The organism is Pedobacter sp. AW31-3R, assembly GCF_052180285.1.
In the GTDB taxonomy this organism is placed as follows: domain Bacteria; phylum Bacteroidota; class Bacteroidia; order Sphingobacteriales; family Sphingobacteriaceae; genus Pedobacter.
Window position 1 is genome coordinate 692,058 of sequence record NZ_CP197475.1, and the last position, 230,686, is coordinate 922,743.

At 41.3% G+C, this 230,686-nt stretch carries 188 protein-coding genes, 7 tRNA genes and 1 pseudogene (2 of these 196 only partly in view); 121 read left to right on the forward strand and 75 right to left on the reverse strand.

The window, feature by feature from the left end; genetic code table 11:
- Positions 1 to 299, reverse strand: the 5' portion of a protein-coding gene (gene rlmH, locus ACSBL2_RS02920; protein WP_442590177.1) for a 23S rRNA (pseudouridine(1915)-N(3))-methyltransferase RlmH. Its footprint begins 175 nt before the window's first position; 299 of the gene's 474 nt are visible here — the first part of the coding sequence; it begins with the start codon at positions 297 to 299; its stop codon lies off the left edge, out of view.
- Positions 300 to 361: 62 nt separating this feature from the next.
- Between rlmH and ACSBL2_RS02925 the strand changes: the two genes are divergently transcribed.
- Together ACSBL2_RS02925 and ACSBL2_RS02930 are read left to right on the forward strand one after the other, a co-directional pair.
- Positions 362 to 2,206: a MutS-related protein gene (locus tag ACSBL2_RS02925; RefSeq protein WP_442590178.1), complete on the forward strand. Its 1,845-nt coding sequence runs from the start codon at positions 362 to 364 to the stop codon at positions 2,204 to 2,206.
- 189 nt (positions 2,207 to 2,395) lie between these two features.
- Positions 2,396 to 3,733, forward strand: a complete 1,338-nt coding sequence (locus tag ACSBL2_RS02930; protein ID WP_442590179.1) for a GH1 family beta-glucosidase — start codon at positions 2,396 to 2,398, stop codon at positions 3,731 to 3,733.
- Between the two features lie 76 nt (positions 3,734 to 3,809).
- Here ACSBL2_RS02930 and ACSBL2_RS02935 read toward each other — a convergent pair whose 3' ends face one another.
- Both ACSBL2_RS02935 and ACSBL2_RS02940 read right to left on the reverse strand, forming a co-directional pair.
- Positions 3,810 to 6,077 carry an aconitate hydratase gene (locus ACSBL2_RS02935; RefSeq protein WP_442590180.1) on the reverse strand — a complete coding sequence of 756 codons (2,268 nt, stop codon included), beginning with the start codon at positions 6,075 to 6,077 and terminating at the stop codon, positions 3,810 to 3,812.
- A gap of 275 nt (positions 6,078 to 6,352) precedes the next feature.
- A complete protein-coding gene (locus ACSBL2_RS02940) occupies positions 6,353 to 6,970 on the reverse strand; it encodes a polysaccharide deacetylase family protein (RefSeq protein ID WP_442590181.1) in 618 nt (205 codons plus the stop codon).
- Positions 6,971 to 7,144: 174 nt separating this feature from the next.
- Here ACSBL2_RS02940 and ACSBL2_RS02945 point away from each other — a divergent pair, with 174 nt between their 5' ends.
- The 6 genes from ACSBL2_RS02945 to ggt all read left to right on the forward strand — a co-directional run bounded on the left by ACSBL2_RS02945 (position 7,145) and on the right by ggt (position 16,152).
- On the forward strand, positions 7,145 to 8,449 hold the full coding sequence (locus tag ACSBL2_RS02945) for a TolC family protein (RefSeq protein ID WP_442590182.1): 1,305 nt from the start codon (positions 7,145 to 7,147) through the stop codon (positions 8,447 to 8,449).
- A 29-nt stretch (positions 8,450 to 8,478) separates the two neighbouring features.
- The gene (locus ACSBL2_RS02950; RefSeq protein WP_442590183.1) at positions 8,479 to 9,834 is read left to right on the forward strand and encodes an efflux RND transporter periplasmic adaptor subunit; all 1,356 of its coding nucleotides are present in this window, start codon (positions 8,479 to 8,481) and stop codon (positions 9,832 to 9,834) included.
- A gap of 75 nt (positions 9,835 to 9,909) precedes the next feature.
- Positions 9,910 to 10,908, forward strand: coding sequence for an NAD(P)H-dependent glycerol-3-phosphate dehydrogenase (locus ACSBL2_RS02955; protein WP_442590184.1), 999 nt, complete (start codon positions 9,910 to 9,912; stop codon positions 10,906 to 10,908).
- A gap of 80 nt (positions 10,909 to 10,988) precedes the next feature.
- Complete coding sequence (locus tag ACSBL2_RS02960) at positions 10,989 to 11,306, forward strand: hypothetical protein (protein WP_442590185.1); 318 nt, start codon at positions 10,989 to 10,991, stop codon at positions 11,304 to 11,306.
- A 285-nt stretch (positions 11,307 to 11,591) separates the two neighbouring features.
- The gene (locus ACSBL2_RS02965; protein WP_442590186.1) at positions 11,592 to 14,372 is read left to right on the forward strand and encodes a TonB-dependent receptor; all 2,781 of its coding nucleotides are present in this window, start codon (positions 11,592 to 11,594) and stop codon (positions 14,370 to 14,372) included.
- A gap of 82 nt (positions 14,373 to 14,454) precedes the next feature.
- Positions 14,455 to 16,152, forward strand: coding sequence for a gamma-glutamyltransferase (ggt, locus tag ACSBL2_RS02970; RefSeq protein WP_442590187.1), 1,698 nt, complete (start codon positions 14,455 to 14,457; stop codon positions 16,150 to 16,152).
- A 63-nt stretch (positions 16,153 to 16,215) separates the two neighbouring features.
- On the opposite strand, the gene ACSBL2_RS02975 is transcribed toward ggt, so the two are convergent.
- The gene (locus ACSBL2_RS02975) at positions 16,216 to 18,048 is read right to left on the reverse strand and encodes a DEAD/DEAH box helicase (protein WP_442590188.1); all 1,833 of its coding nucleotides are present in this window, start codon (positions 18,046 to 18,048) and stop codon (positions 16,216 to 16,218) included.
- Between the two features lie 172 nt (positions 18,049 to 18,220).
- Positions 18,221 to 18,679 (reverse strand): DUF4293 domain-containing protein, encoded by a 459-nt coding sequence (locus ACSBL2_RS02980; RefSeq protein WP_442590189.1) that lies wholly within the window; start codon positions 18,677 to 18,679, stop codon positions 18,221 to 18,223.
- An 84-nt stretch (positions 18,680 to 18,763) separates the two neighbouring features.
- Here ACSBL2_RS02980 and truA point away from each other — a divergent pair, with 84 nt between their 5' ends.
- From truA to ACSBL2_RS03045, 13 genes are all read left to right on the forward strand, one after another.
- Positions 18,764 to 19,516: a tRNA pseudouridine(38-40) synthase TruA gene (gene truA, locus ACSBL2_RS02985; RefSeq protein WP_442590190.1), complete on the forward strand. Its 753-nt coding sequence runs from the start codon at positions 18,764 to 18,766 to the stop codon at positions 19,514 to 19,516.
- 2 nt (positions 19,517 to 19,518) lie between these two features.
- A complete protein-coding gene (locus tag ACSBL2_RS02990) occupies positions 19,519 to 21,288 on the forward strand; it encodes an ABC transporter ATP-binding protein (protein WP_442590191.1) in 1,770 nt (589 codons plus the stop codon).
- Between the two features lie 69 nt (positions 21,289 to 21,357).
- The gene (gene sucD, locus ACSBL2_RS02995) at positions 21,358 to 22,230 is read left to right on the forward strand and encodes a succinate--CoA ligase subunit alpha (RefSeq protein WP_442590192.1); all 873 of its coding nucleotides are present in this window, start codon (positions 21,358 to 21,360) and stop codon (positions 22,228 to 22,230) included.
- 174 nt (positions 22,231 to 22,404) lie between these two features.
- On the forward strand, positions 22,405 to 22,881 hold the full coding sequence (locus ACSBL2_RS03000; RefSeq protein WP_442590193.1) for a methionine-R-sulfoxide reductase: 477 nt from the start codon (positions 22,405 to 22,407) through the stop codon (positions 22,879 to 22,881).
- A gap of 309 nt (positions 22,882 to 23,190) precedes the next feature.
- On the forward strand, positions 23,191 to 23,601 hold the full coding sequence (locus ACSBL2_RS03005; protein WP_442590194.1) for a septal ring lytic transglycosylase RlpA family protein: 411 nt from the start codon (positions 23,191 to 23,193) through the stop codon (positions 23,599 to 23,601).
- A gap of 473 nt (positions 23,602 to 24,074) precedes the next feature.
- Positions 24,075 to 25,046 carry a ribonucleoside-diphosphate reductase small subunit gene (locus ACSBL2_RS03010; protein WP_442590195.1) on the forward strand — a complete coding sequence of 324 codons (972 nt, stop codon included), beginning with the start codon at positions 24,075 to 24,077 and terminating at the stop codon, positions 25,044 to 25,046.
- Positions 25,047 to 25,153: 107 nt separating this feature from the next.
- Positions 25,154 to 27,532 carry a ribonucleoside-diphosphate reductase subunit alpha gene (locus ACSBL2_RS03015; protein WP_442590196.1) on the forward strand — a complete coding sequence of 793 codons (2,379 nt, stop codon included), beginning with the start codon at positions 25,154 to 25,156 and terminating at the stop codon, positions 27,530 to 27,532.
- 161 nt (positions 27,533 to 27,693) lie between these two features.
- On the forward strand, positions 27,694 to 27,906 hold the full coding sequence (locus ACSBL2_RS03020; protein WP_442590197.1) for a cysteine-rich CWC family protein: 213 nt from the start codon (positions 27,694 to 27,696) through the stop codon (positions 27,904 to 27,906).
- Positions 27,907 to 27,965: 59 nt separating this feature from the next.
- Positions 27,966 to 28,841: a carbon-nitrogen hydrolase gene (locus tag ACSBL2_RS03025; protein WP_442590198.1), complete on the forward strand. Its 876-nt coding sequence runs from the start codon at positions 27,966 to 27,968 to the stop codon at positions 28,839 to 28,841.
- On the forward strand, positions 28,825 to 29,880 hold the full coding sequence (locus ACSBL2_RS03030) for an agmatine deiminase family protein (RefSeq protein ID WP_442590199.1): 1,056 nt from the start codon (positions 28,825 to 28,827) through the stop codon (positions 29,878 to 29,880). Before ACSBL2_RS03025 ends, ACSBL2_RS03030 begins: the two co-directional genes overlap by 17 nt.
- 88 nt (positions 29,881 to 29,968) lie before the next feature.
- A complete protein-coding gene (gene fabG / locus ACSBL2_RS03035) occupies positions 29,969 to 30,712 on the forward strand; it encodes a 3-oxoacyl-[acyl-carrier-protein] reductase (RefSeq protein ID WP_442590200.1) in 744 nt (247 codons plus the stop codon).
- A 260-nt stretch (positions 30,713 to 30,972) separates the two neighbouring features.
- Positions 30,973 to 33,057: a hypothetical protein gene (locus tag ACSBL2_RS03040; RefSeq protein WP_442590201.1), complete on the forward strand. Its 2,085-nt coding sequence runs from the start codon at positions 30,973 to 30,975 to the stop codon at positions 33,055 to 33,057.
- The gene (locus tag ACSBL2_RS03045) at positions 33,057 to 33,671 is read left to right on the forward strand and encodes a trimeric intracellular cation channel family protein (protein WP_442590202.1); all 615 of its coding nucleotides are present in this window, start codon (positions 33,057 to 33,059) and stop codon (positions 33,669 to 33,671) included. The genes ACSBL2_RS03040 and ACSBL2_RS03045 overlap by 1 nt, the downstream gene beginning before the upstream one ends.
- A gap of 37 nt (positions 33,672 to 33,708) precedes the next feature.
- Here ACSBL2_RS03045 and ACSBL2_RS03050 read toward each other — a convergent pair whose 3' ends face one another.
- The 5 genes from ACSBL2_RS03050 to carA form a co-directional block, all read right to left on the reverse strand.
- Positions 33,709 to 34,008: an FtsB family cell division protein gene (locus tag ACSBL2_RS03050; RefSeq protein ID WP_442592266.1), complete on the reverse strand. Its 300-nt coding sequence runs from the start codon at positions 34,006 to 34,008 to the stop codon at positions 33,709 to 33,711.
- Between the two features lie 114 nt (positions 34,009 to 34,122).
- The gene (gene eno / locus ACSBL2_RS03055; protein WP_442590203.1) at positions 34,123 to 35,415 is read right to left on the reverse strand and encodes a phosphopyruvate hydratase; all 1,293 of its coding nucleotides are present in this window, start codon (positions 35,413 to 35,415) and stop codon (positions 34,123 to 34,125) included.
- Positions 35,416 to 35,525: 110 nt separating this feature from the next.
- Complete coding sequence (locus ACSBL2_RS03060; protein ID WP_442590204.1) at positions 35,526 to 36,617, reverse strand: ABC transporter permease; 1,092 nt, start codon at positions 36,615 to 36,617, stop codon at positions 35,526 to 35,528.
- A gap of 13 nt (positions 36,618 to 36,630) precedes the next feature.
- Positions 36,631 to 37,398, reverse strand: coding sequence for an ABC transporter ATP-binding protein (locus ACSBL2_RS03065; RefSeq protein WP_442590205.1), 768 nt, complete (start codon positions 37,396 to 37,398; stop codon positions 36,631 to 36,633).
- Between the two features lie 100 nt (positions 37,399 to 37,498).
- Positions 37,499 to 38,611 carry a glutamine-hydrolyzing carbamoyl-phosphate synthase small subunit gene (gene carA / locus ACSBL2_RS03070; protein WP_442590206.1) on the reverse strand — a complete coding sequence of 371 codons (1,113 nt, stop codon included), beginning with the start codon at positions 38,609 to 38,611 and terminating at the stop codon, positions 37,499 to 37,501.
- 375 nt (positions 38,612 to 38,986) lie between these two features.
- Between carA and panB the strand changes: the two genes are divergently transcribed.
- Positions 38,987 to 39,802, forward strand: coding sequence for a 3-methyl-2-oxobutanoate hydroxymethyltransferase (panB, locus tag ACSBL2_RS03075; RefSeq protein WP_442590207.1), 816 nt, complete (start codon positions 38,987 to 38,989; stop codon positions 39,800 to 39,802).
- A gap of 20 nt (positions 39,803 to 39,822) precedes the next feature.
- A complete protein-coding gene (locus ACSBL2_RS03080; RefSeq protein WP_442590208.1) occupies positions 39,823 to 40,509 on the forward strand; it encodes an RluA family pseudouridine synthase in 687 nt (228 codons plus the stop codon).
- 156 nt (positions 40,510 to 40,665) lie between these two features.
- On the opposite strand, the gene ACSBL2_RS03085 is transcribed toward ACSBL2_RS03080, so the two are convergent.
- The 8 genes from ACSBL2_RS03085 to ACSBL2_RS03120 all read right to left on the reverse strand — a co-directional run bounded on the left by ACSBL2_RS03085 (position 40,666) and on the right by ACSBL2_RS03120 (position 55,279).
- A complete protein-coding gene (locus tag ACSBL2_RS03085) occupies positions 40,666 to 41,535 on the reverse strand; it encodes a hypothetical protein (RefSeq protein WP_442590209.1) in 870 nt (289 codons plus the stop codon).
- 294 nt (positions 41,536 to 41,829) lie between these two features.
- Positions 41,830 to 42,300: a hypothetical protein gene (locus ACSBL2_RS03090; protein WP_442590210.1), complete on the reverse strand. Its 471-nt coding sequence runs from the start codon at positions 42,298 to 42,300 to the stop codon at positions 41,830 to 41,832.
- Positions 42,301 to 42,539: 239 nt separating this feature from the next.
- Complete coding sequence (locus ACSBL2_RS03095; protein ID WP_442590211.1) at positions 42,540 to 43,949, reverse strand: glycoside hydrolase family 30 protein; 1,410 nt, start codon at positions 43,947 to 43,949, stop codon at positions 42,540 to 42,542.
- 89 nt (positions 43,950 to 44,038) lie between these two features.
- The gene (locus tag ACSBL2_RS03100; RefSeq protein WP_442590212.1) at positions 44,039 to 45,457 is read right to left on the reverse strand and encodes a RagB/SusD family nutrient uptake outer membrane protein; all 1,419 of its coding nucleotides are present in this window, start codon (positions 45,455 to 45,457) and stop codon (positions 44,039 to 44,041) included.
- A gap of 11 nt (positions 45,458 to 45,468) precedes the next feature.
- On the reverse strand, positions 45,469 to 48,363 hold the full coding sequence (locus ACSBL2_RS03105; RefSeq protein ID WP_442590213.1) for a SusC/RagA family TonB-linked outer membrane protein: 2,895 nt from the start codon (positions 48,361 to 48,363) through the stop codon (positions 45,469 to 45,471).
- Positions 48,364 to 48,718: 355 nt separating this feature from the next.
- A complete protein-coding gene (locus ACSBL2_RS03110) occupies positions 48,719 to 50,536 on the reverse strand; it encodes a 7TM diverse intracellular signaling domain-containing protein (protein WP_442590214.1) in 1,818 nt (605 codons plus the stop codon).
- Positions 50,537 to 50,772: 236 nt separating this feature from the next.
- A complete protein-coding gene (locus ACSBL2_RS03115) occupies positions 50,773 to 52,215 on the reverse strand; it encodes a RagB/SusD family nutrient uptake outer membrane protein (protein ID WP_442590215.1) in 1,443 nt (480 codons plus the stop codon).
- Between the two features lie 13 nt (positions 52,216 to 52,228).
- Positions 52,229 to 55,279, reverse strand: coding sequence for a SusC/RagA family TonB-linked outer membrane protein (locus ACSBL2_RS03120; RefSeq protein WP_442590216.1), 3,051 nt, complete (start codon positions 55,277 to 55,279; stop codon positions 52,229 to 52,231).
- 407 nt (positions 55,280 to 55,686) lie between these two features.
- Here ACSBL2_RS03120 and lgt point away from each other — a divergent pair, with 407 nt between their 5' ends.
- Positions 55,687 to 56,523 (forward strand): prolipoprotein diacylglyceryl transferase, encoded by an 837-nt coding sequence (gene lgt, locus ACSBL2_RS03125; RefSeq protein ID WP_442590217.1) that lies wholly within the window; start codon positions 55,687 to 55,689, stop codon positions 56,521 to 56,523.
- Here lgt and ACSBL2_RS03130 read toward each other — a convergent pair.
- The 3 genes from ACSBL2_RS03130 to ACSBL2_RS03140 form a co-directional block, all read right to left on the reverse strand.
- A complete protein-coding gene (locus ACSBL2_RS03130; RefSeq protein WP_442590218.1) occupies positions 56,513 to 57,715 on the reverse strand; it encodes an MFS transporter in 1,203 nt (400 codons plus the stop codon). The genes lgt and ACSBL2_RS03130 overlap by 11 nt on opposite strands.
- Positions 57,716 to 57,765: 50 nt before the next feature.
- Positions 57,766 to 58,434 (reverse strand): hypothetical protein, encoded by a 669-nt coding sequence (locus tag ACSBL2_RS03135; RefSeq protein ID WP_442590219.1) that lies wholly within the window; start codon positions 58,432 to 58,434, stop codon positions 57,766 to 57,768.
- A 99-nt stretch (positions 58,435 to 58,533) separates the two neighbouring features.
- Positions 58,534 to 58,893 (reverse strand): hypothetical protein, encoded by a 360-nt coding sequence (locus ACSBL2_RS03140; protein ID WP_442590220.1) that lies wholly within the window; start codon positions 58,891 to 58,893, stop codon positions 58,534 to 58,536.
- 160 nt (positions 58,894 to 59,053) lie between these two features.
- Between ACSBL2_RS03140 and ACSBL2_RS03145 the strand changes: the two genes are divergently transcribed.
- On the forward strand, positions 59,054 to 59,395 hold the full coding sequence (locus tag ACSBL2_RS03145; protein WP_442590221.1) for a single-stranded DNA-binding protein: 342 nt from the start codon (positions 59,054 to 59,056) through the stop codon (positions 59,393 to 59,395).
- A gap of 9 nt (positions 59,396 to 59,404) precedes the next feature.
- Here the strand turns inward: ACSBL2_RS03145 and ACSBL2_RS03150 are convergent, their stop codons facing one another.
- The 3 genes from ACSBL2_RS03150 to ACSBL2_RS03160 all read right to left on the reverse strand — a co-directional run bounded on the left by ACSBL2_RS03150 (position 59,405) and on the right by ACSBL2_RS03160 (position 64,268).
- Positions 59,405 to 61,471, reverse strand: coding sequence for a TonB-dependent receptor family protein (locus ACSBL2_RS03150; protein ID WP_442590222.1), 2,067 nt, complete (start codon positions 61,469 to 61,471; stop codon positions 59,405 to 59,407).
- A complete protein-coding gene (locus ACSBL2_RS03155) occupies positions 61,472 to 62,788 on the reverse strand; it encodes a PQQ-dependent sugar dehydrogenase (protein WP_442590223.1) in 1,317 nt (438 codons plus the stop codon).
- 244 nt (positions 62,789 to 63,032) lie between these two features.
- On the reverse strand, positions 63,033 to 64,268 hold the full coding sequence (locus tag ACSBL2_RS03160) for an isocitrate dehydrogenase (NADP(+)) (RefSeq protein ID WP_442590224.1): 1,236 nt from the start codon (positions 64,266 to 64,268) through the stop codon (positions 63,033 to 63,035).
- A gap of 126 nt (positions 64,269 to 64,394) precedes the next feature.
- Between ACSBL2_RS03160 and ACSBL2_RS03165 the strand changes: the two genes are divergently transcribed.
- On the forward strand, positions 64,395 to 64,814 hold the full coding sequence (locus tag ACSBL2_RS03165; RefSeq protein ID WP_442590225.1) for a hypothetical protein: 420 nt from the start codon (positions 64,395 to 64,397) through the stop codon (positions 64,812 to 64,814).
- Positions 64,815 to 64,818: 4 nt separating this feature from the next.
- Here the strand turns inward: ACSBL2_RS03165 and ACSBL2_RS03170 are convergent, their stop codons facing one another.
- Positions 64,819 to 66,669, reverse strand: coding sequence for a DNA polymerase III subunit gamma/tau (locus ACSBL2_RS03170; RefSeq protein WP_442590226.1), 1,851 nt, complete (start codon positions 66,667 to 66,669; stop codon positions 64,819 to 64,821).
- A gap of 226 nt (positions 66,670 to 66,895) precedes the next feature.
- On the opposite strand from ACSBL2_RS03170, the gene ACSBL2_RS03175 reads away from it, so the two are divergent.
- The 4 genes from ACSBL2_RS03175 to rplI all read left to right on the forward strand — a co-directional run bounded on the left by ACSBL2_RS03175 (position 66,896) and on the right by rplI (position 69,306).
- A complete protein-coding gene (locus tag ACSBL2_RS03175) occupies positions 66,896 to 68,146 on the forward strand; it encodes a hypothetical protein (protein ID WP_442590227.1) in 1,251 nt (416 codons plus the stop codon).
- An 80-nt stretch (positions 68,147 to 68,226) separates the two neighbouring features.
- Positions 68,227 to 68,589, forward strand: a complete 363-nt coding sequence (gene rpsF, locus ACSBL2_RS03180) for a 30S ribosomal protein S6 (RefSeq protein WP_442590228.1) — start codon at positions 68,227 to 68,229, stop codon at positions 68,587 to 68,589.
- Positions 68,589 to 68,852: a 30S ribosomal protein S18 gene (gene rpsR, locus ACSBL2_RS03185; RefSeq protein WP_008244392.1), complete on the forward strand. Its 264-nt coding sequence runs from the start codon at positions 68,589 to 68,591 to the stop codon at positions 68,850 to 68,852. The genes rpsF and rpsR overlap by 1 nt, the downstream gene beginning before the upstream one ends.
- A gap of 10 nt (positions 68,853 to 68,862) precedes the next feature.
- Positions 68,863 to 69,306 carry a 50S ribosomal protein L9 gene (gene rplI, locus ACSBL2_RS03190; RefSeq protein WP_442590229.1) on the forward strand — a complete coding sequence of 148 codons (444 nt, stop codon included), beginning with the start codon at positions 68,863 to 68,865 and terminating at the stop codon, positions 69,304 to 69,306.
- A gap of 69 nt (positions 69,307 to 69,375) precedes the next feature.
- Here rplI and ACSBL2_RS03195 read toward each other — a convergent pair whose 3' ends face one another.
- Positions 69,376 to 69,672, reverse strand: a complete 297-nt coding sequence (locus ACSBL2_RS03195; protein WP_442590230.1) for a hypothetical protein — start codon at positions 69,670 to 69,672, stop codon at positions 69,376 to 69,378.
- A gap of 126 nt (positions 69,673 to 69,798) precedes the next feature.
- On the opposite strand from ACSBL2_RS03195, the gene mtgA reads away from it, so the two are divergent.
- The gene (gene mtgA / locus ACSBL2_RS03200; RefSeq protein WP_442590231.1) at positions 69,799 to 70,521 is read left to right on the forward strand and encodes a monofunctional biosynthetic peptidoglycan transglycosylase; all 723 of its coding nucleotides are present in this window, start codon (positions 69,799 to 69,801) and stop codon (positions 70,519 to 70,521) included.
- 133 nt (positions 70,522 to 70,654) lie between these two features.
- On the opposite strand, the gene ACSBL2_RS03205 is transcribed toward mtgA, so the two are convergent.
- On the reverse strand, positions 70,655 to 71,134 hold the full coding sequence (locus ACSBL2_RS03205; RefSeq protein ID WP_442590232.1) for an ABC transporter ATPase: 480 nt from the start codon (positions 71,132 to 71,134) through the stop codon (positions 70,655 to 70,657).
- Positions 71,135 to 71,185: 51 nt separating this feature from the next.
- On the opposite strand from ACSBL2_RS03205, the gene ACSBL2_RS03210 reads away from it, so the two are divergent.
- Positions 71,186 to 71,653: a hypothetical protein gene (locus tag ACSBL2_RS03210; protein WP_442590233.1), complete on the forward strand. Its 468-nt coding sequence runs from the start codon at positions 71,186 to 71,188 to the stop codon at positions 71,651 to 71,653.
- Here the strand turns inward: ACSBL2_RS03210 and ACSBL2_RS03215 are convergent.
- The 3 genes from ACSBL2_RS03215 to ACSBL2_RS03225 are packed head-to-tail and all read right to left on the reverse strand — an operon-like array spanning position 71,577 to position 74,528.
- The gene (locus tag ACSBL2_RS03215; RefSeq protein ID WP_442590234.1) at positions 71,577 to 72,416 is read right to left on the reverse strand and encodes an MBL fold metallo-hydrolase; all 840 of its coding nucleotides are present in this window, start codon (positions 72,414 to 72,416) and stop codon (positions 71,577 to 71,579) included. The two genes, ACSBL2_RS03210 and ACSBL2_RS03215, sit on opposite strands and share 77 nt — an antisense overlap.
- Complete coding sequence (locus ACSBL2_RS03220; RefSeq protein ID WP_442590235.1) at positions 72,406 to 73,206, reverse strand: (Fe-S)-binding protein; 801 nt, start codon at positions 73,204 to 73,206, stop codon at positions 72,406 to 72,408. Before ACSBL2_RS03220 ends, ACSBL2_RS03215 begins: the two co-directional genes overlap by 11 nt.
- Positions 73,207 to 73,232: 26 nt before the next feature.
- Positions 73,233 to 74,528 carry a 4Fe-4S dicluster domain-containing protein gene (locus ACSBL2_RS03225; protein ID WP_442590236.1) on the reverse strand — a complete coding sequence of 432 codons (1,296 nt, stop codon included), beginning with the start codon at positions 74,526 to 74,528 and terminating at the stop codon, positions 73,233 to 73,235.
- A gap of 210 nt (positions 74,529 to 74,738) precedes the next feature.
- Here ACSBL2_RS03225 and ACSBL2_RS03230 point away from each other — a divergent pair.
- A tRNA-Phe gene (locus ACSBL2_RS03230) sits at positions 74,739 to 74,811 on the forward strand.
- Between the two features lie 128 nt (positions 74,812 to 74,939).
- Here the strand turns inward: ACSBL2_RS03230 and ACSBL2_RS03235 are convergent.
- Entirely contained in the window at positions 74,940 to 76,085 is a 1,146-nt protein-coding gene (locus ACSBL2_RS03235; RefSeq protein WP_442590237.1) for an MraY family glycosyltransferase, read from the reverse strand.
- Positions 76,086 to 76,103: 18 nt separating this feature from the next.
- On the reverse strand, positions 76,104 to 76,844 hold the full coding sequence (locus ACSBL2_RS03240; RefSeq protein ID WP_442590238.1) for a glycosyltransferase family 2 protein: 741 nt from the start codon (positions 76,842 to 76,844) through the stop codon (positions 76,104 to 76,106).
- A gap of 174 nt (positions 76,845 to 77,018) precedes the next feature.
- Between ACSBL2_RS03240 and ACSBL2_RS03245 the strand changes: the two genes are divergently transcribed.
- The 25 genes and pseudogenes from ACSBL2_RS03245 to ACSBL2_RS03365 all read left to right on the forward strand — a co-directional run bounded on the left by ACSBL2_RS03245 (position 77,019) and on the right by ACSBL2_RS03365 (position 107,388).
- Entirely contained in the window at positions 77,019 to 77,744 is a 726-nt protein-coding gene (locus tag ACSBL2_RS03245) for a polysaccharide biosynthesis/export family protein (protein WP_442590239.1), read from the forward strand.
- Positions 77,744 to 80,110: a polysaccharide biosynthesis tyrosine autokinase gene (locus ACSBL2_RS03250; protein ID WP_442590240.1), complete on the forward strand. Its 2,367-nt coding sequence runs from the start codon at positions 77,744 to 77,746 to the stop codon at positions 80,108 to 80,110. Before ACSBL2_RS03245 ends, ACSBL2_RS03250 begins: the two co-directional genes overlap by 1 nt.
- 2 nt (positions 80,111 to 80,112) lie before the next feature.
- Positions 80,113 to 80,628: a UpxY family transcription antiterminator gene (locus ACSBL2_RS03255; protein ID WP_442590241.1), complete on the forward strand. Its 516-nt coding sequence runs from the start codon at positions 80,113 to 80,115 to the stop codon at positions 80,626 to 80,628.
- 138 nt (positions 80,629 to 80,766) lie between these two features.
- On the forward strand, positions 80,767 to 81,897 hold the full coding sequence (locus ACSBL2_RS03260) for a glycosyltransferase family 4 protein (RefSeq protein ID WP_442590242.1): 1,131 nt from the start codon (positions 80,767 to 80,769) through the stop codon (positions 81,895 to 81,897).
- Positions 81,881 to 82,744 (forward strand): ABC transporter permease, encoded by an 864-nt coding sequence (locus ACSBL2_RS03265; protein ID WP_442590243.1) that lies wholly within the window; start codon positions 81,881 to 81,883, stop codon positions 82,742 to 82,744. The genes ACSBL2_RS03260 and ACSBL2_RS03265 overlap by 17 nt, the downstream gene beginning before the upstream one ends.
- A gap of 21 nt (positions 82,745 to 82,765) precedes the next feature.
- Positions 82,766 to 84,028, forward strand: a complete 1,263-nt coding sequence (locus ACSBL2_RS03270; RefSeq protein WP_442590244.1) for an ABC transporter ATP-binding protein — start codon at positions 82,766 to 82,768, stop codon at positions 84,026 to 84,028.
- The gene (locus ACSBL2_RS03275; RefSeq protein ID WP_442590245.1) at positions 84,018 to 84,770 is read left to right on the forward strand and encodes a glycosyltransferase family 2 protein; all 753 of its coding nucleotides are present in this window, start codon (positions 84,018 to 84,020) and stop codon (positions 84,768 to 84,770) included. The genes ACSBL2_RS03270 and ACSBL2_RS03275 overlap by 11 nt, the downstream gene beginning before the upstream one ends.
- Before the next feature lie 30 nt (positions 84,771 to 84,800).
- Positions 84,801 to 85,799 carry a glycosyltransferase family 2 protein gene (locus tag ACSBL2_RS03280; protein ID WP_442590246.1) on the forward strand — a complete coding sequence of 333 codons (999 nt, stop codon included), beginning with the start codon at positions 84,801 to 84,803 and terminating at the stop codon, positions 85,797 to 85,799.
- Entirely contained in the window at positions 85,796 to 86,500 is a 705-nt protein-coding gene (locus ACSBL2_RS03285; protein ID WP_442590247.1) for a hypothetical protein, read from the forward strand. Before ACSBL2_RS03280 ends, ACSBL2_RS03285 begins: the two co-directional genes overlap by 4 nt.
- Positions 86,501 to 86,505: 5 nt before the next feature.
- Positions 86,506 to 87,498 (forward strand): hypothetical protein, encoded by a 993-nt coding sequence (locus ACSBL2_RS03290; RefSeq protein ID WP_442590248.1) that lies wholly within the window; start codon positions 86,506 to 86,508, stop codon positions 87,496 to 87,498.
- On the forward strand, positions 87,491 to 88,531 hold the full coding sequence (locus ACSBL2_RS03295) for a glycosyltransferase family 4 protein (protein ID WP_442590249.1): 1,041 nt from the start codon (positions 87,491 to 87,493) through the stop codon (positions 88,529 to 88,531). Before ACSBL2_RS03290 ends, ACSBL2_RS03295 begins: the two co-directional genes overlap by 8 nt.
- 13 nt (positions 88,532 to 88,544) lie before the next feature.
- A complete protein-coding gene (locus ACSBL2_RS03300; RefSeq protein WP_442590250.1) occupies positions 88,545 to 89,741 on the forward strand; it encodes a glycosyltransferase in 1,197 nt (398 codons plus the stop codon).
- Entirely contained in the window at positions 89,734 to 91,014 is a 1,281-nt protein-coding gene (locus ACSBL2_RS03305) for a glycosyltransferase (protein ID WP_442590251.1), read from the forward strand. The genes ACSBL2_RS03300 and ACSBL2_RS03305 overlap by 8 nt, the downstream gene beginning before the upstream one ends.
- Complete coding sequence (locus ACSBL2_RS03310; protein ID WP_442590252.1) at positions 91,011 to 92,267, forward strand: glycosyltransferase family 4 protein; 1,257 nt, start codon at positions 91,011 to 91,013, stop codon at positions 92,265 to 92,267. Before ACSBL2_RS03305 ends, ACSBL2_RS03310 begins: the two co-directional genes overlap by 4 nt.
- Positions 92,260 to 93,660, forward strand: coding sequence for an exosortase Y-associated Wzy-like protein (locus ACSBL2_RS03315; protein ID WP_442590253.1), 1,401 nt, complete (start codon positions 92,260 to 92,262; stop codon positions 93,658 to 93,660). The genes ACSBL2_RS03310 and ACSBL2_RS03315 overlap by 8 nt, the downstream gene beginning before the upstream one ends.
- A gap of 339 nt (positions 93,661 to 93,999) precedes the next feature.
- Positions 94,000 to 95,142 (forward strand): XrtY-associated glycosyltransferase XYAG1, encoded by a 1,143-nt coding sequence (locus tag ACSBL2_RS03320; RefSeq protein ID WP_442590254.1) that lies wholly within the window; start codon positions 94,000 to 94,002, stop codon positions 95,140 to 95,142.
- A gap of 84 nt (positions 95,143 to 95,226) precedes the next feature.
- Positions 95,227 to 96,093: pseudogene (locus ACSBL2_RS03325) on the forward strand (glycosyltransferase family 2 protein); the annotation flags it as partial.
- On the forward strand, positions 96,071 to 96,643 hold the full coding sequence (locus tag ACSBL2_RS03330; RefSeq protein ID WP_442590255.1) for a WcaF family extracellular polysaccharide biosynthesis acetyltransferase: 573 nt from the start codon (positions 96,071 to 96,073) through the stop codon (positions 96,641 to 96,643). The pseudogene ACSBL2_RS03325 and the gene ACSBL2_RS03330, both read left to right, overlap by 23 nt.
- A gap of 461 nt (positions 96,644 to 97,104) precedes the next feature.
- A tRNA-Phe gene (locus ACSBL2_RS03335) sits at positions 97,105 to 97,177 on the forward strand.
- A gap of 1,335 nt (positions 97,178 to 98,512) precedes the next feature.
- Positions 98,513 to 99,556, forward strand: coding sequence for a sialidase family protein (locus ACSBL2_RS03340; protein WP_442590256.1), 1,044 nt, complete (start codon positions 98,513 to 98,515; stop codon positions 99,554 to 99,556).
- 76 nt (positions 99,557 to 99,632) lie between these two features.
- Positions 99,633 to 100,229, forward strand: coding sequence for an RNA polymerase sigma factor (locus ACSBL2_RS03345; RefSeq protein ID WP_442590257.1), 597 nt, complete (start codon positions 99,633 to 99,635; stop codon positions 100,227 to 100,229).
- A 103-nt stretch (positions 100,230 to 100,332) separates the two neighbouring features.
- On the forward strand, positions 100,333 to 101,466 hold the full coding sequence (locus tag ACSBL2_RS03350; protein WP_442590258.1) for a FecR family protein: 1,134 nt from the start codon (positions 100,333 to 100,335) through the stop codon (positions 101,464 to 101,466).
- A 364-nt stretch (positions 101,467 to 101,830) separates the two neighbouring features.
- Positions 101,831 to 105,118 carry a SusC/RagA family TonB-linked outer membrane protein gene (locus tag ACSBL2_RS03355; RefSeq protein ID WP_442590259.1) on the forward strand — a complete coding sequence of 1,096 codons (3,288 nt, stop codon included), beginning with the start codon at positions 101,831 to 101,833 and terminating at the stop codon, positions 105,116 to 105,118.
- A 30-nt stretch (positions 105,119 to 105,148) separates the two neighbouring features.
- Positions 105,149 to 106,642 carry a RagB/SusD family nutrient uptake outer membrane protein gene (locus ACSBL2_RS03360; RefSeq protein WP_442590260.1) on the forward strand — a complete coding sequence of 498 codons (1,494 nt, stop codon included), beginning with the start codon at positions 105,149 to 105,151 and terminating at the stop codon, positions 106,640 to 106,642.
- A gap of 32 nt (positions 106,643 to 106,674) precedes the next feature.
- Positions 106,675 to 107,388, forward strand: a complete 714-nt coding sequence (locus tag ACSBL2_RS03365) for a hypothetical protein (RefSeq protein WP_442590261.1) — start codon at positions 106,675 to 106,677, stop codon at positions 107,386 to 107,388.
- A 105-nt stretch (positions 107,389 to 107,493) separates the two neighbouring features.
- On the opposite strand, the gene ACSBL2_RS03370 is transcribed toward ACSBL2_RS03365, so the two are convergent.
- Together ACSBL2_RS03370 and ACSBL2_RS03375 are read right to left on the reverse strand one after the other, a co-directional pair.
- Positions 107,494 to 108,363 (reverse strand): helix-turn-helix domain-containing protein, encoded by an 870-nt coding sequence (locus ACSBL2_RS03370; RefSeq protein WP_442590262.1) that lies wholly within the window; start codon positions 108,361 to 108,363, stop codon positions 107,494 to 107,496.
- 132 nt (positions 108,364 to 108,495) lie between these two features.
- Positions 108,496 to 109,482 (reverse strand): Gfo/Idh/MocA family protein, encoded by a 987-nt coding sequence (locus ACSBL2_RS03375; RefSeq protein ID WP_442590263.1) that lies wholly within the window; start codon positions 109,480 to 109,482, stop codon positions 108,496 to 108,498.
- A 156-nt stretch (positions 109,483 to 109,638) separates the two neighbouring features.
- Between ACSBL2_RS03375 and ACSBL2_RS03380 the strand changes: the two genes are divergently transcribed.
- The 17 genes from ACSBL2_RS03380 to ACSBL2_RS03460 all read left to right on the forward strand — a co-directional run bounded on the left by ACSBL2_RS03380 (position 109,639) and on the right by ACSBL2_RS03460 (position 136,519).
- Entirely contained in the window at positions 109,639 to 109,773 is a 135-nt protein-coding gene (locus ACSBL2_RS03380; protein WP_442590264.1) for a hypothetical protein, read from the forward strand.
- A gap of 45 nt (positions 109,774 to 109,818) precedes the next feature.
- On the forward strand, positions 109,819 to 112,782 hold the full coding sequence (locus ACSBL2_RS03385; RefSeq protein ID WP_442590265.1) for a SusC/RagA family TonB-linked outer membrane protein: 2,964 nt from the start codon (positions 109,819 to 109,821) through the stop codon (positions 112,780 to 112,782).
- A gap of 19 nt (positions 112,783 to 112,801) precedes the next feature.
- Entirely contained in the window at positions 112,802 to 114,433 is a 1,632-nt protein-coding gene (locus tag ACSBL2_RS03390; RefSeq protein WP_442590266.1) for a RagB/SusD family nutrient uptake outer membrane protein, read from the forward strand.
- Positions 114,434 to 114,539: 106 nt separating this feature from the next.
- Positions 114,540 to 115,541: a pectinesterase family protein gene (locus tag ACSBL2_RS03395; protein ID WP_442590267.1), complete on the forward strand. Its 1,002-nt coding sequence runs from the start codon at positions 114,540 to 114,542 to the stop codon at positions 115,539 to 115,541.
- The gene (locus tag ACSBL2_RS03400; RefSeq protein ID WP_442590268.1) at positions 115,542 to 116,309 is read left to right on the forward strand and encodes a rhamnogalacturonan acetylesterase; all 768 of its coding nucleotides are present in this window, start codon (positions 115,542 to 115,544) and stop codon (positions 116,307 to 116,309) included. It abuts the gene before it with no gap.
- A complete protein-coding gene (locus ACSBL2_RS03405; protein WP_442590269.1) occupies positions 116,310 to 117,077 on the forward strand; it encodes a rhamnogalacturonan acetylesterase in 768 nt (255 codons plus the stop codon).
- 49 nt (positions 117,078 to 117,126) lie between these two features.
- On the forward strand, positions 117,127 to 118,779 hold the full coding sequence (locus ACSBL2_RS03410; RefSeq protein ID WP_442590270.1) for a glycoside hydrolase family 43 protein: 1,653 nt from the start codon (positions 117,127 to 117,129) through the stop codon (positions 118,777 to 118,779).
- Positions 118,780 to 118,851: 72 nt separating this feature from the next.
- Positions 118,852 to 120,054 carry a glycoside hydrolase family 88/105 protein gene (locus ACSBL2_RS03415; protein ID WP_442590271.1) on the forward strand — a complete coding sequence of 401 codons (1,203 nt, stop codon included), beginning with the start codon at positions 118,852 to 118,854 and terminating at the stop codon, positions 120,052 to 120,054.
- A gap of 108 nt (positions 120,055 to 120,162) precedes the next feature.
- A complete protein-coding gene (locus ACSBL2_RS03420) occupies positions 120,163 to 120,834 on the forward strand; it encodes an RNA polymerase sigma factor (RefSeq protein ID WP_442590272.1) in 672 nt (223 codons plus the stop codon).
- 83 nt (positions 120,835 to 120,917) lie between these two features.
- The gene (locus tag ACSBL2_RS03425) at positions 120,918 to 122,126 is read left to right on the forward strand and encodes a FecR family protein (protein WP_442590273.1); all 1,209 of its coding nucleotides are present in this window, start codon (positions 120,918 to 120,920) and stop codon (positions 122,124 to 122,126) included.
- A gap of 273 nt (positions 122,127 to 122,399) precedes the next feature.
- Complete coding sequence (locus ACSBL2_RS03430; RefSeq protein WP_442590274.1) at positions 122,400 to 125,678, forward strand: TonB-dependent receptor; 3,279 nt, start codon at positions 122,400 to 122,402, stop codon at positions 125,676 to 125,678.
- A 10-nt stretch (positions 125,679 to 125,688) separates the two neighbouring features.
- Positions 125,689 to 127,275: a RagB/SusD family nutrient uptake outer membrane protein gene (locus ACSBL2_RS03435; RefSeq protein ID WP_442590275.1), complete on the forward strand. Its 1,587-nt coding sequence runs from the start codon at positions 125,689 to 125,691 to the stop codon at positions 127,273 to 127,275.
- 240 nt (positions 127,276 to 127,515) lie between these two features.
- A complete protein-coding gene (locus tag ACSBL2_RS03440; protein WP_442590276.1) occupies positions 127,516 to 129,357 on the forward strand; it encodes a beta-galactosidase in 1,842 nt (613 codons plus the stop codon).
- Positions 129,358 to 129,360: 3 nt separating this feature from the next.
- A complete protein-coding gene (locus ACSBL2_RS03445; protein WP_442590277.1) occupies positions 129,361 to 131,697 on the forward strand; it encodes a family 20 glycosylhydrolase in 2,337 nt (778 codons plus the stop codon).
- 52 nt (positions 131,698 to 131,749) lie between these two features.
- The gene (locus ACSBL2_RS03450; protein WP_442590278.1) at positions 131,750 to 133,861 is read left to right on the forward strand and encodes a discoidin domain-containing protein; all 2,112 of its coding nucleotides are present in this window, start codon (positions 131,750 to 131,752) and stop codon (positions 133,859 to 133,861) included.
- 454 nt (positions 133,862 to 134,315) lie between these two features.
- A complete protein-coding gene (locus ACSBL2_RS03455; protein ID WP_442590279.1) occupies positions 134,316 to 135,368 on the forward strand; it encodes a helix-turn-helix domain-containing protein in 1,053 nt (350 codons plus the stop codon).
- A gap of 479 nt (positions 135,369 to 135,847) precedes the next feature.
- Positions 135,848 to 136,519: a GIY-YIG nuclease family protein gene (locus ACSBL2_RS03460; protein ID WP_442590280.1), complete on the forward strand. Its 672-nt coding sequence runs from the start codon at positions 135,848 to 135,850 to the stop codon at positions 136,517 to 136,519.
- A 213-nt stretch (positions 136,520 to 136,732) separates the two neighbouring features.
- Here the strand turns inward: ACSBL2_RS03460 and ACSBL2_RS03465 are convergent, their stop codons facing one another.
- Entirely contained in the window at positions 136,733 to 138,022 is a 1,290-nt protein-coding gene (locus ACSBL2_RS03465; RefSeq protein ID WP_442590281.1) for a murein hydrolase activator EnvC family protein, read from the reverse strand.
- 144 nt (positions 138,023 to 138,166) lie between these two features.
- Positions 138,167 to 138,637 carry a VOC family protein gene (locus ACSBL2_RS03470; RefSeq protein WP_442590282.1) on the reverse strand — a complete coding sequence of 157 codons (471 nt, stop codon included), beginning with the start codon at positions 138,635 to 138,637 and terminating at the stop codon, positions 138,167 to 138,169.
- Between the two features lie 969 nt (positions 138,638 to 139,606).
- Between ACSBL2_RS03470 and ACSBL2_RS03475 the strand changes: the two genes are divergently transcribed.
- The 4 genes from ACSBL2_RS03475 to ACSBL2_RS03490 all read left to right on the forward strand — a co-directional run bounded on the left by ACSBL2_RS03475 (position 139,607) and on the right by ACSBL2_RS03490 (position 146,140).
- Positions 139,607 to 142,726 carry a SusC/RagA family TonB-linked outer membrane protein gene (locus ACSBL2_RS03475; protein WP_442590283.1) on the forward strand — a complete coding sequence of 1,040 codons (3,120 nt, stop codon included), beginning with the start codon at positions 139,607 to 139,609 and terminating at the stop codon, positions 142,724 to 142,726.
- A gap of 11 nt (positions 142,727 to 142,737) precedes the next feature.
- A complete protein-coding gene (locus ACSBL2_RS03480) occupies positions 142,738 to 144,183 on the forward strand; it encodes a RagB/SusD family nutrient uptake outer membrane protein (protein ID WP_442590284.1) in 1,446 nt (481 codons plus the stop codon).
- A 388-nt stretch (positions 144,184 to 144,571) separates the two neighbouring features.
- Positions 144,572 to 145,318: a hypothetical protein gene (locus tag ACSBL2_RS03485; protein WP_442590285.1), complete on the forward strand. Its 747-nt coding sequence runs from the start codon at positions 144,572 to 144,574 to the stop codon at positions 145,316 to 145,318.
- Positions 145,319 to 145,393: 75 nt separating this feature from the next.
- A complete protein-coding gene (locus tag ACSBL2_RS03490; protein ID WP_442590286.1) occupies positions 145,394 to 146,140 on the forward strand; it encodes a hypothetical protein in 747 nt (248 codons plus the stop codon).
- A gap of 57 nt (positions 146,141 to 146,197) precedes the next feature.
- Here ACSBL2_RS03490 and ACSBL2_RS03495 read toward each other — a convergent pair whose 3' ends face one another.
- Positions 146,198 to 146,497, reverse strand: a complete 300-nt coding sequence (locus ACSBL2_RS03495) for a helix-turn-helix domain-containing protein (protein ID WP_442590287.1) — start codon at positions 146,495 to 146,497, stop codon at positions 146,198 to 146,200.
- Positions 146,498 to 146,893: 396 nt separating this feature from the next.
- Here ACSBL2_RS03495 and ACSBL2_RS03500 point away from each other — a divergent pair, with 396 nt between their 5' ends.
- Positions 146,894 to 147,646: a hypothetical protein gene (locus ACSBL2_RS03500; RefSeq protein ID WP_442590288.1), complete on the forward strand. Its 753-nt coding sequence runs from the start codon at positions 146,894 to 146,896 to the stop codon at positions 147,644 to 147,646.
- A gap of 9 nt (positions 147,647 to 147,655) precedes the next feature.
- Here the strand turns inward: ACSBL2_RS03500 and ACSBL2_RS03505 are convergent, their stop codons facing one another.
- Positions 147,656 to 148,147: a TlpA family protein disulfide reductase gene (locus ACSBL2_RS03505; protein ID WP_442590289.1), complete on the reverse strand. Its 492-nt coding sequence runs from the start codon at positions 148,145 to 148,147 to the stop codon at positions 147,656 to 147,658.
- Positions 148,148 to 148,287: 140 nt separating this feature from the next.
- On the reverse strand, positions 148,288 to 148,863 hold the full coding sequence (locus ACSBL2_RS03510) for a thymidine kinase (RefSeq protein WP_442590290.1): 576 nt from the start codon (positions 148,861 to 148,863) through the stop codon (positions 148,288 to 148,290).
- A 168-nt stretch (positions 148,864 to 149,031) separates the two neighbouring features.
- Here ACSBL2_RS03510 and ACSBL2_RS03515 point away from each other — a divergent pair, with 168 nt between their 5' ends.
- A complete protein-coding gene (locus ACSBL2_RS03515) occupies positions 149,032 to 150,408 on the forward strand; it encodes a hypothetical protein (protein WP_442590291.1) in 1,377 nt (458 codons plus the stop codon).
- Here ACSBL2_RS03515 and rodA read toward each other — a convergent pair.
- The 7 genes from rodA to purN form a co-directional block, all read right to left on the reverse strand.
- Entirely contained in the window at positions 150,401 to 151,669 is a 1,269-nt protein-coding gene (gene rodA / locus ACSBL2_RS03520; RefSeq protein ID WP_442590292.1) for a rod shape-determining protein RodA, read from the reverse strand. The genes ACSBL2_RS03515 and rodA overlap by 8 nt on opposite strands.
- Positions 151,666 to 153,642, reverse strand: a complete 1,977-nt coding sequence (gene mrdA / locus ACSBL2_RS03525; RefSeq protein WP_442590293.1) for a penicillin-binding protein 2 — start codon at positions 153,640 to 153,642, stop codon at positions 151,666 to 151,668. Before mrdA ends, rodA begins: the two co-directional genes overlap by 4 nt.
- A complete protein-coding gene (locus ACSBL2_RS03530; RefSeq protein ID WP_442590294.1) occupies positions 153,642 to 154,157 on the reverse strand; it encodes a rod shape-determining protein MreD in 516 nt (171 codons plus the stop codon). Before ACSBL2_RS03530 ends, mrdA begins: the two co-directional genes overlap by 1 nt.
- Positions 154,147 to 154,986 carry a rod shape-determining protein MreC gene (gene mreC / locus ACSBL2_RS03535; RefSeq protein WP_442590295.1) on the reverse strand — a complete coding sequence of 280 codons (840 nt, stop codon included), beginning with the start codon at positions 154,984 to 154,986 and terminating at the stop codon, positions 154,147 to 154,149. The genes ACSBL2_RS03530 and mreC overlap by 11 nt, the downstream gene beginning before the upstream one ends.
- Positions 154,987 to 155,070: 84 nt before the next feature.
- Positions 155,071 to 156,093 carry a rod shape-determining protein gene (locus ACSBL2_RS03540; protein WP_265830026.1) on the reverse strand — a complete coding sequence of 341 codons (1,023 nt, stop codon included), beginning with the start codon at positions 156,091 to 156,093 and terminating at the stop codon, positions 155,071 to 155,073.
- An 87-nt stretch (positions 156,094 to 156,180) separates the two neighbouring features.
- Positions 156,181 to 157,707, reverse strand: coding sequence for a bifunctional phosphoribosylaminoimidazolecarboxamide formyltransferase/IMP cyclohydrolase (gene purH / locus ACSBL2_RS03545; protein ID WP_442590296.1), 1,527 nt, complete (start codon positions 157,705 to 157,707; stop codon positions 156,181 to 156,183).
- Between the two features lie 72 nt (positions 157,708 to 157,779).
- On the reverse strand, positions 157,780 to 158,358 hold the full coding sequence (gene purN, locus ACSBL2_RS03550; protein WP_442590297.1) for a phosphoribosylglycinamide formyltransferase: 579 nt from the start codon (positions 158,356 to 158,358) through the stop codon (positions 157,780 to 157,782).
- Positions 158,359 to 158,574: 216 nt separating this feature from the next.
- On the opposite strand from purN, the gene ACSBL2_RS03555 reads away from it, so the two are divergent.
- Together ACSBL2_RS03555 and ACSBL2_RS03560 are read left to right on the forward strand one after the other, a co-directional pair.
- On the forward strand, positions 158,575 to 159,408 hold the full coding sequence (locus ACSBL2_RS03555) for a tetratricopeptide repeat protein (RefSeq protein ID WP_442590298.1): 834 nt from the start codon (positions 158,575 to 158,577) through the stop codon (positions 159,406 to 159,408).
- A 183-nt stretch (positions 159,409 to 159,591) separates the two neighbouring features.
- Positions 159,592 to 160,290 (forward strand): hypothetical protein, encoded by a 699-nt coding sequence (locus tag ACSBL2_RS03560; RefSeq protein WP_442590299.1) that lies wholly within the window; start codon positions 159,592 to 159,594, stop codon positions 160,288 to 160,290.
- 390 nt (positions 160,291 to 160,680) lie between these two features.
- Here the strand turns inward: ACSBL2_RS03560 and ACSBL2_RS03565 are convergent, their stop codons facing one another.
- On the reverse strand, positions 160,681 to 160,755 hold the full coding sequence (locus ACSBL2_RS03565) for a hypothetical protein (protein WP_442592267.1): 75 nt from the start codon (positions 160,753 to 160,755) through the stop codon (positions 160,681 to 160,683).
- 653 nt (positions 160,756 to 161,408) lie between these two features.
- Here ACSBL2_RS03565 and rpsT point away from each other — a divergent pair.
- The 10 genes from rpsT to ACSBL2_RS03615 all read left to right on the forward strand — a co-directional run bounded on the left by rpsT (position 161,409) and on the right by ACSBL2_RS03615 (position 173,119).
- Entirely contained in the window at positions 161,409 to 161,663 is a 255-nt protein-coding gene (gene rpsT, locus ACSBL2_RS03570; protein WP_442590300.1) for a 30S ribosomal protein S20, read from the forward strand.
- 57 nt (positions 161,664 to 161,720) lie between these two features.
- Positions 161,721 to 162,419, forward strand: a complete 699-nt coding sequence (gene radC, locus ACSBL2_RS03575; protein ID WP_442590301.1) for a RadC family protein — start codon at positions 161,721 to 161,723, stop codon at positions 162,417 to 162,419.
- 32 nt (positions 162,420 to 162,451) lie between these two features.
- Positions 162,452 to 164,851 carry a phenylalanine--tRNA ligase subunit beta gene (gene pheT / locus ACSBL2_RS03580; RefSeq protein ID WP_442590302.1) on the forward strand — a complete coding sequence of 800 codons (2,400 nt, stop codon included), beginning with the start codon at positions 162,452 to 162,454 and terminating at the stop codon, positions 164,849 to 164,851.
- 49 nt (positions 164,852 to 164,900) lie between these two features.
- On the forward strand, positions 164,901 to 165,191 hold the full coding sequence (locus ACSBL2_RS03585) for a hypothetical protein (RefSeq protein WP_442590303.1): 291 nt from the start codon (positions 164,901 to 164,903) through the stop codon (positions 165,189 to 165,191).
- 31 nt (positions 165,192 to 165,222) lie between these two features.
- A complete protein-coding gene (locus ACSBL2_RS03590) occupies positions 165,223 to 165,513 on the forward strand; it encodes a cell division protein ZapA (RefSeq protein ID WP_442590304.1) in 291 nt (96 codons plus the stop codon).
- Between the two features lie 305 nt (positions 165,514 to 165,818).
- The gene (rny, locus tag ACSBL2_RS03595; protein ID WP_442590305.1) at positions 165,819 to 167,381 is read left to right on the forward strand and encodes a ribonuclease Y; all 1,563 of its coding nucleotides are present in this window, start codon (positions 165,819 to 165,821) and stop codon (positions 167,379 to 167,381) included.
- Between the two features lie 69 nt (positions 167,382 to 167,450).
- Positions 167,451 to 167,975, forward strand: a complete 525-nt coding sequence (locus ACSBL2_RS03600) for an Mpo1 family 2-hydroxy fatty acid dioxygenase (RefSeq protein WP_442590306.1) — start codon at positions 167,451 to 167,453, stop codon at positions 167,973 to 167,975.
- 162 nt (positions 167,976 to 168,137) lie between these two features.
- A complete protein-coding gene (locus tag ACSBL2_RS03605; protein ID WP_442590307.1) occupies positions 168,138 to 170,879 on the forward strand; it encodes a TonB-dependent receptor domain-containing protein in 2,742 nt (913 codons plus the stop codon).
- A 111-nt stretch (positions 170,880 to 170,990) separates the two neighbouring features.
- Complete coding sequence (locus tag ACSBL2_RS03610) at positions 170,991 to 172,415, forward strand: hypothetical protein (protein ID WP_442590308.1); 1,425 nt, start codon at positions 170,991 to 170,993, stop codon at positions 172,413 to 172,415.
- A 167-nt stretch (positions 172,416 to 172,582) separates the two neighbouring features.
- Positions 172,583 to 173,119 (forward strand): hypothetical protein, encoded by a 537-nt coding sequence (locus ACSBL2_RS03615; protein ID WP_442590309.1) that lies wholly within the window; start codon positions 172,583 to 172,585, stop codon positions 173,117 to 173,119.
- A 207-nt stretch (positions 173,120 to 173,326) separates the two neighbouring features.
- Here the strand turns inward: ACSBL2_RS03615 and ACSBL2_RS03620 are convergent, their stop codons facing one another.
- On the reverse strand, positions 173,327 to 175,078 hold the full coding sequence (locus ACSBL2_RS03620; protein WP_442590310.1) for a lysophospholipid acyltransferase family protein: 1,752 nt from the start codon (positions 175,076 to 175,078) through the stop codon (positions 173,327 to 173,329).
- Positions 175,079 to 175,161: 83 nt separating this feature from the next.
- Here ACSBL2_RS03620 and ACSBL2_RS03625 point away from each other — a divergent pair, with 83 nt between their 5' ends.
- From ACSBL2_RS03625 to ACSBL2_RS03725, 21 genes are all read left to right on the forward strand, one after another.
- Complete coding sequence (locus ACSBL2_RS03625) at positions 175,162 to 176,148, forward strand: ComEA family DNA-binding protein (protein WP_442590311.1); 987 nt, start codon at positions 175,162 to 175,164, stop codon at positions 176,146 to 176,148.
- Positions 176,149 to 176,151: 3 nt separating this feature from the next.
- Positions 176,152 to 176,679, forward strand: a complete 528-nt coding sequence (locus tag ACSBL2_RS03630; RefSeq protein WP_442590312.1) for an adenine phosphoribosyltransferase — start codon at positions 176,152 to 176,154, stop codon at positions 176,677 to 176,679.
- 195 nt (positions 176,680 to 176,874) lie between these two features.
- Complete coding sequence (locus ACSBL2_RS03635; RefSeq protein WP_442590313.1) at positions 176,875 to 178,038, forward strand: acyl-CoA dehydrogenase family protein; 1,164 nt, start codon at positions 176,875 to 176,877, stop codon at positions 178,036 to 178,038.
- 208 nt (positions 178,039 to 178,246) lie between these two features.
- The gene (gene rpsU, locus ACSBL2_RS03640; protein ID WP_041878250.1) at positions 178,247 to 178,441 is read left to right on the forward strand and encodes a 30S ribosomal protein S21; all 195 of its coding nucleotides are present in this window, start codon (positions 178,247 to 178,249) and stop codon (positions 178,439 to 178,441) included.
- Between the two features lie 137 nt (positions 178,442 to 178,578).
- Positions 178,579 to 179,463 (forward strand): tyrosine-type recombinase/integrase, encoded by an 885-nt coding sequence (locus tag ACSBL2_RS03645; protein ID WP_442590314.1) that lies wholly within the window; start codon positions 178,579 to 178,581, stop codon positions 179,461 to 179,463.
- Positions 179,464 to 179,477: 14 nt separating this feature from the next.
- Positions 179,478 to 179,825 carry a ribosome hibernation-promoting factor, HPF/YfiA family gene (gene hpf, locus ACSBL2_RS03650; RefSeq protein ID WP_442590315.1) on the forward strand — a complete coding sequence of 116 codons (348 nt, stop codon included), beginning with the start codon at positions 179,478 to 179,480 and terminating at the stop codon, positions 179,823 to 179,825.
- A 173-nt stretch (positions 179,826 to 179,998) separates the two neighbouring features.
- Positions 179,999 to 180,071 (forward strand) — tRNA-Thr (locus ACSBL2_RS03655).
- 36 nt (positions 180,072 to 180,107) lie between these two features.
- A tRNA-Tyr gene (locus ACSBL2_RS03660) sits at positions 180,108 to 180,190 on the forward strand.
- A gap of 11 nt (positions 180,191 to 180,201) precedes the next feature.
- A tRNA-Gly gene (locus tag ACSBL2_RS03665) sits at positions 180,202 to 180,277 on the forward strand.
- A gap of 36 nt (positions 180,278 to 180,313) precedes the next feature.
- Positions 180,314 to 180,385: transfer RNA gene (locus ACSBL2_RS03670), tRNA-Thr, on the forward strand.
- 128 nt (positions 180,386 to 180,513) lie between these two features.
- On the forward strand, positions 180,514 to 181,701 hold the full coding sequence (gene tuf / locus ACSBL2_RS03675) for an elongation factor Tu (RefSeq protein WP_442590316.1): 1,188 nt from the start codon (positions 180,514 to 180,516) through the stop codon (positions 181,699 to 181,701).
- Positions 181,702 to 181,775: 74 nt separating this feature from the next.
- Positions 181,776 to 181,846 (forward strand) — tRNA-Trp (locus ACSBL2_RS03680).
- A gap of 13 nt (positions 181,847 to 181,859) precedes the next feature.
- Complete coding sequence (gene secE / locus ACSBL2_RS03685; protein WP_442590317.1) at positions 181,860 to 182,057, forward strand: preprotein translocase subunit SecE; 198 nt, start codon at positions 181,860 to 181,862, stop codon at positions 182,055 to 182,057.
- Between the two features lie 9 nt (positions 182,058 to 182,066).
- The gene (gene nusG, locus ACSBL2_RS03690; protein ID WP_442590318.1) at positions 182,067 to 182,609 is read left to right on the forward strand and encodes a transcription termination/antitermination protein NusG; all 543 of its coding nucleotides are present in this window, start codon (positions 182,067 to 182,069) and stop codon (positions 182,607 to 182,609) included.
- 77 nt (positions 182,610 to 182,686) lie between these two features.
- Entirely contained in the window at positions 182,687 to 183,130 is a 444-nt protein-coding gene (gene rplK, locus ACSBL2_RS03695; protein WP_073232496.1) for a 50S ribosomal protein L11, read from the forward strand.
- 23 nt (positions 183,131 to 183,153) lie between these two features.
- Entirely contained in the window at positions 183,154 to 183,852 is a 699-nt protein-coding gene (gene rplA, locus ACSBL2_RS03700) for a 50S ribosomal protein L1 (protein ID WP_265830055.1), read from the forward strand.
- A 2-nt stretch (positions 183,853 to 183,854) separates the two neighbouring features.
- Positions 183,855 to 184,376 (forward strand): 50S ribosomal protein L10, encoded by a 522-nt coding sequence (rplJ, locus tag ACSBL2_RS03705; RefSeq protein WP_442590319.1) that lies wholly within the window; start codon positions 183,855 to 183,857, stop codon positions 184,374 to 184,376.
- 63 nt (positions 184,377 to 184,439) lie between these two features.
- Entirely contained in the window at positions 184,440 to 184,814 is a 375-nt protein-coding gene (gene rplL / locus ACSBL2_RS03710) for a 50S ribosomal protein L7/L12 (RefSeq protein ID WP_442590320.1), read from the forward strand.
- 155 nt (positions 184,815 to 184,969) lie between these two features.
- Positions 184,970 to 188,773, forward strand: a complete 3,804-nt coding sequence (gene rpoB, locus ACSBL2_RS03715; protein WP_442590321.1) for a DNA-directed RNA polymerase subunit beta — start codon at positions 184,970 to 184,972, stop codon at positions 188,771 to 188,773.
- Positions 188,774 to 188,860: 87 nt separating this feature from the next.
- Entirely contained in the window at positions 188,861 to 193,147 is a 4,287-nt protein-coding gene (gene rpoC / locus ACSBL2_RS03720) for a DNA-directed RNA polymerase subunit beta' (protein WP_442590322.1), read from the forward strand.
- A 112-nt stretch (positions 193,148 to 193,259) separates the two neighbouring features.
- Complete coding sequence (locus tag ACSBL2_RS03725; protein WP_442590323.1) at positions 193,260 to 193,574, forward strand: DUF3467 domain-containing protein; 315 nt, start codon at positions 193,260 to 193,262, stop codon at positions 193,572 to 193,574.
- A gap of 2 nt (positions 193,575 to 193,576) precedes the next feature.
- Here ACSBL2_RS03725 and miaA read toward each other — a convergent pair whose 3' ends face one another.
- The 6 genes from miaA to ACSBL2_RS03755 form a co-directional block, all read right to left on the reverse strand.
- Complete coding sequence (gene miaA, locus ACSBL2_RS03730; RefSeq protein ID WP_442590324.1) at positions 193,577 to 194,494, reverse strand: tRNA (adenosine(37)-N6)-dimethylallyltransferase MiaA; 918 nt, start codon at positions 194,492 to 194,494, stop codon at positions 193,577 to 193,579.
- On the reverse strand, positions 194,494 to 195,150 hold the full coding sequence (locus ACSBL2_RS03735; RefSeq protein WP_442590325.1) for an IS1096 element passenger TnpR family protein: 657 nt from the start codon (positions 195,148 to 195,150) through the stop codon (positions 194,494 to 194,496). Before ACSBL2_RS03735 ends, miaA begins: the two co-directional genes overlap by 1 nt.
- Positions 195,151 to 195,276: 126 nt before the next feature.
- The gene (locus ACSBL2_RS03740; RefSeq protein WP_442590326.1) at positions 195,277 to 196,695 is read right to left on the reverse strand and encodes a CCA tRNA nucleotidyltransferase; all 1,419 of its coding nucleotides are present in this window, start codon (positions 196,693 to 196,695) and stop codon (positions 195,277 to 195,279) included.
- Positions 196,696 to 196,719: 24 nt separating this feature from the next.
- Positions 196,720 to 197,286 (reverse strand): L-threonylcarbamoyladenylate synthase, encoded by a 567-nt coding sequence (locus ACSBL2_RS03745; protein ID WP_442590327.1) that lies wholly within the window; start codon positions 197,284 to 197,286, stop codon positions 196,720 to 196,722.
- A 26-nt stretch (positions 197,287 to 197,312) separates the two neighbouring features.
- A complete protein-coding gene (locus ACSBL2_RS03750) occupies positions 197,313 to 198,443 on the reverse strand; it encodes a glycosyltransferase family 4 protein (RefSeq protein WP_442590328.1) in 1,131 nt (376 codons plus the stop codon).
- Positions 198,443 to 199,261 carry a 2,3,4,5-tetrahydropyridine-2,6-dicarboxylate N-succinyltransferase gene (locus ACSBL2_RS03755; RefSeq protein ID WP_442590329.1) on the reverse strand — a complete coding sequence of 273 codons (819 nt, stop codon included), beginning with the start codon at positions 199,259 to 199,261 and terminating at the stop codon, positions 198,443 to 198,445. The genes ACSBL2_RS03750 and ACSBL2_RS03755 overlap by 1 nt, the downstream gene beginning before the upstream one ends.
- Positions 199,262 to 199,338: 77 nt before the next feature.
- Between ACSBL2_RS03755 and ACSBL2_RS03760 the strand changes: the two genes are divergently transcribed.
- Positions 199,339 to 199,752 carry an RNA-binding S4 domain-containing protein gene (locus ACSBL2_RS03760; protein WP_442590330.1) on the forward strand — a complete coding sequence of 138 codons (414 nt, stop codon included), beginning with the start codon at positions 199,339 to 199,341 and terminating at the stop codon, positions 199,750 to 199,752.
- Between the two features lie 107 nt (positions 199,753 to 199,859).
- Here ACSBL2_RS03760 and ACSBL2_RS03765 read toward each other — a convergent pair whose 3' ends face one another.
- Positions 199,860 to 200,339, reverse strand: coding sequence for a nucleoside deaminase (locus ACSBL2_RS03765; RefSeq protein ID WP_442590331.1), 480 nt, complete (start codon positions 200,337 to 200,339; stop codon positions 199,860 to 199,862).
- Positions 200,340 to 200,541: 202 nt separating this feature from the next.
- Complete coding sequence (locus ACSBL2_RS03770) at positions 200,542 to 201,147, reverse strand: OmpH family outer membrane protein (protein ID WP_442590332.1); 606 nt, start codon at positions 201,145 to 201,147, stop codon at positions 200,542 to 200,544.
- Between the two features lie 242 nt (positions 201,148 to 201,389).
- On the opposite strand from ACSBL2_RS03770, the gene gyrB reads away from it, so the two are divergent.
- The gene (gene gyrB, locus ACSBL2_RS03775) at positions 201,390 to 203,351 is read left to right on the forward strand and encodes a DNA topoisomerase (ATP-hydrolyzing) subunit B (RefSeq protein ID WP_442590333.1); all 1,962 of its coding nucleotides are present in this window, start codon (positions 201,390 to 201,392) and stop codon (positions 203,349 to 203,351) included.
- A gap of 157 nt (positions 203,352 to 203,508) precedes the next feature.
- On the opposite strand, the gene ACSBL2_RS03780 is transcribed toward gyrB, so the two are convergent.
- The 7 genes from ACSBL2_RS03780 to mdh all read right to left on the reverse strand — a co-directional run bounded on the left by ACSBL2_RS03780 (position 203,509) and on the right by mdh (position 210,327).
- On the reverse strand, positions 203,509 to 205,044 hold the full coding sequence (locus ACSBL2_RS03780; RefSeq protein ID WP_442587581.1) for an IS1182 family transposase: 1,536 nt from the start codon (positions 205,042 to 205,044) through the stop codon (positions 203,509 to 203,511).
- A gap of 235 nt (positions 205,045 to 205,279) precedes the next feature.
- Positions 205,280 to 206,209 carry a bestrophin family protein gene (locus ACSBL2_RS03785; protein WP_442590334.1) on the reverse strand — a complete coding sequence of 310 codons (930 nt, stop codon included), beginning with the start codon at positions 206,207 to 206,209 and terminating at the stop codon, positions 205,280 to 205,282.
- Positions 206,210 to 206,235: 26 nt separating this feature from the next.
- A complete protein-coding gene (locus ACSBL2_RS03790) occupies positions 206,236 to 206,778 on the reverse strand; it encodes a hypothetical protein (RefSeq protein WP_442590335.1) in 543 nt (180 codons plus the stop codon).
- 87 nt (positions 206,779 to 206,865) lie between these two features.
- On the reverse strand, positions 206,866 to 208,236 hold the full coding sequence (locus ACSBL2_RS03795; protein WP_442590336.1) for a sensor histidine kinase: 1,371 nt from the start codon (positions 208,234 to 208,236) through the stop codon (positions 206,866 to 206,868).
- A 4-nt stretch (positions 208,237 to 208,240) separates the two neighbouring features.
- Positions 208,241 to 208,918, reverse strand: coding sequence for a response regulator transcription factor (locus ACSBL2_RS03800; RefSeq protein ID WP_442590337.1), 678 nt, complete (start codon positions 208,916 to 208,918; stop codon positions 208,241 to 208,243).
- 27 nt (positions 208,919 to 208,945) lie between these two features.
- Positions 208,946 to 209,389 carry a retropepsin-like aspartic protease gene (locus ACSBL2_RS03805; protein ID WP_442590338.1) on the reverse strand — a complete coding sequence of 148 codons (444 nt, stop codon included), beginning with the start codon at positions 209,387 to 209,389 and terminating at the stop codon, positions 208,946 to 208,948.
- The gene (gene mdh / locus ACSBL2_RS03810; RefSeq protein WP_442590339.1) at positions 209,389 to 210,327 is read right to left on the reverse strand and encodes a malate dehydrogenase; all 939 of its coding nucleotides are present in this window, start codon (positions 210,325 to 210,327) and stop codon (positions 209,389 to 209,391) included. Before mdh ends, ACSBL2_RS03805 begins: the two co-directional genes overlap by 1 nt.
- A 340-nt stretch (positions 210,328 to 210,667) precedes the next feature.
- Between mdh and ACSBL2_RS03815 the strand changes: the two genes are divergently transcribed.
- The 3 genes from ACSBL2_RS03815 to trxA all read left to right on the forward strand — a co-directional run bounded on the left by ACSBL2_RS03815 (position 210,668) and on the right by trxA (position 216,095).
- Positions 210,668 to 211,150 carry a lipocalin family protein gene (locus ACSBL2_RS03815; RefSeq protein ID WP_442590340.1) on the forward strand — a complete coding sequence of 161 codons (483 nt, stop codon included), beginning with the start codon at positions 210,668 to 210,670 and terminating at the stop codon, positions 211,148 to 211,150.
- Between the two features lie 127 nt (positions 211,151 to 211,277).
- On the forward strand, positions 211,278 to 215,708 hold the full coding sequence (gene dnaE / locus ACSBL2_RS03820) for a DNA polymerase III subunit alpha (RefSeq protein ID WP_442590341.1): 4,431 nt from the start codon (positions 211,278 to 211,280) through the stop codon (positions 215,706 to 215,708).
- 69 nt (positions 215,709 to 215,777) lie between these two features.
- Positions 215,778 to 216,095 carry a thioredoxin gene (gene trxA / locus ACSBL2_RS03825; protein ID WP_442590342.1) on the forward strand — a complete coding sequence of 106 codons (318 nt, stop codon included), beginning with the start codon at positions 215,778 to 215,780 and terminating at the stop codon, positions 216,093 to 216,095.
- Positions 216,096 to 216,194: 99 nt separating this feature from the next.
- Here the strand turns inward: trxA and ACSBL2_RS03830 are convergent, their stop codons facing one another.
- Together ACSBL2_RS03830 and ACSBL2_RS03835 are read right to left on the reverse strand one after the other, a co-directional pair.
- A complete protein-coding gene (locus ACSBL2_RS03830) occupies positions 216,195 to 218,612 on the reverse strand; it encodes a TonB-dependent siderophore receptor (protein WP_442590343.1) in 2,418 nt (805 codons plus the stop codon).
- A 308-nt stretch (positions 218,613 to 218,920) separates the two neighbouring features.
- On the reverse strand, positions 218,921 to 219,292 hold the full coding sequence (locus ACSBL2_RS03835; protein WP_442590344.1) for a hypothetical protein: 372 nt from the start codon (positions 219,290 to 219,292) through the stop codon (positions 218,921 to 218,923).
- Positions 219,293 to 219,451: 159 nt separating this feature from the next.
- On the opposite strand from ACSBL2_RS03835, the gene ACSBL2_RS03840 reads away from it, so the two are divergent.
- A complete protein-coding gene (locus ACSBL2_RS03840; RefSeq protein ID WP_442590345.1) occupies positions 219,452 to 220,336 on the forward strand; it encodes a DUF58 domain-containing protein in 885 nt (294 codons plus the stop codon).
- Here ACSBL2_RS03840 and ACSBL2_RS03845 read toward each other — a convergent pair.
- The 9 genes from ACSBL2_RS03845 to ACSBL2_RS03885 form a co-directional block, all read right to left on the reverse strand.
- Positions 220,333 to 220,779, reverse strand: coding sequence for a hypothetical protein (locus tag ACSBL2_RS03845; protein ID WP_442590346.1), 447 nt, complete (start codon positions 220,777 to 220,779; stop codon positions 220,333 to 220,335). The genes ACSBL2_RS03840 and ACSBL2_RS03845 overlap by 4 nt on opposite strands.
- Positions 220,780 to 220,991: 212 nt before the next feature.
- Positions 220,992 to 221,702 (reverse strand): hypothetical protein, encoded by a 711-nt coding sequence (locus ACSBL2_RS03850; RefSeq protein ID WP_442590347.1) that lies wholly within the window; start codon positions 221,700 to 221,702, stop codon positions 220,992 to 220,994.
- An 87-nt stretch (positions 221,703 to 221,789) separates the two neighbouring features.
- The gene (locus ACSBL2_RS03855) at positions 221,790 to 222,350 is read right to left on the reverse strand and encodes an RNA polymerase sigma factor (protein WP_442590348.1); all 561 of its coding nucleotides are present in this window, start codon (positions 222,348 to 222,350) and stop codon (positions 221,790 to 221,792) included.
- Positions 222,351 to 222,356: 6 nt separating this feature from the next.
- Complete coding sequence (locus ACSBL2_RS03860) at positions 222,357 to 223,310, reverse strand: transketolase family protein (protein WP_442590349.1); 954 nt, start codon at positions 223,308 to 223,310, stop codon at positions 222,357 to 222,359.
- 106 nt (positions 223,311 to 223,416) lie between these two features.
- Positions 223,417 to 224,262 (reverse strand): transketolase, encoded by an 846-nt coding sequence (locus ACSBL2_RS03865; protein ID WP_442590350.1) that lies wholly within the window; start codon positions 224,260 to 224,262, stop codon positions 223,417 to 223,419.
- Between the two features lie 130 nt (positions 224,263 to 224,392).
- Complete coding sequence (gene bcp / locus ACSBL2_RS03870; RefSeq protein ID WP_442590351.1) at positions 224,393 to 224,857, reverse strand: thioredoxin-dependent thiol peroxidase; 465 nt, start codon at positions 224,855 to 224,857, stop codon at positions 224,393 to 224,395.
- A 3-nt stretch (positions 224,858 to 224,860) separates the two neighbouring features.
- On the reverse strand, positions 224,861 to 226,582 hold the full coding sequence (locus ACSBL2_RS03875) for a M23 family metallopeptidase (RefSeq protein WP_442590352.1): 1,722 nt from the start codon (positions 226,580 to 226,582) through the stop codon (positions 224,861 to 224,863).
- A 5-nt stretch (positions 226,583 to 226,587) separates the two neighbouring features.
- Positions 226,588 to 227,199 (reverse strand): fumarylacetoacetate hydrolase family protein, encoded by a 612-nt coding sequence (locus tag ACSBL2_RS03880; protein ID WP_442590353.1) that lies wholly within the window; start codon positions 227,197 to 227,199, stop codon positions 226,588 to 226,590.
- A gap of 187 nt (positions 227,200 to 227,386) precedes the next feature.
- Positions 227,387 to 227,899 carry a T9SS type A sorting domain-containing protein gene (locus ACSBL2_RS03885; protein WP_442590354.1) on the reverse strand — a complete coding sequence of 171 codons (513 nt, stop codon included), beginning with the start codon at positions 227,897 to 227,899 and terminating at the stop codon, positions 227,387 to 227,389.
- Positions 227,900 to 228,193: 294 nt separating this feature from the next.
- Here ACSBL2_RS03885 and ACSBL2_RS03890 point away from each other — a divergent pair, with 294 nt between their 5' ends.
- On the forward strand, positions 228,194 to 230,146 hold the full coding sequence (locus tag ACSBL2_RS03890) for a KUP/HAK/KT family potassium transporter (protein ID WP_442590355.1): 1,953 nt from the start codon (positions 228,194 to 228,196) through the stop codon (positions 230,144 to 230,146).
- Between the two features lie 109 nt (positions 230,147 to 230,255).
- Here ACSBL2_RS03890 and ACSBL2_RS03895 read toward each other — a convergent pair whose 3' ends face one another.
- A protein-coding gene (locus ACSBL2_RS03895; protein ID WP_442590356.1) for an amino acid permease crosses the window boundary here: on the reverse strand, positions 230,256 to 230,686 show its end. 1,522 nt of this gene lie beyond the right edge of the window; only the last 431 of its 1,953 coding nucleotides appear in the window; the start codon falls outside the window, past its right edge; it ends in the stop codon at positions 230,256 to 230,258.

Consider the following 230,686-nt stretch of genomic DNA (forward strand, 5'->3'; position numbering starts at 1 on the left):
AGCTGCTGAACGCTTCCAATCATTTGTTTGTTTAAATAATCTGAAAACTGAATAGAGGTATACTTTTTACCCTTTTCATCCATTAAAATGACCATGTCGAGGTTACTGACCTGCTTCAGGATCAGCTCTCCTTCCTTAGCTTTCTGCTGTGTCTGGGTCAGGTTCTTCGTGTTTTTAATATCGGGAATAATCACTAGGTTAAACCCTATATAGTGTTTTAAGCGGCTCAGGTACTTTTCTATACCTTCAATCAGGTATTTATCTTCTGTTTTTCCTACGGCGAGTAATGTTATCTTCATTCAGTTTTGATCAGGTAATGATGTTTTTTCTATATTTAGAATTTTAGAGGATATTCAAAGATATGGTAAAATCGAAAGATAGTATTTTTAAGGACTATCAAAATAACGTAGAAATTCAGGAAACACTCATCCATTCATTAAAGAAAACGCTGAATAACATCTCTTTGCAGCGTCTCGGATTATTTCTGGTCGAAATTGCATTCGTTGCCTTGATCATTAGTTCCGGATATGACTGGCCTATTGGAATTTTAATGTGTATTCCTGTACTTGCCTTTATGTATCTTGTAAAGCGGCAGACTGCAGTACAGCAAGAACTTGATTATGCCAAAAAGTTACTCTTTGTATTTAAAAATGAACTAAACATATATCATGGTGGAAAAAATGGATATGCAGATGGCACTGTCTTTGCCTGTGAGGAACATCCCTATTCGGCTGATCTAGATATTTATGGCTCCTCTTCCTTATATGCATTCATTAACCGTTCCAATACAGTGACAGGCATGAAGTTACTTGCTGACAGCCTCGGAAAGCATACCGAACCTAATTTAATCAACGAACGTCAGTCAGCTATAGCAGAGCTGATCAGCCATATTCACCAGACTTTCCATTTCAGGGCGGGGCTTCAAAGCCATAAGCCGGAACAACTGGATATTATTGTCGATAAACTGAATCATGACATGCCTGAGCAGCTGAAGTTTACTCGGAACAAGTTATTGCAGTATTACGTCAGTTTCACCCCCTTTCTTTCCTTAAGCTTGATTATTGCAGGAACTTTTTATGGAGGTGTAAATTATTCATTTCTAGGGTTGTATGTTCTTTTTAATGCGGCGCTTAGCTTTTTCCATTTAAAACACATCAATCAGGTTTATTACGGTTTCAGTGGAAGTTCAGGTTTATTGAATGACATATCCGGAACGATCAGATGGACAGAAGAAGTGAAATGGGAAAGCAGTTATATCAGCCGCTTCTTCCATTCTGGAATAGCCGTTTCAGGAAACAGTAACGTTCCGCTGAGTAAAAGGATTAAGGCCTTATCTGCAATTATCCAGTCGTTTGATATCCGGCTGAATATTCTTGTCGGTTCTTTTTTTAACCTGTTTATGTTGTGGGACTTCAGGTGTGCAATTAGGCTGGGGAAATGGTATGACCAGTCTTCAGAAGAACTTGTCCATGGAATTCACCGGATCAGCCAGTTTGAAGAACTGATTTCCTTTGCTACACTCCAGTACAATGAACCAGAATGGTCAGTGCCTGTGGTCATGGAAGATTTCCATTTCTCCACGAGAGCACTTGGACATCCCCTGATTAAGGAAAATAAACGGATCAGGAACGATTATGGGTTTGAGGCTACATCTACAGTAGATATTGTAACGGGGTCAAATATGGCCGGGAAAAGTACCTTCCTGCGTAGCTGTGGGATTAATATGGTGCTTGCATTCGCCGGTGGACCTGTTTGTGCTGCTGAAATGAAGGTTTCCATTTTTGAGCTGCTTACCTATATGAGAATAAAAGATTCCCTGAACGATCAGACCTCCACCTTCAAAGCGGAGTTAAACCGTTTAAAAATGATTTTGGAAGGCGTACGTACCTTGAGTCAGCCCTTGGTCTTAATTGATGAAATGTTGCGCGGAACCAATAGTAAGGATAAATATCTTGGATCCAAAGTGTTTATTCAAAAGATGATCACGGAAAAGACACCGGCTTTATTTGCTACGCATGATTTGCTGCTTTCAGAGATGGTAGATGAATATCCTTTAGAGGTAAGGAACTATCATTTTGATATACAGCTTGCGGGTACAGAAATGAAATTCGATTACAAATTAAAACATGGTGCCTGTAAGACTTTCAATGCCGCAATTTTGCTGAAGGAAATCGGCCTGAGCTTTAATCCTGAGGAACACATATAAGGTTTTTTATAGGGGATTTTAGAAATATGAGGTATCATCTGCAGCGGTGCTTTACAATATTAATAACTGCGGCAGGATATTTTATGTTGATAGGTGAACTGTTGGTGACCACTTTACCGTATCATATTTTATTGTTCAATAATATATAGTTAATACCAAATCTCCATATTGCCTGTTATATTTAAAGACATGATCAAAGCTTCTGATTTCGGTAATGATTTTTCCTGGGGCCTGGCTACTGCAGCGGCACAGATAGAAGGTGCGGCTGATATGTATGGTAAAGGCCCTTCCATCTGGGATACTTTTTCCAAAAGGTCCGGTAAGATTAAAAAAGGTCACCATCCGGCAATGGCCTGTGATTTTTATCACCGGTATAATGAAGATATTGCCCTCGTAAAGCTTTTGGGTTTTTCGGTATTCAGATTCTCCATCTCCTGGCCAAGAATTTTTCCATATGGAGAAGGGCCCGTAAATGAAGAGGGGATCCGGTTTTATCACAATGTAATTGATGAATGTCTGGAAAAGGGTCTAACGCCATACATCACCTTGTATCACTGGGATCTGCCTGAAGCTCTGGAAGAAGAAGGAGGCTGGACTGCATTTGGAATCAATACTGCATTCAATGCATTTGTATCTGTCTGTGCTAAGACCTATGGGGATAAAGTCAAAAACTGGTTAGTTTTAAATGAGCCCTTTGGGTTTACTTCTTTAGGCTATATGTTGGGCGTTCATGCACCGGGCAAGACGGGGCTTACCAACTTTTTCTCTGCAGTACACCATACAGCAATTGCACAGGCTGATGGTGGCCGCATTTTGCGTGCTGAAGTTCCCAATGCCATTATTGGTACGACCTATTCCTGTTCTGAGATTATTCCATATACGCAAAGTGATGCGGATATTCTGGCTGCTTCTCGTGTGGATTGTCTGATGAACCGTTTATTTATTGAACCGGCGTTGGGAATGGGGTATCCCGGAGAGGATTGGGAGGTGATGGAAAAATTTGCTATTTCTCATTCTACCTGGAGACATACGGAGCGAATTACCTTTGATTTTGACTATATCGGTTTACAGAATTATTTTCCGCTGACGATTAAATACAATGCCTTTATCCCTGTGCTGCAGGCTTGGGAAGTAAAAGCAAAGAGCCGGAAAAAACCCCATACGGCGATGGGGTGGGAGGTGAATGCAGACAGCTTTTATAATATCATTAAACAGTTTGCTTCCTATCCTAAAATAAAAAAACTGATGATCACGGAAAATGGTGCTGCCTATCAGGATAAGCTAATTGACGGTGAAATTCATGATGAAGACAGGATCGCCTACTTCAAATTATATCTTGCTGCTGTCCTTCGTGCTAAAGAAGAAGGAATCAATATTACAGGTTATATGGCTTGGACCTTATTGGATAACTTCGAATGGGCAGAAGGATACAATGCAAGGTTTGGCATTGTCCATACTGATTTTAAAACCCAGCAACGGACAATCAAAGCTTCAGGCCACTGGTGGAAAGAATTCCTGAAGGCTTAAAAAGTTCTAAAGGCATAAAAAAACTCCCGCTTTGAAGGGGAGTTTTTTTATGCCTTTAGAACTTTTTATTTAAATATTACTGCGCTACTTGTTTACGGATAATATTTAATGCGCCACCAGCTTTAAACCATTCGATCTGCTGTGCATTATAACTGTGGTTCACCACAATCTCATCTGCAGTACCATCAACATGGTTTAATACCAGCGTTAATGGTACATTCGGGGCGAAGCTTGTTAAGCCAACAATATCAATCGTATCGTCCTCAAGGATTTTGTCGTAGTCTTCCTTATTGTTAAAGGTTAAACCAAGCATTCCTTGCTTTTTCAGGTTGGTTTCATGAATACGGGCAAATGATTTCACCAGGACGGCACGGACACCAAGGTGACGTGGTTCCATTGCTGCGTGCTCACGTGAAGAACCTTCACCATAATTCTCGTCACCAACGACGATAGAACCAACACCAGCTGCTTTATAAGAACGTTGTGTTGCTGGAACAGCACCATGTTCGCCAGTAAGGACATTCTTCACGTTATCAGTTTTTTCATTGAAATAATTCACTGCACCGATAAGCATGTTATTTGAAATATTGTCCAGGTGGCCACGGAATTTTAACCATGGACCAGCCATAGAAATATGGTCAGTCGTACATTTTCCTTTTGCTTTAATCAATAATTTAAGGCCTTTAAGGTCTGTACCTTCCCATGGTGTGAACGGATCAAGTAATTGTAACCTGCTCGAAGTGGGGGAAACCAATACCTGAACACCGCTACCGTCTGCTGCGGGCTGCTGATAACCAGCATCCTCAACTGCGAAACCCTGAGCCGGTAGTTCCGCACCTGCAGGGGCATCAAGCATTACTTGTTCGCCATTTGCGTTGGTCAACGTATCTGTAAGCGGGTTAAAGCTTAGGTCACCGGCAATGGCTAAAGCCGTCACCAATTCAGGGGAACCTACAAAAGCAAAGGTATTTGGGTTACCATCTGCACGTTTAGCAAAGTTACGGTTGAAAGAGTGAACGATTGTATTTCTCTCTTGTTTCTCGGCACCAACTCGATCCCACATACCTATACACGGTCCGCAGGCATTGGTAAATACTTTGGCACCAATCTGGTTAAATACCTCCATGAATCCATCACGCTGGATCGTGTAACGGATCTGTTCAGATCCAGGGTTAATACAGTATTCTGCTTTTGCGGTCAGGCCTTTTTCTGCTACCTGTTTGGCAATACTTACAGCTCTTGAGATATCTTCATAAGAAGAGTTCGTACAAGAACCGATCAATCCTACGTCAATTTTCATTGGCCATCCGTTAGCTGCAGCAACCTCTTTCATTTTTGAAATAGGTGTTGCCAGATCCGGAGTGAAGGGGCCGTTTAAGTAAGGCTCAAGTGTTGAAAGGTCAATTTCAATCAACTGGTCAAAATATTTTTCCGGCTCAGCATATACTTCTGCATCACCTGTTAAATGTTCTTTTATTTCATTTGCTGCATCAGCCACGTCAGCACGGTTCGTTGCGCGTAAATAACGCTCCATGCTCTCATCATAGCCGAATGTTGAAGTAGTTGCACCAATTTCAGCACCCATATTACAAATGGTACCTTTACCGGTACAGCTCATGCTTGTCGCACCTTCGCCAAAATATTCTACTACAGCACCGGTACCACCTTTTACAGTCAAGATTCCTGCTACTGTTAAGATCACATCTTTTGCAGATACCCATCCGCTTAATTTTCCTGTAAGTTTTACACCGATCAGTTTAGGGAATTTAAGCTCCCATGGTAATCCGGCCATTACGTCACAGGCATCAGCACCACCTACACCAATAGCGATCATACCTAAACCCCCGGCATTTACGGTGTGGGAGTCAGTACCGATCATCATACCACCAGGGAAAGCATAGTTTTCCAAAACAACCTGGTGAATAATACCTGCACCTGGTTTCCAGAAACCGATACCATACTTATTTGAAACAGAAGCCAGAAAATCGAAAACCTCTTTACTCTCCGTATTGGCAGCTGGTAAATCTTGTTCTGCACCATATTTGGCAGTGATCAGGTGATCACAGTGTACAGTTGAAGGCACCGCAACTTTTGGTCTGCCTGCTTGCATGAACTGCAATAAAGCCATCTGGGCTGTTGCATCCTGCATAGCTACACGGTCAGGTGCAAAATCTACATAGTCAGTACCTCTAACGTATGAGGTGTTTGTATTTTCATCCCAAAGGTGAGTATATAAGATTTTTTCTGAGAGTGTTAAAGGTCTGCCTACTAATTTACGTGCCGCCTCAACGCGGGGGCCAAAGTTTGCATACACCTTTTTGATCATTTCTATATCAAAAGCCATTGATAATCTGTGTTAAAAGGTAATATATTAAAATAATTTGTAGCGAATTTACGAAAAAAAACAGGGCGGGCAGGCCATATATAAATCATTGTATTATTTATATATGTTCTAAATAATTGTGATGAAGATCACTAATTGTAAAAATATTGCACGTTAACGGACAAATCAGTTCAATAATGAACACTATGCCGCTAGGTTTATTGATCAATGGCTTAACACACAATGATTTATTGTGTTATTGTTTTTTGGCCTGAATTTCGATAGGACGAATAAAATTAAAGTATATTAAACTGGTAGCCTTGTGCAATGAGGTATTTCAAGACAGCAGGCAAAGCATATTGTAATCTTTCAAATGCTTTCAGGCTATCATGGAAAACTATTATAGCGCCATTTCTCGTATGATTGATAACATTTCTATAACATTTTTCAGGAGTAAGGCCAATGTCAAAGTCACCGCTGAGTACATCCCACATGATAACATTTAATTGTGGGTCAATGGCTTTAAGTTTTTTTACCTGGGACTTTTTGATACGCCCGTAAGGAGGACGAAAAAGGTGGGATTGTGTATATTCCTGACATTTTTTGAAGTTTTCCAAATAGGTACTGTCATCAGTTTTCCAGCCTTTTAAATGGTTGAAAGTATGGTTACCGATGGCATGGCCTTCAATTTTAAGGCGTTCAAAAATCTGAGGGTGTTTAGAGACATTATCGCCAATACAAAAGAAAGTTGCTTTGCAATTGAAGCTTTTTAAAGTATTTAAAACAAACTCTGTAACAACAGGTATAGGTCCATCGTCAAAGGTTAAATAAACGACTTTGTCATGACGGCTTTTGTTCCAGACTAAAGATGGGTAATACCATTTTAATAAAAGAGGAGATTTGACCAGGTACATCGCCAAATGTAATCAATTACTGGTAAGTGTAATGGAAAATTACAAAATGAATGAGTTGTTTATCTTAATAATGAAATTAAAATTATGAAAATGTTTACCAACAATAGTCGGTTGTCAAAATTCAGTTACGTTGCTTTATTTCTCCTAGTTTCTACGAGCTTTTCCAGCCGGTTAATGGCACAGGAAACGATTACCATCCAGCAGGCAATTGACAGAATGTTGCAGAACAACCTTAATATTAAACAGGCTGTACTGAGTGCCTCTACTGCATCTGTAAACTTACAACAATCAAAGGCGGCACTTTATCCAACATTAAATGGAGGGATAGATAACAGTCTCAATTTTGGACGGAGTTTAGATCAATCGAATAACCAGTTGGTTTCTCAAAAATTTTACCAGGGAAGTGGTACCTTAAGCACTTCAGTTGATTTGTTTGGTGGGTTTACCAAAATAAACCAGATCCGGCAAAATAAAATTCTCTTGGAGGCAGGGAATAGTAACCTGGACAAAGTAAAAAATGACTTGACATTACAGGTTGTTACGGCCTATTTTCAGGTGGTCTATAATGTCGACTTGCTGAGGGCCTCGAAAGAGCAATTGGTAGTAGCAAAGGAGACACAACAACGTGAAGAAGCCTTATTAGAGGCTGGAAATAAAACAATTGCAGATGTGTCCCAGGCAAAAGCCCAGGCAGCAACTGCGGAGTTAAATGTAACGAATGCCCAGAATCAACTCACTATTTCCTATTTAACACTTTCGCAGCTTATGGAAATGAGGGCTGATTCTGATAACTATGTTGTTGTTGCACCTACCATCCAGGACATCGCTATGGCGCAGAAAAGTTATAATGTCAATGAGGTCTACAATTCTTCTTTAGCGATTTTTCCGGATATTAAATTAGCGGCACTTAACCGGGAAGCTGCAGAAAGAGGTGTCGCAGTTGCTAAAGGGAGTTTGAGTCCTAAAATATCTCTGGGAGGTAGTGTTGGTTCCAGGTATTCTTATGTGTTAGGGAACAGTCCATTGCAGGATTTGGATAATTATCGCAATGATGCCCACTTTATTGATCAATTGAATAATAATATATATCAAAATATCGGGATAAATATCTCAATTCCTATTTTTAATGGCCTGCAAGCTAAATCAAATGTTAAGAGGGCGAGAATAAACTATGAGGATTATAAACTTCAGGAAAGCCTGATGAAAAATAACCTGAACAAAGTCATTGCGCAGGCTATAGCAGATCTCCGTGCAGCAGATAGCCGGTATACCTCTACACAGAATACCTTTAATGCCCAGAAAGATGCATTCAATGTTATTGAGCAACGTTACAATGTCGGACTGGTCAATTCACTGGATTACAATACCTCCAGGACGAACAGAAACAAAGCAGAGATAGACTTCATACAAGCAAAGTATGACCTTGTATTCAGATCAAAAGTAATTGATTATTACTTGGGCAAGCAGATTAACTTTTAACCTTATACAAACATAATAAACACAAAGAAATGAAACTGAAACATATACTTATTGCAGTTGGTGTGCTCATTGCACTACTTCTCGTAGCGAAATTTACGGGCTTGATTGGCGGTGAAAAAATTGAGAAAGTTACTGTAGAAAAAGCGCAGCAAAGAAAAGTAACGGAAACAGTAACGGCAAGTGGCAAAATTCAGCCTGAGGCTGAAGTTAAACTCAGTTCTGAAGTGTCTGGTGAGGTAGTTGAATTATTAGTTAAAGAAGGAGATATTGTTAAAAAGGGACAATTATTGTTTAAAATAAGACCTGACATCTTAAAATCAGGATATGACAGAGCAAGTGCATCCTATAATTCCCAAAAAGCAAGTGTGGGCTCTGCGCAACAACAATTGAAACAGTCGGAAGGAACTTTTGCAAACGAAGACGCAATTTATAAACGTAATGTGGAATTGTTTAAAAGGAAAGTAATCTCCGTAGCGGAATATGATGCGGCAAAAGCTGCTTATTCAACTGCAAAAACTAATCTTGAAAGTGCAAAACAGTCACTGATTGCCGCCAAATTTAACCTGGAACAATCAGGTGCAAACGTGCAGGAAGCAAGTGCTAACCTTGCCAAGGCAACAACCTATGCACCAGTAGATGGTGTAATTTCAAAATTGTCAGTAGAACTTGGTGACAGGATCTTGGGAACAGCACAATTTGCAGGTACGGAAATTATGAGAATCTCCAACCTTAATTCTATGGAAGTCAACGTAGACGTGAACGAAAATGATATCAACAGGGTGAGTGTGGGTGACAGTGCTACAATTGAGGTGGATGCCTTTGCCGATAAAAAGTTTAAAGGGATTGTGACGGAAATAGCGAGCTCTTCTAAAGATATCGGCACGACGACCACAACTGTAGACCAGGTGACAAACTTTGTGGTGAAAGTCAGGATCGACGCAGGTTCTTATAAAGGGGTGAAAGGTGGTGCAAAAGATCTTCCTTCTCCATTCAGACCAGGTCTTTCTGCGACAGTAGATATTGAAAGCTCTTCTGTCAAGAGTCTTTCTGTTCCTATTCAGTCGGTCTTCACCAAGAGCAATACCGATAAAAATGTGGATGCAGGTAAAGCCAATGATGCCAGTGCTGAAAAGCAGAAAAACAAACTGAACGATAAACAATTGAAACAGTATGTTTATACTTATGCTGCCAATGGAACAGTGAAACAGGTAGAAGTGACTACAGGAATCCAGGATGATCAATATGTTCAGATCAAAAGTGGTTTGAAAGCTGGAACTGAAGTCGTAAGTGGTCCTTATTCAGCCATTCAAAACAAACTTAAAGATGGAGTGAAAGTAGAAAAAACAACTAAAGATCAGCTGTTTGCTACTTCAGATAAAAAGTAAGCCTAGTGCTTAGCAATAAAATAAGTAATTTGTCCCGGTTTAAAACATTAAGCCGGGATTTTTTATTTATAAATAATGATACCAAAAGTCGCAATGATTGGTGGCGGGAGTTGGGCAACTGCCGTCATAAAAATGCTCTCAGACAATTTAGTTGAAAAGGAAATATTGTGGTGGATGCGGGATGCTGAGTCAATAGCCCATATCCAAAAATATAAACATAACCCTAAATACCTAAGTTCAGTAGAGATTAGGATTCCGGCGCATCATATCGCCAACGATATCGCTGAAATTATAGCTCCTGCAGATTGGATCGTCTTAAATGTACCCGCTGCATTCTTAAAAGAAACATTGGCAAATGTAACTCCGGAAATGCTTGCCGGTAAAAAGATCGTGTCTGCTATTAAAGGCATTGTACCTGATGAAAATCAAATTATTGGTGAATTCATCCATGAGAAATTCAATGTACCCTTAACGGATATCTTGGTCATCAGTGGTCCTTGTCATGCCGAGGAAGTGGCTTTAGAGAAGCTATCCTATCTCACTATTGCTTCCTTAGACATTGAAGGTGCAGGTTATTTTGGTAAATTATTAAATACGCGTTATATAAAGACTAATATCTCGGACGATATTTTCGGTACTGAATATGCGGCTGTGCTGAAAAATATTTATGCTGTAGCCAGTGGGATTTGCCATGGTATTGGCTATGGTGATAATTTTCAGGCTGTCCTTATTTCCAATGCGGTAAGAGAGATCAAAAGATTTGTTGATGCAGTACACCCCATCACGAGGGATATCAAGGAATCGGCCTATCTCGGCGATCTTCTTGTGACTGCATACTCACAATTTAGCCGTAACCGTACCTTCGGTAATATGGTGGGTAAAGGATATACTGTGAAATCCGCACAGCTGGAGATGAATATGATTGCAGAGGGATATTATGCAGCAAGCTGTATGCATGTGATCAATAAGAAATACAAAATAGACATGCCGATTAGTAGGGCTGTATATGCAATTTTATATGAAAAACATTCTCCACAAATTGAAATGAAGCTGTTAACCGAAAAGCTGAGTTGATCTGCTGCTGATCTGGATCCTGTTGGTATGGTAATTGCCTGTGTATAAGAATAAAGGTAATTATATAAATCATCAAGCATATGAAAATGAGATTCTTATCAGGGTTATTCGCCCTGGCGTTAGCAGCTACAGTTTCATTCTCTGCGCAGGCACAGGAAAAAAAGAAAACCGTAGGAGAAACCATTGATAAAACGGCCTCAAAAGTTGGAAATAAAACAGCTGAGGTTGCTGTTAAAGGTTCTGCAAAAGTGTCCGATAAAACCTACAAAGGAAAAATGGCCCCGGATGGTTCCAATGTGTATATTAACGGGAATAACCGGAAATATTATGTGAATAAAAAAGGTAAGAAAGTTTACCTTAAAGCGTCTCAGATTAAAGATAAGCCGGTTAAAAATTAGGCGATCATTTGATCATATTTCAAAAATCCGGCTCCAGAAAAGCCGGATTTTTTTTTTGCCTGTTTCGGGGGGGGGAGCTTGATTTCAGTATGTCAGGTAATTGTTAAAACCATTTCATTATGTGATAAATACTACTAAATATATAGTATATGTAGTGAATTAACATATCTTTGAAATAATCCAAATATACATCTTCCATTTTACCCTATTTCATACCAATAATTTGATCCCGAGGGTGGAAAGTTAACGTAGATGGTTCTATCAAACAAATTAAAACAAGCGCGCATGAAAATTAAATTTTACTTTCTTATCTTCTTATTTGCTATTTCCGTGATCGGTGCAAAAGCACAAACGATCCGTGGGACTGTAAGTGATACTTCACAAACAATTATAGGTGCTACTGTGGCCGTATCGGGCAATGTACAAAGAGTCGGGACCAATGCTTCAGGTAAGTATGAGCTTAAGCTTTCAAAACCAGGTAAATATACCATTGTGGTTTCCTACATTGGTTTCCGTACCCAACAGAAGACTGTAACCCTTGCCGAGGGAGAAATACAGACACTCGATTTCCAGTTGCTTGCCAACAGCAACGACTTGGAGAATGTAGTTGTTTTGGGGTCAAGAAGTGCTCCCCGCTCTAACCTGGAAACTCCTGTGCCGGTAGATGTAGTAGACATCAAAAAGATCACACAAAATATTCCACAGGTATCTTTAAACCAGATCCTGAATTTCGTTGCTCCCTCATTCACCTCCAATGTGATGAGTCTGACCGATGGTACTGATCATATTGATCCTGCCTCATTGCGTGGATTAGGTCCCGATCAGGTATTGGTTCTTATTAACGGAAAAAGAAGACATACAACTGCCCTCGTAAACATCAACGGAAGTTTAGGTAAAGGTTCTGTTGGTACCGACATGAATGCGATCCCTACCTCTGCGATTAAACGTGTAGAGATCCTTCGTGATGGTGCTGCTGCCCAGTATGGCTCAGATGCAATTGCAGGTGTAATTAATATTATTTTGAATGATGATGTGAACAAACTGACGGCAAATGTATCTGGTGGTGGATATAGCGGTAAACATTCAGATGGCCTTGATGGAGAGACGATTCAAGCAAATGTGAACTATGGGGTTAAATTATCTGATAAAGGAGGGTATTTAAATTTTTCCGGATCATTTGATTACCGGGATTTTGCTTCACGTACGACACCTTACCGTGGTGTGATCTATACCGACTATAACAATCCATCCTTATATCCAAGTCCAACAGGAGTGGACATTACCGATGCAGAGCTGGCAAGAAGAGGACAAACACGTTCCGACTTTGTCCCTAATATCGGACAATCGCAAAACAGAGGTGGTGCTTTATTTTTTAACGCTTCCATTCCGGTTGCCGAGGAAGCTGAAATTTATGCTTTTGGGGGAGTAAACTACAGGAATGGTATATCAAATGCATTCTACCGTACGCCGCGTCAACTTACCCAGAACAATGCGACTATTTACCCCAATGGTTTCCTTCCGGAAATTGTAACCAATAGTCTGGATCAATCTTTTGCGGTTGGGATCAGAGGAAATGCAGGAAAGTGGAAGGCTGATTTCAGCAATACCTTCGGACGTAATATTATCGATTTCAAGACACAGAATACCGTAAATGCCTCATTGCTTACCGCTTCGCCAACCTCATTTGAGTCGGGCGGATATGAGTTTACCCAAAATACAACCAACCTTGATTTCTCCCGCTTTTTCAGCGATCCGCTGAAAGGAATAAACGTTGCTTTTGGATTTGAGAACAGGTATGAAAACTATAAAATTAATCCCGGGGAAGAAGCCTCGTGGCGGAATTATGGCAATGCCTTACGGGTTGGAACAGATGGTACAGGTGCGCCTATCCTTATTCCCGATGCCAGTGGAAACGTATCTACAAGGTTTGCGGCCAATGGGGCTGCGTATGCAGGTGGAGCACAAGGTTTTCCGGGTATCAATGAAGCCAACCTGACCAATGAATCACGCAACTCATTTGCAGCCTATGGCGACGTTGAGTTCAATCTGACAGAAAAGTTTCTGGTTGATGCAGCAGCAAGGTTTGAAAATTATTCAGACTTCGGATCTACTGTAAACGGTAAACTTGCTGCCAGGTACAAGTTCTCTGATAAATTCCTGTTGCGTGCTGCGGCGAGTACAGGATTCAGAGCCCCATCCCTTCATCAGCGCTTCTTTAGTTCCACCTCTTCCGTATATATAGATGGAAACATTGTAGAATCGGGAACCTTCTCCAATGATAGCCGTATTGCACAATTATTGGGGATTCCTGAATTGAAAGAAGAAACTTCCAAAAGCTTAAGTGCAGGTTTTACTTCCAACCTGGGTAAATTAAAAATTACTGTTGATGGTTATTTTATCAGGATCAACGACCGGGTGATTTATACGGGACAATTTACCGGTAACAATTCAGCAACAGCATCTGATCAGGATAAAGAAATTTATAATCTATTGCGTTTGGCAAATGCCACTACTGCAAGGTTCTTTGCCAATGCTGTAGATACTGAAACCAAAGGACTTGATGTGGTTCTATCTTATAATACCAACTTAGGTAACGGAACCCTTCGTACCGATTGGGCAACTACTTTCACTAAAACTTCCATTGTAGGAGATGTGCATGCTTCTCCTCTGCTGGCAGGAAAAGAAAGCACCTACCTAGATGCGGCAAGCCGTATCCTGATTGAGAAAGTTACCCCAAGGATAAAGTCTAACATTACTTTTGATTATTCTATCGGTAAATGGAATGCCTTCTTGCGTAACGTATACTTCGGTAAGGTATCACAGCCAACAAATACCGTGGCTAATCAGCAGGAATTGACCGGCAGGGTAATCACTGATCTGGGTGCAGGTTATAACTTCACCAAAAATCTTAAGGTGACAGTAGGAGCAAATAATATCTTTGATGTTTATCCTCAGGAATTATTATTGGCTTCACAGGGAACTTCAGGCATATTATATCCCAATCAGGCTCCGCAGTTCGGCTATCTTGGCAGGTATGTATTCACCAGACTATCGCTTAACTTTTAAAATTCAACAAAATCAATTAGATTTAATAAGTTTCTTACCAGGTGGAGCATCCCTGGTAAGGAACTTTTTTAATTATAGTACTATGAGTTATATAAAATCAACTTCCGGCGTATTCATTGGCATATTGTTTATCTTGCTGGTAGGGTATGGCAGCGCTAGCGGACAAAGCAATGAATTGTATAAACATGCAGCGGTAGTCAGCGCCCATCCTGAAGCTACCAAGGTTGGGGTAGCTGTCATGAAAAAAGGGGGAAATGCCATCGATGCTGCAGTTGCTGTTCAGTTTGCCCTTGCTGTGGTTTATCCCAATGCTGGTAATATTGGGGGTGGTGGTTTTCTGGTATACCGGGGAAACAGAGGAGATCAGGATGCTTTGGATTACCGGGAGAAAGCTCCCGGAAGTGCTTCGAGGGATATGTATCTGGATGATAAAGGCAATGCAATTGCCGATAAAAGCCTGTTTGGTGCCCTGGCGTCAGGTGTGCCGGGAACGGTGGCAGGTATGGTTCGCGCACATGATAAATACGGCATATTAAAATGGAAAAAAGATGTACAGCCTGCCATTGATCTGGCCGAAAGAGGCTTTGCCGTTACTGCTCAGCAGGCAGATGAGCTGAACAGGAATAAAGAACGTTTCTTAAAGTATAACAGAAAACCTGTGGCCTTTGTGAAGGAAGGCTTATGGAAAGCAGGCGACCTGTTAAAGCAGCCTGAGCTAGCGGCTACATTAAAGCTGATACGGGATAAAGGGAGGTCAGGATTTTATGAGGGGCCTGTTGCCGAGGCAATTGTGAAGTCCATGAAGCATACCGGCGGAATCATTAGTTCTGCTGATCTTAAAGATTATCAGGCGGTATGGAGAGAGCCTGTATCAGGGCAGTATAAGGATTTTAAAGTGATTTCTATGCCTCCCCCCTCCAGTGGTGGTATAGCATTGATCACTATGCTTGGCCAGATCAGCGAATACCCTCTGCATCGTTGGGGATTCCAAACAGACTCTACTGTACAACTGATGGTCGAATTAGAGCGCAGGGCCTATGCAGACAGGGCAAGTTATCTTGGTGATCCGGATTTCTTTAAAGTTCCTCAGCAGGCCTTACTGGAGCGTAAATATATATACGGACGTACAGCCGATATCAGTTTTGAAAAGGCTACACCGAGTTCTGCAGTGAATCCGGGTAAATTGTCGAATTATGAGAGTGAACAGACTACGCATTTTTCAATTGTAGACAGTAAGGGAAATGCAGTATCTGCCACAACTACCTTAAATGGGTCTTACGGATCATTGGTTGTGGTAGAGGGGGCTGGTTTTATTCTGAACAATGAAATGGACGATTTTTCTGTGAAGCCAGGTTCACCGAATGCTTATGGACTGGTAGGAGGGGTTGCCAATTCGATTATTCCGGGCAAAAGGATGCTCAGTTCCATGACGCCGACAATCATTGAAAAGGGAGGGAAGCTGGTGATGGTCGTTGGAACTCCGGGCGGTTCTACTATCATCACTTCAGTGTTTCAGGCTATTCTAAACGTTCTGGCGTTTGACAAAGATATGCAGGCATCAGTTGCAGCTCCACGCTTTCATCACCAATGGTTACCTGATGAAGTTTACGTAGAAAAGGGAGCTATTGATCCGGAGACGAGGGCACGTTTAGCCGCAAAGGGTTACAGGATTGTAGAACGCGGACCGATGGGCAGGATAGATGCCATCCTGGTGAAAGAAGATGGTTCCTTGGAGACCGGGGCAGACCCGAGGGGAAATGATACTGGTCTCGGTTATTAAAATATTGATCCTATAAAAAAGGCCAGGATAAACATCCTGGCCTTTTTAGTATTTGTATGTTGATTAAGATCTGCGTCTTCTTTCTCCGCTACCTTCACGTGGTTTTCCAGAGAAATCTCTGAATCCGCCACCGCCGTTTCCACCTTCACGTCTTCCGCTTCCGCCAGAATTCCTTCTGTCACCACCGTAGCTTCTTCTATCGCCCCCACCAGAATTTCTTCTGTCGCCGCCGTAACTTCTTCTTTCTCCGCCGCCTCTTCTTTCACCACCTTCAGGTGCATCACCGGATTTTTCAATCCTAACGCCACGGTTGTTGAATTGAACGTCTTTGAAGTTGCTGAACAGGGAATCAACAATTGCATTTTCAACTTCAAAGAATGAATACACTCCTTTAAGGTCGATCTTACCAATGTTTTTACCACTGATTTTACCATTGTTACATACAAAAGATAATAAGTCACCTCTAGTAAATTCATCTACCGAACCTAAGTTGATAAATAAACGGGTATAATCACTGTTTCTTGAACCTCTTCCGCGCTCGCCGCGCTCACCACGTTCGTCATTTGCTGCTGCATTTAAATCAGGAGCATTTTTGTAGTATTCTAAAAAGCGGTTAAACTCCAAAGAAGCAAAACGTTTGATCACGTCTTCTTTGCTTAATTCAGCAAATTCATCCATGATACGTGGAATGTATTGGTCAATCTGGCTCTCATTTACTTCAACATTGTGAACTTTATGAACAAGAGAGAATAATTGTTTTTCACAAACATCAAATCCTGTTGGCAGTTCAGCTTTAGTAAATTGTTTTCCAATGATTCTTTCAATCTGACGGATTTTACCTAACTCCTTCGAGTTTACAATACAGATAGAGATACCGGATTTACCAGCTCTTCCTGTACGTCCACTACGGTGGGTATAACTTTCAATTTCATCAGGTAATGAATAATTCACCACGTGAGTTACATTGTTTACATCGATACCACGTGCAGCAACATCAGTAGCAATTAATAATTGCATGTTACGGTCACGGAAGCGCTGCATTACTTTATCACGTTGTTGTTGTGACAAGTCGCCATGTAAAGCATCAGCATTGTAGCCATCCTTAATTAAGTTCTCTGCAACATCCTGTGTGTCCATCTTGGTTTTACAGAATACTACTGCGAAAATTTCAGGGTTGAAATCCACAATACGTTTTAAGGCAGCATATTTATCTCTGGCACGTACTACATAGTACTCATGCTCAATATTTACGTTACCTGTGTTTTTGGTACCCATGGTTAACTCGGTAGGGTTATCCATGTAATTTTTAGCGATCCTTCTTACCTCAGGAGGCATAGTCGCTGAAAATAACCATGTTTTTTTATCGTCAGGAGTAGTAGACAAAATATCATTAATGTCTTCCTGGAAGCCCATGTTCAACATTTCATCAGCTTCATCAAGCACTACATATTTCACATTGGTGAAATCTATAGCCTTACGGCCAATAATGTCTAACATACGACCCGGTGTTGCAACTACAACCTGTACACCGTTTCTGATCTCACGCAATTGCTGCATAATGTTTGCGCCACCGTAAACGGCAACAACACTCGCACCAGGCGTGTTTTTTGAGTAATTCTTGATGTCGCTGGCAATCTGCAAGCAAAGCTCTCTGGTAGGACACAATATTAAAGCCTGTGGCTTGTTCACTGTGAAATCTATCAGCTCAATTAGCGGCAAACCAAATGCTGCTGTTTTTCCGGTACCTGTTTGGGCCAAACCAACAAAATCGTTATTGCCCTCTAACAGCACAGGAATAGCTTGCTCCTGAATAGGTGTTGGATTTTCGAAACCTAAATCCTGTACGGCACTAACAACGTCATCACTTATCCCCAATAATTTAAATGGGTTTATCATTCGTAAAATTGTTTTTGAAAAGGTTATGATACTGTCCTATTACGCTTATTTACTCCTTTTTGGAAAAGGTACGAAATATGACGGTGGTCACTATAACTTTATATTAAGCCGCAAAGGTAAGCTTATTTTTCGGTATTTGTTTGGTACATAACTAAATAAATACCGAAAAATGTTATCTTAATCTGTCAGCCGACCTGATTAACTGCTCATCTTTACGGATTCCCCGGTAGGCCAGTACACAAAATAGTATGGAGAGCAGCGGTAAATAAGCACCTGCATTGTAGGTAACTCCTTCTAAACCACCCGGCATTTCCTGCGCATAATAGAACATACCAGCTTCCAAACCGAGAATAAAAAGAATAATCAGGATGATGATCCGCTTTTGCAGGGTCCTGTTTTTAAAGTTAAAAATATTTGCCAGACAGATTAAGCCGACCAGAATTGTTGCACCAAACAGTGCAGGGAATGATTCGGTTTGCTGGGTAACTTTATTGATCTTTTGATAGATTCCTCCCACCTGGAACCAGAGTTCCGCATTATTGGTTTCATTAGACAGTATGGGCAATAACAATAATAACAGCATGGTCATACTCGCAAGAAACAACCATACCGACTGGACTCTTTGTATCATATCAATTCAATAATTTCCAACAAATATATTAAAAGACAGTCAAAGCCATATCTTGTTGAGGGAAAAAAGTATTTTTGCAGTCAATTGAATACACAACGTTTTTTTATAGAATTAGCCTATGATGGAAGTGCTTATCATGGCTGGCAGGTACAACCCAATGCCATCACTGTTCAGGAAGAACTGGATAAGGCACTTTCTGTTTTTTTTAGGCAAAAGGTAGAAACCCTGGGTTGCGGAAGAACAGATGCAGGCGTACACGCCTCTGATTTTTTTGCCCATATGGACCTGGAGGATGTAGATGAAACTGCTGTTGCGAGAGCTGTTGGTAGCGTAAATGCACTTTTACCTTATCAGATTGCTATAAAAAGGATATTTCCGGTAAGCCCTGCTGCACATGCCCGCTTCGATGCTACGGCGAGATCTTACGAATACCATTTCCATTTTCATAAAGACCCATTTAAATTAAACAGGTCCTGGCTGTATAAGGCACAGTTGGATGTTACTGCTATGAATGCAGCGGCGACGGAGTTGTTAAATTATAAGGATTTCAGCAGTTTCAGTAAATCCCATACCGATACGGCAACCAACAATTGCAGGATCACCGAAGCTTGCTTCCGTGAAACAGAAGGGGGACTGGTCTTTCACATCACTGCAGACCGGTTCCTGAGGAATATGGTGCGTGCCGTAGTAGGCACGCTGATCAGGGTGGGCAGAAGGGAAATCAGCCTGCAGCATTTCCGGGAAATTATAGAAAGTAAAAACAGAAGCAATGCAGGACAGTCGGTACCAGCCTGTGGCCTCTACCTCGTTCACATTGTTTATCCCTACGTAAAATAAATATGTCTAAAATAACTGGTGATGCTTTTAATGTCAGCCTGCTGAAAAGGGTTTTTCAGTATGTGAAACCCTATCGCAGTATTTTTATATGGTCGGTTATATTAACTATTCTTATGGCTGTGGTTGCCCCGGTGAGGCCTTTCCTCATTAAGTATACGCTAGATAACTATATCCTTAAAGGGCAATATAAAGGCTTGCTGATGATGACCATCGTGATGTTGCTGCTACTGGTTGTACAAAGTGTCATCCAATACAGTCACACCTTGCTGACCAATACACTGGGACAATCGGCTATACGCGACCTCAGGATAAATGTCTTCAACCACATTACTAGGCTGAGACTAAAGTTTTTTGATAAAACTCCCATTGGCCAGCTGATTACCAGGACAGTGTCCGATCTGGAAACCATTTCTGATATTTTTTCGGAGGGCCTGATTGTGATCATTGGGGATATCCTGCAAGTGATTGCCATCATTGGGGTGATGCTGTATGCCGACTGGACATTGACATTGATGGTGCTACTGCCAATGCCATTGCTGATTATGGCAACATCCATCTTTCAGAAAGCCATAAAATCGGCCTTTCAGGAAATCCGTACGGAAGTCTCCAATTTAAATACCTACCTGCAGGAGCATATCACAGGGATATCCATTATACAATATTTTGCCAGGGAGGAACAGGAATATAGAAAATTCAAAAAGATCAACTCACGTTACCGTGATGCCAACATCAGGTCGAACTGGTATTATTCTATCTTCTTTCCGGTTGTGGAGATTATTTCTGCCATGTCGCTTGGACTTCTTGTCTGGTATGGTGCCAAAAGCATCCTGTCGAAACCGCTTGATGTCACTCCCGGCACAATTGCAGAGTTCATCTTATACATCAGTATGCTATTCCGTCCGATACGTGAGCTGGCAGATAAGTTCAACACCCTTCAGATGGGAATGGTAGGGGCTGAGCGTGTATTCAAAGTGCTTGATACACAAGAAATAACCAAAAACGAAGGCAATTACCAACCTGAGAAAATGAAGGGTGCCATTTCATTTGAGAATGTATGGTTTGCTTATAATGAAGAAAATTATGTGTTGAAAAACCTGTCTTTTACAGTCGGGGCGGGGCAAACGGTGGCTATGGTTGGTGCTACAGGGGCTGGTAAATCCTCTACCATCAATATCCTTAACAGGTTTTATGAAATCCAGAAGGGGAAGATTAAGGTGGATGGGATAAATATTGATGATTATGAACTGAACTATTTGCGTAACAACATCGCTACAGTTTTACAGGATGTGTTCTTGTTTTCTGACACCATTTTCAATAATATTACGCTCAACAATCCTTCCATCACCATGGAAGAAGTGGTCGATGCGGCAGGGAAAGTCGGGGCTCATGAGTTCATTGAAAGGCTTCCCGGTGGTTACCATTACAATGTGATGGAACGGGGTGCAACCTTATCCGCGGGACAGGCACAACTGATCTCTTTTATCAGGGCCTTGGTTTATAATCCTTCGATTCTGGTACTGGATGAGGCAACTTCCTCTGTAGACACCGAAACAGAGATGCTGATTCAGAATGCGATTGACCGGCTCATGAAGGGCCGTACTTCGATTGTTATTGCACACCGGTTGTCCACTATTCAGAAGGCAGACCAGATCATCGTTCTGGATAAAGGGGAGATCCGGGAAATCGGGAATCACCAGGAGTTGCTTAAATTAGACGGATATTACAGAAGACTTTACGATCTGCAATTTAATTCTGTAGGTATTGACAAATAGTTTAAAACTTTGAATTGGATTTGGCAATCCATTCAATAATCTTAGATTTGCATAAAAAAATATAGATACATGAGTGTTTTAGTAAATAAAGATTCAAAAGTAATCGTACAAGGTTTTACCGGAAATGAAGGTACATACCATGCTTCGCAAATGATAGAATACGGAACTGACGTAGTTGGCGGGGTAACTCCTGGTAAAGGCGGACAAACTCATTTAGATAGACCTGTTTTTAACACGGTTAAAGATGCGGTTGATCAGGCTGGTGCTAATGTATCTATCATCTTTGTTCCTCCGGCTTTTGCTGCAGATGCGATCATGGAAGCTGCAGAAGCAGGAATTAAGGTTATCGTATGTATTACCGAAGGTATCCCTACAAAGGATATGATTCAGGTTAAAGAATATATTGCTGACAAGGATTGCCGTTTAATCGGTCCGAATTGCCCTGGAATTATTACTGCTGATGAAGCTAAAATAGGTATTATGCCTGGCTTTATTTTCAAAAAAGGTACAGTAGGTGTGGTATCAAAATCAGGTACCTTAACTTATGAAGCTGTGGACCAGGTGGTAAAAGCTGGTTTAGGAATTACTACAGCAATTGGTATTGGTGGTGACCCGATTATCGGAACAACGACTAAACAGGCTGTTGAATTATTAATGAATGATCCGGAAACTGAAGGTATCATCATGATTGGTGAAATTGGTGGTGGAATGGAAGCTGAAGCAGCCCTATGGATCAAAGAAAACGGAACTAAACCAGTAGTAGGATTTATTGCTGGCCAAACTGCTCCTGCAGGACGTAGAATGGGACATGCCGGAGCTATTGTTGGTGGTGCTGATGATACTGCTGCTGCAAAAATGAAAATTATGGCAGAGTGCGGAATTACTGTTGTAGAAAGCCCTGCTGAGATTGGTGCCGCTATGGCAGAATTATTGAAAAAATAAGTGTTCCCAAAATAAGATATAGCAAGAGGCCCGGTTTACCGGGCCTCTTTTTTTATTCATGGTTTTGTCACCTTCCTCTCCCGCTAAAACTAAGGCTGCATGCGATGCGTATCTTTAGGCAACACCTGATGAAATCGCTGTTGGAATGAATCGACAGGCATAAACCGGAAAGCAATGAAAACAATCATTCACAAATCAACAATTCTTATCGGATTTATATTGCTGAGCAGCCTCATGGCCTGTGCCCAGAAACCGAAAAAGGAAGATACAAAAAAGACGAAAGACAAAATGGAATGGAATAAATTAACCAAAGAGGAAGAAGACGTCATTGTACGTAAGGGCACTGAATATCCTGGTACCGGTAAATTGCTGAATAATACAGCTAAGGGAACTTATACCTGTAAACGCTGTAATGCAGCATTGTATCGTTCTGAATCAAAGTTTGAATCGGAATGCGGATGGCCAAGTTTTGATGATGAAATCAAAGGTGCAGTTTTGAGAATACCTGATGCCGATGGTTCCCGTACAGAAATTGTGTGTGCAAATTGTAAGGCCCATCTGGGACATGTTTTCCTCGGTGAAGGCTTTACCGCAAAAAATACACGTAACTGTGTCAACTCTATTTCTATGAATTTTGTAGCAGATAAGTAGTTTTTAAGCCATTTATTAGGTTGCCCATGGTATGTTGGCGAAGGTATAAATGCCCGATGATCAATTCATTGGGCATTTATTTTTGGAAGCAATCTGTTTTTTTGCTTACATTTGAAAGCTCTGATAAAATTAATATGAATGGAGCACGATCTGATAGCAGCCGGGACTGGTTATTGATTTGAGTGTGAATTCCATAAGATGAAATAAATAAATAAATTCTTATTGCCGTAAAGGGAGAGGGTACTGGCTTTAGGGCTGGTTGTATATTCTGCAGGTAATAAGGCGATTGAAATAAATAAATACACGCTTATGAAACATTGTTTGCTTTTATTGAGTATGTTTCTGTTTCTACAGGTGAATGCTCAGGAAGATACGAAGGAAGTTGTTAATGAAGATCTTACAGCACCTTCAGCTCATTCACTTCGTACAAGAACGGGACTCGCCACTTACTACCATAGGAAATTTGAAGGCCGTAGAACTTCAAGTGGTGTCAGATACAGCCGCAAAAAATTTACCGCTGCCCATTTAACCCTGCCGTTCGGCACAATAGTTACAGTAACTAACCTTTCCAATGGTAAATCTGTTGATGTGGAAGTCAACGACCGTGGGCCACACAGCAAACGATATATTATTGATGTTTCAGAAGGTGCTGCCAAAGAGCTTGGCTTTTTCCAGAAAGGGCAGTCCAGGGTCGAAATCAGCTACGATCCTAAATCTTAGTCTGAGGTTCCGCTTCCTGATTTTTCATGTGTTATTAACATCTTTTTTCTGTCCCATTCTGGCTATGCAGTAAATGCTGCATGTCTCCCTTTTGCGGCTGATCTATTTTTCCTTGCCTGATTTTCACGGACTAATTCAATTTATTGCAGATAAGCACTTAGGGGGATTGCCTAATCAATTGGGCAATCCCAACAAATAAACTGTAACATTTATTCCTCACTGTGGATAAATTGCGCCTCATGTTAACAACTATTACTAACATTTAAAACCCCCAAAGTTTATATTTGTGTAACGAGTATTCCGGCCGATTCCTTAAAGTTTTATTATATAATGTGTTGATATTTAAAGTATTGATGTTATTCAGACTTGTTGTCTGTCTCCATCTTTCACCTCTGGATAATAGCTTACTGACTTTAATGGTTTTTGCCGCAACTAAATAACAAGACATCATTTACATTATTTAAAATATATTCATGGAAGAAGAAATCTTATTGAAGGAAAATAAGGATCGTTTTGTCCTTTTACCAATTAAATATCCGGCGATATGGGAAATGTACAAAAAAAGCGAAGCTAGCTTCTGGACTGCAGAAGAGATAGATCTTTCTGATGACCAGAAACATTGGGACAACTTGAATGATGGCGAGCGACATTTTATCTCACACATCCTTGCATTTTTCTCTGCCAGTGATGGTATCGTCAACGAAAACCTTGCGGTTAACTTCATGAGTGAAGTCCAGTTGCCGGAAGCACGCTGTTTTTATGGTTTCCAGATTATGATGGAAAACATTCATTCAGAAACATATGCCCTGTTAATTGATACGTATATCAAAGATGAAGCGGAAAAAGACAGGTTGTTCCATGCAATTGAAACTGTTCCATGTGTGAAGAAGAAAGCAGAATGGGCATTAAGGTGGATTGACAATGGTAATTTTGCTGAACGTCTGGTTGCTTTTGCTGCGGTAGAAGGTATTTTCTTCAGTGGCAGTTTCTGTTCTATTTTTTGGTTGAAGAAACGCGGACTGATGCCTGGATTAACCTTCAGCAACGAACTGATTTCAAGGGATGAGGGGATGCACTGTGAATTTGCCTGCCTATTGTATAAAATGCTTCAGACTAGATTAACGCAGGAAGCTGTTCACGGGATCATTAAAGATGCTGTTGAGATTGAAAAAGAATTTGTAACCGATGCATTGCCGGTGGCTCTCATTGGCATGAATGCAAAACTGATGTCGCAGTACATTGAGTTTGTAGCCGACAGGTGGTCGCAGGAACTGGGGTACGATAAAATATACGGTGCGACGAATCCATTTGACTTTATGGAAATGATCTCCCTTCAGGGAAAAACCAATTTCTTTGAAAAGAGAGTAGGTGATTATCAGAAAAGCGGAGTCCTTACTTCATCAGAAGACAAAGCTGCGGCTTTCTCCCTGGATGAAGATTTTTAAGAGGTATTGCCCTCCCGGATATACGTATTCCACCAATAAAATAAATTGACATACTTCCTGTTGCACGGTTTCCTGGAATCCTGCAGCAGGACAAAAACTTATAAAATATGTTTGTAGAAAAGAGAGATGGCCGCAAGGAAGCGGTAAGGTTTGACAAGATCACAGCGCGTATAGAGAAACTCTGTTATGGTTTCAATGCAGAACTGGTGGATCCTATAGATGTAGCCAAAAAAGTAATTGAAGGTTTGTATGATGGAGTGACCACCTCTGAACTGGACAACCTGGCTGCAGAAACCGCTGCCTCTTTAACCACAAAACATCCTGATTATGCCTTACTGGCTTCCAGGATTGCCGTGTCTAACTTACACAAGAATACAACGAAGTCGTTTACCAAAACGATGGAAATGTTATATGAATATGTGGATCCTAAAACGGATAAATCTGCTTCGCTTATCGCGGAAGATGTCTGGGAGGTAATTAGGGAAAATGCTGACATTTTAGACAGTACAATCATTTATGACCGAGATTTCGGATTTGACTATTTTGGTTTTAAAACCCTGGAAAAGTCATACCTTCTAAAAATTAACGGGGTTATAGTAGAACGCCCCCAGCATTTATTTATGCGCGTTGCTGTAGGTATTCACAAAGGTGACATAGACAGTGCAGTTGCTACCTATAACCTGATGAGTGAGCGCTGGTTTACACACGCTACACCAACTTTGTTTAATGCAGCGACACCGAAACCACAAATGTCATCATGTTTCCTGTTGTCTATGCAGGATGACAGTATCGAAGGTATTTATGATACCCTGAAGCAAACAGCGAAAATTTCGCAAAGTGCCGGTGGAATTGGACTCAGCATCCATAATGTAAGGGCTACAGGTTCTTATATCAGTGGTACAAATGGTACCAGTAATGGTATTGTGCCGATGCTGAAAGTATTCAATGATACCGCCCGCTATGTAGATCAGGGGGGAGGCAAACGTAAAGGTGCATTTGCAATTTACCTGGAACCCTGGCATGCCGACGTATTTTCATTTTTGGACCTGCGTAAAAACCATGGTAAAGAAGAGATGCGTGCGCGTGATTTGTTCTATGCCCTTTGGGTGTGCGACTTATTTATGCAGCGTGTAGAGGCCAATGGAGAATGGAGCTTGTTTTGTCCGCATGAAGCGCCAGGTCTGGCAGACTGTTTCGGTGAAGAGTTTAATGCTTTGTACGAACGCTATGAGAAAGAAGGTAGGGCACGTAAAACTATCAAAGCACAGGAACTGTGGTTTGCGATTTTAGATTCACAGATTGAAACAGGTACCCCGTATCTTTTGTATAAGGATGCGGCAAACAGTAAGTCAAATCAGCAGAATTTAGGCACCATAAAAAGCTCTAATCTTTGTACCGAGATTATTGAATATACCTCAAAAGATGAAGTTGCGGTATGTAATTTAGCTTCTCTTGCTTTACCAAGATTTGTTATTAACGGTGAATTTGACCATCAGAAGTTATATGATGTAACTTATCAGGCTACAGTTAACCTGAATAAAATCATTGATAACAACTACTATCCTGTAGAAGAAGCGAGAAACTCTAACATGCGTCACAGACCGGTTGGTCTGGGGGTGCAGGGCCTGGCAGATGCATTTATCCTGATGCGCCTTCCTTTCGAAAGTGATGGGGCTAAAGAACTGAATAAAGAGATTTTTGAGACGATCTATTTTGCTGCCATGACGGCATCAAATGATCTGGCAGTGAAGGAAGGGCCATACTCCACATTTGAGGGATCTCCGCTATCCCAGGGTAAATTCCAGTTTGACCTCTGGAAGGTAAGCCCTTCAAGCAATCGCTGGGATTGGGAAAGCTTAAGGACGAAAGTCGTTAAAGACGGGGTACGCAATTCGCTACTCGTTGCACCCATGCCTACCGCTTCTACTTCGCAGATTTTAGGGAACAATGAATGTTTTGAACCGTATACTTCCAACATTTATACCCGACGGGTGTTAAGTGGGGAGTTTGTAGTTGTCAACAAACACCTGTTAAAGGATCTTGTTGCCCTTGGATTGTGGACACCGGCAATGAAAGACAGGATTATATTGGCCAATGGCTCTATCCAGGACATCGCTGAAATACCTGATTACATCAAGGAATTGTATAAAACGGTATGGGAGATTAAAATGAGAAGTATCATTGATATGGCGGCAGATCGCGGAGCGTATATCTGTCAGTCGCAATCATTGAACTTATTTATCAATGCACCTAATACCTCTAAACTGACGTCAATGCATTTCTATGCATGGAAAAAAGGACTGAAAACCGGAATGTATTACCTGCGTACACAGGCAGCAGCACAGGCTGTGAAATTTACAGTGGAGAACCAGGCCGGTAAAAATATGGAACCGGTCATCCCGGAACATATTGAGCAGGTAGCCGAAGAAATTACCGACGGACCGGTTTGCTCTATGGAAGAGGGCTGTATCAGTTGCTCAGGATAATTAGATCAGCATAATTTAAATCTCATATTCTTAGGCATATCAAGTACGGTAATTCATTTTACCGTACTTTTGTATTTAATATACAGTAGGTAATAATGGCCTGTACAAGGGATTATCTGATACAGGTAATCCTTAAGGCACTACCTTCTTTAGCAGTAAAAATGGCAAAACACGAAATCATCCCATGCGAACGTTGCGGTGCTCCCATTGAGTGTAAGGCCAATTCTTATACCAAATGTCAGTGCAGTATAGTTCATCTCGACTTAAACGAGGTGCAGTATATTAGTGAGCATTATGAAAGTTGCCTTTGTGCCAAATGCCTGTTTGAACTGCAGCAGGAGTACAGGGAGACCCTGACCAAAACAGCTGTTTAACAATTATCTCCACAGAATTTTTTTTCTGTTAACTTTGCACCATAAAATTTCATTCAAGAATGGCTAAAGTACAAGTTGGATTGGTCCAGATGAGCTGTACCAGTAACAAACAAGAAAATTTAGATAAAGCAATCGTAAAGATCCGCAAAATAGCAGCCCAGGGTGCGCAGGTGGTATGTTTACAAGAGCTTTTTACATCCCTTTATTTTTGCGATGTAGAAGATTATGAGAATTTCAAGCTTGCAGAAGCTATTCCTGGTCCCTCCACAGATGTATTATCTGTGATCGCAAAAGAACTTAACGTAGTGATCGTGGCTTCGCTTTTTGAAAAGCGGGCAGAAGGATTATACCACAATACTACAGCTGTACTGGATGCTGATGGAACCTATTTGGGAAAATACCGTAAAATGCATATCCCGGATGATCCAGGTTTCTATGAGAAATTCTATTTTACCCCAGGAGATTTAGGCTATAAAGTATTCAAAACGAAATATGCAAAAATTGGTGTGCTGATCTGCTGGGACCAGTGGTATCCTGAAGCTGCCCGCTTAACCGCATTGATGGGAGCCGACTTCCTGGTGTACCCTACTGCCATAGGCTGGGCAACCACACAGGATGAAGGGACAAATACAGAACAGTACAATGCATGGCAGACCATCCAGCGTTCACATGCCATTGCAAATGGCGTTCCTGTAGTCAGTATTAACCGTGTAGGTGAAGAAGCAGGTGTATCCTTCTGGGGAGGTTCTTTTGTCTCCAATCCATTCGGATCACTTTTATACCAGGCTTCACATGATAAAGAAGAACTGAAAGTGGTTGAACTTGATTTATCAAAATCTGACAGCTACAGAACACATTGGCCGTTTTTACGTGACAGAAGAATTGATAGTTATTCACAAATTACCAAAAGATATATAGATGACGAATCTATTTAACAATTCGCCCAGGAGAGCCGGATACCGCTTTCCTGCGGAATGGGAAAAACATGAGGCTACCTGGTTAACATGGCCTCATAAAGAAGCTTCATGGCCGGGGAAAATAGAGACGATCTATGCCCCTTATTGTGAGTTTATTAAAATTGTAGCTACCGGAGAGAAAGTAAGGATCAATGTGAATGATGAGGAAACAGTCGCCTTTGCTACAGCAAAGTTGCAGGAAGCCGGTGCTGACCTGTCACAGATTGAGTTTTTCCTTCATCCCAGCAATGATGCCTGGTGCCGTGACCATGGTCCTGCTTTTCTGGTTAATCCTGTTGCCGATGAAAAGAAGGTGGTTGTGGACTGGGGATACAATGCCTGGGGAGGAAAGTATCCTCCATATGAGCTTGATGATGTGATTCCTACACTGATTGCTGATCATTACGATATTCCTGTGTTCCATCCCGGTATTGTGATGGAAGGTGGTTCTGTAGAGTTTAATGGGGCTGGTACGATATTGACTTCGAGGGCTTGCCTGCTGAATAAAAACAGGAACCCTGAACTGAACCAGGAACAGATTGAAGAATACCTGAAAGAATGTTATGGTGCCCTGCAGGTGCTTTGGGTAGGAGATGGTATTGTAGGTGATGATACAGACGGCCATATTGATGATATTACGCGCTTCGTGAATCCGAATACAGTAGTGACTGTAATAGAATCTAATCCGCTGGATGAAAATTATCTGCTGCTGAAAGAAAATCTGGAAGAGTTGAAGGCGATGCGCCTGATCAATGGTATGCCATTGAATATTGTCGAGTTACCTATGCCCTCACCAGTTATCCATGAAGATACCCGCCTGCCAGCATCCTATGCCAATTTTTATATTGCCAATGCTGCCGTTATTGTCCCAACATTCAGGGATGTGAACGACAAAATTGCCCTGGAAATCCTTCAGGGTGTTTTCCCTGACAGACAAGTGGTAGGTATAGATTCCACAGATATTATCTGGGGACTGGGTAGTTTTCACTGCCTTAGTCAACAGGAACCGGCCATTTAAATCACACGAGCCAGTCATTAAACAACCAAAAGAATCATGTAAAACCTGGGGGATAACAAGATTATCCTTCGAATTATAAAGAAAAACAATGAAATTATTAGAAGGAAAAACAGCATTAGTTACTGGTGCTTCAAAAGGAATAGGCCGCAAGATCGCAGAGAAATTTGCTGAGCAGGGCGCTAATGTGGCGTTCACCTATTTATCTTCTGTAGAAAAGGGAGAGGCATTGGAGCAGGAACTGCAGGTATATGGTACAAAGATTAAAGGCTACCGCTCGGATGCTTCTAAATTTGACCAGGCAGAACAGCTGATCGCCGATATCGTTGCTGAATTTGGTACAATAGACGTCGTGGTAAACAATGCCGGGATTACTAAAGACGGATTGTTAATGCGCATGAGTGAAGAAAATTGGGATGATGTCATCAACGTGAACCTGAAATCTGTATTCAATGTAACCAAAGCAGCATCGAAAATTATGATGAAGAACCGTAAAGGCTCTTTCATTAACCTGAGCTCTGTTGTAGGCGTACAGGGGAATGCCGGTCAGGCGAATTATGCCGCTTCAAAAGCAGGGATTATTGGTTTCTCAAAATCTGTAGCTAAAGAACTGGGCTCAAGAAATATTCGTACCAATGTGGTGGCTCCTGGTTTTATCCGCACCGAAATGACTGATGTACTGGATCCTAAAGTAGTGAAAGGCTGGGAAGAAGGTATTCCATTGAAAAGAGCAGGGGAACCGGAAGATGTAGCTAATGTGTGTGTATTCCTCGCGTCTGATATGAGTGCTTATGTAACCGGACAGGTATTGTCTGTTTGCGGAGGCATGTTATAGGGCTTTCTTTGTATAACCTTTCGTTCTTCGCCGGGTAGCTAAAGGGTAGAAGTTCTTTTGATATTCTTCATCAGAACTTCTACCTTTTTTAGTAAAAAATGCTTTGCGGACATGTAAAGACAAGTGTGTCCATGTGCTGAGCCTATGCTGGATTTAAACGCAGCGCAGGCATACGGAAAGAGGGGGACATATATGTTTAAGACTGCCCTTGGGAATAACAAGCTTTTTAAGCAAAAATTTAGCATCTTTACTTTTAGGCGATGGGCAATTCATTCACTATAAATTCATTTCTGGCATTACTGGGCTGTTTTTTTACCGGACTAGCCTTTGCCTGGCTGTTGTATAGAAAAAAGAGTGCTGCACCTGATGTGGTAAGGATCGGACTGGCCATCACACGCACAGTATCAGTTACGTTGATTTTATGGTTGTTGTTTTCACCCCTGGTGAAACAGCTGAGTTATTCCCTCGAAAAACCTGTCGTTATTATGGCACAGGACAATTCCCAGTCCGCGGGAACATTATTACCTCCAGGTTTTGATAGCCGGCAATATCAAGCTGATTTAGTGGAATTAAGTAAAGCACTGGCTGAAAAATATGAAGTAAGATCCTATAATTTTGGTGATGCAGTAAGCCAAGGACTGGATTTTGGATATACGGGTAAATTCACTAATGCTTCAGTATTAGCGAATCAGCTCAATGACGAGTTCTTGAATAGAAATATTGGTGCTGTCATCCTCTCCACAGATGGGATTTTTAACCGTGGAGGAAATCCTTCTCCAGCTTTTGAGATGCTTAAGACACCGGTTTATCCTATTGCTTTAGGTGATACGATTCCGAAAACTGATGTGTTGATCACTCAGGTCAGAACCAATGATCTGGTGTTCCTGGATAATGATTTTAAGATAGATATACAGGTAGAAGCGTATCAGTGTGATGGGCAACAAACCCGTCTTACGGTTTTAGAGGATGGAAAGAAGGTTCATGAGGGATTTATCCAGTTAAAAGGTAACCAAGTGTCCAAAAATATTGCGGTTGTCCTTAAAGCGGCTAAATTAGGCCATCATCAATATACAATATCTTTATCCGGACTTAAAAATGAGATCTCTCTGAAGAATAACAGGTGGCAGACTGCTATAGAAGTGATTGATGACAGATTAAAAGTGCTGATTGCCGCGGCATCCCCCCATCCTGATATTGCGGTCATCAAACAGGCCGTTGCGTCAAATAAACGTTATGAGCTTTCTGTATGCAGCCCTAAAGAGTTGAGTAGTGCTGAGCCCGGAAAATACGGACTGATTATCCTTTACCAGTTGCCGGCAGTTCAGTTTGATGATAAAGAATTCCTTCGAAAAGTAGTAGAGACCAAGGTCCCTTTATGGTATATTATAGGAGCGCAAAGCGATTTCAGTAAACTTAACCGTGCACAGGGACAACTGAACTATACTTTGCGTGATGCCAGTCTTCAATATCTTTATAGTGAACCGAATGCGGGATTTTCAGCATTTGATCTGGATTCATCCGCTAAAAAGACGATCAGTAGCTTTGATCCCTTACAGGCACCTTCTGGCATTCTGAATCTATTGGGGCAGCATCAGGTGATTTTTAATCAGCGTATTGGAAAGATCAAAACAACACAGCCCCAATTGTTTTTCATGGAAGATAATGGACGGAAAACGGGTTTCCTTATCGGGGAGGGGATATGGAAATGGAGATTGGCTGAACATGCGGAAAAGGGTGCTTCACCTGTATTTAATGATCTTGTGGCTAAGATCTTCCAGTATCTCTCGATAAAAGATGACAAGAGGAAATTCAGGGTGTTCCCGACAAAGAATGCCTTTGATGAAAATGAACCCATACTGTTGAATGCCATATTGTATAATGACAGTTACCAACCGGTAAATAGCCCGGATGTAAGTATTGTCATTAAAGATAGTAAGGGAAAAACCTATAACTTCAGCTTTTCAAAAGCTGAATCTTCTTACCATTTGGAAGTGGGGATATTGCCTTACGGCAGCTACACTTATGAGGCGAAGACGATGCTGGGCAATCAGAAGTATACTGCCAGTGGAACATTTATAGTCAATGAACAGCTTACCGAATTCCAGCAGACAATTGCCAACCACCAGTTACTTTTTCAGCTGGCTGAGCGGACAAAGGGCAAAATGTATGCTCCGGATAAGATTTCGGAACTTAAAAAAGAACTCTTAAAGGAAGGGAAGATGAAGACTTTAAGTTATGAGGACCGTAAATATGAAGAACTGATTAATTTAAAATGGTTATTTGCTGTTATTCTTCTGCTGTTGAGTACAGAATGGTTTTTTCGAAAAATAAATAGTCTTTCCTGATGATACAGATCACCACCATACAAGCCATAGAAATTTTGGGTACAATTTCCTTCGCAATTTCAGGATCCTTTGCGGCGATACAAAGGAGGCTGGATCCTTTCGGTGTGTTGATCATTGCCTTTGTTACTTCCATTGGCGGTGGAACGGTACGCGATCTGTTGCTGGGAGATACGCCGGTGAAGTGGATGCGTGATGTAAACTATTGTTTACTGATCCTGGTTACCTCCCTGCTTACTTTCTTTTTCAGGCGCCATATTAAAAAATTTAAAGTTACCCTCTTTGTTTTTGATTCCCTGGGACTGGGCTTATTTACAGTATTGGGTATTCAGAAGGGGATCGCTTTTGGCCTGAGTCCGGGGATATGTGTGGCTTTGGGTACAATTACGGGTTGCTTCGGGGGGATCATCAGGGATACCCTCCTCAATACTATTCCCTTGATATTCAGAAAAGAGGTTTATGCGACTGCCTGTATATTGGGTGGCATACTCTATTTTTCCCTTTTATATTTTAACCTGAAGGCAGATGTAGCCAAGGTACTGGTCATTGGTTTTATTTTCACCTTAAGAACTGTTGCGGTGAAATATAAACTGAGTTTACCGAGAGACGGGTATTAGGGGCCTAAAATTTTATCGGGCTGGAGTACAGAAGGAATTAATCCTTCGGATTTTCACGAATGATCACGAAAACATCTTCGTTATCTTTTTTCATCAGATACTTTTCCCGTGCAAATTTCTCCGCAGTATTAAGGTTGGTATTCAGCTCATTCAGATTTTTTTTAACATCCTTGATTTCCTTCTCATAGAAATCTTTCTCTTCCTGTAGCTTATGGACCTCTGTACGGTACTCATATTGGGACAGCATGTCATTCTTATCGAAAAATAACATCCATACCGCAAAGGCTGCGGCAGAGAGAAAGTATTTATTCCTGAAGATTTCCAGTAATCTGTTCATCATGACAAATATATAAATAAAAAAGCATCCGAAGTTTTTAAAACTCCGGATGCTTTCAAAAGCTTAATTATCCACATCTTAACAATTTACATTGTCAGGAGTGATTCAGCATGATTATTTTTTCAGGAATTTGAAATCTTTACCTAAGAAACGTGCTGCAGAACCTAATTCTTCTTCAATACGTAACAATTGGTTGTATTTTGCTATCCTGTCTGAACGTGAAGCTGAACCAGTTTTGATCTGACCACAGTTTAATGCTACAGCTAAATCAGCAATCGTAGTATCTTCAGTTTCTCCTGAACGGTGACTCATTACCGAAGTATAACCACTGTTTTGCGCCAATGATACTGCATTGATAGTTTCTGTTAGGGAACCGATCTGGTTTACTTTTACCAGGATAGAGTTAGCAATGTTTTTATCGATACCTTGTTGTAAACGTTTAACGTTAGTTACGAACAAATCGTCACCTACCAACTGTACTTTGTTACCGATAGCTAAAGTTAATGCTTCCCAAGCAGCCCAGTCATCTTCATCCAGACCATCTTCAATAGAGATAATAGGATATTTGTTTGCCCAGTCTACCCAGTATTTTACCATTTCATCAGAGCTTAATTTCTCGCCAGATGATTTATGGAAGTTATACGTTTTAGTTTTGCTGTCATACATTTCTGATGCAGCAGCATCCATAGCGATCCAGATATCTTTACCAGGAGTGAAACCTGCAGTCTCGATAGCTGTTAACACAGTTTCGATCGCTTCAACGTTAGAACCGATGTTAGGAGCGAATCCACCTTCATCACCAACGTTTGTTGAATAACCTTTTTTCTTCAATACGTCTTTCAGGTGGTGAAATACCTGAGTACCCATTTGCAATGCTTCAGAGAAACTTGCAGCACCTAATGGCATAATCATGAACTCCTGGAAGTCGATTTTGTTATCCGCGTGAGCACCACCATTCAGGATGTTCATCATCGGTACAGGCAAAGTGTTTGCGTTCACACCACCAATGTAACGGTATAAAGGTTGTCTGCTTTCTTGTGCAGCAGCTTTTGCAGCAGCTAAAGAAACACCTAAAATTGCATTGGCACCTAAATTACCTTTGTTTTCAGAACCGTCAAGATCAATCATAATCTTGTCGATCATGTTTTGTTCAAAAACATCAGCACCTACTAATTCCTTAGCAATTTTCTTATTTACATTTTCAACGGCTTTTAATACACCTTTGCCCATGTAGACTTTTTTATCCCCGTCTCTTAATTCAACCGCCTCATGTTTTCCAGTACTTGCGCCAGATGGCACAGCAGCACGGCCAGTTACGCCGTTTTCAGTTGTTACTTCTACTTCAACAGTAGGATTACCTCTTGAATCGAGGATTTGTCTTGCATGAACATCAATTATTAAACTCATTTTATTATAATTTTTAGTTTCGTTTTTCTTAGTGTACTTTATACAATTACTAACTAAGCATCCAAAGTTAAAATAATATTTAAATTAAAAACGTGCATTAGATCATTAAATTATTCCCATTTAAACACCTTTACTGCAAGAGCATAGATTCCTACACCCCAAATCAGCATAATTATAACCTGTTGTTTCACATCCCATAAGCCTGCCCCCTCAAAGGCAACCTGCCGTAAGGCATCATTCAGGTGGGTTAACGGAAGTGCATGGCTAATCGGCTGTAACCATGGAGGAAAGTTTTCTATGGAGAAAAAAGTGCCCGACAAAAGGAACTGTGGAAGTGTAATTATATTTGCAATTGGCGGAATTATGCTCTCACTTCTGGCTATTCCCGATACCACAAAGCCAAATCCCATAAAAACCACAAGGCCTATGACAGACAATAACAGCATATTCAGGATGGTAACCACACCATGGATCAGCGTGAAATGAAAAAAGAAATGGCCTACCAGAATGATAAATACGGCTCCCAATAAGGTAAAGCCAATCCTCGCCAGTCCTTCACCCAAAATGATGCTAGACCTTCTTACCGGAGTAGCAAAAAAGCGTTTGATGACCAGCAGCTGCCTTAAGCTGAAAAATACAAATGCCGTACCGAAAACACCGGTACTCAACAGGGAAAATCCGAGTTGACCGGGAAGAATGAAATCTATTGTCCTGTAGGTACGTCCATGAACGGTACTTTCCCTGAATTCTGCTACCGAGGGCTTCATGTCTTTTGCATTCAGTGTATACATCAGGTTGTTTAATATTGATTTCAGGATATTTCCTTTATCGAGTGATGCAGACGTATATCTGATATCTGCAAGGTAGGCAGGTCTGTCGCCCGTATTTTTATGGACATCAATCACACCGGCAATGGTTCCTTTTTCCAGCCTTTGCTGAATTTCATGGGTACTTTTTTCCCTGATCAGTTTGATTACTTCGGTTTGTTCCAGGGCGGCGATCACAGGATTATGCAGGTCACATCCAGGAGCCAGAGCCAGGTCTACTTTGATCCCACTACCACCGAAAAACCCGAATACCAGGATAAAAACGAGTGGGAATGCAAGAGTAAACACTACGGCTGACGGACTTCGCGTAATCGAACGAAAGCTGGCTTTAGCTAATGCCAGGGTAGCTTTTGTATGGTTGTAACGGTTCTTCATTCTTAAATATTATTTAGCTTTCACGCCATTCTTTGCCGGTGAGGTTGATGAATACATCTTCCAGATTCGCCTTTTTCACTTCTTTCGTTCTTTCAAAACCACTGCTCACCAACTGGTCAATGAGATGATCCGGAGTATCTAATGCTATAATTTCTCCGCGTTCCACAAATGCGACACGGTCGCACAGCTGTTCTGCTTCATCCATATAATGCGTGGTAATGACTACTGTAGTTCCATTATTTCTGATTTCTGCAATGAGATCCCATAGGTTGCGGCGTGCCTGCGGATCCAGTCCGGTAGTAGGCTCATCCAGAAAAATAATTTTAGGGGAATTGAGCAGGGTAGTGGCAATGGAGAAGCGTTGTTTCTGTCCGCCTGATAAAGCTTTATATTTCGCTTTGGCTTTATCCTGAAGATTGACTTTCTCCAGCATTTCCATTGGCTTGATATCCACGCCATACAGTCCCGCGAAAAGTTCCATCAATTCTACAAGGTTTAAATTCGGATAATATCCTGCAGCCTGTAACTGTACACCAATGATCCGTTTGATCTGACTGGCATCTTTATCCACAGAGAATCCGGCGACAAGAATTTCTCCGGAGGTTTTCTCACGAAGGGTTTCAATAATTTCTAAAGTCGTTGTTTTTCCTGCACCGTTAGGTCCGAGCAGTCCGAAAATTTCGTTTTCGAAGACGTCGAAACTAATCCTGTTTACTGCTGTAAAATCAGCATAATTCTTTACCAGGTTGCGGACACTGATAATGGCATTGGTTTTATCCATAGGATAAATGTAATAAGGTTTTATGCAAAAAGGATTGAACATAATTCAATCCTTTCAAATATGGCTGTCAAATGATGATATAGAGGGGAATAGCTCGGCTTTACCAGGCTAATTCACCTTTAATCAGGCTCACAAAATCATCAAATAAATAACGTGAATCATGTGGGCCAGGAGAAGATTCTGGGTGATACTGTACCGAGAATGCTTTTTTGCCTTTCACACGGATACCTTCAATAGACTGATCGTTCAGGTTGATATGGGTAATTTCTACCTTATCAGAACTTCTTACTTCTTCCGGAATCACACCAAAACCATGGTTTTGTGAAGTCACTTCGCAATGGTCTTTTATAATATTTTTAACTGGGTGGTTTAATCCCCTGTGGCCATTGAACATTTTCATGGTACCAATTCCATTAGCCTGTGCAAGTAACTGATGACCTAAACAGATACCGAAAAGTGGCTTGTCATCTGCAAGAATTTGTTTTACGGTTTCAATTGCATAAGGCATAGCGGAAGGATCGCCGGGGCCATTAGAGATAAAGTAAGCATCAGCACCCCATTTGTTCATTTCTTCGAAAGAAGTTTTAGCCGGGAATACCTGCATGTACAAATCCCTGTTGTCAAAATTACGCAGGGTGTTTTTCTTGATACCAAAATCCAATACCGCAACTTTATAGGCTGCTTCAGGAGAACCGTAGAAATAAGGCACTTTGGTGGATACCTGAGAAGACAATTCCAGTCCATCCATAGAAGGAACCTCTGCAAGTTTAGCTTTTAGCTCGTCAATATCTGTAATTTCTGAAGAGATGATGGCATTCATGGCTCCCTGATCCCTGATTTTTCTAACCAGTGCACGGGTATCAATATCAGAAATGCCTACAATGTTCTCATCCTGAAAATAATCCTGAATAGATTCACTTGCTTCTTTACGGCTATAGCCAATGCTATAATTCTTGCAAACCAGACCTGCAATTTTAATCGAATCAGATTCGATCTCTTCGTTATGAATACCATAATTACCGATATGGGCATTCGTAGTGACCATGATTTGTCCGAAATAAGAAGGGTCAGTAAAAATTTCCTGATAACCTGTCATTCCTGTGTTGAAACAAATCTCTCCTGTTGTTGTGCCAATTTTTCCGGCAGCTTTACCGTAATAAACAGTTCCGTCAGCCAATAACAGGATCGCAGGTAACTTGGTGTAGTTAGTCATTGTAATTAAAATGAGAAATAAAGTTTAAAAAAGGGATTAATGAATGGAGATCAGCGTGTTTACTATCGCTATCATGATTAACAAATGTGCTGTTATATAACCCGTTCATTTCGGGATACAAAGATACATTTTTGAACAGTCAAATCAATATTTTTTTTGAAAGGATTGAATTTTGTTAAAATGATAACATATATGCTATCATTTTCCAGCTTCAATGGTATCTTACCATGAAATCTGAAGGGATTTACTGATCTTTATCAGGTAAATTACTTTCAAGGATCAGGTAAATCTTTTTATACATTCTGTATATAATGATATGCGAGACATCATTTCTCAATGGAATACCCTAATTTTGCTCGCTTAAAGCGTAAAATTATGTCTGTACACAAAGAAGTGAAGCGTATTACCACCCGCAGTTTGCAAGAAATGAAGCAGCGCGGGGAGAAAATATCCATGTTAACAGCCTATGATTATTCTATGGCAACCGTTCTTGATGATGCGGGTTTAGATGTGTTATTGGTGGGTGATTCAGCTTCAAATGTTATGGCTGGCCACGAAACTACACTGCCAATTACATTGGATCAAATGATTTATCATGCGCAGAGTGTAGTTCGGGGGGCAAACCGTGCTTTAGTATTGGCGGATCTTCCTTTTGGTTCTTACCAGGGCAATTCCAAGGAAGCTTTAGCATCTGCCATTAGGATGATGAAAGAGTCCGGCGCCCATGGGATAAAATTGGAAGGCGGAACTGAAATTGTCGATTCTATCCAACGTATTATTACTGCCGGAATACCGGTGATGGGGCATCTTGGTCTAACGCCACAGTCTATTTATAAATTCGGTACCTACACCGTAAGGGCTAAAGATGAGCAGGAAGCAGAGAAGTTAAAAAGTGATGCCCTGGCTTTACAGGAAGCAGGGTGTTTTGGACTGGTACTGGAAAAAATACCGGCTGCACTGGCAAAAGAAGTAACGGATAGTTTGCATATCCCAACCATAGGTATCGGTGCCGGCCCACATTGTGACGGACAGGTATTGGTTGTGAATGACATGATTGGCCTCACTAAGGGGTTCAAACCAAGGTTCCTGCGTCAGTATATCAATTTATATGAAGGGATTCTGGATGCTGCCAAATCCTATGTCAGTGATGTGAAGGCGAACGATTTCCCGAATGAAAAAGAGCAGTATTAAGCACATTATAAATAATTAAAATGCCGGTAACCGCAAAAGATATTCTTTACGAAGACAACCACCTTATCGCAATCAATAAAAGGGCAGGTGATATTGTGCAGGTAGATGAGACAGGTGATGAGCCCCTGGACGAGAAAGTTAAGAAATACATTGTTGCTACATATGATAAACCTGGGGGTGCCTTTTTGGGGGTTGTACACCGACTGGACCGCCCGGTAAGCGGAGTTATCCTATTTGCGAAAACGAGTAAGTCGCTGGAAAGAATGAATGCCATATTTAAAAACCGGGAGGTTAAAAAAACATATTGGGCAGTAGTTCGCAATAAACCTGTCAACCCTTCCGGTACCCTTGTGCACTACCTGGTGAAAAATCCCAAGACAAATGTGGTTACTCCTCACCTTAAGGAAGTCGCTGGTAGTCAGCGTGCGGAACTAAGTTACCGGTTAATCGGTGAACTAGGCGGTTATTACTTAATTGAAGTCGATCCTTTAACAGGAAGGTCACACCAGATCAGGGTGCAGCTATCTACATTGGGCTGTCCTATCGTTGGGGATAATAAATACGGATATCCCCGGGGAAGTAGAAAAGGAAGTATCTGCCTCCATGCACGCAGGTTACAATTCCTCCACCCAGTAAAAAAGGAGCCGGTAAATATATTTGCCAAACTTCCGTTAGACGGATTTTGGGAACGTTTTGAAGGTTTTTAGTCAGCTATAGCGGTCAAAGGATAAGGACGGAGAATAAAAGATCAGAGGGATGATCTAAGATACAAACGACAAAGGATACGGAAGGTATAAATTCAGGGAAATGCATATTTTAATACATTACCTGGGTTTATACCTTCCTGAACCATTTTCAGCGTTCTATTTATCGCTGCCCAGCAGTTTCGGCGTCACGTTTCTTTTAGAAAATAACAGGGTAATGGTAAGGATAATGAGTACCGCAAGCATTAATCCCATTTCCAGCATGTAATCAAAAGGATGTACCCAGATCTCTTTAAAAAGCCCCCAGCGGCCCACAATTTCTACAAAAGTCCAGAAGATAATGACTACGGGAATAGCATAACGGATGGCATATCCAATCTTTTGTATTTTTATTAACCTGATAAATAACCAGGCAGACCATAACAAGGAGCCAAAGGCAATCATATAGGTTACCGGATGGCGGTCGCCCAAAAAATTGTTATCATAAGTAAGTAACAAGAGCAGATAACTTGACCATAACAAAACATTCATTTCCATGAAGGTAACGATGGAGGAATTACCGCGTTTATCAGCTGGTCCCAATTGTTTCCTGTCAACTTTGAGAAATTTTTGTATGGCACCAAAAAAGGTACAGCCAGAACGTTTACCGAAGGTATAATGCAGCAAGACCATAGCGAGCATACCAATAGAAGAGGGCATAAGCAGATATTCAGGTTTGGTAACGACTTCGCCATTTTCTATTAAAGGATTGATATGGTAGCGCTGGGCATAATAGACATAACAGAACTCTACCCATCCGGTCCATACCAGAAGGCTGCCAATTAATCCCATGAGTGTAGATGTGACATCTTTTTTTGCATATATTCCAATGATGGTCATGATGACACCGGCTAATCCCATCAATAAGGCCCCTGAAAATAAATAGCGGTGGTCGAGCGTTTTTTCCATGATGATCATGGCTGCATGCCCTAGTGGCATACTGAACAGGACAAGCAGAAATGCTGCAATTCCAATCTGATACTTTTTCATTTTTGACTAATTTGACTGATCCTGCTCCAGGATTTCCCCTCTTTGTTCGGGGATCTCTGATGCAGGTTTCATGTAAACTCCGTAAAAGGTTTCTGTCAAAAATATTCTTATCAGCCCAGGCTTTGGGTTAAAAATAGTCCTAGCAATGCAGGTAAAGGAATTGCTATAACCTTACAACGCTTATACATAGAAATGTTGTATAAGCATTGCAGGTTTTGGGAAAAATATAGTGATTTTTAGTGAATTGTTTTATATAAAAAAATTCTTGGTAAGGAAACACACCAATATGTTGAATTATTTGCAGGGAACTTCGGTCAAGGTTGTACTGCCGTCAAATTTGATTCCTGCAGTAGTGGTGAATATGACCTTTCCTTCCTGATCACTTGAAGGACCATATCCTTCAATCAATGAACCATCTTTTTTTAGAAAAGCGACCTGTCTGGTAGAATTGATCCCTTCTGACATAAAAGTATAATCTGCAATAATGGTATCTCCTTTGATTAAACCGGTAATTGTTCCGGAATTTTTATCTTTTTCATAGAGATTATAGTCCAGCTGACCTGTGATTTCATTCCCAACCGCTTTAAGGGTTAAAGAAACAGTGTCTTTATCTTTAGTATAGGCATAGCAGGTTTGGGTATCAGCAGTGGCAAGGGTAGTATCCGGCGCTGTTGCGATACTGTCCGCTGTTTCTTCAGCTGTTTTCGTTTGACAGGCAGTAACCAGCACTGCTAAACATGTCAATAATAAAATGTATTTTTTCATGGTATACTTATTTTGGTCTGTAATCCTGTAATAATGGTTTCTGTTGTACCTGCAATCCTCCTGCCATTTTTTGTAATGTACCCATTCATGACTCAGAAATTTAAAACAGGCTGTTGATTTTCGAAAGGTGCCTGAAATATACAGGTCACATAAAAAACAAAGCTGCCTTCTGCTATTGCCAGTAAATTGCAATTCAGAAGACAGCTTTGTCTTTATTGATGAGGAGATGAGCTTGTCGTCTACCAAATATAGGTTGCAACAGCTCCACCATCAAGGCTGGTAGTGGCAACTTCACCATCTTCCCTGATATTAAACTGCTGGGCTGATTTACTGCCATTCACTACAATCAAAACCTTTTTTCCATCTGGATTTACAAAAGCTACATTTTGAAGATCGGCGGTGATAGTTGACGCAATTCGTACTGCTCCTGGTTTTACGAATTTCGATGCATGTCCGATCACATAATAAGCTACATTCCGCGTTACTGCCGGACTAATAGTGAGTGCGCCTAAACAGGTTACACATCCGCCAACCGTATGCGGTCCGTAATTGGGGTCTGCTGCCACATTCCATTCCAATACATTACGGCTCCAATTGCGTGTGGCGCCAATAATCAATGCCGACACATGCCATTTAAGGTCCTCAGCAAAATTGCCAGGTCCTCCCACCCATTGCTCTGTAAAGTAAACATTCCGGTCGGGATGTGCTTCATGTACTTTGGAAAGCGCAGAAATCTCGCCTCCATACAAATGGAAGGCCGAGCCGTCAACATATGGTTTCGCATCAGCATCATTCAGGATCTCAATAGGATATTCAGGTTTGTCTGCATTGTGGTCGTACACAATGATTTTTGTTTTGATCCCTGCCGATTTAAATAAAGGGCCAAGGGCTGTTTTAATAAAAATAGCCTGATCTTTTGCTTCCATATACATACTGGGTACATTACCCGGATGCAAAGGTTCATTCTGAATCGTAATGGCATCAATAATCACACCCTGATCCTTCATTGCCCTGATATATTTTATCAGGTAATTCGCATAGGATGCATAATATTCAGGTTTCAGGCTCCCACCTTTGAAACTGCCATTGGTTTTCATCCAGGTAGGGGCTGTCCAGGGTGATCCAAGAATTTTGATGCCGGGTTGAATGGCAACAATTCTTTTAAGTACAGGAATCAAATCACTCATCTCGGGAGAAATAGAAAACTTATCCTGCTTTACATCTGTCTGTCCTGCAGGTAATTCGTTGTAAGTGAAAGTGTCTGCACTTAAGTCAGATGCACCAATGCTCAAACGCAAATAACTTACGCCAATCCCGTTTTTATCCGAAGAGAAGAGTTCCTTCAGCAGCGCGTCTTTTTGGCTTTCCGGCAAGGCATTGATCAAACTTGCACTTCCGCCTGTAAGGGTATACCCAAAACCATCAATGGATTGGAATTTTTGCAGGCCGTCTACTTCAATTGAAGGGTAATTATTCTGGACAGTGCCAAAGTTCAGGGCTACATCCTGCTCTTTTAGCAAGGCCGATTGATCACCTTTAGTGATCCAGAATGCGATATCTCCTTTTCCCTTCACCACATCTGTGGCTGTTTTTTTTGATGAACATGCGGCAAGGGCAACAGTGCATGCAATTAAAATGTATTTCTTCATTCGTGTGAATTAAATCGATCTTTGGGTATATCTGCTTTACCCGCAAAGGCTGATAATTCAGCCTTTGCGGGTTCTTAATAAAAGATAAACTATCTGACGTTCGGGTTTCTGTCTATTTCCGTCTGTGGAATGGGGAATAGCAAATCCGTTGTCGTTACATTGTAATTCAATGAATTACCACTGCCATCTTTTTGTGCATTCATCACTGCAATTGCGCGGTTTGTTCTCAGGAGGTCAAACCATCTGTGTCCTTCAAAAGCAAGTTCCAGTCTGCGTTCTTTCTCAATGGCCAGACGCATAGTGGCCTGGTCATTTGCAGGTGTACCACCAAGGTTTACCCTTGATCTGATCTGGTCAACAAGAACTTTAGCAGCAGCCCATCCGGAACCACTCAATTCATTCAAAGCTTCAGCTTTTAATAGCAGAATGTCAGCAAGACGGATAGTGTAACTGTTGCTTTTATCATCAGCTCTATACTTATTGATAAAAGGATAGTTTGATTTTGACCAGTAAATATCTGTCCAGCCTTCAGTACTTACATTTCTGAAGGTAATGCTCGCATTTTTACGGATTACATCTCCTTCATCATCATATGCTTTAACCAGGTCATTGGTTGGTGTGTTGAATCTTTTCCACCCGGTACCTGTAATCACTCCCGGCATCCAGTTGCCATGAAGGCCAGCATAACCATCATACTGCATCTCCCAGATAGACTCTGAATTGTTCTTGTTCGCCGCATCAAATAGTCCGCTGAAATTTGGGAATAAGGAATAACCACCTGCAATAGTTGCATCGCAATACTGGTTTACCTTTGTCCAGTCAGGAGTAGGCATGGAAGCATAAACCTTAGCCAGTAAAGCATTGGCAACACCAGTTGTAAAGATGCCTTTATTTGGGGCAGTAGCCCTAACATTGGCTACTGCAAATTCAAGATCTGCAATGACCTGGGCATAAATTTCATCTACAGAAGCTTTTGGAGGTTGCATTTCAGCAAGGTTTGTAGGTGTTTTTAATACCAGTGGGGCAGCACCAAAGTGACGCACAATATTGAAATTCGCATAAGCCCTGATTCCTCTGGCTTCACCCAGCATTTGGTTTCTTCTGTTACCGGCATCTAGTGTCGGATCCTGTATATTAGGTACATTTTCTATAATTTGATTGGCATTCTTGATGTCCGAGTACAGCCCTGACCAATCGCGGGTAATATTTCCGTTGGATGAATTGACAGTAAACAGGTCGATTTGAATATTTGCCTGATTGTCGCCCCCGGCATAGGCATTGTCAGACGTTACGTCACCGTTGGTCATCAGATCCCAAATATGGAAATCATTATACATCCCGTCATATACGCCTTGCATCGCTTTTTCTGCACCTGCAGCATCAGCGAAGACAATATCTGGAGTGGCAGAGTTTACAGGACTCTGATCCAGGAAGTTCTTTTTACAGCCAGTTTGAACTGAAAGGACAAACGCCCCGGCTGCGATCAGTGAATATATTTTTAGTCTCATATCTTTAAAATTTAAAAGCCAACATTGACACCGAATAAAAATGTTCTGGATTGTGGGTAAGTACCATAATCCACACCCATATTAGGGCCGTTTGATTCATACTGGTTAACTTCAGGATCTAATCCACTGTACTTGGTAAAGGTTAAGAGGTTATAACCGGTAGCAAAAACGGTAAGTTTATCCATTTTCCACTTGCCTAAGGTAGTGGCGCCGAAATTGTAAGAGAAGGTAGCTGTCTTCAAACGGAGATAAGAACCGTTTTCTACAAACCTGCTCGATGTCTGAGAGTTATCTGTTGAATTTGCCGCTTTTGGTATATTGGTGATTTGTCCGGGAGTAGTCCATCTGTTCAATACATCTATAGACTGATTTTTAGTGTCGTATAGTCCTTCTGTTTCAATTCTGGAGGCATTAAATATTTGATTTCCCTGTACGCCCTGGAAGAAAACATTTAATCCCCAGTTTCCATAAGTCAGGGTATTTGTTATACCGTAATTGAATTTTGGTTGTGCGGAGCCAATGAAAGTACGGTCGTTCGCATCAATAGTACCATTTTGATCAAAATCTTCAAATATGGCATCTCCATTTTCGGGATTGACACCTTTGTACAACAGCCCGTAGAAACTCCCCAAAGGACGCCCAACTACAGTTCTTACTGCTGATGTACGTTCGTAAATACCGCCGAAGTCGAGATTTGCTGTCGTTTCCCCTAAACTGGTTACCTTATTTCTATTGAAAGAGATATTCATGTCAGTACTCCAGGTAAACTTATCATTCTGGATATTCTTGGTGGAAAGTGCAAACTCAAGTCCTTTATTTTCCATTGACCCGACATTTAATGCTTGTGTTCCTAAGCCGGTAGAAGGTGGCAGCTGAACATTGATGAGCAGTTGGTTCGTTTTCTTCATGTAGGCATCAGCGGTGAAGGTAACCCTGCTGTTGAATAAGGTTAAATCAAGACCGATATTTGTTTGTGTGGTTTTTTCCCACGATAGATCTTCATTTGCAAATTGCGATAGGGCATAAGATCCTTGACTCGCCAGTTGAAATAATTGAAGGTGTGAAAAATCGCCAATACCTTCGTCATTTCCTACCTGTCCCCAGCTACCACGAAGTTTCAGGTCATTAATGATCTTACTGTCTTTCATAAAATTCTCTCCTGAAATTCTCCATCCTGCCGAGAAGGAAGGGAAATAACCAAAACGTTTAACTTTTGCAAACCTGGAAGAACCATCAGCCCTGAAATTCGAACTGAATAAATATTTGCTGTCATACGCATAGGTAAATCTACCCAGGTAGGATTGTTTAGACCATGGGGCCACAACATCAGGAACTGCTGCTGCAATAGTTGGCTCAATAGGGGCACCGGTATTAGCATCAATATAGCGCGACTGTGAGTACACCTGATACAGGTATCTGGATGACTGAAGCGTATAACCTGCAGTTGCCCCCAGCACATTTTTTCCGAGAGTTTTATTGTAAGTCAGGATATTCTCATTTAACCATACGCGGTCGTTTGTCCTGTTGTTCCTATAAAGACCACGTTCTGTACGGCCATAAATAGTTTTGTAAGGATCTGTAAAGTAGTTGTAATATCCTCTGTTGATATTGGTACTGATGGTCGATTTGAAAATCAGATCGTCTGAAAACTTAATCTCTCCACCAAAAGCACCGATGAACCTGAATTGTCTGTTTGAATTCGTTGCCCCAAAGGCATTTCCGATTGGGTTTTCATAGCCGCCCGGTGCGGGAGTATAACTTCCATTAGGCTCCAGGATAGTAATTGTAGGAGGTGTAGTTAAGGCACTTAAAATAACACCACCACGTGCTGCACCCGCATTATCTGCAACATCAATAGATTTGTTCGAGGTCAATGCGGCATTCGCAGTGAACTTCAGCCATTTGGTCACATTTTGTGAACCTGTAAAGTTCATGGTCAGTCTGTCTAATTTCGCCGGAGCAACAACTCCTTTATCTTGCTGGTAACCTGAAGAGAAATAATATTGTCCGCCTTTTACTCCACCGGACAATGAAACCTGATAGCTGCTTTGTGTACCTGTTCCAAAAGTTTCCTTCTGCCAGTCGGTATTTGCAGCACCATATTCCCTGCCAAGCTCATTCATCAGGTCTATATATTGGTCCTTGTTTAACATCTCAGCATCCTTCCAGAAGTTAGAAAAACCAGTGAAAGCATTGAAGCCAACTTTCAATTTTCCTTCTTTCCCTTTTTTTGTGGTAATCAATACCACTCCATTTGCTCCACTCGATCCGTAGATGGCTGCAGCCGAAGCATCCTTAAGGATAGTCATTGACTCAATATCATTCGGATTCAGGAATGCGGCATCTCTTGAGGTCACCCCGTCAATTACATACAGCGGACTGTTGGATGCAGTGATGGAGGTATTACCACGTATACTGATGGAAATGCCTGCACCAGGCTTACCTGATTGAGAGTTTACCTGTACACCTGCTGCTTTACCCTGCAAGGCTTGCATCGGATTAGTAATAGGCTGGTTTTGGATGTCCTTCGAGGATACCGAAACTACAGCGGTAGTGATGTCTTTCTTTGTTTGTGTACCATATCCCACTACCACAACTTCATTGAGCTGCTGGTTGTCATCGGAAAGGGTAACAGTAATTGTTGTTCTTTTATTAATGGCTTCTTCAATAGTTTTGAATCCTATAAAAGAGAAAGTAAGGGTAGCATTTGCTGGAGCTGATAGTACATAACTACCGTCTCCGTTAGTTATCACTCCCTGGGTACTGCCTTTCACCTTTACCGATACTCCCGGTAGAGGTAAACCCTGTTGATCTTTGACTTCACCTTTGATGTTGATGTTCTGTGCAAATGCGACAGAGATACCACACAGAAGGCAAATGATAAAAAGAGTAGCTTTTTGTCTCATGATTTTGCTTGTGTTTAAAATTATTTGGTGTGTAAATTTAAGGTGTAATGCAGGTTAAAAACAAGTAAATCACTGAATTTATTTTTTATAAAACACTGATAATTAGATGTTTGCGTTGTTTTTAATACGCTTTGGTACCGTAAATAGAAATCAGATTTTGTACTGATATTCAGGCCTTAACAAATGATACTTACCGTGTCTTCCGATAGAAATGATACGCTCTGTTACCCGAATTAATTTGTTGAAATAAGCTGGTTTTTTGTTGACATGTTCCGGGTTATTGCTGCAATAAGCAGTCTACCGGAGTTCGTTCATCATACAATTTGATCCTGTGAAATACGTACGAAAGAGGATTTTATTCTAAAACCAACTGGCTCCAGCCATTCTTATTGGCTTTTTTAAGCACTGTCTTACGTTCTTCCATCAGGAGTTTGATCTTGGAACCGTAGGTCCAGCAGGTACTTTGGCGGATATTCAGGATTTCGGCAAGTTTATGGGAAGAGATTTTTCCTTTGGTAGAGTAAATAAGGTAGATCATATAAAATGCCTTATTGATCGGTATACGGGTATTCTGAAACACAGTATTGGTCGTTACCGATTCCTCGTATCCACATTTGCTGCATCTCCGGCTATAGGCAATATGCCCGTTATAGTAATGTGTATTTTTACACTTGCGGCAGGTATACCCATCTTTCCATTTCAGGTTGGAGAGAAAGAGCATACAGGTCTCCTTATCCGGGTAAATTTTGCTGAATTCTTCAAAGTCTACATCTGCCGACATTACCCTGTCACGGGTGACCTTTTCCACATTTGTCTGCAATTCCTGGTTATCCTGTTCCAGTAAGACATTCATCCTTGAGATTTCTTCCGCCTGCTGCAATAACAAATCATTGGCAGCAACCAGTTCTGCATTCTTCGCTTCAATGATCAACGATTTATGGTAGACTTCTTTTGTGCGTTCCTCGACTTTCGTTTCCAGCTGTTGATTCAGGCTGTCTTTAAATTTTACATTTTCTGCCATCTGCCTGATCATCTGACGTTGTATTTTTTCTTTCTTGTGTTTCAGTAAGCTGACCTTATCACCTATGGCGAAAGAAAGGAATACCATTTCCAGTACAAAGCAGAAACTGAGGCTGTAATAACCCACAACACCAAATGTCAGCCAGGAGAAGCCGATCATAATCATTAGTTTAATGATAAATCCCAGAAAAAGAAAGCTATAACCCAATACAAAAAAACGGGCAGGTTTGTATCCTTTCACGTAGATATAGATCCCGGTAAAAAACGCCACTGCAAGTGGCAGAAATTCAATAAATTTATACGTCAGCAGGGAGGGGGCAAAGAGCAAACTGTAGATAAATAAGGCAGTTCTCAGGCCAATCACATACATGATCAGCTGATTCAGTTTTGGTGCTTTCGCTTTAACAAACAATAGTTCCCGGGTAAACAACAGGGCGAATACACTGATGAAATATAAGGCAAAAGCATAAGCATTCTGATTCCAGCCTGTAGAAGCAGACCAAAGGTACTGGAAGGCAATACCATCAGTGCTCATTTCGAAGAAACCTACGCTTAAATTATACAGTACATAATACAGGTACTGCTTTTGCCGCATGGCAATGTACATAATCAGGTTGTAGAAACTAAAGACGAGGATCATCCCATAGAAAATACCGAAGTAGAAATACTCGTCTAGTGCATAGGAGATGAACCAGTCGACCGTACGTAATACAATAATGGCATCGGAAATCTGTGAGGATTTGAATTTAAAGTAATATACCTGTGCCTCATCATTGTCATTGTTGATATACAGTTCAAAGTTTTTATGGTGTACTTCTCTCTGATTAAAATTAAAGGTATCTCCAAATTCCTTTTTTGTATAGGAACCATCTTTTTGTGGAAGATAAGCTGTGACATGATCAATCGTCTGATCAAAAAATTCAAGCAGAAATCTTTTCTCAGCCTTGCTGTTGTGTTTTATCCTGATTCTGAACCAATATGTGGCGGTAAGATCTTTAGTCTGGGGCGTACTGATTGCACTTGGTTTGAAGAGTGTATCTAAACCCTGACTACGGATCTGCCCGAAGCTTAAATTGTTCTTTGCATCCTTTAAGACCTCAATTTCATGATAAATAAAAATATGCTGATTGACGGTATCATTTATGCTGACCATCTTCTGAGCAGCTGCTTGAAAGGATACCGTTAGCCAGGTAAGTGATAAGGTAATAAGGAAAATTAAAGACTTGTTAAACATAGGACAACAAAGTACCGGACAGCTGATGAGAAAGGCAAAGATAAAAAAAAACCGCCATATGCTTTTGGCATACAGCGGTTTTTGAAAAGTATTACCCCATCAAAGGTAAAACCTGTCGCAATTGATATTGGTATGTTGTGTTTGATGGTCGACAATTAATAGCCTGCATTCTGCGTTATATTGCTGTTTACATCAATTTCCGTTTGAGGAATTGGCTGTAATCTCCTGAAGTCGGTCAGAGAAACAGTAGGATAAGAGGAATAGCCATTTTCCTGCACCGGTCTGTTGATGACCATATTCAGTCTGCTGAAATCAAAGAATCTTAAGCCCTCAAATGCCAGTTCTTTTCTTCTCTCGTTTAATATATCAGTAATGAGCTGTGTACCTGTCGAAGTATACCCTGCAAATGTGGCATCACGATTTTGCGCGAGCTGATTGAGGTAGACTTTCGCGTTGGTATTGTCCCCCAAGCGGGCATAAGATTCAGCGAGCGTAAGCAGTACTTCAGCATAACGGATAATCTTCAGTTCATCCCTGTCTGTAGCATTAACATTTGTATATTTATTGACCAGATAAGCCTGTGCACCATTTGAAGTCCGTATGCCGTCAACCAGAAGTGATCTCCTGTTGTCCGTAAGGCTGTAAGCATTGTACAGTTCATCAGTACATAAGATGTCACCATATCCATTCTGGCTGTAGATATAGTCCAATCCGTTGGTTCCATTATTGCTGGAGGTATTCAGGTTGAGTTCAAAGATGGTTTCGAGTTTGGCTGAGCCGGCAGTCGCGCTGCTCCAATATTCACTAAATGCGGCGGCGGTACCTGCTAATGAATAACCGCCTCCTGCTGTTACCAGTAAAGCTGCATCACGGGCATTGTCGTAATCTCCCATATATAAATAAGCCCTGGCTTCTATGGCTTTTGCGGCGTATTTAGCAATATAGTTAGAGGAAGTAGCATGATACGTACTGCCAATTGAAGTGGCAGGCATGAGCAGATAGGCACTATCCAGATCGGTAATGATACGCTGGTAAACTTCGGCTACAGTATTCCTTGCCGGTTTCTCATAAGGACCGGTTACATAGGTTGGAATGGTGACAATCGGCACACCTGCAGCATTGGGATTAACCGGGTATGGACTAGCGAAAAAGTTTACCAGATTTAGGTATACCAGCGCACGCATGGTATAGGCTTCACCACGTAGTTGATCGACAGTTTCATCACTTGTCAGGCCGGCACTGATGATCCTGTTCGCCTGTAAAATGGTATAATACCCCTGGTTCCAAATATCACTGGCTTCAGCACTGGTAGATATAAAATTATAAGCATTTTCAGAAATATATCTTCCGGAGTTGGCAGAGCTTACATAAGCATTGTCAGCCAGCAGATCGCCCAGCACAGGGACATCCCGACCAAACAGTTTATAGCTGCTGGAAGCAGTATACATTCCATTCACCGCATCAGCCATATCATTGGCGGTTTTAATAGAGGTAGCAGCATCAATAGCTGTCGATGGGTCTTCATCCAGGAAGCTCTTTTTGCAGGAGGACGTCGCCACTACCGCCATCAGTATATATAAGTATGATTTAAGTTTCATCACAATTGTTTTATTAAAATCCGACATTAAGACCAACAGTATAGGTTTTAACCTGGGGAATTGACACATAGCTTACACCCGGGTAGTTTGTGGAACCAGAGGAATAACTGGATTCCGGATCCACGGTCAGGCGGTCATCATAAGTTTTTGTCCAGAGGTTGGTGCCCCGGGCATACAGGTATAACTTATTTATCCCTAATGTTCTTTTCAGATAATTGATATTTTTAAAATCGTATCCTACAGTCAGATTTTTCAGCCTGATGTAATCTCCCTTATAAATAAATCTGGAAGAGTAAGAAGAGGAGGTACTTTGTGTACCGCCACCTGCAACATATTTAGGGACATCGGTAACCTGTCCTTCGGTGGTCCATCTGTTGGTATAGTTGTACTGATACTTATTGAAGGTATAATAGGTGCCATCACTCAGGTACCTGGACCAGCCATCTACAATATAATTCCCATAGTTATAATAAATATCAACGCCTAAGCTGAAACCTTTATAGGTGAAGTTGTTATTGAAACCCCCGAAAAACTTAGGACTGGCGGATTTATAGGCGACCTGTTTCGCCTCACTATAAGTGGAAGTAGTAGCCGTTTTTGAAGCATCGGTATACCATAAGGCATTTCCATTCGCAGGATCTACACCAGCGTATAAACGGGTATAATAGGTATTATAATCATAACCTTCAGCTAAATAATAATAGGTGTCGTGAACACCGGAAGCATTGCCAATTTTGGTCACCTCGTTGTGGTTGGTCGCAATGTTAAAGCTGCTGTTCCAGCTGAAGTTTTTTGTCTGTACCGGTATACCTTTTATACCCAATTCCAATCCCCTGTTCATCATTGCACCAGAGTTGGCTTTTATGGTCGTGAATCCAGAGGTTCCGGATATGGCTACCGACTGAATCAGACCATCGATTACATTTCTGTAATAATCTGCACTTACCGTTAAACGATTGTTGAAGAAGCCAACATCAATCCCTGCATCAAATTTGTGCGATGTTTCCCAGGTAAGATCCGGATTACCAACTTCACTATATTGCTGTCCATTGGCATCAGCATAGTTATAGGTATATTTGGATAAAGCACGTGAACCATAATTTTCCAATCCCTGTGCATTACCCGACGTACCGTAGGATACTCTGGCTTTGGCACTGCTGAATATATTTTGTTGCGTAAAGAATTCTTCCTGATCTATATTCCATGTCCCCCCTACGGACCAGAAATTACCGAAACGGTTATTTTTCCCGAATAATGAAGAACCATCCCTTCTAAAGGTACCTGTAAGTCCATAACGGCCCTTGTAGTGAAAATTCAATCTGGAATATAATGAGTTGAAGGAGTAATTCGAATTCTCCGCACTGGCACTGGTTGGAGTTGCGGTAACGCCTAGCGCAGTGAGTGAGGTGGTTGCAGGGTAACCGGTACCTGAAGCACTCAGGTCATATTCTTTGGAGCGTTGTGCCTCATATCCGATGGTAGCGTCGAGGGTCAAATCTTCCACTCCAGGGATATCCCAGCTATAGTCGAGTTGATTTCTCGTTAACCAGTTAAAATAACGTGTATAATAGTTGTAAGACCTGCCTGCAGCACTTGCCCCATCGCCCATCGTCGGATTGTTATATTCTGTCTCTTCCAGTGTATTGTAATCAATACTTACATAGGAGGTATATTTTAGTTTATCCCAGATATCCCATTTTAGTGCGGTATTTCCCAATATTCTTGTCTGCGAAAGAAACTTACTGTCATTTTCGGCTGTATACAGCGGATTGTATACCGCTGCGAAATTGGTGTTTCCGCTATCTGAAGAATTCAGTGTGCCATCAGCAGTATAGGCAAGCTGGAAAGGACGTAGAAAATACGCTGCCAGTATAGGGTTTGCATACGCGCCTGCGGCTGAAGGAGTATATTGAGCTATGTTGGAAAAGTTGATCCCTGTGGTCAGACTGAACCTTTTACTAATCTTATGATCAATATTAAACAGGCCGTTTATTCTTTTTAAGCTGGAGCCAACAGTGGTGGCTTCCTGTTTGAAATAACCTGCAGAAGTAAATATTTTGGTGTTTTCATTTCCTCCGGCTACAGAAACATTGTATTGCTGCTGGCTCCCGTTTTTCGTCACCAGATCGTACCAATCGTTACTTAGGCCGCTGTTCATGCCATAGCTTTCTTCTCTTGTGGCAATCTGTGCAGCAGTATAACCAGCATTTGCCAGACCCTCAGCAAAAAGTTCTTTGTATTGTGCCGCCGTTAAGGGTGTTCCTGCATCAGGAAGGGCAAGGTTACTGGTTATCCCAGTTTCTGCATCAAAACGTACAGCCGTCTTGCCAGATTTGCCTCTTTTGGTGGTGATCAAGATGACACCATTGGAACCTCTTGAACCATATATCGCGGTTGCAGAAGCGTCTTTCAATACGGTAATGTTTTCGATATCGTCACTGTTAATGCCTGCCAGGACGTTTGAGGTTGTTGTGTTTTTGGAAAGATCACCAGAGTTGATAATCATTCCGTCCACTACATACAATGGGTTTGAACTCAGCGCCGTAGAGCCTAATCCTCTTAATCTTACCTGGACGTTGGCGCCTGGTTGTCCACTTCCTACGGAAACATTTAAACCTGCTACCTGTCCCTGCAAAGCATTCACTGGAGAGGCTGTAGGCCTGTTTTCTGTCACTGCTCCATTCACGACGGATGCAGCTCCTACATAGGATTTTTGCGAATAACTTCCATAAGTATCTCTTATGACTACTTCCGTGAGTGTTTTGGTATCTGTTTCCAGCTGGATAGCCAGGTGGGTGGAGGAGTTTAAATTCACCACTTTGGTGACAAAACCTGTAAAGGAGAATGTCACTGCTTTTGTGTTCGAAGGAATTTTTACGGTAAATGATCCGTCACTGCTTGTCGATGTTCCCATATTGGAACCCTGAATTTTTACAGAGACCCCAGGTAAGGGAAGACCATCCTCGGTCGCTGTAACTTTTCCTGTTATCGTTCTATCCTGCGCGTAAACCTGGGTGACCAGCACAAAAAAGAACAACATAAGTTTAAATAGATTTTTTTTCATTTAGCCTTAGTTAGTAGTTAATTAATAGTAGGGGCAATATCCTGAATATTTAAGGTGATCAGCCATTACGGGAGGTCTGGCTAAGGAACATATCGCCCAATAAGGTAAATGAGTAGATGAATTACTTTATAACGTATACAGAAAATAATGGTTTTATGGATTGGTTTGATTGTTTTTGGCTAATAATGGCCATAATTTTAGACTATTTACGCTTAAAAAGAGCTTGTTTTGTGGATTTGCGTGACAATTTTTAAGTAATTATGGTTTTTTTGCTCCCTATTTTATGATTTATACTTTCAGTCATTTAGGCCGAAAAAACAATGCCCGATTAGGCTGCAACCATATTGCATATCTGCCGATATGGTCTATCTTTGCAACACAATTTTTATCAGGCTTTTGCTTTTACCATGGTTATAAACACAATTATCTGGGACCCGAATGATGCGATTATCGATCTGGGATTTTTTGCTTTGAGGTATTATTCACTCTGCTTTTTACTGGCTTTCGTGTCCAGTTATATCGTGGTGAAAAAACAGTTTATAAAATATAAACTGGATGTCGCCCTGATGGATTCGCTGACCATCTATGTGGTACTGGGTACATTGATTGGAGCCAGACTGGGACATTGTCTTTTTTATGACTTTGCCTATTATTCCCAGCATCCGCTGGAGATCATTTTGCCATTTACTTTTACACCTGAATTTAAAATCACAGGTTTTCAGGGCTTGGCCAGTCACGGTGGTGGATTGGGAATCATGCTGAGCTTAATTCTCTTTAGCAGGAAGTTCGGGATTAAATTATGGTTTATGCTTGACCAGATTGCCTTGGTTGTACCTTTGGCAGGAGCTTTTATCCGTTTGGGAAACCTGATGAACTCTGAAATTATCGGGAAGCCTACAGATGTAAGCTGGGCTTTTGTTTTTCTAAGAGATGACAATATTCCGCGCCATCCTGCACAGCTGTATGAAGCTATTGCCTATGTTTTAATTTTCGGCTTTGTTTATCTGATGATAAACAGGTTCCCTAAACCTTCAGGCTTCTACTTTGGTATGGTTATCTTCCTTATTTTCTGTTTCCGTATCGCGGTGGAGTTTATTAAAGAAGATCAGTCGGCCTTTGAAGCGGGAATGCTGTTGAATATGGGGCAAATCCTGAGTATTCCATTTATACTCACTGGCTTATGGATCATGTACCTGAAAAATGGAAAGAAAGGAATCGTAGCATCAGAAGAGGTTAGGCGATAGCTACCTTTTTTGATTTATTTCTTGTACTGAATATCCAGGTTAACAGTAAACACAGGAAAAATCCTATTAATGCAAGGAATGCACCTACATATTCCGGTGAGGTATATCCGAAACCTGCTGCGATAGGTAAACCCCCAAGAAAAGCGCCAAGGGCATTTCCCATGTTTGCACTCGCCTGCATCGTGGATGATGCCAGCATCTCTGCGCCTTTTGCAGACCGGATCATCAGCATTTGCATAGGAGCAATCACGGCGAAAGCTAGTCCGCCAGTAATGAAAGTAAGCAGGATAGCTACAGGTTGAATGTGACTGGTCAGCGCCACTAAAATAAGGACACCTACCATAATGATCAGCAGGTAGCTGGTGGTTTTAAGCGGAGAGAAGCGATCTGCCAGACGGCCGCCTGCAAAATTACCGACAGCCATACCCAAACCGGCAATCACCATGATCGGAGTCATCATATTTTCGTCAAAGCGGGCAACTTCAGTCATTAGTGGAGCGATATAACTGATCCATGCAAATAATCCGCCTGTACCAATTGCAGAAATACCGGTAATGATCCAAAATTCTGATTTTTTAAATACTTTGGCACTTTCAGAGAACTTGGTGTCTGATTGGGATGGCAGCATGGGCAACCAGCGCTTTATACTTGCGGCAGTGATTAATGCCATCGCAGAGATGATGATAAAAGAAATTCTCCAGCTGACGTTATGGCCTATAAAGGTACCCAGGGGAACACCTATGATATTGGCTATTGTTAATCCGGCAAACATGACGGAAACGGATTTTGCCTCACTTCCAGGGTCTGCTAATTTACTGGCAACCACTGCACCTATACCAAAAAAGGCCCCATGGGGAAGTCCCACCAGAAATCTTGAAATGAGCAATAAGGTATAGGTCGGAGCCACGGAGAACAGGAGGTTACCCGCGGCGACACTGATCATCAAACCGATAAGCACTCTTTTTGGCGGGTATTTTCCCAGTATCCCAACCATTACCGGAGCACCGATAATTACGCCGAGGGCATAAATTGCAATGAGGTGTCCTGCATCCGGAATAGATACCGATAGTGATTTTGCGACGTCGGGTAATACGCCCATCATCATGAATTCTGTCATTCCCAGACTAATACCGCCCAAACAAAGGGTAATCAGGCTTGTTTTGGTATTGGAGATCAGTTTCAATATTTTCATGAGCGCATCAATTTTTTGCAAAGATACGATTGTTGCCCTACTAAATGGATTTAATCGATTATATGATACTGATATGAAATTTCAAGAAGGTCAGTTTTTAATTGCTCCCAGTCTTCAATTTCATTCACCAGAGATAGGACCATTTCCTTCGTCAGGGGTTCATGATTGAAAATTGCTTTTACTGTATCCAGGGGAATACCGGTGTCAACATAACTTCCTGCATAATAGGCAGAGGCCCAATTGATATAAGTCTGAGGGATTCCATCCAGTGCAGATAAGAGCTCTTCAGAGAAATCGTCTTCTTCAGAAAGCTGGCCTGTGGTCCAGTTTCCATCTGTATCTGTCCACAAACAAAAAGTAGTCCCTGAGGAATTTACGGGTTCACCAAAAATGAATTCATGATACACAGGAGGAAGTAGATGTGTTACCTTCTCTTTATGATGTTGATTTGCGTCACTGCTGTACCCATTAATGACTGTACCTTCTGCTCTGAAAAGAATCAGCATTTGTCCGCCTTCACCATTCCTCATTTCGAAAAATTCTTCATTTTCACTCCAGTTGTGGTCAAAAGAGTAATAACGATAAATCCATTCCTGTGAAAATATAGCATCCAGGACTGCCATTGCTTTGCAACTGGCTTTTAACTTTTTGGCGTCGGGTAACGACTGCATATGTTTTGTAGAGATCATTTGAATAGGCTGTAACCATACCTTTCCCATGGATGAAAGTATGGGGGGCTGCCCGCTAAGATATTTGTTTTTCTTTAATAAAATGATCAGCCCCACAAGAAAAGGTATGCAGCCAAAGATCTCCACAGGTTATTCTTCCAGGGAGGAGACTTTTTTTAAACGTACTTCTTTACCCTTTTCAATGCGATAACCGTATTCATAGCAAAAAATATATTTCATATCCTCTTCATCTGTCTCCTGATGGGTATAGTACCTGAAATCAAATCCAGCGGCGGTCAGGATATCTACAGTGAGAGACAGCTTTTTTCGGGCAACAAACTTCTCCAATATAAGTTTGTTGCGGTTTAATATCTTATTTATCTTTCGCATCCACATGTTTTTTCCTTTGTTAATGCTGTTGTTAAATTCGCTGCGGCAATAATGGTCGCAAAATTTCTTATCTATCCTTCCTGTAATTAATGTCCCGCAGGCCAAGCAGTATTTCTCCATTTGATATATTGAATTATTTCCAAAATGTATAGCTATTTTCATTAGGGTAGTTAATTATTCGGATATAATCGTTTAATTCTCTATTGCTGGACTTTCTCTTCTTCATATTTGCCTATGTCTTATTTACAGTTAGCGAATAAAATAGTAATCTGATAGAAAAATGGAAAGAATTAAAAACAGCGTGCGTTTGACAGGTTTTGCCGGTATGGATCCGGTACTGGTCAACTTTGCCAATGAAAAGAAGATGGCGAGATTAAGTCTGGGGGTGAATGAATTTTATAAGAACAGTTTGGGAGAGGCTGTTGACCATACGCAATGGTTTAACCTTATTTTCTGGAATCAAAAGGTTGATCTGGTTGAAAATCTGGTGAAGAAAGGTTCTGCGATGCGTATTGAAGGAAAGCTGTCTACACAAACGTATACAGATAAAAATGGCGAGCAGCGCTACATTACGGAAATCATTGTCAACCAGTTGGAAGTTGTAGATAAATATGATTTATAGGCGGATGGATTATTTTTGGAAGTTGACGGTCAGACCACCGTAGAAATTTCTTGTCGCGGCAGCATTGAGATAACGTCCTCCGGCGGCATTCAAATCGTTTCCTAAACTATATTTGCTGTCGAAGATATTATCCGCACCTGCAAATATCTCTAAGGGGATACCTGCAATGGAAAGACTTTTCCAGCCGATCCTGCCCTGCATTAAATGGTATTCATTCGCATAAACGGTATTTGCATCTGTGAGTGGAATCCTTGACGAATAGGTATGTTGTAGAAAGAGGTTAAAATGTTCAGATAGCTGTACACTGATACTGCTGGTGATCATATTTTTGGGAACTCCGGTTAAGGATTTTCCAGAAAGATTTACACTGCGGTCGAAATAGTCGTCGAATGTAAAACGACTTAAGGTGTAAGCACTGCTCAACTGAAGTCCCTGTATAAAATGACTTTGGTTGGGTGTAATGATGGTTCCTGACAGCGAGGTTTCCAATCCCCATTGTTTGGTTCCGCCGGCATTAATGAAGTAATCTGTGTCATTTTCATTTGCTCTTCTTACAATCGCATTTTTTAAACGATAATAGAAGCCAGTGACATCCAGGATGAACCGTTGCCCTGCAGCCTGATATTTCAGCCCTGTTTCATAATTCCAGCCGTTTTCGGGCTGTAAATCCACATTGATGATATTGTCCGAAGCCCTGATTTCTGAAAGGGTAGGGGGAGAGTATCCTCTGCTGACAGATCCGCGAAGAGATACTTCCGGCACAAGCAGATAAGAGAGTGCCAGGCGGGGCATTATCTGGGTGTTGAAGCTGTTTGTCTTTTCTGCAATGATTTCAGGATAAGTGCTTTCATAGCTATAACGGTATAAATTGGCACTGGCAGACAATTCAATGAACAACTTTTCTTTAAGGTCTGCATGCAGATGTGCAAAGGCAAAGTTGGTTGCTGCATGCAGCTGATCAGCAGCTGTCAATGTACCGGCCTCACCAAAATTATTTCCCCGGTTGCTGAAATCTGTATGTGTACCCGCACCTTCAAGACCAAGATTAAACTGCCAGTTTACATCAGTGGTCTTTTTTTCATAAGAAACATAGGTTCTTATTCCCAGTGTAAACTCCTTACGGTGTTCGTAATTGGTAATAAAAGGATTTTTAAAATCAGTATACGAACCGAATACGGCGGTTACCTGCTTGAAATTTGAATTGATATTCCAGGTATTGGAGATCCCCGCGAAACCAGTCTTGCTATAGATACCCGCCTGCTGTTCTACAGCACTGCGAATTTCCCCGGCTGCGGGTCTTGACCATGCTGGGTTCAAAGCATACTGCGCTGCCGTTAATCCCCCGGGCGTCTCATAATGTAAATCGGAATAAAAGAAAAGTGCCTTTAAATTGCTGCTGCGGGAATAGTCCCATTGCTGGCTCAACTGGATATACTTGCGTTCCATTCCGCTGTGGTCACGGTAGCCATTACTACGCTGATAAGCCTGGGTGAGGTTGAACCTATATTTTTTCCAGGTCTTACCCAAAGAAAGATGCTGGCGGAACAATCCAAAAGAACCTCCTGTGACATTTAAAGCTACGCTGTTAGGGGATGTTGTTCCCGTTTGAGGACTGTTGATGAGGATGACACCTCCGGAATTTGCCCCATACAGACTGCTTTGCGGGCCTTTTAGTATCTGGATACTACCTGCAGCAGCAACATCAAGTGCATTCAGATAACTGTTGCCCCCTGCATCGGTAAGCGGGAAATCATCAAAATAGATTTTTACATTCCTTATCCCGAAAGGAGACCTTAACAAGCTTCCGCGTATAGAGAGACGGTAGCTTCCAGGTGACCTTTCTTCCATCCGTAATCCCGCAATGGTATTCATTGCTGCAACGAATGATTGGGGAAGCTGTTTTTCAAGTGCCGTTGCATCAATGATGTCAACAGCACCTGTAGCTCTTAATAAAGATTGTGGACTAAAATAGGGTTTAATGACCACCTCTTTTAATTTCTTTGAGGTATCCTGTTTGGCCTGACCATAAGCAAGAAGAGAAAACGAAAGGAGGAAAAGTGTTAGCCTGTTCTTCATTTATTTTGCTGCAACCCTCCATACGGTACTGCTGACATCATCGGCAACTAATAAAGCACCGTCTTTGGCTACAGCCACACCTACAGGGCGGCCATATACTTCACTTTTGCTTTCATCTGCAATAAATCCCGTTAAAAAGTCTTCCATTTTTCCCTGTGGTTTTCCATCTTTGAATTTAACCATCCCCACTTTATAACCGGCTAGTTTTGATCTGTTCCAGGAGCCATGCTGGCCAATAAATGCTGCTCCCTGGTATTGGTCAGGAAATGCTTTACCAGTATAAAAGGTAAGTCCCAATGATGCTGTATGAGATCCTACGGCAAGATCAGGGACTATGGCCGATTTTACCAGTTCAGGATGTTGACCTTTCATTCTTGGGTCTTCATGCTGTCCATAATAAGAATATGGCCAACCATAGAAACCACCATCTTGGACACTGGTAATGTAATCAGGAACAAGGTCGTCGCCCAATCCGTCGCGTTCATTCACTGCTGTCCATAAGGTGGAAGTTCCCGGCGCCCAGGCAACACCGACAGGATTACGCAACCCTGATGCATAGATACGCTCCCCTGTTCCGTCAGGATTAACTTCCAGAATATTTGCCCTGCGCAATTCATGTTCCATTCCATTTTCACCAACATTGCTGCCAGATCCTACAGTAATATATATTTTAGAGTTATCTGCGTTGGCAATCAGGTTTCTTGTCCAGTGATTGTTATATCCGCCGGCTGGCAGGCTAAGAATTTTTTTACCTGTGCCACTGATCTTTGTATCTCCAGTTTGATAAGGGTATTGATACAGACCATCCGTATTCGCGACATAAAAGCTTTTTCCTATGATCAACACCCCGTATGGCTGGTCGAGACCGCTAAGGAAGGTGGTTTGTAAGTCAAACTTGCCATCGTTATTGCTATCCCTGTACAGCATCACGGTATTGGCACTTGATCCCCCAACTTCCGCTTTAGCTTTGCCGCTTAAGGCATTGGCTATTTTCTCCTTTGTATTGCGTTCAGAGTTGGAGAGTACCACCAGGATATCGCCATTTGGTGCAATGTATATATTTCTGGGACTTTTGATTTTTGTAGCAAACTTTGTCACGGTAAAACCTGCAGGGGCAACAGGTGTTTTGCCTTCTGGCCATCCTATGACCTTGCTGAAATTATTTTTAGCAGCATTGGTATCTGGTGCAGGTAAATTCAGGGCATTTTCAGTCGTGTCTGTAATCGTACTATCTGTTCCTGTGGTGTTTTCCTTATTTTCAGAATTACAGGCCATAAAGAAAGGTACTGCAGCAAAGAGTAAGAGGTATTTTTTCATAGTTATCTTTTAAACGCTTATCAAATATATTCCTGATAGTTTAAACAACGTATGGATAAAGATGTTTGGCTATTCAGGCGATGTGTGGAAACTATTCTGATGCTGTAAGGGGGGATTGTGATATTCCAAAAGCAAAAACGAATGTCTTTTCATTATCATCAACTAGCGGTATACTTTTGCATAAAACAGCCTCCTGTTCAGTGAAGACCAGGAGGCTGTTTTTGTGTAGGATAGAAAAGCAGGATTAAGCTAATCTTGCCTGTAAATTCTCGTCAATTGCAGCCAGGAATTCTTCAGTATATAAATAATCCTTACCGTGTTCAACTTTATTGCCATGGATACAAACAGCTAGATCTTTAGTCATCTTTCCACTTTCTACAGTTTCAATACAAACCTGCTCTAAAGTATGGCAGAAATTGATCAATTCCTGGTTATTGTCTAATACACCACGGAATTCAAGGCCCCTTGTCCATGCAAAAATAGAAGCAATAGGGTTGGTAGAAGTTGGCTTTCCAGCTTGGTGGTCACGGTAATGACGTGTAACGGTACCATGTGCAGCTTCTGCTTCCATAGTTTTTCCGTCTGGTGTAACCAATACAGAAGTCATTAAACCCAATGAACCGAAGCCTTGTGCAACAGTATCAGATTGAACATCACCATCATAATTTTTACAAGCCCAAACAAAGTTACCATTCCATTTAAGAGCGGAAGCCACCATGTCATCAATTAAACGGTGCTCATATGTGATACCTGCTTCTTTGAATTTCGCTAAGAAATCATTTTCATATATTTCCTGGAAGATATCTTTAAAACGGCCATCATATTTTTTAAGGATAGTGTTTTTTGTAGATAAATATAAAGGCCATTTTTTGATCAATGCCTGGTTGAAACATGCATGTGCAAAGCCACGGATACTCTCGTCAGTGTTGTACATAGCCAAAGCAACACCGTCACCCTGGAAGTTATACACATCGAATGACTGGACTTCACCACCATCTTCCGGTGTAAATGTCAGGGTAAGCTTTCCTTTACCTTTAGTTACCAGGTCAGTTGCACGGTACTGATCGCCAAAAGCATGACGGCCGATACAAATTGGTGCTGTCCAGTTGGGTACTAAACGGGGAACGTTGCTCATGACAATAGGCTCACGGAAAACAGTACCATCAAGGATATTACGGATGGTTCCGTTTGGTGATTTCCACATTTGTTTTAAGCTGAATTCTTTTACACGGTCCTCATCAGGAGTAATGGTAGCGCATTTGATACCAACACCGTATTTTTTGATAGCTTCAGCAGCATCGATAGTCACCTGATCATTAGTTTCATCACGGTATTCTACACCAAGATCATAATATTTAATATCAAGATCTAGATAAGGTAAAATCAATTTATCCTTAATGAATTTCCAGATGATGCGGGTCATTTCATCACCATCTAGTTCTACAACTGGCTGGGCTACTTTAATTTTTTGTACAGACATATTATGGTTTCAATTTAACTTATTCTAACAAAGATATAAAATTTGAAGTTTTTCGCCACATCCGCTGCTTGTTTACAAAAACAAATATTAATTAAGTAACGTTATATTGACATAAACCACAATGTTATGGCTAGCAATACAGAAAATGATAAAAGGGCAATGGATAAATTGCACAATTCCGATCTAGGGGAGACGAAAGACTTCAATGAGTTGTCCTATGACAAAGAAAAAAACAGCTATGAGCTGGACGTGAAAGGGCCGGATAAAGATTACGACCATCCGCTTCCCTATGAAACTACTGCAGCGAATGGCGGTGACGATAATTCTGATTATGATGAGGCAAATCCATATATTGGAGATGAATACACAGGTAAAAAAAATAAGAAAGAAGCCAGACTGGATGATTTTGGAATGCACATTGATGATGGTGATATCCTGAAATTAAATGCTGAAGATGAATTCCTGGCGCGGACCCCTGAAGATGAGCGCACGGATCTGGATGAAGAAGGTTATCCGGTGAACGATGCCCCTAAAATCAGGAAATAAGCTTTTAAGGGAGCAGATCGAGATTAAACCGTTTGCGCATTTCTGCTAGCTTGGGGTTTTTCTCTACCAGATACTGATATTTTTCAATACTGGTATACAATCTGTTTTCGAGCTTGCTTTCTACTTTTTTAGTCACAATACCCAATTCAAAGTTTTTAAGACTTGTTCTCAGGAAATTCAGGAACTCGACCTGTTCATTCTGAAGAATGCTTTCCTGTGCGCCGTTCGTAATCAGGACTGTAATTTCATTGGGTTTTGTTAAGATCGGCTCGTTCGAAGTCAGTATGGTATAAAAGTTAATTTTGTTCTCTTCCTTAACTTTCTGGATATACGTTTTCCATAAAACCATGAGTTGCTCATGTGTAAAGGATTCCTTGTCATCCCCAAAAACATATTTTGGTTCATCGCTTTCAATGCCACCAGACAGGCTTGTCAATGAGGTGAGCGAAGGGATTAATGTTCCCACGGTTGCCGCTCCTGAAGGATTGGGTTTCAGGACAATTTTATTGGCAGGGTTGGCGTGTGAATTGGTCTTTGGCCGTTCAACTTCGATTGCCGGTAATTCCGGCATCACTGGGACTACCGGAATATCTTGTGTGTGCCTGGTTGCCTGCGGTACGGTTGGGGTACCGACCGTTGTATTTGGCAGAGGTAAAGTTTCAGGTCTTTCTCCCGCTCTAGCCTCTTCAGTTTTTACATTAGTTTTTTTTTTAATCTGATCCTGGTCAGTTGCAGTAAGCGGGGTTTGTGCGAGCTGAAGCACCGATGGAATGTGGCACATCTTAATGAGTGACAGTTCTACCTGTAACCGTTGGTTTTTACTGTTTTTATAAGTCAGGTCACATTGGTTGGCCAGGTTCAGTGCGGTTAAGATAAAGGAGACTGATGTCTGCTGACTTTGCGAAATATATTTCTGTTTAATATTTTCACTCACTTCAAGAAGTTTGACTGTCTGGGGATCTTTTCCAACAAGGAGGTTCCTGAGGTGACTTGCCAATCCATTGATAAAGTTATTTCCGTCAAAACCATTGTTCAGTATCTCGTCGAACAGGACAAGTGCCAGACTTACATTTGCGCTTGTCAGGTATTGCGTAAGCTTAAAATAATAATCGTAATCAAGGATATTTAAGTTGTCGATGACCGATTTATAAGTCAGGTTTTTATTGGTATAGCTAACAATCTGGTCAAACATCGATAAAGCATCACGTAAACCACCGTCAGCCTTTTGGGCAATGATATGTAAACCATCTGCTTCCACTGCGATGCTTTCCCGTTGTGCAATTTTATTCAATAAACCAGCAATGTCTTCCACCTGGATCCTATTGAAATCAAAGATCTGACAGCGTGACAGGATCGTAGGTAATATTTTATGTTTTTCTGTAGTCGCTAAAATAAATATGGCATAAGAAGGCGGTTCTTCCAATGTCTTCAGGAAGGCATTGAAGGCATTTGCTGAAAGCATGTGTACCTCATCAATAATATATATTTTATACTTTCCTGCCTGTGGGGGGATCCTGACCTGATCAATTAGACTGCGGATATCGTCTACAGAGTTATTTGAAGCCGCATCCAGTTCATGAAAATTGAAAGAATGGCCGGTCTGGAAAGAAACACAGGAATCGCATACACCACATGCCTCTACTTCAGGTGTTAGATTGGTACAGTTAATCGTCTTGGCAAGGATCCTGGCGCAGGTTGTTTTTCCTACTCCCCTTGGCCCACAAAATAAAAATGCCTGTGCCAGTTGGTTGTTTTTGATCGCATTTTTTAAAGTTCCGGTGATATGGTGTTGCCCCACAACAGTCTCAAAAGTTGCTGGACGGTATTTTCTGGCCGATACAATAAAATTCTCCATCGCAGCGAAATTAGAGATTTTTTATGGAGCTTGGATGATTTTTGGTAAATAAAATATAGGCGATGGGATTAATTATTTTATAATCACTGTGGTAAAATAAATCAGGCCTGTTCCAGATGAGGATGGAGCAAAAAGAATGAAAATAATCGCATAGGAATTTGCGAAAAAAAGTTTGGAGTGACATGAATTACAATTAACTTAGCCGCCTTAATGTTATACTTATTATATGAAACGCTTTCTTTTCGGCTTAATGCTTGTTACCCCATTTTTATCACTTGCTCAATCTAATTTCCAACAAGGATATGTTGTAACCAACTCCAAAGATACCTTAATGGGATATGTCAATTACAAGGAACGTACAATCAATCCAAGTGTATTCAATTTTAAAACCCAGTCCGGGGATATGATCAAGTATACGGTAAACAATTGCTCTGCCTATGCGATAGACAATATGGATAGTTTTGAGCGGTATGCAGTGGGGATTAGCCAAAGCCGGGTCAGCCCTTCTGAACTTTCGTCTGGTCCTGACACTACTCAGCTTACAGATACTGTATTTTTGAAAGTTTTACAGAGAGGAGAGAACCTAACGCTGTTTTCCTACACGGATAAAATAAAGGAGAGATTTTATATCCTGGAAAAGGGACAGTCCAAACCCTACGAATTGATTAGGCAACTTTATTTCAGGCGTGATCAACCTTCAACGATCGTAACAGATGATAAATACCAGCGCCAGCTACTCCTTGTGATGAGAAAGTTCAAAAATGAAACTGCTGAAGAGGAGAAAAAACTGGCGAGGTTAAATTATAAAGCACACGAGCTAAAAAAACTGGTGGCTTATTTAAATGGGCAGGAAATCGAAAAGTCGAAGTACAAAAAAGTGAGGTATTTTGCCGGAGCAGGAATATCGTTGACCCAGGCTAAATATTCAGGAGACAATGCCTTGGCTTATCCGGATGTAAAGAGTAAAACTTCCTATATGCCTTATGTAACTGTGGGTGCTGATGTTTTTGTCAACCCTGCAATCAGAAGGTTGGTTTTCAGAACGGAACTCACGTTCCTGATGAGCAAAAATGAAAATTCCGCACATGTCGCTGAACCGGAGTCTTTCGTAAAGCATACTTTCGATCAGAAGTCCTTAATTTTTACCCCACAAATCATCTATCACGTGTATAATGCCGATAATATTAAAGCTTTTCTCGGGATGGGTGTAGGATTCAGCTTTTCCAGTTATTCCAATAACCTCCATATCACGGATATAAATTATGGCGCTGTTAAAGCGCATTATGAGCGGAAAGACTATGTTGAATTGGAAAAGTTCAACTTTGTGTTTCCAGTTACAGCGGGTGTGACGCTGAATAAAAGAATTGAGATCGTTGGCGGTTATCAGTTTCGTTCGTCAATCACCCGGTACGTATATTATTCCATCAGCATGGAGCGATACCGTATTGGGGTTAATTACCTGTTTGGCAAGCATTAAATCTTTTGATTTATAGAAATTTATTCTTAAGTTTGCAACCCCGTAGTAAATATGGGATTTAACATAAAATAATCATAACAATGAATCAGTACGAAACTGTTATCGTTCTAACCCCGTTGTTGTCAGAAGAAGTTGCGAAAGAAACATTAGCGAAATTCAGCAAAATCATTACTGACAGCGGAGCCGAAATTGTTCAAGAGGACAATTGGGGTTTGAGAAAATTAGCGTATCCGATTGAAAAAAAAGCAAGCGGATTTTTCCACCTTACAGAGTACAAATCTTCAGGTGAATTAATTAACAAGTTGGAATTAGAACTAAAACGCGATGAGCGTGTTCTACGTTTCTTAACCATTAGATTAGACCGTCACGCGGTTGCCTATAATGAGAAGAAACGCAGTGGTGCTTTTAACAAAAAACCTAAGAAAGAGGAGGCTGCAGCATAATGGCTAAAGATCAGATACAATATGTTACCGCTCCAAAAGTGGACGATAACAGAAAAAAATATTGCCGTTTCAAAAAGAATGGTATTAAATATATTGATTATAAAGACGCAAACTTTTTATTGAAATTCATCAATGACCAGGGTAAAATTTTACCACGCCGTTTAACCGGTACTTCATTGAAATTTCAACGTAAAGTGGCTCAAGCGGTAAAACGTTCTCGCCACATTGGTTTGTTACCTTTCGTTGCTGACCAATTAAAATAGGAGCTGAGACATGGAAATTATATTAAAACAGGACATCAAATCTCTTGGAGAGAAAGATGATATTGTAAACGTAAAGCCTGGTTACGGTCGTAACTACCTTATCCCACAAGGATTCGGTGCTTTAGCTACACCATCTGCTAAAAAAGTATTGGCAGAAAACTTAAAGCAAGCTGCTTTTAAACAAGATAAAATTAAGAAAGATGCTGAAAGTATCGCTACACGTTTAACTGATGTTAAACTGTCTATCGGTGCTAAAGCTGGTGAAACAGGTAAGATTTTTGGTGCTGTAAACACGATCATGATTGCTGAAGCATTAAAACAACAAGGTTTTGATGTTGACCGTCGCCGTATCACTTTCGAAACTGAACCTAAATTTGTTGGTGAATATGTTGCCAACTTAAACTTGCACAAAGAAGTGAAAGTTAAAGTTCCTTTCGAAGTTGTAGCTGAGTAATCTTCTTACACCTATAAAAAAAGCGTCCTGATCAATCAGGACGCTTTTTTTATGCCTTAATTATTTTTTCTAAAGGCCTCTCCTTCTTTTTGACCTGTTTTCGTCGATAATCCTCCTGATCTCTTTGATGTCACTTTTAGAGAAACCATGAACTTCAACCTTATTGCCATTGTGGAATAAGCGGAGGGTAGAGAAACCAATCATAGGTGAATCTACTTCAATAGCTGTAATATCTTCATAGTTCAGATACTTGGAGTCGCCGCTGAACAAGCCCGGAGCTTTAATCTCAACGTTATTTTCTTCTAAATAGATCTCCGCAGGAAAAACCTTGTTTCCTTCTGAGAGTCTCGATGCTGTAAATTTCATTATTCTAATCTGAGTAAAAATACAGACAAAGCTAATCAAATTCTCAGACCTAATCCTGTTGTATATCAATTACAGCAGCTGGCATTTTTTGAATTTACATTTCTTGCTTTTTATTAACTTTGGGCGATGGCCGGAAAAATAAGAAGCAATAAACAGTCGAAGCGATTTAATCTTAAGGTTTTACGTGCATTGGCCTGGCGGGTGCTGCTGTACTTTCTGATGGTGACGGTACTGTGGGTGCTCGCCTACCGGTTTATCAATCCGCCAATTACCGTGTTGATGGTGATGCGTAATGTAGAGCGTAAAGCCGATGGGAAAGCGTTTAAGATAGAGAAAGACTGGGTAGATCTGCAGGATATATCAACCGCAATACAAAGAGCTGCCGTTGCCGGAGAAGATCAGCTTTTTGTTCATCATGCCGGCTTTGACATGAAAGCCATCAGCAGGGCTTATTCTTCCAACAAGGATGGAAGTAAAGTGAGGGGAGGAAGTACCATTTCACAACAGACGGCAAAGAATGTGTTCCTCTGGCCTGGAAGATCATGGGTAAGGAAAGGTTTTGAAGCCTATTTCACCATTTTAATAGAACTGTTATGGGGTAAGGAGCGTATCCTCGAAGTATACCTGAATGTGATCGAGATGGGAGACGGTATTTATGGAGCTGAAGCTGCAGCACAGGCTTATTATGGGAAATCCTGTACGGAATTGACCCGGGCACAGGCGGCTATGATTGTCGCTTGTTTTCCTAATCCTTTACGCTGGACACCATTGCATCCAACACGTTACATCAGGCACAGACAATACCTGATTATGCAAAATATCAGAAGATTGGGGCCGCTGAAGTTTTAGGCATCCGCGGACTAAAGCAGAGATGCAATCCATCTGAAAACGGTATGCCTAAAATAATTATTGATGGGCTGAAGCCATAATTATTTTAAGCAAAGGTTTTACCTCAGACCGGAGCCAGTATAAACAAGGAGATTTACAGTAAATCTGCAAATACTTTCTGGTGCCAGCTATCTTTAAAAGGAACTTCCCATTTGGTCTCGAACTCAGCAAGTGTTTGTACAAGATTGTTGAATACAATAGAATCCGGTGTAATCTTTTTAATGCTGATCAGCGTTTCAAAATCTTCTTTATTTACAGAGACTACTTTATCACCAACCTTATAGGCCATGTTAAAACGATTGAATAAATCAACACTGTATTCGATTTCCAGCCCTTTAATAATCCTCACTGATGCGTCAATAGAACATCCGGAAGCCCCGGCTGCAGACTCATCAACAATAAAGACAATGAAATAATGGTATAAAACTTCGGCCCTGGCCTGTAACTGGTGACCATGAGCTTTCCATTCTGAAGTAAAATGATTTAGTTGTTGCTGAATAGCACTAACTTCCTCATTACTGAACTCACGGTCACTCTGGTAGATCCAAACTTTAGATTGTGGAGAAAAACTCATAATACAAATTTAACATTTTATTTAAATTGAACTCTCAAAATAATAAACCTAATGAAAAAGTTTACATTTTCCTTGAAAATTGGCGTATTTATCTCATTATGTGTCATATCACTATCTTTTTCAGCAGATCCGGCAGCAGATGAGCTGGGGGAAATACAACAAAAACTAACAGACCATTATGATTTAATTTCAGGGCAGATCAAAAGATATGAGCTGAATATGACCAGTAACGGCTTTTGTCGTTATAAACGGTTTTTTAACAACGGGAAGATAGAATATTTCTCCTTTAACCTTTTAAAGTTTAAAAATATCGATTACCTGGGCAATACAGGCAATGGAATCTTATTTATGCGTACCCGGGGAGAGGATGTCATTGTACAGACTTATAATGACAAGCGTGGTGGGGATATCGACAGTATGGCCACTTACCTGACTATCCCCCTTAAAAATATGGAAGCTGAAGATCTGAATGAGCTGGAGCTGAAGATTCAGAAGATGAGTCTTGCCTTACGCCGATAGTAAACAAGGGTGTTTCTGCATAGCGTGTCGCGATGACAATCGTTGTTCCCTCTGCATGCTGATTGAACAGGTGTTCTACCAGCTCAGGATCATTGTTATCCTTTGACAGATGAGACAGCAGCAGATGACTTAAATTAACTGGCCTGAACTGATTGAACAAGTCGAGTGCCTGACGGTTGCTGAGATGTCCCATGCCACCGCTGATCCTTTGCTTCAGGTAATACGGGTAACTTCCGGTCTGCAGCAGTTCTTCATCATAATTGGCTTCCAGGAAAGCCGCATTACATTGTTGGAAATGTAGGCTCAGTTGCTCGCATACTTTACCCAGATCGGTAAAGACGCCTACTTTAACTGCTCCGCAGGAAACCATAAAACTATGCGGCTCTGCTGCATCATGTATTTTTGGAAAACAGGTGATATTAAGGGAACCGACTGCTATGACCTCATGGCTTGTGAAATTACGGATAAGGTTTTCCGGCAGACTTAATTTACTGTTACTGATCGTTCCATGACTGATATAGACAGGGATGCTGTATTTTTTCGCCATCACCGTTAAGCCGCGAATGTGATCTCCGTGTTCATGAGAAATGAAGATTGCCTTAACCCTGCCCATCGAAAGGCCCAGTTTAAGCATTCTCCTTTCTGTTTCCCGGCAGGAGATTCCAGCGTCTACCAGGATGGCTTCAGTGGAATTGCCCACATAATAACAATTCCCATTGCTGCCTGAATTCAGTGAAGTAATATATAGGGGATTACAATCCATTGGCCCTTGCTGTAATTTCTGCAATATCAAGTACCTCTACATTTTGCTCCTGATCTTTCATTTTCACCCCATCTTTCAGCATGGTCATGCAGAACGGACAGCCGGCAGCGATAATGTTCGGATTGGTTTCCAGGGCTTCCTCAATCCTTTCCATATTAATGTCTTTATCTCCTTTTTCAGGTTCCTTAAACATTTGTGCGCCACCTGCACCGCAACAAAGTCCGTTAGACTTGCAGCGTCTCATTTCCGTCAGTTGTGCATCAAGCAACTCCAGGGCTTCCCTTGGGGCTTCATACACGCCATTACCGCGACCTAAATAACAAGGGTCATGATAAGTTATCTTTTTACCTTTGAAGCTCTCACCGCCTTCTGCTTTCAGTTTTCCCTCATTAATCAGTCCCTGGATAAGCTGGGTATGGTGGATCACTTCATAGGTACCACCCAATGCCGGGTATTCATTTTTTAGCGTATTGAAGCAATGCGGACAACCGGTTACAATTTTTTTAATATTATAGGCATTCAGGACCTCTATATTGGTCATGGCCTGCATCTGGAAAAGAAATTCATTTCCAGCACGTTTCGCCGGATCACCGGTGCAGCTTTCTTCAGTGCCCAATACGGCATATTTCATTCCCACATGATGAAGGATCTTACAGATATCACGCGTTATTTTCTGTGCACGTTCGTCATAACTGCCTGCACAGCCCACCCAGAAAAGGATTTCCGGCTCTTCACCCCTGGCCATCATTTCAGCCATTGTAGGTACTTCTATATTAAATTTCCCGCTCATTATTCTTATGGAGTAATAAATTTAAATTAACTTTCCTTCGCCCAGTTCAACCTGTCGGCCGGAGAATATTTCCATGGGGCACCATTATTCTCAATGTTCCCAAGCATGGTATTGATACTTGCAGGAGCCTGGGATTCTTCCATTACGGCATACCGCCTTACTTCAGTAATAATCGCTAAGGGGTCAATATTGATCGGGCAGGCTTCAGTACAGGCATTACAACTGGTACAGGCCCATATTTCCTCTCTTGTGATATAATCATCAATCAGTGATTTTCCATCATCAAAACCTGGCCCGTTTTTATCCATGCTTTTCCCTACTTCCTCCATTCTGTCACGCGTGTCCATCATGATCTTGCGTGGAGAAAGCAATTTTCCTGTAAGGTTGGCAGGGCATACTGACGTACAGCGTCCACACTCCGTGCAGGTATAGGCATTCATCAGGTTTACCCAGGTCAGGTCATTCACATCTTTGGCACCAAAGCGGCCGGCTTCAGCTTCTGGAGGGGTGAAAGAAGGGTCGAGCATTGCCTTTACCTCATTGGTGACACTCTGCATATTCGTAAATTCCCCTTTCGGTTCCAGGTTGGAAAAATAAGTGTTCGGAAAAGCAAACAGGATGTGGAAGTGTTTGGAATAAGGCAGGTAGTTCAGGAAAGCAAATATGCCGATGATATGGAACCACCAGCAGCCTCTTTCTATCGCAATAAGGCTACCCTCTGAAACAGGAAGCAGGTGTTGTAGATACTGGCTTACAGGGAAAGCCCCAGCCTGGATATAGTGGCCTGCACCCAGGGCCTGCAGTTTTGCATCGGCAGCATTCATGATCAGAAAGGCTGACATCAGCAGGATCTCTGTGAACAGGATGTAGTTTGCATCCGATTTAGGCCAGCCGGTCATTTCCCTTGCCTGGAACCTTTTGAGTTTTAGAATATTCCTGCGGATCAGGAAAATTGCGCAGGATAACCATACGCCAAGGGCAAGGAATTCAAACCCGCCAATCAGGAAGTTGTAGAGGCTTCCAAGTCCCCCAAAAACACGGTGCGTTCCAAAAGCCCCGTCAATCATGATTTCGAGGACCTCCAGATTGATGATGACAAAGCCGATATAAACGATGAAATGCAGAACAGCAGGAATAGGGCGGACCACCATTTTAGTCTGACCGAGGGCAACTTTAATCATGGTGATCATCCTCTTTTTAGGCTGGTCAAACCTGTCGGCTGACCTTCCTAATTTAATATTCCGGATAACCTTCTTCAGATTGAAGCTAAACAGGGCAATTGCGGCTAGTGTAATTGCTATAAACAGAATTTGTGAAATCATTACCTGGTTAATCTTGATTTTGTGGCTAAGTTAAAAGAAATAGCGCAAACAAATTGCTATGCATGCATAAATTTGGGAATTTAGAGCTGTTTTAAATAAATTCTTATGATTAAATAAACTTTTTTAAAAAAAGGTTTTGTATTTGAAAAAAGAAACTATCTTTGCGCTCCCAACCGAGGGGAAACAAGGTTAAACTTGTTGAGATATGTTGGTGCGGTAGCTCAGTCGGTAGAGCAAAGGATTGAAAATCCTTGTGTCGGCGGTTCGATCCCGTCCCGCACCACTGCTGAAAAAGCCTGTTTTCATTTTAATGAAGACAGGCTTTTTTGCTTATAGCAGGTTGCCCAGTCAGTAGCGGATATCAGCCGGTAACCGTTGTAACTTTAAAGGCTTCTCTGTTTGAAGGTTATCTTAATGATGCAATGGGCTGCTGGTTTTATCTGCGTATAACCGTGTTGACATCGCATGATGCTGTTTTTTATACCGCAACAACATACCGAGCAGCCAGTTCAAAAGGAACAGGAGAACCGTAATCAAGGCCATAAAAATAGCATTACCTAAATGGCTGAGCAGAAAGGCCAGTACAATGATCAGTAAATTGGCCATCACCAGCAGGAGGGTTGTCTGAAGATGCGTCAATCCCAGATCCAGTAGGCGGTGATGGATATGGTTCCGGTCTGCTTTGAAGGGGGAATGGCCTTTTAAAATACGCAGTACAAATACCCGCATGGTATCAGCTATCGGTCCAATGAGGATAGCAATCGCTATTGCCGGAGCAGAACTGATGTCTGATTCCTCACTGCTGATGAATTTATTCGACTCTACAAAAGTAATCGCCATTACCGCAGAAATCAGCCCGATCATTAAGGAACCGGTATCTCCCATAAATATCCTTGCCGGACTAAGATTAAACCTGATGAAACCTGAAATTGCACCTGTGATGGTTAGGGATACCAAAGCCAGAGAATATTGATGGGTATAGAGGAATAAAGCGGCAAAGGCAAGGTGAACAACAATTCCTGTTATACCTGCCAGACCATCAATGCCATCAACGAGGTTAAAAGCATTGATCAGGAACATTATCGTCAACACTGAAAGCATGATACTGAAGGCATAATGGATGTCATAAACTCCAAAAAGGCCATACATACTGCTGAAACGAACTTCTCCCAATACCACGATGGTGGCTGCGGCAAGAAATTGGATGAAGAACTTTGTCGCAGGATTAACACCCAGGAGATCGTCTTTTAACCCCATGGCGAAGATCATCATACAGGCCGTCAACAGGTAGTTGATGGGAAGGCACTGATCCCTGATGTCAAATAATAATATCGTGATCATGAAACTGATAAATATGGCAATCCCCCCCAAACGTGGAATACTGTTTTGATGTTTTTTCCTTTGATGTCCGGGGTCATCATAGAAATTCCTGAATTTCGCTACATGTATGATTGAAGGGATAGTGAAGAACGTGACGCCAAAAGACGACAAGAGAACGACACAGCAGAACATCCAATGGTGACTCTTTAGATCGGAAACGGAGATTAATTCTGTCATAAGAGTGCAGCGCTGTGTTTAGACATAGAATTGTATAATTTTACGTAGCGGCTTAAGGGGGAGGCTTAACATCGGAATGCGCAGGTGATTTGCCCGCATGGCTTTCCAATCTCCTTTCCATGCATTGATCCTGTTCTTAAAAGTGCTGTTGCTTACCCCTCCGGTCACCATATTGACCGTCACCTTATTCAGGTAAGCCACCTTTACAGGTTTCCTGTACATGAACCTTAACATCAGTTCATAATCCGCTGCAGTCCCATAATTCAGTTGATAAAGTCCAAACTTGTCAAAACATTCTTTCCTTGCATAGAAGGTGGGATGAGGGGGCATCCAGCCGAAATTAAACCTGTTGCTGCTGAATTTTCCCGAACGCCATTTTCTGACCACTTCACCTTTTTTATTCAGGTAATCTAAATCTGTATAAACGATGTCAGTATCCGTACTTTCAAATAGCTGTGCGATATCACTCAGCACATGTTCGTTCGCGAAATAATCATCAGCGTTTAACATCCCCACAACACTTCCGGTTGCCATTTGTATTCCCTTGTTCATCGCATCATAAATACCCTGGTCTGCCTCCGATTTGAAGACACTGATCCCATCCATGTTGGCATTAATGATCTCAAGTGTCTGATCGCTAGAATTTCCATCAACAATGATGTGTTCAATATGCGCATAGGATTGCATCCTCACAGAATCTATACATTTCTGTATGGTTTCCGCTGCATTATAGCTGACTGTAACCAATGATATATTCACAATTTCAACGGCAAATTTATATAATATTATGATATATTTACAATTAATATTATAAATTAACAATTTAATTGTAATTTTGATAATTACTATAAGTTTGCGTTGCTGCGCAATTTTTTTCATTATATGCGGTTGTTCAATAAAAGTCTTTTTCTCTTCGTGCTTTTTATTTTTATTTTGGCTTGTTATTCTTGCAGTTATAAACAGCATCAGGTCTTTTTTGAAAAGAACAGCGGCCCTTACCTGACTAAAGACACCGGACAAATGAGGGAATATACCATCCATCCGCAGGATGTGTTGCAGGTAAGAAACCTGCAGCATAGAAAGTACATCGTTGATGAACCGGTTACAGTCTCCAGTGCAAAAGCTGAGGGTGGGAAGGATGAAGGGCAGACTTACCAGGTGGAAAATGATGGCACTGTCGCACTGCCCATTCTGGGGCATGTACAGGTAGGCGGACTGAGCAGGCATGAAGCGGCATTAAAAATTGAAAACCTCTACCGCAAGGAACTCAAAGATCCTATTATAGAATTGAAAATTATCAGTTTGAAAGTAACCTTACTGGGAGAGATCAATAAACAGGGCATTTACAACCTGATGAAAGACAAGACTTCGCTCATTGAGATGATTGGAGAAGGAGGAGGCTTGAATGAACGTGCGAATATCAAAAATATTAAGATTGTAAGGGGAGGAATGGACAATCCGCAGGTGATGGAGTTTGACCTCAGTGATGTCAGGACACTTTCAGATCCCCGGACGATACTCCGGCACAATGATATCATTTATATCACCCAGAATAAGCGGGCGGTGAACTCCGATAAACTGAAAAGTATGTCGGCTGTTCTGCAGCCTATTGTTGCCTTATTAAATACAGCATTGATCATTTATACCATCACCCGTTGATGCAGGAAAATAAAAGCGTTCAGAAAAAGCTGAACAACAGAGAAATTGATTACCTGAAAATAGCGGCTATACTATTCAGCCGGTGGTATATCCTTTTGGGAATGGTTTTGCTGGGCGTACTCTGTGCTTATTTGTATTTATGGTATACGCCCAAAACGTATGCAACATCAGGAATCATCAAATTTGAGGAAAAAAGGTCTGAAATATCAGACATGATCAATGTGATGAATAATTCAGGAAAGACAGCCTCCGGGCTGGAAAGTGAGCGATATATCCTGCAAAGCCAGGGCTTGCTGCTGAGTGCCATCAGAAAGCTGGACTACAGAATTTCCTTCTATAGTTCAGGTCGCATGCGGACTTATGATATTTATCCCAACAAGCCATTAAAGATTGATTTTCTGAAATTTGATACGCTGGATTTTTACCAGGATATCATTACTTACAAACCGCTGGATGAGCAGTATTTTCAGCTTTCCTGGAGCCAGGGAGACCGGCAAAATGTTAAGAAATTTCGCTACCATACCCCGGTCAACATAGGTAAGGTTTCCTTTACCCTGAAAAATCCTGGGAGTATACCTTCAAATACGGTTTATCAGTTCCGGTTTAACCAGCCAGCGCAGTTCTTAAACAGGGTTCGCCGGGGACTCCGTGCAGATGAGGCAATCAAAAATTCAAATGTGGTAACCATACAGCAAACAGATTCCAACCCCCAGTTTGCGGCAGATATTCTGAATGCCATGATGGACGAGTACCTGAATTATGACCGTGATCAGAAGACCAAGTCGGCCACCCAGATGATCCGCTTTATCAGCGAACAGCAGCAATACCTGTCTACCCAGGTCAAAGGAGCAGAGCGCTCCATGGAAAAACAAAAGCAGCAATCGGGCGTATTGGATGTAAGTGCCTCCTCCGGAGTTTTCCTGGCTAAAGTTACTGAACTTGAATCACAGCGCTCCTTATTGAAAATCCAGCTTATTGCGATTGATCAGCTCCATACACAAATGACAGACAAGAGGAGCAATGTCAGCCTGAATTTCAGCATGGAAGGAAATATTGACCCCTTGCTGGCCACCCTTATTGCGAATTTCAACAGTCTGCTGTCCGACAGAAATGTACTGCTAAAAACCTACAGCCCTTCTTCCCAGACAGTAGCTGATCTGGACAGGCAGATTGAACAGGTAAAAAATGCAGCCTTGCAAAATATCCGGGCCTCAGCACAGCGGATCAGGAAGAATATGGAATACCTGAACCAGCAGCTGTCACAGGCCAACAATCAGGTTTCAGCTCTTCCTGCTGCCGAAAGGGATATGGTGAGTTTGCGCCGGGATTTTGAAATCAGTGAGAAGGTATATTCTTTCCTTTCAGAGAAAAAACTAGAGGCACAAATCAATCGTTCTGCGATTATACCCGGTGCGACAATTATTGAGCATGCACAAGTGAATACCCATCCTGTAGCTCCTGTGGCCGCTGAAGTGTATCGCAGTGCGATCCTGTTGGGATTTTTAGGGGGAATAGGCATCATCATTTTGATCAGGTTATCAAACCCATATATTTATGATAAAGAATATGTGGAGCATACCACACATCAGCCGATCATTGGTGTCATCAATAAATTTCCGGATGAAATTGATGAAGACAGCTCCCAAATTCTGGCCTTGAGTAAATCACGTTCTGTATTTGCAGAATCGGTACGTGCTATACGTACCAACCTGAATTTCCTCGCTTCAGAGAAGAACAGTAAGGTCATCTGTGTGACATCGGAAGTCTCAGGAGAGGGAAAAACATTTGTGGCCATTAGCCTGGCAAGTACCCTGTCCCTGATTGATAAAAAAGTGGTGGTCATTGGGGCTGACCTGCGACGTCCGAAATTGCATAAAACTTTCGGATGCTCACCTGACAGGGGATTAAGTAATTATCTCATCAACCAGTGTACGGTTGATGAGATCATCCAGTGGGTGGAGAATAAGAATTTCGATTTTATCAGTTCGGGAATTATTCCACCAAACCCCTCAGAATTACTGAACAGTGAACGGATGTCAGGTTTACTGCAATTGCTCAAAGAAAGGTATGAAATTATAATAATTGATACCGCTCCCATAGGCCTGGTCTCAGATTCCATCCCGCTGATTCGCTGGAGTGATATCAACCTTTTCGTCATCCGCTATGGCAGGTCAACCTACCATGCCGCGTCTTTGCCGGATCGCCTTTCAGAAGAATATCATTTAACAAATATGCTGGTCGTTTTAAATGCTTTCGAAGAAAACCGCCTGCATGGTGGATTTTATAAAAAACGTGGAGATCATGGAACCCGGTATACCGATTACAGTGGCTATGAGAAGTCCGGGTATTACAGTAATGGAAAATAGGGATGAATTTGTCTGCTGCTACAAACATAAAAAGATGGTATCCGGTATATACCCATTCAAGGGCGGAAAAAAAGGCTTACCAGGCATTGCGTTTAAAAGGAATAGAGACCTATCTGCCCCTGCAGCGGCAGATGAGGCAGTGGAGTGACCGGAAAAAGTGGGTAGATGAGCCTTTAATAAAATCCTACCTCTTTGTGTGCATCAGCCCACAGGAGCAAATGGAGGTATTGATGACGAAGGGAATTTCCCGCTTTATTTATTTTTCGGGAAAGGTCAGCGCAATGCCCGACCGGCAGATTGAAGAATTACGGCTGCTGCTGGACAGTTCGTATGAACTGGAGGTGACAGCAGAAAATCTGATGCCTGGAGAGCAGGTCGAAATCAAGGCCGGACCTTTAAAAGGGATGCGCGGGGAAATTATAGCCTATGGCTCCAAAACAAAGTTTCTAATCAGGCTGGGTGATTTACAGCAGTCGATTATGGTAACTGTACCGCTTGCGATGATAGAACGGGCATAGCGAAAGAACCGGGATTTCAATTTTCCCGGAGGAATAACATACCACAGCTGAAAGGACGGTGGTGTTTTTAAGATGTTGAATAGTTTGGGTTGCGCATGCAATTGTGACCCAGGAGGCGAAGCTATGAAATAACAGACCATGTCAAAAAAAATAGTTTTTTTAACCTTAGAAACGTTCAGGGCAACGGGGGGAATCCAAAAAATGGGCCGTGTGATTGCACATGCCTTAGCTGTACTGGGCAGGAAAAATAACTGGGATATTCGGGTATATTCCTCAAATGATGCTCCTTCTGACCTTCTTACGGACTATATCCCCTCCAACCAGTACCAGGCCTTTAGCAAAAATAAATTCCGCTATACACTTGCGGCTTTGAGAAGTGGCTTAGCAGCCGATCTCATAATCCTTAGTCATGTGAACCTTTCCCTGATTGGGTGTCTCCTCAAATTATTTAACCCCCGTGGTAAAATCTGGCTGATCGCACATGGGATTGAAGTCTGGAGGCCGTTAAACCTCTGGAAGAAATGGATATGGAGCATTGCAGATCAGGTCATCTGTGTAAGCAGGTTTACGAAAGAGGAAGTGATGAACAGACAGGGTGCCCGGCCTGACCAATGTACCGTTCTGAACAATGCGCTGGATCCTTTTTTAAGGCTTCCGGAAGATTTTACAAAACCCGCTTATTTACAGGAACGCTATCACCTGGATGCTTCAGACCAGGTCGTTTTTACCTTGACCCGTATGGCAGGGACGGAGAAATTTAAAGGATATGACCAGGTGATAAAAGCACTGGCTGTCCTCCGTAAGCATAAGAAGGGGATAAAATATATATTGGCAGGTCCCTGTGAGGGAGATGAAAGGATCCGTGTGAAACAACTTGTGCAGCAGGAAGGACTTAAAGGGGAAGTCATCCTCACCGGATTTATTCCTGAAGCGGAGCTGGCTGATCATTTTATGCTGGCCGATTTGTTTGTCATGCCGAGTAAAAAAGAAGGTTTCGGAATCGTATTTATTGAAGCCATGGCTTTTGGCCTGCCTGTCATCTGTGGCAATGCAGATGGCAGTCTTGATGCCGTACGTAACCCTGCCATGGGCACTGCTATTGATCCCGATAACCAGAGTGAACTTGAAGAAGCATTGCTGCTGAAATTGCAGGAACCCCTTAGTATCTCAGCGCGTAAGGCTATTCAACAACAATGTTTCAACAGCTTTAATGCACAGGAATACAGGAACAGACTGGAAAAATTAATTTTAGATGAAAATGCAACCTGAAGAATCCTGGGATATAGAAATCAGCCAGGAAAATAAACTGCTGGACTTAAAGCTGAAGGAGCTATGGCAATACCGGGACCTGTTGGTGTTATTGGTGAAGCGTGATTTCGTTTCTTTTTATAAGCAGACGATATTAGGCCCGCTATGGTTCTTTATTCAGCCGGTTTTTACCACGGCCATCTTTACATTTATCTTTGGTAACCTTGCAGGAATATCTACAGATGGCCTTCCGCAGCCTTTATTTTATATGGCAGGAATTACCTGCTGGAATTACTTCGCCGACTGTCTGAACAAAACAAGTACTGTATTTAAAGATAATGCCAATATTTTCGGGAAGGTATATTTTCCGAGGTTAATTATGCCCCTAAGTATCGTGGCTTCCAATATGGTACGGTTTGGTGTGCAATTTCTGCTATTCCTGATCATGATGATTTACTATTTGCTGCTGAACAGGGCATTCGGCCCGAACTGGTATATCTTATTGTTCCCCTATCTGGTGTTGCTCATGGCTTTGTTGGGACTCGGACTGGGGATGATCATATCGGCGCTGACGACAAAGTACCGTGACCTGGCCTTCCTGGTGACTTTCGGTGTGCAGTTATTGATGTACGCTACGACAGTCATCTATCCGCTGTCGACTGCACTGGCTAAATACCCTGCCTATGCCTGGGTCATCGCCTATAATCCCATGACACCCATCATTGAAACCTTCAGGTATGGTTTTCTGGGTACAGGTAGTTTCAGCTGGGGAAGCCTTGGTTATTGTACAAGCGTCGCTATCGGGATTATACTGCTGGGGATCATCATATTTAATAAAGTGGAAAAAACATTTGTGGATACAGTTTAATGGGCTTACAGGATAAATTACATGGGTAATAGTGCAATTAAGGTAGAAAACCTTTCCAAAGCCTATCAACTGGGGGAAATAGGCACAGGAACTATCTCCCGGGACCTGGAACGGTGGTGGGCAGGGATAAGGGGGAAGGAAGATCCCTTTCTGCGAGTTGGGGAAACGAATGACAGAACCAAAAAGGGAGCTGGAAATATAGTTTGGAGCCTGCGGGATTTAAACGCTGATATCGAACAGGGCGATGCTATAGGAATTATTGGAAGAAATGGAGCTGGAAAAAGTACTTTACTCAAGATTTTAAGCCGTGTAACCAGTCCCACTACAGGAAATGTAAAAATAAAGGGCCGCATTGCGAGCCTGCTTGAAGTAGGTACAGGCTTCCATCCGGAACTGACAGGCAGGGAAAACGTTTACCTGAATGGTGCCATTATGGGGATGCGCAAGTCGGAAATCAGGCGTAAGTTCGACGAAATAGTAGACTTTGCCGGTGTGGAAAGGTATATCGATACTCCGGTGAAACGCTACTCCTCCGGAATGTATGTCCGGCTTGCCTTCGCTGTTGCTGCCCACCTGGAGGCGGAAATACTGATCGTAGATGAAGTATTGGCGGTAGGAGATGCAGACTTCCAGAAAAAATGCCTCGGTAAAATGGGAGAGGTCAGTAAGGGAGAAGGACGGACGGTATTGTTTGTCAGCCACCATATGGAAAGTATCAGGTCCCTGTGTAATAAAGGGATGGTCTTAAATAACGGGCAGATGATCTATCAGGGAGAAGTGGCAACTGCCATTTCAAGCTATGTCAGGAAAACAAATGAGGAACCCGTAAAGACCAGTCTTCTTGATCATCCTTTGCATAAAGATGTCAGCCTTTCCTTATTTGAGATCGACAAAGCCAGACTGATTTCTCATGAGGACCTTAGCTTTCATTTGATCATTCAAAGCGCAGAGCGGAATAACATTCAATCTGTCGTCCTCCAGATTTACAATGAACTGGAACAAAAGGTAGGTTTTATGGACCTTCGCTGTGATGAGCTATTCAGGATCAGTGCCACGGAAAATAAGGTGGAGATCAGCGGATGCATGAAACACCTGCCCCTCATTCCCGGTAAATACAGTGTTGCCCTGCACATCCAATCAAATTTATTATATAAAGATTTTTTAAATCTGCTTCAGTTTGAAGTCGTACAAAAGGAGTTGACCAATCAGATTTTTCCTTATCCTTTAAGTGTAAGGGGAATGATGGAAATAGACTATAGTTTTCATTTCAACAATGGCCGTTAACATAGATATTATCATTCTTAGCTATGCGAAGACGGAAGAGTTGAAGCAGCTAACCCTTCAGGGGATTGAAAGCCTGTTTTTGTCAGAAAATCCGCAGGATGTCCATTTTGAAGTGCTGGTCATTGAATCGGATAAAAGCCTGGCGCCTTACCAGTATCCGCGGACTACCACGATCTATCCTGAGGAAACCTTCGGCTTTAACAAATATATGAACATAGGTATTTCCAGGACAGCAAACACCTATGTATGTCTCTGTAACAACGACCTCCTTTACCATAAAAATTGGGCGACAACAATTTTAGCAGCAATGGCAGCAGATCCTGCCATCAAATCTGCAAATCCCTATTGCGAGAATTTTGAATACCATTCCAGCATTGAAAATGGCGGTGATGTTGTTTTCAGGCATAAAACGAGAAAGGTACATGGTGCACTTACCGGCTGGTGTTTATTTGTAAAAAGAACTGTTTTTAATACCATTGGTCCTTTGGACGAACAGTTTGATTTCTGGTATGCAGACAATGACTACGATTATACCCTGTGGAAGTACAAACTGGCACATGCATTAATCAGGAACTCGAGGGTAACACACCTGGTCAGCAAATCCCACGATACACTTGACCATAAACGGGAGGAAATGACTACAGGTCAGAAAGAAAAATTTGATCAAAAGTGGGTCAATATATCTTTGATCAAAAAGATAGTGTTCCGGCTCCATGATAAATTGATGCCTTATAAGCGATAAGACCATGTCAGCTGAAAATTTATCATCCGTATGAAACTGCCCTTGGTTTCTATTATTATCCCTTTTTATAACAGTGCATGTTATTTAGCGGATACGATACAATCTGCCATTGACCAGACCTGGCCACGGATAGAAATTATACTGGTGGATGATGGATCTACGGATCACTCTTATGCTGTTGCCGAAAAGTTTGACGGGCAGTATATTAAACTCCTGCGTCAGGAAAATAAGGGCGCAGCTGCGGCAAGAAACCTTGGTTTGAAGGAAGCCAAAGGGGAATATATCCAATTCTTAGATGCTGACGATCTGTTAAGTGCAGATAAAATCACAGCACAGGTGAAGCTGCTGCAACTGAATCCGGAATATATTGCCGTATGTAGTACTGTACATTTCAGCAATGGAGCTGATCCTTTTTCCTGTGTACCCTCTGCAGCTGAGGATGCCTTCCTGATCAATACCGATCCGGTTAATTTCCTGATTAACTTATGGGGAGGATATTCCGCAAACGGATCTATGGTGACCGTCCATGCCTGGCTTACACCGAAATCCATCATTGACAAGGCGGGGCGATGGGAAGAAACACTCAGCATAGATGACGACGGGGAATATTTTTGCAGGGTCTTACTTCAGTCAAAGGGCACCATGAGGTCCGAAGGGTACAGTTATTACAGGAAGTATACGAACTCCAATAACTTGTCGGCCGGAAAGCAGGCTGTTCACCTGCGGTCACAGTTGAATGCCATGATACTGAAATTCGGACAGCTGTCAACCCATACAAATTCTGTGAATGCCGGAAGGGCCTACCTGAAAAGCCTGCATCAGTTTAAATTTACTGCTTATCCTTTTCACCCTGACTTGGCAGCTATAGCGGATCGGGAAATCGAAAAAACGGATCCAGGTTTCAAGGCAGATTACCAATTTCCGGGAAAGTTGGGGAATTACCTGAAGACCTTACTGGGATGGAAGTTCACGAAATACCTTCAACTGCTCAAACAGTATTTATTTAAGAAGCCATTTAAAATTAAATGATAGCAATAATTACTTCCTGTTTATACCCCAATACCATACACAGCTTTTTTAGTCCTGCTGAGAGGGTGGAACAAACCAGGTCTGCACTGGGGAAATTAGTTTCCCTTGATTTCGAACGAATATTATTGTTTGATAACTCTGATCTGATTGATGAAAACAGGTTGAGGGAACTGTTCACAGACTTTCCTGAAGTGGAGCCATACCATCACCGGCAGTACCAATTCCGGAACAAGGGAATAAGTGAGGCATTGCTCTTACTGAACAATATGCATCACCTGCCTGATGATGTACCGATTTTTAAAATCAGTGGCAGGTATGCTCCTAATGAAGAGTTTAAGCCCATGGATTCCGGTCTTTTGGAGAAGTATGAGGTGATCGGTATCGGAGAGAATTTCGATAAGAAGACCTCTTCTTTTAATACACGGGCTTACTATGTGAAAAATAAAGCCATCCTGACCGAGATGCTGGTGCTGGCCGTTGAAGAAATATTTTCCTACGCCAAAGGAATTCATGGGTTAAGGAGCCTGTGTAATGCAATGTTAGCTTATTATAGGCCAGCTATAGGTATTTCTTACCAGCTTTCACTTGAACAGGCTTTTGCACGCATACTAAAATATAAAAAGAACTATCTCCTGCTGAACAGAACGAATATCGAAGGGTATGTGGCTGGTTCCGGGCGAAGAGATTTTATAAAAGAATAAGTGATATGATACCTTTAAACCTCTTTTATCAGGAACCGGATCCGGACAGGTGGTTTCCGTATGACCGGTATCCAAGAAAAATCATACGCCGTATCCTCAGGGGCAAACAACGCCCGGGGGGCGTCATGCAAATTGCCCTTAGCCTGATGCAGGGGCTTGACCGGCTGGGTATTCCTTACCGGTTCAACGATTTCAACTATATTGATCAGCACCCGGAGGAGATTGCCTGCATTATAGGTAAACCACAGGTGTTTTTTGGGCGGAGCTGGAAAAATCCGGTCATCTTCGGAGCCGGGATCTATTCCCATCCCATAGTATGTCCGGATTTATTTGAAAAATATCCACAGGTGAAACGTTTCCTGGTTCCCGGAGAATGGATGAAGGACATGTGCAGGCCTTATTATGGCGATCGGGTGCTGGTATGGCCCGCAGGAATTGATACGCAGTTATGGCATACAAACCTGAGCGACTGCAGGGAATTTGACTTTCTCATTTATGACAAAAGAGGATGGACAGATCTGGTGACGGAAGAAAATTTCATCAATCCCATTGTCAGGGTGCTGGAGGAGAAAGGGCTAAGCTACCAGTTCATCAGGTACGGCAGCTACACCCAGGCAGAGTTGAAAACCAGGCTGGGCAATTCCAGGGCTGTTATTTTCCTGTGTACCCATGAAACACAGGGGCAGGCTTACCAGCAAATCCTTTCTACCAATACCCCTATACTGGCATGGGACAGGGGAGGCTTCTGGCAGGATCCCGCCTATTATCCACATCAGGTACAGTATGGGCCAGTAAGTTCTGTTCCCTATTGGGACGATCGCTGCGGCTGCAAATTCTCTGGTCTTGAAGATTTTCCTCTTCAACTGGCGACTTTCCTTGGCCGTTTTAAAGAATTTTCGCCAAGACAGTATATTCTTGAAAACCTGACACTCGAGAAGAGTGCAGCAATGTACCTGGATATTGTGGTGTCAGTACGTAAACAACTGGAAAATGACTAAAGTGCTTCGAATTGCGATTATTGCTGATCCTGAGCTTCCGGTTCCTCCACTTTTGTACGGAGGGATAGAACGTATGATCGGTATGCTGATCAAAGGTTATCATCGCCAGGGACATGCAGTGAGCCTGTTTGCGCATGAAGATTCCGTTACTGAGGCAAAGCTTTATGCCTACAAGGGGAAAACCAGCCGGCGTAAAACAGACTTTTTAAGAAATGCCTGGTTGATCAATAAAAGCATCATCTTCGGGAATTACGATATTGTCCACAGTTTCGGGCGTCTGGCCTATCTCCTTCCACAGTTGCCGCTGCGTCAGCCAAAGCTGATGAGCTACCAGCGGAGTCCAACACTCGCACAAATCAGGAAAGCAGTAAAACTGGCCAGAGCCCATACCTTGTCTTTTACAGGCTGCAGTAATTATATCACCCGGCAAATTCAACCTTTCGCCCCGGCATATACCATTTATAATGGCTTTCCCCTGGAGACATATACCTGTAGCCATACCCTGGAACCTGATGCTCCACTTGTATTTCTGGGGAGGATCGAACGGATTAAAGGTACACATACCGCCATCAGGGTAGCGATAGAAAGCCGTCGCAAACTGATCATTGCAGGAAATGTTCCGGAGGGATGTGCAGGTTATTTTGACACCGAAATTGCCCCCTTCCTAAATGAGCAGATCCGGTATGCCGGTGCGGTCGATGATGCTGCGAAAAATGAGCTCCTGGGAAAAGCGGCTGCGCTCCTGATGCCTATTGAATGGGATGAACCTTTTGGAATCGTCATGGCAGAAGCCCTGGCCTGTGGAACACCAGTGGTCGGTTTCAGCAGGGGTGCAGTTCCTGAAGTCGTTAAACATGGACTGAATGGATTTTTATGCACCTCAGTGTACGATATGGTGGAGGCTGTAAAACGGATCAGTCAGATAGACCGTGAATGGGTACGTAGGGATGCGGAAGAAAGGTTTTCTTCAGCGGTGATTGTGAAAGCCTACCTGGACTTATATGCAGCATTGATTAAAAATTCAATTAAATGATACGAATAAACCCATGAAAACACCTGCTCTTTTTATCACCGCACAAAAGTATGTCGATTACCAGGTGCCTGGTGGGGTACAGTTGTGTACTGCTGAATTTATGCATTATTTTGAATCTGCAGGATATTCCCTGATACCTTTTAAAGTACAGCCAAGGCTGACGATCCGCAAAAGGATAAAGATTAAACTGGGAATTGAAACCTATAGCCTGTACGATGCGGCTTCCTATTTGAAAGAACTGCTTGCGGTGATTCAACAGCATGATATAAAGGTTGTGCTGTTTAATCAGCTGAATCTTGCCCATTGGGTATCCTCATTAAAACACCTCGTTCCTTCCGATGTGAAGTTTATTGGTCTTTCCCATGGGAATGAAAGTGGCGATTACCTTCATGCTTTCAGCTCTTCCCGTCCGGCATCCCTTGTCCAGACCTGGAGACTGGGCAGGTTGCTGCTGAAGGAGAAACATCTCTTCCAGCATCTATTAGATGGCGTAGTGGCCATCAGTAAAAACGATAGCTTTATCAATCAGTGGCTGGGTGTTCAGCAGATTCTTTTTCTGCCCAGGATACTTTTTCCAGACTTTATCAGCTGGAATCCTGTAGACCGGCAGATCGGATTTGTAGGAACATTAGATCATTTGCCCAATCTGCAGGGACTAACGGAAATTGCAGATGACTTGAAAAGCAGGGATTTTCAGGGAACGTTAAGGTTAGTTGGCGGTCCGCCGGCAGCAGGACGTACCCTTGCGGAGAACTATTCTTTCATCAGCTATGCGGGTGTCCTTTCTCCTGATGAATTGATCAAAGAAGCTGCAGGGTGGTCACTCTTTCTGAATCCGGTGTTTTGGTATTCCCGTGGATCTTCTACCAAGCTGGCGCAGGGCATCAACTGGGGGCTGCCCGTCGTCAGCACTCCGGCAGGAACGCGGGGGTATGAGCTGACTGACCATCGGGTGGTTTGTGAAGACAATACGGCTGCCACATTTGTTGATATGGTACTCAGGCATCTCAATTCGGAATCCTGGCTTGGGCAGCTGAAACAGGCTACAGAAAATAACGCCCTGAATTTCAGATTGGAGCCTTGGATTGATCAGCTGCAGGTGTTTGTTAAAAAAATACGGGATGAAAAAATACGCGTAAACAGGATACAAGTAAACAGCATACCTGGAAACGCTGTAGCAGGGAACAGGAGACAGGAAAGGGATGCGTAGGGTATTAATTATTTCCCCTTATTTCGCTCCATCCAATGCTGCGGATATGCACCGGGTAAGAATGAGTCTGCCCTATTTTAGTACCTATGGATGGGAAGCAGAGGTGGTCACTGTTCAACCGGAACACTCGGAAATGCAAAAGGACGACTTGCTGTTACAAAGTATTCCGGATGCGATAAAGATCCATTTTGTAGATGCGTTCAGTAAAAGATGGACATCAAAAATTGGCCTGGGAAACCTCGCCTTAAGATCGTTATACTTTTATTTCAGATCGGTAAACCGCTTGCTTAAAACCGGTAATTATGACCTGGTCTATTTTTCTACCACGCAGTTCCCGGTATGTATTCTGGGGGCATACTGGAAAAAGGTCTACAACATTCCCTACGTAATTGACATGCAGGATCCCTGGCATTCCGATTATTATAAAGATAAGCCTAAATCACAGCAGCCTGCCAAATATTGGTTTTCCTACCGGTTGAATAAATACCTGGAGCCTTTGGCGATGAGGTATGTAGGGGGACTGATCAGTGTATCTGCAGCATACCTGTCCACTTTAAGAAAGCGTTATCCGCGGCTGAACCGTGTTCCCTCTTCCGTCATTACCTTTGGTGTCCTGGAGGAAGATTTTCATATTGCCATGCGCCATAAGAAAAATTTCAGTCGGTTGCTGCAGACCGATAAGCTCAATGTCGTATACATTGGAAGAGGGGGAGAGGATATGCACTTGTCTGTCACCACTTTATTTGAGGCGATGAAAAAGGGACAGGAACTGCATCCCGACCTCTTCAATACCCTGCATTTCTATTTTATTGGGACCAGTTACGCACCTGCAGGAGAAGGAAAACCCAGCATTTTACCCCTTGCAGAAAAGTACCAGCTTGGCCGGCAGGTGACTGAACATACAGACCGGATCAGTTTTTACCATGCCCTGCAGACCGTACAGGATGCTGATCTGCTTTTTGTTCCCGGATCTGATGATCCCCAGTATACCGCTTCAAAAATATATCCCTTACTTTTCAGCAGGAAACCTTTAATAGCCGTGTTTCATGATAAAAGCAGTGTAATTGAAGTCATCGGGAAATGTAGCAGCAATGCGGTGGTTGTTCGTTTTTCCGACGAAGATGGAGTGGAAAAAATATATGAAGCTTTAACCTCCCTGGCGAACAGGAATGTACAATCACTCTTGCTCCATCCGGCAATGGAGGAACATACCGCGGAGAACAAGAGCAGGATGCAGGTGGATTTATTTAACCGCGTAGTCAGGAACCCATGAAAAAACTAGCCATTATCAGTACACATCCTATACAATATTATGCACCGCTTTTCAAGCTCCTGCAGGCGGAACGTGAACTGACCATAAAAGTATTTTATACTTTAGGTGAAGAAGCAGGGAAGAGGTTTGATCAGGGCTTTGGTAAGGCTATTGAATGGGATATTCCCTTATTAGATGGGTATTCCTATGCCTGGGTGCAAAATGTGGCATCGGATAAAGGTTCTCATCATTTTTTAGGCATTATCAATCCAGGGCTGATCGGGGCTATTGAAGACTGGCAGCCTGATGCGTTGCTGGTGTATGGCTGGGCAAATTATAGCCACCTGAAAGTTCTGCGCCATTTTAAACATAAATTACCTGTATTTTTCAGGGGTGATTCTACTTTGCTGGGAAGCTCAGGAAAATTGAAATCTTTTTTCAGGAAGATGGTGTTGAAATGGGTTTATTCCCATACGGACTATGCGCTATATGTAGGTATGAGGAATAAAGCATACTTTTCTGCCTTTGGGCTGAAGGAAAAACAATTGATTTTTGCCCCCCACGCCATAGACAACTTACGGTTTTCTCAGAAACGTGCGGTGGAGGTGAAGGATTTCAGAAGCCGGCTGCGGTTGTCTGATCATGATATTTTACTGGTTTTCGCCGGTAAATTTGAGCAAAATAAAGACCCCTTGCTGTTGCTGACTTCCTTCCTGCAGATCTGGCCGGAAGCTGATCAGCAAACCTTAGAACTTCATCAGGAACAGCAATTGCAATATGCTTTACAAGTCCCTGCAGAAACAACAGGACAAAACATCCCACAACAACATGCAGAAGTACATCTGCTCTTCGTCGGGAATGGTGCGCTTGAACAACAGTTGAAATCGGCAGCATCCGCTCATTCCCGAATCCATTTTCTGGACTTTCAGAACCAGCAGATGATGCCCGTTATCTATCAGTCATGTGATCTCTTCTGCCTGCCGTCTGTCTCTGAAACCTGGGGACTTGCGGTAAATGAAGCCATGGCCTGTTCGACTGCAGTATTGGTATCAGACCAGGTTGGCTGTGCGGCTGACCTGCTGAAAGACGGAATTAACGGCGCAGTCTTTAAGGCAAAATCGGCAAACAACCTGAGGGAAACTTTAGTCGCCCTTGTCCAGCAGGGGAGAAGCGGACTTACCTTAATGGGACAGCATTCAGCATTGATCATTGACCAGTGGACATTTGATAAGCAGGTGCAGGCCATCACTGCAGCTGTATTCACCTATGGATAACCGGCTTTATATAGACAGATATGTTATTCTTTTTGTTCCATGGCTGCTTGCGGTCTTATTTAAGGATAGCGATATCCTTTCTTACCTCATTTCCTGGCTGGGATCTTTTGTTATCTTCTACCTCAGTATGAAAGGGAAGATCAAACCTTTGCCAGATGACAGGAGTCCTGCCGCACAGCTCATGCGCCCAATCTTTCTGGTACAAATTATCTTTGCCGGTTACATGTGCTGTACCTCTATATTCTATTGGTTTGATGTCCTGGGGTATGTTGATCTTAAAAGTCCGGATGAGTTCTTTTTACCGAATGCTGAACAGCTGAAGCTGACCGCGCAGTGTCAGCGTTACTACTGCCTTGCACATGCATCCTTTGTCTGCGGCATTCTTTCTGTTATGCGTTATCCTATGGAACGCAGATATGTCTATGATCCTGCCGGGTTCAGTACATTGATCTTCAGGATTGCTTTAATTACCTTTGTCCTATCCTACAGCCTTAATTTCATCAGTGGCCTGTCACAGTTTTCCCACCAGTTCAATACGCTGAGTTTTACGGCAGGTACACTGGCTCTTGCCATGGCAATTCCTGAAAGAAATACCTGGAATACCCTTGCTGCTGCGTTGCTCTATGCCTTTAATTTTTACCATGCCCTACTCTCCGGGTTTAAGGAACCCATTATCCTGAGTGTACTTATCCTCGGTGTCTTTTTGTATCCTGATTACAAAAGAAGAGTCAGCATGATTTTCATTCCTTTGCTTTTCCTGCTATTTTTGTTGCTTCCTACCTATAACCGCATTTTTCGCGAACAGGCCTGGTCCGGGCGCATGTCTGCCGGACAGGCTACAGCAATGGCATTGAATGGTACTTTCAGCAATGGGCAAAATCAGAGTAACCGTGATTTTCTCAGCTATCGGCTGAGTGAGATTGATATGTTCACGAAGTATGTTAAATCCACTCCCGCACAGGTGGACTATTATGGGATGCAATTGATCAGGCAATCGCTCATGGCTATTATTCCGCGGGTACTTTGGCCCTCAAAACCTGTTACTGAAACCATGGTCATGGAACGTGTATATAAGGCCGGAGCAGTATCGCGGGAATCCAATGTTTCTGCAAAACCGCCATTTATTGTGGATGCCTTTCTTTCAGGAGGAGGCATAGGCATTTTTATAAGCCTGTTTGTTTATGGAGCGATCTGTCAGCTCATCGCGTTCAAAGCTGAAGATTTATTTGGAGGGTATATGCTGGGAACAGCACTTGTTTTCTCCGGACTTTTCCAGGTTTTCTGGCGGGGGCAAAATTTTGAGTTTTTGATGAATACGGTATTCTGGAGTTATATCACGATGTATGTTGTTTTCTGGGGATTGCGGTTTACAAATATTTTACAGAAATGTTAATCGAACAGGATTTTCTGTTTCAGGAAAATTAGAAACTGCAGCACTATGGTGAGGTCAATTATTGTTGAGGAGATGGTTTCGATAAGCATGGAAAGATTTGATCATTAGTTGGTTTAATGATATTAATATATTTTGATTTAAAGACGCTTAGGTTTATAGATATCTATATGTTGTTGTATAAAAAAATATAGATACTAAGATGTGAATAAGAGTTTTGTGATTTTACTACAGGTTAAGTGATGAATATGGATGTATTCGAATAGTAAGATGTTTAGAATTATTAACATCTAGATATAAATGTATAAGTAAATATAGGTATTGAGATACACAGATATAAATATGAAAGTACTTCAGGTCACAGCGGCTTATAAGCCGGCCTATGTGTATGGCGGACCAACGATGTCTGTCTCCAAACTCAGTGAAGAGTTGGTAAAAGGAGGTGTGAAGGTAGAAGTTTTCACGACTACAGCAAATGGAAATGAGGAACTTCCTGTTATCCGGAAGAAAAGGATCTATGTGGATGGTGTACCTGTAAGGTATTTTGAACGGATCACAAAAGACCATAGCCATTTTTCTCCACAACTGCTGGTGCGCTTATGGAAGGAGGTGCGGTCATTTGACGTGGTACACATCCATGCCTGGTGGAACCTGGTCTCTGTACTTTCCTGCCTGATTGCTATCCTAAGGAATGTTCCTGTGGTGCTTTCTCCCCGTGGTACATTAAGTCCTTATTCCTTTTCCTGCAGGCATGTTCAAATAAAAAAAATGTTTCATCAGTGGCTTGGAAGACCCTTGTTGAACAGGTGTTTTATTCATGTGACTGCCGAAAGAGAACATATGGCCATTTCGGCGATTCTCCGACCCAAAGGGATTTTTACCTTATACAATTTTGTGAAGCTTTCCCCAGCTGACGTGGCAACTGTTCAGCAGGGGTCGGCTGTACTGAAACTGCTCTTCTTTTCCCGGATAGATCAAAAAAAGGGTCTTGAACTTTTATTTAAGGCTTTAGCTACTGCTGTATTTCCTTATGAACTGACCATAGCCGGAAGTGCTGAGGCCGATTATATTGAGGAACTGAAACAGCTTAGTAAATACTACCAGATTGAAAAACATATCAAATGGATAGGTTTTGTGGCTACAGGTAAATTCAATCTGCTTGCAGCACATGAGGTATTGGTCCTGCCGTCTTATGATGAAAATTTCGCCAACGTAGTGATTGAAAGCCTCAGTGTCGGGACCGCGGTGCTGCTGACTGAAAATGTAGGTCTTGCGAAGTACGTGGAACATCATCATTTGGGATGGATCAGTGAAACCAGTGCAGTATCACTTCTGGAACAGCTGAACCGGATATCCAATGATCCGGAGAAGTTAGCGTCGGTCAGGAAACTGGCACCTGGAATAATTATGCATGATTTCAATGAAAGTCTACAATTGAAGCAATACCTGGATATGTATCACCAGATACATCCGCATAAGCACTAATGAATATCAGTATCACCTTCAATACTTATCGTGCCCATCATTTGTCCTATTTTAAGTTTATCCTTTTACAAATCATCTCAACCATTGAATAATTCAGCATTCAGCTTCATCATCCTTACCTTCAATGAGGAAGTACACCTTCCGCGGCTGTTGGATTCTATCGCTGAATTGCAGGCCCCCACTTTTATCCTTGATTCTGGAAGTACTGACAACACCTTATCCATTGCTGCAGCCCATGCTGCAGTTGTTAAACACCATACCTTCCACAATCATCCGCAGCAATGGCACTTTGCTTTAACGACATTTCCCATTCAAACCCCATGGGTCATAGGCCTGGATGCAGATCAGGAGCTTAGTCAGGAATTAAAAAATCGCCTTCTTGCTTTTCGGGATGAAGATTATAAAGGTATTGACGGGATTTACTTCAACAGGAAAAATTACTTTAAAGGCAGGTGGATAAAACATGGTGGATATTTTCCGCTGTATCTGTTAAAGATGTTCAGGTTTACGAATGGATATTCGGATTTAAATGAAAACATGGACCATCGTTTTATTGTAAAGGGAAGGTCGGTGGTATGGAAAGATGGCTACCTGAAGGAAGAGAATCTAAAAGAAAATCAAATCCGCTTCTGGGTGGATAAACACAACCGTTACAGCGATCTGCTGGCGGAAGAAGAGACAGAACGCAGAACACAATTGAGAAGACAAACGATAAAACCTGCCTTTTGGGGCAGTCCTGATGAAAGGACAGCCTTTCTCAAGCAATTGTGGTGGCGTATGCCCCTGTTCATTCGTCCGGCAATATATTTTATTTACCGTTATGTCTTCAGACTGGGGATATTGGACGGCAGGAGAGGTTTTATTTTTCACTTTCTGCATGCTTTCTGGTTCCGTTTTATTGTAGATGTTAAAATCAATGAATTGCTGAATGCAAATAAAAATAGGATTGATGCGGACAACTGATCTATCCGCGTACCATAATTCACCTTATCGTCCCGATGGCAGCAGGCTCAAGCAGATCTTGTGGTTTTATATCAATGCCCTGGTCTTTAAGACCAGTCTTTTTCCCTTCAGCTTTATCAAAGTTTTCCTGCTTCGTTTATTCGGGGCAAAAGTAGGCATAGGGGTAGTGATAAAACCCTGTGTAAATATCAAGCAACCCGGGTTATTGTGTATTGGAAATCATTGCTGGCTGGGAGAAAACGTCTGGATAGATAACCTGGTGATGGTTACTCTTGGCAACCATGTCTGCCTTTCACAGGGAGCCTTGTTACTGACCGGGAGCCATAATTATAAAATGCCGGCATTCGATTTAATCACAGGGCGTATTGTGCTGGAAGACGGAGCCTGGATTGGGGCAGGGGCAATTGTCAACCAGGGCATCACGGTTTCCTCCCATGCAGTGCTTAGCGCCGGTTCTGTGGCTACAAAAGATTTGGGTCCCTACCAGGTTTACCAGGGAAATCCCGCTGTTGCGGTAAGAGCCCGTTGCATTCGCTGATTGGGGTTAGTCCATAACGAATAGTACCTGCATAATTAATCAGTTCACGCACTCTTCCCGTCTCCGGAAAATAAGCAAGAAGCAGGGTTTGATCGGTATCTTCTGTACGGTTGCTCTCCAGGTCTGCTCCCCAACTGATATCCAGTCCCCCTTTTTCAATGACCTACCAAGGGCCTGTCAACCTGAGGTCTGACTCAGGTGTACGCTTTGCTTGCTGTTAATTGTTTATAAGCTATTGGCTAATTTAATCCGTAAATGATGGCTGGAATGTGCTGTTTTTGGAAATTTTGCGGAAGTAAAGATTGGAAGGTGGTGGAACAACGGAATTCAACTCAGGATTTGCATACTGTCGGGTAGGTCGAATCCTGCAATATTTAAAGTATTTTCAAATAATATTTGGATATAAGTAAAAAGACACTACATTTGCACTCCCAACCGAAGGGAATTATCAATAACAAGTTGGTGCGGTAGCTCAGTCGGTAGAGCAAAGGATTGAAAATCCTTGTGTCGGCGGTTCGATCCCGTCCCGCACCACTTCAAAAAGGCCTGTTTTTATCAAGAAAACAGGCCTTTTTTATTCAATATCAAAATTGATATTTAGTATCAGAATCAAAAGGATCAAGTCATAAACTTGGCATTAAGTCAGCTCAAAAGCTGTGGGGACAAGGTTTCAAATACCATAATGGCTTTTATGGAAAGCTGTTTTCCGATGTAATCACGATATGAGGACCTGTTGTGTTTTATACTTAATGATCCAGTCTCAAATAAATTGAATCAAAGTCTGTCCAGAAAGAGGAAGATATACAAATTCTGATCCTGAAGATACGATGTCTCTGTTTTAACTATTGGTTAATGATAAATCAGCGGATGACGGTTGTATGAAAAATACAAATCAGACTGAAATTTTCTCGATCTCTGACCATGGAAATATGGAGGGGAAACGGATCTGAATTGATCAGAAACCAACTCAATCCGGTGAGGTATGTCGACTATTGTGCCGGGACTCTGTATAAGAATTGATGATTTTACTTTTTTAGGCTATTTAAAGCGTTTCTGTGTGCTTAAATGCAAGCATTTATATCATATCATGTGCTGAATTATTAATTCGCTCAGCGGTCATTATATGAAGTATTTTCATTTTGTGCAAAACTGGCAATAGTTTATGCTGGGGTGTATTTAGAACTTGGTAATGGTTTTAGAATTGTTCGATACGTCTTCGGGCAAGCTGCGTGTCAGCTGCGAGTTGAGTCCGACTTTTGAGCGGGTAAAAAACACTAGTGATTTTTACACGGACTTTTCACGGAAATAATATACACCTGAGTCGCTCTCTGACCGAGGACGTACCGAATAGATAGCGTGTACAATTACTTAAAATATATGTTCATTTGATTTAAATTATGGTCATTATATGATATTTAAATAATCAATAACGGCTTGCATATTTCTTATTGGAAATTCTGATAAGCACGCAAAATCTACACTGGTTCCCGATTTAAAATCAATCTGCTTTTTTGGAGGCTTCGTATTTGCTTCCCGGTACTGTAGGAGCATCATTGATATTTTTGAGCAAGATGAATGTGGAAGAGTAAAAAATGGTGATCAATTCTCAGGCTGCTTTGATGCTATTTCTATAGAAATTAATGCTAAAACTCAAATCGATTAGCAGTCAATTCAGGTGGAGGAGAAAGATCAAATTCTTCTTATAGAGGTGAAAACGGATTTATACCTCATTTAACATGCTCCCCACAACTTTTGGTCTTGACTCATTTTCAAATCGAAGCGATGATCGTATCGGAAAGACTGCTATATTGCATCGATAATGTAATCCCTGCAAGTATAAAGCTGTTGCAATAATTCTTATTTGATACCATGAAAAGATTTTTCCTTGTCGTCCTCATTTATGCAATTCATCCAATCTCCCTGTCCAATGCACAATCTTCCTGGAAAAAAATAAGAGAAGAATTGCTATTTAATCAGGCTCCGTTTAAACAATGCCATGCCTCAACCCTGGTGGAGGTTACTCCGGGGAAGATTCTCCTGGCCTGTTTTGGAGGATCAGCGGAAGGAAAGCAGGATGTAGATATATGGTTAAGTAACATAGATATAAACGGAATTACCGCTCCGCTGAACGTGGCGAATGGTGTGGTCACAGATTCCCTGCGCTTTCCTTGCTGGAATCCGGTATTATTTAAATCGCGGGAGGGGAGAACCTTCCTTTTCTATAAGGTCGGACCAAATCCAAGGGAATGGTGGGGAATGCTAAAGGTTTCAGATGACGATGGAAAAAGCTGGTCGGCTGCCACGAGGCTACCGGATGGAATCCTGGGGCCAATAAAAAATAAACCCATACAATTGGAGGATGGCACTATTTTATCGCCCTCCAGTGTAGAACGCAATGAGACGCGTTGGGTAGCCCATATAGAAAGATCAATCGACGGAGGTAAAACCTGGGAGTTCATCCCGGTAGACCATGGATCTGCATTTGGGGTCATACAGCCCAGTATCCTTGTCTATGGAAAGAATAAACTGCAGCTGCTGTGTAGAAGCAGGCAGGGGAGTGTAATGCAGGCCTGGTCATCAGACGGGGGAATTTCCTGGGGTAAATGGGATAAAACCTCTTTGTTAAATCCGAACTCCGGGACAGATGCAGTTACACTGTCAGATGGAAACCAACTGATTGTCTATAATCCTGATGTACCTGGCAAAGACTGGTTCAATGGACGGGCTAAGCTAAGGGTGGCAAGTTCCACTGATGGAGAAAAATGGACCGACATTGCTGTATTGGAAGATGGCTTAAAGGAAGAATACAGTTATCCTTCCATTATTCAGTCAAGTGATGGCCTGGTGCACATTACCTATACCTATGACCGGAAAAATATAAAACATGTAGTATTGCAAAAGGGGAGGCTATAGTCTGGCTGAAGATGGTATAAATATCGGCTCCATAGCAGGTTTCTTGTACAATGTATGTATTTTAGCCAATACTGCGATGAAAGGATACGATGACACCAATGATGAACACGAGCTACTGAACAAGCTGAAAGCTGGAGATCAGCAGGCGCTTACTGTCTTGTATTACCGTTATATCAATAGGCTGATGTACTATGTTCAGCGAACAGCCAAATCAACATTTCTTGCCGAAGATGTAGTACATGATACTTTTATAAAGGTTTGGCAAAACCGTGACCAGATTGATCCTTCAAGACCTTTTGAACCTTATCTTTTTACCATTGCAAAACGGACCCTGCTCAATCTTTTAAGAAGAGCCAGACATGAGGTTGATATCTTATCTGAGATCAGAAGACATGCGCTTCAGGAAGAAAATACCACAGAACTGCAGCTGGAGTATAACGAAAGCAACCTCTTGGTGAATGAAGCGATAGCCAGTATGTCAGGTCAGGTGAAACAGACCTTTATTCTTTGCCGCATGGAAGGGATGAGTTATAAACAGGCTGCAGAAACCCTAAATGTGACCGAAAGTACCATAAATAAGCATATGAGTAAGGCTTTAAGTCTTATCAGGGAACATATCCGGACAAAAAATGGACTTTCAGTTCTTCTGGCATGTATCAGTTTATTAAAATAGTTTAATTTTTTTTGTTTTCTATTGGATGTATTGTGCTTTTCATGTGTATTGGTTATAAATGGGTGCATTGAATCAGGATATCGTATTACTTTTCTTAAAATACATGAAAAAGCAATGCTCAAAGGCGGAGCTTGAAGACGTAATGTCTATTATTGAGGCGGGAACTTACCTGGAGGAATGGGATTTTGCCTTAACGGAGGACGCTAAGGGAATTTTGGAGCTTAGTGATATCCATTGGACGATGACCGGGACAGGGACTGAAAACCTGCACAATAGAATTATCGCCCAGATCAACGGCACAAAGCAATCTATCCCGCTAAAAAGATCAACCTGGAAATACACAGCAGCAGCAGCTGCGGCCGTAGTGGCGCTGGTCTGCGGATTTTGGTTTTTTCAATATCAGGATAAACCCCCAGAAAATGGGCAATCCCGCATCACTTACGCCCATGACATTGCACCTGGAAAATCCGGAGCTACACTCCGGATAGGGAATGGTAAAAGGATCAGTCTGAACGGCAGCAAAGCAGGGGTAATTATCGGAGAAAGCAAGGTGAGGTATAATGATGGTACCGAAGCAATTTTCTCAGCAGAATTAAATAAGAGGGAATGGTATACCGCTGCTACGGCAGGTGGGAATACGTACATGCTCACCTTACCTGATGGAACGAAAGTATGGCTCAATGCCGCCAGCCAGATTGAATTCCCTTCCCGATTCGATGGAGAAAACCGTCAGGTTAATCTCGAAGGTGAAGCCTTTTTTCAAGTTGCCAAAGACAGTGCACATCCATTTATTGTAATTGCTAAAAATCAGCAGATAAAGGTCTTGGGCACTCATTTTAATGTCAATAGCTATGCTGATGAAAATGAAACCACCACTACTTTGCTGGAAGGAAAAGTACAAATTACTGCCGCAAAAGCAAATATAACCCTGGTGCCAAATCAGCAGGCTACTGTTGATCCTGCCGGAACAGCCAGGGTTTCGGATACAGACACCGAACTGGCCATAGCCTGGAAAAACAACAAATTCATGTTTGAAAGCAATGATATTAAATCGGTCATGCGCATGATACAGCGCTGGTACAATGTCGATGTGATCTATAGGGGGCCATTACCGGATGTTACCTTCGGAGGTAAAGTATCCAGATTCGACAATATTTCCAGTGTCTTAAGGGTACTGGAAACTACGGGAGGAGTGCATTTTAAAATCGAAGGCAGAAAAATTTATGTCTCCAAATGAAGGTTAAATCAACAAATCTATTCACCATAAACCAAACTACATGAAAATAATGATACCCACGTAAATACGAAATTAACTACAGTATCCGGAACATAAAAAAACCAGAAGTATAGACTTCTGGCTCTGTATGGTTCCGTTTGTATGACTTATCAACTAAACATTGCAGTTGCCCGGTCCCTGGAAAGTAAAGGCCGCTGCAGAAAACCAGACTAAACAAACTTAATGATAATTGTTTGCTAAAGCAATTGTCAGGTCTCTTGTCGACCCTAAAGAGTTTAGTTTAAAAACTAACGACAAAATGTATCAAAATTGGCCAAAAGAACCAGGTGTATACCGACGTATATACCAACAAATCATGCTGACTATGCGATTGATCATCGTGATATTAATTACTTCATTCCTACAGGTGAGCGCATCGGGATTCGCGCAGAAGGTGAGCCTGTCTGCATCCCGGGCTCCAATGAAAAGGGTATTCAAAGACCTGAGCCGGCAAACTGGCTACGATTTTATTTACACAGAACAGTTGTTGAAAACTGCTGCACCGGTAAGCCTGCAGGTTAAAGATGCGGAGATCAGCGAAATTCTTGAACAAATTTTTAAAGGACAGCCCTTAACCTATGTCATAGATTCCAAAACTGTGATCATTAAGACTAAAGAGAAATCTTTCCTGGAAAAGATTCTGGAAAAGTTTGATGAAATAGAGGTGAACGGACAAGTTCTGGATGAAACCGGCAAGCCCATACCTGGTGCTACTGTGCTGATTAAGGGCAAATCAAAAACGGTAATATCCGGACTGCACGGAGAGTTTTCATTTAAAAATATCAGCACGGATGACATCATTCAGGTCAGCTATATTGGATATGAACAACGTGAGGTTAAAGCAAGTGCCAGCTTAACCAGTATCATTTTAAAACTGTCGACAAGTAAGTTGGATGAAGTTCAGATTCAGGCCTATGGTACCACCTCCAAACGATTGAGCACCTCTAATATCAGTACGGTAAAAGCGGAAGATCTGGAGAGGCAACCGGTGGCCAATCCACTGCTGGCGCTGATGGGCAGGGTGCCGGGACTCCAGATTTCCCAAAGTAATGGCAGTCCGAATGGGGGCATCACGGTCCGTGTACAGGGGCAAAATAGTATCTCTAACGGAAATGATCCTTTCTATGTGATCGACGGTGTTCCTTATCCCTCACAGCTATTGGCGACCGGACTCAATGGGATCAATGTTGGCAATTCCGGCAGGACACCCGGTAACCCCCTTAGTTTTATTAATCCCGCAGACATTGAAAGTATTGACATCCTTAAAGATGCAGACGCTACAGCCATCTATGGCTCAAGGGCAGCCAACGGCGCCATATTGATCACAACGAAACGCGGGGCAAGTGGGGCAATGAAAGTTGACCTGTCATTCCAAACCGGATTTAGCACATTTACCAATGACTTCGATAAGCTCAATACCGGGGAATATCTGGAGATGCGCAGAGAGGCGCTCAAGAATGTCAATGCTATACCAACGGCAGCAAATGCCTATGATATTTTGAATATGTATGGATACGACAATGACCGCAATATAGATTGGCAAAAGGAAGTACTGGGAGAGAAAAGTAGTTTCTCCAACTATCAGCTAACGTTGTCGGGTGGAAACAACAATACCCAATACGTGATTGGAGGAGGCCTCATCAATCAGGGTTCTTTTTTACCCGGGAATTTCAAAAATACCAAAGCCTCCGGACATTTTAAGATCAACAGCGTCTCCAATGACCGAAAATTTCAGATCCAGTTTGGCGGTAGTTATATGGATGATTCGAATACTTTGCCCAGCTCTACCAATTTTGTAGCCGCCATTGTGCCTTCACTGGCACCGAATGCTCCTTCGCTATATAATGAAGATGCGAGTTTGAATTTTGCGGTTGACGCGGCCGGCCTTTCTACCTATCTCTACGGAAACAATCCCCTAGCGACACTGAAAAGCATTTATACCAACAATACCCGTAATTTGGTTGTTCACTCCGACATCAGTTATCAATTGGTTCCAGGACTATACCTTAAGGCTAATCTGGGCTATAATGATTTAAGTTCTAGTGAGGTGACCACCGCTCCATTGTCCAGTTACCAGCCCTACCTTCGGCCTTTTGTAAGTCGTACCTCTCAATTTGCAAACAATAAAACCAATAGCTGGAACATCGAACCACAATTGTCTTACCGGCTGACTAAGGGATGGGGTGAGCTCAATTTATTGCTGGGTGCCAGTGCACAGCAGAATGGAAGTGACGGACAGATCATCAATGCCTCAGGTTATGTGAGCGACGACCTGATGCAAACGCTGGTTGGCGCGACTACGCTGGAAAGTTCGGGAACTGTAGCCTCCACTTATAAATACAGTGCCGTATTTGGGAGGGCCAATTACAATTACAAGAACAAATACCTCTTCAACTTTTCCATTCGCAGGGATGGAACCAGCCGCTTCAGTCCGGAGAATAGATTCCATAATTTCCAGGCTATTGGTGCGGGCTGGATATTTACAGAAGAAGCCTTTTTTAAGCAAACACTGTCCTGGTTAAGTTTTGGAAAACTGAATGTAAGTTATGGGATCACCGGCAGTGACCAGATCAATGACAACCAATATTTCGCTACCTATGGTGCATCGTCACGTACTTATCAAACAATTCCGGTGCTTTCTTTGACGCGGATCGCAACTCCCGACTTGCATTGGGAGCAAACAAGCAAACTGAACTTTGGCATAAAAACCGGATTTTTTAAAGACAAAGTATTATTTGAAGCCAACTATTCGCACAACCGTTCGTCCGACCAGTTGTTATCCTATTTTGTGCCTTATTATGCCAGTGGATTTGGAGCGGTGAGCAGCAATTTCCCTGCAATAGTACAAAACAGAAGCTGGGAATTTTCCCTGAATACCAATAATGTGAGTACTAAAAACATCTCCTGGACCAGTTCCTTCAATTTAACACTTCCGAAGAACAAACTGATATCATTTCCAGATCTGGCCAGTTCTTCTTATGCTTCCAGGCTGGTGATTGGCGAGTCGGTTAATATCTCCAAACAGTTCCATTTCCTGGGTGTAGACCCGGCAACAGGACAATATGTATTCTCTGACAGCAATGGGAATCCGACGATGAATCCCAATTCCGCTACAGATTATGTCTCGGTAGACCTTAATCCGAAGTTCTATGGGGGATTTCAAAATACCTTTAGCTATAAAAACATATCCCTGGATTTCCTTTTTCAGTTTATGAACAAAAAAGCTAAAAACGAGTATTTCCCTACCACCCTTACCGGTTCGGTGAGTAACAACCAACCCGCCTACGTGACTAACCGCTGGCAGAATCCAGGAGATATCGCAGAAAGGATGTTGTATACCACAAATTCCAGTGTATCCTTCAATAATTCGTATTTATACAATGATGCGGGATTTACCAGTGCTTCCTATATCAAACTTCGTAATGCTTCGCTATCCTGGAAGATTCCGGAGAACTGGGCGAAAAAGGCCTTACTCAGAAACGCTTCCGTATTTGTCCTGGGCCAGAATCTACTGACCATCAGTAATTACTTTGGAAGAGATCCGGAGTTTAACTCAAATACGAGCTATCCGGCCTCGCGTACGCTAACCTTTGGTGCCAGATTGGGACTATAAATAAGACCTTCACTACTTATAAATAAACACATGAAATTAAAGATTTCTTTAACCATACTCACAAGTTTGATCCTGATCAGTTCAGCTTGTAAAAAACTGACAGATGGCGGTTTGCCAAAAAGCCTGCTTACTGATGAAAAAACTTTTGCTGAGGACGCTACAGCCATCGCCGCGATCACCAATACCTATGCGACCATCAGTGGGATGAATATTCCGGCGGATCCTTTTAAAAGCATCGGTCTTAGGGCGGGCTTGTCCGCCGATGAACTTTCTTTCTTCAATGGTTATCCACCTTCTACGTCTGGATTTGACGATTTACTTAAATATTATCAGAACTCGGTAACGCCGGCGAATGCCACACCCTGGATACAGTTATATTCATTTGTCTACAATGCCAATGTGGCGATCAATAGTCTGAATTCGGCCACAACGCTTAGTCCCGGGGTGAAGCAGCAATTGTTGGGGGAAATGAAATTTATCCGGGCCTATATGTATTTCTACCTGGTAAATTTATATGGTGATGTACCCCTGGCTTTATCGGGCGACTATACCGTTAATCAACAAATCGGGCGTAGTCCAAGGGCACAGGTCTATCAGCAAATTGTGCAGGATCTTACCGAAGCACAAACCGATTTAAGCGATAGTTATGTAGACGGAACCTTACTCAGTGGAACAACAGAACGGGTGCGGCCCAACAAATGGGCGGCAACGGCGCTGCTGGCGCGTACCTACCTGTACACAGGGGAATATGAAAAAGCGGAGACACAGGCGGGTATGGTCATTGACCATACCAGTTTGTATAGCCTTCCGGCTTTAAATGATGCATTCCTCAAAAATAGCAGGGAAACCATTTGGTCTACTCAACCTGTAGGAACATTGACGCTCGCCAATACTGCCGAAGGCAGGACATTTATCTTAACCGCATCAGGCCCAAGCACTGCTAACCCGGTATATTTAAGCAATCAGCAGTTAAGTGCTTTCAGTGCGGGAGATCTTCGGGGAACAGTAGGGTATTGGATAGGCTCGGTTACCGTATCGGGCGCGACCTATTTCTATCCTACCAAATATAAAATCGGCAGTGTAAGTGCAGCCACTGCGGAGTATTCTATGATGTTGAGGTTAGCTGAGCAGTATCTCATACGGGCCGAGGCCAGGGCGAAATTGGGCAAAATTGCTGCTGCTGCTGAGGATTTAAATGTCCTCCGTACACGGGCGCGTGCGGCCGAAACCACAGCTCTACCTAACCCGCTGCCTCCTATCTCAGGTTCCTTATCTCCGGCAGATATCCTGACAGCAGTAATGAAGGAACGGCAACTGGAATTGTTTACAGAATGGGGACACCGTTGGCTGGATCTTAGACGGGCGGGTACTATAGATGCAGTAATGACCATCGTGACTCCACTGAAAGTTATTTCTACATCGACGCCAAATAACTGGAATAATGCCTATTCACTTTATCCTATCCCTCAGGCTGAAATTGACCGCAGTCCACTGCTGAATGGTCATCAGAACCCGGGTTACTAAGTCCACTGATTAAGAACAATTACACAGAAATCATGAATCCATCAAACAAATATTTACTTCTATTTCTTTTGCTGGCAGCATTTGCCTCCTGCAAAAAGGACACCCCTAAATTTTCGCCACTCGCTTCTTTAAATGTAGCAGATGCAGTCATCGGTGGTGCCAATGTCAAGCTGAATACCAATGTTAGAGATAGCGCCACCATAAATAGCTACAAGTTGTTCCAGTTGAATGCTGGCAGTAACATTCGTATCAGACTGTACCCCACGAATAGTCCTTCAACTTCCTATTATGATCAATCCCCTGAAATTGTGAATGGCGGTATTTATTCTGTTTTTTTAACAGGGACAGCTGCTGCACCTGAATCCGTATTTGTGAAAGATGACATACCGCCTTTTAGCCAGGACAGCATTATCCGGGTTCGGGTGATCAATTGCTCACCAAATAGCACAGCAATGACGGTTACGCTTGCTGCTGCGCCCTCCACCAGCATCTTTGGTGATCTGGCCTATAAAGACCTCAGCAATTTTGTCCTATTGCCGTTGAAAACGATAGTTCCAGCTGGGGGCACTTCGTTTCAGGTCAAAAATTCCAGCGGCGATATTTTGGCTACCTATACTTTACCGGCGACTGGTGTGGTTAGCGTTGCCTCTTCCCGCTTCAAATGTATTACGCTGGTGATCAAAGGACTGGTGGGAACCACAAGCGGTGCCAACGCCTTTGGTGTATACGCCATGTCTAACTATTAATTGCCTGAGGTATGGTGTGGTATTCGCTGACCATACCATACCTATCAGGGACCTATGACCGGAAAAACATAAAAGATGTACTGCTGCAAAAAGAGATGTGCCAGTCTAGATGAAGATGGTATTGCCGTGGTAATCGGCTTTGAATTCTTTGGGTGTACACCCTTTTTTACTCTTAAACGTCCGGTTAAAGTTGGCCATATTATTAAAGCCGCATTTAAAGGCAATCTCGGCAATGGAAGAGTTGGTATCAATCAGCATCCTTGTCACATGTCCCAGTCGAATCTCCGTAAGGCTGTCAATAAACGTATAACCGGTGCGGTTTTTTATAAAACGGCTGAATGAGGCTTCAGGCATATTGGCTACTCTGGAAACTTCAGCCAGTGTAATCTGTTTACTGAAGTTGGCATTCATAAACTCAAAGACTTTTTCAATCCTGCGGCTGTTATAGTCGAACCTGTCAAGGTTGAAGGTCGATTCTGATAATAAGCGCATATTGTCCGACTGGGCGAGGTATTGAAAGATAGAAAGTAGCTCCAGTATGGAATCAAAGCGGTTTAGCTTGTTGAGTCCAATAATTCTGGGGGCAATCTCCTGGATGGTTTCAGGTGCAAACAATACCCCCCTTTTTGCGGTCTCGAACATTTTTCCAATCTGGCTGAGTTCTTTTCTTTTTAAAAGACGATCGTCCAGCAGGTCACGGTGAAACTGCACGGTGACTTCGTGGATATGGGTGTTTTTGCAATCGTGGTTAAACCATCCATGCGACAGGTTAGAACCGATAAGTACCAGTTCCAGATCGGTGATGATGTCTTTATGGTCACCAACTATCCTTTTAGCCCCGCCTGCATTGATGATCAGGTTCAGCTCCATTTCATCATGGATATGGAGCGGGAAATCGAACTCTTTTTTAAACCGGGAGAATACGGTAAAACAGTCGTCTTGAGTAAGTGGGGTAATCTCTCTTATCGTATCCATTTCCAAATTTAGTCATCCTGAGATAAATCTGTGCTTACAGGGATAGATAAAAATGAGCTGTTGCCACAGAAAAGAGCATCTGCCAATAAAAATGATGTCGCAAGGTGGATTGCTGCTTCTTGCTTGCTATTTTCATGCTTTAATGTCTTTCCCTGTAAAACTGTCGAGTAATTCCATCGAAGCAAGTGCTTCCCCGGCACTGCAGGGGTTATCTGCCTGGCCCAGAAAATATTCAACTGTTTGTTTGATCATCGGCTGTTCCACATGCTGAAGGGGTTCAAATATAAATTCTTCATCAGTACCATCCAGCGAGAGGGTTATTTTATTGCCAAATATGGGAAAACTGATCTTCCCTTTACTTCCATAAATCTCACAAACATCTTGTTGTTCAGCAGGGGAGACACTGAAACACCAGGTGCCAGTAAAGACTATGCCATTGTCAAATAACATCTGCCCCGTAATCAGATCATCTACACCAAAGGGATTATCCTGCTGAACGGCTATTCCGGACGACCGGCTGACTGGGCCAAAATAATACAGCATCAGGTCGAGTTGATGGGGGGCGAGATCATGGAATAGTCCGCCGCCGGAAAGTGCGGGATCCATTCTCCAGTTCGTTTCTGAATTGGCGATGATATTGGTCTGCTTCGGCTGCAGCATCTGTAGCTGAACGAAACGTACATCCCCGATTACATTTTCTGCGAGCATCTTTTTGATCTTAAGGAAAAATGGCTGTGCCCTTCTGTAGTGCGCCACCACCAGTTTAACCCCGTATTTTACGGTAGCTTCTTTCATCCTGAGGGCTGAAGCGGCGTTGATGGCCATTGGTTTCTCCACATACACAGGTTTTCCTGCTGCCAATGCCTCTAAGGTATATACCTCATGCTGCAAGGGTGGGGTTGCAATATAAATGGCATTTACTTCAGGATCATTGATCAGGTCGGACGCATCACTGTACCATTTAGGAACCTGGTGCCTTGCTGCATAGTCTGCAGCTTTAGCGGCATCCCTGCGCATGACGGCAACCAATGAAGAATTCGGGACCTTGTTGAAAGCCGGTCCACTCTTTATTTCAGTCACATCGCCGCAACCAATGATACCCCATTTAATTTCCTGCATATCTCCTTATTTTTGAGTTGAATGGGCCAAGTTAGTCATTCTGTAAATAGGGCTGAAATGGTTTTTAAGGCTATTTTCCGGGAACGATTGCACAGATTTAATTAGGGATGTCGTTTCAAACTCTCTAAATTGGTAGTAACCAAATGACAAAAATGTATGAAAAGTTTATTCAAAAAAGGCAATCGATTGCCTTTGCCCAGGTCAGTTCCCTATCTGCAAGGATGGAGAGATGTATTCGATCAGCATACAGAAGTTGAAAAATTTGCCTTTATCTGCCTGAATAACCGCTAACATTCAGCAAATAAAGAATAAGTAACTACTACCTAAACAACTATCATGAAGAAATTTTATCTTTTAGTGGCTATGCTATGCTTTTTTTGTAGCATGCTGCGGGCGCAAACCCGGACGATCTCTGGCCAGATCACAGATGCCAAAACAGGCGAAACCCTTATCGGAGCAAGTATACTCATCAAGGGTTCTACAAAAGGGACCGGTACAGACGTTAATGGAAAATTTAGTTTAAGTATCTCCGGCAGCAATGTTGTGCTGGTGGTCAATTCTATCGGGTATATCAAACAGGAGATTACTGTGGGTAACCAGACACAGCTGAATGTGAAACTGTCACCGGATGAAACCGCATTAAATGAAGTCGTGGTGATCGGATACGGAACGGTGAAAAAAAGGGACCTCACCGGATCTGTAGTTTCTGTAAAAGGAGAAGATATCGCTAAAGTACCTTCTTCCAATCCACTGGAATCTATTCAGGGGAAAGTTCCGGGGGTAGACATTACCAGAAGCAGCGGTTCTGCATCTTCCGGAGTCAATATCAATATCAGGGGAACAAGATCTATTTCCGCAGCCAACGGGCCACTCATTATTGTAGATGGGGTACAATATGGCAGTTTGCAGGATTTAAATCCAAATGACATCGCCTCTATGGAGATCCTGAAAGATGCTTCATCTACAGCGATATATGGATCAAGGGGGGCCAATGGGGTTATCCTGATTACCACCAAAAAAGGAATATCCGGGGAAGCCACAGTTTCCTTGAATTCTTATTACGGTATTTCCCAGGTAGCCAGATATCCGACAGTGATGAATGGCGACCAGTTTCTTCAGCAACGCCGCGAAGCACACCGTACAACGGGCAACTGGTCAAGTCCTGCCGATGATATCAAAATCTTTAATTCTGCAGAATATGCTGCGGTACAGAACAGGGATTATATCAATTATCAGGACCTGCTGATTCATGATGGCCATCAGCAGGATTACCAGTTGGGTGTAAGGGCAGGAAATGAGAATACCAAGGTTTATTTTTCACTGGATTACCTGGATGAAAACGGTATCCTGAAAATGGATGAATCGACACGTTATACCGCACGTTTAAATCTCGACCAGAATATCGGAAAGTATTTTAAAACAGGAATGCAGGGACAATTTACCCATTATGAGCAGAGTAACCGAAGGGATCCATTGAATCAGGCGAATAAAATCTCTCCGCTCGGAACAGTGTATGATGCTGACGGAAATATCATTACTTATCCGCTTTCAGGTACGTTTGTGAATCCACTGATGGATGAACAACCTGAAGTTACTGCCAATGAGACAATCATTAACCGCACTTTGTTGTCGGCTTATATGGAGTTTAAACCTTTTACAGGATTTACGGCAAGATCCAATGTCGGGGTGAACCTGAATACTGACCGTAACGGAACCTACGCAGGACGTTATTCTATTGACCGTAACGGATCGGCACCCAAAGCTACCTATACCGCAACGAATAGCCACCTGATTAATATTGAGAACTTTATTACCTACAATAAGGAGATTAAAGATCACTCCTTTACCATTACAGGAATTAATAGCTTACTGTATAACAGATATGATGATGTTGCAGCCTCCGGTGAGAATCAATTGTTAAAATCACAGCTTTTCTATGGGCTTGGAAATACCCAGAACCAGGCAGTGATTTCAACTTATAAAATGAGTAACCTGGTTTCCTTTGCCGGCAGATTAAACTATGCCTATAAAGGTAAATACCTGTTGACAGCCACAGGAAGAACAGATGGTTCTTCTAAACTTGCAGAAGGTAATAAATGGGCCTTTTTCCCTTCTGCAGCCATAGCCTGGAGAGTGAGTGATGAAGATTTTCTAAAGAATAACAAGGTGATCAGTGACCTGAAACTGAAGTATAGTTATGGTGTTGCGGGAAGTGATAATATCAGTGCCTATGCTACCCAGAGCTCGCTGTCAAAATTGGCATTTGCCTATGACGATGCTTCGGCCCTGGCCTATACCTATTCACCAGTATTGGGGAATATTGGCCTTACCTGGGAAAAGACAAAAACGAGCGACCTAGGTATGGAGATCGCTTTGTTTAAAAGCAGAATTACTGCAACGGTGAATTACTATTCGTCTAAAACATATGATTTACTGTTGAACAGAAGTCTGCCACCCACCACAGGTTTTACCAGTATTGTACAGAATGTTGCTGAAACGAGTAATAAAGGTCTGGAAATCTATATCTCTTCCAGGAACATTGACAATACAGATTTTAAATGGACGACCAATGTAAGTTTCAGCAGGAATGTGGAGAAAATTACTGCACTGGCAGGAGGTTCACAATCTGATGTGCTGAATTCCTGGTTTGTGGGATCCCCGGTGCAAGCTTATTACGATTATGATAAGATTGGGATTTGGCAAACCGCCGATGCAGAAGAAGCAGCGAAATTCGGCCAAAAACCAGGGGATATCAGAGTGAGAGATTTAAATAATGATGGCAAGATTGATGCGACCAATGACCGTAAGATTATAGGAACAAACAGACCTAAATGGAGCGGTGGTCTGGAGAATACTTTTAACTATAAATCCTGGGACTTAAACGTTTATATTTTTGCAAGGATAGGACAGACAATTTATGCCGACTTCCTGAGAAGATACGATCCGCAGGGCGTTGGTAACAGCTCTTCAATTATTAATTACTGGACTCCGGAAAATCCAAGTAATGACTATCCGCGTCCGAATAAAAACATTTCACTTGCTTCAACATTATACTCCAGCAGTCTAGGCTATACTGACGGATCTTTTGTCAGACTCAGGAATATTACCCTGGGGTATACTGTTCCAAAAGCAATTCTGGAGAAAACTTTTATAAAAAGCGTACGTGTGTATGCCACCGCAAGAAATCCATTTACTTATACGAAGTCAGATCTGCTGAATGATTATGACCCTGAAAGAGGCGGCTCAGAGAATGCTCCGATGACTAAGCTGTATACCTTCGGATTAAATGCAACTTTTTAGAAAATTAAATAGAACAGACATGAGACATTTCATATATAAGGGATTAATGGTTTTAGCAGGACTGACGATGTCGGTTTCCTGCAAAAAAGATTTGCAAGAGAAGAATTATACCGGTGTAACAGCTGAAAGTGTTTTTACTACGCCAGAGGGATTTGAAACATTGGTCAATGGTGCCTACGCTTACCAGCGCTGGTGGTATGGTAAGGAAGAAGGGTTCAGTATTTCTGAAATGGGGACTGACCTGTGGATGAGCGGAGCAGGGGATATCAGCACTGACTTAACCCAGTATATTAATCTGCAGGCCGGGAATTCTCTACTGACAACTGAATGGCAGCAGTTGTATGCCGTAATCAATTTATGCAATACAGGAATTAACCGGATTAGCGGAGCAGGACTGGCGGCAGAGGTAAGACCTGTACGTGAAGCAGAACTGAAATTTCTTAGGGCGTTCTACTATTGGCATATTGTTCAAACCTGGGGTGGAGTACATTTTTCTCTTGAAGAAACCGTAGGTATAGTGACTACAGCGAATAAAACACCAGTGGAAACTTTCAATAAACAGATTATTGATGACCTGTTATTTGCAGTAAGCAACCTGCCTGTCACGACCAAGGATTATGGCAGGGTGACCAAACCTGCTGCTCAGGCTTTTCTTGCAAGAATGTATCTGACGCAGAATAAATTTACTGAAGCAAGGGATATGGCTGCCGCAGTGATTAATGGAGGGTATGGTTACCGCCTGCTGCCGGCGTATGCAGATCTCTGGAAAATGGCCAATGTGAAAAATACGGAGGTAGTTTATGCCGTGAATTACTCTACCAATCTGGTATTGAATGATCTCCTGGATAAAATTCTGAATCCTTTGGGACATAGCCGCGGTAGTAATAACGGTCACATGGTATTTGCGATGAAATACGATGACCAGCCTGGAATGATACGTGATATTGCCAATGGAAGACCATTTAACCGTTATATGCCTACGCGCTTCCTGTTGGACCTGTACAGTGAAAATGATTCCCGTTATGAAGGTTCATTTAAAACAGTATGGTATGCCAACTCTGCTACTACCACAGGTCTTAAAGTAGGGGATACGGCTATCTTCGCTACAAAAAATGTTTATGCTCCGGCTGGAAAGCTGTATAAAACATTTGACCGTAACGCGGTGTATAATGCCAATGGAACAGTAAAGGATCAATTGCACTATGTATCGCTGAATAAGTTTGATGATCCTACCAGATTAAGTGCAAATGAAGCTCAGAGTGCCCGTGATGCATTTGTTATTCGTTTTGCCGAGCTATACCTTATCGCAGCCGAGGCCGATTTCAATCTGGGTAACCTGACAGAGGCAGCGAGCTATATCAATGTACTCCGTACCAGGGCTGCAAAACCAGGTAAGGTGGCAGAGATGCAGGTAACACCGGAACAGATCACAATAGATTTTATTTTGGATGAACGCGCCCGTGAGTTTGCAGGTGAACAGATGCGCTGGTTCGATCTGAAAAGAACAGGTAAATTGCTGGAACGTGTGAAAGCACATAATCCGAATGCCGCAACTATACAGGAGTTTCATACTGTACGACCTATTCCGCGCGCACAGATGGATGCGATCACAAATAAAGAAGAGTTTAAACAAAACCCCGGATATCAGTAGGATTTTAAAATAACGAACCTGGAATGGGTAAATAATGATGAAGTACGCAGGACAATCATTATTTTAATCATCAAAGGCGTCATCTGACAATTAAAAACAAAAATAAATGAAATCGATACGTATAATTTGGTTTTTCTGTTTCCTGTGCTTAACCACTGCAGGTTATGCACAGCAGAAATACCCTTCAACTATCCATGTAGCACAGGATGGGAGTGGTGATTACAAGACCATTCAGGAAGCTGTCAATTCCATCAGGGATCTTGGTGCCCTGGAGGTAAAGATTTTTATTCAAAAAGGGATCTATCCTGAAAAGCTGATCATTCCCTCCTGGAAGACCAGGGTTACCCTTATTGGTGAAGATGCCACGAATACCATTATTACCAATGCTGATTTCTCCGGTAAGGATTATCCCGCTGGACATGACCTGTATGGCAGGGATAAATTTAGTACCTATACTTCCTATACGGTTTTGGTGCAGGGCAATAACTTCACTGCTGAAAATCTCACTATTCAAAATACTTCCGGAAGGGTGGGGCAAGCGGTAGCACTCCATGTGGAAGGCGACCAGGCAATTTTTAAAAACTGCAGGTTACTGGGCAATCAGGATACTTTGTTTACCGCGACGGCCAATAGCCGCCAGTATTATGTGAATTGTTATGTCGAAGGGACAACTGATTTTATATTTGGTGAGGCGACTGTGGTATTTCAAAGCTGTACCATTAAAAGCCTGAGCAATTCCTATATTACTGCAGCCGCTACATCGGCCGCGCAGAAATTCGGGTATGTATTTTTCGACTGTCAACTGATTACCGCTCCGGAAGCTACAAAAGTATTCCTTGGCAGGCCCTGGAGACCCTATGCCAAAACAGTGTTTATCCGCACGCAGATGGGCGCACATATTGTTCCTGCGGGATGGGATCCATGGGTGGGTGATGCCATGTTTCCTGATAAAGATAAAACCGCATTTTATGCAGAATATAAGAGTACCGGCGGCAGTACGGCAAACCGTGCAAGCTGGTCAAAGCAATTAACTCAAAAGGAACTGAAGACCTATGTGCTGGCGAATATATTTCAGCAGGGCAGTCCATGGAATCCTGAAATAAAATAGATGATGAAGTATAAAGTATATGTAAAATTGGGAGCTATCCTGAGTATAGCTTTGCTGGTGTCTTTTATTGCTCCCGGCAGGAAAATCAGAGTTTACCTGATCGGAGATTCAACGATCTCCATTAAGGAAAAGAAAGGTTATCCGGAAAACGGATGGGGAATGCCATTCGTGAATTTCTTTGATGAAGGGGTGATCGTTGATAACCGTGCACAGAACGGCAGGAGTACCAAATCATTTATCAATGAAAAGCGGTGGCAGTCGGTAGCAGACAGCTTGCAGAAAGGAGATTATGTGTTGATACAGTTCGGACATAATGATGAGGTGGAGACGAAGAAAGCCTATACTACCCCTGAGGCCTTCAAAGCCAACCTGCTCAGGTTTGTCACTGAAACACGGCGTAAGAAAGCCCATCCGGTGTTGATTACCCCGGTATCGCGAAGAAGTTTTGATGCGACAGGAAAAGCCCTTGAAACACATCCTGTATACAGTGGACTGTTGCGTGAGGTGGCTGCTGCACAAAAGGTACCCCTGATCGATCTTGATCGGAAGAGTATTGAACTGTATCAGAAGCTGGGAGAAGAAGGGTCAAAATTATTATTCAATCATTTGCAGCCAGGCGATCACCCTAACTATCCGGAAGGAAAGGTAGATAATACCCATTTCAATGAATTGGGGGCAAGGGAAATTGCCCAGCTGGTTTTAAAGGAAATTAAGGTACTGAAGCTTGATCTTGCAAAACATATTGTTAAACCTTTTGTGAAAAAATAAATGTATAAATCAGTTTTTAAATTGGGTATGGCCATACTGATCCTGGTGGTCATGGCTTTTAAAATGGCCGATCAGCCAATGACCATATGGATGATTGGTGATTCCACGATGTGTGTTTACGGACCGGAAAGGGCTCCGGTTACCGGCTGGGGAATGCCCTTCGCTAATTTTTTCGATGGCACGGTACAAGTGGAAAACAGGGCCAGAGGGGGCCGCAGTACCCGTACTTTTATCAGTGAAAACAGGTGGAAGCCGATTGCTGATAGCCTGAAGGCTGGTGATTATGTGTTTATGCAGTTCGGACACAATGATGAAGCGAAAGAAGAAAGATACAAAGACCGTTACACCCCAGTGGAAGATTACAAAAAGAACCTGGTCAGGTTCATTGCAGAAAGCCGTCAGAAGAAAGCTATTCCCGTATTGGTTACGCCTGTGTCCAGAATGCGTTTTGACCAGCAGGGCATTGCTGAGGAAACCCATAAAGAATATACTGCTGCTGTTTTTGAAGTAGGAAAACAGCAGGATGTACCTGTAATTGACCTGGACCATGACAGCAGGGCTCTTTATCAGAAAATGGGGCCAGAGCTTACAAAATTGTTGTTCATGCAGATTGAACCTGGCGTTAACCCAATATATCCTGAAGGACAGAAAGACAATACCCATTTTAATGAACTTGGGGCAAGGGAAATGGCACAGCTGGTTTTAAAGAGGATTAGGGTCTTGTACCCCGACCTCGTCAGCCACCTGGTAAAACCTGTAAGTAAATAACCTATCGCATTTCAATATCTCCGGATTTTTAAGCAAGGAAACCAAATATATGTATCAAAATTATTCGATAAAAGCAACATTAAGCTTACTCAGTATGGGCATCTGCATGGCTGTACAGGCACAGTCAACGCAGCAAAAAACAGCCCCGGAGGTGTCCAAAGTATGGGTGGCCGACCTGGGCAATGGAAAATATAAAAACCCTGTACTGGATGCCGATTACTCTGATCCTGATGCGATTCGTGTAGGAGATGATTTTTATATGGTCGCTTCCAGTTTTGATGGGGTGCCTGGATTACCTATCCTCCATTCCAAGGACCTGGTGAACTGGACCATTGTGAACCATGCCTTGGTTCGTCAGCCTCCATTTGAACATTTTGCTAAAACCCAACATGGCAATGGCGTATGGGCACCTGCAATACGTTACCACAAGGGCGAATTCTATATCTATTATCCGGATCCGGATTTTGGTATTTATGTGATCAAAGCAAAAGATCCTGCAGCGGACTGGTCGGCCCCGGAACTGGTAGAAGCTGGAAAAGGATTGATTGATCCCTGTCCGCTTTGGGATGATAATGGCCGGGTTTACCTGGCCTACGCCTACGCCGGGAGCAGGGCAGGAATAAAAAGTGTCATCGCCGTAAAGGAGCTGAACACTGCGGGAGACCGGACGCTGAATGCGGGTACCATTGTCTACGATGGACATGAGCTGGACCCAACGATTGAAGGGCCTAAGTTTTACAAGAGAAATGGCTACTATTATATTTTCGCCCCTGCGGGAGGAGTATCTACCGGTTGGCAACTCATCTTACGGTCGAAGAATATCTACGGGCCTTATGAACGCAGGGTGGCGATGGACCAGGGGAAATCTCCTGTAAACGGCCCCCACCAGGGCGCATGGGTGGATACACAAACAGGGGAAGATTGGTTCCTGCATTTCCAGGATAAAGGGGTTTACGGACGTGTGGTACACCTGCAGCCTATGCGTTGGTTGAAAGACTGGCCGGTCATTGGTATAGACCCGGACGGCGACGGAAAGGGGGAACCGGTAATGACCTATAAAAAACCCAATGTTGGCAAAACATGGCCGGTACGCACACCTGCTGAAAGCGATGAGTTTAACGGAAATAAATTGGGTCTGCAGTGGCAATGGCAGGCTAACCCAAAACCAACATGGGCATTTTCTAATGCTGCATCCGGAGTTTTACGTCTGTATACAGATCAGGTTCCGGATAGTGCGGGAAGTTACTGGGATGTGCCCAATATTTTGCTGCAGAAGTTTCCCACCGAGGTGTTTACTGCGACAACTCGACTGAAGTTTGTTCCAAATCCGAAGCTGGAAAATGAAAGAACGGGACTGATAGTGATGGGCATGAGTTATGCCAGCCTGTCACTGAAAAGCAGTAAGAATGGAATTTCGATTGTTTACGGCGTGGCGAAGGCAGCAAATAAGGGTAAGGCAGAATCGGAAAAGGTGCTGGATAAGTTAAAAGGCAACGAAGTATATTTCAGGGTTGCCGTTAAAAAGGGAGGGATGTGCCAGTTTAGCTACAGTCTGGATGGAACACACTTTACAAATGCAGGAGATCTATTTGAGGCCGATGCCGGACAATGGATAGGCGCAAAGGTTGGTTTGTTTGCAACAAGAACAGAGAAGACCAATGATTCCGGTTATGCGGATTACGATTGGTTCAGAATACATTAAACTATTAAAATAGCTTCAGTATTGTCGGGTTATTCATTTGGCTCAGCAAAAGGTAAGCACTTACATGATAAAATGAAAAGATCTTTTTTAACTCATATGGCCCTGTATTGCGTATTCGCTGCGGGAAATATGGGGCTGTTACAGGCACAGGAAAAACCGCTATCGGAGCAGATGGCAGCAACGGTAATGGATAAATGGCCGGATTCACTGGAAATGCATCCGGGTAAACCCGTGAAATGGTCGTACGACCAGGGCGTTATCCTGGAAGGAATTGATGGAATCTGGAAACGGACAGGTGATGATACCTATCTGAAGTATATGCAAAAGTCGATGGACTTTTTCGTTAGCCCGGAAGGTACGATAAAGCGATATAAACAACAGGACCACAATATCGATAATGTGAAAAATGGCAGATCATTGCTCGCCTTGTACAGGATAACCAGGGAGGAGAAATACTTTAAGGCTGCTACCTTATTATGGGATCAGCTGAAAGACCAGCCCCGGACTAAAGAAGGAGGTTTCTGGCATAAAAAGATTTATCCATGGCAGATGTGGCTGGATGGACTGTACATGGGACAACCATTCTATGCTGAGTATGCCTCACTCGTAAAAAATGCGGCCGCCTTTGATGATATTGCCAATCAGTTTGTTTTTATGGAGCGCCATGCCCGTGATCCGAAAACAGGTTTGCTCTATCATGGATGGGACGAATCAAAAGAACAGCGCTGGGCGAATAAAACCACTGGTACCTCTCCCCATTTCTGGGGAAGGGCAATGGGCTGGTATGGAATGGCATTGGTAGATGTACTGGAAAATTTTCCTCAGCAACACCCCAGGAGAAAAGAGTTGGTCGCTATCCTTGGCAGATTAAATACTGCCATCAGGAAATATCAGGATCCCAAAACCGGGGTATGGTTTGACGTACTGGACAAAGCAAAGGAGAAAGGGAATTATGTGGAAGCTTCTGCCTCCTGCATGTTCGTGTATACGGTTGCGAAAGCTGTTCGTAAAGGGTATTTACCGGCTTCTGAGCTGAAAACAGCCCTTACCGGATATGATGGCATTAAGAAAGAGTTTATAGAGAAGGGAGCAAAGGCAGGACAGGTCAACCTGAAAGGGACAGTTACCGTATCTGGCTTAGGGGGTACTCCGTACCGGGATGGAAGTTATGAATATTATATCAGTGAGAAGGTGATTACCAATGACCCTAAAGGGATCGGTGCATTTATTCTTGCAGCAAATGAAATTGAAGCGGTGAAGAAATCGGGAAACTGATAGGATAAGCCGTGGTTTATGGTGTGTTAAGTAGGGCTATGCAGCGTGGTACTGCATAGCTTTTTTCTGTTTCTCCTATTTTTTCTGTTTCTCCTGCTAGCCGGATGTATGCTGATAAAAAAATTAGGTGCAGGCCATAGTGTGGTTTTAATTCTTACGTTGTATCTTGGTCAATTCATGAATATTCCTGATAGCCCCCTTCCTCCTTCAGAATCTGAACTTATCGGTAAGCTCCGTGAGGGTGACAAGCAGGCTTTTGAGCAATTGTATCATTTGTATAGTCCCAGACTATATGTGAACATCTTTAAGATGGTCAAAGATGAGTTCACCACAGAAGAGCTTATTCAGGAGCTTTTCACCAGGATCTGGCAGAGGAAGGCCGATTTAAATATTGAAACAGATTTTCTGAGCTACCTGTACCGGACAGCACAAAATCTGGTGCATGACTTTTACAGACGGCTTCAACGGGACAGGAAGATGCTGGAGCATTTCAAAAATGTGGCTACAGCCCATGATGAAGATGTAGAGAAAGCCATGTACTATAAGGAAAGTACCCATTTTCTAAAACAGGCATTGGAGCAGCTATCACCTCAGCAGCGGGCAGTTTATCAATTTTGCAAAATTGAAGGGTTTACCTACAAGGAAACGGCAGAAAAAATGGGTATATCTCCCCATACGGTAAAAGAATACCTTGGTAAAGCCAGTAATCTGGTGAAGATTTTTCTTATTTCTAATATGGAGCTTGTTTTGGTGCTTCTTTTTCTGGTGTTTTTAAGGTGAAATCGTAAATTGTAAAAAAAAATATAAAACCGATCCCCCCGAATTTCTTTCTCAGGCGTCTTTAGTGAAATTTAGCCAGAGATATGAACGATATTCCTAACTCATTGTTCGAGAAACTAATCAATAATGAGTGTTCTGAAGAAGAAGTCACACAGATCATAGCTTTTTTGTCAGATAAGGACAACAGGTCTTTATCCGGGGATTTAATCCTTGCCCAGCTTACCCGGAAAGTGCATCCTGAGGAGCTGTCAGACGAAGTACGTCTGGTGCTGAACGAGCGGTTCAGGAATATTGTTACTGCTGAAGAGCTTTCTGTTGAAGAGGAAGTTCCAAAGAAATCGCGCATTTTACTCCTGTTAAGGCTCTCAGCCGTTGCGGCATCGGTCATGGTGATATTTTCGGTGTCTCTATTCTTTAAAATGGAGAAGTCAGGCGCAAAGCTGAAATCTGCACACAAGACGGTAAGCGCTGATGTGGCACCGGGAAAAGACGCGGCCATACTTACACTGGCAGACGGGAGGAAGATTGTACTGACCGCATCCGCTAACGGACAACTTGCTAAACAACCCGGGATCAGCATCACGAAAGCGAAAGACGGAAAACTGGTCTACCATATCGAAAATACCGGACCTGCTTCTGCTGAGGGCGGGGCACTATATAATACCATTTCTACCCCAAGGGGAGGGCAATACCAGGTGAATTTGCCTGATGGAAGTCAGGTGTGGCTGAATTCGGCTTCTTCTGTTAAATTTCCTGTACAGTTCAGTTCCTCAGAGAAACGAACAGTAATGTTGACCGGTGAGGCTTATTTTGAGGTGGCCAAAGATAAAAAACATCCTTTTGTGGTGACTACAGAGAGACAATCTGTGGAAGTGCTGGGCACACATTTCAATGTCTCTTCCTATGACGACGACCTCAGCACTACAACTACATTGCTGGAAGGAGCTGTAAAAGTTACGGCAGGTACTGGATCTTCCTTCCTCAAACCTGGACAACAGGCTGAAGTAGCTGAGCATATCCACATTTCCAATGTAGATCCCGAACTGGCGGTTGCATGGAAGAACGGATATTTCCATTTCGATGATGAAGAGTTATGGAGTGTGATGAATAAAATCAGCAGGTGGTATGATCTGGACGTGGTATATACCGATGCTTCTCTCAAAAAAGAACTTTTTGCGGCTTACAGTACCCGTTTTGCCAATGTATCACAATTGCTGAAAAGATTGAATCAGGTGGGGAATGCCAGTTTTGTGCTCCAGGGCAGAAAGGTGATCATTTCACCGAAGAAATAGTTCCCGATGCTTGTCAACTAAAAGAAACCAACATATAACTAAATACATAACCATAAATCTAAACCACATGAACCAGAAACAAAACTCCACGTAGCGGCAGTAAATGGTTTAAAATTAAATCAGGAACACTCGCGATGTCCCTGATTTCATCTGATAAACCCATATGCAAATTGTCAATCACATTATTAAATTTTAACAGATACATAAATGTATAAAAATTTTACAATAAACTTTTGTAGGCCTTCCGGCTACATAAAGAAATTCCTGCTCGTTATGAAGCTTACTACATTGTTACTTTTCGCTGCATTTATGCAGCTGAGTGCCGCAGGTTTTGGCCAGCGGATTAACTTCAGCCAGAAAAATGCAAGCCTGAAACAAGTATTTAAAGAAATCAATAAACAAACCGGTTACAGTGTGTTCTGGTCACCTGAACTGATCAATAAACTGAAGAATAGAGATGTTAATTTCGTTAATACCCCTATTGAGGAGGTTCTCGATAGCTGCTTTAAGGGCTTGCCGTTAAGCTATGTGCTCGATGAAAAAAACATCATTGTCAAAGAAAAACCTGCTTCGTTTACCCCAATACAGAAGGTAACGGTGAAAGGTAAGGTGACAGATGAAAACGGACTGCCAATCCCTGGTGCCGGTATTAACCTGAAAGGATCGACTACGGGAACATCGTCAGATACCAATGGTAATTATGCTATTGTGGTTCCTGATGGGGCTGGAACTTTGGTCTTCACCTTTATCGGATACGCTACACAGGAACTGGCTATTAACAACCGCACACAAATTGATGTGAGCATGAAACCTGATGTGAAAGCATTGTCGGAAGTTGTTGTCGTTGCGTATGGAACGCAGAAAAAGGCAAACCTTACCGGAGCGATAACTTCTGTAAAAGGTGATGATATCAGCTACAAGCCAGTTGGACAAGCTTCATCAGCATTGCAGGGAGTAGCTTCCGGTGTGACCATTACCACAACCAGCGGTCAGCCAGGTGCCGATGCCGGTACCATTCGTATACGTGGTATTGGTACGCTGAACAACAATAACCCATTGGTGCTGGTAGACGGTGTTCAAACGGATATGAATAATGTTGACATGAATGACGTGGAAAGTTATTCCATCTTAAAAGATGCTGCTGCTTCTTCTATTTACGGTGTTCGTGCGGCGAATGGCGTTGTACTTATCACTACAAAAAGAGGATCTAAAGAGAAAACAAGTATCAGCTACTCTAATTATTTCGGTTGGCAGGATCCGGCACGTTTGTCGGAATACGTAGGGGCACAGCAATTTATGAAGCTTGCAAATTTAACCTACACAAACTCCGGTGCCGGTGCTGTTTATTCGGATGCACAGATTGCTCAGTATGATAATCCAGGACGTGATCTCAATAACTATCCGGATAATTCCTGGTTAGATAAGGTGTTGACTGGTAACGGATTTCAACAGCAGCATAGCCTTGCCATAGGCGGTGGAACAGAAAAAAATCAATACCGGTTCTCTGCCAACTATTTCGATCAGTCAGGTCTGGTGAAAAATATGGATTTCGATCGTTTGACAGTTCGTTTAAATACAGATTCAAAAATAAGCAGCAGACTGGATTTCAGTGCAGATATTTCTGCGAATATATCTGATCGCACGGAGCCGCAAGGACAGGAAGGTTCTGCATGGTACCAGTTTAGTCAGGCCGCGATTGCAAATCCTTTGGCTGTTGACAAATATACTGATGGAACCTGGGCTACTTTGCGTGGGGGACAAAATCCGATTCGTTTACAGGAAGAGGGTGGTTTGTATGATTACAAGAAAAACCTATTTATCGGTAATTTTAAACTGACCTATAAAATTATTGATGGCTTAACCATTTCTGCACTCGCTTCAGACAACTATCAGAGTTCATTTAACAGTATCAACAATAAGTCGTTTGAATATATCAATTATGGAACGAAGGTTCCTATGACCCTGGGGACGAATAATATTAGAAAAGAGCAGACCAGCTACTGGATGCAAAATTACCAGGCGTTGGTAAACTACAAAAAGGTAATTGGTAAACATAATCTGGCTTTTCTTGGGGGGGCATCAAGACTGAGTGAGAGTTATGATTACCTGACTGCCTTCCGTAATAATATTACTGATGGTAGTTTATCTGAGATTGATGCCGGTGATGCCAGTACGGCAACGAACTCTGGAAGTTCTACAGACTATTTACTTTTATCATACTTCGGAAGATTTAATTATTCTTATGATGATAAATACCTTTTAGAAGCGAATATCCGGCGTGATGGTTCTTCACGTTTTCCAGATGGGTCAAACTGGGGTTGGTTCCCTTCATTCTCAGCGGGCTGGAATATTGCGAAGGAGAATTTTATGAAGGACGTTTCCTGGCTGCAGGAATTAAAACTAAGAGGATCATGGGGAAAGCTGGGTAATGATAATCCACTGCTTGGCTCATCAGATGGAGCCGCAAATTATCCTTATCAGTCTACTTTTGGTTATACTTACAATTATCCTTTTGGGGGTGTCCTTACTCCTGGAGCCGGACAGATTCAGTATCAGAATGCCGGGCTGGGTTGGGAGACGACTACCATGGCTGATATTGGATTGGATTTGAGTGTGTTTCAGAACAAACTGAGATTTACTTTTGATTATTACAAAAAGACTACCGATAACATTTTGTATCTGTTGGATATTCCTTCTACTGTAGGTTTTGATCCTTCTTATCAGAATGCCGGAAGTATGCAAAATACCGGATTTGAATTCAGTGTAAATTACAATGGTAGCATCGGTGATGATTTCAAGTATACTATTGGTGGAAACATTTCTGATGTAAAGAATAAAATCACTGACCTGAAAGGAACAGATTTCCTGACTACAGACAATAACCTCAATACTACAGGATATAAGACTGGAATTCCTATTGGTGCCTACTATGGTTATGAGACTGAAGGTATATTCCAGTCGGCCGCGGAAGTCTCGGCTCATGCTACCCAATCTGCGAATACCGCTGCGGGCGATCTGATCTATAAGGATCAGAATGGTGATGGTGTAATCAATGCACAGGACAGGGTTTATCTGGGAAGTAATATTCCGCGTTACACCTATGGGATTAACCTTGGGGCCAGCTATAAAGGTTTTGACTTCTCTGCTTTATTTCAGGGAGTTGGAAAAGTAGATATCAGTACTTTAGCTATTGAAAAGGCGCCGTTAAGTACAGATGGTAATTTCAAGGCTATTCATGAAGATAGCTGGACACCAACGAACACGGATGCCGCTTTCCCGAGATTAAGTACTTCTAATTTGAACTATATGTCCTCTTCTTTCTGGGTGAAAAGCGGATCTTACCTGCGTCTGAAAAGTGCACAGCTGGGATATACTTTCAATTCTTCCCTGATTAGTAAAATAGGTCTATCTAAATTGAGATTATATGCATCCGGACAAAATCTTCTCACCTTCAGCAGCCTTGCCAATGATATCGACCCTGAGTCGCCAAATGACAACCGCTACTATCCTCAGGTGAAGACTTACACATTTGGTTTAAATGCAAATTTTTAAAAATACAGACATGAAAAGAATTCAATATATACTTGCAGTAGTAGCATTTATGACTATCAGCTTCTCTGCCTGTAAAAAGGGGGCACTCGATCTGCAACCTAATGATGGTACTTCCAGTGCGAACTACTGGAAAACAGAAACCAATGCAGTTCAGGCAACGACCTTTATTTACCGTTATCTCGGAGATTTCTGGGACAGAATTTTCTTATCGGGTGCAACAGACGATAGTTTTTCATGGAGTAACTGGCCATCAGATATCATCTACGCAGGAAATGGAACGGCTACAACAAGTACCGGGGTATTTAACCATTACTGGCAAAACTTCTATAAAATGATTGGTGCGTCAAATAATGTACTTGATAATATTGGAAAGGTAAGCGGAATGTCCGACGAAACCAGGAACAGACTTAAAGGGGAAGCCCGGTTCCTGCGTGCCTATGCTTACCAGCAACTTATTGGGATGTATGGTGATGTTCCCTTAATTACACACGTACAAACTGTAGATGAATTTATGGTTACCCGTACGCCCAGGGCTCAGGTGGCAGATTTTATTGTCAAAGAGATGGACACAATTGCCAATGATCTTCCCCTCACATATGCCGCTGCCGATGCAGGGAGAGCAACAAGGGGAGCAGCTTTGGCATTAAAAGCAAGAACTTATCTGTACGAAGGCGACTGGACAAATGCTGCTACTGCAGCAAAGGCGGTGATGGATTTGAATCAATATCAAATTGATAACAATTATTTAAGTCTGTTTGATGGCACAAATAAGAACAGTAGCGAAATTATTCTATCAGGACGTTATCTTGCAAATACTGCAACTAATGGTACGGCAACCTGGGTAGGTGGCCCATCTTTAGGTGGCTGGTCGCAAATGGTACCTTTACAAAGTCTGGTAGATGAATATGAATGTACTGATGGGAATACTATTGCGACCTCTCCGTTATACAATGCCAGTAAACCATTTGATAACCGCGATCCAAGATTAAAATTAACCGTTGTGGTGCCCGGAACTGTTGTTAATGGAATTACTATTGACGTTACCGCGACGAATTCCATCGATGGTCTGACCAAGAACAATGCTTCATTTACAGGTTACTACTTTAAGAAATATGTTCCTGCAGTAATTTCAGGTAATTATGATAATAACTCTTATAATGATATTATTTTGCTGCGTTATGCGGAGATCCTGTTAACTTATGCAGAAGCAAAGGTGGAGGCTGGAACTATTGATCAGTCAGTTTATGATGCGATCAATAGGGTTAGACAGAGGACTGGTGTAAATATGCCTGCGGTAACTTCAGCAACTGCATCTTCACAAACCGCGTTGCGGGCAATCATTCATCGGGAAAGACGTGTAGAATTTCCACTCGAGGATAACCGCCTGTTTGATATCCGCAGATGGAAAATCGCAGAAACGGTAATGCCCGGTAATGTATATGGGATTCTAAATAATTTCAATACGGACAGGGCTGACTATGGTTCACATGTACTGGTGGAAAACCGTTCATTTAATGTAAGCCGTGATTATCTGTGGCCAATTCCACAAAATGAAATGGACCTGAACAAGAACCTTGTTCAGAATCCAGGCTGGTAGTCTGTAAATAAAAAAATACCTGCAGGCAAAGCCTTAACCGCTAATGATTTCAATACTGAATATTAACGCTTATGACTTTGCCTGTTTTTATATCACATCTATCTATTCCTATTCAAAAAATACAACCTATTTTTACCTTGCAGACCCGAAATGATTAACCCAATTATCAAACACACAGGGTAATTTTGCTTTAATTCTAAAGGGCTGCATCCTATGACTTGACACACAACACATAAACAGATGAAACGAACCATTATCCTATTATCCGCTGTACTCTTACTCTTGGGCAGTAACCTCATGGCACAGAAAGCTACCCACAAATTCGAGTTGGGCGACTCCACCTTCCTTCTGGATGGAAAACCTTTACAAATGATCTCCGGGGAGATGCACTGTGCCCGGATCCCTAAAGAATACTGGCGCGATCGTATGAAGATGGCCAAAGCCATGGGCCTGAATACCATTGGTACCTATGTATTTTGGAATGCCCATGAGGAAAACCAGGGTAAATATGATTTCAGTGGCAACAACAACATCGCAGAATTTGTAAAGATTGCACAGGAAGAAGGACTTTGGGTAGTCATGCGGCCTAGTCCGTATGCTTGCGCCGAATGGGAGTTTGGCGGTTATCCATGGTGGTTGCTTAAAGATAGTTCCGTAAAGGTGCGCAGTAAAGACCCTAAGTTTATAGATGCCTATACAAAGTATATCGGCCAGCTGGCCAAACAACTGGTGCCCTTGCAGGTTACGCATGGAGGTAATATTCTGATGGTACAGATTGAAAATGAATATGGTTCCTATAGTGATGATAAGAGTTACATGGACCTGAACCGCAAAATTTTCCGTGAGGCAGGTTTTGACGGTGTGCTGTTTACCTGTGATGGTGCAGACCAGATGACTAAAGGTTATCTTCCGGGTTATTTACCTGCGGTGAATGGCCTGGAAGATCCTGCCCAGGTAAAAGCACTGATCAATAAACACCATGAGGGCAAAGGGCCTTACTATGTGGCAGAATGGTATCCGGGATGGTTCGATCACTGGGGAGAGAAACATGCGCGTGTGTCGGCTGATGAATCGGCTAAAAAGCTGGATGCTATCCTTGGTGCAGGAATTTCTATTAATATGTATATGTTCCATGGCGGTACCACACGTGATTTTATGAATGGTGCCAATATGAACAAAAATGAACCTTATGCACCACAGGTATCCAGTTATGATTACGACTCACCTCTGGATGAAGCGGGTAACCCCACGGATAAATTTTTGAAATTCAGGGCAGTCATTGCGAAACATTTACCTGCCGGACAGGAATTACCTGCTGTTCCTGTTAAAAAAAGAACGATCGCAATTCATGATATCAAACTTGACAGTTATGCTCCAACATTCGGCCAGTTGCCTGAACCAGTCATTTCAAAAACTCCGCTGACCTTTGAGGATCTTAATCAGGCTTATGGATTTGTATTGTATAGAACACGCCTTACCAAAGCAGGTCTGCTGAGGGTGAAAGAGCTGAGGGATTATGCCAGCATTTATATCAATGGAAAACAAGTCGGTACTTTGGACAGAAGGATCAACAAGGATTCACTGTCATTGCCTGACGTCCCCAAGGATGCAGTTCTTGATATTCTGGTTGAAAATAATGGAAGGATCAATTACGGCCCTTATCTAACGGATAACCGGCATGGAATTACCAGAGAAGTATCATTGGACGGAAAGGCTGTTGAGAACTGGAAGATCTACCGCCTGCCTTTCGCAAATCTAAAGGGATGGAAGTTTAGCAGTGCTGCTGGTAAAAAATCGGTTGAGAAGGTGCAGCCGGCTTTATATAAAGGAACTTTCAAATTAACTGATGTAGCAGATACGTATCTCGATATGCGCTCCTTCGGCAAAGGATTTGTTTTTCTGAACGGTCATAACCTGGGTAAATACTGGCAGATCGGCGCCCAGCAAACGATCTATGTTCCTGCGGTATGGTTAAATAAGGGAAATAACGAAATTGTGGTATTCGACCAGTTAAAATCCGGGCATCAGAAAATCTCAACTTTAGCAGACCCAATTCTTGACAGTGTAGCCGTAGTTAAATAAAAAATGAGACAACCATCATATAAAAAGATCATTTCACTCGCACTTCTGCTTGGTATCGGGAGTATTTGTGGGGTAAACGCACAGCAGGTTGCTGCCAGGGACAGTCATGCCCAGCTGGCTTTAATCCCTTATCCTACGGAACTTGCCATGGGTAAAGGGAGTTTTCTTCTCGGGCCAGCAACTGTAATTATTACAGAAAACCATCTTTTCGACAATGAAGCTGCACAGCTGAATCTATTGCTGGAACAATATTTAGGAAAGCGGTTAAAAGTAAACAGTGGCAAATCTGTAAAGTCAGGGAAAGACAAGGCTAAGGCAATCATCTTACGTTACAATGCGGCTATTGCTGCTCCTGAAGGATATGAACTCAGTATTGATGCCGGAGAAGTTGTTCTTTCAGCGAAAGAAGCTGCAGGAATGTTCAGAGGTGTGGAAACCATACGGCAATTGCTTCCTGCAGATGAGCACAGTAAAACCTTTGCTGAAAAGCTGTCACTGCCTGCATTGAAAATAGCCGATCATCCTGCCTATGCCTGGAGAGGGATGCACCTGGATGTGTCCAGGCATTTCTTCTCTATCAGTTACCTGAAGAAATTTATCGACCTGCTTGCATTGTACAAATTTAATAAGTTCCATTTGCACCTTACCGACGATCAGGGCTGGAGGATTGAGATCAAAAAATATCCAAAATTAACAGAAGAAGGGGCATGGCGTACGTTCAATAACCAGGATTCTGCCTGTATGGTGAAAGCAAAGGATAATCCTGATTTTATCATCGATCCCAAACATATCCAGGTTAAAGACGGAAAAACGCTTTATGGAGGTTTCTATACACAGGAAGAAATGAAAGGCATCGTGGCTTATGCATTGGAACGCCATATAGATATCATTCCTGAAGTAGATATGCCTGGGCATATGATGGCTGCAATCAACAGTTATCCTTTTTTGACCTGCAATGGCGAGAACAAGTGGGGTAAGTTGTTTACTACACCGATCTGTCCCTGTAATGAAGCAACATTTGAGTTTGCGGAAAACATCTTTACTGAGATCATGGATATCTTCCCAAGTAAGTTTATTCATGTGGGCGGAGATGAAGTTGACCGCAGTAGCTGGGAAAAATCTGAGGAGTGCAAAGCATTTATGTTAAAAAATAACCTTAAAACTTCAGCCGAACTCCAGAGTTACTTTATCAATAGGATGGAGAAGTTTTTCAACTCAAAAAACAGGAAGCTGATAGGCTGGGATGAGATCCTTGAAGACGGGGTAAGTTCTACTGCAATGGTCATGTACTGGCGCTCATGGGTACCCGATGCACCGGTGAAAGCCGCAAAGAATGGAAATCAGGTAGTGATGTCGCCGGGTAACCCGCTTTACTTTGATAACGATCCCGATCAGAATTCTATTGATAATGTCTATCATTTTAATCCTGTTCCGGCAGGACTTACTGCTGTGGAAGGAAAAGGTATTATCGGTGCACAGGCAAATACCTGGACGGAAAGGATTCCGACGGAAGCTCGTGCCGACTATATGATTTTTCCGCGCATGACGGCATTGGCGGAGCGTTTATGGTCGGATAAGGATCAGTATGAATCTTACCTGAAACGCCTGAATGTGCATTACCGTCGTTTGGATGCCTTAAAGGTAAGTTACAGGCTGCCGGATTTCTCTGGCCTGGCTGAATACAATGTGTTTGTTGACCAGGTGATCTTGAATCCTGTAAAACCCCTGTTAAATACGACTATACGCTATACCACTGATGGCAGTCTGCCATCAGCAACTTCTTCCCTGCTTGGTCAACCTCTGACCATAAAAGAAGCTGTTTTCATTCGTATGGCGACATTTACTCCTGAGGGAAGACGTGGAACGGTGTATGATTTACATTATAAACAACAAGCCATGGCGGCGCCGGTAGAATTGGCTGCTGTAAAGGCAGGTTTGACCTGTGATTATTTTCCCGGAGAATATAAAAGTTCAAAGCTCATGGGCGACAACCCTGAAACTACTTTTGTCGTAAATAATGTGGTTGTACCAGTGAAAGCTAATGCACCCTCTTTTGGACTGAAATATTCAGGGTACCTTGATATTCCTGAAGACGGAATTTATAGTTTTTACCTGACTTGTGATGATGGGGGGATTTTAAAAATTGCAGGGAATGAAGTCGTCAATAATGACGGATGGCACGGCCCCTTTGAGAAAAGTGGTCAGGCTGCCCTAAAAAAAGGATTACAGCCTATCGCACTTAATTTTGTTGAAGGTGGTGGCGGGTATACTTTAAAATTAAAGTACAGTATAAATGGCGCTGCATTGGCAGAGGTTCCTGCAAGCTGGTTAAAACATTAATGCTTTAGCGGTTACAAACAAATAAACTGAATTGACAAGCAAATATAGACTAATGAAGAAATCTGTTTTAATGTTTTTTTTATGGATACATATGGTTGCAGGGTTCTGCCAGGAGGCACCCGCAGCCTATGGGGTATTGCCATCCAAAGCACAGCTCAACTGGCATGAAATGCAAATGTACTGTATCATCCATTTCGGTGTGGATACTTATACAGATAAAGAATGGGGTTTTGGAGATGAAGATCCTGCACTATTTAATCCTGCTCATTTTGACGCTTCACAGATTGTTGGTGCTGCAAAAGACGGAGGTTTTAAAGGTGTGGTCATTGTTGCCAAACACCATGACGGTTTATGTATCTGGCCAACGAAAACTACTACGCACAATATCAGTAACACTGGCTGGAAAGGTGGGAAGGGAGATATGGTGAAAGAGTATCAGCTGGCATGTGAGAAATTGGGCATGCAAATGGGCCTTTATTGTTCGCCCTGGGACAGGAATAGTCCTTTATATGGCCAGCCTGAATATGTGGATATTTACCGAAAACAGCTACAGGAGCTATATTCCAACTATGGCAAGCTTTTCATCTCCTGGCATGATGGTGCCAATGGTGGCGATGGTTATTACGGAGGGAAAAATGAAGCCCGTAAGATTGACCGCAGTACTTACTATGGCTGGGATACTACCTGGGATATGATCCGTAAACTGCAGCCTTCAGCAACAATTTTTGGTGATGTTGGCCCTGATATACGCTGGGTGGGAAATGAAGAAGGTTTTGCTGGTGAGACCTGCTGGGCTACCTATACCCCGCAAGCCCCTGACGAGGGAAAAATACCTTCAAATGGTTATGTAAAGTACTGGGAAGGAACAGAGGGGACGCGTGGGGGCAAATACTGGATGCCTGCGGAATGTGATGTTTCGCTGAGACCCGGATGGTTCTATCATGCCAGCCAGAACAATCAGGTGAAATCGCCTTATACCCTGCTGAATTTATATTATAAAAGCGTGGGACGTGGGGCCAATCTTGATTTAGGTCTTTCCCCGAACAGGGAAGGGCGACTGGATGATACGGATGTAAATTCGCTGAAACAATTTGGCGAGATACTGAAACAGACATTTGCGCTAAACCTGGCAAAAGGAGCACGGTTAACTGCCAGTAATGTACGTGGCGGGAATAAGGCTAAGTTCGGTACCCAGTTTTTGCTGGATGATGACAGGTACTCCTATTGGAGCACGGATGATAAGGTGACTACTCCTTCATTAACGGTTGACATGGGAACAGCTAAAAGTTTTAATGTCATCCGCCTTCGCGAAAATATCAAATTGGGCCAACGCATCTCCTCATTTGAAATAGAAGCTTTTACAGCTGGGAAATGGAAGAAGATCGCCAGTGCTACCAGTATTGGTGCCAATAGGCTAATCAGGCTGCCACAGACCATTAAAGCAGACAAAGTGAGATTACTGATCACAGGATCTCCGGTGGCGATTGCCTTGAGTGATTTTGGTTTATATAAAGAACCCGACCATTTAACAGCACCGGTTATCTCCCGTGACAGGGAAGGCAGGGTCTCTATACAAACACAGAGTCCGGTTTCCAGTCTGCATTATACACTTGATGGCAGTACACCTACCCTGAAGTCCGCTGTTTACGAAGCTCCATTTTTGCTGACTGAGGGTGGTGTCATTAAGGCCATTGCTGAAATAAATGGGAAGAGCAGTGAATTGGGGAGTGCAGAACTGGAGCTGAGCAAATACGACTGGTCCATAATGGCTGATTCTACAGGAACAAAAGCCTCAGCAGCAATAGATGAAGATGCAGGGACTTACTGGAGTACATTATCAAATGACAGTACAGTAAAATTTCAACCCCAAAGTATTGGCATTGATTTAAAGAAAACTATAGCTATTTCCTCATTTAGTTACCTGCCACGCCAGGATAAACGTCTGGATGGTATTGTGGATTTATATTCCTTTGAACTGAGTAATGATGGTAAGGAATGGCAGGAAGTTGCGGCAGGTGAGTTTTCCAATATCCGCGCAAATCCTATCAATCAGGTGATTAAGCTGAAATCACCTGTTTCAGCCAGGTATATCCGTTTTACCGGACACAGGAGTGTAAAGGGGAATGGAATAACGGCCGCAGAAATAGGCATAAGTAGTTTTTAAACAAATCATTAACATTTCTATGCCTTAAAATCAAAAGAGTGTGATAAGGGATGGACTTAAAAAATGTTATCGACATAAAAAAGGAGTAGGGGATAAGCTTTCTGCTCCTTTTTTTTGTGTTTGATCTGACTTTAAAGCGATTTTTAAACTTTATTCTAATTTGTAGGGCATTGTGATAAGTGGTTTTAAAATTTTCCGATCCTAAAGGCATCTTTTTATTCCCATTGCTTCTGTTATAGTATTGAATTTTGAGATTTTCGTAAAATTGGTTGTGTAGGTATGTCTTTAAAAAATTATCTTTGAGAAAGATTATAATTTTAAGGTAATTGGCAAAATGGAAGGTCTGGTATATTGGCTGTTGTCAGGTTCTGAATTTTGTTTTTTCTTATTCGGGCTGGTTTTACTGGTAAAGCCTTCTGAGTTCCAATTCAGAAGAAGGCTATTGGGTGCATCTATGATTATCTTTGCATGGTACACATTTCTAGGCCAGATGATCTTGTCAAAGGTAATTGTGGATTACTTCTTCCTGTTAAAATCGGGGAGTCCTTTTTATTATCTGGTCCCTCCATTTATCTTTTTTTATGTACGCGATACCTACAATGGGGGGAAGGGTTTAAAGAAGTATGACTGGCTACACTTTTTACCGGCCATATTAACGTTTATTGATTTATTTCCTTATATTTTCCTGGGTGATCCTTCAGTTAAACAAATTGAAATAGCCGCATTTTTAAAAGATCCTTCAGCGCTCATAAAAATTGGTAACGGGTTATTTATACCTTCCATCATACATTATGATCTCACATCTATACATGGTATCGTATACATGTTTTTTACCTGGAAAATTATCATGCGTAACTGGGGCATGAAATTGTCACAGGACCATGGTGCAAAGTTCATTGCCTCATTTTTTACTTTTTTTTATTGTGGCCATGTTTTAATGGTTTTTGCCATGCGGAAAGCATCAAAATGGTACGAATTCTATAAGCTGGATACGCCGTACGATTATATATTCCTTATCCTCATCGTTGGGTTAATGGCACTGTGTTTATTTTTGTTGAGTCAGCCGACTATACTCAACCCACATATTACCACAGAACAACCAGTTCCAACACCTGCGAGTACCATTAGACCGGAATTAAGACCCGATTTATCCAAGGCTTTCCTGGATGAATTTCTTCCACGTCTTCAGGACTTAATGGACAATACACAAATATTCCGGCAACCGGGTGTTACGATAATCGATGTTGCACAGAAGCTGGGGGTAGCTCCACACCTGCTTTCTTCTGTCCTCAACAAACATTATAACCAGCGTTTCAGTGATTTTATCAACCAGCGCAGAATTGAGTATGTCATCCATATTATAAAATATGATCCCAACTGGAAACAGTACACCATTGAAGGGCTTTCCAGCCAAGCAGGATTTTCTTCCAGGGCTCCGTTTTATGCCGCTTTTAAAAAAATCACCGGCAAAACACCATCTGAGTATACCCATCACCTGGGGAAATAATGTTTTATATTTCTTGTCTTGAATTTGTAAAGCAGGACAAGCGGGATGGTAAAGGATACCTGTCATCGCTTAAATTTGGATATGAAATCCATATAGGTAATTCAGTCGGAACCCGAAAAATTGACTACATATGCATACCATTTTAAGAACGGACAATGATGAAGTTCCTGGTAATGTTGAACCAAGCTCTTATCCATGTAGCAGATGTGGTACGCTCACGAATTACCGTATTCCCAGAAGTGCATTAATGAAGGCAGTTTTGCCTTTTATACGGGTGAAAAGATACTGGTGCCCTAAATGTTTCCATGCCTTTTATGTGAAAAAAATATAAGCTTTCTCTATTGCCTGGTCGTGCCTATTTTGCTAAAACCGACTATTTGTGCATAAATTGCTTGCTTAATTCCTATCGTTGTTAATTTGGAATTGATCAATTCATGCATGTTCCAACGTTTAATCAATTAATATGACTAATTTTGGAAATGATTATTAAACACGAATTGACAAAGGAGCAGGAGAGCTTTATCAAGAAACATAAAATCTCTGACGATTTATTAATTGACGCACAGGGAGAAGAGATGTCAGCTGAATTTATACAACATATGTCTGATACAAATAAAGTTATTGCCTATAACACTTTGCCAGACAGTGAAAATGATGATCATAGCCTGAATTTCAAAACCATTGGTGGCCACTGTCCACAACGTGATCCTTCAAAGATAGCCCTTGCATTAAGGGAGAATAAACCCGGATATATTTATTTGGGTGGTTCTATTAAAGGAGGGCTAATTAAAGTAGGTTCTACAAGTGATTCAAAAGACAGGATCAAAAATTTAAACTTACATAAATCTAAGCTTGCTGGTTTTGAAGACTGGGAAATTTTGTATGAAGCAAGGACGGAGAACCTGGGTAAGCTGGAACGTATCCTCAACCAGAAACTAAGCGAATATAAGGCTACATACGAACCTGAGAAGATAGGTAAGGTCCAAAATGGAAGTGAATTATACCGTTGTGCCTATGCTAAAGTGAAAGACCTGATCAATACATTGGAAGAGGAAAATCAAATTTCGTTTACACAGGTGAATGAAAGGAAACATCTTCTTTCAGAATATCAGTTCAAAAACTTAAAGTCCAGGGCGACTACCAGGGTATAGATTAACTTTAGTATGGAGCTCCGACTCACAGTTTGAAGTGGCTTTATTCTAATTGAAATGGAGCCGCTGAGAATTGAATATTTGAAAAGGCTCCCGTAAGGGATTGCGATTAAAAACAACAAAAAAGAGGCTGGTCATGAGATTATGATGCAACCTCTTTTTTTATTTGTAAGCTTGGGGTAATGGGAATGACAGGGATCATGTGGGGCATTCTTATTTAGCAATCCATGCTTCAGGATTTTGGGGTACAGTACCCCTTCTGATCTGGAACTGTAACTGTGGCCTGCCTTCATCATTCGCAACTACACCGATAGCTTGTTTTGTTGTTACTGCATCTCCGGCACCTACGCTTACAGAGCTCAGGTTTTGGTAAACAGTATAATATCCGCCGTGTTTAATTAAGATAAAATATCTGCCGTATTGATTGTTGACAATGCTCACTGTACCATTGAATACAGCACGTACCATAGCGCCTGCACTTGTTTCAATATTTACTCCGTCATTGGTATAGGATGCCTGTCCTTCCATATGCCTGCCAAATCGCTCTGTAATGGAGCCACTGCTAACCGGCCATGGCAGCGAGCCACGGTTACTCTCAAAAGCAGATGATAATTTTGCTGATTTCGGCGTAGCGGTCAGGTAATTTGTGCTGGTGCTTGCAGTACTTTCTGTAGCGGCCTCCTTTTCTGCAGCAGCCAATGCCTTGGTATTACCTGTTTTTGCTGCTGCGGCTCTTGCTGCTTTTAGTTTCGCTGCTTTTACGGCTGCTATCCTTGCTGCTTCCGCTTTTGCTGCGGCAATTGCTTTCTGCTTCGCAATGGCAATATCACGTGCAATAGCAGCACGGATCTGTTGGTCTAATTGTGCCTGTTTCTTTTTTCGGGTAGCAATATCCTGTCGGTACTGTTTTTCCTGTTTACTGAATTTATTGAGGATAACAGATTGTTGCGATTTACTTTCTCCCAGCTTATTTTTCTCCTGTTCCTGCTCTTGTACGAGACTGGTTTTTTCTTTCAGGCTTTTATCCAGGATAACAATTTTGTATTTAAGGTCTTTCTGTTTACCGAGAATATAATCTGCCTGTTTTTTTCGGTATTCTCCAAATTGCTGTAAATATTTAATTCTTTTATAAGCCTGATTGAAACTGCTTGATGAAAATATAAACATCATTTTGTCATAAGAGTTTTTGTTCCGCTGTGCGAAGCGCATCATCCCTGCGTAAGAAGCCTTGAGTTCTCCCAGTTGGCCTTTGAGGTTTTGTACCGTATGGGTATTTTCAGTAATCTGGTTATCCAGGTTCTTCATCTCTGAATTGATGACGGTTATCTTATCCTGCATTAAGCCTATTTTGGTATTCAGGGCATTAATCTGGCTAATGGTCAGTCTCTTATTTCTTGCTGCCAGATTGGCATTTTTTTGCAGCAAATTAATTTCACGCTGTAAGGCTTGTTTCTTTTTTTTCAGTGCATAGCTGCTTTGAGAAAAGGCCGCAGATGCGTTCATGAACAAGAATAGGACTAGAAATAGTTTATATAACCTCATTTGGGCGCAAGTTACCAAAAATAATTTATCAACTTTTCTAGTTTTATACATCATTCTACTGTCTGTTGGCAGCCATTAAAAATGGCAATGCTAAATTATTCAGGATCAGCGCGCATCATTTACTTCTAGCCAATGTCCGTCAGGATCCTGAAAATAAATCTGTTTCACTCCGTCTATTCTTACCGTAGGTGCTTTTGCCGTACCTTCCCAATTCACATATTCAATTTTTTGCTGGTCAAGCCGGGTGATAAAATCTACAATAGAGGTAACACTAAAACACAGGTGTTCGTTTTTATTATATTTTATTCTTTGATGATGTGGACCCTGGATCAGATGCATTTGTCCTGCAGAACCTAACGTGAACCAGATGTGTTTACCATCTTTAAAAGGCTCATCTATTTTTACAAGTTGCAGCAGGGATTGGTAAAAGGCTCCACTTTTGTTGAGGTCATTTACATAAACAGCGATATGGTTAAGTTTTGCGCTTTCGCTGGTAATTGATGCCTGGGCCTGGGATTGCGAAAAAGAGAGGCATACCATACAGACTGTAAGCAGGGTTGAAATTGATTTCATCATATTTGGTTTAGACTAATAAATATACTGTCTTTTGTATGGATTCCGTACATCAGCAACAGCTTTGCTGAATCCGGATTTCAATACATTGGATGCATTTTTTCTAAAAAAGACTGGATGTGTAGATTTCAACTGGTGCACTATTATTCCATTTTAACCTGTTAATTGGGGTTTGTATACTCAATATGTGAATTATTCGCATGGACATTGCTAAAAATGTTGGTATGGTAATCGTTTAAATAGATGATCAATCTTTGTCTTTAATGCAATTGTTTCAAAATATTTTAAATTTTTATTTTGAATAAACGAAGATCTTCCCTAATTCTGTTAATTCTTTGGGTATTTCTGTTAAACTGAATTTGACATTTTAATTTATTAAATTTTATGTTTATATCATTTCGTTGATTTGAATAAAATGGACAGTTAATCTACTGTTTTGGTAGGGTATTTTTGTTTTTTGTGGTGTTAAGTATTTGTTGTACAGTATTTTGTGTAATTTTTATTATGTTATTTTTTATCTTGGTGGTTTGTAATATTTGCATTACATTTCTATTGAGCGGTAATATTTATCTCTTAAATGGGATACTGCGGCTATTTGAGGCCTTCAATCCAGAAGGGAAGTGCATACGACAAAGGCATTTTAACTTGAATTTTATTCTTATGCATGCATATTATTTCGCTGTTTTTGTTTTTTCAATAATTCTTGACATTCTAATAAAAAAATTACTGTTTTTATTGGAAATAGTGATTTATGGCCATGAATGCTAATTTTTTTTGATCCTATCAGGCTATATGTCGGTGGAATAATAATTCGTTTTATTCAATTATTTGGAATAATGTTCTGCTAAATTGTTTTATTAGTATTTTAAATACTGTGTAAATGTATTTTACCGAACATTAATGTTGTGTTGTAGGCTGTTGTGGAGGTATATTGCATGTTAATTATACTATTAACTACCTAATCAACAATCCATGAGGAAAATTTTACAAAGTATCTTTGTACTGTTTTTTGTTGCCTCTACTGTTTTGGCACAACAACGTACAATTACAGGCGTCATTACTGGGAGTGATGACGGAAAACCAGTTCCAGGGGTATCTATCCGGATACAAGGAAGTCAGGGGGGAACCCAATCTAATGCTAACGGCAGATTCTCTATTGTATTGCCTGCCGGTGCAACAGCAATTCAATTTTCTTCACTGGGATATGCCAGTCAGACTATTACTGTTGGGACACGTACTACGATAAATGTAGTATTGGATCCCGATGCACAAACGCTTAGTGATGTGGTTGTGGTGGCCTATGGTACGGTAAAGAAAGAAGCTTATACCGGTTCGGCAAGTGTGGTTAAGTCGGCAGTTCTTGCCGATAGGCCTGTAACATCATTTGATAAGGCATTACAAGGTGCTGTGTCAGGCGTAACCGTTTCCAGTGTATCTGGACAACCGGGTGCGGCATCTACCGTCCGTATCAGGGGCGTTGGTTCACTTGATGCAAGTAGCCAGCCACTTTATGTCATAGACGGTATAGCTATCAATAGTGGGGATTATTCCAATGTTGCGGAATCTTCAGATATCTTATCCACCATTAATCCTGCAGATATTGAGTCCCTAACTGTATTAAAGGATGCATCGGCTGCTGCCTTATACGGTTCAAGGGGTGCCAACGGGGTAATCGTGATCACCACTAAAAAAGGTAAAAACGGCGCAACCCAATTCACTGCCTCCGTAACCGGAGGGTATCAGGGTATCGCCGTTAAAAAACATGAGACACTTGGGGCATCAGATTATTTTAAACTTTACTTTGATTCATACTATAAGTCAAATATCGCAGCAGGACAAACACCAGCTGCTGCTGCTACCAGATCTAATGCTTCAACAATAGCCAGATTAGCAATTAATCCGTTTAATACAACTACTCCTTTTGGCATTGATGGTGTATTAAATCCTGGGGCATCATTGTACTATGACACCGATTGGAGAGACGAAGTGATTAACCGGGGTGTGACCAAAGACGTTAACGTATCTGCTCAAGGGGGAAATGAAAAAACCAAATTCTTCATCTCTGGTGGCTATTTCGATCAGAAGGGTATTGTACTTTCTTCAGATTTTAAACGGTATTCTACCAAGATTAATGTGTCTAACCAGGTAAACAACTGGTTGAACATGGGTATTAACACTACACTATCTTATACTGACCAGAATACTCCTGCAGGTGCTGGTGGTGGTGCTAACCCCGTTCGTTTTGGCGATTTGGTAGCTAATGTTCATCCTTTGTATCAATTGGATGCTACTGGGACACCAGTAAAAGATTTGGAAGGCAATTTGATTTATAACTACAAAAATCCAATTGCAAACGATTTCAATCCGGTTGGAATAGCCTCTAAGGATTTGTATAAAACGCAGACCGCGAGGGCTATAGTTAATCCTTACGTTGAAGTAAATTTACTTCAAAACCTTAAGTTCAAAAGTAATTTTGGAGTAGATTACCTCAACAACCGTGAGCAATTATATTATAATACGGAACATGGAAATGGATCCAACGTAAAGGGTCGCGGGGAAAGATATAGTGTGCAAACATTAAGTCTTACCATCACCAATACACTAAATTACACTAAGCGCTTTGGCTTACACAATTTGGATATATTAGCTGGTCAGGAAGCTTTTAAAGATCATTATGACTTTATTAATGCTGCGGCGACTACTTATCCATTTGACGGTGTGCCTGCATTGGGCAATGCCTCGTCTCCTGTTACTGCCGATTCCTATTACACGGACAGAAGACTGTCTTCGTTATTCTCGAGGGTAAATTATGACTTCAATAACAGGTATTACCTTACAGGATCACTGAGATATGACGGATCAAGTTTATTTGCTAAAACCCATCAGTATGGTACTTTTTATTCTGTTGGTGCGGCCTGGAGAATAACCCAGGAAGATTTCATGAAAGATCTGACTTGGTTAAATGAGTTAAAACTAAGAGCAAGTTATGGTACCTCTGGTAATGACTTGTTCAACAATCCTGTTAACCCACGCTATAGCAGATATGCCTCACAAGGACTTTATGGACTGGGTAATAATTACGAAGGCCTCCCTGGAATGAGCTACGCACAGTTACCAAATGTGGACTTAAAGTGGGAAGCGAATAAACAGTTGGATCTGGGATTGGAATTTTCACTTTTCAACAGCCGTGTAAATGCTGAGATCTCTTATTTTAGCAGAACTGGCGATGGAATTTTATATTTATTGCCGTTGTCAAGGACTACAGGTTTCCCATCAACCCAAACCAACCTTGCTTCGATGAACAATAGAGGCTTTGATATTGCCTTAAATGGAGATGCGGTTAAAAATGATAATTTCTCCTGGAATGTGAGCTGGAATATTACCACAACTAAGAATAAAATCAATAGCATCACCAATGACCGTGTAATTGATGGAACTAAAATCATCCGTACAGGGAGTGACAGGTACCAATTCTATTTAAGGGAGTATGCTGGGGTTGATCCTGCAGATGGTAAGCCAATGTGGTACATCGATGGAGCTGATGGCGTGAAAACTACCACCAAGACATGGAACAATGCCACCCGTTATGAGAATGGTTCGGCCTTACCGAAATTCACCGGAGGATTAACCAACAGGTTTGCTTATAAGCAGTTTGATCTGTCTGTTTTCTTATTCTATAGTTATGGCGGAAAAATATACGACAGTCTATATGCTGCCCTCATGCATGGAGGAGCTGTTAGTGGCCAGTCTTTATCGGTTGATGTGTACAATTCCTGGAAAAATCCGGGTGATATTACAAATACGCCAAGATTCGTGCCTACAAACCCAGATTTAGGACATAATCAATCCACCAGATTCCTTTTTGATGGTTCCTATATCCGTGTAAAAAATATATCTGTTGGGTATAACTTGAAGTCGGATTGGGCCAAAACAGTTGGATTATCCAATGCACGTTTATTTGTTAGTGCTGAGAATGCCTTCACTTTTGCAAAACACAAAGGAATGGATCCGGAAACTGCTATTACCGGTCTTAATGACAACGACGTGCCAAACGTGAAAAGTATCTCTCTTGGATTAAAAATCGGATTCTAATTTAGACAAACATGAAATTTATAAATCATAAAATAAAAATAGCACTCCTGGCAGCTTTAGTTTCTGCTACGGTGCTGAGTGGCTGCAAAAAGGACTTTTTGGATGTTACTCCTTCTAATGCAATTCCAAACACGGAAGCTTTTAATACCCCTGAAAAGTTGGTAGCAGCAATGACCGGTCTTTATGATCTGGTTACCTATTCTGGTTATGCCAATAATATCACTTTGAATATGGATGTGAAAGGCGAAGATGTATTGGTGAATTCTGTAAATAACTACAATCGTTTTATTGCGGGTTACCAATACATAGAAACTGTTAATAACAGCGAACTATCTGACCATTGGACTTATTCTTATAAGATTATAGCGAATTGCAATCAATTGCTTGAGAATATTGATGCAGCTCCTATTTCTGATGCTTTGAAATTGCAATATTCCTCAGAAGCCAGAGCATTGCGTGCTTTTGCACATTTTAATCTGATTAGGGAATTCGGTGCAAAGCCATATGTCGTAGATCCCGCTGCTTTAGGGGTACCTGTTGTGGAGAAATCTTTAGTACCAGCTGATGTTCCTCCAGCCCGAAATACGGTAGCAGAGGTTTACACGTCAATTCTGGCTGATCTTGTATATGCTGAGGCAAATTTTCCTGCTTCGGTAACGAATGTATACAGATTAAATAAACCTACTATCCAAGGATTACTGGCAAGAGTATACTTGACCATGGCCGATTATACCAATGCCAGTAAATTTGCTAAATTAGTTATTGCCAGCAAATCCTTATCTCCGGCATCAGATCTTCTCGCAGGATTTTCGACTCCTACAGCAGAATGGATTTGGGCATTGAATACACTTCCTTCTGATAATAATGGATTTTTGCAAGTACAATCATTCTATGATCCGTATGATCAGGGATATTCAAGTTTCCGTGTATCAGAAGAGTTTTTCGATACTTTCGCAGATGATGATATTCGGAAAAACCAATTTAGGGTACCTGATGAGCAAGGTGATCCACTGACTTCGGGTGAATACTACTTAGATAACAATGGGTATTTCATCAGTAAATTTATTTTCAGGGGCGCCTGGGATAACGATCAGCTCATGATGAGGACTTCAGAGATGGTACTGATTGAAGCTGAAGCTGAAGCCAGGTTAGGAAATGAAGTCGCTGCTAAAGCTGCATTATTATTGATCCAGCAACGTGCAATTCCAACGGCTGTGTTATCACTTCGTACAGGCAATGCACTTATTCAGGAGATCTTACTGGAAAGAAGAAAAGAATTGTTTGGGGAGGGACATCGGTATTACGATATCCTGAGGACAAAACAAACATTAGACAGGTCTGCGTCAGTAAGTCATTGGTCTAAGCTGGTAATTGCTTCCGGGGATAAACGTTTTGCTTTACCCATCCCACAAGCTGAGCTTGATGCGAACCCTAACATGGTTCAGAATCCTTTGTAAACAGCAAAATTATATAAAAGAATAAATAAGGGCCTGGTGTTTCATTTAGATTCACCAGGCTTTTTTTTGCAAATAGTTTATCATTGGCTTGATCCTAAGCCTGAAGGCTTAGCCGAGAGATAGAGACCTCTTCAAATCACCGTAAAAAAACGTTTATGTTTTGTTCCATCATACTTAAATATGCTTATTCAATAAATAAAACTTAAGCATTGTAATTGATTGAAAATAAATAGTTTGTTTTCTTTGTTGTTTTTAATCAAAAAAGTTATTTTTCATCAAATTTATGACTGTACCTGAACAAGATACGATCCGGGGTTAACTGATTTGGCAATCATTAATAATATGGGGTATGGGAACTGGCTTTGATCAATATGAAATGGGCATAAGCATGCAAACTAATCTTAATTACACGGAAGAGTTTAAGATAGCCTGCAAGATAAACAACGTGAAAGCTGAGGAACTCCTTCAGTTTTTTATTGATCACGTTTCTTTCTATACCTTCATCGGTGGGGAAATGGAATTGGTTTATCAATGGGCTACAAAAGTAGCTACAGATTGCACAACTACGTTTGACGGGATTATCAGCAAAATCAGTGATGTCGAAATTCAGGGGATTACCTTAAAATATATCAAAATCCTAACCAGCTTGAGCTTGAATGATCATCTTTCTAAGGGAAGTAAGGCAAAGCAAAGCGCCTTGTATATCAAGGCCTGGTCAGATGAGATGCTACCTTTAACCAATTATGAAACTACATTCGATACAGGGCCTCATTTACTGCAGATCAGCTTTGATTTTAATCTCCTTTGTCGTGTCCATGGACTCAGTTCAGGGGAATTATTGCAATGTTTTATCAATAATATTTCATTAGCGAGGGAAAGGGCTGCCCATTTATTTGATCATGCGATACCCAATCCTGCCATGGCTATCCTACTGCTTGTAGTGATCAATAATGCTGAAATGAGAAATAAGGTGATGCCCAACCAGGAAATTTATAGGAAATACATCCTGTTGCTGTTAAAACTTGACGAGCAACAATATCGCCAGCCGGATCTCTGGCAGCGGGTAGACTGCTATACGGAATTTTATCTCGACTGGTATAATACCCTGGTCGGCGTACCGGCTGTTCAAATATGAATCATTGTAGCCTTGGTCTCTTTTATATGAATATAATACATATGCCTCCATGGTGATGATAAAACCAATTAAAATATGGATTCAAAACAACAACCAAGGCTAAGATACACTGAAGACTTCAGGATCGCCTGTAAACTCAATGGTATAACCTGTGATGAATTGGTGCAGTATTTTATCAATAAGGCCTCCTTTTACGCCTTTAACGGTGGCGATATGGATACGGCAGGGATGATGGCCACCCAAATCATTGCGGAGTGCAGGGATGAGATCGGGAGTCATCTGGAGCCGCTCACCGATAGAAAGGTCAAACGGGTATTTCTGAAACATATCCAGTTGATCACTAAGCTGGCGGATAATCCACACCTGACCACGCTGGAAAAAATTCAGGAGAGTTTTTATTTAATGGAAGAATGGGCTTTGGAAATGTTACCCATGGTCAACTACGAAACCTCTATAATGGACGAAGATGGAAAAACATTGATCATTTCTTTTGACCTCAACCTCCTCTGTAGGGTAAACGGACTGGATATCATCACCCCTTTACAGTATCTGGTTGACAGGATCTCGTTAGCCGTTGACCGGGCTGTCAACCTTCTTGATGATGTGAATACTGAATCCAGTATGGCCATGCTGGAATTGCGCGTAACGGCAATAAAAAGGGCGGAACATGTTGTGCGTACCCCAGTCCATGAGAAATTTTCTGAAAAATTGAAAGATCTTGATGGCTGGCTTTCTGAAGTTGGTGATGTAGAGGTCCGTATAAAAGCTTACAGGGAACTTTACAGGGAATGGTATAATGAGTTGTTCAATGATATGAATTGAAGATTGTTGCAATGGTGAGGAAAGGGAGACCGTAAGGATAGGAGTAGCATGGGCATGCTACAGGTGATGCCCCTTTTTTTTCTTCGAAATGGAGACTCTTGGCTTCCTAATACTTTCCAATGGTTTTTCAGGAAGAAAATCTTTTGGAGAAAGACCAAAATGATCAGCAAAGATATTGATATGTTTCAGGTTGTACTTTGCCGGGTTTCCTCCATTTTCGACATTTCCTATAAAGGAAGCCTTAACTCCTATGATATAGGCAATATCTTCCTGTCGTAATTGTTTATCGGTCCTTAATTTTCTGACGAAATCAATTACATGTTGCTCTATGAGGTCAAGCTTTATTTTCCCTTCCATGTCAGCCTTAGTAATTTATTTTATGCAAATTTCATAACCACTAAAAAACAAATATATTTACATGTGAATTACATCTATGTATGTAATTAAATAATTATCTGTAAATCATCTGTAGATGAGCACTTAGCACTCAAGAATGTAAACATGGCTGGCTTTATTTTGTTTTGAAGAGGTGTTATTGGTAATCTCCTAGACAGTATAAACTGCTTCTATCCCAAGGGAATTTTCCCTGAAATGTAGTGTAATTCAGTTGTTGTTTACATATATATGTGTGATTAAGGCGTTTTATTTTGTATTTTGGGATTGAATTAGAAATGGAATAAGGAAAATACCCGACAGGGGGGATTCCTTACGGAGCATAATTAATTGATGTATTACCTGCGATATGCGGAAAAAATGGAATCAACTCAAGCGATAAACTTAAACTATACAGAAGAATTCAGGATTGCCTGTACCATCAATAACATAAGGTTTGAAATTGTCCTCCAGAATTTTATTGACCAGGTTTCCTTTTATGTATTTAGCGGGGGAGAAGCCGGGGCACTCTCTAAATGGGCTACTAAAGTTATGGCTGATTTTATCGTTAAGTTCAATTCAAAACCTTCTCCACATCTCCATACTGAGGTGCAGGCCATTTCCACACGGTATAAAAGGCAATTAAAATCCATTATAGACAATAAACAGATCTCTACCGAGTCTAAATTTTCCGCAGGCATGATGGTGATGGAAGACTGGTCGGCCGAAATCCCTCCTTCAGCCGATTATCCTGCCGAGGCCCTGTTGAACCAACATTTTGTGCTGAGCTTTCCATTTAATTTCAGGATCCTTTCTATGATGAATGGGACTGATACGGAACAGGTACTTCAATATTTTATCGACAATGTATCCCTCGCAGAAGACAGAGCCATGAATTTATATCAGGTAGAGGTAGTCAACCCAAGTACCTGTGTTTTGTTACTCATGCTCGTTAAGGATGAGAAAAGTAAGCGTAAGCCATTGCCGCAGGAACATATCTATGTGAAGTACGCTTTAAGATTGCTAGACCTTGATGAAGAGATGGAAAAGGAAACAGATGCGGAATACCGGCTGGTTATGTATAAAATTTTTTATGCGGAATGGTATAATGCTTTACGGGTGACCATAAATTAAGGCTGGCCTTTAGGGATTGATCAGCTTAAAAAACTTATTCACATCTTTTTCATTGCTGGAAGCATATTTTAATTTTTTATCCGGCCCATACAGGTAAAGTGCAGGGTATTGTTTTGGATGAAAAGCCATGATAAACACATGGTCACGGTCCTGAACCACTTTGGTGTTTTTCTTAGCCAATAAAGGTTTTCCAAAGTTTGAGGTGAAATAATCGATGGAACGGTATTCATCCTGGGATACCAGGTAAATATTGACTTTATCCAGCTCCTTTACTCTTTTACTCATTTGGGCAACTACCTTCTGGCAATGTCCGCAGGTCGCATCGAAAAATATAATCAACGACTGTTTTCCTGTAGGGATAGAATAGGTAGAGAAGGGCGTATTGTCCCGGTTATAAAATATGGCATTTGGCATCGCAGCACCAGGAATAGTTTCCGGAGCCTGTGCAGCTGCAGTTAAGGTAAACAGAAGAGCAGTGAAGCAAGTGAATAAATATTTCATATCAATTTATAAAAGGTAACGCTACAAAGATCGGCTTTTACCGAATAGTTGTGTCACTCCAATAACAGTTTGTCAATTAGTTGGACAGCTTCCTGATCATTTAGTTGCTGAATCCTAGTTCCACTTACCTGTTTCAATGGTTAATCGCCGGAATGGAAACAGGCCCTGCAACGCGGTTCATAACTTTCCTTTTCTCCAAGCATTATAGTGGCATCACCGGCAACTTTCCGGTAGGAATACGTGGCCGGACTACCACAGCGCATGCATACGGCATTCACTTTGGTCACCAATTCTGCTACTGCCATTAATGCAGGAACAGGGCCAAAAGGCTTTCCGGTAAAATCCATATCGAGGCCTGCGACAATAACCCTGATTCCTCTGTTGGCCAGTTCATTGCATACCTCCGGTAAACCTTCATCAAAAAATTGGGCTTCATCAATCCCTACTACCTGCGTATTTGCACTGAGCAGTAATATAGCGGCAGAATGATCTACGGGTGTGGAGGGGATCGAATTATAATTATGCGATACCACTGCAGTTTCATCATAACGGATATCAGTAGCCGGTTTAAATATTTCCACATTTAACCTGGCTATTTCTGCACGTTTTAATCTCCTGATCAGTTCTTCTGTTTTTCCGGAAAACATGGAGCCGCAAATCACTTCAATGCTGCCGCCGAATTCTCCTCTTCTATAATTCTGTTCGCTAAATAACATGGGGTTTTGGGGTATCTGACAAACAAATATCGAAATTCTGTTGTTAAATGCGGTGTATATTTGCAATAACGACTTAAAATTTGATAAAGTAAAAACCCCTTAAATTTTTGTAGTACTTTTGAATATCAACAGACCAACATAAATATTTAATTATTCCGTTATAGAATTATGATGAACCAGGAGGACATTTTCAAGAAAATAGGGCAGATACTTAATGAGTTAAATGATCAGTATGAATACCTCGCCCGTAATCCTAAAGATCTTAACGAGCTGGAAATGGATCTTTTTCTGGCCAATGCGAGCTTTTTATCGCAGCATGTGCACATCATCAAACGGATGGATTATAATGCGGCCCAGCACACTTTGGCAGCACAGGGGGAAACACCCAGGTCGGTATCTGTTACCCTTACGCCACCGCCGCCTGTTTCTGGTCAGTTTAAGTCTTTTGAAAAGGAAACGGCTTTAGAAAAAGGAGAGCTTGTTGAAAAAGTGGGGCATGTTGAAGAAGGGCAGCAGGTTGAAAATAGGGATGAGGAATATGCAGAAAAGGATGAACAAAAGCATACACATTCTTTAATAGAAGAAGAAATTTTCAGGATTGACAAAGAGCCTTCCACGTTTGAGTTTATTTTAAGCGACAGGACTCCGTCTGATAAGTTTGAATTTGAGGAGAAATCTGTAGATGAAATTTTTGACAGGCCGTTAAGTATTGAAGAGGAAGAAATTATTGCCCGTAAACAGAAGTTGCGGGAGAAAATAGATCAGGAAGCATTGGAATTTCCAGCTCTCGAAGAGGATGAGATCGGACCTGAACCTTTTCTTGTTGCTGAAACCACTACAACCGAAGAAACGGAAGAAGAACCCCTAACCTATGAGGTTCCTGAAATCCCGCAAGCAGCACCGGAACCTGAAGAAGCCGCAGAGGTTGCGCGTGTAACAGAAGCGGTCTTACCTAAGGAACCAAATCTACAGGAAGCACTGGTACCACAAGAGGGACCGGCAAAAGAAACGGAGCCAATCAAACAGGAAGAACAGGTAATGGCCGATGGACCAATCATTGTACAGCAACAGGTAATTCCAGCAATTGTGGAAGAGAAGGAGCCGGAACCTCTAATTGCAGCGCAACCGGTCATTGCGGCGCAGGCTTATGTATCCCAGGTCACACCAGTTACACAAACACCAGTGACCAAAGCATATGAACCAGTTTCGTCTTTAGAACCAACTACAGAGAAGCCCGCTACGCTGAATGATATCCTTGCCGGTAAAAGGACGGGAACTCCTGTATCCGGAAGCAACCGGACAGAAATAAAGGACCTGAAACAGGCGATCAGCCTGAATGATAAGTTGCGTTACATCAAAGATCTGTTCAATGGGTATAATCTCGCCTATGCAGAAGCAATCGACTTATTAAATAAGATGCCTGATTTCAACAGTGCCGATGCTTTCCTTCAGAAGAATTATGCACTAAAAAATAACTGGGCATCCAAACAAGATACGGCAGATCAGTTTTATGAACTGTTAAACCGTCGTTTCCCGGCTAAATAAAGCCCATTCTGTTAGAGTCCAATTTAAGGAAAATAAATAGAAGTACGGTAAAACTCCATAAGGAAGATCCCCCATAGCTGATAAACGGCAGGGGGATACCTATGACAGGGATAATCCCTATTGTCATGCCAATATTAATAAAAACGTGGAAGAAGATGATACTGGCTACGCAATAGCCATACACCCTGGAAAAGGCAGACCGTTGTCTTTCTGCCAGGTTGATGACACGCAGCAGCATAAAGATATATAAGGCAATCACTACCGTACAGCCAATGAAGCCCCATTCTTCCCCTATCGTGGAAAAGATAAAATCTGTGCTTTGTTCCGGTACATAACCATATTTTGTTTGTGTACCTTCCAGAAATCCCCTCCCTGTCACTTGTCCCGATCCTATTGCAATTTTAGATTGGATTACATTATAACCTGCACCCTTGGGATCTGTTTTCAAGCCCAGCATAATTTCAATACGGGTACGTTGATGGGGCTCCAATACTTTCTCATAGGCCAATTTAACCACAAACAAATAGGCAATAGCAATCACTGTAGCCATAATTATGGAAATCATGATTTTCTGTTTCCGCTTATTCTGATACACAAAGAATCCGCCAACGGCTAAAATAATAGGGATAAGCACCTGCATTGGCACTAGGAAATCGGCAATAAACAACACAATCATGCCCAGGAAAATCAGCAGGAAATAACCTGATAAACCCTCCCTGTACAAAGGGAACATAAAGGCGAGGAACACCAATGCAGAACCAGTATCCGGCTGAAGCATAATCAGCATCAGTGGGAACATAATAATCATGGCAACGATGAAAATGGACTTGATATCCCTGAATTTCGGATTAAAGTTACCTACGTAACGTGCCACAAGTAATGCCGTTCCGAACTTAGCCAGTTCCGAAGGCTGCAGCCTGAATCCGCCCCCCAGGGATATCCAGGCCTGGTTACCACCAACGTTACGTCCCACGACCAGTACGGCCATGAGCAGCAGCATAGTGATCCCGTAAACAATAGGGGAGAATACACTGAAAAACTTGGCATCCAGTAATAAAATAGAAAAACCGAGTATCAACCCAGTAATGATATAGATCAGCTGTTTACCATAGTTACTGCTGAAATTGAAGAAACTGGAGGTATCGGGATTATAAATAGAAGCATAGATATTAACAAATCCTATGGCACATAATGCCACATAAATCAATATAGTGATCCAATCTACATTAAAAAAAAAGCGGCTTCCTTGCTGGTTGATCATTTGGTAGATTGACTTGGTTTTTGGGTTAAAGCTATTTTATTTGCTTGTACAGCTGCAGCAGAAGTTGTTGTCGCAGGCGCAGTAGCAGCTGGTGCTGTCTTGCTGGTGCTGTCAGCAACTTTGGGTGCCCACTTCACCTTTGGTTTTGGAACCTCGGGCAATACCACTTGTTTCTTCATCCATTCTGCACGTTCTACCCTGTTTCCTGAAAGCTTGCCTGTTAAATAGGTTTCCGTAATATAGCTGGCTATTGGTGCAGCATAAGAACTTCCAAAACCAGCATTTTCAACAATTACCGCAATGGCTATCTTAGGATTATCCCTTGGAGCAAATCCGATAAATACAGAGTGGTTCTTTCCATGTGGATTCTGTACCGTTCCTGTCTTACCGCAGAAAAGGATATTCGGAATAGCCGATTCACGTGCGGTACCATGGGAGGAATTTACTGCATCTTCCATCCCATCAATTACAGGTTCAAAATGCCTGGCATCAATATCCACCGAATTTTTCACCAGGTATTCTTTTTTCACTTCTTTCTTTTCCCCGATCCCTTTAATGAGATGGGGTTTAATATAATAACCTCTGTTGGCGATGATCGCCATGATATTCGCCATTTGCAATGGGGTAGCACTCATTTCTCCCTGACCAATAGCGAGCGAGATCACGGTCGTGTATCCCCAGTATTTTCCAAACCTTTTGGTATACTCTTCAGAGGTAAACAATCTTCCTTTACGTTCAAAAGGCATATCCAGGTCCAGTTTAGAGCCAATACCGAATTTCCTTACTTTAGCTTCCCAGGAATCATAGGCCGCAATCTTGCCTTTGAACTTCCTTTGCGTCATCAGTTTCTGGAAAACATAACAGGCATAGGTATTGCATGACCTTGCCAGTCCGCGGCGTAAGGAAATAGGGCCGTCTACGTGTTCACATCTCACCAGGTGGTTTCCTGCCCAATAGCCTCCCGGGCAGTTGAAGGTCGTGTTCGGATCTATTACCCCTTCCTGCAAAGCAATCAGGTCGTCCACAGGTTTGAAGGAAGAACCAGGAGAATAATAACCGGACACTGGGCGTACCGTAAATGGCCGGTTAGGCTGACGGAAAATGTCCATGTAATTATTTCCCTGCTGTCTGCCCACCATTAAATTCGGATCATAGGTCGGACTGCTCACGAAAGCAAGGACCTCACCTGTACTGGGTTCAATGGCGACAATACTGCCGACTTTATTCCGCATCAGTTGTTCGCCCAGTTTCTGCAGTTCTATGTCCAGTGAAGACACAAGGGTTTCCCCTGAAACTGCCAGGGTATCAAACTTCCCTTCCAGGTAACTTCCCTGGGGAACATTTCTTGCATTATATATCGTATTCTCCACACCACGTTCCCCACGTAGGGCTTCATTGTACTCCCGTTCAATACCCGACTTCCCGATATAATCACCGGGGCGGTAATATCCTTCACTTTCTTCAATATCCTTCTCTGAAACCTCCTTCACATAGCCGAAGAACTGGCCTGCAACACTATCCGGATAATGCCTTACGGTCCTGTTTTGTGTTTCAAATCCTATAAAGCGGGAAAGGCGTTCCTGTAAGGCGGCATAGGTTTGTACCGACAGTTGTTTCTCGAATACCGAACGCTGGTACAATGACTGTGTCCTCGCTTTATTATACCTTTTGTGGAAGCCCTTCATATCAATTCCGATAATCCGGCAAAGTTCCAGTGTATCAAAAGGTTTAACCAGGTTTGGCGTAATCATTAAATCATACACCGGTTCATTTTGTACCATCACCCTATTTTTCCGGTCAGTAATCACTCCCCGGGCGGGAAAAGTATATTTTTTGCGCAACACGTTACTGTTCGCCGACAAAAAGTAGCGGTCGCTGGCCACCTGAATATAGAAAAGCTGCCCTATCAGAATAAGTGCAACCACAATAAACAGGCCCTGAATGATATATTTACGGTTAAAAAGATTCTCCATTAGCGCATTTTCCTATTATAGAAGATCAACTCGACCAGTAAAATAGTAAACAGCGTAAAGATAGTGCTAAGCAGGCATCTTAACAAGGTATAAGAGAGTTCGGTTAATGTAAAAGCTTCTAAAAAGAAAAGTACAATATGATGGGCAAAGGTACACAACAAGGCATAGAGTGCGAACCACCTGAATCCCATATGGCCTAAAGAGGGTTCCGGTTCATCGAAATTATCGCGGCTCACCGATACGGAAATAAAGAGCAGCCTCACAAAAACAAGGGTCACACATGCTGCCGTATGCACCCCCAGGGTATCATAAAAAGCATCCAGGGTAAGTCCCGTCCCAAAAGCAATCAGGTACAAGACAATATTTGGGATACCAAAAGGAAGCAGCAACAAAAACAGGATATAGGTAAAAGGGGTAGCGATGTTATAGAAACTCATGTTCCTTAACAACAGCACCTGTCCGGAAAGCAGGAGGAACCATCTGACAACGTTTACTACTATAATTCTACTGTTCATTCGGTAATTTTGATTCTAGGTCTTTCTGTTCCTGTGCATATTTGTCTTTAATCACGTATACATATTGCAAGGTACTGAAATCATTAAAAAGGTTGATTTCTATGGTCAGGAAATTATCTCCGGTTGCGATTCCCCTGTTACTGATTTTTCCCACAGGGATACCCGGAGGGAAGGAACCAAATCCTGACGTAACAATGGTATCGCCCATTTTAACCTTGAAATGGTTGGGAATATCTTTGATATATGCCTTATCGTAATTGGAGTTCCGCTCACCCCAAACCAGAGAGCCGAGGGCTTTGGTAGATTTGATGCTCACACTGATCTTGGTATTTTTATTCAGCAATGATTCTATGGTGGCCAGGTGCTCAGAAACATCCCTGACAATCCCTACCACACCTTTTCCTGCAGATATGACTGCCATCCCGCTGCTGATGCCGTCAACCGTCCCTTTATTGATCGTGATGACATTGTTCCTCAGGGTAATCGAGTTTTTAATCACCCTTGCAGCCAGATAGGTATATTGCACCTGATTGGTCGTATCGGAAACTTTCACTTCCGTAGCCGTATCAATATTTTTTGAAGCCAGTAAAGCCGTATTCAATTTGGCATTTTCCAGGGCAAGGCTGTCATTTACGGCGCCCAGATTAATGTATCTTTTAAATACATTCAGGTTTTCATAAGCACGGCCTACCACTTCATTGGTAGAGTTAAAAGTAACACTGCGCTGATACGCATTATTTTTTACCGTTAATACCAGCCCTATGGTAAAGAAAATGATAAACAGGAAAAATGCGTTGTATCTGTTTATGAAAATCCAAAGGTTACGCATATCTGTATAGTATGATTTGAAACAGAAAATGCGGGTACGGTTTATAGCCGACCCACATTTTTATTCTTTAGGCTGTGAACTAATTTATTGCATTAAAAACTTGAAACCGCCGATATTTTTAAGGGCAATTCCAGTACCGCGTACTACTGCACGTAGTGGATCTTCAGCTACGTGGACAGGAAGTTTTGTTTTTGCGGCAACACGTTTATCCAGGCCACGAAGCAAAGCCCCGCCACCGGTTAAATAAATACCTGTCTGATAAATATCTGCAGAAAGCTCTGGTGGCGTAATCTCTAAAGCCTTAAGAATTGCTTCTTCGATTTTAGAAATAGACTTGTCCAGGCAATGCGCAATTTCAGTATAAGACACGGTGATTTGTTTAGGCACACCTGTCATTAAATCTCTTCCCTGCACAGCGAAATCTGCTGGTGGATCTGTCAGTTCAGGTAATGCTGCACCTACTTCAATCTTGATTTTTTCCGCTGTACGGTCACCAATCATAATATTGTGCTGACGGCGGATATAGTTCACGATATCAGAATCGAAGTTATCTCCTGCCACACGGATAGACTGGTCGCATACAATACCGGAAAGGGCGATAACAGCAATTTCTGTCGTACCACCACCGATATCGATAATCATGTTACCCATAGGTTCTTCCACGTCAATCCCGATACCCACAGCTGCTGCCATTGGTTCGTGAATCAGATAAACTTCTTTGGCACCTGCAATCTCAGCCGAATCCCTTACTGCACGTTTCTCTACTTCGGTAATACCTGAAGGAATACATATGACCATTCTTAAGGAAGGGAACATCCATCCTTTGCCGCCGTTCAGCATACGGATCATGCCTTTAATCATGGCTTCAGCAGCATTAAAATCTGCGATCACCCCATCTTTTAAAGGACGCACGGTACGGATATTATCGTGCGTTTTACCTTCCATCTGCATGGCCTGACGACCGATGGCTATGATTTTATTTGTTTGTCTGTCGAAAGCAACAATGGAGGGCTCATCAACAACAACTTTATCATTATGTATAATCAGGGTGTTGGCGGTGCCTAAATCGATGGCAACCTCTTGTGTGAACCAGTTAAATAAACCCATTTATAGGTGATAAATTATATATTAAAAATTCTGTATACTATAGTAATGTAAAACTACGTCTTTTTATTGTATAAGCAGACAAATAAATTAGTGCTTGAAATGTCTGATTCCTGTGGTCACCATCGCAATACCTTTTTCATTTGCCATGTTCACTGAATCGGCATCCTTTATAGAGCCACCTGGCTGTAAAACAGCAGTAATTCCAGCTTCAGCAGCGATTTGTACGCAATCAGGGAAAGGGAAAAAGGCATCTGAAGCCATTACCGCACCTGTAAGACTGAAGCCAAATTCATTTGCTTTCACAATCGCTTGTTTCAGGGCATCTACCCTCGAAGTCTGACCAACGCCGCTAGCCAGCAATGTATTGTCTTTCACGAACACGATCGTATTTGATTTGGTGTGTTTAACAATTTTATTGGCGAAGAAAAGATCTTTTAACTCTGCTGCTGTAGCTGTTTTTTCAGTCACGGCAGTCATCTGGTCAGGACCTTCAATAATCAGGTCTTTGTCTTGTTCAATAACCCCGTTTAATAAAGTTTTGAATTGTTTTTTTGTCAGTTCTACCGGGTTACGCTGTAAAATCACCCTGTTCTTTTTGGCTTTGAACAATTCCACCGCTTCTGGTTGGTAAGAAGGGGCAATCAACACTTCAAAAAATAATTTATTGATTTCTGTAGCGGTAGCCAGGTCAACTTCACCATTGGTAATCAGTACGCCACCAAAAGCAGAAACCGGGTCACAGGCTAGTGCATCATCCCATGCCTGAGCAATGGTAGTCCTTGATGCCAGTCCACAGGCATTGGTATGTTTCAATATTGCGAAAGTAGGCTCTTCGAACTCATCAATAAGGCTCACTGCAGCATCCACATCCACCAGGTTATTATAAGAAAGCTCTTTTCCATTTAATTTGGTGAACATCTCATCCAAATCGCCGAAAAATACACCTTGCTGGTGAGGGTTTTCTCCGTAACGTAAAATTTTAGAAGTATTGATACTTTGTTTAAATACATCAAGAGGCTCTTCTGTGTTGAAATAATTGAAGATTGCCGTATCGTAATGCGAAGAAGTATGGAAAGCTTTTTTAGCGTAAGCTTTGCGTTGTGCCAAAGTGGTTTCCCCATCTTGTTCTTCCAGTTGTTTTTGCAGGGTAGCGTAGTCATCTTTTGAAGCAAGAATAACCACGTCATTAAAGTTTTTAGCTGCAGCCCTGATCAGGGAAATACCGCCAATATCAATTTTTTCAATGATTTCTTCGGCAGTACCGCCAGCTTTCACCGTTTCCTCAAAAGGGTAAAGATCTACAATAACCAGATCAATTTCGGGGATTTCATATTCAGCGATTTGCGCTTTATCTTCATTCAGGTTTCTGCGGTTTAAGATACCGCCAAAAACTTTCGGGTGTAATGTTTTCACGCGTCCACCTAAGATAGATGGGTAACCAGTAAGGTCTTCAACCGCTGTAACAGGTAAATTCAGGTCTTTGATGAACTGCTCTGTACCACCGGTAGAGAATAATTGCACGCCCTGCTCAGAAAGCAGACGTACCAGTGGTTCTAGACCATCTTTGTAATAAACTGAAATTAAAGCGTTTTTGATCTTTATTTGCTGACTCATTAGGTGTAATTTTTGAGCCGCAAAATTATGGGTTTTTATTGATAATTTTAATATCGACGGTAATAAAAGTTCTTATTTTTTTAACTTCTTCATAATACTCTCAATGATACGCGGATAGTGTTGGTGTTCAAGTTGTTGTCCTTTGAACTTTACCATTTCAAGGTTATCGCCCTTGTCAATGCGGTATTTTGCCTGGTAAATGAATTCCCCTTCGTCATAATTTTCGTTCACATAGTGAATGGTGATGCCGCCTTCAGTTTCAGCGTTAGCCAGTACAGCCTTATGGACATGATCGCCATACATTCCTTTGCCCCCAAATTTCGGAAGCAGGGCAGGGTGGATATTAATAATACGTCCGGGATAGGTTTCGGTAAGGTTTTTCGGAATGAGCCATAAGAAACCGGCGAGAACGATCAGGTCGATGTCCAGGTTTTTGAGCATATCCACTACGGTATCCGATTCATAGAATTCTTTTCTGTCGAATATATGGGAAGGGATTTCGAAATTATCTGCGCGCTGTAAAACGTAAGCATCGGGATTGTTGGTCAGCACCAGGGCTATTTCTACTTCCGTACTGTGTTTGAACAGTTCCATGATTTTCTGGGCGTTAGACCCTGAACCGGAGGCGAAGATGGCTATGCGTTTTTTCATTCGTAAAATCTATTCGTCAAAAATAGCATTTTAGGCATTTAATGAAAGGTTTTTATGGAATATATTCCATAACAGGGACATTTGCGGGAGGGGGTGGGGAATTTATGCTCCGCTAATGGGGAAGTAATGAGGAGAGGAAATTCTTGCGGCTACTTTTTATATGTTACATTTACGGGGATAGCATATGTAGTCCTGATTAGTCCTTTTATGATTAGAATGAAATTACCAGATAATATTGATAAAATTACAGTTGTAAAAGCAAGGATCTCAGAATTCCCTCCGAATGGTTTTATCGAATTTGAAGAAGGCAACGATGGTAGCGGTGATAATTATGGTTTATATTGGGCGATAGGAAGAGATCTTGAAGAACCAATAGTATGCTATAAGAACCATGAGGAATTTTTATTGGTTCCTGAATTTCCTGATCTTGATTCGTTTTTAAAACGGCATTACGTTGGGCAAGGACAGACTGTCGATTTTATATCTTCAAGTAAAAAGCCATTCTTTCCGGATCTTTACAACAAGGCCAGGGTTTTAACAAAGAATAATAAAACAGAAGATGCTATTCAGGTATTGGAAGAATCAGTTGAACAATTTGCCGAGTTTGCTGACGCTTGGACGCTATTGGCAGAAAACTATTATAAGCAAAACCAACTGGACAAAGCGGAATTCGCATCATTGAACTCAATAATAAGTAATTATGCTTTCGGGCTTCCTTCAAAGAAAGCAATTGATCTATTTAACAAGATAAACCCAGCCGGAAAATACAAAGATCATCCGTTAGTAAAAAGAAAAGAGGGGTTGTTATCCGGAGGTAGTTACTTCAACCCATTCACAATGAATTACAATAGCATTTTAGACACTATTGCAGAATTTGAGAACTTACTTGAATATAGATCAGCCCTAATCTTGGAACAGAATTATTCATATTTGATGAGTTCTGAGAAAATGGAAATCAAAGAAAAGAACAATTTCAACAGTTTTAAATGGGCAAAAGATTTCAGAGAAAAACTTTTTAAGTATTATCCTGATAGAGCGTATTTTTACTAATATTTTTTGAAAATTGGCTATTTCTATCAATTTTTCTACAGAATGGTCCGGGTATTCCCCTTAACGGCAGTCAGCAGATGGGTAGACTTGGCTTACTGTAAAAACATCAAAAAACTAATGAAATCAAATTTTACCTTTTTATTTTGTATAACTGTGCTATTCTCTTTTTTCTTACTGGTTAGCATGATCAAAATTGATCCAATACAAAAAATTGTTTTAAGGTCAAAAATAGAATCATCTGACAAGAAATTCAAAACTGTTTTAAGTGAAATTGGCATTTGCTATTATTCGGATTATACGCTATTGGAGATTCCTGTTATTTCAGTCAATACTTACCTGACTTTGGATACTGGAATGAATATTATAAAGTCGAAGTCCTCTTTGCCTCATACAACCTTCAGATATTTCGTTTTTAAGAATAGTACTTCAGAAGGGTTAAGATATGATTCGTTAGCGCAAATAAAAGGTAGGCCTTTCTCTGTCGATTCACTTTTGAAAAGAAAGGCGTATAAAGATGCGATTTTTTATAATCCTAAAACTGATAAATTGATAAGCTCAAAAAAGTCTAAAATCAATCCCGAATCATTAGTTGAGGTCTATTCTCGTCTACCAGCTGAAAATAGGTATCAGGATACCTTAAAATTTCATTACTGCAATGAAATGAATAATGTCAGATATTCTTTTTCAAATACATTAGATCAGCATGATAATGGTAAAATATACAAAATAGATAATACTTTCAGTACAGTTATACCAAATTCTGGAAATCCTGGTCAAATACAAATGATCAGGATGGTGTTCGAAATGCATAAGGATGAAAATTCAGATATGGAAAGTATTAAAAATTATTTTGAAAAATTTATTGCTGAAAAGGAGAATTAGAACGTGTGGTTTTGAGGTATGTGACGATTCATGGGGATTGCTCTTAATGATGTAATGGGTAATGAAAGAATTTATGAAGTTTCAATATTAACAAGGTGTTAGTTGTTGTTTATCAACAATTAACATCTTGTTAAATCTTTTGTAGATGTTCCAATGAAAGGATACTGGTTTTCCTTGCTAAACGATGTGGCGGAATATCTGCTATATTCCTAAAGTACCCCTCATGGGAGGTATTGGACAGTTTGATGAAACTGGAATCGCTTTACGCTTGATCTGCCCGGCAGGAACTGGGTTTGTTTTGTTACAAATTTAACTTATCTCTCTATGTCATTTAAGAGAAATGTCGAACAATATCTTCAAAGTTGGAAACTAAATGATAGTCGCAAACCATTAATCAGCCGTACCACCAAATACTTTTGAAATACGGAAAGCCATATCTGGCGTAATATCCGATTTCAGATTCACGATATGATTTAATGTCTGACTGGATATGCCTAAGAGCTTAGCTGCTTCGGTAGTTAATCACTTCTTCCCGAAGTAATTCGCCAGGATGTATAAAATGCATTGCTCTTTTCATTGTGTAGGTTCCTTTAATGGTTCAATGTAGTCAACGTCATAAGCGTGCTGGCCGTCAAAATTGAATATGACGCGGTAATTTTTATTTACGTTGATGCTCCGCTCCAATAATTTTTCAGATTACCTGGAAGTTTAATGGATGTTCCAGTTTTAAAAAATGCCAAAATCTTCAGGTACTTTCTGGGCACTATCAATGACCTCTAATATCATTTCAATAGGTGCTGAATAAAGTGTTCAGTAATGAAGAGGGCATAACTTCAGTAAATGTATGACGTCATCTTAAGTAGAAAACATTTTGAAAACACAATGGTCACCCTGATACAACTTACTCAGCAGGCTGGTGAAACGCATTCAATTGAACACCCAATCATTTATCCCTGTAAACGCGTGTCAGTCAATATTTAAGAATATTAAAATTATTTATAATATGGTTTTGCATATTATAAACATTAGTTCTATATTTGCAGTCCGAAAACAGAAATTTAAAAGCCTGACGGAAGAATAGCACGGCTTTTATATATATAATATTATTTTAATAAAAAATGGCAAATCATAAATCGTCTTTAAAAAGAATTAGAGCAAACGCTACTAAACGTCTACGTAACAGATACCAGGCAAAAACTACCCGTACATTTATCAAAAGATTACGTGCGTCTGTAGATAAAACTGCTGGTCAGGAATTATTACCTAAAGTAATTTCTATGTTAGATCGTTTGGCTAAAAAGAACGTGATTCACAAAAACAAAGCTGCGAACAACAAATCAAAATTAACTAAGTTTGTAAATAACTTAAAATAGAGATAAATTACCATACGAAAACGGGATAGGCTTTTGCCTGTCCCGTTTTTTTGTTTTATGGTAAATTATAAACAAAATCTGAACTTAAAGTCCTGGGCGGAAGCCGACAGGCCAAGGGAAAAGTTACTGCTCCGCGGACGCAGACATCTTACTGATGCGGAGCTGATTGCTATCTTAATCCGATCAGGAAATGCCATGGAAACGGCAGTGGACCTGAGTAAGCGGATACTGAATAGCTTTGATAATGATCTGGAAAAGCTTGGACAGATTCCTATTCGTCAACTTCTTGAGTTCAAAGGAGTGGGAGAGGCTAAAGCACTTTCTATCATTGCAGCATTGGAGCTAGGCCGTCGCAGGAAAGAGCAACCCATAAAGAAGAATATCAAAGTCACGTCCTCAAGGGATGTGTACGAATATATGCTTCCTGTGTATGAAGATCTGCAACATGAAGAATTCTGGATTTTAATGTTGAACAGGGCCAATAAGGTGATCAGTAGACAGCAGGTCAGTAAGGGAGGACAGGCTGGTACAGTTGCCGACCCTAAAATGATCTTTAATATGGCGATAGAGCATAAGGCGGCTTTCATCATCCTTACCCATAATCATCCTTCAGGCAATGCGACTCCCAGTCAGGAAGATATCTCTATCACTAAAAAACTGATTGCCGGTGGTAAAATGCTGGATCTGCTGGTGCTGGACCATCTCATCATCACCAACAAATCATTCTACAGCTTATGCGATGAGGGCATTATATAATTTATATCTTTGCATTTTACAACGAATAGAACATGAAGATATCATATAACTGGCTTAAACAATTCATACAAACGGATCATACCCCTGAGGAACTTTCTTTAATACTGACCAATATTGGTCTGGAAGTGGAAAGTCTGGAAACCGTACAACCTGTGGTTGGTGGTTTGGCGGGTCTGGTTATTGGTGAAGTACTGAGCTGTGTGCCACATCCAAACGCGGACCGCTTAAGAGTGACCACAGTAAATGTTGGCGGTGCAGCAGCTGTACAGATTGTATGTGGTGCACCAAATGTTGCCGCAGGACAAAAAGTTGTAGTGGCTACCGTAGGCACTACCGTGTATCCGAATGAAGGGGAACCTTTCAAAATAAAATCTTCGAAAATACGCGGTGAGGCTTCCGAAGGGATGATCTGTGCAGAAGACGAAATAGGCCTGGGTGCTTCCCATGCCGGGATTATGGTGCTGGCAGAAGATGCAGTAGTGGGACTTCCAGCGAAGGCATATTTCAAAATGGAAGATGATTATCTTTTTGAAATCGGTCTGACCCCAAACAGGGCTGATGCAGCTTCTCACCTTGGTGTAGCAAGAGACCTTGCCGCATTTCTGAGGATTGAACTGAACATGCCCGATGTGTCTTCCTTCAAAACAGCCAGTACAGGTTTGACGATATCGGTTGATGTAGAAGATACAGTAGCTTGTCCGAGGTATAGCAGTGTATCGATAAGTGGGGTAACGGTGAAAACATCGCCCGACTGGTTACAGGATAAATTAAAGGTGATCGGTATCCGCCCTATTAATAATATTGTTGACATTACCAACTATGTGCTGCATGACCTGGGGCAACCTTTACATGCCTTTGATGCAGATCAGATTGCAGGTAAAAAGGTGATCGTTAAGAAGTGTGCAGATCAAACACCATTTGTTACCCTTGATGGGATAGCACGTGAACTTTCGTCAGAAGACCTGATGATCTGTGATGCGGAAAAGCCCTTGACTATAGCGGGTGTTTATGGAGGAAAAAATTCAGGCGTGTCTGCAGAGACGGTAAATATATTTTTAGAGAGCGCTTATTTCAATGCGGTGTCGGTACGTAAAACTGCGAAACGACATACCTTGAAAACTGATGCTTCCTTCCGTTTCGAGCGTGGTACTGATCCGGAAATGACAGTTATTGCTTTAAAGCGTGCTGCATTATTGATTCAGGAATTGGGAGGGGGTGAAATTTCATCTGAAGTGAGTGACCTTTATCCTGCTCCTATTGCTCCGTTTGAGGTAGAGGTGACGTATAAAAATATCACCAGATTAATTGGCGCAGCTATTCCTGATGCGGAAATCAAAGCGATTATTACCTCATTGGGTATTGCCGTTGCTGCAGAAACTGCAGAAGGCCTTTCCCTGAAAGTCCCAACTTTTAAAGTGGATGTAACGCGGGAATGTGATATTACGGAAGAGGTTTTACGTATCTATGGATATAATAATATAGAAATTCCTACCAAGGTGAATGCTTCACTGGCTTTTACTGCGAAACCAGACAGGGAACAAATCCAGCATGCTGTGGCAGATATGCTAACTGCAAATGGTTTCCTGGAGATCTGGTGTAACTCTTTAACCAAGGGTGTTTATTCTAAGAATGAAGCAGAAGCGGTAAAGATCCTGAATCCGCTGAGTTCCGACCTGAATGTGATGCGCCAGAGTTTACTGCTGCCGGCATTGGAAAGTGTTGCCTATAACCTGAACAGGAAAAGTGCTGATATCAAGTTTTACGAATTTGGTAAGACCTATCATTTAATTAATGAGAACTATGTGGAGCGTCCGCGCCTGTTGGTTTTGATCTCCGGAGCAAACGCCACTGAACAGTGGAATGAAAAACCTGCTGCGGTGAGTTTTTATACCATTAAAGCTGCAGTAGATGCCATCATTGGACGTTTAGGAATTGCCAATTACCAAACGGAGGAGTTGAGTGATGAAAACTTTGCCTTCGGACTGAGGTATTTCAGGGGGCCACAAACGATTGTTAGTTTTGGTGCGGTTACTGCAGCGGATAAAAAGCAGGCCGATGTAGATAAAGAGGTGTATTATGCAGATTTTGACTGGGCAGGATTACTCGACATGGTGAGAAAGAATAAAATTATCAACAAGGAAATCCCTAAATACCCTGCAGTAAGACGGGATTTATCGATGCTGGTAGATACTGAAGTTACTTTCGATACCCTGAAAGGCATTGCTTTTAAAACAGAGAAGAAACTGTTGAAAAATGTACAGGTGTTTGATGTGTATGTGGGGGATAAGCTGCCGGAAAACAAAAAGTCGTATGCCCTGAATTTTACCCTGCAGGACGAGGAGCAGACCTTAACGGATAAGCAAATTGATGCGGTTATGCAAAAGATTATTGTTAATTTAGCGCAAACAGCGAAAGCAGAGATCAGAAAGTAATTTTATTTATTACTTTTAGGGATATTTACAGCTAAACCAAATCAACATTATGTCTTCGGTTGCCGAACAGTTAAATTCAGTATTACAAAAAACAGCTCGTTTGATAGAGCTGTGTAATGCATTGCATGAAGAAAACGAATTGTTGAAACAGGAAAATGCAGCTGTGAAATCGGCTTTGGGTGCTGCAAAGATTAAGCACGCGGAAATGGATGAAAAGATGCGTGTACTGAAACTGGCGAAGAGTATAGAGGGCACGAGCGAAAAGACACTTGATATAAAGCAAAAAATTAACGATTTTGTGCGTGAAATTGATAAGTGTGTGGTGTTGCTTAAAAAATAAGGGCTACAAGGACTTGAAACAAAGCTAAGAAATGGGAGAAATCTCGATTAAAATAACTATCTCTGACCGTATTTATCCGCTAAAGGTGAGTATGGAAGAAGAGGAAATTGTAAGGCGCGCAGCTAAGATTATCAATGAACGCATAAAGGACTACCAGGAAAATTATGCGGTTAGGGATAAACAGGATTTGCTTTCTATGGTTGTATTGCATTATGCGACAACGGTATTAAAAATGGAAAATAAAGTGCAGAACCAGGATTCTGCAGTTGCGGAAAAAGTTGAAGAATTAGATAGTTTGTTGAACGATTTTTTTACCAGATAGACGTTCATAGCGTATAAGCGATAGAGATTTAACCGGAGTTAAGTTTTTAGTTTCATTGTTGAGTAGTGTTGGATTTGTTGGCTATAGGCTGTTAACAGCTATTTTGTAGTTTGACGGTTCACATCCTTATGCAATAGAATTATAAATTTAACTGCGGTTTTTTTTTGCCGTTGAATTTAGTTGAAAGGCGAATAAAAGTGCAGGGGATGGTTGAGGGTGATCATAAATTGAAAATTAGATTTGCATGGGCACAGAAGTTATAAAATAGTTCGACTCATGCAGATTTTATATATATATAAATTGAAATGGAAATAATAGGAATAATTGGATATGTGCTTGCCGGCTTAGTTGTGGGCGTATTAGTGGGAAGATATCTGCTGCGCAATCTGCTTAAAAAGCAGGAGATTGCTGCTCAGCACAAAGTGAAAAAGATATTAAAGGATGCAGAAGTGCAGGCCGAGATCATGAAAAAAGACAGGATGCTGGAAGCAAAAGAGAAATTCCTGCAACTGAAATCTGAACATGAACAGGAAGTAAGCGCCAAAAATAATACGGTTAACCAACGTGAAAACGCCATCAAGCAAAAAGAACAGTCGGTAAATCAGCGATTGGAAAACATGAACCGCAAGGAACAGGAGCTGGATAACCATAAGAAGAACCTCGAGAAACAAACGGATATCGCTGTAAAAAAACAGGAAGAAGTGGAGTTGCTGAAGAACCAGCATGTGAAGCAGCTGGAAACAATAGCTGGTTTAAGTGCTGATGAGGCGAAAAACCAGTTGGTGGAGAACATGAAGCAGGAAGCAAGGACCCAGGCCATGATCCAGGTGAAGGATATTGTGGATGAAGCTAAACTAACTGCGACCAAAGAGGCTAAAAAAGTAGTGATCCAAACGATACAGCGTACCGCTGTGGAAGCAGCGATAGAAAATACAGTGTCTATTTTCCATATCGAAAGTGATGAGATTAAAGGCCGTGTCATTGGTCGTGAAGGAAGGAATATCCGTGCACTTGAAGCAGCCACAGGAATTGAGATTATTGTGGATGATACACCTGAAGCGATTATCTTGTCTGGGTTTGATCCGGTAAGGAGAGAGATTGCCCGTTTGGCTTTACACCGCCTGGTGACAGATGGCCGTATTCACCCTGCCCGTATTGAGGAAGTGGTGGCCAAGACTAAAAAACAGATTGAAGATGAGATTGTAGAGATTGGTGAACGTACCGTGATCGATCTGGGAATTCATGGTTTACACCCTGAGCTGATCAGAATGGTAGGCCGTATGCGTTACCGTTCGTCTTATGGACAGAATTTATTGCACCACTCCCGTGAGGTGGCTAATTTCTGTGCAACGATGGCGGCTGAGCTGGGTCTGAATGCCAAGATGGCGAAACGTGCCGGCTTGTTGCATGATATAGGTAAAGTACCTGATGATAATCCTGAATTGCCTCACGCAATTTTAGGGATGCAGCTGGCAGAGAAATATAAGGAGCATCCTGAAATTTGTAATGCTATTGGTGCCCACCACGACGAAATTGAGATGACTTCCATGATTTCTCCAATTATACAAGCTTGTGATGCGATTTCTGGTGCCCGTCCGGGTGCAAGACGTGAGGTGGTAGAGAGTTACATCAAACGTTTAAAAGAGCTGGAAGAACTGGCACTTTCTTATCCTGGTGTAGAGAAGACTTTCGCGATTCAGGCAGGTAGGGAATTAAGGGTTGTGGTAGAGAGTGAAAGGGTAACTGATCAACAGGCAGAATTGCTTGCCGCAGATATTTCTAACCGTATCCAGACCGAGATGACTTATCCCGGCCAGATTAAGGTGACAGTGATCAGGGAGACCAGGTCTGTCGCTTTTGCTAAGTAAGCAGATACATATCATAATATATTATTTGAAAGCGGTAGATTATTCTATCGCTTTTTTTATTTTTACGGCATGAAGAAAGAACAGAAAAGTAAAGTGAAAGCGGAACCCAAAAAAGAGGTGGATGTTCTTTTTGATCAATACGCCGAGAGTCACCAGCATCCTTCGAATAAGCTGATCCACTGGGTATGTGTCCCCATGATTGTATTTAGTTTATTGGGACTGATCTGGACTATCCCTTTCCCCCATCTTGAATTTTTAGGCAAGTTTAACGGTTTCCTGAACTGGGCGTCTTTTGTGATCGCTTTTGCCGGATATTATTATTACCGCTTATCGCCAATCCTTTCTTATCTGATGATCTTATTTGTTTTTGCTGCAGCCGGGATAATTGTTCAGCTGGAGAAATGGGAAGCATCCGGCGGACCTGCAGTATGGCTGGTTTGTGCAGTGGTTTTCGTTTTTGCCTGGATAGGCCAGTTTATAGGGCATAAAATTGAAGGAAAGAAGCCTTCATTTTTACAGGATGTTAAGTTTTTGTTAATTGGCCCAATTTGGTTATTTCACTTTTTATGCCAAAAAATCGGCTTAAAATATTGATACCATGAGGTGTTAACGATTTCTTAACACGCGGGTTAAGGAATGGTAACTTAAGCCTAACATATCGCTAATATTGTGATAATACTTTTGTCTAAACTTTAATAAAGGCAAAAATTGAAATCACAACTACAATTCAAAAAGGCGCTGATCATACTAATTTGTATGATTATGAGTGCCGCTGGCTTCGCTCAGGGAACAGGAAAAATCTCTGGGACTGTTACCGATAAAAAGACGGGCGAAACCCTCATTGGTGTTACTGTAAAAATAAAAGGCTCTGCAAAGGGTATGGCTACAGATGTGGATGGAAAATATTCCATTACGGGTTTGAGCAATGGTAAATATATTGTGAGCTTTCAGTATATAGGTTACACTGGAAAAGATATCAGTGAAGTTGAAGTAACAGGGGGAAAAAATACTATTCTGAATGTTATTCTAGAAGAATCCAATTCTCAAAACCTGAATGAGGTCGTTATTCAGGGATCATTTAAAAAAGAAAGTGTAAATGCACTTTATGCCACACAAAAGAATAGTGCTTTAATTTCAGATGGTATCTCATCTGAGTTGATTAAACGGTCTCCGGATAAAAACACATCTGATGTATTAAAGAGAATTAGCGGAACAACTATTCAGGATAATAAATTTGTGGTTATACGTGGATTGAGTGACCGTTATAATGCGGCAATGCTTGATGGTTCTACCTTACCAAGTACTGAACCCAATAGAAAGGCATTTTCATTTGATATTGTGCCATCAAACCTGGTAGATAATCTTATCATCAATAAAACAGCTACACCAGATCTTCCTGGTGACTTTGCTGGCGGTGCAATTCAAATCAGTACTAAAGATATTCCTGAACAGAATTTCTTTTCATTCGGTGTTGGGGGAGGATATAATACAGCTTCGACCTTTAAAGATTTTAAAAGTGGTACCAGGAATACTTCAGATTATTTTGGCTTTGATAATGGAATGAAGGCTTTATCGGATAACTTTCCAAGTACCACAAGGATCCAGAATGGATTGACTGAAGCACAAAATATCCGTGGGTTGAAAGGTTTGCCACAGGATTGGAATATATATAACCATACTGCTTTACCTACACAAAATTATCAGGTGACTTTAGGTAAAGTTAAGGACTTGAAAAATAATTCTAAACTGGGTGCTATTGTTTCCTTAACCTACCGCAATTCACAAACTATACTGACAGATGTTGTCCGTGATTATTATGATTTCGATTACAAAGACGATGTTTATAAATTTTCAACCAATGTTGGTGCCTTAGCTAACTTTGCATATACTTTTGGTAAGAACAAAATTACCTTTAAAAATATTTACAACAGAATTTACGATGACCAGTTTCTATACAGAGAAGGGTTAAACAGAGCAATATCAAGTGATATTCAATTCTATGCATTTGATTTGATGCAGAAATCTTTGTTGAAATCTACAGTTGAAGGTAGCCACCAATTAGGACAAAGGAATTCAAAACTGAATTGGTCTTTAAGCTTTAGCAATGTTTTAAATGACCAGCCAGATCAGAGAAAACTGAATTATGCAAGGAATATTTCTGAACCTGAAACTGCACCATATTCTGCTAATATTACCACTTTAGGCAGAGAGAACGCGAGATTGTTCTCCCGAATGAATGAAAATGTTTATACCGGAGCTGTTAACTATTCATTACCTGTGACTATTTTTAATTCCAAAGCGACTTTCAAAACCGGATTAACTTCTCTGTATCGCGACCGTACGTTTGATGTTCGTTTTATTGGTGCTGAGCTTAGAACTAATGATGATACCGAAGAAATCAGAATAAGGCCTATTAATACCCTTTATGGAAGAGACCTTTTAAATAACAACAGCTATAAACTTTCTGAATTGAATAACTCATTGGATAGCTACACTGCCAACTCTTTGACAAACGCAGGTTACGTAATGTTGGATAATAAACTTGGAGATAAAGCAAGGATCGTTTGGGGCGCAAGGGTTGAACAGTTCAATTTACAATTGGAACCTAAAAATTCAACTGCAAATAATGTTGACCAAAATTATATTGATGTTTTACCATCTGCAAACTTTACCTATAGTCTTACAGATAAGATTAATTTGAGAGCTTCTTATTACCGTACGTTGGCTCGTCCGGAATTCAGAGAATTGTCTGTTGGTACATACTATGATTATGAGACCCTTTCAAATTTGCAAGGTAATGCTAACCTGAAACGGTCTTCCATCGACAACGCTGATATCCGGTTTGAATTATATCCGCAAGCTGGGCAGATTATTTCAATATCTGGTTTCTACAAAAAGTTTAAAAATGCAATTGAAACCTTTAATAATGATGCAACTTCTACCAGAACTGTTCAATATTTTAATTCGGATAAAGCTACGGTATATGGAATTGAATTTGAAATCCGTAAAAGCCTGGACTTCATAGTTGAAAATGATTTCATGAAAAATACTACAGCGTATACGAATCTGACTTTTGTTAAATCTAAAGTAGTAAATGATACCAATACAGGTTTGTTCAATGTTGAGTCTGATCGTGCTATGGTTGGTCAGGCACCTTATGTGATCAATGCAGGGTTGATGCATAGCTTTATGGATAACAAATTGACATTTAATGCACTTTACAACAAAGTTGGTCGCAGACTGGCTGTTGCTGGTGGTGGTGTTTACAAAGGGATCTGGGAAGCGCCGAGGAATGTTATCGATCTGCAGTTAGGCATGAAAGTTTTAAAGAATAAGGGAGAGCTTAAATTTAATGCAGGAGATATCTTGAATCAGAGGACAACCCTTTATTATGATATCGACACCAATAAAAAATATGATGTAGCAGGTGGCGATTATACGGTGAGCAGCTATAAAGCAGGAAGTAACTTCTCTGTAGCCTTCTCCTATACATTCTAATGTTAATATTACATTAACACTGCTTGGTTATGCTTAATGATTATTTAAAGTAGTGTTAATGTAGTAGTTAAATCCGAATTGCAATTTTGTACTAATAAAAACAAACAGAAAATGAAAAAACAATTATTAGCAACTGCCTTGAGTTTACTTGTGTTTTTCGCAAGTTGTTCAAAAAATAATAATGATGATACTGATGAACCAACAACTGAAGAAGGTGTTGTTGTCGTAAGTGGTGATATTACTACAGCAACTACATGGACTTCTGATAAAATTTACTTGTTAAAGAGCAATGTGTTCGTAACGAATAACGTAACATTAACTATTGAGCCTGGAACTATTATTAAAGGTGATAAAGCTACAAAAGCGGCTCTTATTATTACAAGAGGTGCTAAAATTAATGCAACTGGTACTGCTGAGAAACCAATTGTATTTACGTCAAATCAGCCGGCTGGCGGACGTGACCGTGGTGATTGGGGAGGTTTAATTCTTTTGGGGAAAGGACTGAATAACTTAGGTACATCAGTAGGGATTGAAGGTATTAGTGATGCAACGGATAAAGCTAAACATGGTGGTACAGATAATGCTGATAATTCAGGTGTGTTAAAATATGTGCGTGTTGAATTTGCTGGTATCGCTTTAGGTCCGGATAATGAAATCAATGGTGTTACTTTTGGTAGCGTTGGTTCAGGTACAACTGTAGAATACGTAGAAGTTTACCGTTCTGGTGATGATGCTTTTGAATGGTTTGGTGGAGCTGTTAATGCTAAACACCTCTTAACAGTAGCGACTTGGGATGATGACTTTGATACAGATAATGGCTTCTCAGGTAAAATTCAATTTGGACTGGCTCAACGTCTTGCCTCAACAGCTGACGTTTCAGGTTCAAATGGTTTCGAATCCGATAATATGCAAAGCGGTGATGCCAGTACACCTAAAACATCCGCGGTATTCTCTAATATGACAATTTTAGGTCCTGTTGGTCAGGGAACTGTTAATGCAAGTTATCAGCATGCTGTACAGATTCGTCGTAATTCACAAATGAATTTATTTAACTCAGTAGTTGCAGGTTACACTGAAGGTGTTTTTTATGATGATGCTTTACCTGCTAATGCAGCAAACTCTTCTTCATACCTATTAGCTGGAGGTACAGTATTTGCTAACAACCTTATCGCAGGAAGTAATAGTAAAGGTAACCAGATTAAAGCATCCAGTGCAGCAACCCTGGCTTTAATTACTCCATTCTTAACTGCTAACAATACTTTCTCTCCTGATTTAACTGGAGCTGGAATCTATACTGATGCATTTAAATTTTCTTCAGACTTAGTAGCATCAGCAAGAGTTGGTATTCCAAACTTTACTTTGATTGCTAATTCTCCAGCTGCAACAGGTGCTTCATTTGCACATGCTAAAGTAGCTGATTCTTTCTTTGAACAAGTAGCTTATAAAGGTGCATTTGGTTCAACTGACTGGACTGCTGGTTGGGCTAATTATAATCCTCAGATTTTACCTTATACAACACCTGGTGCTGTAAAATAAAATTAAAATATTGCATATAAAAAAGTCCTGTGGTGTATTCACCCGGGACTTTTTTTGTATTGAGGTATTTTAGCGCTCAAGATATAATGTTGAAAATCATAATGGATATTGTAGCGAATTGTACACGTGTTTCGTTTTAGGAATATAAATCTATTAATCAAATCATTATGAATAAAAATTGTCTACTATTTGCTGTCCTTATGTTATCCCTCTCCTTTTGTTCCTGTAAAAAGGAAAAGGGTGTAAATACTGCGATTGAGATTGATGAAACAAATCTAACGGTATGTCCGGAGTATGGGACATGCGAGTATTTTTTTAGTGAGGAGGCAAAGTTTAATTTGAATGATGTTAGTAATCCTTTAAGAAAAGGAGAGGAAAGGATATTTTTTAGTGGTCAACGGTCTTCAATGTCAACATATATTTATATAATGGCACCGAAGAAGGGGGATGCTTTTTTATTGAACAAGCGAGATATTCTTAATAGGAAAGTAATAGTCAACAGAAACTGTGTTGCTTGTTACATGCTGTCTAGCCGTCCTGTGGATGGGTATGTTAAAGGACGCAATCTTACCCCTGAGAAAGCAGCAGATCAATCAAAATGGATTCTGGAAGCTCAGGTTATAATGCAGACAGAAGGTTCCTCAGGGTTTAGAGATACGATTTATGTCAAGCAGTATTTTTATCCAAAGTTTATTAATAACTGATCCTTAATTATGTCTTAACATGGTAGCCTTACATTTGCATTGTAAATACCTGGTTAGTATTTATAGTTAATGGTTTAGTTGATAACAGTAGCCCAGATGGATGTCCGGGCTTTTGTTTTTTATACTGTTTTGAGTAATTACATACCTCACTGTTCATCAGTGACAATCTGTTGAAAGGCACTGAACTCTATCTAACCGCATGTTTTACTAAAAATTCTTTCCAATCTTTTCCAGCATCTCCGGTGGTATACTTCTCATATCTACTACCAGAAATCCATCCAGGCAATCAGAGAACTTCGGATCTATATTGAAACAGATGATCTTTGCATTTAAATTCAGGTATTGCCTTAACAGCACCGGGATCTTAATGTGTGTATTCTCAATATCTGAAATCAGTCCGTCAAGATCTTTCAGCGACTCACTGCTTTCAATCAACAAATCTTTATCTATAGCCGACAAGTCGGCCTTAAACTTATTCTTCGGTTTTACATAGTGCCCCAGTTCATAATCGAAATGATTCTTTGTGATATAGTTTACGATAAGCGATTTAGAGAACTTAGAGAAGTTGTTGCTGATACTCACCGGGCCAAACATATACCTGTACTGTGGATTGTCCAGGAGATATTTTAAGATACCTTTCCATAACAGGAATAGCGGCAAAGGTTTCTGCTGGTATTCTTTGCGGATCCAGGACCTGCCGAGCTCTATTCCCTGGCGCAATACCGGATAAAAAGGTTCCTTGATTTTGAACAATTCCGAGAGGTAAAAACCTCTGCGGCCCATGGTGTTCAGAATTTCATCTCCCTTTCCGATACGGTAGGCGCCTACAATGTTCTGCAGCTCTTTGTCCCATATAAAAAGGTGGCTGTAGTAAATATCGTAATTGTCTAAGTCTATCTTTTTATTGGTGCCTTCACCCACTTCCCTGAAAGTGATTTCTCTCAGACGGCCAATTTCCCTTAAGACATTGGGCATATTTGCCGTAGGGCAGATATATACTTCATAGTTCTTTTCAGCCCACACGCGGAAGGTTTCCAGCTGGCTGATTTCTTCTACAATACTATTTCTTGAGGTTTCCTCGATTACAGGTTGCGGCTTTTTTCGGATCTTAAACAGATTGATCGGATTGAACAGTTTTTTCTCTTCTTCTATACTTGTGCCTAAAGCATAAGTACGTGCACGTAAGAAGTCGAGCAGCTTGTTGGTGTTATTTCTGTAAGAGATATCCTGAATGTGGATAGGCTTTCCTATCCTTACTTTTATTTTTAATCCCTGTTTATTTAAAAATTCCGAAGGGAGTTTGGCCGTGCGAAGTGTAGGGTGTATGAAACTTAGGATATTGAATAATACACCGTTGCTGCCATGGAAATAGATAGGAACCACGGGCACTTTAGCCCTGGCGATTAACTTACCGACTACAGGATGCCACAATCGGTCGGTGATCTCCTGTTTGTCCAGACTGAAGGTAGATACTTCACCGGCTGGGAAGATCCCTATAGGAATCCCGTTCTGCAATAAATCAAAAGTCGCTTTTAATCCGCTGATGCTAGAGGAATGCTGTACATTTTCAAAGGGGTTGACTGCAACGAAGAACTCATTCAAATTAGGGATTTTTTGCAGAATGAAGTTGACCATAACCTTCGCTTCCGGCCTTACGGTACACAATAGTTTAACTAATGCCAGTCCCTCCACACCACCATACGGATGATTGGCAACTGCAATGAAACCACCTGTCTTTGGAATGTTCTTTAGGTCATCTTCATCAAAATCTATAGACACGCCTATAGTTTCCAAAATCTTATCTACAAATTCTAAACCGTTGAAGTGCTGGTTCTGAGAAAATACTTTATTGATATCATTCAGTTTCATGACTTCCATGAGCAGGGCTGCCAGCCCCGGAACTCTTAATTTATCGATTTTTGTGGCTTTTGCAAATTCTTTGGTGGTTATGATCTTCATATTTACTACTGGATAGGCGGAATAATCCGCAACCTCAAAAATAAGATTTATATTTCTAATAATCGGCAGTACATTAAACCGACATGAGAAAAAGGCTTATTAATTACTTTAGTTTTTCAAAACAGGAGTATAACGGATTAATGGTGATGATCGTATTGATTATGGTAGTGATGGCAAGTCCATACCTATATCGTTACTTCTGTCCGGAGATTTATGACGCAGTTGCGGAGCAGAAGGCGATACAAGAGTTGATTTTAGTGGAGAGAGATGATGATGCGAAGGATAAAAAAAGGAATTTTAAAAACAGGTTTGAAGGAAGAACGAAAGTACGGCTGTTCAGATTTGACCCCAATACTCTTGATGCGGCAGGATGGCAGTCCCTGGGATTATCGGAGAAGCAGGCTTTTGCCATTTTAAAGTACAGGGAGAAGGGGGGCAGGTTTTATAAGGCCGAGGACCTGAAGAAGATGTATACGGTTAGTCCTGTGCTGTATCAGCAATGGCTACCTTATATATATATAGGTGAATCTTCTTTACAGAAAGACAGTGCGAAATTTTATCGCGCAGCAAATGGAGGGAGGAGTGCCCTACAGGGTAATTCGGCGGCTACGCTAGTCGTGCAAGGTATTCCCCTGGCTTCCGGGACTGTTTCCAAGTCGAAAGCGACTGCGCGGCCTGTAATAGAGGTCAATGGAGCTGACGAAGCCAGGTTGGATGAGATTAAAGGTGTCGGTCCATTTTTTGCAAAACGGATCATTCAATACCGGGAGAGACTGGGAGGTTTTTACCATAAGGAGCAACTGAAAGAAGTTCCCGGGCTGGATAGTCTGAAATATCAGGAGATAGCAACGCAGGTGCGGATCGACAGCGCATTGATCAGGAAGGTCAATATCAATACGATAGCCGAGACGGATTACAGGAAACTGTCATATTTTACTTATAAACAAGTAAAGGCAGTGGTACAATACCGTAAACAACACGGAAATTATGGTAATATTGCAGACTTAAAAAAGGTGGTTATCCTTTCTCCGGAAACGGTGGATAAAATAGCCCCGTATATTTCTTTTTAAGTCATGATTGAAACAAAAATTAAGCAGACCGTACGTGATGTAAGTGATTTCCCGAAAGCTGGAATTGTATTTAAAGATATCACGCCAATATTAAAAGATGCTGGTTTGTGCCGCGAAATAACTGCTGCACTGGCTGAACAGCTTGGCGGATTGCAAATTGATGTTGTTGCCGGCATCGAAAGCAGGGGCTTTTTATTTGGGATGTCACTGGCACATCTGCTGAATGTTCCGTTTGTACCCATTAGGAAAGCGGGAAAACTTCCATATAAGACCATTCAGCAGTCGTACGACCTGGAATATGGCAGTGCTACACTGGAGCTGCATGAAGATGCCATTGCGCCGGGACAACATGTATTGATCCATGATGATTTACTGGCCACAGGAGGTACCGTAGTTGCCGCGTCTAAGTTAATTGAGAAATTGGGCGCCGTGGTAGAAGGGTATTCCTTTATCATTGCACTGGATTTCCTGAATGGAAGAGAGCGTTTAAAAACATTTTCTCCTGCTACCTTTGCTTTGGCCTCTTATTAAAACCGGAACGCTGTCCCAAACCCTGATTTGTAAAATTTATTAAATAATATTTCGCTATATTATCTTCTTGCCGACAGTAATACTGGTGTAATTGAACTGAATACCATTTCGTTCTGTCTGCTGGCAAATTAATATTTGCTGTTGAATTCAGCTTATTGGCTATAATTGTCCCAACCAAATAAGATAATAAACGGTATGTTAACAGAAGAGATAGGGTTCAGCTTTAGTGTCTCCGAAAATCAGGAGATGGTGAGAACAATGGTCAGGGATTTTGCAGAGAGGCATATTCGCGGGCACGTGATGGAATGGGATGAAGTTCAGTTTTTCCCCGTTGAAGTTTTTAAAAAACTTGGGGAGCTGGGATTAATGGGAGTTTTAGTACCGGAAATTTATGGGGGTTCCGGTTTTGGCTATCAGGAGTACGTGGATGTGCTGGTAGAAATTTCTAAAGTCTGCGGTTCTGTAGGCCTTTCTGTGGCTGCACATAATTCCTTGTGTACGGGACATATCCTGGCCTTTGGTACGGAAGAACAAAAACATAAATGGTTAAGTAAGCTATCGACCGGGGAATGGATTGGTGCCTGGGGATTAACCGAGGCAAATACAGGATCTGATGCTCTGCGCATGATGACCACGGCTACGCTTGATGGAGATCATTATATCTTAAATGGTGCCAAGAACTGGATTACCCATGGCAAATCTGGTGATGTCGCTGTGGTGATGGTCAGGACCGGAGAAAAGGGCCGTGCCAATGGGATATCGGCTATTGTTGTGGAGCGCGGTACGCCGGGATTCTCTGCGGGTAAAAAAGAGAACAAATTGGGGATGCGTGCATCTGAAACGACAGAAATGATATTTGATCATTGCCGTGTACCAGTTGCCAATCTTTTAGGTAAGGAGGGTGAAGGTTTTAAACAGGCAATGAAGGTGCTGGATGGAGGCAGGATTTCTATTGCCGCATTATCACTGGGAATTGCAAAAGGTGCTTATGAAGCAGCCCTGGCCTATGCACAGGAAAGACATCAGTTCGGGCAGCCAATCTCCAGTTTCCAGGCGATCAGCTTTAAGCTGGCGGATATGGCAACAGAAATTGAGGCGGCAGAGTTGCTGATCAGACAGGCTGCAGACCTAAAAAACCGCGGAAAGAATATGACGAAAGAATCGGCCATGGCTAAATATTTTGCCTCGGAGGTTGCCGTTAGGGTAGCTACCGATGCAGTTCAGATTTTTGGTGGATATGGATATACGAAAGATTTCCCTGTGGAAAAGTTTTACCGGGACAGTAAGTTGTGTACGATAGGCGAGGGGACTTCAGAAATCCAGAAAATTGTTATTGCCAGGGAAATTTTAAACGGCTAGTCCTTTCTTCAAGACAAAAAATACAACACAAACCAAACATACCTTTAGTCTGGCATGCCTAAGCATGCCGGATTTTTTTTTATTACATTTCTCCTTTGTCCATTCCTTATTTCCTTTATTGTCAGGTATTTTCAAATAATGTTGAATGTTAAATATTTAACGCTTACCTTTGCAATCCCAAAACAACGAGAGGAGGTATTTTTACGTTATGATCATAATTAATATTAAAGACGGCGAATCACTTGATAAAGCCCTTAAGCGTTTCAAAAAGAAATTTGAAAAAACTGGTGTATTAAGAGAACTACGCAGCCGTCAGGCATACGAGAAAAAATCTGTAGCTCGTCGTACATTAGTTAAACACGCGATTTATAAAGAAAATATGCACCTGGAAGGAAAAATCTAATTCCTACAGTAGACATTATTTATACAATTAAAAGCGCCGGAGAAAATTTTCTCCGGCGCTTTTTTTTTTCTTTAGCATTTCTTTTTTTATACCCAATATTTTGTACATTCACCAAACAGAGACCTAATTTTATTGTTATGCTGGTGGAATCATTCCTAAAATATATTGAACAGGAAAAGCGTTATTCCCTGCATACGGTAGAGGCCTATCGGACCGATCTTTTACAGTTTACAGATTTTTTAACCACCACTTTTGAGCTGTTGCCTGAAGCGGCAAAATATGTGCATATCAGGGACTTCATGGTGTACCTCGTGGAAGCGGGGATCGGTGCAAGTTCTATCGGTCGTAAACTGTCGGCACTGCGCAGTTTCTACAAACACCTGCACCGTATGGGCACGATCAGCTCAAGTCCGATGGCAAAAATAAAAGCACCTAAAACGGCCAAACGTCTTCCGGTGTTCATTGATGACGGAAAACTGGATGAGTTGCTTGACTCAGAAGAGTTTTTTAATGACAGTTTCCCTTCAGTAAGGGATCGACTCATTATTGAAACGCTGTTTGGAACAGGAATGCGTTTATCGGAATTGCTGGGGCTTAAAGATCAGGATGTTGATTTCTATAGGGAAACCATTAAAGTAATGGGGAAAAGAAAAAAGGAAAGAATTATTCCTATCCCCAAACAGCTTGTCAATCAGTTGAAAGATTACCTGCAGTTAAAAACGTTACAGAATTTTAATAACAAAACGGACGATCTGTTCGTTACTAATACAGGTACCGCAGTGTACCGGCAATTGATCTACCAAACGGTAAAACGTTATTTGACATATGTATCCACACAGGATAAAAGGAGTCCGCACGTTTTGAGGCATTCTTACGCAACAAGTCTGCTGAACAGGGGTGCTGACTTAAATGCGATTAAAGAGCTGCTTGGGCATGCGAGTTTAGCCGCCACACAGGTCTATACGCACAATTCTATTGAAAGATTAAAAACAATATATAAACAAGCCCATCCAAAGGCGTAAAAAAGGAGGACCACATGAAAATTACAGTTCAATCAATCCATTTCACTGCAGATGTTAAATTGTTAGACTTTATTCAGAAAAAAATGGATAAGCTGGAGCAGTTCCATGACCAGATTATAAATGGTGAAGTTTATTTGAAACTAGAGAATGTAGAAGATGAAGCGAATAAAATAAGTGAGATTAAATTAAGTGTTCCGGGGGGAGTATTGTTCGCAAAGGAGCAATGTAAGACTTTTGAAGAAGCAACAGATTTGTCAATTGAATCGCTCAAAAAACAAATTACCAAACATAAAGATAAAACAAGAGCAAAACTTTCTGAGCACAAGGCCATGCTGAATGCTGATGAAGTGACTGATTATTAGGCGACTATTTTCAGGAGTTCTAAAGAAAAATCCGGCAGCTTAAAAACTGTTGGATTTTTTTTTAAAATAGTTTTGCAAGTAACAAATATTCTTGTAGATTTGCATTCCCAATCGGAACAGGGGGTAACCCTAAAAGATTGGTAGTTCTGTGAATGTTTAACATACTAACAAAAGCCTCCTTAGCTCAGCTGGTAGAGCAACTGACTTGTAATCAGTAGGTCATTGGTTCGATCCCGATAGGAGGCTCTTTAAACCCGCAATTTTGTGGCGGTTTGAAGAAATGGGGGGATACCAGAGTGGCCAAATGGGACAGACTGTAACTCTGTTGTCGCAAGACTTCGAAGGTTCGAATCCTTCTCCCCCCACAATAATAAAAGCGAAAGTAGCTCAGTTGGTAGAGCGATAGCCTTCCAAGCTATAGGTCGCGAGTTCGAACCTCGTCTTTCGCTCCATTCAAAGGGCAGTCGGCGTGATGGTCTTGAGTAAAAGCCGACGTAGCTCAGCGGTAGAGCACTTCCTTGGTAAGGAAGAGGTCATGGGTTCAAGTCCCATCGTTGGCTCAGGAATAGAAAAGCAAACTTTGTTAAATCTGTTAAGGTAAGCAGAATCAACAAGGTTTTTTGTATTGAAATTGTATCAAAACAATAAATTAAAAATAAAAAGTTAACCTACTAATAAGTATAAAAACATGGCAAAAGAAAAGTTTGACCGCAGCAAGCCGCACTTAAACATCGGCACAATCGGTCACGTTGACCACGGTAAAACAACCTTAACAGCAGCTATCACTAAAGTGTTATCTGATGCTGGTTTATCTGAGGCGCGTTCATTTGATTCGATTGACTCTGCTCCAGAGGAAAAAGAAAGAGGTATCACTATTAACACAGCTCACGTTGAATATTCAACAGCTAACCGTCACTATGCTCACGTTGACTGTCCAGGTCACGCGGATTACGTGAAAAACATGGTTACTGGTGCTGCGCAAATGGATGGTGCTATTATCGTTGTAGCAGCTACAGATGGTCCTATGCCACAAACTCGCGAGCACATTCTATTGGCTCGTCAGGTAGGTGTACCTTCATTAGTAGTATTCATGAACAAAGTGGATATGGTTGACGATCCTGAATTACTTGAATTAGTAGAGATGGAAGTTCGTGAATTATTATCTTTCTATGACTTCCCTGGTGATGATATCCCTGTAATTCAAGGTTCAGCATTAGGTGGATTGAACGGTGATGATAAATGGGTAGCTAAAATTATGGAATTAATGGATGCTGTAGATAGCTACATTCCAATTCCTCCACGTTTAACTGACCTTCCATTCTTGATGCCTGTTGAGGACGTATTCTCGATCACTGGTCGTGGTACTGTTGCAACTGGTCGTATTGAGCGTGGTGTAATCAACTCTGGAGATCCAGTTGAGATCTTAGGTATGGGTGCAGAAAATCTTAAATCAACTGTAACAGGTGTTGAGATGTTCCGTAAGATCCTTGATTATGGTGAAGCTGGTGATAACGTAGGTTTATTGTTACGTGGTATTGAGAAAACTGATATCCGTCGTGGTATGGTTATCTGTAAACCAGGTTCTGTAACTCCTCACACTGATTTCAAAGCTGAGATCTATGTATTATCAAAAGCTGAAGGTGGACGTCACACTCCATTCTTTAACAAATACCGTCCACAATTCTATTTCCGTACCACTGACGTAACAGGAGAAATCACGTTACAAGAAGGAACTGAAATGGTTATGCCAGGTGATAACGTAACTATCAATGTTAAATTGATCAACGCAATCGCAATGGAAAAAGGTCTTCGTTTCGCTATCCGTGAAGGTGGTAGAACAGTAGGAGCTGGTCAGGTAACTGAAATTGTAAAATAATTACTGTCCTTTTCAGGATCGTAAAATAATAAAACAAAGTACTTGGGCGTTAATGCCTGAGTACTTTGTTCTCTACGGGAATAGTTCAACGGTAGAATAGAGGTCTCCAAAACCTTTGATCAGGGTTCGAATCCTTGTTCCCGTGCAAAATCTTAAATATGGCTGGTGTAGTTCAATTTTTTAAAGAGTCTTACGAAGAAATGACCCAAAAGGTTACCTGGCCTACATGGGGAGAACTGCAAAGTTCTGCAGTGTTGGTACTGGTAGCTTCATTTATTATTGCAATCGTTATTTTTGCAATGGATAAAGGATCTACTTTTGTTTTGGATACTTTTTATAAATCACTTTCTAATTAATATAGCTAAATGAGCGATCAGTTAAAATGGTATGTAGTTAGGGCGGTAAGCGGTAAAGAGAAGAAGGTAAAACAATACATTGATTCTGAAATCAGCCGTTTAGGTTTCTCTCATCTAGTTCCTCAGGTATTAATCCCAATGGAGAAATACTATCAGATGAAAGAAGGAAAAAAGATTGCGAAAGAACGCAACTTTTATCCTGGTTACGTGTTGATAGAAGCTACATTAGACGGAGAGTTAGAGCACATTATAAAGAACGTGAACAGCGTAATCGGTTTCCTTGGAGACAAGGGTGGTAATCCGGTTCCGATGCGTCAGGCAGAAGTTAACCGCATCCTCGGTAAAGTTGATGAGATGAGCCAGGAAGGTGAAACCATGAACATTGCTTACTATGTAGGAGAGAATGTTAAAGTTATGGACGGTCCTTTCAACGGATTTACCGGCGTAATTGAAGAGGTTAACGAAGAGAAGAAAAAACTAAAAGTTATGGTGAAGATCTTTGGACGTAAAACTCCATTGGAACTGAACTATATGCAGGTTGAAAAAGAATAGTATACTATTATAAAAATCTTAAATGTTACTTGCTTCCAACATTATAACATTGAGTATTACAATTAACAAATCAGAAAATGGCAAAAGAAGTCAGTGCGCTTGTTAAATTACAAATCAAGGGTGGAGCCGCAAATCCATCACCACCAGTAGGACCTGCATTGGGTGCTAAAGGGGTGAACATCATGGAATTTTGCAAGCAATTCAATGCTCGTACCCAAGATAAGCCTGGTAAAGTATTACCTGTTGTAATTACTGTTTATGCTGACAAGTCTTTCGAATTTATCATCAAAACCCCTCCTGTAGCTATCCAGTTAAAAGATGCTACTAAATTAACGAGTGGTTCTGCTGAGCCCAACCGTAAGAAAGTTGGTTCGGTGACTTGGGATCAGGTTAAGTCAATTGCTGAAGATAAAATGACTGATTTAAATGCATTCACTATCGAATCGGCAATGAGTATGGTTGCCGGTACAGCACGCAGTATGGGAATCACCGTAAGCGGCGATGCACCCTGGACAAATTAATTAACAAAAAACAGTTTACAACAGTGGCTAAATTAACAAAAAATCAAAAAAAGGCACATGCTAAACTAGAATCTGGTAAAACGTATTCTTTACAGGATGCGGCTGCTTTGGTTAAAGAAATCACTACAACTAAATTTGATGCTTCGGTTGATATCGATGTTTCCTTAGGTGTAGATCCGCGTAAAGCGAACCAAATGGTTCGTGGTATCGCTACTTTACCACACGGTACAGGTAAAACTGTACGTGTATTAGTTCTTTGTAATCCTGATAAGGAAGAAGAGGCTAAAGCAGCAGGTGCAGATTTTGTAGGTTTAGACGAATATGTAGCCAAGATTGAAGGTGGATGGACTGATGTTGACATTATTATCACTACTCCTGCTTGTATGGCAAAAGTAGGTAAACTGGGCCGCGTTTTAGGTCCACGTAACCTTATGCCAAACCCTAAATCAGGTACTGTAACCAACGAAGTTGGTAAAGCAGTAACTGACGTAAAAGGCGGTAAGATTGATTTTAAAGTTGACAAAAGTGGTATCATTCATGCTTCAGTAGGAAAAGTATCATTCCCAGCAGAAAAAATATATGAAAATGCATTAGAAGTACTTCAGGTAATTTCTAAGCTAAAACCTTCTGCAGCAAAAGGAACTTATTTTAAAAGCATTCACGTGTCTTCTACAATGAGCCCTGGAATCGCAATCGAAACTAAATCAGTAGCAGGTATCTAATTATGAACAGAGAAGAAAAACACGAAGTAGTTTCAGCTCTTCAAGAGAAGATGCAGGAATTTGGTAATTTTTATATTGCCGATACATCAAGCTTATCTGTTGAGAAAGTTAACATTATCCGCCGCAAATGTTTCGAAAGCGGTATTGAAATGCAGGTAGCTAAAAATACTTTGATCAGAAAAGCGATCGAAGGATTAGAAGGCGACAATTCAGAAATCTTTGGTGCATTAAAAGGTCAGTCAGCGTTATTATTCTCTAAAGTAGGTAATAGCCCGGCTAAATTGATTAAAGCGCTTAGAAAAGGTTCTGATAAACCTACACTTAAAGCAGCATACGTTGACACAGCAATCTTTGTTGGAGATAATCATTTAGATGCATTGGTAAGCTTGAAATCAAGAGAAGAGCTTATCGGAGACATCATTGGCTTGTTACAATCACCAGCTAAAAATGTTATTTCTGCATTGAAATCAGGTGGAAACACGATTGCAGGACTTGTTAAAACTCTTCAGGAAAGAGAAGGTTAGAACTCCTTAAAAGTTCATATTAATTATTATTTATTTTACGTAAAATTTTAAAAACTCTATAAAATGGCAGATTTAAAAGCGTTTGCTGAGCAATTGGTAAACTTAACAGTTAAAGAAGTTAACGAATTAGCTCAAATCCTTAAAGACGAGTATGGTATTGAACCAGCTGCTGCTGCAGTTGCTGTTGCAGGTCCTGCTGGTGATGCTGCTCCTGCAGCTGAAGAAAAATCAACTTTTGATGTAATCTTAAAAGAAGCTGGTGGTTCTAAATTAGCAGTTGTTAAGTTGGTTAAAGACTTAACTGGATTAGGTTTGAAAGAAGCTAAAGATTTAGTTGATGGTGCACCAAAAGAAGTTAAAACTGGTGTTTCTAAAGACGAAGCTAATGCTTTGAAAACTCAATTAGAAGAAGCTGGAGCTGTAGTTGAAGTTAAGTAATAACTTACACTCAATATAACTTTAAACATAGACTCCGACTGTACAGTCGGAGTCTATACCTGTTTATATACATTTCATCTAAGTTTGGTTGGTGGGATGGTATACGGCAAACCAAACAAATAGTTTATTCTTAAACTAAATTTAACTTTAGTACCTTGGCAAATAAAGTCGACCAGAGAGTAAATTTTGCACGAAGTAAGCACATCATTGATTATCCCGATTTTCTTGATGTACAGTTGCAATCATTCAGAGAATTTTTCCAGATAGAAACTACTTCAGACAACCGTCATACAGAAGGTTTGTTTAAAGTTTTTGCTGAAAACTTTCCAATCACAGATTCAAGGAATATTTTTGTTCTTGAGTTTTTAGATTATTTTATTGACCCACCACGTTATGATATACCTGAGTGTATTGACCGTGGGTTAACTTACAGTGTTCCGCTAAAGGCAAAATTGAAATTGTCTTGTAATGATGCAGAACACGAAGATTTTGAAACCATCATCCAGGATGTATATTTAGGTACCATACCTTATATGACCCCTAAAGGTACATTCGTAATTAACGGTGCAGAACGCGTAATTGTTTCTCAGTTACACAGATCTCCGGGTGTGTTCTTCGGCCAAAGCCGTCACACTAACGGAACTAAATTATATTCTGCACGTGTTATTCCATTTAAAGGATCATGGATCGAGTTTGCAACTGACGTGAATAATGTCATGTATGCGTATATTGATCGTAAGAAAAAATTCCCGGTAACTACCTTATTGCGTGCTATCGGTTATGATTCAGATAAAGACATCCTTGAATTGTTCGATTTAGCGGATGAAGTAAAAGTTAGTAAATCTGGTTTGAAAAAATACATTGGCCGTAAGTTAGCGGCAAGGGTATTGAGAAAATGGGTTGAAGACTTTGTGGATGAGGATACAGGTGAGGTTGTTTCTATTGACCGTAACGAGGTAATCCTTGACAGGGATACTGTGCTGGAAGATGAGCATATCGATATGATCATTGACGCCGGTGTGAAAACTATTATCTTATCTAAAGATGATGGTGCAAGTCAGGCAGATTACACTATTATATATAACACATTACAAAAAGATACTTCAAACTCTGAAAAAGAGGCTGTGGAAAACATCTATCGTGCTTTGCGTAACGCAGAACCACCTGATGAGGAAACGGCAAGGGGTATCATTGAGCGTCTTTTCTTCTCGGATAAACGTTATGACTTAGGAGATGTAGGTCGTTACCGTATCAACCGTAAGTTGAAGATGGATACACCTGATCACGTTAAAGTATTGACAAAAGCAGATATTATTGCGATTGTTAAGTACCTGATCAAGTTGATCAACTCTAAAGAAGAGGTGGATGATATTGACCACTTGTCAAACCGTCGTGTACGTACAGTAGGTGAGCAGCTATATGCTCAGTTTGGTGTAGGTCTGGCGCGTATGGCACGTACAATCCGTGAGCGGATGAACATCCGCGACAATGAGGTGTTTACACCAACAGATCTGATTAATGCCCGTACGTTATCGTCGGTAATTAACTCTTTCTTTGGTACCAACCAGTTGTCGCAGTTTATGGACCAGACCAACCCTCTGGCGGAGATTACGCACAAGCGTCGTCTTTCAGCTTTAGGTCCGGGTGGTCTTTCCCGTGAGCGTGCCGGTTTTGAGGTACGTGACGTTCACTATACGCACTACGGCAGGTTATGTACGATTGAAACACCTGAGGGACCAAACATTGGTTTGATTTCTTCACTTTGTGTTCACGCGAAGATCAATACTTTAGGATTTATAGAAACCCCTTACAAAATCGTTAAAGATGGCGTGGTGGCTGTAGAAGAAGAAGTTATTTATCTTTCTGCTGAAGATGAGGATGGTAAAACCATTGCACAGGCAAATGCTGAATATGATGATAAAGGTAATTTTACCACTCCACGTGTAAAAGCACGTTACGAGGGTGACTTCCCGATCATTGAACCGGAGAAATTGGATTTAATGGACGTTGCTCCAAATCAGATTACTTCGATTGCTGCTTCATTGATTCCTTTCCTTGAGCATGATGATGCGAACAGGGCCCTGATGGGTTCCAACATGCAACGCCAGGCCGTACCATTGTTACGTCCTGAAGCACCGATTGTTGGTACTGGTCTTGAAGGCCGTGTGGCACGTGACTCAAGAACACTGATCAATGCGGAAGGCGATGGTGTTGTGGAGTATGTGGATGCAAATGAGATTACCATTAAATATGTACGTAACGATGGAGATCGTTTGGTATCTTTTGAAGGTGATAGCAAAACATATAAATTAATCAAGTTCAAGAAAACCAACCAGAATACCTGTATCAACTTGAAACCAATCGTTAAGAAAGGTCAGCAAGTGGTAAAAGGACAGGTACTGTGTGAAGGTTATGCAACTGAAAATGGTGAACTTGCCTTGGGAAGAAACTTAAAAGTTGCTTTCATGCCTTGGCAGGGATATAACTTTGAGGATGCGATTGTAATCTCTGAGCGTATTGTCCGTGAAGATATCTTCACTTCATTGCACATTGAAGAGTTTGAACTGGAAGTACGTGATACAAAACGTGGGGAAGAGGAATTAACACCAGATATCCCTAACGTTTCTGAAGAGGCGACGAAAGATTTAGATGAGAATGGTATCATTCGTATCGGTGCTGAAGTAAAAGAAGGCGATATCCTGATTGGTAAAATTACACCAAAGGGAGAGTCGGATCCTTCACCGGAAGAGAAATTATTACGCGCTATCTTTGGAGATAAAGCGGGTGATGTAAAAGATGCATCCCTGAAAACACCTCCATCGATTAAAGGTGTGGTAATTGATACCAAGTTGTTCTCAAGAGCTAAGAAAACTACGAAAGCTGAAGAAAAAGCAGCGATCGAGAAATTAGACAAGAGATATAACCTGGCGACGACTAACCTTAAAAATGAGCTGGTAGACAAACTGTTCCAGATTGTGAATGGTAAAACATCCCAGGGTATTTTCAACGTTTATAAAGAACTGTTGTTCCCTAAAGGTGCTAAGTTTACACAGAAAAGTTTAGCTGATTTAGAATTTGCACACATCAACCCATACAAATGGACAACTGATGATGACAAAAATGATCAGATTAAACTGTTGATTCATAACTATGGTATTCGTGTAAACGAAGAGCTTGGTGCATACAAACGTGATAAATTCGCCATCAGTGTGGGTGATGAGTTGCCTTCAGGTATTGTACAGATGGCTAAAGTTTATGTAGCTAAAAAACGTAAGTTAAAAGTAGGGGATAAGATGGCTGGTCGTCACGGTAATAAGGGTATTGTTGCCCGTATCGTTCGTGATGAAGATATGCCGTTCCTTGATGACGGAACTCCTGTTGATATCGTGTTGAACCCACTGGGTGTACCTTCACGTATGAACTTGGGCCAGATCTACGAAACTGTATTGGCTTGGGCCGGTAAAGAATTGGGTGTTAAATTTGCTACTCCGATTTTTGATGGTGCCAAACACCATGAAGTGGAAGAATGGATCGCTAAAGCTGGTGTTCCTGCTTCAGGAAGAACTTACTTACATAATGGTTTAACGGGAGAAAAATTCGATCAGCCAACTACAGTAGGTATTATTTATATGCTGAAACTAGGTCACATGGTTGATGATAAAATGCACGCCCGTTCTATCGGACCATATTCATTGATTACACAACAGCCATTGGGTGGTAAAGCCCAATTCGGGGGTCAGCGTTTCGGTGAGATGGAGGTTTGGGCATTAGAGGCATTCGGTGCCGCTAATATCCTGCAGGAAATCCTGACTGTGAAGTCAGATGATGTGATCGGCAGGGCCAAAACTTATGAAGCAATTGTAAAAGGCGAGAACCTTCCAACTCCAGGTGTACCGGAATCATTCAATGTACTGGTACATGAGTTGCGCGGATTAGGTTTAGATATTACGTTAGACTAATGTTGAATTTTTTAATGCTGGAATGGAAAAGGCTAAGGCCTGTTTCCATTCCGGCTTTTTAAATTTTCAAATTCAAACAACAGAGCTATGTCTTACAAAAAGGATAATAAATTAAAAAGCAATTTCACCTCGATTACCATTAGTTTGGCATCGCCGGAGGCTATTTTAGAGCGCTCTAGTGGTGAGGTGTTAAAACCTGAGACGATTAACTATCGTACCTACAAACCAGAACGTGATGGTTTGTTTTGCGAGCGTATTTTCGGTCCGGTAAAAGATTACGAATGCCATTGCGGTAAATATAAACGTATCCGTTATAAAGGTATTGTTTGTGACCGTTGCGGTGTAGAGGTAACAGAGAAAAAAGTACGTAGAGAGCGTATGGGACACATCAGTTTGGTAGTTCCTGTTGCGCATATCTGGTATTTCCGTTCTTTACCTAACAAAATCGGTTATTTATTAGGTCTTCCAACCAAAAGATTAGATTTGATTATTTACTACGAGCGTTATGTAGTTATTCAATCTGGTTTAATGGAGGGTGAAGGAATTCAATATATGGATTTCCTTACTGAGGAAGAGTATTTAGATATTTTAGATAAGTTACCTAAAGAAAATCAATATTTAGACGATAAAGATCCTAATAAATTCATTGCCAAAATGGGTGCTGAAGCTTTAGAGGATTTATTGAAACGTATTGATTTAGATACTTTATCTTACAACCTGCGTCACCAGGCAGCAAACGAGACTTCACAACAACGTAAAAACGAAGCTTTAAAACGCTTACAGGTTGTTGAAGCTTTCCGTGGTTCTAAAACGCGTATTGAGAATAACCCGGAGTGGATGATCATCAAGATTGTTCCGGTTATTCCACCAGAATTGCGTCCGTTGGTTCCATTGGAAGGTGGTCGTTTTGCAACTTCTGATTTAAATGATTTATACCGTCGTGTGATTATCCGTAACAACCGTTTAAAACGTTTGATCGAGATTAAAGCACCAGAGGTTATTTTACGTAACGAGAAACGTATGTTGCAGGAAGCTGTAGATTCGTTATTCGATAACTCACGTAAAGTAAATGCGGTAAAAACTGAAGGTAACCGTGCTTTGAAATCTCTTTCAGATATCCTGAAAGGTAAACAAGGTCGTTTCCGTCAGAACTTATTGGGTAAACGTGTGGATTATTCTGCGCGTTCGGTAATTGTTGTAGGGCCTAACCTGAAATTACACGAATGTGGTTTACCTAAAGATATGGCAGCGGAGCTGTTCAAACCGTTTATCATTCGCAAGATGATAGAAAGAGGGATTGTGAAAACGGTTAAATCTGCAAAGAAAATCGTTGACAGAAAAGATCCTTTGGTTTGGGATATCCTGGAGAATGTATTGAAAGGTCACCCGGTATTACTGAACAGGGCACCAACACTACACAGATTAGGTATCCAGTCTTTCCAGCCTAAATTGGTTGAAGGAAAAGCAATCCAGTTACACCCACTAGTGTGTACTGCATTCAACGCCGATTTTGACGGTGACCAGATGGCTGTGCATTTACCTTTAGGTCATGCTGCAATTCTGGAAGCCCAGGTATTGATGTTAGCTGCACACAACATTCTGAACCCTGCGAATGGTACACCAATTACGGTTCCGTCTCAGGATATGGTTTTAGGTCTTTATTATATTACTAAAGGCCGCAGAACTGACGAAGGACGTGTAGTTAAAGGACAGGATTCTTCATTCTATTCTCCTGAAGAGGTGATCATTGCTTACAATGAGAAAAAACTTGATCTTCATGCATTTATCAAAGTTAAGGTAAATGTGAAATTGGAAGATGGATCAATTGTTAATAAATTAACGGAAACTACTGTAGGCCGTGTACTGTTCAACCAGATGGTGCCGGAAGAAGTTGGTTATATCAATGAATTACTGACTAAAAAATCTTTAAGGGATATTATTGGTCATGTAGTGAAAGTTACTGGTATGGCCCGCGCTGCAAGGTTCCTTGATGATATTAAGGAATTAGGTTTCCAAATGGCATTCCGTGGTGGTTTATCGTTTAACTTACAGGATGTAAATATCCCTGTGGAAAAACATGCTTTATTAGAGCAGGCTTCAGCAGAGGTAGAAGAGGTAAGGAATAACTATAACATGGGATTCATTACCAATAATGAGCGTTACAATCAGATTATCGATATCTGGACACGTATCAACAACCGTTTAACCTCATTCGTAATGACGCAGTTGTCTAGCGATAACCAGGGTTTCAACTCGGTATATATGATGCTTGACTCTGGGGCACGTGGATCTAAAGAGCAGATTCGTCAGCTTTGCGGTATGCGTGGTCTGATGGCGAAACCTCAGAAATCTGGTTCAGGTGGTGAGATTATTGAGAATCCGATTTTATCTAACTTTAAAGAAGGATTATCTGTATTAGAATACTTCATTTCTACCCACGGTGCGCGTAAAGGTTTGGCGGATACAGCGTTAAAAACGGCTGATGCGGGTTACCTGACACGTCGTCTGCATGACGTTGCACAGGATATGATTGTGAACTCTGAAGACTGTGGTACTTTAAGAGGTATGTATACTACTGCCCTTAAAGATAACGAGGATATCGTTGAGCCGTTATATGACAGAATTTTAGGTCGTATTTCATTGCATGATGTATTCAATCCTCTTGATGGCAAATTATTGGTATCAGCAGGTGAGGATATTGATGAAGATATTGCTAAAGCAATTGATGAGTCGCCAATTGATGGTGTTGAGATACGTTCTGTATTGACCTGTGAGAATAAAAGGGGAGTTTGTGCACTTTGCTACGGACGTAACCTGGCTACTGGTAAACGTGTTCAGAAAGGTGAGGCTGTTGGTGTAATTGCTGCACAGTCAATCGGTGAGCCGGGTACACAGTTAACTTTACGTACATTCCACGTGGGTGGTACCGCCTCAAACATTGCTGCTGAATCTCAGATTACAGCTAAGTTTGATGGTGTCATTGAATTTGAGAATGTTCGTACAGTAGAAACTGAAACAGAAGAAGGTTTAACTCATATTGTACTGGGTCGTTCAGGTGAATTCAAAATTGTTGAGCCAGGAACGAATAAAGTGATCATGACAAATAACATCCCTTATGGTTCATTCCTGTTCGTAGAAGAAGGAACGAAAATTACTAAAGGGGATAAGATTTGTTCATGGGATCCATACAATGCGGTTATTATCTCGGAGTTTGCCGGTAAAATCGAATTTGATGCGATCATTGAAGGTGTTACCTTCCGTGAAGAGTCGGATGAGCAAACTGGTCACCGCGAGAAAGTAATTATCGATACCCGTGATAAAACCAAGAATCCATCAGTAAGGGTACTGGACAAAAAAGGAGAACTGATCAGACAGTATAACATTCCTGTAGGAGCCCACGTTTCTATTGATGATGGAGAAACTGTTAAAACAGGTCAGATCCTTGTTAAGATTCCTCGTGCAACGGGTAAAACCCGGGATATTACGGGTGGTTTACCACGTGTAACGGAACTTTTTGAAGCACGTAATCCATCTAATCCGGCTGTAGTAACTGAGATTGATGGTGTGGTATCATTAGGTGGTGTGAAACGCGGTAACCGTGAAATGACGATTGAATCTAAAGACGGTGAAATTAAAAAATACCTGGTTCCATTGTCTAAACACATCCTTGTTCAGGATAATGACTTTGTAAAAGCAGGTATGCCATTGTCAGACGGATCAATTTCTCCGGCAGATATCTTAGCAATTAAAGGCCCTGCGGCTGTACAAGAATACTTAGTGAATGGTATCCAGGAGGTTTATCGTTTACAAGGGGTGAAAATCAATGATAAACACTTTGAGGTGATTGTACACCAGATGATGCAGAAGGTTCATATTGAAGATCCGGGAGATACCACATTCTTAGAGAACAACTCTGTAGACCGTTGGGACTTCATGATTGAAAATGATGAGATCTATGATAAAAAAGTTGTTGTTGAAGCCGGTGATTCAAACACGGTAAAACCAGGTCAGATCCTTTCTCTGCGTAAATTAAGAGATGAAAATTCTCAGTTAAAACGTAAAGATTTGAAACAGATCGAAGTTCGTGATGCGAGACCTGCTACGGCAAGTTCTATACTACAGGGAATTACCCGTGCTTCATTAGGTACGAAGTCATTCATCTCTGCAGCTTCCTTCCAGGAAACTACTAAAGTATTGAACGAGGCAGCTATTGCTGGTAAACGTGACAATATGTTGGGCTTGAAAGAAAACGTAATTGTTGGTCACCTGATTCCTTCAGGTACTGGTGTACGTGGATACGAGCGTATTATTGTAGGTTCACAAGAAGAATACGACAAATTATTAGCTTCGAAACAAGAAGAAGTAGAAGCCTAATTATTCATATTAATTTTATAAAGTCCTCCCTGAGCTTCAGGGGGGACTTTTTGCGTTAAAAATAAATTTAAATTGATGTGTGCCTTAACAGATTAAAAAGTAGTTTTGTTGTATGGAAGAACTGAACAACGACAACCAGCTAAATATTGAACTTTCTGAAGAGATAGCAGAAGGGATCTTTTCTAATTTAGCGATTATTACCCATTCTAATACTGAATTTGTTTTAGACTTTATCAGGGTGATGCCAGGTGTGCCTAAAGCTAAAGTTAAATCGAGGATTATTTTAACCCCTGAACATGCCAAAAGACTAATGTCTGCCATGCAGGATAATATAGATAAGTTTGAAGCTATCCATGGCAGGATCAAAACCCAGGATGATGCAGCTGGAATTCCGCTGAACTTTGGTGGACCGACGGCCCAGGCTTAATCTTATAGCAGGCTACTTTCGAGGTCTGTAATGACGGCTGTGAGCTGATCTGGTTCATACCAGTGGATTTGTCCATCCCGTCTGAACCAGGTAAGCTGACGCTTTGCAAAGCGGCGCGTATTTTGTTTGATTAAAGCTATGGCATCTGGTAATTGGATATTACCGTCCAGATAGTCGAATAATTCGGCATAACCTACCGTTTTGAGGGCATTCAGGTGCCTGTAAGATTCAAGTCCTTTGACTTCATCCAGCAAGCCTGCCTGCATCATGAGGTCTACACGGTGATTAATCCTTTCATACAGGATTGTCCTGTCTGTATTGAGCCCTATTTTGACAATATGAAAGGGTCTTTCCTTTTTACTATTGGTCATGTAACCGGAGAATTTATTCCCGGTAGATAAAAAGAATTCAAGGCCACGGATGAGGCGTTGTGGATTTGATTGGTCAACTTTGGCATAATACTCCGGATCGGCAGCCTGTAACTGCGCCTGTATTGCACCTATACCTTCTTCAGCTAGCTGCTGGTTCAGTTGCTCACGGATGTTGAGATCCGTATCGGGCAAGATATCCAGTCCATTGCAAACCGCATCGATATACAAGCCGGAACCACCTACCATAATCAGGTTGGAATGGACTTTAAATAGCTCTTCTGTCAATTTCAGGACTTCATTTTCGAAATCGCCTGTACTAAACAGTGTATGGACACTATGCGAGTTGATGAAATGGTGTGGGGCTGCAGCGAGTTCTTCTGCCGAGGGTTTGGCAGTACCGATTTCCATTTCTCTGAAAAACTGCCTAGAATCTGCAGAGATGATTTCTGTGGAGAAATGTTGGGCCAACGCAACAGCTAAAGCTGTTTTCCCTATTGCCGTTGGACCAACTATTACAATCAGTGTATTTTTTTTACCTTGTTCAGGCATTAATAATCTTCTTTACTATCGAATTCTTCATCACCGAAGTCGCCATCGTTACCGAATTCATCATTATCCCCTTCTTCATCCTCACCTGAGTCCTCATCCTTAGCTGAAGAGGTGCTGATGCCGCGGCCGTCCATAGCTTCCAATTCTTCACTGTCTTCCGGTACGAAATCCATTTCATTCAGGAAGTCGAAATCAGTAGACGCTACTGCTGCTGTAGCAGTTGCTGCAGCCATATTATTGGAATCATAGATTTTAGGCGCTTCACCTATGGTTTTGAAAAGGTGTGGATATTCTACTTTTGGATCATCCTGAAGGATAATTTTGATCAATTCAACATGAAAATCAAATGGACGTTCAAAATTGTATATATAATAGAATTTTTGATGGGGATCGTCAATAAAACGGCTAAGTTTAGCCTTTTCCATGAGTGCCACGCCATTATCAATCTTGCGTTGATTGGGAAGGTAAGCAATCTCATCGCCCTTGATCCAATGGTCTGAACTCACATAAAAAGATGAAGGTTTTTCTGCATTATATCCGGTGCTACGGTGTAATGCCTTATGTAAATCTTCAAAAGTTTGTGTTGTTTTGATATCGATTTCTCTGATCACCTCATCATAATCTTCAAAACTAAGTCTAAATCTATAAATTGCCATTTGTGGTGTATTTCTAATTTATAAAATTATAAAAATAAAATATATTTATTGTGTATCTCTACTTTCTTTCGGCTTTAGCAGCTGCAAAAGGTAATTATATAGCGGTATTAGCATTTAAAACTGAGTTTATTCAGTATTATTGCCGACTATAGGTACCAGACCTAGTTCTTTACCTTTGATCAACATAAAGGTCATGGCATCATTTTGTGAGTTCGTAATCTCGCCTTCAAGTATTGCTTCCCTGATGGCATTTTTAATGATTCCCACTTCTTTACCTGCTGCAAGCCCGAACATTTCCATAATATCATTTCCTGATACCGGAGGCTGCCAGTTCCTTATCTTATCCCGCTCCTCCACGTCTTTCAGCTTTTGTTTCACCAGCTCAAAGTTATTCCGGTATTTTTTTATCTTGTATTCATTCTTCGTGGTCACATCTGCATTGCAGAGCAACATCAGACTCTCTATATCATCACCTGCATCAAATAGAAGCCTTCTGACTGCAGAGTCTGTAACGACTTCTTGGGCAAGAACAATCGGCCTTAAGTGGAGCTGTACCAGCTTTTGTACAAACTTCATCTTTTCATTCAGTGGTAACTTTAGCTGATTGAAGATCTGAGGAACCATCCTTGCCCCTTTATCTTCATGTCCATGAAATGTCCAGCCATGATTTTCCTCGAAACGTTTGGTGGCAGGCTTGGCGATATCGTGTAATATTGCAGCCCAGCGCAGCCATAGGTCGTCAGTAACTGTACATATATTGTCCAATACCTGTAAGGTATGGTAGAAATTGTCTTTATGTCCTTTACCATTGATGATATCTACGCCAAAGAGGTTCGCCATTTGAGGAAATATCAACTGTAAAAGCCCTGTATCGAATAAGTATTTAAAACCGATGGAGGGAACAGGGGAAAGGATAATCTTATTGAGTTCATCTGTGATCCGTTCCTTGGACACTATTTTTATTCTTTCTTTCTGCTGTGTGATTGCTGTAATTGCTGCCTGATCAATATTAAAGTTGAGCTGGGTTGCAAAGCGTATGGCACGCATCATTCGCAAAGGGTCATCAGAAAATGTAATTTCCGGATCCAGGGGTGTTTTGATGAGTTTCTGGTGTAAATCATCTACTCCATTAAAGGGGTCTACCAGCTGTCCGTAATTTTCTTTATTTAAAGAGATTGCCAGGGCATTGATGGTAAAATCCCTTCTCAGCTGATCGTCTTCTATTGTGCCGTTTTCCACGATAGGTTTGCGGGAGTCGGAACGGTAGGATTCTTTACGTGCACCTACAAATTCTATTTCAAGGTCACGAAAGCGGAGCATGGCTGTCCCAAAATTCTTGAAAACGGCTACCTTACTTTTTAATTTAAGTCCCGTTTGTTCCGCAAAGTCAATCCCATTCCCCAGTACAACAATGTCAATGTCTTTTGAAGGTCTTTGCAGGAAGATATCACGGACGTAACCACCTATCACATAGGCTTCAGTATGGGTATGCGCAGCAATGTCAGCAAGAACCTTAAAAACAGGATGTCCTAAATTTTTTTCCATGGAGTTTTGCAAAAGTAATAAAACTTACTTTCTTATAAAGGAAAATTGACCGGATGGACTCAATTTCATAATTGTTGATGCTTTTTTCGGCTGTCTGAGTTCCTGTTCCCAATCGACCACATAGTCCACCCCCTCTTTAATTTCTTCCTGGATTTCATCAAAGAATTGCGGTGAGGGTTGTCCACTGATATTGGCTGAGGTTGAGGTAATTGGTTTGCGAAAGCGTTGTAACAATGCAGAGACGAAATCATGTTTAACTACACGGATGCCAATGCTGCCATCAGCATTGATTACATTTTTGGGTAGGTTTTTTGCGCCTGAAAGAATAATTGTTAATGGATTTTCAGCATATTCAATTAGATCATAAGCAACGTCAGGAACATCTTCGGCATAACTTTGAATTTTTGAATCGGTATCTACAAGGATGATAAAACTTTTATCTGCCGTTCTTTTTTTCAGGATGTTTATTTTTTCTACGGCTTCAGGATTGGTTGCATCACAACCTAAGCCCCATACGGTATCCGTAGGATATAAAATTATCCCGCCATTTTTAAGAACAGTCAATGCCTTTTCGATTTCTGTTTTTAGCATGCTGTAAATTTATTAAATAATCTGCGTTATTTCCGTGTTGAATTCAAGTTGATGTAAGCATCCATCAGCTGTGCTGCTACACGATCTGTATTGAATTGCCGGACATAGGCCTGTCCTTTTTCTTTCATGTGGTATGCGAGGGATGGATCGGCTATAATGCGATTGATTGCATTTGCCAAGGCCTCTGCATCGTTGGGATCTACATAGATGCTGTCAGGGCCTCCAGCTTCTTCCAGACATGAACCTGTTGTGGCCACAACAGGAATTCCACCATACAAAGCCTCTATAATCGGGATGCCAAACCCTTCATAAAAAGAAGGATAAGAGAAAACTGTAGCGAGTTGATAAATAGAAGGAAGATCGGAGAATGGAATATCTTTCAGGAAGATTACCCGTTCAGTTAAACCAAGATTTTCAATCTCAGCCATCACCTCTTTTGCATACGCCTTCTTTTTGCCCACAACAACCAGTTTAAAGTCTGCGGAAATCTCTGGCAGTGCCTTCACCAACAATAACAAATTTTTTCTGGGTTCAATGGTGCCAACGTTTAAGATATATTTCTCTGGCAATTCATATTTTAAGCGGACATTTTCTTTATATTCCTGGGGGACTATCTGTTTAAATGAGTCGTCACAGGTCTGATAAACCACTTTAATCTTTTCAGGATTGGTATGATAAAATTCAATGATATCCTGCTTTGTTCTCTCACTGATGGCAATAATGAGGTCGGCATTCTTACAGGCATATTTACTTTTAAAATTATAGATAAGGCGGTCTATGAATTTATAATTTGAAGGAAAGCGGAAGAATATGAGGTCGTGAATAGTCACCACAGTCTTAATCTTGCTGCTCCGTAAACCAAATGGAATTTCATTGCTTAGTCCGTGATAGATTGAGATCTGGTCTTTCAGCAGTTGTTTTTTAATGGTAAAGCTTCTCCAAAGAAAAGGGAGAAGGCTGTTCTCCGGCAATTTAAGCTGGATAATTGGATCTTCCAGGAAAGCCGAAATTTGTCTCGACTGTTTAACTTTTGGTGTATAAACAAAGTATTGGTTTTGATGAAAAAAGGCAGAAAGTTGTAAGATCAGCGCGCGGCTGTAATTGCCAAGGCCAGTCTGGTTATTTGCTGCCCGTTTTCCATCAAAACCAAAATTCATTAAACAGCTACATTATGTTCTCTTAATGCATCATTAAGGGAAGTTTTTTTATCTGTTGATTCTTTACGTTTTCCGATGATCAGCGCACAAGGTACCTGGTAATCACCTGCAGGGAATGATTTGGTGTAACTTCCAGGAATAACTACAGATCTTGCTGGAACGATGCCTTTATATTCAACAGGTGTTTCCCCTGTAACATCAATAATTTTAGTAGAAGCCGTGAGGACAACATTCGCCCCTAGAACTGCTTCTTTTTCTACACGTACACCTTCTACAACGATTGCTCTGGATCCCAAGAAGCAACCATCTTCAATAATTACAGGTGCTGCTTGTATCGGTTCCAACACTCCGCCAATACCAACACCGCCACTCAAATGTACATGTTTACCTATTTGAGCACATGAACCCACTGTTGCCCAGGTGTCTACCATAGTACCTTCATCAATAAAGGCTCCGATGTTGACGAAAGAAGGCATCATAATTACACCTCTGGCGATAAATGCACCATAACGGGCAATTCCACCTGGTACCACTCTTACACCCAGTTCTTTATAATTAGGTTTCAGCTTCATTTTATCATGGTAAACAAAAGGTCCAACTTCTGTTTCAGTCATATTCCTGATAGGAAAATAAAGAATAACCGCTTTTTTAATCCATTCATTGATTTCCCAAGAATTCAAAATAGGCTCAGCAACGCGAAGTTCTCCCTGATCTAATTGCATGACTACAGTTTCGATGGCTTCACAATACTCACTATAATCCAGAAGAGACCTGTCTTCCCATGCAGCCTCAACTAATCTTTTTAACTCTTTAATCATCGTCAATTTTAATTTTTGACAAAATAAATGAATTTTATGTATTGCGCGATCTTTTACTTGTGTATTTTTGATTTTTTATGGCAGAGCAAGAAAAACTAAGGATAGATAAGTACTTGTGGGCAATAAGATTGTTCAAAACAAGGACTCTGGCGACGGAAGCCTGTAAAGCCGGACGTGTTAAATTTAACGGTCAGAATGTTAAGGCTTCAGTTGTGGTAAAACCCGGAGATATTTACCAGGTAAGTAAGGGGATAGAAAAAAAGGTCATTGAAGTTGTAGAACTTTTGTATACCCGTGTGGAGGCCAAGATTGCGGTAACCAAATACAGGGATATCACGCCGGTAGAAGAAACCCATGCATTTAAATCGATGTTTCATGCGCCTGTGTTAAAAAGGGACAGAGGGTCAGGAAGGCCGACAAAAAGGGACAGGCGGGAGATTGATGATTTGACAGAGAATCTTTTTGATGAGGATAAGAAGGAAGATGCCTGAGCTGTAACAGGACTAAAGACTCAGGTTGAATACAGCTCAATTCGTATCGTACACGCTAGCCGCGTGAAAATTCATTCTTCGGCCTTAAAGAAGGAGATTGATAAGGGTTAGTATTCCTTCTTTAAGACCGAAGAGTTCCAAAGTTGAAAAGCCTGTTGAGCCTCATCACGTAATAGCTGGGTAACCGGCAGTCTGCGATTTTCCACAGGTTTGTCCAATTCTTCATAAATGAATTGATCATCGAATCCGATGTCACTGGCATCAGTTTTAGTATTTGCAAAATACACCACATCGATATGCGCCCAATAAATTGCACTCAGGCACATCGGACAAGGCTCACAACTGGTATAAATTGTACATCCCTGAAGATCGAATGTTTTGAGTTTCCTGCAGGCCATCCTGATTGCTGACACTTCTGCATGGGCAGTAGGATCATTTGTAGCTGTCACCTTATTCGCGCTTTTAGCGATCAGCTTTCCATCTTTAACGATGACGGCACCAAATGGGCCGCCAATACTTTCCAGCACATTCTTCTCTGAGAGTGCAATAGCCATGCGCATGAATTTCTCGTGTTGTTGTCTCTCCATATTTTATCAGGGTTTATTCTATAGTCTAAAGATTCCGGGTTCATTTATTCAAGCTCAGAACGCTTTTCCGGTGACGAACGCAGTCAGAATCTACCACCGGAAAAGAGATCAGAACATAAGGGTAAGGAACATGCTGCAGAAAATAATGTACAAAAAAAATGCCCCATTTTCAGGAGCATTTCTAATCACGTATTTGTGATGCTTATTTTTTGTCTGATTTATAACCTTCATTCAGGCCAACAATCACTTCGCTGGTCACATCCAATGATTCATCAGCAAATAAAATAGCACTGTTACCTTTTTGGTAAGTCAACACCATTTTGAAGCCTTTCTCTTTTGCATAGATCTTAAGGTAATCAGCAATTTTATTGTATAATTTTTCCTGCTCTTTAGCTTGTTCATCCTGTAAAGCAGCTCCTGCATTCTGCTGGTAAGCCTGTAATTCCTGTTGTTTACGGCCAAGTCTTTCTTCTGTGGCAGCTCTCTGATCTGCAGGAAGTGTATTTTGTGATTGCTGATATTGAGCTACCTCACGTTGGAAAGCCTGCTGTTTGGTACCAAGATCAGTTTGAGCGGCTTTAGATTTAGCATCAAGTTTAACTTTAAGATCCTTGAAATACTCATATTTAGTCAGTAATGAGTCAGAATTCACGTAAACGATAGGCTCATTATTTTTAACTGAGGCAGTAGTAGTTTTTTCTGCGGTCCCTGCAGGGGCAGCTTTATCTTTATTCTGGCAGGAAGCCATTACGGAAACTAATGCTACGGCTGTAGCCAGAGTGCTTAGTTTTAAGTTTGTTCTGTTCATTTATGTATTTTCTTATTTTATACTTATTGATTGTTTAATGCTGTTTAAAACTCCTGCAGCCCGGATGATTGATCTAATCTACGCTTAAAAATTTTAGCAAATATAAAATTTCAAAATTAGTATCCTAAATAACTGTTTTTTTTTGGGCCATTTAGGGTTGATAATGTGCAAATAGTTATCCACATTTGCCGTTAATTGCCCATAATTGGTTATTTTTGAGTTTTATATTTTCATTAACATATATGAGCGAAGAACAAGATTCAAAGTCAAATTATTCGGCAGATAATATACAGGTATTAGAAGGATTGGAAGCGGTGCGTAAGCGCCCTTCGATGTATATAGGGGATACTGGTTTCAAAGGACTACACCATTTAGTTTATGAGGTTGTAGATAACTCCATTGATGAGGCCCTGGCTGGGCATGCGAACACGATTTCTGTGAGGATCCTGAAAGACAATTCGATTAGGGTAGAAGATAACGGTCGCGGAATTCCGACAGGAATCATGCAGAAAGAGAAAAAATCAGCTTTAGAGGTGGTTATGACCGTACTCCATGCCGGTGGTAAATTCGATAAGGATACCTATAAAGTTTCCGGAGGTTTACACGGGGTAGGGGTAAGTTGCGTGAATGCCTTATCGGTTCATTTAAAAGCAGAAGTTCACCGTGAAGGAAAGATCTGGGTACAGGAATACCGCCAGGGAAAACCTCAGTATGATGTTAAAACTGTAGGTGAAACGGAAAAAAGAGGAACGATTATCACGTTTACTCCGGATGCTGAGATTTTTACACAAACGACGGAATATAGATATGATACTTTAGCTTCGAGGTTAAGAGAACTGTCTTTCCTGAATAAAGGAATTAGCTTAACGCTGACAGATGAACGCGAAGTTGTAGGTGAAAATGGCGAGTTTCTTTCCGAACTGTTTCGTTCAGAAGGTGGTTTAAAAGAATTTGTCCAGTTCCTGGATGGAGGGCGTCCTTCTCTGATTGCTGAGCCAATTTATGTGGAAGGATTAAAAAATGGTATTCCCGTTGAACTGGCATTGCAGTACAATGACAGTTATGCAGAAAATGTCCATTCTTATGTAAACAATATCAATACCCATGAAGGTGGTACCCATATTGCCGGTTTCAGAAGGGGATTAACGCGTACGCTGAAAGCATATGCAGAGAAATCGGGCTTACTGAAGAATGTGAAATTTGAGATTACCGGTGATGATTTCCGTGAGGGATTAACAGCGGTGGTATCGGTAAAAGTGCAGGAACCCCAGTTTGAAGGACAGACCAAAACAAAATTAGGTAACTCAGAAGTAATGGGTGCTGTTGATATTGCGGTCGGTGAAGCTTTGGGAATATATCTGGAAGAATATCCGCGTGAGGCGAAGATGATCGTTAACAAGGTTATTCTTGCTGCTACTGCACGTGCTGCTGCACGTAAGGCGCGTGAGATGGTTCAGCGTAAAAGTGTAATGGGTGGATCAGGATTACCTGGTAAACTGGCCGATTGCTCTGATAGTGATCCGGAAAAATGTGAATTGTATCTTGTCGAGGGAGATTCGGCGGGTGGAACTGCCAAGCAGGGCCGCGACCGTAACTTCCAGGCTATTCTTCCACTGAAAGGTAAAATCCTGAATGTGGAAAAGGCGATGGAACATAAGATCTATGAGAATGATGAGATTAAAAATATGTTTACTGCGCTTGGTGTAAGCATAGGTACGCCTGAGGATGACAAAGCATTGAACCTTACGAAGCTACGTTACCACAAGATTGTCATCATGACGGATGCTGATATTGACGGATCACACATTACCACACTGATCCTGACCTTCTTCTTCAGGTACATGAAAGCACTTATTGAAGCGGGATATGTGTATATCGCTGCGCCACCCCTGTACCTTGTTAAAAAAGGTAAGGAGCAGGAATATTGCTGGAACGATCAACAGCGTGATGCAGCTGTACAACGCCTGAAAGGTGCTGGTAAAGAAGAAAGCGTACACATTCAACGTTATAAAGGTTTGGGTGAGATGAATGCAGAACAGCTTTGGGATACCACTTTGAATCCTGCTAACCGTACCTTAATGCAGGCAACTATTGAGAATGCTGCAGAGTGTGATCATACTTTCTCTATGTTAATGGGAGATGAAGTTGCACCAAGAAGAGAGTTTATTGAAAGAAATGCGAAGTATGCTAAGATTGATGCTTAGTATTTAAAAAATAAAATAGTTCATCAAAACGAGGCTGTATCAAATTAGATGATGCAGCCTTTTTTATTTTAATAAGTTTTGTACCATCTCTGGACACCAACGCGTTCATTTGCATTTTAGTCATCTGATTTTGAAAAAGGTCAATGAAACAGCTCTTTTAGGCTGCTTTTTTTCTGATATTTTGTGCAATTGCGAGTAAGCCCCATTCGATGGCCACTTTTTCCTTTCCACGGAGCCTAAAGCGGCGGAACCCGTGGTTCTGTTTGATATTTCCGAAGACAGGTTCTACATCATAACATCGTTTCTTTCGCCGCTGTATTCCTTCTTCGCTGTTCAGCTTTTCGAATGCGTTTTGCTTAAGCCTGTTCAGGTTTTCATTGATTTCAATGATGCGGTTCTCTTTTGATTTATGGCAAACTGCTCTCATAGGACAGTTTTCACAATTCCTTGCCTGGTATCTTTTAAGGGTTTGCTTAAAGCCTGTTGTCGTCTTTTTTGTGTAAGACCCGATTGACAGCATTTGCTGGCCCATTGGGCAGATATAACAATCCTGCTGCTGGTTATAAAAAAGCTTGTCTGCCCCAAAAGGAGATTTGCTGTTGTACTTACCCTTCTGCTGTTTATCGAACATGCCATATTTCACAAAAGCCTCAACTTTCTGATCTTCCAGCAGTTGGTAGTTTTCCTCAGAACCATAGCCTGCATCTGCTGTAAGTTTCTTTGGTGCTTTTCCAAAGCTGCTTACGTGTTGTTCCAGGTGGATCTTCAGGGTAGTCGTGTCGGTTGGGTTGGGATGTATCGTGTAATTGACGATAAACTGGTTAGAGGTAGATATCTGTACATTATAGCCGGGCTTCAGCTGTCCGTTTTTCATGTGGTCTTCTTTCATCCGCATGAAAGTAGCATCTGTATCTGTCTTGCTATAACTGTTTCTCTCGCCCAAAATAGCCTCCTGAGCTTCATATCTGGCTATATTCTGCGGATAATTTTTAGTTACATAATTTAGCTTATCCTTCACTTTCTTGTCTATATCTTTCCGCCCGGCAAGCTTTTCATTCAGCTGCTCTACAGCTTGCTTTACCTTCTCACTATCAATCTGTTTAAAATCAGGCGGCTCAGGCATCTTGTCTTCATCACTGGCCACCTGTTGCGCATATTCCCAAATGTGGGTCAGCTGCTTTTTCATTTTTTCCTTATTGGTCTGAATGGATTTCTTCCAGACAAAAGTGTACCTGTTGGCACTAGCTTCGATCTTAGTCCCGTCGGTATTGATTTCCTCAATGCTTAATAAGCCTTCAGCGGCAAGTAGTTTTACCACATCCTCAAATACACTGCGAAGGGCATGTTTCAGGCGTACACCCCGGAAACGGTTGATGGTATTGTGATCTGGGTAGCTCATGGAGCTCAGCCACATAAAGTAGATGCTTTCACGGCAAGCGGCAGCCAGCTTACGGCTCGAATAGATATTGGTGAGATAACCATAAACCAGAACTTTAAGCAAAAGTTGGGGATGATAGCTGGAACTGCCTTTAATGTGGTAGGCTTTTAGAAGAGGTTCTATACTAATCTTATTAATCACCTCATTTACAACTCTAACAGGATGGGAATCAGGAATTAATTCATCAAGAGTGGGCGGGATGGCAAGAATCTGCTGTTGGTTATAGGGCTTAAATACGGGTTCTCTGATTGCCATATCTAGTGTGTTTTAATACATTAAATATATGAAAATCAAATAATTGTGTCAATAGTGCTGCGAAAAAATGTTATAAAAAATAAGCAGAGACAGAAGCTATAAATAAAAAAAGAGGCTGATCATGATTTATGATACAGCCTCTTTTTGATGTCTGATGGATAAGTTCAGTAAGTATTTTAAACCTTCTACAAAAAATAGTGGGGCTATATCCATTATTTATCTAGATCAGGGGTATTTAAAGTATATAATAGGCACCTTCTTTAAGTGAAGGTTCTATGGTTTCTTTATGTTCAGCAAAATTGCTGTCATTTAACATCTGAGACAGGTCGCGTTCTATGGTTCTGGATATGGCTGTTGTAGGTGTATCAGTTGGTTTATTTTCAAAAGGATCCTGTAAATGAATGGCCATTTTCTCAATTAATAAGAAGGCAGCTGCTATGGCGATCACAATTGGAATTTCGAAATATCCGAAAAACTCAATAAGTCCGAAGGGCAGCATCACAATGAAAAGATTGATTGTCATGTTGATGTAGGTGCTATAGGTTACCGGAAAAATTGTATTCTTAATACGCTCTGAACCACCCATTCTATCGCATAAGTTCGTTAGTGTGCTGTCCAGTTGTACCTGCTGGTACTTATTGATCCAGCCTTCCTTTGCTGCTTTCTGAATATCCCTGGCATGTAGTTCCAGGATAGACATTGGAATATTTTTATACTTCTTAATAAAATCGAGTTCTTCCTCTTTCATCAGTCTGTCTAATCCGAGCGTTGGATTCGTATGCCGCAAGGACTGACTTAGCCCATAACACCAGGCGATCTGCCGTTTAATAAAACGTTCTTTAAATAATTGGATCTCCGTAGAATAGTAAGGATCATCAACAAAATACAATACCTGACGGGCAAGCGTACGTGAATCATTCACAATGGCGCCCCAGAGGATTCTGGCTTCCCACCACCTGTCATATGCCTGGTTTGAGCGGAAGGCAAGAAGAAGGGAAATCACTGTACCCAGCAAAGCCGGGACAGCAATAGGAATCGATATCCTGGTAAAGTGATAATTTTCGTAAAGTATAACAATGCCTACTGCATAAAAAGTTACGAGTATAAGTTCTTTGGTTATTTTCCCAAAAATATACGTGAGTGGAATGTTGTTTTTTAATAGCATAGCAGATGTTTTTGGGTTAAATCATATCAGGCCATTTCAGAAATTTTATTGATTTGCTCTTCAGACCTTGATTTCTCCACCGCTGGTACTGTTAGCTCCAGGGGTTTAATCACAGGTAATCCGGATCTTTTTAAAAATAACTCAGGATCAAGACTATACCTTGATATCTTTTGGAAATTATAATCCTCAGGATAAAATATAGCATCTACCTCATTCGCTTCTACAAAATTCCTGAAAGCAGCCATTGTACTGCCATAGAAGTATTCAATTCCGATGGAATAAATAGCCTGTTCATAGTCGGCTTTCAGGCTGGCACAGGCCTCATGGAATTCAGGAGAAATCTGTCCATACTCCGCCGTACGCCTTCTCAACATCAACAGATCAGAAATGCTGTCGGTCAATTTATAGGCATGAAAAAATATAATCCTTACTTTTTCATGCTTAAATGTCTGTCCCTGATCTGTTATATAGCTGGTCATGACCAATTCATTTCCGGCCTTTCCAAGGATCACCTTTGATTGATGAACCGATAATTGATCGAAGTCGGTTGGTATTAAAATTGTTTTCATATCGTATAGTTTGTCATTGAGAATTATACAATAATAGCCGGATGACATTACAACTGGATAAGAGTAAGATTAGAATGGGATTAGAATTTAGAGACTTTTGTCCTTCCTTAATGGCAATAGTATATTCATTTCCGTTCCGGTTTGCTGACTTGTTTGAATGGCAATACTTCCCCGGTGAAGCCTGATGATATTTAAGGAAAGCGGCAATCCAAAACCATGGCCTCTGTAATTTGTGGTATTGGAAGCTCTGAAAAAGGGTTCGAATACATGTTGCAATTCATTTTCGGGGATACCAATTCCCTGATCCCTTACAGAGATAATTACATTACATGAATTCACGGAAAGTCCAAGAACGACGACCCGGTTATCAGAGTACTTACAGGCATTATTCACGATATTGGAAACCGCTAATTTCAGGAGGTTCAAATTTCCATTCAGATTAATGGAATCAAAGTTTTCCGGCAGACCGGAGAAATCTATCTGGATTTTATTTTCAGGATTAATAAGGTCGATGGAGTTTTTTACATCCCAGATCAATTCATCGAGCCTGATATCTTCCCAGCGTTGTTTTTTGCCGTCAAATCCGGATTGTGCCAGACTTAGCAGACTGGTTAATATATTCTCCAGGCGTTCTGCTTCTGACTGGATTCTGAGCAGTGATTTTTGTATTTCGGTATCCTTATTTTTGGCTATACTAAGTTCAGCTTCTCCGCTGATCACAGTTAATGGCGTTCTGAGTTCATGGGAAGCATTACTGATGAAATTATTCTGCGTTTCAAAAGCTGCTTCCAAACGGTCAAGCATATCATTGAATGTCTGAGAAATTTCAGCGATTTCATCTTTTCCTTTGACCGGATCTAAGCGCTGGTGAAGGTTTTCTGCATTGATCCCCTTGGTTTTTTTGATCAGTACACGTATAGGCTTAAAGGTAAATTCCGAGAATTTCCTTCCTACAAAATAAGAAAGCGCGACGGAGAGAAAGAAGCCGGCAATCAGTATTTTCTGTAAAGCATGGAGTTCCCGATATCCATATGGATCCCTACCTGAAATGATTACGATATATCCGTTGGTTCCACTTTGAAAATATTTGCCTACATAAAATTGATTTTTATTTCTGTAACGTGCTACTTGTCCGGCATTAATCTTCCTGTAGAAAGTATTTGGAAGATGCAGTTCTTTATGAAATTTCTTCCTGCCTGAGGTATTGGCAGTAAAAATATAGCCATGTTCTGCCGGAAGCCGCTCCAGGTACTTTGTACGGAGTTCAATATATTCTTTAGTCCCAGATCCTTTAAATATTTTGGTTTGCGCGGTAATATTCACCCTTGCTTCTAACCTTTTGTAAAAATCTTCAAATGCGAATTCATTTGCAAAATACCAGACAAAACTGCTTAATAATGAAATGATAATCGCAGAGAGAATGGCGAAAAGGAAAGTAATGCGGGTGTATAAATTCATTGATTTACTTCTCCTTCAGCATATATCCCAATCCCACAACAGTATGGATCAGGTTCGTAGGGAAACCTTTATCAATTTTCTTTCTGAGGTAATTCACATACACGTCCACCACATTTGTTCCCATATTAAAATCGATATCCCAAACATTTTCGAGGATATCAATTCTGGAAAGGATTTTATTTTTGTTTTTTGCAAGGAATTGGAGCAAACGATATTCTGTAGCAGTGAGTGTGATATCCTGGTCTGCTCTTTTAACGGTCTTTGCCGAAGTATTGATTTGTAAATCGCCGGTAACAATAATGTCTTCAGCTTGTTGAAAACCGTCGTATCTTCGCAGCAGCATCCGGATACGGGCATTAAGCTCTGCAATTTTAAAGGGTTTCACCAGGTAGTCATCTGCTCCGTTATCCAAACCGGTAACAATATTCTCAGTACTTCCCAGTGCAGTCAGCATAATAACGGGAGTCTGTGGATAAGTTTTTTTGAGTTGTTTACATAATTCCAGGCCATTTAATCCGGGAAGCATAATATCCAGGATAATCAGCGAGAAACTATGGGAAGCCACCATATCCAAGGCAATGAAGGCATCGGGAGCCACGCTAATTTCAAAACCAATATCAATTAATCCTCTTTTTAGGATGGATATAACCTGGGGGTCGTCTTCGACAATAAGGATCTTCATGTATAATAGATTAAGCGGAGCAATCTCTTATTCCCAGGGAAATAACTTTTTTGCTTCGAATTGTATAGTCAGTTTTTTGTAATTGATTTTTGCCTGATAATTATAAAAAATATCGCTGCCAAGGATGGCGATGATCCTTTCTTTATTGTGCTGTGCATAAGCTTCATTCACAGAATCAAGATCCAGCGCGACAACAGGATAATTTTTAATGTTCAGTTTGCCTATTTTAAATTTGGGAATAACCCCAATGATCGTGGTGGTCGTGGCAAAAAGAGTAACTGAAGTTGCCAGGATTTCTTCGGTTTCATTTTTCATATTTTCCTCAATAAATCTCTTGTCAAATACAGTTCTTGAGGCTCCAGTATCCACAACCCCGATATAATTTTTGCCAAAGGCGGTGATTTCAACAAAAAGGTGGTAGCCATCCCCATTCAGGTCAACCAGTGTAAGCGGAACTTTAATTGTACGCATCAGATTAATTTCATTTCTTCAAGGACTTTATTCATAGATCTCACAGCATCTGCACTTTTATTGAGGGCAGCCTGTTCTTCTTCATTTAATTTATAGTCTATAATTTTCTCCCAGCCTTTACGGCTGATGATCACGGGTACACCCAGGCAGATATCTGTCTGGCCATATTCACCTTCCAGGGAAACAGAACAGGTAAAGAGTCTTTTTTCGTCCCTTATTATACTTTCTACCAGGACGGCTCCTGCGGCTCCTGGCGCATACCATGCTGAAGTACCCAATAATCCTGTCAGGGTTGCACCGCCAACCATGGTCTCTGCAGCCACTTTTGCGAGTGTCTCTTTGTCCAGTAAGTCACTCACCGGAAGACTTTGATAAGTGGCTAAACGGGTTAGTGGAATCATGGTGGTATCGCCATGTCCACCGATCACGAATCCCTGAAGATCGTTTGAATTGCAATTTAAGGCCACACTCAGGTAATACTTGAAACGGGCACTGTCAAGAGTTCCCCCCATACCGATAATCCTGTTTTTAGGGATACCGAGTGATTTTAGTGCCAGGTAGGTCATGGTATCCATTGGGTTGCTGATCACGATAATGATCGCATCCGGAGAATATTCCAGAATATTTTGTGCAACACCTTTTACAATACCTGCATTGATGCCAATAAGTTCTTCACGTGTCATCCCAGGTTTACGGGGCAAACCGGAGGTAATGACCACTACTGAAGAGCCTGCAGTTTTGCTATAATCATTAGTTACCCCGGAGATCTTCGTATTGAAACCAAGCAAGGCTGCTGTTTGCATCATGTCCATTGCTTTGCCTTCGGCAAAACCTTCTTTAATGTCCAGCAGGACTACCTCTTCAGCGATCTCTCTTCTTGCGATATTATCTGCACAGGTTGCACCAACAGCTCCTGCACCTACAACGGTTATCTTCATATGATCTTGAATTATGTAAGCTAAGAACCTGCTCCGTGCGATTTGTCAATGATGAAAATACCACCACAGCCGGTTCAAACATTCATTTTATTTTAAAGGTATTGAATCTTCCGTCATCTTATTCCTATCATGGAATGAAATTTAAGATTTTGGGGAATTGGTACCTCAATTCAACTCAGATTATAAATGGTTTTTAATCACAAAAAAAATCTTCTGTTGAAGTACAATATATAAAATTCAGTTGTTTTAAAGAATGCTTTTTAAAACTTTATCCGATATTCGGGGTTTTATGATAAAGAATTTACATATTCTTAATTGTTGGTAAACAAAGCATATTATAATGGATAACACACCGGTAGAAAAAGTTGACATCATGTCTTACGCGGGGAAATGGTATTCTTTATATTCCATTCCTGCTTATATGGATAAACATTGGCGTGAAACCACCGAAACATATGTAATTCATCCTGACGGTTATTATGCAGTCTTCACCACTTATAAATTGCCTGGGGAAGAGGAGCAGAAATATGTGAGGTCAAAACTCTTTGTGGTCAAAGGGACTAACAATGCTGAGATGAAAGCACAGTTTGTATGGCCTTTAAAAGTAGATTACTGGATCATTGAACTTGCTGCAGATTATTCCTATGTGGTAGTTGGTCATCCCAAATTCAAATATCTTTTTATCATGGCCCGGAGGCCGAATTTACCGGAAGAATTGCTGGAAGAAATTACAGCACGTTGCACTGCGAGAGGTTATGATACCTCAAAACTCGTTTCCCAGAGACATCCGGATCCTGTTCAAAAGGAGCAAGCTCATTTCTGACCAGTTGATTCAGAAGAACTTCCCGCTGAGGTAAAGCTTATTGAAAATTATCAGTTACGCTAGCTTTAAAAATCGTAATTTTGCACATCGTATTGTTTAGAAAACAAGGATTCTTAATTACCCATCTATGTATTTAATTTTTGATACTGAAACTACAGGCCTTCCTGCTAATTATAATGCTCCGGTTACAGATACTGACAATTGGCCGCGCTGTATTCAGATTGCCTGGCAGTTGCATGATGAATTGGGTGAACTGATTGAACATCAGGATTATCTGGTAAAACCTGAAGGTTTCAATATCCCATATGATGCAGAGCGGATTCATGGTATTTCCACAGATCTTGCTACGGAACAAGGGATCGGCTTAAGTGATGTACTGGATAAGTTCAATACTGTTTTAGGTAAGGCAAAATTTATCGTCGGCCAGAATATTGGGTTTGATGTTAAAATTATGGGGGCTGAGCTACACCGGATGGGGCTTGAAAGTCCCTTGGCTCAAATGCCGGTTCTTGATACCTGTACAGAGGTCACTGCCGAGCTTCTGAAAATTCCGGGTGGTCGTGGCGGAAAATTTAAATTGCCTACGCTGACAGAACTGCACAGTTACCTTTTTGGGGTTCCTTTTTCCGAAGCCCACAATGCTACTGCCGATGTGGAAGCAACTACGCGATGCTTCCTGCAGCTGGTCAAAATGGAAGTATTCAAACCTGATCAACTTCAGGCACCCTCAGGTTATCTTCAAAAATTTAAAGAACATCATCCGGCCGTCATACCCGGTGTTGGGATCAAACATTATAACTTAAAAGCTGCGTCTGACGAGATCAGGAAAAGAAAAGAGAAGGCCGAAGGCACTACAATTTCGAAGCAGACCTTACAGGAGAACGAACAAGAACTCAAAGATGCTGTTTTTGCTCACCTTCATAACCATACCCAGTTTTCAGTACTGCAATCTACCATCAATATTCCCGGATTAATTGCTGCCACAGCTGCGCAGAAAATGCCTGCTGTAGCGATGACTGATCATGCCAATATGATGGGAGCCTTTCATTTCGTTAATCAGGTGCTGAATCACAATAAGGGCGTAGATGCCAGAAATCAGGCTGCCCTTGAAAAGGGGGAAGCGGCCGATGAGATGCTCATCAAGCCAATTGTTGGCTGTGAGTTTAATGTGTGTGAAAATCACGAGGATAAATCAAGAAAGGACAATGGTTACCAGATGGTATTGCTGGCCAAAAACAAAAATGGCTACCATAACTTGGCTAAAATGTCATCTATCGCCTATACCAAAGGATTTTACTATGTACCCAGAATTGATCGTGCAGTTATTGAGCAGTTTAAAGAAGATATTATTGTCCTTTCAGGGAATTTATATGGTGAGATTGCCAGTAAGATTCTGAATCTTGGTGAGAAGCAGGCAGAAGAAGCACTAGTCTGGTGGAAGGGTCTTTTTGGAACCGATTTCTATGTAGAAATCATGCGTCATGATCAGGACGATGAAAATGCAGTAAATAAAACGCTGATCTCCATGGCCAAATCCCATGAAGTGAAGCTGATCGCGACCAACAACACCTATTATATCAACAAGAAGGATGCAAATGCACACGATATTTTGTTGTGTGTAAAGGATGCTGAAAAACAGGCCACACCAATAGGCAGGGGACGTGGTTACCGGTATGGCTTACCGAATCAGGAATACTATTTTAAATCGCAGGCAGAAATGAAAGCTTTATTTTCGGATCTTCCGGAAGCGATTATCAATATCCAGGAAATTGTAGATAAGATAGAGATTTATAAACTGGCGAGGGAGGTCTTGTTACCGAAATTCATCATCCCTGAAGAATTTATTGTGGCTGAAGATGATGAAGATGGCGGGAAGAGGGGAGAGAATAAATATCTGCGCCACCTCACCTACGAAGGAGCGAAAAAAAGATATGGTATAATTACCCCGGAGATTGATGAGCGGCTGGATTTTGAGCTGGTAACTATTGAAAAGACAGGTTATCCTGGATATTTCCTCATTGTACAGGATTTCATCGCTGAAGCCAGAAGACGGGATGTATCTGTGGGACCAGGGCGTGGATCTGCTGCCGGGTCAGTGGTTGCCTATTGTCTGTGGATTACAAATATTGATCCTATAAAGTACGACCTGCTTTTTGAGCGTTTCCTGAATCCTGACAGGGTATCGATGCCCGATATTGATATTGACTTTGATGATGAGGGGCGTGGAAGGGTAATGGAGTATGTTATTAATAAATATGGGGCCAATCAGGTTGCCCAGATTATTACTTACGGAACCATGGCGGCAAAATCTTCAGTTAAAGATACTGCAAGGGTGCTGGATCTTCCGCTTTTTGAAGCAGATAAGATTGCAAAACTTATTCCCAACCTGAAACTGGCCAAGATTTTCGCCCTTGATGAAAAAGCCCTTAAAGGTGCTTTAAGGGCGGATGAATATGAGAAGGTGGTTGAATTAAAAGACCTGGCTGATTCAAAAACATTAAGTGCCGAAACTATTCAGCAGGCGAGGATACTGGAGGGATCATTGAGGAATACAGGCATACATGCCTGTGGCGTCATCATTACACCAGATGATATCACAAATTATGTTCCTGTAGCCCTGGCCAAAGATTCTGATCTGTATGTTACGCAGTTTGATAACTCTGTCGTGGAAAGTGCAGGTTTGCTTAAAATGGACTTTCTTGGGCTGAAGACCCTCACCCTGATTAAGGATACGGTGAAGCTCGTCAGGTTAAGAACAGGAATACAGCTGGATCCTGATGAATTTCCGATTGATGATGTAAAAACATATGAACTTTTCCAGCGAGGGGAGACGATAGGGATATTCCAGTATGAGTCGAGCGGCATGCAGAAATACATGAAGGAGCTAAAGCCTACTGTATTTGGCGATTTAATTGCCATGAATGCATTATACCGTCCGGGTCCGCTGGAGTATATTCCAAGTTTTGTTCGCAGAAAAAATGGAGAAGAAGAAATAAAGTACGATCTGGATGCCTGTGAGGAATACCTGAAAGAAACTTATGGGATTACCGTATACCAGGAGCAGGTGATGCTTTTATCCCAGAAGCTTGCCGGATTTACGAAAGGCGAGGCCGATGTATTGCGTAAGGCCATGGGTAAGAAGCAGAAAGATGTGCTGGATAAGATGAAGCCTAAATTTGTTGGGCAGGCTGCTGAGAAGGGCCATTCCCCGGCAACCTTGGAAAAGATCTGGAAAGACTGGGAAGCTTTTGCTTCTTATGCCTTCAACAAGTCGCACTCTACCTGTTATGCCTGGATTGCTTATCAGACAGCTTACCTGAAAGCACATTATCCGGCAGAGTATATGGCGGCGGTACTAACGAATAATATGAGTGACATTAAACAGGTTGCATTTTTCATGGAAGAATGTAAGCAAATGGGTGTTCAGGTACTGGGGCCGGATGTCAATGAATCTATACTTAAGTTTTCTGTAAATGATAAGGGGCAGGTGCGCTTTGGCCTTTCTGGAATAAAGGGGGTAGGCGAGAAAGCGGTAGAAAGTATCATTGCAGAACGGAAGAGCAGTCTTTACAGTAATGTTTATGATTTTGCCCGTCGATCCAATACCAGGACGGTAAATAAAAAGGCGTATGAGAGTTTTGTGTATAGCGGGGCCTTTGACAGTTTTGGTTACCACCGTGCACAATATTTCTTTATCGGTATCAATGATAAAATGAATGGTATTGAGAAGCTGATCAAATATTCCAATGATTTTCAGAATAATGAATCTTCTTCACAATCCTCATTATTTGGAGGGACTATTGCCGACCTGATTTCAGAACCAACCCTCCCGGTTGCCAATGAATGGACCTTAATAGACAGGCTTAAATATGAGAAAGATGCAATTGGTATTTTTCTGAGCGGCCATCCCCTGGATAATTATAAACTGGAGCTCAAAGAGTTCTGCCAGCATTCGGTAAGGCATCTTGCTTTGGTGAATAAGATCAGAATGGGAGATACCAATGAAGAGGTGCTTGCTGAATTTGAAACCATAAAGAACAGAGAGCTGGTTGTTGGCGGTTTAGTTGTGATTTCCTCACAACGGATGACAAAAACAGGTAAACCTTTCGGAACAATTGTTTTTGAAGATTATAATGACAGCTGCGAGCTGGCTTTGTTTGGTGAAGATTTTGTGAAGTTTAAGCAGTTTATGACTGATGGATATTTCCTTCAGATCCGGGGAAGGGTTGGAGAGCGTTTCCGGAAGGAAGGAGATTGGGAGTTTAAGATTACGTCTATTGCATTACTGTCTGATTTAAGGGATAAGTTTGCAAAATGTATCACGATACAGATCCCCATTCAGGGAATTAATGATGAAGTCATTTCCACTATTTACGATATTATAGAAGAAAATAAGCTAAATACTGAACAGCAGAATTGCCAGTTGAATTTTGTGATCTACGATCGTGAGCAAAATGTAACCCTGGACTTGCCTTCTAAATCATTGAAAATCAATCCAAATAACCTGTTTTTGGATCAGCTTTCCGGTTTAAATACAGTGAGTTATAAGTTGAACTAATGTCATATTGGCATTAATTGTGGAGGTGGCATTAGAATTGATTATATCTTTGTATAAAAAATAAGAATTATGGCTTTAGAAATCACAGATGCTAACTTCGAGGAATTAGTATTAAAATCAGATAAACCCGTTTTAGTTGACTTTTGGGCAGAATGGTGTGGTCCATGTCGCATGGTAGGTCCGGTAGTAGATGAAATATCAAAAGAATATGAAGGAAAGGCCATTATAGGTAAAGTGAATGTTGATAACAACCCACAAATATCTACGCAGTTTGGTATCCGTAATATTCCTGCTTTATTGTATTTCAAGAATGGCGAAGTTGTTGACAAACAAGTTGGTGCTGTTCCTAAATCAGTTTTAGCTGGTAAATTAGATAAGCAATTATAATACAATATCATAAACGAGCAAATAAAAACCCCGTATCACTTAACGTGATACGGGGTTTTTATTTGCTCGTTTTATTTTGGGTTTTCCTTTGAAGGATTACTAAAAATGGTAACCGATCATACCTGAAACCATACGTGGATTCATTGGTTCAAGAGTTGTCCAACCTTTGTAGTATTCTTTGTCAGTTAAATTATTAAGTTTAAGAGCGAAAGAGAATGCTCCTGTACTGTAAGAAACTGAAGCATTTAGTACGGTATAAGAAGGTAATGTAAACACACCAACTGTGGCATCATTTGTAATCATGTTTTTGCCGGCATAGTTTCCGCCAAATCCAAAACCTAAGCCTTTGGCTGATCCTGATAACAACTTATAACTGAACCAGATATTAGCTAAATCTTTTGGTCCTGCTCCTACAGGCCTTCTGCCTTCAGTAGCTATGGTCGCATTTGTTAATTTACTTGAATTTCTTGAATAACCAGCAATAATGTTGAATCCTGGTATTGGATTAGCATTAAATTCGGCTTCAAATCCTTTACTGTATTGTTCGCCACCTTGTACGTAAGTAGCATAATCTTCAGTTACTACAACATTGGAAACTTTAATGTCATAATAGCTGAGTGAGCCTGTTAATTTTCCATCAAATATGTCTGCTTTAATCCCACCTTCCCACTGATTGGCATGCTCAGGGTCAAAAGTAGTTACTGTAATTACCCCGTTTGCAACAGTGTTTACGGGAGCTACGTTAGTAAATCCGTTCATATAATTACCAAATAAGGATAACTTATCCTGTATTATCTGATATACTAGACCGAACTTTGGAGAGAATGCAGTTTGTCCATATTTATCAGCCTCATTAGTACTCCTACCTCCATTTTTAAAATGGTCGATGCGCAAACCAACCGAACCAGAAAGTTGTGGCGTGAAATTTATTACATTACTTACGTATGCGCTATAAACTTCTTGAGTAGTTTTGCTCGTTCCTCCATAGCCTGCAGCAGCAATGGCTGTTTCAGCACTTTCCCGGGTAAGTACACCTGAGTCTGTACCGGTTGTAGGATTAATAAATCCCAAAGCAGCATAGTTAGAACTATTCCCTGTTACTGTTCTGTTGAAGTAGTCTAAACCTGCAACTATACGGTTACGCAAAGTACCTATATGAAAATCCCCAATGAAATTTTGTTGGATATCAGTAGTTTCTGTCGCTCCATTTTGGTCACTGATGTATCTGTCATATAATCCTGTCGCATCAATGGGCAGCTGAGTGATAGGATCATAGTTCGCTCGTTCAAATAAATACGAATAGAAGCCATTAGACTCAGCTCTGCCTCTCGATAAAACCGTTTGTGAAGTCCATTCATCAGACATTTTGTAATTCATCTGTGCCTGTACTGTGGTTACAGGATTCTTGATGGTAAGCGCATTACTTGTATATGATTTCTTAGGATCATAACCCAGGGCTGCCAGCGTATTTGATTTTAAAGCTGTACTTCTGTTAAAGAAAAGCATAGTTGGGTTAGTGCCTTCTGAACTCAGAAATTGTGCATTGAATAAGAAGGAAATCCTGTCATTCAGCTTGTAAGAAAGTGATGGTGCAAAGAATCTTGTTTTCCGGAAACCGGCATCCTGAAAGCTATTTTCGTCGTGATAAGCTGCATTGACACGGAATAAAACTTTATGGGCAGAATCCAAAGGAGTATTAACATCAACCGTGATTCTGTTTAATCCATAGCTACCGCCTGTATAGCTCACATCTGTAGTCTTACCATCGAAGGGTTGCTTGGTTACAGTATTAATGAGTCCTCCGTAGGAGATAACACTGCTCCCAAATAAGGTACCAGACGGACCTTTGATTACTTCAATTCTTTCCACGTTAGACACGTCCAGACTTCCGTTAGTTAAACCAGGAAGCCCATTTACAAGTGTTGGCTGTACAGCGAATCCTCTTAAAGAGAAGTACCCCGCACCATCACTACCCCGTCCCGTAGATGACCATAATTTATCTATGCCAGGTGCATTCTTTAAGGCATCGTCATAACTTGTCACTACCTGGTCGGTGAGTAACTCTTTTGAAATTACTGTATAAACCTGTGGGTTCTCCAGATTTTTTAAAGGCATCTTTGACACAAATTCGCTTTCTTTTACTGCAAACTTGTTCTTTTTGCCCCCGCTCACCACCACTTCTTTCAACTGTTGTTTTGATGCCTGAAGTACAATTTCTACAGTGCTGGTTTGTCCAGTCGTTACTGTCACTTGTTTAGATACTGTACTTAAGCCGATAAGTTTGGCCGTAAGAGTATAAGTTCCTGCAGGAATATTTTTCAGGATATAATTACCATTTCTGTCTGTACTTGTATTAGAAACATCTTTAATAGCTATTTCTACAGATTCAGCGATCTCACCATCCGATGTTTTCACCGTTCCTTTTACAGTTCCGGTTGTTTTTTGCGCCAATGCTACAAAGGTAGTCAGCAGTATACAAAGGGCTGTTAAATAAATTTTAATGTAAGTTTTTGCCATTTCGTTTTAATGTATATTTAGAATTAATATAAACAAACATACAAAAGATCTACCTCTGTAACAAAATTGTTGATAATGATTTTAAATAAGACATTTCAATGACAGTTTGAATAACTGTCTATATCGTATAATAATGGTGTTTTTGCTTTTTTCAGGCGGATAGCCTGAAGGGTAGGGAATGGATTTCATCCGGAAAAAGTGAATTCAATCCATATGCTATCTATTACAATAAAGATAAACACATATGACAACCGCTGGAAGAATGCAAATATATTGGTCTCCTATCATTTCTTATTCTTGGAAACAGCCTATTTCGGGACTTCCTTTTCCAATACTTTATTGCTCCAGCTGCAAAATAACACAGCGGCTATTAAAAAGCCAATGTGAACGGAAGAGATCTCGATTATCTTATTACAGCGTTCGTTGAACAAACCTGCTTTTGCGGCCATAGCAATGACTAGCGCAATACTGAACAGCCATTTGAAGTTTTTAACGCTACTTTCAAAACGAATCAAATGCTCAGTCTTTAACAGCAAAGCCTTTATGCCATTGACTAAAAGCACAGCGAATATGACCGCTAACAGCAGATATTTCAGTAAATCGATCAGAATAATCGGATGGACCGCCACAACTTCTGAGAACAAATAGCAGATCGTTGTAAGGGCACAAATAAATATCATCAAATAGATGATAATGATGGACCTTAAGATGAATGGGCTAGTATGGGTATTGTTTCGGCTTTGAGGATGTTGATTCATTATTGCAGCTATATTGGCAAGTTATATTTCTTTTATTAGATTTACAACATGCAGTCTTTCAACGGTAATCAGGATTTTAGATTGAATAGTAATTTAGAACTCCTTGCGCGGCAGGTGGTAGAGGGCTTTATTACAGGTTTGCATAAAAGTCCCTTTCATGGTTTTTCCGTAGAATTTGCAGAACACAGATCTTACAATAGCGGAGATAATGTCAGAAATATCGATTGGAAGTTATTTGCGCGGACAGATAAGCTGTATACCAAGCGATATGAAGAAGAAACCAACTTGCGTTGCCAGTTTGTCGTAGATATTTCTTCATCCATGTATTTTCCACAAAAGGAATACAACAAACTTACCTTTGCCATCCAGTCGGTTGCGGCATTGGTTTATCTGCTCAAAAAACAGAGGGATGCTTTTGGCTTGAGTTTATTTTCTGATGAACTGATCTTAAATACTCCGGCAAGGTCAACAACAGCTCACCAGAAGTTTTTATTTGCAAAGCTCGAAGAAGTCCTGGCTAAAGGTGAGGTAAAAAAATCAACAAATCTTCCCCATGCCTTACATCAGGTAGCTGAATTGATTCACAAAAGGACATTGGTTATTGTTTTCAGTGATCTGCTGAATAGCAATGATGAAGAGGGAATGAATGCTATATTCTCCTCATTACAGCATTTAAAGTTCAATAAACACGAAGTCATTATATTCAATGTGACCGATAAATCCCATGAAATAGACTTTATGTTTGAAAACAGGCCACATCAATTTATTGATCTGGAGACGGGGGAAGTCTTAAAATCTAATGCGGCAAATATAAGAGAAGCCTATGTGTCCGCTTATGATGCCTATAGGAAAATGATTGCACTAAAGTGTGCACAATATAAAATAGATCTGATCGACGCGGATATGAACGGAAACTTCTCTGATGTGCTGTCGGCGTACCTGATCAAAAGACAAAGGATGAGTTAGTTTCTGTTACCCGACCTGTATCTTGACAGCAGTTCTCTTTTGAAATTTTCCTGAGCCCTGTAATACCTGCCTATGATTTTAATCGGGAGACTACTTTTCAGCCGTGTGTAATATTTTTTTTCAATATTTAATTCCCTCTGCTTGAAATTCAGCTCATTGACTATCAGTGCCTGTACTTCAGTATCCGATAAGTTTTCTATTTCATCCAGTTTACGGAAACTGATCAGCTTTTCCCTGCGTTCGCTTCTCAGTGAGGATTGTTCACTTTCCCATGCATTGTATATCGGCCAGAAAATTCGGGCCTCTTCAGGTGATAAATCCAGCTTCTCTTTTAAATAGGATATTTTGTAGGCCTGAATTTCCGCACCTCTTCCACCTTCTCTCTGTGCATTGGCAAAAAATGGGATACTTAAAAGGAGTAGCGCAATAATTGTATGTTTCATCAGTGATTTATTTTTTTCGGTAGTTTTTATTGTTTCTTATTTGCCTTCAGGAACCCGAGAGTCCGCTTTTTCAGTAGTTCTTTATTGCCGTTAATTTCTTCAAACAGCTGAAAGCAGTTTGATTTTTCATTGCTAACGCAATCTTTATCCCGATTTTCCACCAGCTTTTGTCAAGTGCCGGCTCAGCATACATTCTCCTCATGATATCCTGATTACAAACTGGTAGACAAATCGTTTTGAGAATAATTATTTAAGATGTAGGTTTCCAGTTCTGCAGTACTCGCCGTTGGCATTTGCTCTTCAATACTCATCGCCGCCTGCACATGTTCAATGATATCCTGTTCATCAATATCATATAACATTTGCTCATTGGCAAATTCTACATTCCTTGTCTCTGTTATCCTGTTTTGTTGATTAAGGTAGAGGCCAAAAGCAGTGACAAGGATGAAACATGCTGCTGATGCATATTTTATGAAATCAGAATGCCATAAACGTACCATCTTTGTTTCTTCCCCCACTGGGAGATCTGCAGTCAACACTGTTGGTATAGCTTCAGGAATTCGGACAATTACTTCAGGGGTTTGTGCAGCTTCTTCTGTAGTCCTTTCGAGTATCCTGGCCTGTAACTTCTCAAAATAATTTGTGGGGGTACTGTAACCCGTTTGTTGAGCCTTTATCTGAAATAAACTGCTGCTGGTCTGCAGCATAATCTCTTCCTTCAATGATCCGAAATAATTCTCAGGCACAGAAAATCCGGTTGCAGTGACTTTCTCCTTTAACTCTTGTATAAATAAGGAACCATTTACAGCAGAAGGTAAAGCATCAAAATAATCTTCAGGAACACGAAATGGATTAACTATGGGCAAACCTGCAAGATAAGGTGCTTCAGTTTTCCATTCGTTATTTTCTACATCAGTTGTCATTGTTTGGTATTGATTTATAATGTCTTTAAAGATAATCTATCTTTAAATTGTTACGATTCTATATGGATACATTTAAAGCCAAAAGGTTTAAAAGGAAACATCATCATTTAGCATAAAAACCTCAACTTTTTTCACTGCGATATGAAACGATGCTTTAAGTGCACCAACTGAAGTACCAAGGACCTCGGAAATTTCATCATACTTCATATCATCGAAATATTTCATATTAAAAATGAGCCGTTGCTTTTCCGGTAAGGTGAGCAATGCCTGCTGTAATTTCATCTGAATTTTGTCCCCGTTAAAATAGGATGACGCAACCAGGCTTTCAGCTAATTCCTGGGAAACTTCATCAAGGGGTGTATTGTTACGTTGTTTCTTTTTGTTCAGAAAGGTAATCGATTCATTGGTCGCGATCCTGTAGATCCAGGTATACAGCTTTGAATCACTGCGGAATTTTTCCAGGTTTCTCCATACTTTAATGAAAACCTCCTGTACAAGGTCATCCGCATCATCATGGTCAATAACAAGCCTGCGTACATGCCAGTATATTTTCTCCTGATATTTTGAGATAAGCAGGTTAAAGGCTTCATTACGTGTTCTCTCTTCAGCGAACTTCGCTATTATTTCATCATCTTCAACCTGCTTCATCAATTGTTATTTTCTTTTTATTACTTTTTGTACAGCCTCAACAATATTCACTGTATCCAGGCCATATTTTGTCATTAACTCATCCGGAGTACCACTTTCTCCAAAACTATCATTCACAGCAACAAATTCCTGTGGTGAAGGAAGTTCTGTGGACAATAATCGTGCAACGCTTTCACCAAGTCCGCCAAATTTATTGTGTTCTTCACAGGTGACCACACAACCTGTTTTTTTCACAGATTTAAGAATAGCTTCTTCATCTAACGGTTTTATGGTATGAATGTTTATAATTTCCGCATCGATACCCAGAGCTTCCAGTTGTTCACCTGCCTCAATTGCTTTCCAAACCATATGACCGGTAGCAATAATAGTGACGTCAGCGCCTTCATTTACCATCCATGCTTTTCCGATTTCAAACTTCTGATCAGGATCAGTGAAAACCGGGATACTTGGGCGGCCGAAACGTAGATAAACCGGGCCTTCATATTCTGCTATCGCTATAGTTGCCGCTTTTGTCTGGTTGTAATCACAAGGATTAATAACCACCATGCCAGGAAGCATTTTCATTAAACCTATATCTTCAAGAATCTGGTGTGTTGCACCATCTTCTCCCAAGGTTAATCCTGCGTGAGAAGCACAGATCTTTACATTTTTATTGGAATAAGCAACAGATTGTCTGATCTGGTCATAAACACGACCTGTAGAAAAATTCGCAAAGGTACCTGTAAATGGAATTTTTCCACCTATCGTCATTCCGGCAGCAATACCAATCATGTTGGCTTCAGCGATACCTACCTGAACAAATCTTTCAGGGAAATCATTTGCAAAAGCATCCATTTTTAAAGATCCTTTCAGATCGGCACATAATGCAACCACATTATCATTTTTTTTACCAGCCTCATGTAAGCCGACGCCGAAACCGGAACGGGTATCTTTCTTTTCTGTATATGTATATTTTTTCATTGAATTCTATTTTTAAAGGGAATGAAGCTGGCAGAATGCGGTATCAGTTTTACTGCTGAACATGCCCCTTTCATTGATCTCTTTTATTTTGTGAAGAAGGTGAATATTAATAATCACCAAGTGTTTCTTTATTCTGGCTCAGTGCTGAAGCCAATTGCTCATCATTCGGAGCTGTACCATGCCATTTGTGTGTACCTACCATAAAATCCACACCATGTCCCATTTGTGTACTCATCAGGTTCAAGATCGGTTTACCTTTTCCTGTAAGTGATTTTGCATATTCCAGAGCCTTAACGATATCTTCCATATCATTTCCATTGGAAGTAATCACATGCCATCCAAATGCTTCAAATTTAGTCTGAAGATTTTCCAGGGATAAGATTTTTTCTGTGGGACCATCAATCTGCTGACCATTGTAATCAATAGAAGCAATCAGGTTATCCACTTTATTGTGAGGAGCAAACATAATCGCTTCCCAGTTTTGTCCTTCCTGTAATTCACCGTCACCATGTAAAGTAAATACCAGTGAATTGTCTTTATTTAGTTTTTTAGTCAGTGCAGCACCTATGGCAACAGACATGCCCTGACCCAAAGATCCGGATGCAATTCTGATTCCAGGTAAACCTTCATGTGTTGTTGGGTGACCCTGAACACGTGAATTTAATTTTCTGAAGGTAGCCAGCTCGCTTACTTCAAAATATCCAGCCCTTGCCAGCACGCTGTAAAATACAGGAGAGATGTGGCCATTCGAGAGGAAAAATATATCTTCTCCGGTACCGTCCATTTTAAAATCACTGGAGTGATTCATTGTTTCAAAATAAAGTGCTGTTAAAAATTCAGCGCAGCCTAATGATCCACCCGGGTGTCCAGATTGACAGCTGTGTACCATTCTTACAATATCTCTTCTTACCTGAGAAACAATGTCCTCTAATTCATTTATTGTATGTTTCATTAAAATTTGGATTGTTTAACTAATGCTAACAAATATAATATATTCCCCGAATTGCCCTGATAATAATGCTATTTATTCAGTTAAACAGGGGGCTGAAATACAAATGTTAACCGTTTATTTACATTTTATGTTAAAGGCCCAATAATTCAAGGACCTGTACTGTAGGTTTTTTGCTATCTACCTTTTTGATGATATGCAGAATGTTTCCCTCTTCATCAATGATAAAAGTAGTGCGTTGTGTACCCATATATTTTTTACCATACATGTTTTTCTCTACCCATACCCCATAAGCCTCCACGATTTTTTTATCCGTATCTGCTAAAAGTGTAAAGGGAAGACTATGTTTGGCAATAAAGTTCTGGTGCGACTGCTCATCGTCAATACTTACACCCAATACGACGATATCTTTTGATTTCAGTCCCTGATAATTATCCCTGAAATCACATGCTTCAGTAGTGCATCCGGGAGTATCATCTTTCGGATAAAAATAGAGTACTACCTTTTTACCAGCAAACTGGCCTAAGGTTACTGTATTTCCGTCCTGATCTACAGCTGTAAATTCAGGCGCCTTTTGTCCTTCTTGTAATTCGCTCATGGTTTATTTATAAAAAGTAATCGAATATGTTTTGATATTTTGTTTCATATCTTCAACAACCAGTTTAAAGTCGTGCTTCCCTTTCGGACTCAGGTCATCGAAAGTATGCCATAGTGTGGCTGTTTTTGTATCAAATTCCATTAATACCCAGCGTCCGTCAATGTAGCCGTTGAAACTTTTAATGCCTGAGAGGTTATCGCGGATTTTAAAGTTCATTCTGAAAATTCCGGACATGTTTTTGCCATCAGCAATGTTCAGGGGAATTATTGTGGGTGCAATGGTATCCACAGCAATGTAATAACTCCCGAAGTTTCTTGGTGTAGCCTTGACATAGCCATTTTCAAACACACCACCTTGTGAAGAGCCTCCGGTGCTGACAATTACAGCCTTTTCGGCTAATGATCCCAGACTGGCATCGGCCTTAATCCACAGATTGAATCCGGTATGTAAGGGTGTTAAATTGGTATGAATCTGGTGTATTGCGGAATATGCACCATTGGCAGGTTTTGCCTTTAACTTGTACACAAAATTAAAATCATTGTATAGTGTTCCTTTTGGCAGCACCACTTTCACGGCATCGGTACTGAACTCATTGTCGGTCGCATAGCCGAATGCCAGCCCTGCCGGTTGGTCAGGCGTAGAAATGACCTGCTCTCCATCGCCTTGTACAGTAAAGGGGAGGATACTTTTATTTCCTTTACTGTCTGTAATGATATACCTTAATTCATGCAGTTGTGTATCATTAAATTGAATCCGGCCATTATTCACCAGGTTACTGTATATCTTCAGGGGATTTCCCGGATCAACAAAGCTTTTTTGGATGCTTCTTTTCGAGGTCAGGAAGGTAGGATAATCTATATGTGAGTTGATGGCCTTGCTATTTTCAAAAGCGAATCTTTCCAGGGAAGAGACAAATATCCGTTTCCCATCTGCTTCCAGTTCTATGGAGTAAACTCCATTGGTTCCGGAAGCCCCATCATGTTTATCTGTGGTTACAATACCAAAGCCGGTTTCTCCACTGATCATAATTTTATTTCCGTTCGCCAGTCTGTAATTCCCACCGGCACCTGATACCTGGACATATTGTTTGGGTGTATACTCATTGAATGGCTTCCTGTTCAGCTTATAGACATATAGCGCATAAATTACCGGAGGGATATGGTCCGGAATCTGTATGCCAAAGAGCTGCGGATTGATGGTGTGTTCAGTTTTACTGTCCCTGATCTCAAAATGAAGGTGGGGACCACCGGAGCTTCCCCTATTGCCGGAATAGGCAATGAGATCTCCTTTGTGTACAGGAAATAAATCTGCATCAGGGAATTCATCCAGTTCAAATGTTTTCTTCTCATATTCCAGCGCCTTCACCTTTTCTGCAAATTTTGGGGCAAAACGGGAAAGATGGCCGTATACGGAAGTGAAGCCATTTGGATGATTGATATAAAGTGCCAGTCCGAAGCCGCTATTCTGCACCCTTAGCCTTGAAATATATCCGTCGGCTATGGCATAAACCGGATATCCTTCACGCTGGTTGGTTCGGTAATCTACACCTGAATGAAAATGGTTAGACCTTAATTCCCCGAAAGAACCTGCCAGTGCTGGAGGTACAATGTCCAGCGGAGGCCTGAAATCTACCAGTGGATAGGTATTGTTGCTGAAAATTTGCTGTGCCCGGACACCCGTGATCAGTGTAGTCAATAGAAGAAAGAAGATACCCTGTTTAATCATTAATCTTATTTTATATCAAAGTTTAGAAATTGTTCACCAGCAAGCCATGCTTCCAGCTTATCGCCCTGGTGTACGGGGCCAACCCCTTCAGGTGTTCCCGTAAAAATAAGATCCCCTTTTTTTAAGGTGATGTACTGGGATACGAAGGCTATGATCTTTTCAAAAGAGAACAGGATATCTTTTGTATTTCCGTTCTGACGAAGTTCATTGTTTATCTTTAGTTCAAACTGGAGGTTGTTCAGATCGGCAATCTGATCTTTAGGAATAAACCTGCTGATGGCTGCTGAATGATCAAAAGCCTTGGCAAGCTCCCATGGAAGTCCTTTCTCTTTATGTGCCGTTTGGATATCACGGGCGGTGAAATCGATTCCCAGTCCTACTTCATCAAAATAGTTCTGAGCGAATTTTTCTGCAATGTGTTTCCCTTCCTTGCAGACCTTAAGTACTACCTCCAGCTCAAAATGGATATCAGAGGAAAAATCTGGAATATAAAAAGGTTTATTGTCTTTGAGTACTGCGGTATCTGGTTTCAGGAAAATTACCGGACTTGAAGGAAGTGGATTATTTAACTCTTTGGCGTGTGCAGCATAGTTGCGGCCTATAGCAATTACTTTCATAGCTATAAAAGTAGTAAAGAATTAAATTAAACCTGCATGAGTTTACATTTTAGCCTATTCTTGAATGAAGAGTGACACAGGGAACAGACGGAAAACAGGCTTCACTACAGCATACTCCAACAAAACACCGGCGCAACGGTACAAGTCATGAAATGATAATGGATGGAGATGGAAAATTCAAATTAGTCTATAAAACAGAGATACGTTTCACCACAGTTTCTGAACCGGTAACGATTCTGAGAAAATAGATACCACTGTTTAAACGGTTTGGAATGGTATAGGTTTTTGTCTGTTCACCTGCTGACACACGTTCATTTGCAAGTGTGACTACCTCATTACCCAGTAAGTCCATTATTTTTATAGCAATATTGGCTTCCCGCTCTAAACGTAAGACCAGGTTTACCTGATCGTCTACAGGATTAGGATAAACTTTTAAAACAGATAATACTTTCTCCTGCTTGCCGTTTTTATTGTGTGAAAGCAAACTGCTGTACGGAGTAAAAGAAGAACCAGGCGTATAATTCGGTTTATAAACAGGTACATCGCCCTTAATCTGAGGAGTTTTAGCGATCCTTTTATACTTTGAATTCGTAGAGATACTATCAGAACGCTGACCAAAAACAGTGGAACTGCAGAAAACACCGATGCAGATAATGCATAGCAGATATAAGCCGGAGATCGTTTTGGTTTTTGTATTCATGTTTCTGGAACAAAAGTAGAAATAATTCCACGAAAAAATTAAATATTTTCTGTGTTGGGCAATATTTAACACAATTTAACAGTTGATGGCTTTAAATTGTTAAAATGACAAAATCATCCGCCTAGGCAGGGGGCTGCATAGCTTTTTGTTAAAGTGCTATTCTGGTGTTTTTTCCTAAATATTCATTGAAGAGGAAAGGATTTGTATCGTTTACCATATTGTTACATCTTTGCATAAATTTTCGCTTCATCTGGATGTCGAATCAATTATATAATTTAATAATTTTATTAAATCGTGTCTGACCATAAAAGTTTAAATAAAATTTCAGCAGCGGGTTTGCTGATCAGTCTGGGAATTGTTTACGGAGATATAGGGACTTCGCCTTTATATACGCTTAGAGCCATATTTAACACCGTGAATGACAGTGGACAGGCCATCAACTCAGTTGTGGTTCTTGGTGCCCTTTCCTGTATCATCTGGACACTTACCCTGCAGACAACCATTAAATATGTGCTGATTACGCTGCGGGCAGACAACAAAGGGGAGGGGGGGATTTTCTCCCTGTATTCCCTGGTAAGGAAAAAGGCGAAATGGCTGGTTGTACCAGCCGTGATCGGAGGCTGTGCTTTGTTGGCCGATGGTATCATTACCCCAAGTATTACCGTTACTACAGCGATAGAAGGATTGCAGGTTAAGTTTCCTTCGGTCAGCGTGATTCCGATTGTGATCTCAATTATTGCGCTGTTGTTTATTATACAGCAATTTGGTACAAGTCTGGTTGGTAAACTATTCGGACCAATTATGTTTCTGTGGTTTGCCGCCCTTGGTGTACTTGGAATTACCTATGTCGTGCAGGATTTAAGTATCCTTAAAGCGCTGAATCCTTATTATGCCTTTCACCTGATTGCTTCCAATCCGATGGCACTTGTCATCCTTGGTGGGGTATTTCTGTGTACCACCGGGGCGGAAGCGTTGTATTCCGACTTGGGGCATTGCGGAAGGGATAACATCCGGGTAAGCTGGATTTTTGTGAAGGCTACACTGATTATCAATTATCTGGGTCAGGGGGTATGGTTGCTGCAACATCCGAATTATGATGATCACCTCAATCCCTTTTACCAGATCGTTCCTGAACCTTACTTGTTATTCATGGTGGCCCTGGCAACTATTGCGGCGATCATCGCCAGTCAGGCCATGATTACGGGTTCATTTACGCTTATCTCCGAGGCGGTGCGGCTCAACCTTTGGCCAAAAGTGAGGATAAATTACCCCAGTAACCAGAAAGGACAGATTTATGTCCCTTCCATCAATTGGTTGCTGTGTGGAGGATGTATCGCTGTTGTCCTGTTGTTCAAAAAATCCATTCATATGGAAGGCGCATATGGCCTTGCAATTAACATGACATTCCTGGCAACGACGATCCTGGTCGCTGTTTTCATGCGGACGAAAAGAGTACCAAAATATGTCATTACCATTTTCCTTATCATTTATGGAAGTCTTGAGCTTTCCTTCCTGGCGGGAAATATGACCAAATTCCTTCATGGTGGTTTTGTGACCCTGCTGATCGGTTCGGCATTATTCACCGTGATGTGGAGCTGGTATGTTTCCAGAAAGATCAAGAACAGGTTTGTCAAGTATGTAGAGATAGAAGATTATTATCCAATTATCAGTGAATTGAGTGAGGATGAAAGTGTGCCCAAATATTCCTCTCAGCTGGTCTATCTGACGAGTGCCAATTTCAAAACTGAAATTGAATCAAAGATTATCTATTCCTTGATTCAGAAGGAACCCAAAAGGGCGGATATTTATTGGCTTGTGCATGTAGATGTGGTGGATGAACCCTTTACGCGCGACTATAAAGTAGAATTTCTTATCCCTGGCAAGCTGATCAGGATCGATTTTAGATTGGGATTCAGGGTAGAGCAAAGGGTAAACCTGTTATACCGGAAAGTTATTGAAGAATTGGTAAAGAATGGGGAAGTGGATATCACGAGCCAGTATACCTCCCTGAACAGGCACAAAATTGCCGGGGATTTCAGGTTTGTACTGCTGGAGAAACACTTGTCTCGATTCTCCAAACTTAGTTTTTATGAACGTACCATTATGGCCTATTACTTTATATTGAAAAAACTGAGCTTATCAGAAGAGCGGAGTTTTGGACTGGATTCCAGCTATGTTGATGTAGAGAAGGTTCCGCTGATATTTGTTACTCCTGACGATATTGAACTGAACAGGTTACCGGTATAAGCGTAAATCGCCTGAAACATTAATCAGGTGCGCTGACTGGTCAAATAAAAACGGGATTGCATCAACTGCAATCCCGTTTTTATTTGACCTCCAAATCCGGTGGGTTGATTTAGGCAATGGTCTTCTCATTCAGTTTACTGTGTTTATAACCGTATAAGAAATACACCACTAAGCCAATGACAAGCCATATGCCGAAGCCTATCCAGTTGGATATCCCAAGTTCACACATCATGTACAAGCAGCTCAGCAGACCTAAGACCGGTATGAGAGACAAATTCTTTGTGATACAGTAATAAGTAATCACCAGACAGATGACAAAGAATATCCACATGGGGATTTTATGTTTAAATAAACCCCATCCGGTTTCGAATCTTTTTTCACTGCTGATCGTGCTTTTTTCCATAAAAAGCTGGTATTCTTCTGTCGTAAGGCTGTTCAGGTAGGCTTCAGTATCTATGTTTTTTTCAACAGGATGTACCTGTTTCTGCTCCCGATTGATCTGATTCTGTACTGTTTTTAACTCCTCACTGTTTAATGCAG

Excerpts from the sequence above, each read along its gene's own strand:
- ACSBL2_RS02925 (WP_442590178.1), top strand. The coding sequence starts at position 362 with ATGGTAAAATCGAAAGATAGTATTTTTAAGGACTATCAAAATAACGTA.
- ACSBL2_RS02930 (WP_442590179.1), top strand. The coding sequence starts at position 2,396 with ATGATCAAAGCTTCTGATTTCGGTAATGATTTTTCCTGGGGCCTGGCT.
- ACSBL2_RS02935 (WP_442590180.1), bottom strand. The coding sequence starts at position 6,077 with ATGGCTTTTGATATAGAAATGATCAAAAAGGTGTATGCAAACTTTGGC.
- ACSBL2_RS02940 (WP_442590181.1), bottom strand. The coding sequence starts at position 6,970 with ATGTACCTGGTCAAATCTCCTCTTTTATTAAAATGGTATTACCCATCT.
- ACSBL2_RS02945 (WP_442590182.1), top strand. The coding sequence starts at position 7,145 with ATGGCACAGGAAACGATTACCATCCAGCAGGCAATTGACAGAATGTTG.
- ACSBL2_RS02950 (WP_442590183.1), top strand. The coding sequence starts at position 8,479 with ATGAAACTGAAACATATACTTATTGCAGTTGGTGTGCTCATTGCACTA.
- ACSBL2_RS02955 (WP_442590184.1), top strand. The coding sequence starts at position 9,910 with ATGATACCAAAAGTCGCAATGATTGGTGGCGGGAGTTGGGCAACTGCC.
- ACSBL2_RS02960 (WP_442590185.1), top strand. The coding sequence starts at position 10,989 with ATGAAAATGAGATTCTTATCAGGGTTATTCGCCCTGGCGTTAGCAGCT.
- ACSBL2_RS02965 (WP_442590186.1), top strand. The coding sequence starts at position 11,592 with ATGAAAATTAAATTTTACTTTCTTATCTTCTTATTTGCTATTTCCGTG.
- ggt (WP_442590187.1), top strand. The coding sequence starts at position 14,455 with ATGAGTTATATAAAATCAACTTCCGGCGTATTCATTGGCATATTGTTT.
- ACSBL2_RS02975 (WP_442590188.1), bottom strand. The coding sequence starts at position 18,048 with ATGATAAACCCATTTAAATTATTGGGGATAAGTGATGACGTTGTTAGT.
- ACSBL2_RS02980 (WP_442590189.1), bottom strand. The coding sequence starts at position 18,679 with ATGATACAAAGAGTCCAGTCGGTATGGTTGTTTCTTGCGAGTATGACC.
- ACSBL2_RS02990 (WP_442590191.1), top strand. The coding sequence starts at position 19,519 with ATGTCTAAAATAACTGGTGATGCTTTTAATGTCAGCCTGCTGAAAAGG.
- sucD (WP_442590192.1), top strand. The coding sequence starts at position 21,358 with ATGAGTGTTTTAGTAAATAAAGATTCAAAAGTAATCGTACAAGGTTTT.
- ACSBL2_RS03000 (WP_442590193.1), top strand. The coding sequence starts at position 22,405 with ATGAAAACAATCATTCACAAATCAACAATTCTTATCGGATTTATATTG.
- ACSBL2_RS03005 (WP_442590194.1), top strand. The coding sequence starts at position 23,191 with ATGAAACATTGTTTGCTTTTATTGAGTATGTTTCTGTTTCTACAGGTG.
- ACSBL2_RS03010 (WP_442590195.1), top strand. The coding sequence starts at position 24,075 with ATGGAAGAAGAAATCTTATTGAAGGAAAATAAGGATCGTTTTGTCCTT.
- ACSBL2_RS03015 (WP_442590196.1), top strand. The coding sequence starts at position 25,154 with ATGTTTGTAGAAAAGAGAGATGGCCGCAAGGAAGCGGTAAGGTTTGAC.
- ACSBL2_RS03020 (WP_442590197.1), top strand. The coding sequence starts at position 27,694 with ATGGCAAAACACGAAATCATCCCATGCGAACGTTGCGGTGCTCCCATT.
- ACSBL2_RS03025 (WP_442590198.1), top strand. The coding sequence starts at position 27,966 with ATGGCTAAAGTACAAGTTGGATTGGTCCAGATGAGCTGTACCAGTAAC.
- ACSBL2_RS03030 (WP_442590199.1), top strand. The coding sequence starts at position 28,825 with ATGACGAATCTATTTAACAATTCGCCCAGGAGAGCCGGATACCGCTTT.
- fabG (WP_442590200.1), top strand. The coding sequence starts at position 29,969 with ATGAAATTATTAGAAGGAAAAACAGCATTAGTTACTGGTGCTTCAAAA.
- ACSBL2_RS03040 (WP_442590201.1), top strand. The coding sequence starts at position 30,973 with ATGGGCAATTCATTCACTATAAATTCATTTCTGGCATTACTGGGCTGT.
- ACSBL2_RS03045 (WP_442590202.1), top strand. The coding sequence starts at position 33,057 with ATGATACAGATCACCACCATACAAGCCATAGAAATTTTGGGTACAATT.
- ACSBL2_RS03050 (WP_442592266.1), bottom strand. The coding sequence starts at position 34,008 with ATGAACAGATTACTGGAAATCTTCAGGAATAAATACTTTCTCTCTGCC.
- eno (WP_442590203.1), bottom strand. The coding sequence starts at position 35,415 with ATGAGTTTAATAATTGATGTTCATGCAAGACAAATCCTCGATTCAAGA.
- ACSBL2_RS03060 (WP_442590204.1), bottom strand. The coding sequence starts at position 36,617 with ATGAAGAACCGTTACAACCATACAAAAGCTACCCTGGCATTAGCTAAA.
- ACSBL2_RS03065 (WP_442590205.1), bottom strand. The coding sequence starts at position 37,398 with ATGGATAAAACCAATGCCATTATCAGTGTCCGCAACCTGGTAAAGAAT.
- carA (WP_442590206.1), bottom strand. The coding sequence starts at position 38,611 with ATGACTAACTACACCAAGTTACCTGCGATCCTGTTATTGGCTGACGGA.
- panB (WP_442590207.1), top strand. The coding sequence starts at position 38,987 with ATGTCTGTACACAAAGAAGTGAAGCGTATTACCACCCGCAGTTTGCAA.
- ACSBL2_RS03080 (WP_442590208.1), top strand. The coding sequence starts at position 39,823 with ATGCCGGTAACCGCAAAAGATATTCTTTACGAAGACAACCACCTTATC.
- ACSBL2_RS03085 (WP_442590209.1), bottom strand. The coding sequence starts at position 41,535 with ATGAAAAAGTATCAGATTGGAATTGCAGCATTTCTGCTTGTCCTGTTC.
- ACSBL2_RS03090 (WP_442590210.1), bottom strand. The coding sequence starts at position 42,300 with ATGAAAAAATACATTTTATTATTGACATGTTTAGCAGTGCTGGTTACT.
- ACSBL2_RS03095 (WP_442590211.1), bottom strand. The coding sequence starts at position 43,949 with ATGAAGAAATACATTTTAATTGCATGCACTGTTGCCCTTGCCGCATGT.
- ACSBL2_RS03100 (WP_442590212.1), bottom strand. The coding sequence starts at position 45,457 with ATGAGACTAAAAATATATTCACTGATCGCAGCCGGGGCGTTTGTCCTT.
- ACSBL2_RS03105 (WP_442590213.1), bottom strand. The coding sequence starts at position 48,363 with ATGAGACAAAAAGCTACTCTTTTTATCATTTGCCTTCTGTGTGGTATC.
- ACSBL2_RS03110 (WP_442590214.1), bottom strand. The coding sequence starts at position 50,536 with ATGGTCAGCATAAATGATACCGTCAATCAGCATATTTTTATTTATCAT.
- ACSBL2_RS03115 (WP_442590215.1), bottom strand. The coding sequence starts at position 52,215 with ATGAAACTTAAATCATACTTATATATACTGATGGCGGTAGTGGCGACG.
- ACSBL2_RS03120 (WP_442590216.1), bottom strand. The coding sequence starts at position 55,279 with ATGAAAAAAAATCTATTTAAACTTATGTTGTTCTTTTTTGTGCTGGTC.
- lgt (WP_442590217.1), top strand. The coding sequence starts at position 55,687 with ATGGTTATAAACACAATTATCTGGGACCCGAATGATGCGATTATCGAT.
- ACSBL2_RS03130 (WP_442590218.1), bottom strand. The coding sequence starts at position 57,715 with ATGAAAATATTGAAACTGATCTCCAATACCAAAACAAGCCTGATTACC.
- ACSBL2_RS03135 (WP_442590219.1), bottom strand. The coding sequence starts at position 58,434 with ATGGGAAAGGTATGGTTACAGCCTATTCAAATGATCTCTACAAAACAT.
- ACSBL2_RS03140 (WP_442590220.1), bottom strand. The coding sequence starts at position 58,893 with ATGGAGAAATACTGCTTGGCCTGCGGGACATTAATTACAGGAAGGATA.
- ACSBL2_RS03145 (WP_442590221.1), top strand. The coding sequence starts at position 59,054 with ATGGAAAGAATTAAAAACAGCGTGCGTTTGACAGGTTTTGCCGGTATG.
- ACSBL2_RS03150 (WP_442590222.1), bottom strand. The coding sequence starts at position 61,471 with ATGAAGAACAGGCTAACACTTTTCCTCCTTTCGTTTTCTCTTCTTGCT.
- ACSBL2_RS03155 (WP_442590223.1), bottom strand. The coding sequence starts at position 62,788 with ATGAAAAAATACCTCTTACTCTTTGCTGCAGTACCTTTCTTTATGGCC.
- ACSBL2_RS03160 (WP_442590224.1), bottom strand. The coding sequence starts at position 64,268 with ATGTCTGTACAAAAAATTAAAGTAGCCCAGCCAGTTGTAGAACTAGAT.
- ACSBL2_RS03165 (WP_442590225.1), top strand. The coding sequence starts at position 64,395 with ATGGCTAGCAATACAGAAAATGATAAAAGGGCAATGGATAAATTGCAC.
- ACSBL2_RS03170 (WP_442590226.1), bottom strand. The coding sequence starts at position 66,669 with ATGGAGAATTTTATTGTATCGGCCAGAAAATACCGTCCAGCAACTTTT.
- ACSBL2_RS03175 (WP_442590227.1), top strand. The coding sequence starts at position 66,896 with ATGAAACGCTTTCTTTTCGGCTTAATGCTTGTTACCCCATTTTTATCA.
- rpsF (WP_442590228.1), top strand. The coding sequence starts at position 68,227 with ATGAATCAGTACGAAACTGTTATCGTTCTAACCCCGTTGTTGTCAGAA.
- rpsR (WP_008244392.1), top strand. The coding sequence starts at position 68,589 with ATGGCTAAAGATCAGATACAATATGTTACCGCTCCAAAAGTGGACGAT.
- rplI (WP_442590229.1), top strand. The coding sequence starts at position 68,863 with ATGGAAATTATATTAAAACAGGACATCAAATCTCTTGGAGAGAAAGAT.
- ACSBL2_RS03195 (WP_442590230.1), bottom strand. The coding sequence starts at position 69,672 with ATGAAATTTACAGCATCGAGACTCTCAGAAGGAAACAAGGTTTTTCCT.
- mtgA (WP_442590231.1), top strand. The coding sequence starts at position 69,799 with ATGGCCGGAAAAATAAGAAGCAATAAACAGTCGAAGCGATTTAATCTT.
- ACSBL2_RS03205 (WP_442590232.1), bottom strand. The coding sequence starts at position 71,134 with ATGAGTTTTTCTCCACAATCTAAAGTTTGGATCTACCAGAGTGACCGT.
- ACSBL2_RS03210 (WP_442590233.1), top strand. The coding sequence starts at position 71,186 with ATGAAAAAGTTTACATTTTCCTTGAAAATTGGCGTATTTATCTCATTA.
- ACSBL2_RS03215 (WP_442590234.1), bottom strand. The coding sequence starts at position 72,416 with ATGGATTGTAATCCCCTATATATTACTTCACTGAATTCAGGCAGCAAT.
- ACSBL2_RS03220 (WP_442590235.1), bottom strand. The coding sequence starts at position 73,206 with ATGAGCGGGAAATTTAATATAGAAGTACCTACAATGGCTGAAATGATG.
- ACSBL2_RS03225 (WP_442590236.1), bottom strand. The coding sequence starts at position 74,528 with ATGATTTCACAAATTCTGTTTATAGCAATTACACTAGCCGCAATTGCC.
- ACSBL2_RS03235 (WP_442590237.1), bottom strand. The coding sequence starts at position 76,085 with ATGACAGAATTAATCTCCGTTTCCGATCTAAAGAGTCACCATTGGATG.
- ACSBL2_RS03250 (WP_442590240.1), top strand. The coding sequence starts at position 77,744 with ATGCAGGAAAATAAAAGCGTTCAGAAAAAGCTGAACAACAGAGAAATT.
- ACSBL2_RS03255 (WP_442590241.1), top strand. The coding sequence starts at position 80,113 with ATGAATTTGTCTGCTGCTACAAACATAAAAAGATGGTATCCGGTATAT.
- ACSBL2_RS03260 (WP_442590242.1), top strand. The coding sequence starts at position 80,767 with ATGTCAAAAAAAATAGTTTTTTTAACCTTAGAAACGTTCAGGGCAACG.
- ACSBL2_RS03265 (WP_442590243.1), top strand. The coding sequence starts at position 81,881 with ATGAAAATGCAACCTGAAGAATCCTGGGATATAGAAATCAGCCAGGAA.
- ACSBL2_RS03270 (WP_442590244.1), top strand. The coding sequence starts at position 82,766 with ATGGGTAATAGTGCAATTAAGGTAGAAAACCTTTCCAAAGCCTATCAA.
- ACSBL2_RS03275 (WP_442590245.1), top strand. The coding sequence starts at position 84,018 with ATGGCCGTTAACATAGATATTATCATTCTTAGCTATGCGAAGACGGAA.
- ACSBL2_RS03280 (WP_442590246.1), top strand. The coding sequence starts at position 84,801 with ATGAAACTGCCCTTGGTTTCTATTATTATCCCTTTTTATAACAGTGCA.
- ACSBL2_RS03285 (WP_442590247.1), top strand. The coding sequence starts at position 85,796 with ATGATAGCAATAATTACTTCCTGTTTATACCCCAATACCATACACAGC.
- ACSBL2_RS03290 (WP_442590248.1), top strand. The coding sequence starts at position 86,506 with ATGATACCTTTAAACCTCTTTTATCAGGAACCGGATCCGGACAGGTGG.
- ACSBL2_RS03295 (WP_442590249.1), top strand. The coding sequence starts at position 87,491 with ATGACTAAAGTGCTTCGAATTGCGATTATTGCTGATCCTGAGCTTCCG.
- ACSBL2_RS03300 (WP_442590250.1), top strand. The coding sequence starts at position 88,545 with ATGAAAACACCTGCTCTTTTTATCACCGCACAAAAGTATGTCGATTAC.
- ACSBL2_RS03305 (WP_442590251.1), top strand. The coding sequence starts at position 89,734 with ATGCGTAGGGTATTAATTATTTCCCCTTATTTCGCTCCATCCAATGCT.
- ACSBL2_RS03310 (WP_442590252.1), top strand. The coding sequence starts at position 91,011 with ATGAAAAAACTAGCCATTATCAGTACACATCCTATACAATATTATGCA.
- ACSBL2_RS03315 (WP_442590253.1), top strand. The coding sequence starts at position 92,260 with ATGGATAACCGGCTTTATATAGACAGATATGTTATTCTTTTTGTTCCA.
- ACSBL2_RS03320 (WP_442590254.1), top strand. The coding sequence starts at position 94,000 with ATGAAAGTACTTCAGGTCACAGCGGCTTATAAGCCGGCCTATGTGTAT.
- ACSBL2_RS03330 (WP_442590255.1), top strand. The coding sequence starts at position 96,071 with ATGCAAATAAAAATAGGATTGATGCGGACAACTGATCTATCCGCGTAC.
- ACSBL2_RS03340 (WP_442590256.1), top strand. The coding sequence starts at position 98,513 with ATGAAAAGATTTTTCCTTGTCGTCCTCATTTATGCAATTCATCCAATC.
- ACSBL2_RS03345 (WP_442590257.1), top strand. The coding sequence starts at position 99,633 with ATGAAAGGATACGATGACACCAATGATGAACACGAGCTACTGAACAAG.
- ACSBL2_RS03350 (WP_442590258.1), top strand. The coding sequence starts at position 100,333 with ATGAAAAAGCAATGCTCAAAGGCGGAGCTTGAAGACGTAATGTCTATT.
- ACSBL2_RS03355 (WP_442590259.1), top strand. The coding sequence starts at position 101,831 with ATGCGATTGATCATCGTGATATTAATTACTTCATTCCTACAGGTGAGC.
- ACSBL2_RS03360 (WP_442590260.1), top strand. The coding sequence starts at position 105,149 with ATGAAATTAAAGATTTCTTTAACCATACTCACAAGTTTGATCCTGATC.
- ACSBL2_RS03365 (WP_442590261.1), top strand. The coding sequence starts at position 106,675 with ATGAATCCATCAAACAAATATTTACTTCTATTTCTTTTGCTGGCAGCA.
- ACSBL2_RS03370 (WP_442590262.1), bottom strand. The coding sequence starts at position 108,363 with ATGGATACGATAAGAGAGATTACCCCACTTACTCAAGACGACTGTTTT.
- ACSBL2_RS03375 (WP_442590263.1), bottom strand. The coding sequence starts at position 109,482 with ATGCAGGAAATTAAATGGGGTATCATTGGTTGCGGCGATGTGACTGAA.
- ACSBL2_RS03380 (WP_442590264.1), top strand. The coding sequence starts at position 109,639 with ATGAAAAGTTTATTCAAAAAAGGCAATCGATTGCCTTTGCCCAGGTCA.
- ACSBL2_RS03385 (WP_442590265.1), top strand. The coding sequence starts at position 109,819 with ATGAAGAAATTTTATCTTTTAGTGGCTATGCTATGCTTTTTTTGTAGC.
- ACSBL2_RS03390 (WP_442590266.1), top strand. The coding sequence starts at position 112,802 with ATGAGACATTTCATATATAAGGGATTAATGGTTTTAGCAGGACTGACG.
- ACSBL2_RS03395 (WP_442590267.1), top strand. The coding sequence starts at position 114,540 with ATGAAATCGATACGTATAATTTGGTTTTTCTGTTTCCTGTGCTTAACC.
- ACSBL2_RS03400 (WP_442590268.1), top strand. The coding sequence starts at position 115,542 with ATGATGAAGTATAAAGTATATGTAAAATTGGGAGCTATCCTGAGTATA.
- ACSBL2_RS03405 (WP_442590269.1), top strand. The coding sequence starts at position 116,310 with ATGTATAAATCAGTTTTTAAATTGGGTATGGCCATACTGATCCTGGTG.
- ACSBL2_RS03410 (WP_442590270.1), top strand. The coding sequence starts at position 117,127 with ATGTATCAAAATTATTCGATAAAAGCAACATTAAGCTTACTCAGTATG.
- ACSBL2_RS03415 (WP_442590271.1), top strand. The coding sequence starts at position 118,852 with ATGAAAAGATCTTTTTTAACTCATATGGCCCTGTATTGCGTATTCGCT.
- ACSBL2_RS03420 (WP_442590272.1), top strand. The coding sequence starts at position 120,163 with ATGCTGATAAAAAAATTAGGTGCAGGCCATAGTGTGGTTTTAATTCTT.
- ACSBL2_RS03425 (WP_442590273.1), top strand. The coding sequence starts at position 120,918 with ATGAACGATATTCCTAACTCATTGTTCGAGAAACTAATCAATAATGAG.
- ACSBL2_RS03430 (WP_442590274.1), top strand. The coding sequence starts at position 122,400 with ATGAAGCTTACTACATTGTTACTTTTCGCTGCATTTATGCAGCTGAGT.
- ACSBL2_RS03435 (WP_442590275.1), top strand. The coding sequence starts at position 125,689 with ATGAAAAGAATTCAATATATACTTGCAGTAGTAGCATTTATGACTATC.
- ACSBL2_RS03440 (WP_442590276.1), top strand. The coding sequence starts at position 127,516 with ATGAAACGAACCATTATCCTATTATCCGCTGTACTCTTACTCTTGGGC.
- ACSBL2_RS03445 (WP_442590277.1), top strand. The coding sequence starts at position 129,361 with ATGAGACAACCATCATATAAAAAGATCATTTCACTCGCACTTCTGCTT.
- ACSBL2_RS03450 (WP_442590278.1), top strand. The coding sequence starts at position 131,750 with ATGAAGAAATCTGTTTTAATGTTTTTTTTATGGATACATATGGTTGCA.
- ACSBL2_RS03455 (WP_442590279.1), top strand. The coding sequence starts at position 134,316 with ATGATTATCTTTGCATGGTACACATTTCTAGGCCAGATGATCTTGTCA.
- ACSBL2_RS03460 (WP_442590280.1), top strand. The coding sequence starts at position 135,848 with ATGATTATTAAACACGAATTGACAAAGGAGCAGGAGAGCTTTATCAAG.
- ACSBL2_RS03465 (WP_442590281.1), bottom strand. The coding sequence starts at position 138,022 with ATGAACGCATCTGCGGCCTTTTCTCAAAGCAGCTATGCACTGAAAAAA.
- ACSBL2_RS03470 (WP_442590282.1), bottom strand. The coding sequence starts at position 138,637 with ATGATGAAATCAATTTCAACCCTGCTTACAGTCTGTATGGTATGCCTC.
- ACSBL2_RS03475 (WP_442590283.1), top strand. The coding sequence starts at position 139,607 with ATGAGGAAAATTTTACAAAGTATCTTTGTACTGTTTTTTGTTGCCTCT.
- ACSBL2_RS03480 (WP_442590284.1), top strand. The coding sequence starts at position 142,738 with ATGAAATTTATAAATCATAAAATAAAAATAGCACTCCTGGCAGCTTTA.
- ACSBL2_RS03485 (WP_442590285.1), top strand. The coding sequence starts at position 144,572 with ATGCAAACTAATCTTAATTACACGGAAGAGTTTAAGATAGCCTGCAAG.
- ACSBL2_RS03490 (WP_442590286.1), top strand. The coding sequence starts at position 145,394 with ATGGATTCAAAACAACAACCAAGGCTAAGATACACTGAAGACTTCAGG.
- ACSBL2_RS03495 (WP_442590287.1), bottom strand. The coding sequence starts at position 146,497 with ATGGAAGGGAAAATAAAGCTTGACCTCATAGAGCAACATGTAATTGAT.
- ACSBL2_RS03500 (WP_442590288.1), top strand. The coding sequence starts at position 146,894 with ATGGAATCAACTCAAGCGATAAACTTAAACTATACAGAAGAATTCAGG.
- ACSBL2_RS03505 (WP_442590289.1), bottom strand. The coding sequence starts at position 148,147 with ATGAAATATTTATTCACTTGCTTCACTGCTCTTCTGTTTACCTTAACT.
- ACSBL2_RS03510 (WP_442590290.1), bottom strand. The coding sequence starts at position 148,863 with ATGTTATTTAGCGAACAGAATTATAGAAGAGGAGAATTCGGCGGCAGC.
- ACSBL2_RS03515 (WP_442590291.1), top strand. The coding sequence starts at position 149,032 with ATGATGAACCAGGAGGACATTTTCAAGAAAATAGGGCAGATACTTAAT.
- rodA (WP_442590292.1), bottom strand. The coding sequence starts at position 151,669 with ATGATCAACCAGCAAGGAAGCCGCTTTTTTTTTAATGTAGATTGGATC.
- mrdA (WP_442590293.1), bottom strand. The coding sequence starts at position 153,642 with ATGGAGAATCTTTTTAACCGTAAATATATCATTCAGGGCCTGTTTATT.
- ACSBL2_RS03530 (WP_442590294.1), bottom strand. The coding sequence starts at position 154,157 with ATGAACAGTAGAATTATAGTAGTAAACGTTGTCAGATGGTTCCTCCTG.
- mreC (WP_442590295.1), bottom strand. The coding sequence starts at position 154,986 with ATGCGTAACCTTTGGATTTTCATAAACAGATACAACGCATTTTTCCTG.
- ACSBL2_RS03540 (WP_265830026.1), bottom strand. The coding sequence starts at position 156,093 with ATGGGTTTATTTAACTGGTTCACACAAGAGGTTGCCATCGATTTAGGC.
- purH (WP_442590296.1), bottom strand. The coding sequence starts at position 157,707 with ATGAGTCAGCAAATAAAGATCAAAAACGCTTTAATTTCAGTTTATTAC.
- purN (WP_442590297.1), bottom strand. The coding sequence starts at position 158,358 with ATGAAAAAACGCATAGCCATCTTCGCCTCCGGTTCAGGGTCTAACGCC.
- ACSBL2_RS03555 (WP_442590298.1), top strand. The coding sequence starts at position 158,575 with ATGAAATTACCAGATAATATTGATAAAATTACAGTTGTAAAAGCAAGG.
- ACSBL2_RS03560 (WP_442590299.1), top strand. The coding sequence starts at position 159,592 with ATGATCAAAATTGATCCAATACAAAAAATTGTTTTAAGGTCAAAAATA.
- rpsT (WP_442590300.1), top strand. The coding sequence starts at position 161,409 with ATGGCAAATCATAAATCGTCTTTAAAAAGAATTAGAGCAAACGCTACT.
- radC (WP_442590301.1), top strand. The coding sequence starts at position 161,721 with ATGGTAAATTATAAACAAAATCTGAACTTAAAGTCCTGGGCGGAAGCC.
- pheT (WP_442590302.1), top strand. The coding sequence starts at position 162,452 with ATGAAGATATCATATAACTGGCTTAAACAATTCATACAAACGGATCAT.
- ACSBL2_RS03585 (WP_442590303.1), top strand. The coding sequence starts at position 164,901 with ATGTCTTCGGTTGCCGAACAGTTAAATTCAGTATTACAAAAAACAGCT.
- ACSBL2_RS03590 (WP_442590304.1), top strand. The coding sequence starts at position 165,223 with ATGGGAGAAATCTCGATTAAAATAACTATCTCTGACCGTATTTATCCG.
- rny (WP_442590305.1), top strand. The coding sequence starts at position 165,819 with ATGGAAATAATAGGAATAATTGGATATGTGCTTGCCGGCTTAGTTGTG.
- ACSBL2_RS03600 (WP_442590306.1), top strand. The coding sequence starts at position 167,451 with ATGAAGAAAGAACAGAAAAGTAAAGTGAAAGCGGAACCCAAAAAAGAG.
- ACSBL2_RS03605 (WP_442590307.1), top strand. The coding sequence starts at position 168,138 with ATGATTATGAGTGCCGCTGGCTTCGCTCAGGGAACAGGAAAAATCTCT.
- ACSBL2_RS03610 (WP_442590308.1), top strand. The coding sequence starts at position 170,991 with ATGAAAAAACAATTATTAGCAACTGCCTTGAGTTTACTTGTGTTTTTC.
- ACSBL2_RS03615 (WP_442590309.1), top strand. The coding sequence starts at position 172,583 with ATGAATAAAAATTGTCTACTATTTGCTGTCCTTATGTTATCCCTCTCC.
- ACSBL2_RS03620 (WP_442590310.1), bottom strand. The coding sequence starts at position 175,078 with ATGAAGATCATAACCACCAAAGAATTTGCAAAAGCCACAAAAATCGAT.
- ACSBL2_RS03625 (WP_442590311.1), top strand. The coding sequence starts at position 175,162 with ATGAGAAAAAGGCTTATTAATTACTTTAGTTTTTCAAAACAGGAGTAT.
- ACSBL2_RS03630 (WP_442590312.1), top strand. The coding sequence starts at position 176,152 with ATGATTGAAACAAAAATTAAGCAGACCGTACGTGATGTAAGTGATTTC.
- ACSBL2_RS03635 (WP_442590313.1), top strand. The coding sequence starts at position 176,875 with ATGTTAACAGAAGAGATAGGGTTCAGCTTTAGTGTCTCCGAAAATCAG.
- rpsU (WP_041878250.1), top strand. The coding sequence starts at position 178,247 with ATGATCATAATTAATATTAAAGACGGCGAATCACTTGATAAAGCCCTT.
- ACSBL2_RS03645 (WP_442590314.1), top strand. The coding sequence starts at position 178,579 with ATGCTGGTGGAATCATTCCTAAAATATATTGAACAGGAAAAGCGTTAT.
- hpf (WP_442590315.1), top strand. The coding sequence starts at position 179,478 with ATGAAAATTACAGTTCAATCAATCCATTTCACTGCAGATGTTAAATTG.
- tuf (WP_442590316.1), top strand. The coding sequence starts at position 180,514 with ATGGCAAAAGAAAAGTTTGACCGCAGCAAGCCGCACTTAAACATCGGC.
- secE (WP_442590317.1), top strand. The coding sequence starts at position 181,860 with ATGGCTGGTGTAGTTCAATTTTTTAAAGAGTCTTACGAAGAAATGACC.
- nusG (WP_442590318.1), top strand. The coding sequence starts at position 182,067 with ATGAGCGATCAGTTAAAATGGTATGTAGTTAGGGCGGTAAGCGGTAAA.
- rplK (WP_073232496.1), top strand. The coding sequence starts at position 182,687 with ATGGCAAAAGAAGTCAGTGCGCTTGTTAAATTACAAATCAAGGGTGGA.
- rplJ (WP_442590319.1), top strand. The coding sequence starts at position 183,855 with ATGAACAGAGAAGAAAAACACGAAGTAGTTTCAGCTCTTCAAGAGAAG.
- rplL (WP_442590320.1), top strand. The coding sequence starts at position 184,440 with ATGGCAGATTTAAAAGCGTTTGCTGAGCAATTGGTAAACTTAACAGTT.
- rpoC (WP_442590322.1), top strand. The coding sequence starts at position 188,861 with ATGTCTTACAAAAAGGATAATAAATTAAAAAGCAATTTCACCTCGATT.
- ACSBL2_RS03725 (WP_442590323.1), top strand. The coding sequence starts at position 193,260 with ATGGAAGAACTGAACAACGACAACCAGCTAAATATTGAACTTTCTGAA.
- miaA (WP_442590324.1), bottom strand. The coding sequence starts at position 194,494 with ATGCCTGAACAAGGTAAAAAAAATACACTGATTGTAATAGTTGGTCCA.
- ACSBL2_RS03735 (WP_442590325.1), bottom strand. The coding sequence starts at position 195,150 with ATGGCAATTTATAGATTTAGACTTAGTTTTGAAGATTATGATGAGGTG.
- ACSBL2_RS03740 (WP_442590326.1), bottom strand. The coding sequence starts at position 196,695 with ATGGAAAAAAATTTAGGACATCCTGTTTTTAAGGTTCTTGCTGACATT.
- ACSBL2_RS03745 (WP_442590327.1), bottom strand. The coding sequence starts at position 197,286 with ATGCTAAAAACAGAAATCGAAAAGGCATTGACTGTTCTTAAAAATGGC.
- ACSBL2_RS03750 (WP_442590328.1), bottom strand. The coding sequence starts at position 198,443 with ATGAATTTTGGTTTTGATGGAAAACGGGCAGCAAATAACCAGACTGGC.
- ACSBL2_RS03755 (WP_442590329.1), bottom strand. The coding sequence starts at position 199,261 with ATGATTAAAGAGTTAAAAAGATTAGTTGAGGCTGCATGGGAAGACAGG.
- ACSBL2_RS03760 (WP_442590330.1), top strand. The coding sequence starts at position 199,339 with ATGGCAGAGCAAGAAAAACTAAGGATAGATAAGTACTTGTGGGCAATA.
- ACSBL2_RS03765 (WP_442590331.1), bottom strand. The coding sequence starts at position 200,339 with ATGGAGAGACAACAACACGAGAAATTCATGCGCATGGCTATTGCACTC.
- ACSBL2_RS03770 (WP_442590332.1), bottom strand. The coding sequence starts at position 201,147 with ATGAACAGAACAAACTTAAAACTAAGCACTCTGGCTACAGCCGTAGCA.
- gyrB (WP_442590333.1), top strand. The coding sequence starts at position 201,390 with ATGAGCGAAGAACAAGATTCAAAGTCAAATTATTCGGCAGATAATATA.
- ACSBL2_RS03780 (WP_442587581.1), bottom strand. The coding sequence starts at position 205,044 with ATGGCAATCAGAGAACCCGTATTTAAGCCCTATAACCAACAGCAGATT.
- ACSBL2_RS03785 (WP_442590334.1), bottom strand. The coding sequence starts at position 206,209 with ATGCTATTAAAAAACAACATTCCACTCACGTATATTTTTGGGAAAATA.
- ACSBL2_RS03790 (WP_442590335.1), bottom strand. The coding sequence starts at position 206,778 with ATGAAAACAATTTTAATACCAACCGACTTCGATCAATTATCGGTTCAT.
- ACSBL2_RS03795 (WP_442590336.1), bottom strand. The coding sequence starts at position 208,236 with ATGAATTTATACACCCGCATTACTTTCCTTTTCGCCATTCTCTCTGCG.
- ACSBL2_RS03800 (WP_442590337.1), bottom strand. The coding sequence starts at position 208,918 with ATGAAGATCCTTATTGTCGAAGACGACCCCCAGGTTATATCCATCCTA.
- ACSBL2_RS03805 (WP_442590338.1), bottom strand. The coding sequence starts at position 209,389 with ATGCGTACAATTAAAGTTCCGCTTACACTGGTTGACCTGAATGGGGAT.
- mdh (WP_442590339.1), bottom strand. The coding sequence starts at position 210,327 with ATGAAGATAACCGTTGTAGGTGCAGGAGCTGTTGGTGCAACCTGTGCA.
- ACSBL2_RS03815 (WP_442590340.1), top strand. The coding sequence starts at position 210,668 with ATGGATAACACACCGGTAGAAAAAGTTGACATCATGTCTTACGCGGGG.
- dnaE (WP_442590341.1), top strand. The coding sequence starts at position 211,278 with ATGTATTTAATTTTTGATACTGAAACTACAGGCCTTCCTGCTAATTAT.
- trxA (WP_442590342.1), top strand. The coding sequence starts at position 215,778 with ATGGCTTTAGAAATCACAGATGCTAACTTCGAGGAATTAGTATTAAAA.
- ACSBL2_RS03830 (WP_442590343.1), bottom strand. The coding sequence starts at position 218,612 with ATGGCAAAAACTTACATTAAAATTTATTTAACAGCCCTTTGTATACTG.
- ACSBL2_RS03835 (WP_442590344.1), bottom strand. The coding sequence starts at position 219,292 with ATGATATTTATTTGTGCCCTTACAACGATCTGCTATTTGTTCTCAGAA.
- ACSBL2_RS03845 (WP_442590346.1), bottom strand. The coding sequence starts at position 220,779 with ATGAAACATACAATTATTGCGCTACTCCTTTTAAGTATCCCATTTTTT.
- ACSBL2_RS03850 (WP_442590347.1), bottom strand. The coding sequence starts at position 221,702 with ATGACAACTGATGTAGAAAATAACGAATGGAAAACTGAAGCACCTTAT.
- ACSBL2_RS03855 (WP_442590348.1), bottom strand. The coding sequence starts at position 222,350 with ATGAAGCAGGTTGAAGATGATGAAATAATAGCGAAGTTCGCTGAAGAG.
- ACSBL2_RS03860 (WP_442590349.1), bottom strand. The coding sequence starts at position 223,310 with ATGAAAAAATATACATATACAGAAAAGAAAGATACCCGTTCCGGTTTC.
- ACSBL2_RS03865 (WP_442590350.1), bottom strand. The coding sequence starts at position 224,262 with ATGAAACATACAATAAATGAATTAGAGGACATTGTTTCTCAGGTAAGA.
- bcp (WP_442590351.1), bottom strand. The coding sequence starts at position 224,857 with ATGAGCGAATTACAAGAAGGACAAAAGGCGCCTGAATTTACAGCTGTA.
- ACSBL2_RS03875 (WP_442590352.1), bottom strand. The coding sequence starts at position 226,582 with ATGATTAAACAGGGTATCTTCTTTCTTCTATTGACTACACTGATCACG.
- ACSBL2_RS03880 (WP_442590353.1), bottom strand. The coding sequence starts at position 227,199 with ATGAAAGTAATTGCTATAGGCCGCAACTATGCTGCACACGCCAAAGAG.
- ACSBL2_RS03885 (WP_442590354.1), bottom strand. The coding sequence starts at position 227,899 with ATGAATACAAAAACCAAAACGATCTCCGGCTTATATCTGCTATGCATT.